The following is a 167,500-nucleotide window of genomic DNA, read 5'->3' as shown; positions in this document are numbered from 1 at the left end:
GGTATTTACGGTTAGGGCCGGGGGTCCGCAAGAGGTTTTTTCCAGCAGCCGTCATCTTTTTTTCAAAAACTTGGATGTTCGTTTATTTTCAATGCGTTACCCCTGCAGTTTTTTCGCTAACATGTGGGTCCCGCCTGGGGGCGTTCGCTCTCGTTTCCGTGAGAAAACCCCAGATATTGGGTTATCCACCGGGTTATCCCCAAGAGGGCGCAGAATCCCCCGGGAATCTTCCCTTGGGTCACCCGATTCAGCGGGGTGGAATCGACCGATTCAGCCGGAATCGCCGGGCGACTCGCGGAATCGGGCGAGTCGCCCGGAATCGAAAACGCCCGCGGAATGCGCGGGCGGTCTCGGTGACTCGGTCATGTCAGCGGCGGCGTCTCTTCAGCCAGTCGGGCAGCCGGAGGGCCAGTAGCCCCAGGATGGCCGCCATGTATATGTAGGGCTCCAGCTGGAATCCCTTCACCAGCATGATGAAGTGAAGTGCCCCCAGGATCGCGGCCGCATAGACCATCTGGTGAAGCTTGCGCCAACCCGGCCCCAGCTTGCGCACCGACCAGTTGTTCGAAGTGGCCGCAAGCGGGATCAGAAGAAGGAAGGCCGCGAAGCCGACCGTCACGTAGGGCCGCTTGGCGATGTCCGCGAGGATCTGCGACACGATCTGAACATCCAGCACCAGCCAGATCAGGAAATGGAAGAGAACGTAGAAGAAGGCGAGCAGCCCGATCGCCCTGCGGAACTTGATCAGGTTGATGCCGAGATACCTGCGCGCCGGCGTGACGCAGAGGCTCGCGATGATCAGCCAGAGGGCCCACTCGCCCATCTGGTGCTCCATCGCCTTGACCGGATCGACCCCGAGCCCTCCGGTCAGCCCGGCCACGAACAACCAGACCGGCGGGATCGCCCCCACTATATAGAGGGGCCAGGACGGGATCCGGCGAAGCGTCTGGTTCACGGGCTGCGCCAGCCGGTCCTTCAGGCTCATCGTTGCAGTGCCGTCATGTGTCATTCCCCTGCCCTCAGAAATTCTTCTGGAGGTCCATGCCGGCATAGAGGTCGGCGACCTCTTCTCCGTAGCCGTTGAACATCTCGGTCTCGCGGCGGGACCCGAACAGGCCGGCGCCGATCACGCGCTCGGTCGCCTGGGACCAGCGGGGGTGATCCACTTGGGGGTTCACGTTGGAATAGAATCCGTACTCGCGCGGGTTGGCGTCGTTCCACGAGGTAAAGGGCATCTCTTCCTGCAGGGTGATGCGGACGATGCTCTTGATCCCCTTGAAGCCGTATTTCCACGGCACCACCAGGCGCAGCGGCGCGCCGTTCTGGTTGGGAAGGTCCTTGCCGTAGATCCCGGTGGCCAGGAGTGTCAGCGGATGCATGGCCTCGTCCAGGCGCAGGCCCTCGCGGTAGGGCCAGTCCAGAACCGGATAGCGCAGGCCCGGCATCTCCTCGGGTCGCGTCACGGTCTCGAAGGCCACGAAGCGGGCACCGGACTGCACGCCCACCCGGTCGAGCAGGCTGGCGAGGGTAAAGCCGTTCCACGGGATGACCATCGACCAGGCCTCGACGCAGCGCAGGCGATAGATCCGCTCCTCGATCTGGGCGTTGGCGAGGATGTCCTCGAACTGATAGTCGCCCGGCCGGTCGACCATACCGTCGATCTTCACCGACCAGGGCTCGGTGGTGAGGGCATGGGCGTGTTCGGCCGGGTCGGTCTTCCCGGTCCCGAACTCGTAGTAGTTGTTGTAGTTGGTGATGTCCTCGAGCGGGTTCGGCTCGAGCCCCTCGGGCGCGGCAAACGCCGGCCCCGCGATCGATCCCAGCCCCAGCCCGGCGGCCCCGGCCATGATCTGCCGTCGGTTCAGGTAGGCCTGTTCGGGCGTGACGTCATGATCCTTGAATGTGCTCTTCCAGATGCGGGGCATGGGGAACTCCGTTTGCTGCCTACCTCTCTCACTACGAAGTAGGGCCGCAAAAAGTTACACCAAACGCCGCGATCTCACCGGAATGGGACCGGCTGTAACATTTGTTCTAGAGGCGGGCCTTGTCGACGTCGCCCGCATCATGGCTGGGCCGCAGCTTTGACAGCAGGACGGATTCGCCGCTGGCCTGCACCACCCGGACATGGTGGCGGCGCATCTTGCGCGGCTCGTTCACTCCGACCGAGTGGGCGATGGTCTCGACCTCCTTGACGATCTGCTTGGCATAGTTCGCGACGCGGAGGTACTTCTGCTCGACCACCAGGCCACGCTGCAGATGCCTCTGATGCGTGGTGACTCCGGTCGGGCAGGTGTTCCTGTGGCACTTCAGCGCCTGGATGCAGCCCAGCGAGAACATGAAGCCGCGTGCGGTGGTGACGAAATCCGCCCCGGCGCAGATGGCCCATGCCACGTCCGAGGGATTCACCAGCTTGCCGCTGGCGATGATGCGGATGCGGTCGTGCAGGCCGAACCGGTCGCGCATGTCCGTGATCCTCAGCAGCGCCTCGCGCAGGGGCATGCCGACCAGATCCATCAGCGGCATCGGCGCGGCGCCCGTGCCGCCCTCGCCCCCGTCGATGGTGATGAAGTCCGGCGCATGGATCGCCCCGCGTTCGAGGATCTGGCGGAACAGCCCTTCGTAGGAATCCGAAGACCCCAGCACCGTCTTGAACCCGACCGGCTTGCCGGTCACGCGGCGGATATGCGCGATCTGGTCCAGCAGGTCGCCAAAGCTGCGGATGTCGGGATGGCGGTTCGGCGACAGGCTGTCCTGGCCCACGGGGATGCCGCGGATCGAGGCGATCTCGGGGGTGATCTTCTCGCCGGGAAGGATGCCGCCCTTGCCGGGCTTGGCCCCCTGCGCCAGCTTGAGCTCGAACATCTTGACCTCGGGTTTCTCGGCGATGGCGCGCAGCCGGTCATCGTCGAGCTTGCCGATCTCGTCGCGCACGCCGTACTTGGCCGTCCCGATCTGGAAGACGATGTCGCAGCCGCCCATCAGGTGATAGGGCGACAGGCCGCCCTCGCCGGTGTTCAGCCAGATCCCCGCCTTGGCCGCTCCGCGGCTCAGAGCCTCGACCGCGGGCCGCGAGATGGCGCCGTAGGACATGCCCGAGATGTTGAAGATCGACGGCGCCTCGTAGGGCTGCCTGCTGTAGGGGCCGATCACCAGCGGGCGGGTCGTCGCGAACTGGTCGTCGAGCGGCGGAAAGGCGGAGTTGACGAAGATCGACGTGCCCGGGACCGACAGGTTGCGGGTGGAGCCGAAGGCGACCATGTTCCCCTGCCCCAGCGAGGAATGGTGGACCCATTCACGCTGCGCGCGGTTGAAGGGCATCTCCTCGCGGTCCATGGCGAAAAAGTACTGGCGGAAGAATTCGCCCAAGGTGGAAAAGAGATAGCGGAAACGACCGATGACCGGATAGTTCCGCCGGATCGCGTCATGCGTCTGCCACCGATCTGTCACGAACAGGCCGATCACGACCAGGATCCCCGTCCCGATCGCGACGACGAAAATCAGGGCCAGGTATTCCAGCGCCGTCCAGACGAAATCCATCCCGCATTCCCTTGCTGCAATGCCTCGCACGGCATCGTGCGACCTCACCGGCAATGTGGCTGGATAGAGCAGACGCGGCAAGGCGATCCTGCGCGAACCGCCTACGCCAGCGCCCGCAGGATCATCGGCCGCCCGGTTCGCTACGGTGTCAGCCGACGACGCGCATGACCGGAGAGGCTCAGAGCCCCTTGGTCAGGTCGTCGATCGCGGCCAGCCCTTTGAGCAGTCGCGGCAGGTCCGCGATCGGCACCATGTTCGGCCCGTCCGAGGGTGCGTTGTCTGGGTCGTCATGCGTCTCGATGAAGACCGCCGCCGTTCCCACGGCCATGGCGGCCCGCGCCAGCGGCTCGACGAATTCCCTCTGTCCGCCGGTCGATCCGCCCAGTCCGCCGGGCAGCTGCACGGAATGCGTCGCGTCGAACACGACCGGACAGCCCGTCTGCGCCATGATCGGCAGCGAGCGGAAGTCCGACACGAGCATGTTGTACCCGAAGGAGGCGCCGCGCTCGCAGAGCATGATGTTCTCGTTCCCGGTCGAGGCGATCTTGTCGACCACGTTCTGCATGTCCCACGGAGCGAGGAACTGCCCCTTCTTGACGTTCAGCGCCTTGCCGGTCTCGCCCGCCGCCAGAAGCAGGTCGGTCTGGCGGGACAGGAAGGCGGGGATCTGCAGGATGTCCACCACCTCGGCCGCCACGGCGCACTGGCCCGGTTCATGCACGTCGGTCAGCACGGGGCAGCCGAATTCCTTCGCGATGTCCCCGAGGATCCTGAGACCCTTCTCCATTCCCAGCCCGCGCTTGCCCGAGAGCGACGACCGGTTCGCCTTGTCATAGCTCGCCTTGAAGACCCAGGGCCGGCCGGCGGCCTCGGCCGCGGCGGCGATCTTTTCCGCCAGCATGCGGGAATGCTCCAGGCTCTCCATCTGGCAGGGGCCCGCGATCAGCATGTAGGGATGCGCGTTCGATACCTCGAAATCGCCGATCTTCACCGTCTTCATGCGATACCCTCCTTCTTCAGGACGCTCTCGATCCGCTCGACGTCCACGGGGTTGTTGAGTTCCCAGAACACCCGTCCCCGGCCCTCGACCGGCACGCAGGCCACGTCCCAGCCGTTTTCGAGAAACCTTAGCTGCTCCAGCCCCTCGGCCTGTTCCAGCGGCCCCTCGGGCCAGCCGGCATAGGCGCGCAGTGCGCCGGGGCGATAGGCGTAACAGCCGACATGGTGCCAGACCTTCGGCGGGGTCTCCAGCGAGCCGACGTAGGGCAGCACTTCCTTGGAGAAATAGATGGCCGTACCATCCGCCCGCATCACCGCCGTGGTGCCGCCGACGCGCCCTTCTTTCCGGTCGGTGACGAAATTGGCCAGGGTGTCGGCTTCCGTCGGCAGCACGGGCGTCGCCATCTGCGCCCCGGGGTTGGCCCTCATGTGCGCGACGAGGTCAGCGACGAACCATGCCGGTGTCAGCGGCGCGTCGCCCTGGAGGTTCACCACAATTTCCGGCTCGTCCGGAAGCTTCGCCACGCCTTCGGCGCAGCGTTCGGTGCCGTTGCGGGCCTCGGACGAGGTCATGATCACCTCGGCCCCGAAGGCCTCCGACGCCGCGCGGATGCGGTCGTCGTCGGTCAGGACATAGACGGCGTCGATCCCCTCGACCGCCTTCGCGGCCTCCCAGCTGCGGCGGATCAGGCTCTTCTTCTCGCCGGTCGCACCGGTCAGCTCGACCAGCGGCTTGCCCGGATAGCGGGTCGAGGCATAGCGGGCGGGGATGAAGACGACGGCCGTCATTTCACGCCGACGCGCAGGGCATCGTGGATATGGACCAGCCCTTCCAGGCTGCCCTCGTCATCCACGGCGAAGAGCGCCGAGATCTTGTTGTCGTTCATGATGCCGAGCGCCTCGACCAGCAGGATATCGGCCGAGATCGTGCGCGGACGGCCAGTCGCCACCGCGCCGGCCTTGCGCTCCAGCAGCCCCTCGAGGTTGCGCCGCAGGTCGCCGTCGGTGATGACGCCCGTCAGCCGGCCCGCCTCGGTCACGGCGACGACACCGAACCCCTTGGCCGACATCTCGAGCAGCGTGTCGCCCATTCCGGTCTCCGGCCGGACCACGGGCAGCGCATCGCCCTGGTGCATCACGGCGCGCACGGTCAGCAACTGCGCCCCAAGGGTGCCGCCGGGGTGGAAGGTATGGAAATCGGTGCTGTCGAATCCGCGCGCCTCCATCAGCGCCACCGCCAGCGCATCGCCGAGCGCCATGGTCATTGTGGTCGAGGTCGTGGGCGCCATGCCGATCGAGCAGGCTTCGGGCGCGTCCGACAACAAGAGCACGTGGTCGGCCTGCTTCGCCAGCGCGCTGCCGGCCCGTTTGGTGATCCCGATCAGCGGAATGTCGAAGCGGCGGGTGTGGGCGATGATGTCGGCCAGCTCCTTCGTCTCGCCCGAATTCGAGATCAGGATCGTCGCATCGGCGCGGGTGATCATGCCGAGATCGCCATGGCTGGCCTCGCCCGGGTGGACAAACTGCGCCGGCGTCCCGGTCGAGGCGAAGGTCGCTGCAATCTTGGCCGCGACATGACCCGACTTGCCCATGCCCGAGATGACGACCCGCCCCTGAACCGGAAGGAGGGCGGCCACGACGGAATCGAATTCCGCCGTCAGTTCATCGGCCAGCTGCGCGAGCGCGGCGCTTTCCGATCTCAGAACGGCGCGGGCCGTCTCGATCGCCGGCGCTGAGTTTCGGGAGGTCACGGTATCCTGCATGGGGCGGACATACAGGCCTTCCCATGCCCTGTCCAACAGAGAGTTTCGGGGGCGTCGCCGGCGGCTCGGCCTGCCCGCTTGGTGCCACGTCGGGTGCCGCGGTGCCCGCGGGGTCGGCACGGGCGGCCCAAGCCGAGCAGGAGCACAGGCCGGCACAACCCCAAGGCGAATTTGCGCGTCAGGCGGGGCAAACCAACGAACCGCCAGCGCCATTGGTTCCAAATCGTCAAAAATCCCGTTTTTCCGCGCGAATTGAAGGTTTTTTTGAAACCAGCTGCCGCCCCAGTTCGTGAGTCACGCATAGGCAATACAGCCTACGACCTGATCACAGGGAGACCATTATGAACTTGATTAAGACCCTTAAAGGCAAATTGCTGGTCGCTTCGGCACTGGCCTTGACCGCAGGGGCCGCACACGCAGGCCACCTGAGCTATTACGAGGTGACACTCGGCGAATTGAACGAATCCGGGGTCAGCGGCTCGGGCAACTTCGTTTACGACGACAACGCGAAGACGCTCGAAGTCAACTTGCAGGCCACCGGCCTGTTCGAATTCGCTCCTCACGCGCAGCACATCCACGGCATCCCCGACGGCGACTCGGTCTCGCCGCCCGTCAACGACGATGACAACGACGGGTTCGCCGATATCGACGATGACCAGGACCGCTACATCGAACTGGCCGAAGCCGCCATGTTCTACGGCCCCGTCATGGTGCCGCTGACCAACGCGGACGGCAGCCTGGTGGAAACGCCCGGCGGCGTGCTGGACTATTCGCGGACCTTCGACCTGACCGATCCGTCGGTCTACGGCGGTTCATTCGACATCGACGACCTGATGCCGGACGAGCTCGACAAGCGCGAGATCGTCATTCACGGCAACTACATCTCGGGCACCGCACTGGAAGTCCCGGGCGAGGGAACCGAAGGCGAAATTGACGGCACCATCGGCTACAAGGCCTTCCTGCCGGTCGCCACCGGCGAGATCGTCAAGGCCGACGCGCCGAACATGCCGGCGGTTCCGCTGCCCGCATCGCTGCCGCTGCTTGCGGTCGGCTTCGGGGCACTGGGCTTCATGTCGCGCAAGCGCAAGAGCTGAACCCTGCGGCCCGCTGCACCGTTTCCCGCCGGTCCTGTTTCCCCCGGACCGGGCGTGCAGCCCCGCAAGTTCCCAGGCGACCAGGTCCCGAGCCACGCATCGACGCCGCCGCGTTTCCCGGCGGGGCGTCGATCGCAGGGACCACATGATTGCAGAAAAAGGCCCCGCCGGTTTCCGGCGGGGCCTCGTGTTTCAGTGCACGACCGCGTCGTCCGGCTTGCCGCGGTCGCTGGTGCCGATCCGGTCGCCCAGGATCAGCCCGTCGGAGCCGGCCGTGACGGGCACCGTATCGCCGTCCTTGACCTCTCCGGCCAGAAGCGCCTCCGCCAGCGGGTCCTGCACCGCCTTCTGGATTACGCGCTTGAGCGGACGCGCCCCGAAGACGGGATCATAGCCTTCGTCGGCCAGCCACTTCTTGGCCGCCTCGTCCAGTTCCAGCCGGATGTTCCGGCCCGCCAGCCGCTTGAGCAGCCGCGCCATCTGGATGTCGACGATCCCCGCCATGTCGCCCCGGGCCAGCCGGTCGAAGACGATGATCTCGTCCAGACGGTTGAGGAACTCGGGCCGGAAATGGGCCTTGACCGCATCCATCACGTCGCGCTTGGCCGCGCCGGCATCCGCCCCCTCGGGCAGCTGGCTCAACGCCTGCGCCCCGAGGTTCGAGGTCAGCACGATCAGCGTCTGCTTGAAGTCCACGGTGCGGCCCTGCCCATCGGTCAGCACGCCGTCATCGAGAACCTGCAGCAGCACGTTGAAGACATCCGGATGCGCCTTTTCCACCTCGTCGAACAGAACGACCTGGTAGGGCCGGCGCCGCACCGCCTCGGTCAGCACGCCCCCTTCGTCGTAACCGACATAGCCCGGAGGGGCGCCGATCAGACGGGCGACCGAGTGCTTCTCCATGAACTCGCTCATGTCGATGCGGACCATCGCGCTGTCGTCGTCGAACAGGAACTCGGCCACCGCCTTGGTCAGCTCGGTCTTGCCGACACCGGTCGGTCCGAGGAAGAGGAACGAGCCCAAGGGCCGGTTCTCGTCGTTCAGCCCGGCGCGCGCCCGGCGCACGGCATTGGCCACGGCGCGGACGGCGGTCTGCTGGCCGATGACACGCCGGTGCAGCCCGTCCTCCATGCGCAGCAGCTTTTCCCGTTCGCCCTCGAGCATCTTGGTCGTGGGAATCCCGGTCCAGCGCTCGACCACCTGGGCGATCTGCTCCGGACGGACGGCTTCCTCGACCATGACGCCTTCGGCTTCCTGCTGTTCGGCCTCGCCCAGCTGCTTCTCGAGCTGCGGGATGATGCCATAGGATAGCTCGCCCGCGCGCGCGAGGTCGCCGTTGCGCTTGGCGATCTCGAGATCGGCGCGGGCGCGGTCCAGCTGTTCCTTCAGCTCGCGCGCCTCTCCCAGCTTGTCGCGTTCGGCCTGCCACTTGGCGGTCATCTCGGCCGATTTCTCCTGCAACTCGGCCAGGGCCTTCTCCTGCCGGGCAAGCCGCTCCTTCGACGCCTCGTCATCCTCGAGCTTCAGCGCCTCGACCTCGATCTGCATCTGCAGGATGTTCCGGTCGAGTTGGTCGAGCTCTTCGGGTTTCGAGTCGACTTCCATCCGCAGGCGCGACGCGGCCTCGTCGACAAGGTCGATGGCCTTGTCGGGCAGGAAGCGGTCGGTGATGTAGCGGTTCGACAGGGTCGACGCCGCCACCAGCGCAGAGTCGCTGATCCGCACACCGTGGTGCAGTTCGTACTTCTCCTTGATGCCGCGCAGGATCGAAATCGTGTCCTCGACCGTCGGTTCCTCGACCATCACCGGCTGGAAGCGGCGGGCAAGCGCCGCGTCCTTCTCGACATACTTGCGGTATTCATCGAGCGTGGTCGCGCCGATACAGTGCAGCTCTCCGCGCGCCAGCGCCGGCTTGATCAGGTTGGCGGCATCCATCGCGCCGTCGGTCTTCCCGGCTCCGACAAGCGTGTGCATCTCGTCGATGAAGAGGATGATCTCGCCGGCGGCGCTCTCGATCTCCTTCAGGATGGCCTTCAGACGCTCTTCGAATTCGCCGCGATACTTCGCACCGGCAATGAGCGCGCCCATGTCCAGCGCCAGAAGCTTCTTGTTGCGCAGGCTTTCCGGCACGTCGCCATTGATGATGCGGAGGGCCATGCCCTCGGCGATCGCCGTCTTGCCGACGCCCGGCTCACCGATCAGGACGGGATTGTTCTTCGTCCGGCGCGACAGCACCTGCATCGAGCGGCGGATCTCGTCGTCGCGCCCGATGATCGGGTCGATCTTGCCTTCCTCGGCAGCCTTCGTCAGGTCGCGGGCGTATTTCTCCAGCGCCTCGAAGGTATCCTCGGCATTGGCGCTGTCCGCCGTCCGCCCCTTGCGCACGTCGTTGATCGCCTCGTTCAGCTTCTGGGCCGAGACGCCGCCCGCCTCCAGCGCCTGCTTGGCGGCACTCTTGACCAGCGCCAGGGCGGTCAGCAGCCGTTCGACCGGCACGAAGCTGTCCTTCGCCTTGTCCGCGACCTTCTCGGCCTCGGAAATGACGCGCACGGTGGCGTTGTCCATGTAGACCTGGTCGCCGCCGCCGGTCACGACGGGGATCTTCGCCAGTGCGGCGTCGTTCGCCTGGGTCACGGCCCGGGCGTTTCCGCCGGCCTTGGCGACCAGGTTGGCTGCCAGACCCTCGGGGTCGTCCAGCAGCGATTTCAGAATGTGTTCGGGGGCCAGGCGCTGATGGTTTTCGCGAATCGCGATCGTCTGGGCGGCCTGAATGAACCCGCGCGACCGCTCCGTGAACTTGCTCAAGTCCATGGGTCTTCTCCTTTTTTCAAGCGTTCCCTCTCTGGCGGCACCCTCACGAGGCATGCCGCCGCGGAACCTCTCCCCAGAGATGGGAAGCCCTTTCGGCGGGTTCAAGCCGATGTGAACGCAATTCGGGAACTTATCGTCCGATGGGACAGTTTTCCAGGCGAGGAACCCCCACGGCGGGGTATCGCAGCAGGCAGGAGGGTCCCATGCAGACCACCCGTATCCAGAACATCACCTACAACCCGGCGTCCCGGGCGTTCGAGGCCCGCGTCGCCATACACGAAGGCGGCGAAGTGTTCACCTATCCCTGTTCGCTCCGCGCGCCCATCGACATGGACACGACCCTCGCGGCGCGCCGGCTGGTCGAACTCGCCCGGCGGCGCCATGTCCGGGCTTCGCATCCGACCCGCGCACGCCGCCCCGAGAACATCATCGCCGCGCATGTCCCCACGGATGTAAGCACGGCGACGGACGCGCTGTGGCAACGCATGTTGGGCCACGCCGCCTGACCGACATACCCGAGATCGCCGCCCGACCTTCCCCCGGGCGGTGAGCGCCCGTCAATTACCGGCGGGTCCCGAGACCGGAGGCGCCGGACCATTCCCCCCGATGTGGTGCCGGTGGCCTCCGGTTCTCCTCTTGACGCAGCAAGCCACGGCAGGGACAAGGCGGCAGGAAAATCGCCGGAGCTCCTGCCCATGACAGCCCTGTCCGACCGCCTGATCGTCGCCCTGGATGTGCCGGACGCCGTCTCGGGCCTCAAGCTCGCGGGCGATATCGGCGATGCGGTCTCCTTCTACAAGATCGGGCTCGGCATGCTCACCGGGGGCGGCCTGGCGCTGGCCAACGAACTCAAGCAGGAGCACGGCAAGCGCATCTTTCTCGACATGAAGCTCTTCGACATCGGCGCGACGGTGGAGGCGGCGGTGCGCGGACTGGCGCAGTTCGACCTCGATTTCCTGACGGTTCACGGCGATCCGCACGTGGTGCGCGCGGCGCGTGAGGGGGCCGCGGGATCGGCCATGAAGATCCTCGCCGTGACGGTGCTGACCTCGCTCGACCGCGGCGATCTCGACGACGGGATGATGGTCGCCGGCTCGCCCCGTGACCTCGTGATCGAACGCGCCTCCCGCGCCTTCGAGGCCGGGGCCGACGGCGTCATCTGCTCTCCGCAGGAGGCGGCGGCGGTGCGGGCGCTGGCGAATTCCGTGGGCCGGCTGATCGTCACGCCGGGCGTCCGTCCGGCGGGGGCCGACCGCGGCGACCAGAAACGTACCGCGACCCCGGCCAGGGCCATCGGCGATGGCGCGGATCACATCGTGGTCGGCCGTCCGGTCTGGAAAGCCGGCAATCCGCGCCACGCAGCGCAGGCGATCCAAGACGAAATCCGCGCGATCTGACGGGGCGCGGGGGGCCAGTCCAACCGTTGATTGCAGTACCCCCTACGCGAGATAGGGCCGCCAGTCGCGAGATCGCTCCCTTATCCAATAAAAGGGCAAATAACGGAGGTGGAAGGGGGCCCAGCTTTGCGGTTGTTTGCAGCGCCCCAATGCGGACCGGTGCCGTGCATTGCACCGTCAAACCATCGCCCCGAAGGTTGCCCCGGTTCGAAACGTGGCAGGGGGCCCCGCTTTGCCGTTGTTTGCAGCGCCCCAATGCGGACCGGTGCCGAGCATTGCACCGTCAAACCATCGCCCCGAAGGTTGCCCCGGTTCGGAACGTGGCAAGGGGCGCTGCCCCCTCTCGAGCCTGCGGCTCAATTCACCCCCGGAGTGTTTCCGGCAAGATGAAGCAGGGCGCGGTCCCGCAACTTCATCTTGCCCGAAATACTCTCGCCGGCAGGCGAAACCCGCATCCGAGGCGCCACGCGGTTTTCTTGACAGGACCGGCCCGACGCCCTAAACGCCCCGCAATACCCGGAGTCTCTCTTGATTCCGGTCCCCGCCTGCGTTGCGGGGATCGCCACCAGTCAGCGCGTCGCGCCCACTGGTGCAATCGTCGTTTGGACGTCGCTCGGCGCCCTGCGCTTGAGAACCGGGCTGCCGCCGACCACATCGGGGGCATGTCAGCAACAGGCCGAAGGAGGGCCGGGGCATGTTTGAAAATCTGTCAGAACGCCTCTCCGGTGTCTTCGACCGCCTGACCAAGCAGGGCGCGCTCAGCGACGAGGACGTCAAGACCGCGCTGCGCGAAGTGCGTGTGGCCCTGCTCGAGGCCGACGTGTCGCTGCCGGTGGCGCGGGATTTCGTGAAGGCCGTGCAGGACAAGGCGACCGGCCAGGCGGTGACCAGGTCGATCACCCCGGGCCAGCAGGTCGTGAAGATCGTGCATGACGAACTGGTGCACGTGCTGGCCGGCGATCCGGAGGCCGATCCCGGCAAGCTCAAGATCGACAACCCGCCCGCCCCGATCCTGATGGTCGGGCTTCAGGGCTCGGGCAAGACGACCACCACCGCCAAGCTTGCCAAGCGGCTGAAGGAGAAGGAGGGCAAGCGCGTCCTCATGGCCTCGCTCGACGTGAACCGGCCGGCGGCGATGGAGCAGCTGCAGATCCTCGGCACCCAGATCGGCGTCGACACCCTGCCCATCGTCAAGGGCGAGGATCCGGTGCAGATCGCGAAGCGGGCCAAGACCCAGGCCTCGATGGGCGGCTATGACGTCTACATGCTCGATACCGCGGGCCGGCTGCATATCGACCAGGAGCTGATCGCCCAGGCGGCGGCGGTGCGCGACGTGGCCAACCCGCGCGAGACGCTGCTGGTGGTCGACGGGCTGACAGGCCAGGACGCGGTGAACGTCGCCACCGAGTTCGACGACAAGATCGGCGTCTCGGGCGTGGTGCTGACCCGGATGGACGGCGACGGGCGCGGCGGCGCGGCACTGTCCATGCGGGCGATCACCGGCAAGCCGATCAAGTTCGTCGGCCTGGGCGAGAAGATGGACGCCATCGAGACCTTCGAGCCCGAGCGGATCGCTGGCCGCATCCTCGGCATGGGCGACATCGTGGCGCTCGTGGAGAAGGCTCAGGCCACCATCGAGGCCGAGCAGGCCGAGAAGATGATGAAGCGGTTCCAGAAGGGCCGGTTCAACATGAACGACCTGCGCATGCAGCTGGAGCAGATGCTCAAGATGGGCGGCATGGAGGGCATCATGGGCATGATGCCGGGCATGGGCAAACTGGCCGCCCAGGCGAAAGACTCGGGCTTCGAGGACAAGGTCATCAAGCAGCAGATCGCGATGATCCAGTCGATGACCAAGGTCGAACGCGCGAACCCCCAGATCCTGCAGGCCAGCCGCAAGAAGCGGATCGCGGCCGGCTCGGGCATGGAGGTCGCCGATCTCAACAAGCTGCTCAAGATGCACCGGCAGATGTCGGACATGATGAAGAAGATGGGCAAGGGCGGCATGCTGAAACAGGCCATGAAGGGCATGTTCGGCAAGGGCGGCGACGTGCCCGTGGGGTTCGATCCGTCCAAGATGGACAGCCGCGCCATCGAACAGGCCGCCAAGCAGATGCAATCGGGCCAGATGGGCAAGATGCCCGGCCTGCCCGGTATGGGCGGCGGCGGGCTGCCCCCGGGGCTGAGCGGCTTCGGCAAGAAGAAATGATCGTCGCGGCGCCCCCCTTCCCGGTCATCGAGACCGCGCGGCTGCGTCTGGTTTCCCCCGCGGGACCGGATTTCGACGCCGTGGAGACCTTTCTGATGCCGGGCGCGCCGAAGTTCCTCGATCATCATCCCGACGAAGAGGCGACCTGGTGGTCCATCGCCACCATCATCGGCCACTGGCACCTGCGGGGCTATGGGCTCTTCGCCGTGCTCGACAAGGCGACCGGAGAGGCCTACGGGCTCGTCGGGCCGTGGTTTCCCAAGGGCTGGCCCGAGCCGGAGCTTTCCTGGAACCTGATCGAAGGGGCCGAGGGGCGGGGCATTGCCTCCGAGGCGGCGCGGGGCGTTCTCGACTGGCTCTTCACCGACCGCAAATGGCCCTCCGTCATCTCGCTGGTCGATCCGGGCAACGCGGCCTCGACCGATCTGGTCGAAAAGCTCGGGGCGCGGGCCGAAGGCACCTTCTGCCACGAACTGGCCGGCGAGTTCCGGGTCTGGCGCCACGTGCCCCGCACCGCCGCGGGCAAGAAACTGATCGAGGGTTGGGCATGACAATTCCGACGCTGACCACCGACCGGCTGACGCTGCGCGCCCCGGAAGAGCGGGATTTCGACGTCTTCGCAGGGTTCTACGCCTCGGAGCGCTCGGCCTTCGTCGGCGGCCCGCTGGACCGCGACCGCGCCTGGCGGCAGCTCGCCACCGAGACGGGGCATTGGGCCCTGCGCGGCTACGGCCGGTGGAGCGTCGAGGAAACCGCGACCGGCGCCCTGGCCGGCATGGTGGGGCTCTGGGATCCCGAGGGCTGGCCCGAAGCCGAGATCGGCTGGGATCTCTACGAGGGATTCGAGGGCCGTGGCTATGCCACCGAGGCCGCCGAGGCCGCCCGCGCCTATGCCTACGACGTGCTCGGATGGAGCACGGCGATCTCGCTCGTCGCCCCGGGCAACACCGCCTCCGCCGCCGTGGCCACCCGCCTGGGCGCGGTCAAGGAAGGCGCGATCGACCACCCCCGGCTCGGCCATCTGCACGTCTACCGGCACCCCGGACCGGACGCGCTGGCCGACGGCCGGCAGGAGGGCCGGGCATGACGCTGACACGCGATCTTCCCGCCTTCACCGTCCCGGTCCCCCGGCTCGAGACCGAACGGCTGATCCTGCGCGGCCCCGAGGGGCGCGACTTTCCCGTCGTCGAGGAATTCGCCCGGGATGCCGAGCGCACCCGCTACATCGGCGGCGCGCAGACAACCGATTTCGAGGTATGGAACGGGTTCTGCCGGTCCATCGGTCACTGGATCTGGCACGGCTACGGGTTCTGGACGCTCGAGGAAAAGGCGACCGGCGCGGCCGTCGGACGGGTCGGGATCATCAACCACCTCGGCTGGCCCGAGCCAGAACTCGGCTGGCACGCCTTCGCCGCCGGCGAGGGGCGCGGCCTGGTGCACGAGGCGGCGCTGACGATCCGCGCCTACGCGGCCGGCGCACTGGGGCTCGACCGGATCATCAGCCAGATCCATCCCGACAACGCCCGCTCCCGCGCGCTGGCCGAACGGCTCGGCGCCACGGTCGAGCGCGAGACCGAACTGCTGGGCGATCCCTGCCTGATCTACCGCCACCCCGCCGTCCGCGAGGTGGCGGCATGAGCGCCCGGACACGGTTCACTCTACCAATCGGAGCGGCCCACCCGCCAACAAGGAGGAGGTCCGCCGCCGTGGATCGCTGCCCCGCACGGGGCCAAGAAAACAAAACACCCAGCAAGAGGAAAGACAAAAAATGAGCGGCAAATTTCCCGAGATCACGACCGAACGCCTGTACATGCACGTCGGCCGGATCGAGGATCTCGATGAACTCGACGCCTATTTCACCACCGAAGAGTCCCGCTACGTCGGCGGGCCGCGGTCGCGCTCGGCCACGTTCGACGCGCTCTGCGCAGGGGTCGGTCACTGGTACCTGCGCGGGTTCGGAATGTGGATCCTCAACAGCCGCGACGACGGCACGCAGGTCGGCATCGCCGGCTTTTCGCAGCCCGACGGCTGGCCCGAACCCGAACTGACCTGGGTGGTCTACGACCAGTTTTCGGGTCAGGGCATCGCGACCGAAGCCGTCGCGGCCTGCCGCCGCGCCGCTGCAAGGCACCTCGGGATCAAGACCCCGATCAGCCTGCTGCGGCCGGAACATCTGCCGCTGATCAAGATGGTCGAACGCATGGGCGCCTCGCGGGTGGCCGACATGGACCTGCCCGAGATCGGGCCGATCCCGGCCTGGCGCTTCCCGGAACCGGAAACGAACGGCAATGCCTGACAGGTCGATCCCGGTCATCGAGACGGAACGTCTGGTCCTGCGCGGACCCGAGCCGGAGGATTATCCGAAATTCCGGCATACGTTCAGCTCGTACCGGTCGCGGTTCATGGGCGGGCCGCTCAATGCCTATGAGGCCTGGATGCTCTACGCGGCCGAGATCGGGCACTGGCAGATCCGCGGCTACGGCATGTGGATGATCCACGACCGCGAGACCGAAGCGACGCTCGGCATGGCCGGGGGCTGGAAGCCCGCGCAATGGCCCGAGGCCGAGATCGCCTGGATCATCTGGCCGGAAACCGCCGGGCGTGGCTACGCGCTCGAGGCGACGCATGCCGCGCGCAACCACTTCTACACCCGGCTGGGCTGGGAAGGGGCGGTCAGCTATCTCGACCCCAAGAACCTCGATTCCGTCCGACTGGCCGAACGGCTCGGTGCGCAGAAGGATGCCGAGGCGCCGACGGTGGACGGCAATGACGTCTGCTATCGTCACCCTTCCCCGGCGCAACTGCGGAACAGCCAGATCTCCGACGGGATCGAGCTGGAGATCCGCTCCTACTACGATCCGCTCTTCACGCCGAAAGGATACGCCATTGACTGATACGAAGGACGATGTCGTCGCCCGTGCGGCAGAGCTTCTGAAGGGCCATCGCGCCAGCATCGACCGGCTGGACGCGATCCTCGTCTACACGCTCGGGGAACGGTTCAAGCACACCCAGGCGGTGGGGCGGCTCAAGGCCGAACACGACCTGCCGCCCTCCGATCCCGCGCGCGAGGCCGCGCAGATCGAGCGGCTCGAAAATCTCGCGATCCAGGCCGATCTCGACCCGGAATTCGCGAAGAAATTCCTGAACTTCATCATTCAGGAGGTGATCCGGCATCACCGGCAACACCAATCGTAGGTGGGGTTTTACCCCTCCTGACAAAGCCATTCACAAAGGAGAAACTCAAATGGCAATGAAAATTCGTCTCGCCCGTGGCGGCTCCAAGAAGCGCCCGTTCTACCGCATCGTCGCCGCCGACTCGCGCATGCCGCGCGACGGCCGCTTCATCGAGAAGCTGGGCACCTACAACCCGCTGCTGCCCAAGGACAGCGAGGATCGCGTCAAGATGGACATCGACAAGATCAAGGCGTGGCTCGACAAGGGGGCGCAGCCGACCGACCGCGTGTCCCGTTTCCTCGAAGCCGCCGGCGTGATCGAGAAGAAGGAACGCAGCAACCCCAAGAAGGGCACCCCGGGCAAAGCCGCCCAGGAACGCGCCGAAGCCCGGGCCGCCAAGGCTGCCGAAGCGGCCGAGGCCGATGCCGCCCCGGCGGAAGAAGCCGCGGCAGAAAACGCGGAATAACGGAAGCTGTCCCCGGCCCCGCCGCCTGTGGCGCGGGGCCGCGTTGATCCGCGATGCTCTTTCGACCGGTCCGGCTCATGATCCTGCTTGCCATCGCCTTCGGGGCCGGCATGCTCTACGAACGCGGGCAACAGGCACATGCCTGCCCGCCCGAAGCCGGAGTGCCGGGGGACATCGACTGCGAATAGGTGTGGCATGACCGAAACGGTCTGTGTGGGTGCGATTGCGGGATCCTACGGGGTCCGGGGCGAGGTGCGGCTGAAGAGCTTCTGCGCCGACCCCGAGGCCATCGCCGAGTACGGCCCGTTGACCGGCGACAACGGCGCGAGCTATTCGGTCACGCTCACCCGTCCCATCAAGAACGGTTTCGCCGCCCGGCTGGGCGGCGTCGCGACCAAGGAAGAGGCGGACGCCCTCAAGGGTGTCCAGCTCTTCGCCCCGCGGGACCGGCTGCCGGCCACCGAGGAGGACGAATTCTACCATGCCGATCTGATCGGACTGCGGGTGGTCGACACCGGCGGGACCGAGATCGGCACGATCCGCGCCGTCATGGACCACGGTGCGGGCGATCTGCTCGAGATCAAGGGGCCGGGGCTGAAGAACACCGTTCTGCTGCCCTTCACCCGCGCCTGCGTTCCGACCGTCGACCTCGCCGGGGGCAAGGTCGTGGCGGACCCGCCCGAGGGCCTCTTCTGAGCATGGGCGGCGCGCGATCCCACGGCCGCAAGAGCATCCGGCCCACGCTGGTGCCCCGCGACCTCATGACCGAGCCCGTCGCCCTGGCCGGTATCTGGACGGCGCGCATCATCACCCTGTTTCCCCAGGCCTTTCCGGGCGTGCTGGGCGAAAGCCTGACCGGCCGGGCGCTGGCCGACGGCACATGGCAGCTGGAAACGGTAAACCTGCGCGAGTTCGGCGAGGGACGTCACCGCAATGTCGACGACACGCCCGCGGGGGGCGGCGCCGGGATGGTGCTGCGCCCGGACGTGATGGGCCGCGCCATCGACAGCGCAATGCGCGGCACGCGCGGCGCCTGGCCGCTGATCTACCTGTCGCCGCGCGGAGGGCGGTTCGACCAGGCCATGGCCGAACGGCTGTCGCGGGCGCAGGGCCTCACGATGATCTGCGGCCGGTTCGAGGGGCTCGACGAACGGGTGATCGACCACTACGGGATCGAGGAAGTCTCGCTCGGCGATTTCGTCATGACCGGCGGCGAGCTGGCCGCGCAGGCGATGATCGACGCCACGGTTCGGCTTCTGCCCGGCGTGCTGGGCAACGCCGCCTCGACCGAACACGAGAGCTTTTCCGAGGGGCTGCTGGAACACCCGCAATACACCCGCCCGGCCGAGTGGAAGGGCCGGAGCATCCCCGAAGTGCTGATGTCGGGCCATCACGGCGAGATCGACAAGTGGCGCCGCGCCCAGTCGGAACGTCTGACCCGCGAGAGGCGGCCGGATCTGTGGCGCGCCCATGGCGCCGAGGACGAATAACACGCTTGATCCGCAGGTGATTCCGGCCTATACGCCGCCCGTCCGGGGCCTTGGCCATCCGGACCGTTCGCCTGTTGTCCGCCCCGGCCTCTTCACCGGACCGCGACCCCGGCGTCGGAGCAAAGAAGAGCGTGACCAGACCTCTGGCGGGCTGCATCAGCGGGACCCGGTACGAAGACCAGAGCTATGTGGTGACACCCAGATCGCGGGCAAACCGCGGATATAGGAGACCAAAGCGATGGACCTGATCGCACAGCTCGAGGCGGAACAGATCGCCGAACTGGGGAAAGACATCCCCGATTTCAAGGCGGGTGACACCATCCGCGTCGGTTACAAGGTGACCGAAGGCACGCGGACCCGCGTGCAGGCTTACGAAGGCGTGTGCATCTCGCGCAAGAACGGCGACGGCATCGCCGGCTCGTTCACCGTGCGCAAGATCTCCTTCGGCGAGGGCGTGGAGCGCGTGTTCCCCCTCTATTCCACGAATATCGAGAGCATCGAAGTCGTCCGCCGCGGCAAGGTCCGCCGGGCCAAGCTCTATTACCTCCGGTCGCGCCGCGGCAAGTCGGCCCGGATCGCCGAGGTGACGAACTACAAACCCAAGGCGCAGGCCAAAGCGTAAGGATCAGACGAGATGAAAAAGGACACCCATCCCGACTACCACGTCATCGACGTCAAGATGACCGACGGCACCGTGGTCCAGATGCGCTCGACCTGGGGCGCCGAGGGCGACACGCTGTCGCTCGACATCGACCCTTCGGTCCACCCGGCCTGGACCGGCGGATCCTCGCGCCTGATGGATACCGGCGGACGCGTTTCGAAGTTCAAGAACAAGTACGCCGGCCTGGGCTTCTGAGCCTTGCCAGCATGACCTTCGCGGCGCCGCCCCCCGGGGCGGCGTCTTGCGTTTCGGGGCCGGTCGCGGGCGCGCGGACACGGTCAGGTTGCAAGGGCCATCAGGCTTTCGTGACAGCCCATTGCTTTTGCGGGGGAGGTATGGGAAGAGCTTGGCCCGAGGCTCAACCTGGACAGTGTGATGGCGCTAACCAAGATCCGGAACGGCGAACCGCAGACGCAGTTCGACGAAAAGAACGAAATCGATCTTGGTGAGATTCTCGGAACGCTCTGGCGCGGCAAGCTGATCATCGCGGCGGCCGCGGTCGTGGCCCTCTTCATCGGCGCCTACTATGCCTTCTTCCAGGCCGTTCCGCTCTATACGGCGACCTCCAGCGTCACCCTGGAAAGCCGGGAAGAACAGATCGTCGACATCGAAAGCGTGGTGACCGGCCTCTCGGGGGATCAGGCCACCATCAATACCGAGATCGAGGTGCTCAAGTCGCGCGGCCTGATCACCGGGCTGGTCCGCGACATGGACCTCGTGGACGATCCCGAGTTCAACGTGGCGCTGCGCGACGACAGCGGCGTGTCGATCGGATCGGTGCTGAACTGGATCCGCACGAACATCCTGGGCCGGACACTGTCCGACGGGCCGCGCGATCCGCAGATCATCGAGGACAAGGTCGTCGATGCGGTGCTGGAGAGCGTGACGATCACGAACCCCCGGCAGACCTACGTCTTCTACATCAGCATCGTCACCCGCGATCCGCAGAAATCCGCCGCGATGGCGAACCGGATGGCAGAGCTCTACATCCAGGATCAGATCGCGGTGAAGTTCCAACGCACCGAGAAGGCGACGGAATGGCTGACCGAACGGGTGAGCGACCTGCGCATCGAACTGGAGAACGCCGAGACCCGGCTCAAGTCCTTCAGCACCAATACCGACCTGATCAGCCCCGAGGGCCTCTATGCCCTCAACCGCCAGATCAAGGAACTGCGCGACCGCCGGGCCGATCTGGAACAGCAGCTGGCAGCCGCCGAGGCGCGGTCGGCCAGCCTGCGCAAGAACAGTTCCGAGTCCTTCGAACTGCGCGCCTCTCTCACCGGCGACGATGTGCTCAACCGGCTGCTGACCCGGGTTTCCGACGGCGACGCGGACGCCCGGGAAAGCTTCGACGCCCGCTACGAGACGCTGGTCGCCCGCTCCGAGCAGGAATTGGGCCGGGTCCAGCAGCAACTCGCGATCCTCGACACCTCGATCGAGGACCTGGCCGCGCGCATCGATCGCCAGTCGAACGAACTGGTCAGCCTCCAGCAATACCAGCGCGAGGCCGACGCCAGCCGCCTGATCTACGAGCATTTCCTCAGCCGCCTGAAAGAGACCAGCGTTCAGCAGGGCATCCAGCAGGCCGACAGCCGGGTCCTGTCGCAGGCGGTCATCCCGCTGCGCCCCTCGGCCCCGCGCAAGACGCGGGTCCTGGCGCTGGCGCTCATCCTGGGCGTGATCGCCGGCTCGGCCATCGTGCTGCTGCGCGAGGCGGCGCAGAACACCTACCGCGTGTCGGAAAACCTCGAGAAGGACACCGGGATGCAGGTGATCGGCCAGATCCCCCTGATCCCGGCGCGGCGCCGCAAGAACGTGCTCAAGTACCTGTCGGAAAAGCCGAATTCCGCGGCCGCGGAATCGATCCGCAACCTGAGGACCTCGATCCTGCTGGCCGATCTGGACAATCCGCCCAAGGTGATCATGTCGACCTCATCGGTGCCGGGCGAAGGCAAGACCACCCAGTCGCTGGCCATGGCGCAGAACCTCTCGGGGCTGGGCAAGAAGGTCCTGCTGATCGAGGGCGACATCCGCCGCCGCGTCTTCAGCCAGTATTTCGAGATCGAGTCGGATCAGGGGCTTCTCGCCGTGCTCTCGGGCGAGACGACGCTGCAGGAGGCCGTGCGCTTCAACGACCAGCTCAATGCCGACATCCTGATCGGCGAGAAGTCCAAGGTGAACGCCGCCGACGTCTTCTCGTCCGAACGCTTTCACAAGTTCCTGGACGAGGCGCGGGCCGCCTATGACTACATCATCATCGACACGCCGCCCGTTCTGGCGGTGCCGGATGCCCGCGTCATCGGCCAGTCCGTCGATGCGATCATGTACGGCGTGAAATGGGACAGCACGACGCGCCGGCAGGTCCACGAGGGGCTCAAATCCTTCGCCAGCGTCAACGTCAAGGTCTCGGGCCTCGTGCTGACGCAGATCAGCCAGCGCGGCATGAAACGGTACGGCTACGGCGACAGCTACGGCGCCTACGACAGCTATTACAACAACTGAGGCAGGCCGGGCCCCGCAACGCGCGGTGCCATAACGGTCTGGAAAGGTCCCTGCCCGATCCTCCCGGCAATCAACACCGGGAGAAGTCCATGTCCGATCGGTCCGCCAACCTCATGCTGCCCTATATCCAGCCGTCGCAGGCGCAGAAGCACGTCACGCATAACGAGGCGCTGCTGGCGCTCGACGCTCTTGTCCAGCTCGGCGTGCTCAGCGCCGATACCGCCGCCGAACCCGCCGATCCGGCCGAGGGCGACCGCTATATCCTGCCGGCCGGGGCCACCGGCGCTTGGTCCGGGCGGGATGGCGACCTGGCGATGCGCGCCGGCGAAGGCTGGGTCTTTCTCGCGCCCCGGGCCGGGTGGTCGGCCTGGGTGGCGGATACCGGCCAGACGCTGCGGCACGACGGCACGGGATGGTCCCCCGAGATCTCGGATCACCAGAACCTCGCGATGGTGGGCGTGAATGCCGCCGCCGATGCCGGCAACCGGCTGACCGTCGCCTCCGGAGCGAGCCTGCTGACCCACGAGGGGGCGGGGCACCAGGTGAAGATCAACAAGGCCGCCGCGTCGGACACCGCCAGCCTCGTCTTCCAGACCGGCTGGTCCGGCCGGGCCGAACTGGGAACCGTGGGCTCCGACGCGTTCGACTTCAAGGTCAGCGATGACGGCGCGACCTTTCACACCGCCCTGCGCGCCGATCCGGCCACCGGCGTGGTCGATTTTCCCAACGGGGCGACCGGGCTTACCGATCCCGCCCTCGGCGCCGGGACCGCTGACCTGGTGCCGCAGGATTACGTCGTCGCACGCGGGACCGATCTCTTCGCCAACGGTTCCGGCCTGCTCGGGACGGGCTACAACTTCCCCGCCCAGTTCACGCGCGATCCCGCCGTGAGCCCGGGCCTCCCCGCCGCCTTCCGCCATGCCGGCCATGCGCCCGGACCCTGCATCTCGACCGAAACGATCCCCGTCGATCCCCGCCTCTGCTACCGCGTCGGTTGCGCCCTCCGTCAGGAGGGGCTGGCCGGCGACTGGTCGGCCCATGCGCAGCAGGAACGGCATCGGCAGTCCTTCGGAATAGTCTGCCTCGACGCCGACGGCCTCGTGATCGAGCCGCTGCACCACGGGCGCTTCCGCTCCGGCGGGACCGACAGCCTGACCTTCCTCGCCGCCCCGCTCAGCCCCGGCGATACCCAGATCCAGCTGACCGACGCGGCGGGGTGGAACGACAGCGATCCGGACGCGGACACCTGCGGCGTCGTCATCTTCGGCTATCGCAGCGCCGGCGGGCAGGCCCATGATCTCTACAGCCGGATTGCCGCGACCGATCTCTTCGTCCCTGCGGGGGTGAACAAGACCACCCATGTCGTCACCCTTGCCGCGCCCCTGCCCGCCGCGCTCGGCAACCCCGGGGACGGCGGCGGCACCTGGCCCGCGGGAACCCCGCTCGCCAACAGCGCCGCGGCAGGCGGTCACAAGCGCGCGGTGCTGGACGGCTATCACCTGCCCGCGACGGACAGCTGGGTCAGGGTCAACCGCCACATCGGCGGGATCGACGGATCGGGCGGCGACGTGGCCGGAAACTTCGCCCCGGGGACCGCCGCGATCCGGCTGGTCTGGTGGCCGAACGAAACCAACCAGCCCGGCGGCGTGGCAGGCTATCCCGACACCGGCGCCGCGCATCGCGTCTGGTTCGCCGCCGCCTCGGTTCTTCCCGATCCGCTCGCCGTGACCGAGATCGTGACCACCGGGCCCCTGCCCGGTTCCAAGACCGTTCATGCGCCGGTCGCCAACATCGCCGGAGGGCGGATCGATCTCGCGGCGGCCACTCTCGTGGTTGAGCCGCTCTGAGCCTGTCTGTTGCAGCGAGGCCACGCGCGGGGCCGCAATCCGCGAAGACGCACGCATTCCGGGGCGGCGGGAAATTGATTGTTGCCCGCTGCAAACCGCTGAACTAGATCTGACGTGCATGCAACAAACCTCGAGGAGACCAACATGAAGCGCATCGCAGCACTTTCGCTTGTCGCCGCACTGGCCGCCACCGGCGCCTCCGCCGACAACGCATCGGCCAGCAAGCCGACCGTCTCGACGCAGGCCGGCCTGGCTCTGTCCGGCCTCGGCCCGGCAGCCGTGGTCGCAGGCATCGCGGTCGTCGCCGTGGCCGTCGCCGCATCCGACAGCAGCTCCGGCACCTGATCCGAGATCCTGCGAAAATCGGAAGAACCCCGCCCCCGGGCGGGGTTTTTTCGTGGCCGCATGCCGGGCAGGGCCGGTGAGCGGATGCAACGCCTTGGCAAATATTTTCCCTGCAACGGCCTCGGGGCTTGAAACGAGCCCGGGCATGACCCAAACAAGGTCGTCGCCTGCAGGGAGAGCCCGATGAAATTGATGATCGCCATTCTCAGCCTGCTTGCGATGTCGAGCTGCGGATCGGTCTACATTTCCTCCCGTATTTCGGACAACGACGACAACGTCCAGATCGTCAGGCTGACCCCGGAAACCGTGCGCGTGGCGAACAGCACCGCCTACAACCCCCGGGAGATTCCCGAGGTTTTCTTTGCCAATGCTGGCGGTCCGCGCGGCGGGCGCGGCATCGGGGCGGTACCCCCGACCTCTCTCGATCCCGAGCGGCGGCCCGCAGCCCTGACGCTCAACGCACCGCCGCAGCCGCCGCAGCAGCCCTACACGATCGGCGTGGGCGACGTGCTTCTGCTCGCGACCCGCGGAAATGCCACCACGGTCGAGCAACTCTCCGGCCTGCTGGCGGCGCAGAACCGGCGACAGGGGTACACGGTACAGGATGATGGGGCCATCGCGATCCCCGAGGTCGGGCGCGTCCAGGTAGCGGGCGCGACGCTCGAAGAGGCCGAGACCATGCTGTTCCAGAAGTTGGTCGAGAACCAGATCGATCCCAGCTTCAGCGTCGAGATCGCCGAGTTCAACTCCAAGCGCGTGTCGATCGGCGGCGCCGTGGCGCAGCCGACCGTGGTGCCGGTGACGCTGACCACGCTGACCCTCGACGAGGCGTTGTCGGCCGCCGGGGGGATCGCGACCAGTGATCTTGATTACGCCTCGATCCGGATTTACCGCGACGGCACCCTCTATCAGATTCCGCTGAGCGACTACCTGAGCCAGCCGGACCTGCAGAAACGCCGGCTGATCGATGGCGACAGCATCTTCGTCGATACGGAATACGAGCTGGAGCGCGCGAGGGCCTATTTCGCCGAACAGATCCAGCTTGCCCAATACAAGCAGCAGGCCCGTGTGCAGGCCCTGAACGAACTGCAGGCCGAGGTGGATCTGCGCCGCCAGGCATTGGAAGAGGGCCGCGAGAATTTCAAGGACCGCATCGCGCTGGATGCCGTGGACCGCGACTACGTCTATCTGACGGGGGAGGTCAGCACGCCCAGCCGCTATGCACTGCCGTTCGGCCAGCAGGCCTCCCTCGCCGATGCGCTTTACTCCGAGGGCGGATTCTCGTCCGAGACCGGCAATCCGGGGCAGATCTACGTGCTGCGGGGCACGGCAGACGCGGGCAACCCGGACCTCGTCACGGCGTGGCACCTCGACGCCCGGAATGCGGCGAATTTCGTTTTGGCCACGCGCATGGAAATGCGGCCGAACGACATCATCTTCATCGCCGAACAGCCGATCACCCGCTGGAACCGTGTCGTGCAGCAGATCGTGCCGTCTCTGCTGACATCGAGTGCCGGCCTCGCCTCGAACTGAGGTCGGCTCAGGCTGCATCCTGCACCACATAGCTGAGGCGCCGCGCCAGACGTATCCAGAACTCCGCGCCCAGATCTTCCCGATGGATCGTGTCCGGTGGTCTGTCGGGGATCGACAGCTGCCAGTGCTGCCCGTCGCCTTGCAACCGGGTGGCGAGGGCGGCGTTGCTCGGGGCGAAATGCAGGTCCAGCCGCGCGCTCTCCTCCCGCGTAAAGAGACATTGCGGACGATCCGGACCGAATTCCAGATCGGACGCCTCTTGCGCGGCGCGGCGCAGATGGGGCCGCGCCGGTCCGCCCGCTGCAATCACCTGCGCGGCCCAGACCGGCAGCACGCCGGGGGACACGTTCGACCACCCGTCCGGCGGAAGAACGGGAATCTCCGGGTTCGTGCCGGGGCAGATCACTTCCATCAGGCGCGATACGAGTCCCCCCGGGGCGGTGCGGACGGCGGCGTAGTCCAGAAGGCGGATCTCGTCCGCGGCGAATGTCTGTCGCAACCCGCTGTACAGCGCATTGAAGTTGCACCACAAACCATCAACCTGACTGGTCTCCATCGCCTCGGAGACGAGGGCGGGCGGGCGTGGCGGCGGGCCGTTGCGGGCTAATTCCAGATAGACGGACTGCAGGAAACTTTTCTGGTCGCGCAGCACGCAAATGAGTGTCAATTCATAGCCGCTGAAGATGCGGCGCAGTTCATTGAAATCCACACGGCCGCCGCGTCCGCCGGCCCGCGAGAATTCTTCGCTCGACAAGAGCAGGGTGCGGTCGGTCCCGCGCCAGTCCGCCGCCAGTTTTTCCAGCGCGGCGCGAGCGCCTCCGGGCAGGCGATAGGCCTGCGGCAGCGCGATCCAGTCGGTCAGCAGGCCATGGTGGCCGGTGTGACGGCCGAGATCGGGATAGACCACGCCATGCTCGGCCAGCGTGGCGCGGTTGGCATGGAAGGTATCCTGCGCCGAGGTCGTCCCGGTCTTGTGCGTGCCGATATGAAGGACAAGCCTAGCCATGAACGGCAACCTCCGGCTTGCAGCTGGCCTGTCCCGTGCTCTCGGCCAGGATGTCGAGGTAGAGATGGCCAAAGGTGCGACTGGGTTCGAGCATCGCCTTCTCTCCCCATTCGTTCCAGGCATTGATGAACAGTTCACCACGATAGGACTGCGCCAGACGCTCCCGTTGCAGGTCGCGCAACCAGCTGCGGAAGGTCGCGGGATTGGCACCCCGGGCGATATGCGCCCGCGCCCGGCGCCGGGCAGAATTGTCCCAACTCGGCATGATGCCGGCGATGGTCTTTTCGGGGAGGCCGGCGCGATAGCCCTTGTCGAGGCTCCGTCGCGCGACGGCCGGATAGTCGTAGATCAGCCCGGCGAAGCCCGGTGCGGGCCCTGCCTCTCCCAACAGGTTTCCGGCAGAACCGCCGAAGAGATAGGCGCTGTCGTCGACGAGCCCGTGAGGCGGCATCTCGATCCAGAAATCGAAAAGGTTTTCCGGCACGTCGGAGGAGCCGCCGACGTGGAACGACACCGCGCCCAGTTCCACCGAGCCGACCCCGGCTTCCCTCCACGCGCGGCGCATGCGGGCGACGTTCTGGACCGGCGCGGGCATGTCCTCGGGCCGGTAGATGACGAAGCGGGGGGTGCGGCCGTCGGGCCGCTGATAGCGCCGGTCGGCCATATACGGCAGGGTCGACCGGACGAGCGCCTCTTCGAAGCCGGGGGCATAGTCCTGCTCCCTCAGGATTTCGCCGGACAGACCGTCCCAGTTGCGCCGCCAGCTTTCGTTGGCCCAGCAGAGGTAGAACGGAAAATCGAGGTCCGGGCGGGCCAGCAAACGGTTCATTGGCTCGTCGAGCAGACGCCGGCCGCCAAACCAATAGTGATAGACACAGAAGGCATCGATTCCGGCGCCGCGCGCGAGCCCGGCCTGAGCCGCCATGGTTTCGGTCAGACGCAGGTCGTAGAAGCCGAGATCGGCGGGTCGCGCCGGCTGAAGATGCCCCGGAAAAGCCGAGACGGCCTCGACCACGGCGCGCCATTCGGTGTAGCCGGGGCCCCACCAGGCATCGTTTTCCGGAACCGGGTGGAATTGCGGAAGATAGAAGGCCGAGACGTATCGTGGAGTCCGGAGGACCGGGGCAACCGCCCTCCCCAGTTCGGATGTCTGTCGCACCTCTTGCCCGGCGGCCTTGGCCAGCGCGCCGATCGCGCGTTCGAACGCGTGCGCCAGGGTTCCGTCGGTTTGGCCCGACTCCGGCTCGAAGAGATCCTCGGTCAGATCGAGAGCGCGGATCATGCCCAGCAACAGGGGTTTCATCCAGTACATGGACCCCGCCGGAAAATCGAAATCGGTGTCCGAGCGGTCAAGCTCGACCCGGCGCAGCAGGGCGTCGGTTCTGGCGCGGTTCGACCCCCACCATTTGCGCACGGAGTAGCGTTGGCCGTCCGCGACCCAGAGCGCCGCGTCCTCGTCGGCCAAAAAGGCGGAGAGGCTTGTCCAAAGTGCCTTTCCCGGCAGGACACCGTCCACGAGATGCCGGCGCCAGGCGTCGCCATCGTCCCGGTGCGGGGATTTCTTGCCGTGCAGCTTGCAGATCGCCTCGTATCCGTCGAAGGCCCCGGCGTTCAGGAGGCGCAGGAAAGGCAGGATATCACGGCCACGGTTGGCCACGGGAAAGACCTGCGCGCGGGGATGAGCCTCCCGGATGATATCGGCCAGCCACTCGGTTTCCGGTCCGCGCCAGGTGAGGGTGACGTAGAGGTCGAACGACAGGTCGAGGCGGTCGAGCCTCTCCGAGAACTCCGGCCAGAGGTCGGGATAGTAGAGATGCAGGTGGATGGCAAAGCGCGCGCGAGGACGCCGCGGGTCGAAGCGCGGGATAGTCGTGCGAATCGGCGGCAGGGACTCGACCGGTTGGGCCCGGGTTCCGCGTCCTTCCCCCCGGCCCAGCGTGAGAAAATGGTGGAGCGGCGGCAGACCGGCCTCGGCCACGTCGGGGTTCAGCCCGAGATAGGCACCGGGCGAGAAATCGGGATGCGGCTCCAGCCCCATTCGCTCGCCCCAGAGCACGTAATGCCGCATCGGGAATGCCCGGCACAACCAGTTGAGCCCGGCGATCTGCGCCTGGTAATGGACAGGATCGAAGAGACCTGCCCTGCGGATCCGCGCGACGTAGCGCAGAGTGGACGGGCCGGGCATCAGCAGACGCACCGCCTTGCCGCCCTTCCGCATCCATCGAGCGATAGAAGCCATCAGCGATTCCCCTCGTTTTCCAAAATTTGGCACACCGGTCTTAACCGGAGCTGAAGACGGCACTTGAAACCTAGGTCCTGCACAGCAGCATCCGCGCATCGCGCCGGAGGAGCAGGAGGCCGAGGACCAAGGCGATCAAGGGTGGGAAAAGGGCGTAGAGCGGGTCGAGCCCGCCGGGAGCGTACCCGGGGTACAGCCCGGTCCGAACCAGCGAAATCGAGTGTGCGAGCGGGTTCAGCCAGACGAGATCATCGAAGGGCGGCGGCACCGCATCGGGCAGGAAAAGAACGCCGGACACGATGAAGGCCGGTCGGTTGAGGATGGCCCAGGCACGCTCCCAAACCGGCCATCGCTCGAAGAGGTAGGCGTTGAGCATCCCGAATCCGAGGCCGGTGGCGGCCGCCAGCCCCATGCCCGCGGCGACCCGCAGACCGTCGGGCGGGGGTGCACCCGCCAGCAGGATCATGGTGCCGAGGACGAGTGCCGCGACCAGGATATGCGTCAGGGCGTTCAGCAGAAACCGCGCGAGGACCGCGTCGATCCAGGAAACCGCCGGATAGGCCATGAGCGGGCGCGAATAACGCAGGGCGACACCCACCTTCTGGCCGAGGTCGCCGTAGAAGACGAAAGGAAGATAGCCGCTGGCATAGAAGAGCGGAAAGTCGCGCCCAAGCGGCGGCACGTCGAACGCGAGGGCGAAGACGACCGAGAGGAGAGCCACGGCCGCCACCGGCTCGAGCACGGCCCAGAGGTAACCGCCGGGCGTCCGGCCGTATGTCGTGGCGATTTCGCGCAGCACGAGGGCGGCGATCGCACGGGGGGCGGTGTGGCGTCTCAATTCCGGGCTCCGGCGTTAGGCGAATCTTGATGACTCGGGTCTAGACCGGAAACCTGAAGAACGAATTAGCAACAGGAGGGCCGGCGCTCATGGTCCGCAGCGCGCTTTATCCGTTGCCCCGGCGGCGGCCCGACGGCCTGCCCGAGGGGTTTCCCGCGCTCGTTCCGCCAACCTCGGAGCGGCAGGGTTTCGCGGGGCCGGCCGGTCTGAGGCTGCGCCACATGACGATGATCGCGCTGTTCGTGCTGCTCGTTCCGCTGCCTGGCGGGGTGGCGGCCTGGTACCTATACACGCGGGCGCAGGACCAGTTCGTCTCGACATTCGGCTTCGTCGTGCACGCCGAGGGCGACGCGCCCGCCGGAAACGTGCTGGCGGCGGTGCCCGGGCTTTCGGCACTGGCCGGCACGCCCTCTTCGGATACCGATATCCTGGACGCCTATCTCGATTCGCAGGCCCTCGTGACCGAGGTGGACGAGGCGCTCGACCTGGCCGCCCTCTGGTCCGGGGGGCATGTCCGCGATCCGGTCTTCGCCTTCGATCCCGACGGCTCGATCGAGGATCTGACGCGCTACTGGCGGCGCATGGTTCACGTCGCCTATGACCACGGCGCCGGGCTGATGGAGGTCGAGGTCCGCAGTTTCGATGCGGAGAGCGCCCGGAGGATCGCGCGGGCGGTCGAGGCTGCCTGCAGCGAGTTGATCAACAGGCTGGGCGGGATCGCGCGGGCGGACCGGGTTCACCACGCCCGGCGGGAGCTGCGGCTTGCCGAAACTCGGCTCGGCGCCGCCAGACGCGCGCTGACGGAATTCAGGGTGGCGAACCGCGTCGTCGATCCACTTGCCGACCTGGAGGGCGAGATGGGGGTGATCCACGGGCTGCGGCAGGCGCTGGCCGAAGAGACCGTCGCCCTGGAACTGCTCGAGCGGACGATCGGATCCGGCGGGGCGAACAGCCGCCGTACGGCTGTCAACGATACGCGCGTCCGACAGTCGGAACGCAGGATCGCGGCGCTGGAACGGCGAATCGCGGAAGAACGGCGCGTCTTCGGAGATCCGGGCGGACAGCGCGACCTGGCGCGGCTGATGGGAGATTACGAACGGCTGAGCGTGGATGTCGAGGTCGCACAAGAGGCCCATGCGCTGGCTCTCGTCGCCTTCCAGACCACCCGCGCGGCCGCCGACCGGCAAAGCCGCTATCTCGCGCCCTACAGCAGTCCGACACGGGCGGAACGCGCGCTCTATCCCCGGCGACTTCAGACCCTTGCGTTGCTGACCGGGGGGCTGTTCTTCGGCTGGTCGCTGCTCATGCTGATCATCTACAGCCTTCGGGACAGGTACTGACATGATTTCCCTGGAGAATGTCACCAAGTCCTACCCCGCGGGCGATACCCGCCAATACGTGGCGCGGGACCTCTGCTTCGATTTTCCGGAGGGCGAGGCCATGGCCCTGATCGGGCGGAACGGGGCCGGAAAGTCCAGTCTCTTGCGGATGGTGGCCGGTACGATGCCCCCCGATCGGGGCCGGATCGTCCGGCGTGGCCGGGTCTCCTGGCCGGTCGGGTTCCAGGGCTCGTTCCACCCGGATCTGACGGGGCTCGAGAATCTGCGATTCGTGGCCCGTGTCTATGGCGTGGATACCGGCGATCTGACCGACTTCGTCGCCGACTTTGCCGAGCTGGGGCCCTATCTGCGCCGCCCCGTGCGGGACTATTCCGCCGGCATGAAGGCGCGGCTGGCCTTCGCGATCTCCATGGGCGTGCCGTTCGATACCTACCTGATCGACGAGGTGACATCGGTCGGAGACGGCGCCTTTCGACAGAAGAGCGAGGAGATGCTGCGCCAGCGGCTCACCCGGGCGGGGGCAATCGTGGTCTCGCATTCCATGGAGCTCCTGGCGCGACTTTGCACCTCGGGCGCGGTGCTGGAGCGGGGGCGGCTGTTCTTCTACGCCAGGGTGACCCGCGCAATCGAACACCATGATCATCTGATGCAGGGGCGCCTGCCCCCCTGGCTGCGGTGAGCCGTGCCGGTCACGATCCTGATGCCGGTGCTGAACGGCGCGGACTTCCTGCAGGAGCAGCTGGAGAGTCTGGCGCGGCAGACGCTGTTGCCCCGCCGGGTTCTGGCCTTCGACGACGGCTCGCAGGACGGCAGCCGGAGGATCCTCGACCAGTTCGCGCGGATGGCTCCGTTCGAGATGCGAACGGGGCCGGGGCCGGGCCGGGGTCATGCTCGCAACGTGGCGGCCCTTTTGCGCGCGGCAGGACCGGGGTCGGTCGCCTTCTGCGACCAGGACGATGTCTGGCTGCCCGACAGATTGATGCGGGCGGACCGCGCCCTCCGCTGCATCTCGAGACCCGCGCTCGTCGTCTCGGCCCGCCTCGTGACCGGGCCGCGATTGCAGGCTGCAAGGCCGGCGCCGGTGCCGCGCGCGACGAATTTCCGCTGCGCCCTGCTGCGCAACCCGGCTCCGGCGAATGCGACCGTTCTCAACGCGTCGGCGGCGCAACTGGCGCGGCAGTTCCTGCCGGAGCCGGGGGCCCTGCCCCCCTTTCCGGACTGGTGGGTCCACGCGCTTGTCCTAGGCGCGGGGGGGACGGTGATCTTCGACGCTGCGCCTGGTCTGCTTTATCGTCAGCATCGAGGCAACATGCTGGGCGGGCGTCACGGGCGGCACCGTCTCCGCCGGATGCTCCTTCTGGCGGATGGCACCTATGACCGGTGGCTGCGCGATCAGACGCGGGCCCTGCAACTCGCATCGGCCGCGCTGACACCGGGCCATCGCGCCGAACTGGCCGTATTCGCGGCCCGGCTGGGGGCGGCGCGGAGTCCCCCCTTCATGTCGCGCGGAACGATCAGCCGCATCGCGCTCGGGTTGAGCCGCATCTGATTCGCATTTCTCGAAAATCCCGGCGCCGCGCCCCGTGCCCGACACGGTTCGGCCACGGCATTTCCCCGCCAAGGCAGCAGATTTTCCCCGTGAACTTGCGGGGCGGGACATGCTGCAACTGGGACTTCGGAACACTCTGACAGGCGACAATGCGAACCTCTTCGGGTCGATCGCGGCGCTCTTCACCTTTGAGGATGACGGGGCGCATTGGCTCTATTCGGGCGCGCAGGCCAATGGCACCGTCACGCGGTTCCGCCTGACCGAGACCGGGCCGGTGGAGAACCCCGCCATGGTTCCCATCTCGGCGCCGGGCAGCACCTACCGGATCGAGGATTTCGCCACGGTCACGCATGACGACGCCCCGCGGCTGCTCGCGAGCGGGCTGGACCGCGAGTCGCTGATCGCCTTCGATATCGCCCCCGACGGGCGGTTGGTGTCGCAGGTCCCCGTCACCGACGGACTGACCGGCCCCGTGGCGCAGATCCATGCGGTGGAGATCGGAGGGCGCGATTTCCTGATCGCCGGTGCACGGGACAGCGCGGGGCTGGGCATCTATGAATACGGCGGCGCCGGCCCCTTCGTGCAGCGCGACACCATCACCGATCACGTCAAGGCGGCGGCGGCGGACACGGCCGATATCACCTCGGTCGCGATCGGGTCTGAGACCTTTGTCGTGACGGCCTCGGCGACCGAGAACGGCATCAGCAGCTACCGGGTCGATTCGACCGGCCGGGCCACGCTGATCGACACGCTGGGCGCGAAGGACGGGCTGTGGCTTGCGGGACTGGACAGCGTGACGCCCGTGACCGCGGACGGCACGGAGTATGTCGTCGTGGCAGGCACGAATTCATCGTCCCTCAGTCTTGTCCGGGTGAACAAGATGGGCGTCCTCTTCACGGCCGACCACGCGATCGACAGCCTGTCGTCGCGGTTCGAAAAGGTCGACGCGGTGACCGGCTTTTCGATCGAAAACAGGGGGTTCGTGGTCGCTGGCGGCGCGGATGACGGGCTCTCCCTGCTGGAGGTTCTGCCGGATCGGTCGCTGTTCCACCACTCTGTCCTGGTGAATTCCGCCGGCGGTGCGCTCGAGAATATCTCGGCGCTGGCGAGCACGACGATCGGCGGAACCGTCCAGGTGGTCGCCGCGGGACAGCCCGGGTTGACCCTCGCTACGCTGGAGGCGGGGCGCGTGGCCGGGTTGATCAAGGGCGGCGGCGGGGCGGACCGACTGGAAGGCGGCGCCGCGAATGACCTGCTCTGGGCCGATTCGGGCAACGACGTCCTGATCGGTGGCGCGGGGGACGACATTCTTTCGGGGGGTGCCGGGCGGGACGAACTGACCGGCGGCGCCGGAGCGGATGTCTTCATCTTTTCCGGCGAGGCGCAGCGCGACGTCGTGACGGATTTCGACGTCGGAGAGGATCGGCTGGACCTCGGCCGCTGGGGACGGCTCTACGATGTCGGGTCGCTGACGATCCAGGAACAGCCGGACGGGGCCGTGATCAGCCATGGCGCGAAATCCTTGCAGCTGATCTCGGCCGATCATGCGCCTCTTTCGGTCGAGAGCTTTACCAACGACAGTTTTCTCTTCTGATTTTCACGAGTTTCGCGGGCGATATTCACGAAGTCTCAACCGCTTCCGCTCAGATTGGGCGTGGGTAGACCGGGGGGCTGTGACATGGCGACGGGACGGGTCATTCGCGGGCTTGGCGGCCCCGCGGGTTTTGGCGAGGCGGCGCTTGCACGGTCTGATGACGGGAGTTTCGCCCTCGATGCCCGTGCCGTCTTTCCCGGGGGGCTGACCTATTTCGGCCGGCACCACGCCGGCGACGCCATCCGGGTCGGGACGAACGGGATCGTCAGCTTCGGCGCCGGGGTCGAGGTCTATCCGGCGGTCGGGTCGCCGCTGCCCGTGGCCGACATGATCGCGCCCTTCTGGGCCGATGTGGATACACGCATCGACGGCGAGGGGCGGGAAAGCGGGCAGATCTGGGTCGATCTGGACCCGGAGGGCGGTCATCTGACCGTGACCTGGGCCGACGTGGGCAGCTATCGGCGGCAAGCCGACGAGACGAACCTGTTCCAGCTGCGCCTGACCGACCGGGGCGCGGGCGACTTCGACATACGCTTCGCCTATGAGCGGATCGACTGGACCAGCGGGACGGCTTCGGACGATGCCGGGGCGATGGTCCTTCTGAACGGGGTGCGGCTGCCCGAGGCCTGGATCGCCGCCGGAGATGCCGGCGCCCTGGCATCGCAGGCCGGGAACACGGGGATCGCCGGGACCTGGCAGTTCGAGATGCGCGACGGCATCCTGCCGGGGCTGACCCCGGTGTCGGGCGCCACGCTGACCGGGACCGACGCGGCGAACACGCTGACGGGCGGGGCCGATGGCGACATCCTGCGGGGCTACGAGGGCACCGACGTGCTGCGCGGACACGGCGGGGCGGACTGGCTGTTCGGAGGAGACGGGGCCGACACGCTGAACGGCGGATCGGGCGACGATGTCATCGAGGGCGGCACCAGCGCGGCCGACCTGAGGGACGTGGTCTATGGCGGCGATGGCGCGGACCGGATCGATGCGGGGCATGGCAACGACCTGGTCTATGGCGGCGCGGGCGACGACGTGATCGAGGGCGGCTTTGGCGTGGACGAGCTGATCGGCCAGCAGGGCGACGACACGCTGTCCGGGGCCGCCTGGTCCGACCTGATCTTCGGCGGCGACGGCGCGGATTTCCTGAACGGCGGCTTCGGGTACGACCGGCTTAACGGCGGTGGGGGCGGCGATCGGTTCTTTCACCTCGGCATCTTCGATCACGGGTCGGACTGGGTGCAGGACTATTCCGCCGCCGAAGGCGACGCGCTGGTCTGGGGCCGGGGGCCCGCGACGGCGGCGGATTTCCAGATCAACTGGGCCGACACAGCCGGAGCCGGGGCTGCGGGCGTGGCCGAGGCCTTTGTCATCCACCGCGGCACGGGGCAGATCATCTGGGCACTGGTCGACGGCGCGGCGCAGGAGGAAATCACGCTGCTGGTGAGCGGCACGGGCTACGATCTTCTGGGCTGAGCGACGGGTTCAGGACAGGAAGGTGCAGGTGTCGCGGTCGATATGGGCGGCCGACAATCGACCGGAGTAGTAGGCCCCGGTATCGAGAGAGATCCGTCCCTCCCAGATCGCGGCTTCGGCCATGACCGTATGGCCGTGCACGACGGTCGCGCCATCGCTCCGGGCCCGGGTGAGGAACTCGGGATGGCCGTTGATCATGACCCGGGGCTTCTGCCGGTCGGGGGGAACGGCAGGATCCATCGCGGCGTGGACGCAGTGGACGTTGCCCGTGGACCAGACTGCAGGCAGGCCGCGCAGCCAGTCCTGCAAGCCGGCGGACATCGCGGATTCGAGGCGGTCCGCGGCCTCCATCGCATCCTCGGCATCCGGACGGCGGGCCGGAACGGCGATGCCGTAGCTCTGCAGGGTCTCGACCCCGCCGAAAGTGAGCCAGCGCGCGCCCTGCCCCGCCGGATCGTCGATGAATTCGAGCATCATCGTCTCGTGGTTGCCCATGAGGGAGATGTTGGCCGATGGGTCGGTCCGCGCGAGATCGTGGATCATCTCGAGCACACTGGCGGTATCCGGCCCGCGATCGACATTGTCGCCCAGGAAGATCACCGGAATGTCGGCGCCGTATTCTGCCCGGATGCGGCGATAGAGCGGGTCGAGCAGGTCGATCCGGCCGTGCACGTCGCCAATGGCGCAGAAGGGACGATCGGGGGCGAGGATGGTCTCGCCCGCGTTCTGCGGCGCGGTGAGGACGCGCGGGTTGTTGGGTGTGCCCGCGAACAGGGATTTCAGTTTTTTCAGAACCATCTGCAACAGCTCAATTCGTGTGTTCCACGGCCCTGCAGATCGTGTCGAGCACGGAGTGGAGCGTGTCCTGATCCTCGGCCTCGCCCATCACGCGGATCAGCGGCTCGGTGCCGGACTTGCGGATCAGGAGACGGCCCGATGTGCCCAGCTTCTTCTCGCCATCGGCAATGGCCTGCCGGACGCTGTCGCGGTCCAGCGGCTCGGTCCCGCTGGCGTAGCGCACGTTGTGCAGGACCTGCGGGATCGGAGTGAAGACACGGAGCAGATCGCTGGCCCGGGCGCCGGTCTCGACCATCGCGGCAAGGACCTGAAGCGCGGCCACGAGGCCGTCGCCCGTGGTGGCGTGATCGGTCATGACGATATGGCCCGACTGCTCTCCGCCGAGGTTGAAGCCGCCCTGGCGCATCCGCTCGACCACATAGCGGTCGCCGACCTTGGTGCGTTCGATGGCGATCCCGCGACTCTCGAGGAACCGCTCGAGCCCGAGGTTGGACATCACCGTGGTCACCAGCGTGTCGCCGGCAAGGCGACCGTCCTCCTTCCAGCGCGAGGCGATGAGGCCCATGATCTGGTCGCCGTCCACCCGCTGGCCGTTCTGGTCGATCAGGATCAGCCGGTCGGCGTCCCCATCGAGGCAGAGCCCCACGTCGGCGCGGGTTTCCAGCACCTTGGCCGCCGCCAGATCGGGATGGGTCGATCCGCACTTGTCGTTGATGTTCAGACCGTTGGGGCTGGTTCCCACGGGGATGACGTCGGCGCCCAACTCCCACAGGATCGAAGGGCCGACGCGATGCGCGGCTCCGTTCGCGCAATCGACGACGATACGCAGACCGTCCAGCCGGAACTGTCGCGGAAAGGTCGTCTTGACGTATTCGACATAGCGCGAGCCCGAGTCGTCGATCCGCTTGGCGCGACCGATGCGCTGCGGATGGGCGAGCGAGACGCCGGCCTCCATCAGGCGCTCGATCTCGGTCTCGGCATCGTCGCTGAGCTTGAAGCCGTCGGGGCCGAAGAACTTGATGCCGTTGTCCTCGGCCGGGTTGTGGCTGGCCGAGATCATCACGCCGACATCGGCGCGCATGGAGCGCGTGAGAAAGCCCACGGCCGGCGTCGGCACCGGCCCGAGCAGGAAGACGTTCATCCCGGTCGAGGTGAAGCCGGCGGTGAGCGCGTTTTCGAGCATGTAGCCCGAGAGGCGCGTATCCTTGCCGATGACGACCCGGTGCTCCTGCTGGTCGCGGCGGAAGAAGCGGCCCGCGGCTGCGGCCAGTCTCATCGCCAGTTCGGCCGTCATCGGGTGCGTGTTGGTGCGGCCGCGAACCCCATCCGTGCCGAACAATGAACGGGTCATGCGTTACTCCGAAAACTGATACGCGTGGTGAACCCTGTTACGCCGGGCGGCGGACCAAGTCCAGATTGACCCGCCCGGGGGCGCCGGGGCTTTCGGATCGGGCCGGGATGTGTGACGGTCGGGCGACAGGTCGGAAAACCGGCGTTGCCCGCGGGGGTTGCAGCGACTAGGGTTCCGAAAACATCGAGGTGGAGCGCGGCGGCGTGCGGAAGTCGACGAAATTCATGTCCACGGCCCTTGCGAGTCTCGCCGCCCTCGTCGCCACGTCCACGGCGTCCTCGACCGAGCAGCGCAAATCCGTCAGCTACAACGTCTACGGCGTGCCCGGCCTGATCGACATGCCCACGGCCGAGAGCGCCGAGGATGCGGAACTGGCCACCACCCTGTCCTATTTCCCCGGCGGCACGCGGGCGACGATGACGTTCCAGATCACGCCGCGACTGTCGGGCAGCTTCCGCTACGGGCGGATGGACCGGTTCAATACCACCACCGGCGCCGAGATTTACGACCGGTCGTTCGATCTGCGATACCGCTTCGTCGACGAAGGACGGTACAGGCCCGCCGTCGCGGTCGGTTTCCAGGACTTCATCGGCACCGGGCTCTATTCCGGCGAATACCTCGTCGCCACCAAGACGCTGGCGCCGGGGCTCAAGGTGACCGGCGGGATCGGCTGGGGGCGCCTGGGGTCCTACGGCGGCTTTTCGAATCCGCTCGGCGCGATCGATGCCCGGTTCCGTTCGCGACCCGGCGGGTTCACCGGGACGGGTGGCCAGGTCGAGGCCGGCAAGTGGTTCCGCGGCGACGCGGCGCTGTTCGGCGGGATCAGCTATGCGCCGACCGACCGCCTGACGCTGAAGGCCGAGTATTCCTCGGACGCCTATTCCTTCGAAACGGCGGCGGGGCGGTCTCTCTTCTCGCATCGGTCGCCCTTGAACTTCGGCATCGACTACAAGCTGGCCGAGGGCGCGAACGTCCAGCTCAGTTATCTCTATGGCGACACGGTCGGGGTCGCTTTCAACTTTCGGCTCAACCCCAGGCACGGCTCGGTCCCCGGCGGGGCCGGATCAGCGCCGATCCCGGTGAAGGTGCGCGACCTGCAATCGCCCGCCGCGTTGGGATGGACGACGAACGACTCGCTCAAGAGCACGCTGCGGCAAGGGTTGGCGCAGATCCTCGCCCAGGACGGCATCCTGGTCGAGGCGGTGCGGCTCGAGGGGCGGCAGGCCACGGTCTTTATCCGCAACGAGAAATACATCGCCCGCGCCGAGGCACTGGGCCGGACCGCGCGGGTGATGACGCAGGCGACGCCCAGTTCGGTCGAGACCTTCCGCATCGTGCCGATGGTGGAAGGCATCCCGGCCTCGGCCGTGGTCATCCGCCGCCGCGATCTCGAGGCGCTGGAACACGACCCGAACGGGGCGTGGCGGATGTTCGCCCGCGCCAGGATCGAGGATCAGGTCGAGGGGCCGTCCCGTGCGGATCTGATAGAGGACCAGTTCCCCCGGTTCCGCTGGTCGCTCGGCCCCTATCTCAAGGCCAGCTACTTCGACCCGGACAGCCCCGCGCGCGTCGATGTCGGCCTGCGGGCGAAGGCGGATTACACCATCGCGCCCGGTCTGGTGCTGTCCGGTCAGGTGGACCAGCGGCTGGTGGGGAACCGCGACGGCGCAACCCGGTTCGATCCCTCGACCCTGCCGCGTGTGAGGTCGGACGCCGGGCGCTATGCCAAGGCCGACACGGCGCTGACGCGTCTGACGCTCGCCTCGTACTTCCGGCCGGGCGAGAACCTGTATGGGCGCGTGACCGCCGGTTACCTGGAACCGATGTATGCCGGCGTCTCGGGCGAGGTGCTCTGGAAGCCGGTGGACAGCCGCTTCGCCTTCGGGGTCGAGATGAACTATGTCCGGCAGCGCGATTTCGACCAGGGCTTCGGCCTGCGAGGCTACAGCACTCTGACGGGTCATGCCTCGGCCTATTTCGACTTCGGCAACGGGTTTCACGGCCAGGTGGACGCCGGCCGGTATCTGGCCGGCGACTGGGGCGCGACGGTGGCGCTGGATCGCGAATTCGCCAACGGCTGGAAGATCGGCGCCTATGCGACCTTCACCGATGTCTCCTTCGGCGATTTCGGCGAGGGGTCGTTCGACAAGGGCCTGCGCTTCGAGGTGCCGCTGGATCACTTTCTCGGCCGCCCGACCGGCAAGACATACAAGGCGACGCTTCAGCCGCTGTCGCGCGACGGCGGCGCGCGGGTGCAGGTCGACGGGCGCCTTTACGAGCGGGTCCGGGATTACCACGAGCCCGAGCTGGAGAAGACCTGGGGGAGGTTCTGGCGATGATCTCTCTGCGCCTTCTGGCCGCCGCTCTGGTGCTGGCCCTCGCCGCCTGCGGCAACGATACGTCGCAGCCGAAGGCGGGCGCCGCGCTCTACAAGCAGTTGACGGCCCGGTTCGCGCAGGGCGACGACCAGAGCCCGCCGACGCGCGACCAGTTGCGCGCGGCGATCACGCCCGAGTTCCGTGCCGAGACGGGGAACAAGCCGCTGCTTCTGGCCAGTTCCCAGCGGGTTCCGGTTTCGTCGATCCTGACGATGTTCGCGCAGAACGGCGAGGTCCGGACCTACATGACCCCGGACCAGATCAGCTTCAGCCTGCGGCGCGGCATCCTGATCGCCTCGCGCGGGCTGGGCAACGACCTGATGAGCGCGGATGTCTCGGGCGTTCTGGCGCGGATCCGCGCGGGATCGGGACGTGCGGTGCGCGTTCACACCTATCTCGACGGAGAGGACCAGCTGGTCGACCACCGGTTCGACTGCGCCTATTCCCGCGCGGAGACGGGCGAGGTTCTGGAACGGTGCGAGGGGCCGACGGCCAGTTTCACCAACCGGTACACGCTGAACCGCGCGGGCGGCATCGCCGTGTCGGTGCAATGGATCAGCCCCGGCCTGCAATCCTACCTGATCGAAGACCTCGGCTGAGCCGGCCGGAGACAGAAATAGTTTAACGTTAAACTATTTTTGCGCCACAGCCTCTCCGCACGCATGGGTAAGGGCGCGGCAGCGAGAACCGGCGCCCGGGGATCGCAACGAAGGCTTCCGTCGCCAGGCCCCCGTGTCGCGTGACCTCCGACCGGACCGCCGATTGCGCCGTTCCCCCCTCGGTCCACGATCTCCTACGCCCCAGACCATCGATGGCGGGAGGTCGTGGAGACACGAACGCGCACCCGCAAAGGCGCAGACTTTCCTTCTTCGGTCAGGCAATGTGAGCGTCAGCGATTCTTTCGACACACGATAATAATGACGAATGACGAACGAACGATGACGGGACCCGGCGGTGAAATGGGCGGGCGCATCCGCAGCCACGACTGGAGCGCCACGGCGCTCGGTCCGGTCGACAGCTGGCCGCGGCCCCTCCGGACGGCAGTCGACGTGATGCTGGGCGCGGCGGCACCCATCGGGATCTGCTGGGGGCCCGACCTGGTGCTGCTTTACAACGATGCCTGGCGCCGGCTGATCGGAGCCAGGCATCCGGACGCGCTCGGCCGTCCGGCGCGGGAGGTCTTCGCCGAAACGTGGGACAAGATCGGCCCCGTGCTCGACAGCGTTCTGGCCGGACATGGCGCTGCCGCCGCCGAAGATCAGCTCGTGCGGCTCGACCGCGAAGGCATGATCGAGGAGGCGTGGTTCAGCTTTACGGCCAATCCGATTCCGCTGGACGACGGGACCGTCGGCGGAATCCTGAACATCGCGCAGGAAACCACCGCGGCGCTGAAGGCGGCCGAGCAGGTCCGGCACCGGAAGGCGCGCGAACGCCTGCTTCTCGATCTGTCGGACACGCTGCGTGCGCAGGCCCCGGCCTTGACGAAAACGACCGAGGTGTCGCGCCTGCTGGCCGAGCACCTCGGCGCCGACCATGCCGTCTATTGCGACATGCGCGCGGGCGGCCGACGCATCGAAGGGGTCTATAGCCGGGGTTCTTCGGCCTCTGCCCCGCAGGTGCCGGAGGACGATTTCTGGCAGGGTCTCATGGATCGCGCGGCCGAAGCGGGCGGACCCCTCGTCGCGCCGGGTCCGGACGATGCCCGATCGTCGGCGGGCGACGGAGGGCGCGGCGCCTGCGTCGCCGTTCCCGTCTTTCGCGATGGCGCGCCGAGCGCCGGTCTGGCGGTGCGGGCTGCCGAACCGCGCGACTGGACCGCCGAGGAGATTTCCCTGATCGCGGAGGTCGCCACCCGCACCGAGACGGCGCTGGAACGCGTCCGCACCGAAGAGCGGCTCGCCAAGGAACTGGAGGCGGCGAAACTGATCCAGAGGCTGAGCGGTCTGTTGATCAGCGCGGACGATCCGCAGGCGCTGTTCGACCGGATCGTCGAGGTCGCCGCGGCGGTGATGGGGTCGGACGGCGCCAGCATCCAGATTCTCGATTCCACCGGCGACCGGCTCGAGCTTGCGGCCAGCCGGGGCTTTCACCCCGACTCCGCACGCTTCTGGCAGTCCGTGGATGCCGGTTCCGCCAGCACATGCGGCGAGGCGCTTCGCCTTGGCCGACGGGTTCTCGTGCCGGATGTGGAGGCGAGCGCCTTCATGGAAGGGACCGACGATCTCGAGCACTATCTCAGATCCGGCCTCCGCGCGGTGCAATCCACCCCGCTGGCGACGCGCGGCGGACAACCGATCGGCATGATTTCGACCCATTGGCGGACACCGCGCCCCCTGAAGGAAGCCGACTTTGCCCTGTTCGACGTGCTCGCCCGGCAGGCCGCCGAACTGATCGAACGGACGCAGTCCGAATCCGACGCGCGCAAGGGCGAGGACCGCCAGAGATTCCTTCTGAAACTCAGCGATGCGATGCGGGCCGAATCCGACGCGGATGCCCAGGCCGAGCTTGCGCTGGAAATGCTGTCGGACAAGCTGGGCACCGACCGCTGCTATGTCTGTGTCTTCCGGCTGGACGAGGACAAGGGGGAAATCGCCTGTCAGGTGGGCAACGACCGCGTACCTCCGCTTCCCGCGTCGGTCAGGCTGTCGGATTTTTCCGATGCGCTGCGGATGGCATCGGAAGAGACCATGGTCCTGCACAATGTCCCGCGCGACGAGAGCCTGTCGGAGATCGACCGGGAGAGCCTTGGCCAACTCGGCCTCGGAGCGTTCGTCGCCGCGACCCTGAGACGGGGCGAAAGCACGCCGCTCTGGTCGCTCGTCGCCGTCTCGGCCCGTCCCCGGCGCTGGACGCCCGACGAGGTCGCCCTGATCGAAGCGGTCAGCGAACGTATCTGGACCACCGGCGAACGAACAAGGGCAGAGGCGGCGCAGCGCTTCAGCGAGGAACGGTATCGCGCCCTCTTCGAAGCCATCGACGTGGGATTCTGCGTCACCGAGTTCCGCTTCGACACGGACGGGGGACGGTCCGACTACCGGGTTCTCGAAGCGAACCCGGCCTTCTACAAGCACACCGGCTTCCCGCAGGAGATCCTGGGCCGCTGGCTGCGCGAGGCGGCGCCGGATCTGGAAGAGCACTGGTACGAGAACTACGGCCGCGTCGCCCGCACCCGCGAACCGGTCCGTTTCGAGCAGAAGTCGGACATGCTGGGCCGTTGGTTCGAGGTCTACGCCTTTCCGATCGGCGACCCCGAGGGGCTGCACGTCGCGGTGCTCTTTACCGACATCTCCGAACGCAAACATGCGGAAGACCATCAGAACATGCTGATGGCCGAACTCGATCACCGGGTGAAGAACATCCTCGCCGTGGTGCAGTCCATCGCGCGGCAGAGCCTGGGCCGTGGCGCGGCGAACAGTTCCGACGCGGCCGAACGTCTCGTCGGGCGGATCAACACGCTGGCGCGGTCGCACGCGCTGCTTGCCGGCAGCCGCTGGCGGGGGGCCGAGTTCGGCCAGGTCCTCGACACCGCGATCGCGGCCTACCGGGGAAGGGGGCGCGTCGTGGCGGAGGGGCCGGATCTGAAAGTGACCCCGAAGGCGGCCCAGACACTGAACCTGGCTTTCCACGAACTGGTCACGAACGCGGCGAAATATGGCGGCCTCTCGCGGCCCGAGGGTTCGGTCCGGATCGACTGGCACCTCTCCGGATCGGACGAGGACGAGCGCCTGACTCTCCGCTGGGTGGAGAGCGGGGGGCCGCCCATCCTTGCCGCACCGGATCGGCGCGGCTTCGGCTCGACCCTCATCGAACAGACGCTCAGGCACGAACTGTCGGGCGAGGTGACGCTGGATTTCGCCCGCGAAGGGCTGCGGGCGCTGATCGACCTCCCGACCAAGAGGGTGCGCGCCCGGACGGGCAAGGGCACCCCGAAGCGCCGCAAGAAGGCGCAGCCGATTCCGAGTGAGCCCGGCTCGCTGCACGAGAAGCGGGTTCTGCTTGTCGAGGACGAATACCTCGTCGGGCAGGAAACGGCCGAGACGCTGCGCTCTGCCGGATGCGACGTCACCGGGCCCATCGGCACCCTGCCCGAGGCGCTGCGCCTCGCGGTAACCGAGGATGTCGACGCCGCCGTGCTGGACGTCAACCTGGGCGGTGAATTCGTCTGGCCCGCCGCCCGCGCCCTGAAGGCGCGCGGCATCCCGCTGGTTTTCGCGACGGGCTATTCCGACAGTATCTCGACTCCCCCGGGGCTGGAGAACATCCCGCGGATCGAGAAACCGCTGGCGCCCGGCCGCGTCATCGCCGCCCTCTCGGCCGCCCTGACCCGCGGCGCCGGTCGCTGACCGGAGGCGCCGCGCCCCGGAGAGGCTTTTCCGTCCAGCGCCGAGTCTCTGCAGAGCAGTTTTGCAGAAGCCGTTGGGGTAATCGAAGATGGTCGACACGCTCGAGGCCTGCGCCGGATTCACCGTCCCAGCAATGCGGCCGGATCACGCTGACGATGCGGCTCTGCCATCCTGCCACCGGGCATGCTCTCCACACGCAGGACCAAACCCCTGCAAGGGTGGCGATGATCAACTCGTTTCAGGAAAGTCTGGTAGCGGAGGAGGGACTTGAACCCCCGACACGCGGATTATGATTCCGCTGCTCTAACCACCTGAGCTACTCCGCCAGACCGGGGCCGTTTAGGCGAAGCCGCAGGTCAGGTCAAGCGCGAAAACCCGTGACGTCCGCGGCCGGGCGGCTCTTGCCTCCGGCGGACGCAGGTCGCATCATCCGCAGTCTGGGAGGACAGCCGGATGATCGACAGACTGATCGCCATCGTCGGCGAGAAGAACCTGCTGCGCGGCGCGGACGCGGCACCCTATGCGGTGGATATCTCGGCCATGCGCCGGGCCGAGCCGCTGGCCGTGGTCCGCCCCGCCGATACTGCCGAGGTCGCCGCGGTGGTCAAACTGGCCAACGAGTTGCGGTTCCCCGTCATCCCGGTCGGCGGCCGGACCGGCCTCTGCGGCGCGGGCGTGGGCGAGGCGGTGATCCTCTCCTTCGAACGCATGGCGGCGATCCGCGAGATCCGCGTCGATGCCCAGGTCGCCGTGGTCGAGGCAGGCGCCATCCTGCAGGACATCCACGACGCGGCCGAAGCGAGGGGGCTGGTGTTTCCGCTCACCTTCGGGGCCAAGGGGTCGGCGCGGGTCGGCGGGTTTCTCGGCACCAATGCCGGCGGGTCGAACGTGCTGCGCCATGGCAACACCCGCGATCTGGTCCTCGGGCTCGAGGCCGTTCTGCCCGATGGCGAGATCGTCGACCTGATGAGCGGGCTGCACAAGAACAACTCGGGCTACGACCTGCGCCACCTGCTGATCGGCGCCGAGGGGACGCTGGGCGTGATCACCGCGGCCACGCTGAAGCTCAGGCCGAGGCCGGGGGCCTATGCCACCGCCATGATCGGGATGGAGAACCTCTCGGATGCGCTTCCCCTGCTGAACGAGGTGCAGCGCGAGACCGGCGGTCTGGTCGAGGCCTTCGAATACATGCCGGACAGCTATGTCGCGGATTACCTCAAACTCGATCCCGCGCACCGCAGACCCTTCGACCGCCCCCATCCGGTCAATATCCTGATCGAGATCGGCGCGCTGGCCCCGCGCGACTGCACACCCGACGGGACCGGTGCCGTTCCCATCGTCGCCGATCTCGAGGAGCTTCTCGGCCGGTATCTGGAGGAGGGCCGTATCGCCGATGCCGTCGTCGCCCGGAACGAGGCGCAGCGGCGCGAGCTCTGGGCCCGGCGCGAAGCCGCGGCCGAGGTCGCGTCGCTGCGGCCGAACAGGATCACCAACGACGTGGCCGTCCCGCTCGACCGGGTCGAGACCTTTCTCACCCGCGCGGATGCCGTCCTGCGCGAGGTGGACCCCGGCGCCGGGACGACGGTCGTCGCGCATCTGGGCGACGGCAACGTGCATTACACCGTCTGGCCCACGTCCGAGGATCCAGCCTGCAAGGACGAGATCATGGAGCGGGTCGAGGATATCGTGCTGGATCTCGGCGGCTCGTTCAGTGCCGAACACGGGATCGGAACCGCCAAGCTGAGCTCGATGGCGCGCCGCAAGGATCCCGCCGCGCTCGCCGCGATGCGGGCGATCAAGCGGGCGCTCGATCCGCTGAACATCATGAACCCGGGGAAGCTGCTTCCGCCGGAATAGGAGGAGCCCGTGCAGACGAACTTTTCAACGACGCAACAGACCCGAAAGCGCGTGTCAGAGACGGATCTGGGGGTGGTCGCGACACAGCACAGCCAGGCCAGCCGGGTCGGCGCTCAGGTGCTGAAGGACGGTGGCGACGCGGTCGATGCCGCGATTGCCGTGGGCTTCGCCCTCGGCGTGGTCGAGCCTTGGATGAGCGGCCCGGGCGGCGGCGGCGCCATGCTGATCTGGCGGGAAGACGAGCAGAAGGCCTATGCGCTGAACTTCGGCATGGTCTCTCCGGCGGCGCTGGACCCGGCCGATTATCCGCTGACCGGTCAGGGCCGGGTCTCGGACCTCTTTCCCTGGCCCTCGGTTGAGGACGACCGCAACGTGGTGGGGGCGACGGCGATCGCCATCCCCGGGATGGTGGCGGGGATGGAGGCGGCGCATCGGCGCTTCGCGACCATGCCATGGGGCGATCTGCTGGCACCGGCCCGCGACATCGCCCGGGCAGGTCCGCTTGCAGACTGGTATTCGGCGCTGCTCACGACCTCGTCGGCACGACTGATCGCGCAGGATCCCGACCTTGCGGCGATCTTTCTCGAGGATGGCACGTGGCCGCGCATCGGCGGCTGGACGGCGACCAGGCAGCAGCGGCTGGACTTTTCCGGGATGGCGGCCACGCTCGACCGGCTGATCGAGGCGGGCGCGCGGGATTTCTACGAGGGCGATATCGCCGCCGCCCTGGTCGCGGATGTGCAGGGAAAGGGCGGATCGCTCTCGCGCGACGATCTGCGGAACTATGTCGCCGCGTTCCACGAACCGCTCGGCCTGGACCGGGGCGCTGCCCGCATCCACGCCATGCCGGGCCTGACCGCCGGACCCACCCTGGCGGATTACTTCGCGCGTCTCCCCGTCTCCGGCCACCTCGACGTGCCGGCCATGGCGGACGCTCTGTTCGGGGCGTACGAGCACCGGCTTGCCACCATGGGCCATGATGGTGAAACCCATGGCAGCCCGGCCTGCACCAGCCATTTCTCGATCGTCGACCGACATGGCAACATGGTCGCGCTGACGCAGACCCTGCTGTCGATCTTCGGCAGCCGGACGCTGTCGCAGTCGACGGGTCTTCTGATGAACAACGGCATCATGTGGTTCGATCCCGAACCTGGGAAACCGAATTCCCTGGCCCCCGGCAAGCCCTGCCTTATGAACATCTGTCCGACCATCGTGCGTGAGCCTTCGGGCGGTTTCGCCGTCGGGGCTTCGGGCGGGCGCAAGATCATGGGGGCGGTGGCGCAGCTTGCGACGATGATGACCGATGCCGGCATGTCGCTGGAAGAGGCGTTCCATCATCCCCGGATCGATTGTTCGGGCGAGGTGCTGATCGCCGACGCGGCCCTGCCGCGCGAGGTTCTGGAGACCCTGAGCGCGGGACACCGGACCGAGGCGCGGCCGAACATGACCTATCCCTTCGCCTGGGCCTGTCCCTCGGCGGTACACCGGATCGACGGCCGGAACGCCGGCTGTACCGAAGTCATGTCGCCCTGGGCCGACGCCCTGCGCGAGGATGACGTCTAGCCCAGCGGATCGGTCCGGTAGAGCCTGACCTTCAGGCCGCCGTGATCCACCGGCGGCTCGCCCATGTGGAACGGCAGGCCGGTGGCCCGGGCCAGGCCGCCGTCGTCGGTGATGATCCCGACGCGCCAGCCGCCGAAACGCTCCTTCAGAACCTCGCCCATGCTGCCGTAGAGCGCGAAGAGCATCTTGCGGTTGCCGATCCGGCCGCCATAGGGCGGGTTGATGATGACGAGGCCGGGACCCCCCTCGGGGCGGGCCAGATCGCTGATGGGCGCCTGGAGGAATTCGGTCACCGCCGCGACGCCCGCCCGCTCTGCATTGGACCGGCTGTTGGCGATGGCGCCGGCATCGCGGTCCGAGCCGAAGAACCGCAAATCCGGCCCTGTTCCAGGCTCTTTCGCCAGCGCCGCAAAAGCCGCGGCATCGAATCCCGCCAATTGTTCGAAGGCGAAGGCCCGCGACCGCCCGGCCTGAAGCCCGAGCGCGATTTCCGCCGCCTCGATCACGAAGGTGCCGGACCCGCACATCGGGTCCACCACCGGCTCCGCCCCCGTGAAGCCGCAGCGCCGCAGGAACAGCGCGGCCAGCGTCTCGCGCATGGGCGCCTTGCCGACGGCGGCCTTGTGTCCGCGCTTGTGCAGGGACTCTCCGGTCGTGTCGACGCTGAAGGACACCAGGTCATCCTCGATCCGGGCCATGATCCGCACCGGCGCGGCCTTGGCGACGGTGATGCCATGCGTTTCGGTCAACGCCCTCTCGATCCGTTGCGCGGCGGCCCGGTCGTGGTAGATCTTCGACTTGCGGCACACCGCCTCGACGCTGACCGGAACATCGGGGCGCAGCACCTCGCCGAAGGGAAACTTCCGCGCCCGCTTGTCGAGCTGGGCGAGATGGAACGCCCGGAACGAACCGATCCGCGCAAGAACCCGGGTCGCCCCCCGCATCTCGAGATTGGCGCGCCAGACCTCCGGCCAGCCGCCGCCGATCGTGACACCCCCCGGCACCGCCTGCGGGTCGGCAAATCCGCGCTCCTGCGCCTCGTCCCGCAGAACCTCTTCGAGGCCGGGGTTGCAGACAAGGAATATCTCGGTCGGTTCGGTCGTCATTTCACTGCCTTACCTGCTTTCCCCGCGCACGGCCATGCCCGCCCGCAACCGAGGAGGAAAGCCAAATGGCGGGCTTCAATACCGAAGCTCAATCGGCTACTGAAACGGCGGAACCGGCGATCCGCCACGCATGACGAACTAGACATAGGTGACCAGTGAGCGAGACCACCAGCGGAATCGGCGAAAGCGTCGGCAAAGTCCTGATCACCGGCGGCACCGGGTCCTTCGGCAAGACCATGCTGAACGACCTTCTGGCCTCGGGCGTCGAGGAGGTCCGGATCCTCAGCCGCGACGAGGAAAAGCAGGACGCGCTGCGCAACCAGCTGCGGGACGAGCGCATCCGCTTCTACATCGGCGATGTCCGCGACCGCGAATCCGTCGCCCGCGCCATGCAGGGCGTGCAAAGCGTCTTTCACGCCGCCGCGCTGAAACAGGTGCCGAGTTGCGAGTTCTTTCCGCTCGAGGCCGTGCGCACGAACATCGTCGGGTCCGAGAACGTCATCCGCTCCGCCATCGCCGCCGAGGTGAAGAGCCTGGTCTGCCTGTCCACCGACAAGGCGGTGTTTCCGGTCAACGCCATGGGCATGTCCAAGGCGATGATGGAAAAGACGGCCCAGGCGGCGGCGCGCGAACTGGGCCAGGGGGCCGCGACCACGGTCTCCTGCGTCCGCTACGGCAACGTCATGTATTCGCGCGGCTCGGCCATTCCGCTGTTCGTCCGGCAGATCCGCGCGGGCAAGCCGATCACCGTCACCGAACCGACGATGACCCGCTTCCTGATGCCGCTGCGGGACAGCGTGGCGCTGGTCAAGTACGCCTTTACCCACGCCCAGCAGGGCGACCTGTTCATCAAGAAGGCCCCGGCCTCGACCATCGCCGACCTTGTCGAGGCGCTGAAACAGCTTTTCGGCGCGCCGGACCACCCGGTCGAGATCATCGGTTGGCGCCATGCCGAGAAGCTCTACGAGACGCTGGCCAGCGCGCAGGAACTGACGCAGTCCGAGGACATGGGGGATTACTACCGCATCCGCCTCGACAACCGCGACCTGAACTACAAGCCGTATTTCAGCGAGGGCGATCAGCACGTGGTCGAGCAGGGCGATTATCACTCGCACAACACCCGCCAGCTTACGGTGGACGAGGTGAAGGACCTGCTGGTCACCCTTCCCGAGATCCGGGCCGAACTCGCCGCGTCGAAAGAGGCCGCTGCATGAAGCGGATCGTCGTCACCGGCGCGCGCGGCCTGCTGGGCTGGCACAGCCATGCGCGACTGCACGCGGCCAACTGCGCCGCGCGGTTCCGGGGCGAGGCCGAGCCCTATGACATCGTCGCGCTGGATCACGCCGCCTTCGACGACGACGCCCGGCTGCACGAGGCGGTGACCGGGGCCCATGGCATCCTGCATTTCGCGGGGGTGAACCGTGCGCCGGATGACGAGGTCGAGGCCGCCAACCCCGCCATCGCGCAGCGCCTGGCCGCGACCTGCCGCGCCGCCGGCTCCGATCCGCATGTCGTCTATGCCAATTCCACCCACGCCGCATCCGACACGCCCTATGGCCGGTCCAAGCGCATCGCGGGCGAAACGCTCGACGCCTTCGCGGGCCGCTATACCGACCTCGTCCTGCCGCATATCTTCGGCGAAGGCGCGCGGCCCTTCTACAACAACGTCACCGCCACGCTGATCGACCGGATCCTTGCCGGCGAAACGCCCGAGGTGAACCCGGAGGGGCGGGTGAACCTGCTCTATGCCGGAGCGGTGGCCGACCTGGCCATCGGCGCGATCGAGGAGGGGATCACCGGACGGCTCCAGCCCGAGCCGAGGCCGATCACGGTTCCCGACCTCTACGCCAGACTCCAGGCGTTCCACGACAGCTACACGGCGAACATCTATCCCGATCTCTCGGATCCCTTCGACCTGGCACTGTTCAACAGCTATCGCGCGGCGTCGTACCCCGATCAGTGGCCCCGCCCGCTCAGGCTCAACACCGATGCGCGCGGCACGCTCTTCGAGGCGGTCAAGGGCGGGGGCGGCGGCCAGACCTTCCTGTCGACGACCAAGCCCGGCATCACCCGCGGCGATCACTTCCACCTGGGCAAGGTGGAACGGTTCCTCGTCGTCCAGGGCGAGGCGGTGATCCGCATCCGCAAGGTGCTGACCGACGAGGTCTGGGAATACCGGGTCTCGGGCGACAGCCCCGCGCCGGTGGACATGCCGACCCTGCACACCCATTCGATCGAGAACGTGGGCGACAGCGACCTGCTGACGCTGTTCTGGACCCACGACCTGTTCGACCCGGCCAATCCCGATACCTTTGCCGACAAGGTGCTGACATGAGCAAGCTCAAGGTGATGACCATTCTCGGGACCCGCCCCGAGATCATCCGCCTCTCGCGCGTGATGGCGCGCCTGGACCGTTACACGGATCACCTGCTGGTCCATACCGGCCAGAACTGGGATTACGAGTTGAACGAGATCTTCTTCGAGGATCTCGGCGTGCGGAAACCCGACCATTTCCTGGGCGTCGGCGGCGGCTCTCTCGGCGAGACGCTGGGCGGGATCCTGACCGCCACCGAAAAGGTCATCGCCGATGGCAAGCCCGACGCGGTGGTCATCCTCGGCGACACGAACTCGGCCATCTCTGCCATCATGGCCCGGAGGATGAAGATCCCCGTCTACCACATGGAAGCCGGCAACCGCTCCTTCGACCGCAACGTGCCGGAAGAGACGAACCGGCGGCTGGTCGACCACATCGCCGATTTCAACCTGGTCTACACGGAACATGCCCGCCGGCATCTTCTGTCCGAGGGCATCCACCACCGCCGCATCTATCTGACCGGCAGCCCGATGCGCGAGGTTCTGGACCATTACCGCGACCGGATCGAGGCGTCGGACGTGCTTGCCCGGCTGGAGCTGAAGCCGCGCGAATACTTCATCGTCTCGCTGCACCGCGAAGAGAATGTCGACAGCCCCGAACGCCTGCGATCCCTGGTCGAAACGCTCAACACCATCGCCGAAACCCATGGCTATCCGGTCATCGTCTCGACCCACCCCCGGACGCGCAAGCGTCTGGACGCGCTCGGCATGGATTTTCATCCGCTGGTGCGCGACGCAAAGCCCTTCGGCTTTCACGACTACAACCACCTTCAGATGAAAGCCTTCTGCGCCATCTCGGACAGCGGGACCATCGCCGAGGAATCCTCGATCCTCGGCTTCCCCGCCATTACGCCGCGCGATGCCATCGAGCGGCCCGAGGGGCTGGATACGGGATGCCTGATCATGACCGGGCTGCACCCGGACACGATCATGGACGGCATCGCCGCGATCACCCAGGCCTTCGAGGAACGGACCGCCGCCGGCCAGGAGCACCCCGTGCCGGCCGACTACTGCATCGCCAACACCTCGGAACGCGTCGTGAACCTGATCCTCGGCTCGGCCCGCCTGTCCAATCAGTGGGACGGGATCCGGGTCAACTGACGTGACATGACGCGGGCCGACCGGATCAGAAAACGCGCCTTCGACATCGCCCTTTCGGCGGTCGGCCTTGCGCTGCTCTGGCCGGTCATTCTGGTCGCCTGGGTCGCGGCCAGCGTGGATACCCGGGCAAGCGGGTTCTTCCTTCAGACACGCGTCGGCAAGGACGGCAGGCTGTTCCGCGTGCTCAAGCTGCGCACCATGCGGGTCGGCAGCGGCACGACCGTCACGGTGCGCGGCGATGCCCGGATCACGCCGCTCGGCGCCAGGTTCCGCCGGTGGAAACTCGACGAACTCCCCCAGCTCTGGAACGTGCTCAAGGGCGACATGTCCTTTGTCGGCCCCCGACCCGACGTGCCGGGCTTTCTCGACCGGCTCGAGGGCGAGGAGCGGGCGATCCTGACGCTGCGACCCGGTATCACGGGCCCCGCCACGCTCAAGTACCGCGACGAAGAGGGGCTGCTGGCCGGCGTGGAGGACCCCGAGCGTTTCAACGCCGAGGTCCTCTGGCCCGACAAGGTCCGCATCAACCTCCACTACCTGCGCAACTGGCGCTTTCGCGACGACCTGCGCATCATCATCCGGACGGTGTTTGGCCGATGACGGACCGGGATTCCCCCCTCGCCTTCACGCCGGTGGTGATCATCGGTGCCGGACGGTCTGGAACGAACGCCCTGCGCGACGCCCTGACCGCGCTGCCGGAGTTCCTCACCTGGCCCTGCGACGAGATCAACCCGATCTGGCGGCACGGCAATCTCGACCATCCGAACGACGAGATCCCGCCCGAGAAGGCCACCCCCGGCGTCCGGCGGTACATCCGCAATGCCTTCGCCCGCATCTGGCGACAGCAGGGGCGGGCGCCGTTCGTCGTGGAGAAGACCTGCGCCAACAGCCTGCGCGTCCCCTTCGTCGACCGGGTCCTGCCCGAGGCGCGTTACATCCACATCCGGCGCGACGGCTACGATGTCGTGGCCTCGGCACAGAAACGCTGGCGCGGGGAATTCGAACTGCCGCGCCTGCCGTATTTCCTGGCCAAGGCGCGCTATGCCCCCGCCAGCGACCTGCCCCGCTACGCGCTTTCGGCCCTGCGGCACAGGATCGCCGTGCGCATGGGTCGCCGCGATCATCTGGGGACGTGGGGACCGCGTTTCGCGGGGATCGAGGATCACGCCGGCGCCCCGCTGGAAGAGATCGTCGCGCGCCAGTGGGCCGCCTGCGTCGGGCGCAGCCGCGCCGCCTTTGCCGAAATGCCCGAGGGCAAGGTCCTGGACCTGGCCTACGAGGATTTCGTGCAGGACCCGGCCCCGACCCTGGAGCGGATCACCGCCTGGCTGGGCGCCCCCGCCCGTTCGGAGGAAATCGCCACCGCCGCCGCGACCGTCCGGCGCGGCTCGGTGGGCAAGGGCCGCGCCCTGGGCGGCTCGCTGCCGCCGGACATTCGTACCATCATCGACCGGGCCGACGCGGCGCGGTCCGCAAGCGAGTAGCCCCCATGCGAATCTACCTGTCGAGACCACACATGTCGGGCCGCGAGAGGGTCCATGTCGGAGAGGCCTTCGACAGCAATTTTGTCGCCCCCGTCGGCCCGCAGCTCAACGCCTTCGAAGAGCACGTGGCGGAATACCTGGGTCAGGGTCTGCACTGTGTCGGCCTCTCGTCGGGGTCCGCCGCGCTTCACCTCGCGCTGCGGATCGTCGGCGTCGGCGCCGGCGACGAGGTCTGGATCTCGTCCATGACCTTCGCGGGCGGCATATTCCCCGTGCTCTACATGGGCGCGACGCCGGTCTTCTTCGACCTCGATCCGACCAGCTGGACGGTCGATGCCGGCCTGCTGCGCGAGGAACTCGCCGCGGCGGCGCGGGCCGGACGGCTGCCCAAAGCGATCGTGCCCACGGATCTCTACGGTCAGAGCGCCGACCTCGACCCGCTCGAGGAGATCTGCGCCGAATACGGCGTCAAGCTGGTGGTGGATTCCGCCGAAAGCCTCGGGGGCGAATATCGCGCGGGCCGCAAGTGCGGATCGGGCGGCGACGCCGCGATCCTGTCGTTCAACGGCAACAAGATCATCACCACCTCCAGCGGCGGCATGCTGGTCACCCGCGACGCCGGGGTCGCCGATCAGGCGCGGTTCCTCTCGACCCAGGCCCGCGATCCGGCGCCGCATTACGAGCACAGCACCTTCGGGTACAATTATCGCCTGTCGAACATCCTCGCCGGGATCGGCATCGGCCAGATGAGCGTGCTGGACGACCGGGTGGCCACCCGCCGCGCCATCTTCGAAAGGTATCGCGAAGCGCTCGAACCCCTCGGCGTGGCGTTCATGCCCGAGCCCGCCGGCTACCGATCGACCCGCTGGCTGACCGCCGGCCTGTTCCCCGCCGCGGGCGAGGGCGCGGACCGCGAGACCGTCCGAGAAGAGCTGGCCCGGCACGAGATCGAATCCCGCCCGCTCTGGAAGCCGATGCACATGCAGCCGCTGTTCGCGGGGACCTCCTACAAGGGCAGCGGCTTTGACGAACACTGTTTCGAACGCGGCCTGTGCCTGCCCTCCGGCAGCGACATGTCCCGCGACGAACAGGACGAGGTGATCGGCCGCGTCGCCGAGTTGCTCAAGCGCGGCTGACCCTGTTCAGCGCGCCGCCCGCCGCGCCTGCAAAGTCGAGATGACGGCGCCGATGCTCACGCTGATCGCCATGAAGATCATCAGCCCCTCGGGCGCCCCCCGGGCCATTGGCACGAAGGCGAGGAGCAGCGCGATGACCGGCTGCAGAACCACGAAGATCACGTAGTTCCTGAGGTCGAAATGCGCCATCTGGTACAGGAAACCGGTCGACCAGGGGTAGCGCGAGACATCGAGGGCGATCTGCGCGGCCACGGCGAAGGCGATCGCGCCCAGGGCCGCCGCGTTCATTCCCAGCAGCAGAAGGGCCCCGACCGACAGCGCGGTCATCGCCACCTGCGCCCGCAGCGACCACCTCCCGGCGATCAGCCGCGTGATGACAGGATGGCCCGACAGGACCATGTGAAACAGCTGCATTGCGGAATCCGAGATGCGCAGCGTCAGGAAGACCGCCGCCGCGATATCCGCCCCGGCCCGCTCCGCCCAGGCCTCGCGGATCGCGAAGACCAGAAGCATGTTCAGCACGTTGCAGGCACCGACCACGAAGGCCTCGCGGATATTGTCCCAAGGCAACCCGGCGCGCAGCCGCGACAGGCCCGGCAGCCTGGTGCGGACCGCCTTCCGGTCGCTCGCCAGCAGAAGCAGGATGTTCGTCACCTGAAACCCGCTGAGCGCGAGGTACGGGGTCAGCCGGCCCGCCCCGGCATCGCCCACCAACAGCAGCGTGAGCAGCGCCAGGACGGCGGCGGCACAGGCCGGCAGGAAGGCGGCGAAGGGCCCGCGGCTTTTCATGACGATGGCCGAGATCGGCGCGGCATAGGCGGTGGCCACCGCGCCGACCCAGGCGATCAGCAGCTCGGGCAGCCGAGCGGCGTATTCGTCGACCAGAAGCGCGACCGAGAGGGGAAGGGCGACGGACGGCAGGACCAGCAGGGTCATCGCCGAGAGATAGGAACTGACCTCGTCCTCCGACCGCTTCGATTGGACCCGGAAAAAGCCGCTGGCCGAGAGAAAGGCGATGGCGATCGCCTGAAGATAGATGCACTGGAAAAAGGCGGCGGCATCTTCCGGCGCCTGCGTCCTGTAGGCCATCGCCGAGATCACCAGCATCAGCCCCGCGCGCAGCAGCATGGCCAGGCCGATGGCCGAGGATCGGTTCAGCAGCGACATGTCAGTTCGCGGGCGGGTATGGCTGGACGGAGGCCGCCATCATATGCGGGACGTCACGGACGAACCGGCGTACTGTCCGTCATAATGCGCCGTTGCCGGGGCGCGGCTGAGGATCCGGGCCCATTGCCAGACGAAGAGCACGAGGTAGACCGCCGTCCATTCCAGCGAGACGGCCAGTTGCATGTTGGCCGAACTGTAGACGAAAAACAGCGTGATGAGCAGGAGACACGCAAGCGAAAGGCGATCTCCGTTCCTGCGCCACGACTTCTCGGACACGCCGAACAGGACGCCGAGCGTACCGGTGTAGAACGGTACGAAAATCCAGTGAAAATCGTTCGCAAGGGCGGTGTAGACGGAACTCCACTTGAACCGGGTGTCCCAGCCACGGTCGGGCAGCTTGTCCGCGAAGCCGTTCAGGTCGCAGGCCACGTCCAGCACGCGGCACATCTGCGCCTTTACCGGGGCCATGTGCCCCAGGCCCCAGTTGAATTCCCACGGGATATGGAGCGCGCGGGCCATCCCCTCGTAGCCTTGCGTCAGGTAGTTGGTGAACATGATCCTCATAAACTCCAGGCCGGGCGACACCTGCGTGGACAGCCAGTTGTTGAAGTTGAAACAGGCTTCGGGCGAGCCGGGCAGACATTGGAGATCGACGTCTTCGAACCGGGCCAGCTTGCGCGCGTAGAACAGTACCAGGATCAGCACCACGAGCCCCGCGACACGGAGGAAGCGTTTCTGCAGCAGGCCGTGGTAGTAGTAGAGCACGAACAGGAACAGCATCAGATCCACCGTTTCCTTGTCGGTGCTGCGCAGCATGCTCGAGGCGGCGAAGGGAAAGAAGATCAGCGCGATCAGCAGGTTCTCTTTTCTGAACGCGATCACCATGACCAGGATGATCGCCGGCATCAGCGCGGCCTTGAGCAGAAGCAGGAGCTGCGAGACGAGCGATGACGTCCGTTCGTCCAGGTTCTCGAGGAACTGCTGATAGACGAGATTGAAGTCCGTCGAATAGGCCGTCGGATCAAAGAGCAGCCGGCCCGTGATGTCGTAGGTGTGAAAGGCGCTCAGCAACACGAAGACCGACGCGAGCAGCCAGCGGTTGTTGCGCCCGTCGAGGAAGGTGAAGCTCTGGCTGCTCAGCGCCGGCAGGCGGCGTCCGAAATACGACCCGAGATTGAAGAACAGCAGCGCCGACAGGACCACGACAGCGACCAGCCCTTCGCCGCTGCTCGTCCACGGGACGGGACCGTAGTAGTAGAGCGCCAGCGTGAACAGCACCCAGCTATTGTAGAATATCAGCAAGTCGTGCCTCGTTCAGTCCGAAGAGATCGAGCGCACGCGCCTGCGCCTCCGGCATGTCCGCCCGCAGGTCGGCGGCCACCTGTCCCAGATCGGTTCGGTCCCCCTCGTGCAGGGTCGTACCGATCCCCGTCTCGGCCAGTATCCTCTCGTAGTGGTCCAGACGCGGTCCAACATACAGGATCGGCAGGCCGGCGCAAAGATACGAGAGGGTCTTGGACGGGAACGCCGGCAGCCCGAACGCCGGGTGCAGCGAGACCAGACCGAAATCGTGCGTGGCCAGCCGCGCCATGATCCGGTCCTGCGGAATGAAACCGTGGTGGACATGGGTGACGTGAGCCCCGCTTTCGGGCAGGCCGAGCTCGGGCGCGTCGCTGCCGTAGGTATGGAGGGCGACCGGCGCCCGCGACGCGGACCCGAGCACCGCGGCCGCGTGGTCCAGCCCGCGGATCGCGTTGACCGCCCCGGCGAACCCGATCTCGACCCTGTCGCGCTGCCGCGCCTCGGTCGCGGAGGCCGTGACCGGCGTGAAGGGCCACATCGGCAGCACGCGGACCCGGCTGCGCGGGAACAGCCGCGCGAGGTGCGGCAGGTAGTCCTCGGACGGCGGCAGGATCACGTCGCTCCGCCGCAGCAGGAAACGTTCGGCCGCACCGAAGATCCTGTCGACCGGTCCCGAGGTCCGACGCTCCACCGCGTTGAAGCTTTCGGGGTAGCTGTCCCAGTAGATGACGCCGATACGCGTGCCGGTCGCCCGGGCGATCAGGATGTCCCAGGCGTTGAAGACGACCGACGTGTGAAGCACCAGCACGTCCGCCTGCCGGATCGCCCTTCTGAGGTCCCGCGACGGAGGGAGCAACCGCGCCGCCCTGCCCTTGCCCGAAGACGCGGAGGCCACATGCACCACCTCGGCGGCGTGACCCCGCGACCGCAACGCCGCGGCCAGCGCCTCGAACAGATGCCCGGTGGAACTCTCCTGCGCGGCATCGTTGATGACCAGCACGCGGGTCACGCGAATTCATCCATCAGGGCCGTCCAGGCATCGAGCACCGCCCGACCGTCGTGCCGGGCCGCATGGGCAAGAGCCTTCGCGCGCAGCTGTGGCGCGGCGATGGCCTCTTCCACCGCGGCGGCGACAGCGTCTTCGCTGCGGTCCCGGACGACGACGCCTGCGCCAGTCGCGGCGAGATCCCGCGCGATGTGGCTGTCCGGATCCACGATCGCGAGCACCGGAAGACCGAGGCTCTGATAGGTCAGGAGCTTGGAGGGGTAGGCCACCGCCGAGAGACCCGGCATGATCGACACGATTCCGAGGTCCGACTCCGCCAGCATCGCCCGCGCCTCGTCGAAGGGGACGAATGGGTGGAACCGCACCTGCGGGTGATCGCCCCAGCTCTCTTTCAGCTCCCGCTCGAGCGCGCCGTTCCCTAGGAAGAAGAGCTCCAGTTCGGGATGCCGGTCGAACAGCCGGGCGATCCCCGCCGCCACCAGGGGCAGATCCTGATACCGCCCGAGGTTGCCGGCAAAGATCACGCGGAAGCGGCCGTCCTCGCGCGGGGCCGGGACGGGCGCCCTGCCCTCGTCCAGCGAGAGGTTGTTGATGATCCGGATCTTCCCGGCCAGGCGCGCATCCCTCTGTCGCAGCGTCTCGGCCATGTCGTCCGAGAGGGTCACGATGCGCGCCGCCATCCTCAGCGTGAGCGTGTCCAGCCATCGCAGCAATCCGAAGACCGGGAACCGGCCGAGGGCGCTGCCGGACAGGCGCGAGACCTCGGGGTGGATGTCCTGCAGGTGATAGACGAACCGCGCACCGACCAGCTTGGCCGCAAGCGCCGCGCTCATCGCGGCGACCACCGGCGGATAGGTCGAGGCGGTGACCACGTCCGGCCGTTCCCGCAGGATCCGGAAGAACAGCCGCGCGCAATAGATCACGACATTGGCCAGACGGAGCAGGATCGAGCGTTTCTCCCGCGCGAAAACCCAGACCCGGGCGACATCGACCCCCTCGAGCGTCTCGCGCGCCGGGGCCGTGGTCTCGGTCATGTTGTAGGAGGGTCTGCTTGAGACGACCGACACCTCGTGACCTGCCGCGGCGCAATGCGCGGCGATCCGGCGCAGGAACGTGCCGTAGGGCGCGGTATCCGGCCAGAAGAAGCGATGCGAGAAGAGGATTTTCAAGACCGGCCCCGATCACGTGCTGCGCAGGTTCGCCCCATTTCGGAACCGTCAGTCTTTCCTGTCCGGAAGGAAAAGCACATTGGCGTAGCGCAATGCGCGGTCCAGCCCGATATCGGAAGGGTCCGGCCCTTCGAAGTGAACCGGGCGATACCCGAGGCCGGTCAGCCGCTCCCAGATCCTGGGGGTCTGCGGGTCGGCCGCCGAGGGGTCGTCACCCAGTTCGAGAACCAGGGCCGGCCGGTGCTCGCGGATGGTTTCCTCCAGCCCCTTGAGGACCAGCAGCTCGGACGACTCCGCATCGATCTTGATCAGGTCGGGCCGCGCCCCGGCCTCGCGCAGCAGCGCGTCGCCGGTCCGGGCGGTCACGGTGACATCCTTGGGCGTGCGGATCAGCGACGACGCCCCGCGGTTCTCGAAGGCCGTGTTCAGGCTCGATGCGACGATGCCGAAATCCTTGAAGACCAGCGTCGTCTCGGTGTCGGCGGCAGCGACGTTGAACAGGGTCGCCCGGCCATCGGCCTCGGCGGTCTGCATGTTCCTTTTGAGAACGGCGAAGGTGCCCGGCATCGCCTCGACCGACACGGTCCGGCCCGTCTCTCCCACAAGGTGCGAGGCGAAGAGCGAGAAGAAGCCGAAATGCGCGCCGATGTCCATGAAGGTGTCGCCGGGTTTCAGCATGTGGATCAGGGCGCGGCAGACGTCTGGGGAATAGACCGTGGTGCGCCAGACCTGCGTCGTGACGGCCTCGGGGAGGACACCGTGAAACTCCGCGCCGTAGAAGGTGGGGCAGGTGGCGGGGCGGCTGCGCCCGAGGCGCCGGTCGACGAGAGGAGCGAGGGACCTGTACGGATGCCGCAACAGGCGCTTGGTGCGACTGCCGCCAAACCTGCGCAACGCCCTCTGCATGCGCTCTTCCAACTCAGACCTTTGCATCATGCGACCTGGTTCCCGCCCGGATGTCCTTGCCGGTGTCGTTGTATCAGCAGGGCCGGATTATCAAGGGGCCGGGGCCCGTTTGTCGGAAAGTGAGGCTTCGCTGCGCCGCCCGGCCGCACCGGGGTTCACGGATTGCCGACCGACGATGGCAGGACGGCGACGCCGCGGCCGGCGACGCCGTTGGTTTCGGCGACGAATGGGCGTTTCGACCCGCGCAGACGGTTCCGCGCCACGGCCTCGCGCGGCCAGTCGGCGGGCGCGTAGTCGAGCGGCAGGCTCTTGAGGATCGCCAGCGCCTCGTTGCCCAGACGGTTCGCGATGCAGGACCGCAGCGACGCCAGCGACGCCTCGAGTTCCTCGCGCCGGAGCTTGCGTTCATGGGCCATCTTGATGCGGGGGTGATCGCTCGGCGCGACGTTTTCCTCGATCAGCAGCTCTTCGTAGAGCTTTTCGCCGGGGCGCAGGCCCGAGAACACGATCTCGATATCGTCGGCAGTCGGATGCTCGGGGCTGCCCTCTTCGCCCGCGATCCAGGGCTGATATCCCGAGAGCCGGATCATCAGCTGCGCGAGGTTCAGGATGCGCACCGGTTTGCCCATGTCGAGCACGAAGACCTCGCCGCCGGCGGCCATGGCGTTCGACTGGACCACCAGCTGCGACGCCTCGGGGATGGTCATGAAATAGCGCGTGATGTCGGGATGGGTGACACGGACCGGCCCGCCTTCGGCAATCTGGTCGCGGAAGACCGGGATGACCGACCCGGACGAGCCCAGGACATTGCCGAAGCGCACCATCGAGATGGTCGTGTCGTCCTGCCGTTCGGCATAGGACTGGCAGATCAGCTCGGCCAGGCGCTTGGTCGCGCCCATGACATTGGTCGGGCGCACCGCCTTGTCCGTCGACACCATCGAGAAGGTCGAGACGCCGGTATTCACCGCCGCCCGGACCAACGTTTCGGTCCCGAAGACGTTGTTCTCGATCGCGGTCAGGACGTTCGACTCGAGCATGGGGACGTGCTTGTACGCCGCCGCATGGAAGACCGTGTCGACGGCCCAGTCGGTCATCACGCTTTCCATGAGGTGTTCGTTCGAGATGCTGCCCAGGATGGCGACGATCTCGGTCGTGCTCATCATCCGGTCCCGCGCCTCGGTCAGCTCCTTCTCGAGCGCATAGAGCGAATATTCCGATTGCTCGACCAGGACCAGGACTCGGGGATCGACCTTGAGGATCTGCCGGCAGATCTCGCTGCCGATCGACCCGCCCGCGCCGCTGACCAGCACCGACTTGCCCGCGGTGGTCGCGCGCATCAGGGCCGGTTCCGGCGGCACCGGTTCGCGGCCCAGCAGATCCTCGATCCGCACCTCCTTGAAATCGGTGATCTTCGCGCGGCCCGAGACGACGTCCGTGACGGCCGGGATGCGCTGGATCTCGACCGAGGTGGTCTGCAGCAGATCGGCCAGGTCCTTCTGGGCCTGCCGCGACACCTCGCTCATGGCGATGAAGACGATCTTGGCGTTCTTGGCCTCGATCACCCGTTCCAGGTGATGCGGCGAATAGACCCGCACGCCGCTGATCGTCGCGCCGGTCAGTTCCTCTTTCTCGTCCAGCAGCGCCACCGGGTTGAACTCGGACCCCTGCTGGAGCGAGGTCAGAAGCTGCCGGCCCAGGTCGTGTGATCCGTAGATGATGACGGGCTCGCCACGCAGCTTGATGTCGGCGCGGAAATAGGACCGGACGAGGAACCGACCGCCGACCGTGAAGCCGACGGTCACGAAGAAGAAGTTGATCGCCTGGACCACCGTGATCTGGCCGCCCACGAGGAACGACGACGCCCACAGGACCGCCGCGGCAAAGGCGTTGCCGACGATCATTCCCGCAAGCGTATGGGCCGAGGTAAAGCGCAGCAGGGCGCTGTAGACCCCCGTTCCCCCGAACGCGGCGATCGTCACCAGTGCGGTCACCACCAGCGGGATCGGTTCGAAGATGCGGAACATGTCGAGCAGCGTGTCGCGCGCAAGGGCCGCCGCGACGAAGTATGCGATCACGATCATGATCAGATCGAATACGATCTGGAGCACAACCTTTCGTCGCCGGGGAATATTGACCAGGTACTGCTTCATTCAGATTGTGGCTTACCGTCTGCCAGATCGTTTCACAAGGCAGCATACCCGCTACCAGGTTTCGGCCAATGGCTTTCCGTCCCGGACTTCGGCAATTCGCCGCCGGCACCCGGGATCCATGTCCTCGGGCAGCGAGTCGAGAGGGTAGAAGGCGACCTCCGCGATCTCTCGGCTTCCTTCATGCTCGCCGATCAGGAATTCCTCGGGCACCATCACCGCGACATGGTCCTGCGGAAATCGCGGGCGCTGGCAGAACACCCCGTGAAGGCTCAGCTTTCCCAGCAGCTTGACGCCGGTTTCCTGCTCGACTTCCCGCCGCGCCGTCTCGTGGATCGTCTCGCCCCGCTCGACGCCGCCGCCGGGAAGGTACCAGCCGGGCACGTAGGTATGGCGCACCAGCAGGACGCGCTTGTCTCCGGTGATCACGACACAGCGGACGCCCAGGGTCTTGGGTCTGAGCAGCCGGAAAAAGACATGCAGAATGCGCGCAATCATCGTTCATACCCAAGCCGGAACGCGGCCTGCCGGACAAGTTTGGTGCGAATCGGCGTCAGCTTCAAGGTGCCGCCCGTCGCGACGCGATCGGCGCCATGCGCACCGGCTGCAGATCTCTGCCGCGTCGATCGATGAAAGGAGGTTTGGTGGAGCCTAGCGGGATCGAACCGCTGACCTCCTGCATGCCATGCAGGCGCTCTCCCAGCTGAGCTAAGGCCCCTTTTGCCCGGGCTGAATCGCCCGTGCGGCGCTATCTATGAGATGCGGCAGGGCGGTTCAAGCGAAAAACAACGCCTGCCGCCCCGGGCGATCAGTCTTCGTCGTCTCCCGCGACATCCGCCAGATCGTCGAGCGAGACGTTGTCGTCATCCTCGTCCTCTTCCAGCAGTTCGTCGTCGATATCCACGTCGACGTCGTCATCCTCCAGCACGACTTCCTCTTCGTTGTCGGCCTCGGGCTTCTTGTTCGACGCATCCTCGGCATCCGCCGCGATCATGCGGTTCTTGGATTCGTCGAATTCGACGATTTCGCCGGTATAGGGGCTGACGATCGGCGACTTGTTCAGGTCGTAGAACCGCTTCCCGGTCGTGGGGCAAACACGCTTCGTGCCCCATTCTTCCTTGGGCATGGACATTCCCTCTTTGATGACATCACTTGCCGACGATCCGCGTCCCCTGCCATAAGCGGATCAGGGTGTCAAAGGCTTTCCGCGCAGGGTCGTGGCGCAACGGAGGACATATGGGTCATCATCTCCTGCCGGGCAACCCTCCGGTCGAAATCAACCTCAAACGATCCTCGCGCGCGCGCCGCATCTCGCTGCGCGTCTCGTCGCTGGACGGGCGGGTCACGCTGACTCTGCCGCGCGGCGTCTCCGAGGGCGACGGCATCGCCTTCGCCGCCGAAAAGGCCGACTGGCTGCGCGGGCATCTGGCCCGGCACGGCGGGACCCAGGTGGTGGCGGTCGGCACCGACCTGCCGGTCGCAGGGCGGCTCCTCAGCATTGCCGCCGGGGCCGGACGGTCGGTGCGGGTCGAGGGCGACCGGCTGCTCGTTCCCGGCGATCCCGCGCAGCTGCCCGCGAAACTCTCGGCCTACCTCAGGGCTTTGGCGCGCGATCGCCTCGTCGCCGCCTCGGACCGCTACGCCGCGCGGCTGGGGCGGCGCTATACGCGCATCACGCTGCGGGACACCCGGTCGAGATGGGGATCCTGTTCCGCGCAGGGCGCCCTCTCGTATTCCTGGCGCCTGATCATGGCCCCGCCCGAGGTGTTGGACTACGTCGCCGCGCACGAGGTCGCGCACCTGGCCGAGATGAACCATTCCCGCGCGTTCTGGGACACGGTGCAGGCGATCCACGGCCCGCACGAGGTGCAGCGCCGCTGGCTCAGGACCGACGGGACCGCCCTGCACCGTTTCCGGTTCGAGGCCCAGGATCGGGCCCATTGACCTCGCGCGATTTTGTGATCACATGCAATCATGCTGATGCAAACCCGCCCCGATCCGAGCCCCGCCGCCCATGAACGTGTCTATCGCGGCCTGCGCACCCGCATCATGCACGGCGAGATACCGCCAGGAGAATCCCTGACGCTCCGCGGGATCGGCCGCGAGTTCGGAGTGTCGATGACGCCGGCGCGGGAATCGATCCGGCGGCTCGTGGCGGAAGGTGCGCTCACGCTCTCCTCTTCGGGCCGGGTCTCCACGCCCGAGATCACCAACGAACGGATCGAGGAGCTGGCCGCCCTGCGCGCCCTGCTCGAGGTCGAGCTGGCCTCGCGTGCGCTGCCACGCGCCCATATCGCCCTGATCGACCGCCTGCAGGCGATCAATTCGACGATTTCGGAGATGGTCGAGCGGCACGACGCCGTGGGCTATATCCGGACCAACCTCGAGTTTCACCGCACGCTCTATCTGCGGGCGCAGGCCCCGGCGATGCTGGCCATGGCCGAAACCGTCTGGCTTCAGCTCGGCCCCACGATGCGCAAGCTCTACGGGCGGCTGCACCGGCGCGAATCGCCGCATTTCCACCGGCTGATCATCGCCGCGCTCAAGGCCGGGGACGAGCCCGGTCTTCGGCTGGCGGTCCGCTCGGACGTGACGCAGGGGCTGCGCCTGCTGACGACGTGATCACGCTGGTCGGGTTCCGCTATTCCGTCTACGTGCGGATCGCCCGGATGGCCCTGCACGAGGCCCGGCTTCCCTACCGGCTGGACGAGGTCGATCCCTTCGAAACCACCGCTGCGAATCCGCATCCGTTCGGGCGGGTCCCCTCGCTCGACCACGACGGATTCATGCTGCACGAAACCTCGGCGATCACCGCCTATGCCGAGGCACTCTCGGACGCCGGGTCGAGGCCCGCTCCTGCGAAGGCCCGTGCGCGCCAGCAACAGGTGATCGCGATCCTCGACAACTACGGCTACTGGCCTCTCGTGCGCGAGGTCTATGCAGCCGCGGTCTTCGGCCCGGCGACGGGCAGGCCGCGGGACGATGCGCGCGTCCTGCGCGGCCTCGACAGGGCACAGCCGGTGTTGACCGCACTTGACGGGATAGCGGCCGAAGGGCTGTGTCTTGCCGGAGAGGTGAGCCGTGCCGACCAACATCTCGCGCCGATGCTGGGCTGTCTTGCCGCCGCGCCCGAGGGGGCTCGGGCCCTCGCCCGCCACGGCGCCCTGGCCGCCCGGTTCCAAAAGCTGTCGCAACGGGCCAGCTATCGCGAGAGTGACCCCGGTCTGCCGACGGTCTAGGCGGCGAGGCCCTTCGAGCCCATGTTCAGGAACTTGCCACGCCGGTCCTTGACCAGATCGGCCGGCGTCTGCCCGTCCATCTCGGTCAGCATGGCAAGGATCTCCTGCCGGACACCATCGAACGCCGTCGCCCGGTTCCGGTGCGCCCCGCCCAGCGGCTCCGGTACGATCCGGTCGATCACCCCGAGCTCTTTCAGATCCTGCGCGGTCAGGCGCATCGCCTCGGCCGCCTCGCGCATCTTCTCGGAATCCTTCCACAGGATCGAGGCGCAGCCTTCGGGCGTGATCACCGAATAGACCGAGTGCTCCAGCATCGCGACCCGGTTCGCCGTGGCGAAGGCCACCGCGCCGCCAGACCCGCCTTCGCCGATGACCACCGACACCATGGGCACGCCGATCTGAAGGCACTTTTCGGTCGACCGGGCGATCGCCTCGGACTGGCCGCGCTCTTCGGCGCCCTTGCCGGGATAGGCACCGGGCGTGTCCACCAGCGTGATCACCGGCAGGCGAAACCGATCGGCCAGATCCATCAGGCGGATCGCCTTGCGATAGCCTTCGGGCCGGGCCATGCCGAAGTTCCGTTCGATCCGGCTTTTCGTGTCGTTGCCCTTTTCGTGACCGATCACCACGACCGGCCGATCCTCGAATCGCGCCAGCCCGCCCAGCACGGCCTGGTCCTCGGCAAAGTTCCGGTCTCCGGACAGGGGCGTGTATTCATTGAACAGCGCGTCGATATAGTCCTTGCAATGCGGCCGGTTCGGATGCCGCGCCACCTGGCATTTCCGCCACGGCGTCAGAGACTTGTACAGATCCTTGAGCATCGCCGAGGCCTTGGAATCCAGCGCCGCAGCCTCGGATTCGATGTCCATCCCCTCGGTCTGCTGGGCCATCGCCCGCAGCTCTCGCGCCTTGCCTTCGATCTCGGCCAGCGGCTTCTCGAAATCGAGGTAGCTGCTCACCTCGTTGCTGGGGCGGTCGGCACTGGTATCAGACATGCAATTCCCTCCGGAGTTGCGGGGTATATGCCCATGGCCGGAAGGCTTTGCAACTCTGCCGGACATGCCCGGCCCTCCGGACGGTCCCGGCCGCCGAGGGGTCGCAGTATCGGAGCCTAGCGAAAGAGCAGCGGGACGAGCGACGCCACCAGCAGCCCCGCCATGGTCCAGTTGAATACCCGGAGCCGCGCCGGGTTGGTGAGGACCCGCCGCATCTGTTGCCCCAGCACGGTCCAGACCGAGACACAGGGAATGCAGACCAGCGCAAACATCGCCGCCACCACCGTGATGGCAAGAAGGCTCTGATCGGCGGCATAGACCGTGATCGCGGTCAGCGCCATGGTCCAGGCCTTGGGGTTCACCCATTGGAACAACGCCGCCTGCAGGAACGTCAGGGGACGGCCCGCCGCCTCGGCCCGCGCCTCCGGCGGGGCCGCGCGGGCGATCTTCCAGGCCAGCCACAGCAGATAGGCCACGCTGACGACGCTCAGGACCGTGTGGGTGATCGGGAAAGCCACGAACACGCGGATCAGGCCCAGCCCGACCAGCAGCGTCATGACCGAAAAGCCGACGGCGATCCCCAGCATGTGCGGCATCGTCCGCCAGTAGCCGAAGTTCGCCCCCGAAGCCATGACCATCAGGTTGTTCGGCCCCGGCGTGATCGTCGAGACGAAACAGAAGGTCAGCAGGGCAAACAGTATATCATATGTCATGATGGGATCCGTCCTCGCCGCAACTTTATGGGATGCGCAGCGGCATTGGATTGCATATAGTTCTGGAAGTCACGGCCGTTGAGCAATGAAAACCGATCATGGACGAGATCAACCGCAAGATATTGCACGAGCTCACGCGCGACGGCCGCATCTCGAATCTCGATCTCTCGGACCGCGTGGGCCTCTCGCCCTCGGCCTGCCTGCGCCGGGTCCAGGAGCTCGAGAGACGCGGGGTGATCAAGGGCTATCGGGCCGTACTGGACCCGGTCCGGAATGGCGTCGGGTTCATCGCCTATGTCACCGTCGGGCTGAACAGCCATACCAAGGCTGCGCAGGAGGCTTTCGAACGTGCCATCGCCAAAGCCCCGGAGGTTCGCGAGTGCCACAACATCACGGGCGCCTGGGAATACCTGTTGCGGATCGAGGCGGCCGACCTCGCCGCCTACAAGTCGTTTCACACCGACATCCTGGGCACCGTGCCGCAGGTGAGCGCCATCACCTCATACGTCGTCATGGCCTCGCCCAAGGACGAGCGCGCCTGATCACCGGCAATAGGCCGCCTGTTCTCGCACCGCCTGGCCCGCTCCGGACAGGTCCACCGGCAGGGTATGTCCCTCGATCCTCAGCATACGGCCGCGCCGCAGCTGTTCCAGAAAGTCCGCCTGCGCCGCGGCATCGGCGAAGACCAGTTCGTAGCCGAAGACATTCCCCTTCAGGAAATGCGGATCCTTGGTCCGGCCGGTGAACTCGGCCGGCACGCGGAACTCCCGGCCGTCCACGGTCAGCCCGACGTCGCCCGCCGCCCGCCGCCGCGGATAGGCGAGGCGCACGGACCGGTCTGCGCCCTCGCATCGGATCGAGAAATACTCGCCCGCCGCCGAACGCTCCTGCGTGAGGTACATCAGGATGCCGTTCTGGCCGGGATCCTTGGACTGGACCCACTTGCCGCCGAAGACCTTGATCACGTCGTTCTCGACGACGTCGGCATGCAGCGGCAGGGCTGCCAGGGACAGGAAGAGCGAGAGAGCGAAATGGCGCATGAGGAACCTCCGGTTTCGTTCTTTCTAGAGGCGTAATCCGGCCTGCCAAGGGGCCAGGCCGGTTTTCGGGTCATTTCATCGTGAGTGTCGCGGCCGCGTCCGCCCCGTGGCCGCGCCCGAGGTTCAGCCGATCTGTGCGATCAGGTCCGACTGTTTCACGATCACCTCGGCCTGCTTGATCGAGGCGATATCCACCAGCCGCCCCTTGTAGACCACCGCGCCGGCCCCCGTGCGCGTCGCCTCCTCCATCGCGGCGAGGATCTCCCTGGCCTCGGTCACCTTCTCGTCGGAGGGGGTGAAGACCTCGTTGGCCAGCGCCACCTGATTGGGGTGGATGGCCCATTTCCCGACCATGCCCAGCAGCGACGAGCGCAACGCCTGCGCCCGGAACGCCTCTGCGTCCGAGAAATCGCCGAACGGCCCGTCGACCGGCAGCACGCCGTGGGTCCGGCAGGCGGCGACGATGGCGGTCTGAGCCCAGTGCCACGGGTCGGACCAGTATTTCTGGCCCTCGCGCAGCATGTAGTAATCCTCTTGCGTGCCGCCGATGCCGGTGGTCTGCATCCCCATCGAGGCGGCGAAATCTGCCGCGCCCAGGCTCATCGCCTGCAACCGGGGCGACGAGGCGGCAATCGCCTCGACATGGGCGATCCCCGCGGCGCTTTCGATGATGACTTCGAAGGCGATCGGCTTGCTGCGACCCTTGGCCTTCTCGATCGCCGTCACCAGCGCGTCGACGGCATAGACGTCCTCGGCGCAGCCCACCTTGGGGATCATGATCATGTCGAGCCGGTCCGACGCCTGTTCCAGCAGATCGACCACGTCGCGGTACCAATACGGCGTGTCGAGCCCGTTGATCCGCACGCTCAGCGTCTTTTTGCCCCAGTCGATATCGCCGATGGCCTCGATCGCCATGGCACGGGCCTTGTCCTTGTCGTCAGGTGCGACCGCGTCCTCGAGATCGAGGTTGATCACATCCGCGGCCGAGGCCGCCATCTTGGGCGGCAGCTTGGCGTTGGAGGCGGGGCCGAACAGCTGACAGCGGTTCGGACGCGACGGAGGCGCGGGCTGAATACGAAAGGACATCTTGCCACCTCGGGTAAGGAAATTACGTTTGGATCGTGTCGACGGTTATTAAATTACACCCCCCTCCGCAAGCGCGTTTTGCAGCGCAGCATGGCCGGCAGGAGAGATCCTCGGGACGGGTCCAAGGGCACCGCGAGGACCGGGGCCGACGTCATACTCGGCCTCGTCCCGGGGATTTCCGGTCCGCCGCGAAACGCTCCCGTGGAATGCCACGTCCGTGCAAGATTCTTTCGCACCTGACGTCTCGACCTGCACAAATTTTCGCTTTTCTCCGGCTATGACGTGGATTTGCACGATATTCCCGGGTTGAATCGACAATAGTCCCGCCAAGTGAAGGAGCTGACAGATGATCGAAACCCCCTATCTCCTCTTCCTCGGCGATGCGCCCGACATGCTTGCCGCCAAGGTGGCGCAGGGTATCCGCGACTGGCGCCCCGAAAACGCCATCGGCCAGTTCCGCATGGAGGGCTGCAAGGCCGACATGAACCTGCCCGACATGACCCTGGCCGAGGCGAAAGCGGCCGGGGCCCGGACCCTGGTGATCGGCGTTGCGAACCGCGGCGGCGTCATTTCCGCCGCCTGGAAGAAGGTCCTGGTCGAGGCGCTGGAAGAAGGCTTCGACCTGGCCTCGGGCCTGCACAACCTGCTGCGCGACGAGCCGGACCTGAAAGCCGTGGCCGAGGCGACAGGCCGGCGGCTGCACGATGTCCGCGTCCCTTCCGTCCAGTATCCGATCGCCAACGGCGAGAAGCGTACCGGCAAGCGCTGCCTCGCCGTGGGCACCGACTGTTCGGTCGGCAAGATGTACACGGCGATGGCCATGGACCGCGACATGAAGCAGCGCGGGCTCAAATCCTCGTTCCGCGCCACCGGCCAGACCGGCATCCTGATCACCGGAGAGGGGGTGCCGCTCGATGCGGTGATCGCGGATTTCATGGCCGGATCGGTCGAATGGCTGACGCCCGGCAACGATCCGGATCACTGGGACATGATCGAGGGGCAGGGCAGCCTGTTCCATGTCTCCTATTCCGGCGTGACCATGGCGCTGATCCACGGCGGCCAGCCGGACGCGCTGATCCTCAGCCACGAACCCACGCGCGAGCATATGCGCGGCCTGCCCGGCTACAAGCTCCCCTCGCTCGAGATGTTGCGGGACACGGCCCTGCCGCTGGCCCGCGTGGCCAACCCGGCCTGCGAGGTGGTCGGCGTTTCCGTCAACACGCAGCACATGGGCGAGGACGAGGCGCAGAGCTACCTGGCCGAGGTCGAGGCACGGATGGGCCTGCCCGCGACAGACCCCTACCGGTTCGGCGCGGCCAAGCTGGTGGATGCGCTGGTGGCGCTGGGCTAGCCTCCGGGCGGGATCGCGGGTGGCGGCGTCGAGGCCTCCGGCGGGAGTATTTTCGGCAAGATGAAGGAGGGGCGCGTGCATATCACGGTCAAGGCAGATTCGTTTCCGCTGGCGGAAGTCTTCACGATTTCCCGCGGCAGCCGGACCGAGGCGCAGGTGCTGACGGTCGAGGTGACCGAAGACGGGCATACGGGGCGCGGCGAGTGCGTACCCTATGCGCGGTACGGGGAAACGCTGGACAGCGTCGCGGCCGACATCTCCGGCCTCGTGCCTTCGGACCGGGCGGCGCTGCAGGAGGCGCTTGCGGCGGGTGCGGCCCGGAACGCGGTGGACTGCGCGCTCTGGGATCTCGAGGCGAAACGCCTGGGACGGCGGGCCTGGGAGATCGCCGGGCTTCCGGCGCCGGGACCGGAGATCACCGCCTTCACCCTCTCGCTGGCGGAGCCGGAGGTCATGGAGGCGGCAGCACGGCGCCATGCCCACCGGCCGCTGTTGAAGATCAAGCTGGGCACGCCGGACGACATGCCGCGGCTCGAAGCTGTCCGGCGCGGGGCGCCCCGGGCCCGGATCATCGTCGATGCCAACGAGGGCTGGACCGCCGAGGTCTATGCCGATCTCGCGCCCCACCTTGTCCGGCTCGGTGTGGCGCTGGTCGAACAGCCCCTGCCCGCGGGCGAGGACGCGGCGCTGATCGGCATGGAGCGACCGGTACCGGTCTGCGCCGACGAGAGCTGTCACGACCGCGCGAGCCTGCCCGGGCTGAAGGGCAAGTACGACGTGGTGAACATCAAGCTGGACAAGACCGGCGGCCTGACCGAGGCGCTGGCGCTGCGGGAGGCCGCGCGGGCCGAGGGCTTTGGCGTCATGGTCGGCTGCATGGTCGGATCGTCGCTGGCGATGGCGCCGGCGGTGCTGGTCGCGCAGGGTGCTGTCGTGACCGACCTTGACGGGCCGCTTCTGCTGGCTCAAGACCGCGACCACGCTTTGCAATTCGACACCGAGGGCGTGCATCCGCCTTCGGCCGCGCTCTGGGGATGACCCGTTGGGAAGGAGATCATCATGACCCGCATCGTCTATGTGAACGGCGACTACCTGCCTGAGGCCGAGGCCAAGGTGTCCGTCTTCGACCGTGGGTTCCTGATGGCCGACGGCGTCTATGAGGTGACGAGCGTGCTCGACGGCAAGCTCGTGGATTTCGAGGGTCATGCAAAACGGCTGGAGCGGTCGCTGGGCGAACTCGACATTGTGTCGCCGGTGACGACGGACGAATTGCTGTCGATCCACCGCGAACTGGTGAAACGCAACGACCTGACCGAAGGCGGGGTCTATCTGCAGATCACCCGCGGCGCCCCGGCAGACCGGGACTTCGCCTTTCCCGACCCGGAGACGACGCCCTCGACCATCGTGCTGTTCACCCAGGTCAAGAACCTGGCCGACGCGCCGGCCGCGCGGACCGGGATCAGCGTGATCTCGATCGAGGACAGGAGATGGGCGCGCCGCGACATCAAGACGGTGCAGCTGCTCTATCCCTCGATGGGCAAGATGATGGCCAAGGCCGCCGGCGCGGACGATGCCTGGATGGTCGAGGATGGGCTGGTGACCGAGGGCACCTCGAACAACGCCTATATCGTCAAGGGCGGCAAGATCATCACGCGGCAGCTGTCGAACGACATCCTGCACGGGATCACCCGCGCCGCCGTCCTGCGCCTGGCGAAGGAGGCGCAGATGGAGGTCGAGGAGCGCGGGTTTTCCGTCGAGGAGGCACGCGAGGCCGACGAGGCCTTCGTTACCTCGGCCACCACCTTCGTGCAGTCGGTGGTGAAGATCGACGAGGCCACTATCGGCGAGGGCACCCCCGGGCGCATCGCCCTGCGCCTGCGGGAAATCTACATCGACGAGAGCCGCAAAAAGGCGATCTGACCTGCGCCCCTGACCGGCCAACTGCACGAGGTCGGGCAGGCTGCGCCACGCTCTGGGCCGAGGCCGCCCCGCAATCGGGCGATTTCCGACCTTTCGGCACGAGGGCATCGGCCCCGGGCCATCGCGGCGTCGGTGGCGCATGGACCTTTGCCCGCGCCGATGTGTAAGGTCCGGACCAGAGGGGACAGGAGTTCGGGGATGTACGATCTTGCGGCTATCGGCGCCTGGCTGGAGTTCGCCGTCAGGTGGGTTCACGTGATCACGGCTATCGCCTGGATCGGATCGTCGTTTTATTTCATCGCCCTGGATCTCGGACTGCACCGCGACCGGGACCTGGCCTCCGGCGCCGATGGCGAGGAGTGGCAGGTGCATGGCGGCGGCTTCTATCATGTGCAGAAATATCTCGTGGCGCCCGACAAGATGCCCGGCGACCTCGTCTGGTTCAAATGGGAGAGCTACTCGACCTGGCTGTCGGGGTTCGCGCTGCTGATCCTGGTCTATTACCTGGGGTCGGAGTTCTACCTTGTCGATCCGGCCGTGGCCGACCTCTCGGGGGCTGCGGCCATCCTGATCTCTCTCGCGTCGCTGGCGATCGGCTGGCTGGTCTACGACCGGATCTGCAAGTCGCGGTTCGGGGACGACAACACCCGGCTGATGCTGGCGCTGTACGTGATCCTGGTCGGGATGGCCTATTTCTACACCCATGTCTTTGCGGGTCGTGCGGCCATGCTTCACCTCGGGGCGCTGACCGCGACGATCATGAGCGCCAACGTCTTCTTCATCATCATGCCGAACCAGCGCATCGTGGTGGCCGATCTCAAGGCGGGGCGCGTTCCGGAGGCGAAATACGGAAAGATCGCCAAGCAGCGGTCCACCCATAACAACTATCTGACCCTGCCCGTTATCTTCATGATGCTGTCGAACCACTACCCTCTCGCCTTCGCGACGGAGTACACTTGGATCATCGCCAGCCTGGTCTTCCTGATGGGCGTGACGATCCGGCACTATTTCAACAGCATTCACGCGCGCAAGGACGGCCCTCTCTGGACCTGGGCGGCCACCGCGATCCTGTTCCTGCTTGTAATGTGGCTGTCCACGGCGCCGATGTTCCGCGCCGATGAACCCGAAGAGGCCACGGGCGCCGCGTTGCGTTTCGCCGAGGCCGAGGGATTCGATCAGGTGCATGACATCGTGCTGGGCCGCTGCTCCATGTGTCATGCGGCCGAACCGGCGTGGGAGGGGCTGCTCTGGCCGCCCCGGGGCGTGCGCCTCGAGACCGGGGGGCAGATCGCCCGGCAGGCCCGCGCGATCTATCTTCAGGCGGCGCTCGGCCATGCCATGCCGCCCGCAAACCTGAGTTTCATGGAGCCGCAGGAGCGCGCCGCGATCATCGCCTGGTATCGGGCGGCGTCGGACTGACCGGGGGCTCATGTCCCGCGCCCGCCCAGCACCACGCCGAGCGTCCGCAGCAGGATCACCGCATCCCCGCCGAGGGAGCGGGTCCTGTCGTACCGCCGGTCCAGCCGCAGTCGTTCCTCATAGCTCAAAGCATTGCGGCCCGAGACCTGCCACAGCCCGCTCATTCCCGGGCGGTGCGCGCAATAGGCGCGGGCCGTGGGAGCGTCGTACCGGGCGCCGAATTCCGCACGCGGCACGGGGCGCGGACCGACCAGGCTCATCTCGCCGCACAGCACGTTCCAGATCTGCGGCAGTTCGTCCAGGCTGAACCGGCGCAACATGCGGCCCCAGGCGGTCACGCGGGGGTCGTCCACCAATTTGGTGAGACGCGCCCATTCGCGACCGCGCCCTTCTTCCATCAGAAGGCGGGGGAGCTGGCCCTCGGCCCCCGGCACCATCGTCCGGAATTTCCACATCCGGAACATCCGCCCGCCGCGCCCCACCCTCTGCTGCGCGAAGAATACCCCCGGCCCCTGCAACACCCGTGCTGCCAGGGCGATGATCAGGATCAGCGGCAGCCAGACCGGCAGACCAACGAGGATCAGCACGAGATCGAACAACCGTTTGGTGTCGGGGAGGCGGATCGGCACAAAGCCGAACCGGCGGAGGAGCAATTCGGGTGTCATCCTGCGACCCTATGATTGATCGCTTAACGAAGAGTAATGCCACCGCGCGCACCGGATTGTTTCCCGGGCAAGAGAATCCATCCGATTTGACTCAAATCGAACCGCAGCAATTCCGCATGCAGGAATACTCTTCCACAAGGCGCCCGATCCGGTATCTTCCCGCCGAGGGAGGACGCAATGACGCAGACGTACGAACAGACCACGCATATCCATACGAACGAGGACTGGCTGGGCAAGCTGACCGAGGAGATCCTCGAGCCGGACCTGCCGATCATCGACCCGCACCATCACCTCTGGGACCGCCTGGGGCCATATTTCACCGATGAGTTGCTGGGCGACCTGACCTCGGGCCACAACATCCGCCAGTCGGTCTTCATCCAGTGCCGCTACGGCTATCGCACCGACGGCCCGGACGAGATGAAGCCCGTGGGCGAGACGGAATTCGTGGTCGGTGTCGCCGAGGAAGCCGCGCGGAAACGCCCCGAGATCGGGGCCTGCGACGGGATCGTTGCACATGCCGACCTGCGGCTCGGCGAGGGGGTCCAGCCCGTGCTCGAGGCGCATGCGGCGGCGGCGAAGGGCCGACTGCGCGGCATCCGCCACATCACCGCCTCGGGGGGCGAGCGGTTTTCGGGCGCCGTCCCCAATTCACCGCTGCGGGTGATGTACGACGAGGATTTCCGGAAGGGATTCGCGCGGCTTCAGCCCAACGGGCTGACCTTCGACGGCTGGCTCTACCATCCCCAGATCCCCGAGTTCACCGATCTGGCCCGCGCCTTTCCCGAAACCACCATGGTTCTCGACCACTTCGGCGGGCCGCTCGGCATCGGGCCCTACCGGGGCCGTGGCGACGAGGTCTTTGCCGAGTGGAAGGCCGCCGTGACCGACCTCGCCACCTGTCCGAACGTCTACATGAAGCTCGGCGGGCTCGCGATGGACGTGAACGGCTTCGATCTACACAAGGAACCGTTGCCGCCGTCCTCGGGCGAGTGCGCGCGGCTGTGGCGGCCCTATTTCGAAACCGCGATCGACCTCTTCGGCCCCGACCGCTGCATGTTCGAAAGCAACTTTCCGGTCGACAAGGGCGCGGTCTCGTACCCTGTGGTATGGAACACCTTCAAGCGGATCGCGGCGGGCGCGAGCGGCGACGAGAAGGCGAAGCTTTTCCACGATACGGCGAAGAGCGTGTATCGCCTTTGACGGATCGGAACGGTGATCGAGGATGGCTGATCCGTTGCGCTTAACTTCGTGATAACCCCCCCTGCGCTAAGCTGATCCAAGGCAAGAGACAGTCGGGTGGATGAGCGCGCGGTCGAACGCTGCGTCAGAAACCATGTGGCGGATCGGCGGGTTCCCCTGTCCGTCGGTCCGTCCGTGGTCATCGTCGGCGGGGGGCCTCAAGGCGAGGGGGCTGGGCGTGGCGTGACGGATCGTGCGGACGCTTCGGGCTCGGCCGGACCCGGCCGCTGCCCGGCCTGCGGGTCGGTCGCGGTACGCCGCAGGGCGGGCACGAGGCTTGCAGGGCGTGCGGCGCTGCCATACGAGGGGCCGACCTCTCACAAGCCGACCAGCCCATGCGTCCATTGCCGTCCGACCCTTTGCCCGGACCCGACCTCGTCGCCGCCGTGACCGCCGAGCTGGCCGGCCCTGTCGAGACCTGGGTGCCGCTGCGGGGCGGACGCACGAACCGGGTGTGGCGCATGGCGGGGGCGGCGGGGGACCTTGTTCTCAAGCTGTATCTGCCCGGTGCCGAGACACCGCTGTTCCCGAACGACCCGGAGGCCGAGTTCCGCATCCTGTCCCGCCTCGCTCCGGCCGGCCTGGCCCCCAGCCCGGTCGCGCGGCTGAAGGGCGCGTTCGGCCATGCGCTGATCTATCGGTTTCTCGAGGGGCCGACATGGGACCGCGACCTCGTCGCCATGGCGCGCCTGCTCCACCGGGTCCATGGGATGGCGCCGCCCCAGGGGCTCGGCCCCCTGCCCTCGGGCAGCGCCGAACTGCGCGCCCAGGCCCGGGGTATCCTGAGCCGCTGCCGGGGGGCGGCGGATCCGGCGCTCGCACGGCTGGAGACCCGGGTTGCCGCCCGTCCGGCCGTCCCGCCCTGTGCCGCGCCCCGCCTGATCCACCGGGACCCGGTGGCGGGCAACGTGATCGACACCGCCCGCGGCCCGGTTCTGATCGACTGGCAGTGCCCCGCCCTGGGGGATCCCTGCGAAGACCTGGCGATCGTCCTCTCGCCCTTCATGCAGCGTGCCTATCTCGGTCATCTCCTGACGGAGGACGAGGCCGCGACGTTCCTCGCCGCCTACCCGGACGCCGAAACCGTCGCGCGCTACCGGCGGCTTGCGCCGTTCTTCCACTGGCGGATGGCGGCCTATGCCCTGTGGTGCGAGGAGAACGGGAGGGATGCGGGACCGACAGACCGGGCGCGCGAGATCTCCGCCGCCGCGCGCCTAGCCTGACATGGGTCAGACCAGCGCGGCCAGCAGGGCGGTCGCCCCCCCGCCGAGCACCACCCCGGCGCCGAGCCAGAGCCAGCGGTGACGCCGGGGCGTGCGGTGCTCGGTCTCGAAGGCATGCATCTGCTCCGAAAGCGCGCTCTGCACCAGTCGCGGCAGGCGGGGACCGAAGCGGGCCAGCACCTCGGCGGTCTGGCCGAGGTCGCGCATCAATGCGCGGGGGCCCAGGCTGCGGCGGATATAGGCCTCGACGACGGGGCGGGCGACCTCCCAGATGTTGATCTGCGGCGACAGCGACCGCGCCACGCCCTCGACCACGACCATGGTCCGCTGCAGCAGGATCAGCTCGGTCCGCGTCTCCATCCCGAACCGTTCGGTCACGTCGAACAGATAGGACAGCAGCCGACCCATTGAGATCTTGGTGGCGTCCATGCCGAAGATCGGTTCTCCGACGGCGCGGAGGGCGCGGGCGAATTCATCCACATCCTGATCGGCGGGCACGTAGCCCGCTTCGAAATGCACCAGCGCGACACGCATGTAGTCGCGCTTGATGAACCCATAGAGGATCTCGGCATAGACGCGCCGGGTATATTCGTCGATATGCCCCATGATCCCGAAGTCGTAGGCCAGGATCGTGCCGTCTGCGGCCACCTTGAGGTTGCCCTGGTGCATGTCGGCATGGAAATAGCCGTCGCGCAGCGCGTGGTTGAGAAACAGGGTCAGCACCCTCTCGCCCAGCTTGCGCCGGTCGTGCCCGGCCGCGTCCAGCGCGGCATTGTCACCGAAGGGGATACCCTCGGCCCAGGTCATCGTCATGACCCGGCGACCGCTCTGCTGCCAACGCACGGCGGGCAGGGCAAAACCCGCGTCGCCTTCGGTGTTCGACGCGAAGGTCGAGGCCGAGGCGGCTTCGAGCCGCAGGTCCAGTTCGCCCCGCACGACCCCGTCGAAATGCGCCACCACGTCCGAGGGGCGCAGACGGCGCGAGGCGGGCGACAGGATTTCGATGATCGAGGCGGCCAGATAGAAGGCGTCGATATCCTTGCGGAAGGCACGTTCGATCCCCGGCCGGAGCACCTTGACCGCCACGACCTCTCCGGTCTCGTTCAGCCGGGCCTTGTGGACCTGTGCGATCGAGGCTGCAGCAACAGGTTCTGAAAATTCAGAATAGATCGAATCGACGGGCTGCTCGAGTTCGTCCTCGATCGTCTGCTTCGCGGTCGAGACCGAGAACGGGGGCAGGCGGTCCTGCAGGACGCGCAGCTGCGTCGCCAGATCCTCGCCCACCAGGTCGGGCCGGGTCGAGAGCACCTGGCCGAACTTGATATAGGCCGGCCCCAGGGCGGTCAGAGCCCGCGTCGCCGGCGGCATGGCCGGATCGCCCTTGAGCCCGAGCCACTGGAACGGCCATCCCGCCACCCGCGCGGCCATCCGCAGCAGCGGCGGCGCGTCGTAGGCGTCCAGGATGATCTTCATCGCGCCGGTCCGCTCCAGCGTCGCGCCGGTTCTCACCAGACGCCATATGTTATGCGGCCCGCGCATCCCCTAGAGCTTCCAGCCGGAATGCAGCGCCGCGATCCCCAGCGTCAGGTTGCGGTACTTGGCCTGCTCGAACCCGGCGCTCCGCACCATGCCGAGGAACGTCTCCTGATCCGGAAACCGACGGATCGATTCGACGAGATACTGATAGCTGTCCCGGTCATTCGCGATGGCCTGGCCCATCGCCGGGATGAGGTTAAAGGAATAGCGGTCATAGGCCCATTGCAACGCGGGCGTCGGAATTGTCGAAAATTCCAGAACCATCAGACGACCCCCGGGCCTGAGCACGCGGAACGCCTCGGCCAGGGCATCCTGCGGGCGCGTGACGTTCCGGATTCCGAAGCTGATCGTGTAGACGTCAAAGCTGTTGTCGGCAAAGGGCAGCGCCATGGCATCGCCCACGACCCAGTCCAGGCTTCCGGCCATCCTTGCCGCCTCGGCGCGCTGGCGTCCCTCGGCCAGCATCGGTTCGGTCAGGTCGAGCACGGTGGCATGGCCCGACCCCGCCCGCTTGAGAAACCGGAACGAGATGTCGCCGGTGCCGCCCGCGACGTCCAGCAGCCGCTGCCCCGGGCGCGGGGCGAGCCAGTCCATCATCGCGTCCTTCCAGAGCCGGTGGATGCCGAGGCTCATCGCGTCGTTCATCACGTCGTAGCGCGAGGCCACGGACGAGAAGACGCCGCGCACGCGGCCGGCCTTCTCGCTTTCGGGAACGGTTTCGAAACCGAAATGCGTGGTATTCTGGTCGCTCATGACGCCCGTTTCACCCTGCCAAATAAAAGCCTCAGTTCAGTGCCATAGATGGGGGTGAGACACAAACCGTCAAATCGGCGCACAAAGGACCGAAGCGGGATGGAGCAGGCACTCTCACTGGCAATGCTCGCGCTGGCCATCGTTTTGCTGGCCGTCCTGATGCGCATGCACGGCCGCATGGCCCACCTGCGGATCGAGCCGGAGCGGAGCCGGGACAGCTCGGTCCACCAGGTGGCGATTCCGATCCGGCTGGCCGCCGCCGTGCTCTCTCTTCTCATCCTGGTCCGGCTGGGTGAAGTGGCGCAGCACGCGCGCCCCGCCTTCTTCGCGGGCCTCGCCACCCTGCCGGTCCTGGCCTACGTCAACGCCTACGCCTGGCAGTTCCGCGCCGTGCTGCGCGGCAGCGACCTGACCCTGATGACCCCGTCCTTCCGCACGCGCAGCTACGACCTGACCCGCCTGATCGAAGTCTGCGAGGACCTGCACGGCACCTACCGGCTGCGGTTCCAGGGTGGCAATACCGCCTGGCTCGTGAAATACCTCAGCGGTCACAGCATCCTGCGCCGCGCCCTGTTCGAGGCGCGGCCCTACTACTAGGTCCGACCATGCCCGAACTGCCCGAGGTCGAAACCGTGCGCGCCGGCCTCGCCCCGGCCATGGAGGGAGAGGTGATCGCCCGCGCCCAGGTCAACCGGCCCGATCTGCGCTGGCCCTTCCCCGAGAACATGGCCGGGCGCCTGAGCGGCCGGCGTGTCGATCGGCTGCGGCGCCGCTCGAAATACATCCTCGCCGATCTGGACAGCCAGGAAACCCTGCTCATCCACCTGGGCATGTCGGGCCGGATGACGGTCTCGGGCGACCCGCTCGGCCGGTTCGTGCACGAGCATCCGGCGGCGGAAAAACACGATCACGTGGTGTTCGACATGGCCAACGGCGCGCGCGTCACCTTCAACGACCCTCGCCGCTTCGGCGCGATGGACCTGATGGCCACCCCCGAAACCGAGGCGCATCCGCTGCTGGCGAGCCTCGGGCCCGAGCCGCTGGGAAATGCCTTCAACGAGGCCTATTTCGTCGCCGCCGTCAAACACCGCCGCAGCCCGATCAAGGCCGTTCTGCTGGATCAGAAGGTCGTCGCGGGTCTCGGAAACATCTATGTCTGCGAGGCGCTCTACCGTGCCGGCATCTCGCCCTCCCGCCGCGCCGACCGGATATCGGTCACGCGGCTCGCGACCCTTGTGCCGATCATCCGCGACGTGCTGAACGCGGCGATCGCGGCCGGCGGCTCGTCGCTGCGTGACTATCGGCGGGCGGACGGCGAACTGGGCTATTTCCAGCACAGTTTCGACGTCTACGGGCGCGAGGGAGAGCCCTGCCGGACACCGGGCTGCAGCGCCACGATTCGGCGCACGGTCCAGTCGGGGCGGTCGTCCTTCCACTGTCCGCAATGCCAAAGATAGCTTGATCCGGGGGGCCAAGGTGCTAGTGAATCGCCCCTAACGCTCACAACCGATTGGCCGATCCAATGGCATACGAGACGATTGTCGTCGAAGTCGAAGATCATATCGCGCTGGTGAAATTGAACCGCCCGGACGCGATGAACGCCCTGAACAACGACCTTCTGGGGGAACTGGCCGACGCGCTCACCGCGGCGCAGTCGAACGACAAGGTCCGTTGCATCGTCATCACCGGAACCGAGAAATTCTTCGCGGCCGGCGCGGATATCAAGATGATGTCCGACAAGAGCTTTGTCGACGTTTTCGCCGGCGATCTCTTCACCCGCGAGACCGGCGCGATCCTGCGGGTCCGCAAGCCGATCATCGCGGCGGTCTGCGGCTATGCCCTGGGCGGCGGCTGCGAACTGGCCATGATGTGCGATTTCATCATCGCGGGCGACAACGCCAAGTTCGGCCAGCCCGAGATCAACCTCGGCGTCATCGCGGGCATCGGCGGCACCCAGCGGCTGACCCGCTTCGTCGGCAAGTCCAAGGCGATGGACATGAACCTGACCGGTCGCTTCATGGATGCCGAAGAGGCCGAGCGCTCCGGCCTCGTCTCGCGCGTGGTGCCCTGCAAGAAGCTCATGGACGAGGCCATGGGCGCCGCCGCCAAGATCGCCGAGAAATCGATGATTTCGGTCATGGCGGTGAAGGAAGCGGTGAACCGCTCCTACGAGACGCCGCTGGCCGAGGGCCTGCTCTTCGAGCGCCGGGTCTTCAATTCGCTCTTCGCGACCGAGGACCAGGCCGAGGGGATGAGCGCGTTCCTGGAAAAACGCGAGCCGCAATTCCGCGACCGCTGAGGCGCGCGACGCCACCGCCGGCGCGGCCGGCGGCTTTCCGTTCGGGCCCGGTGGCCCGGGCCGCGCGACGGGCGGCCTACATCCATCGTGGGCGCCCGCCGGTCCGCGGCAGGAGGGGGGCCCTCGCGGGCCTTCCAATCCGCGCGGTCCTCGGCTTCTATGGCGCATGCGCCGCAGTCATAGGGGCGCGGCACATAGGGGAGGTCACATGGATATCACCGGCAGGATCGCCATCGTCACCGGCGGCGCCCAGGGCATCGGCGCGGCGCTGGCGCGCGCGCTTCACGCGGCGGGCGCGCGTCACGTGGCGGTCTGCGATCTCGACGGCGCGGGGGCGGAGCGCGTCGCGGAGGAGATCGGCGGAACCGGTCTGCGGGTCGACCTGCGCGACGCCGAGCAGATCACCGCCATGATCGACCGGATCGAGGCCGACCAGGGGCCGGTCGACCTGATGTGCTCCAACGCCGGGATCGCCAACGGCTTCGATCCCGAGGTGCGCAACGCCGCCGGAGCAAGCTCCGAGGACTGGCAGGCGGCCTGGGAGGTCAACGTCATGGCGCATGTCCACGCCGCCCGCGTGCTCGTGCCGCGCATGATCGCCCGGGGCGGGGGTCATTTTCTCCACACGGTCAGCGCGGCCGGCCTGCTGTCTCAGATCGGCAGCGCCACGTATTCGACGACGAAGCACGCCGCCATCGGCTTTGCCGAGAACCTCGCCATCAGTCATCGCGACGAGGGGATTCGTGTCTCCGTCCTCTGCCCGCAGGGGGTGGCGACGCCGATGCTGGAGGGGATCGGCGGCGATGGCCCGCAGTCGGGGGACGGGGTGCTGACGGCCGAGGCGGTCGCGCAATCGGCCCTGGAAGGCATCAGGAACGAGGAATTCCTGATCCTGCCGCATCCGCAGGTGCAGGGCTACATGGAGGCGAAGGTGACGAACTACGATCGCTGGATCGGGGGCATGGCCAAGTTTCAGCGGCGGTTCCGAGCGGGATGACCCCCCCGGACCGAAGCTGACGGGACCGGGCCCCCTGCCCGCCACCCCGGAGCTTGCCCGAAGGCCCCCGTTGCCCGGGCTGCGACAGCACGCAAGAGATCCTCGGGTCGCGCCCGGGCATATCCGGCCAAGCGGCGCGCGCCGTATCCGCGCCGCACGACCCCGCCCCCTGGGGCTTCGATCACGGCAATGTCGGACGGCGTGTTTTGCCTCAACAGGTATACCTGTCTAGTGTCTCTCTGCTGTGGAGTGGGAACCCGTCACGCGATGCGGGGGTTCTCTTCCGGCCCGGGACGTGCCGGGGTCTGAAAGAGGGAGGGTGCAATGGCGGCAAGATCTGGCGGTTCGTCCTCACCGGACACCCCGCCTGCCGAACAGGGTCGCGCCGAGCTGGGGCAGCGGATCCGGCAGCTGCGCGAGGCGCGCGGGCTCACGCTGCAGACCATCGCCGACCGCAGCGGGCTGGCGATCTCGACGATCTCCAAGATCGAGAGGGGGCTGATGGCGCCCACCTACGACCGGTTCTCGGGTCTCGCCCGGGGCCTCGGGGTCGATGTCACGCACCTGTTCTCCCCCGGCGGCAGGAGGTTCGAGGCCGGCACGGTCGCGCTCGCCCGGGCGGGAGAGTTCGGCTTTCTGGAGACCGAGAACTACGCCTACGAGATGCTGTTTCCCGATGTGCGGGGCAAGGCGATGATCCCGATGTGCGGCACACTCAAACCCTTGCAGAAGATGAGTTTCGAGCGGATGGTGAACCATCCGGGCGAAGAGTTCCTGATGGTCATGTCCGGCCGGGTCGTCGTCCAGCTGGAAGGCCGCGAGGAGATCGTTCTCGACACAGGGGACAGCCTCTATTTCGACAGCGGGCGGGGACATCTCTACGCGGCCGAAGGCGACGAGGGCGCCCGCATACTCGTGGTCTGCACGGCGCCGGACGGCGCCGCCGGACCGGACAGGGCGGCGTGAGACCGAAAAGGCCGCGCCGAAACGGTTGACTTCGCGGCGAGTCGGGCCTATCAGCGCGGCTTCAGAACGCACGAACCCAAACCATGGGACGATAGACTTATGGCCAATACGCCTCAATCCAAGAAGCGCGCCCGTCAGATGCTCAACCGCACGACGGTGAACAAGGCGCGCCGCTCGCGCATCCGCACCTTCCTTCGCAAGGTGGAAGAGGCGATTGCGTCGGGCGACAAGTCCGCGGCATCCGCCGCCCTCCAGGCAGCCCAGCCCGAGCTGATGCGCGGCGTGACCAAGGGTGTCCTGCACAAGAACACCGCGGCGCGGAAAATGTCCCGCCTCTCTGCCCGGGTGAAGGCGATCGCCTGATCCGGACTTCAAGTCTTTGAACGAAAAGGGCACCGCGAGAGCGGTGCCCTTTTTGCGATGTGGCGCTTCTGCCACCGCCGGCGGATTCGGTGTAAACCAAGTTTGAGTCAAGCGCTTCTTGCCGTTGCCAGCCTCGCGCAGCAGTTGCTACGTTCCTTCTTGCGACTCGCGTCGCCTTGGGGGGCACGGCAGACCCGAACGAAACGAGGATACGAGCACAGCCTTTATTTATAAGGGCGAGTGACTCGGTCGAATAAGTTCGTACGTCCGGACGTGCAGATGGAATATGCAACTTATGGATGAGTGTCCGGGGACCCTCTCCTCTTGCCAAGTTGTTGTTTCCGCTAACAGTTCGCCGCTGTGGCGTATCCGTTCCGCTGCTGGAACGGTGCGCGCGAATTGTGTTCCGAGGTGCCGAATCGCGAGGCAGTCCGGCCGGGCCGGGCAAGACGATGGATGGCGCATGCAGGTTGAACACTCTGGGGGCATCGGGACATGACAAAAGAACAATGGGGCGCAGTTAAGCAGAAACTTCTGCAGAACGTCGGGCAACACAATTACAAGAACTGGATCGAGCCGCTGGTGCTCGACCGGACGGAAGACGGGGTGGCGGTGATCGGCGCGCCCAATTCCTGGGCGGGCACCTATGTCGCGCGCAATTTCGGCGATCTGATCCTGGGCGAGGTCTCGATGATGAATCGCGATGTCCGCCGGCTGGAATTCGTCGTCCGCAAGGCCGCGAACGTGAACGCTCCCGAACCGGCCCGCCCGGCGCAGATGGAGGTCGAACCCGCCGAGGCGCCGGCGCCCGCCGCGGCCAGCCAGACACCCGCCCAGCCCGCGAAGGCCTCGCCCATGGATACCATGCTGCAGGCCGCGCCGCTGGATCCGCGCTTCACCTTCGACCGGTTCGTCGTCGGCAAGCCGAACGAACTGGCCCATGCCGCCGCGCGCCGCGTGGCCGAGGCCGGGCCGGTCACCTTCAACCCGCTGTTCCTCTATGGCGGCGTCGGCCTCGGCAAGACGCACCTGATGCACGCCATCGCCTGGGAGCTTCAGACGCACAGGCCCGATCTCACCGTCGTCTACCTTTCGGCGGAACAGTTCATGTACCGGTTCGTGCAGGCGATCCGCGAGCGCCGCACGATGGACTTCAAGTCGCTGTTCCGCACCGTCGACGTGCTGATGGTCGACGACGTGCAGTTCATCGCCGGCAAGGACAGCACGCAGGAAGAGTTCTTTCACACCTTCAACGCGCTGGTGGACCAGAACAAGCAGATCATCATCTCGGGCGACCGCGCCCCGGGCGAGATGACCGACATGGAGGAGCGCATCCGCTCGCGCATGCAGTGCGGCCTGATCGTCGACCTGCACCCGACCGACTACGAGCTTCGCCTCGGCATCCTCCAGAGCAAGGTCGATGCGCAACGCGCCCAGTATCCCGACCTGAAACTGGCCGACGGCGTGCTGGAGTTCCTCGCGCACCGGATCAGCACCAACGTCCGGGTGCTCGAGGGGGCGCTCACCCGGCTCTTCGCCTTCTCCTCGCTCGTGGGCCGCGAGATCACGCTGGATCTGACGCAGGAATGCCTCTCCGACATCCTCCGCGCCTCGGAGCGCAAGATCACCGTCGAGGAGATCCAGCGCAAGGTGGCCGAGCACTACAACATCCGCATGTCCGACCTGATCGGTCCCAAGCGGGTGCGCACCTATGCCCGTCCGCGTCAGGTGGCGATGTACCTGTCCAAGTCGCTGACCTCGCGGTCCCTGCCCGAGATCGGCCGCCGTTTCGGCGGGCGCGACCATACCACGGTCATCCACGGCGTGCGGCGGATCGAGGAACTCAAGCAGCAGGACGGGCAGATCGCCGAGGACATCGAACTGCTGCGCCGGGCGCTGGAAGCCTGAGCGACGCATAACCGCCCGGAACGCGGGGCCCCGGATCCGGTCCGGGGCCGTCCTCTGCCTTGACGGCCTCTGCAAACCGTCCGACAAACCAAGAAAACACTTGTGCGGGTGCCGGAAACGGGTAGCTTTCCGGTCCCGGCACCGCACAGGTCAGTTTCGGACAGGAGAATGGGCTCATGAAATTCAGCATCGAACGCGCGGCATTGCTCAAGGCGGTGTCTCAGGCGCAGTCGGTCGTGGAACGCCGCAACACGATCCCGATCCTGGCCAATGTCCTGATCGAAGCCGAGGGCAACGAGGTCCAGTTCCGCGCCACTGACCTGGATATCGAGGTGGTCGACAAGGCCCCCGCGATGGTCGAACGCGCCGGGGCCACGACCGTCAGCGCCGTCACCCTGCACGAGATCGTCCGCAAGCTGCCGGACGGCGCGCAGGTGACCCTGTCCGAGGACGGCGCCGCCGGGCGGCTGACCGTGGCCGCCGGCCGGTCGAACTTCAACCTCGCGACGCTGCCCAAGGAAGATTTCCCGGTCATGGCCTCGTCGGAATACCAGTCGAATTTCTCGGCCCCCGCGCCCGTGCTGCGGCGCCTGTTCGACAAGTCGAAGTTCGCCATCTCGACCGAGGAGACGCGGTATTACCTGAACGGCGTCTACATGCATGTCGCCGAGGGCGAGGACGGCCGGATGCTGCGTTGCGTGGCGACCGACGGCCACCGCCTGGCCCGGATCGACGCGACCCTGCCCGAGGGCGCCGCGGACATGCCGGGCGTCATCGTGCCCCGCAAGACCGTGGGCGAGTTGCGCAAGCTGCTGGACGACGACGAACTGCAGGTGGCCGTGTCGGTCAGCGAGACAAAGGTGCGCTTTGCCACGCCCGAGATCACGCTGACCTCGAAGGTCATCGACGGCACCTTTCCCGACTACACCCGCGTCATTCCGCAGGGCAACACGCGGAAGATGGAGGTCGACGCCTCGGATTTCGCCAAGGCGGTGGACCGGGTCGCGACGGTGTCGTCGGAGCGGTCGCGCGCCGTCAAGCTGGCGCTGGACGAGGACCGGCTGGTCCTGTCGGTCAACGCCCCCGACAGCGGCGCGGCCGAGGAGGAACTGGCCGTGGCCTATGGCGACGAGCGGCTGGAGATCGGGTTCAACGCGAAATACCTGCTGGAAATCGCCAGCCAGGTGGATCGCGAGAATGCCGTCTTCCTGTTCAACTCGGCCGGCGACCCGACGCTGATGCGCGAGGGGAGCGACACATCCGCGGTCTATGTCGTGATGCCGATGCGGGTGTGATCCGTCACGGCACGCCGCGCAGGGCGCGGGCGGGCCTCCGGCGGGAGTATTTCTGGCAAGATGAAGATGGGGGGCGCGCATGGGACGGCTATGTCTGACCCGGCTGACCCTGTCGCATTTCCGGTCCTACCGGCACGCGGCGCTTGCCCCCGACGGGCGGCCGGTGGCGATCCACGGCGCGAACGGGGCGGGCAAGACGTCGCTTCTCGAGGCGGTGTCGATGTTCTCGCCCGGACGGGGCCTGCGCCGGGCGGCGGCCGAGGATCTGATCCGGCGGCCCGAAGCGCTCGGCTGGAAGCTGACCGGGGTGCTGACGTCGCTCCGGCAGGTGCATGAACTGGAGAGCACGGCCGAGCCGGGCGCCGCGCGCAGCGTGCGGATCGACGGCAAGGCGGCGGCGCAGGCGGCGCTCGGGCGGGTGGCGCGGGTGCTCTGGCTGGTGCCTTCCATGGACCGGCTGTGGATCGAGGGGGCCGAGGGTCGGCGGCGGTTTCTCGACCGCATGACCCTGAGTTTCCTGCCCGGCCATGCCGAGGCCGCGCTGGCCTATGAAAAGGCCATGCGCGAGCGCAACCGGCTGCTCAAGGACATGGTGCGGGACGAGCACTGGTACGTCGCGCTCGAGGCGCAGATGGCCGAGGCGGGGGCGCGGATCACCGCGAACCGGACCCGGGCGCTGAGCCTGATCGCCGGTGCCACCGCGGGCGCCGCGACGGCCTTTCCGGCGCCGGAGCTGTCGCTGTCCCACGCCGAGGGCGAGCTGCCGGACGATGCGGCGGCGCTGCGGCTGGCGCTGGCCGAGGGGCGGCGGCGCGACCTGCAGGCGGGCCGCACCCTGATCGGCCCTCACCGGGTGGACCTCGGGGCCCGCTGGGCGGCCAAGGGGATCGCCGCCAGGGACGCCTCGACCGGAGAGCAGAAGGCTTTGCTGATCTCGCTCATCCTGGCCAATGCACGGGCGCTCGCCGGGGATTTCGGGGCCCCGCCGATCCTGCTGCTCGACGAGGTGGCGGCCCATCTTGACGCGGCCCGTCGCGCCGCCCTTTATGACGAGGTCTGCGCCCTGGGGGCTCAGGCCTGGATGACCGGGACGGGGCCGGAGCTCTTTGCGGATCTCGGCGACCGGGCGCAGGTGATGCGCGTGACGGAAGAGGGCGGCGAAAGCCGCGTGGAGATGGAGTGACCCGATGCCGATGACAGCGCAGCGCGTGAGCCTGATCACCCTCGGTGTCGCCGACCTCGACCGGTCGAGGCGCTTCTACGCGGCCAACGGCTGGGAGCCGCTGCCGGGGCCGGAGGAGGGTGTCGTGTTCTACCGGATGCACGGCATGGCGCTCGGCCTGTTCGGCCGGGGGGCGCTTGCCGAGGACCAGGGCCGGCCGGGGACCGAGCTGGGCACCGGCGCGATGACCCTGGCGCAGAACTTTCCCGACCGTGAGGGGGTCGACGCCGCCTTCGACCGGGCGCTGGCCGCCGGCGCGACGAGCCTCAAGCGCCCCGAAGAGGTCTTCTGGGGCGGCTATTCCGGCTATTACGCGGATCCGGACGGTCACGTCTGGGAACTGGCGCACAACCCCTTCTGGACCGTCAACGACGAGGGCACCCTGACCATCCCGGACCCGGAATGACCCTCTCTCCGACCGAGCTGGCCTTCTATGCCGGGGCGCTCTTCATCCTGTTCCTGACACCGGGGCCGGTCTGGCTGGCGCTGACCGCCCGCGCGCTTTCGGGCGGGTTCCACGCCGCCTGGCCGCTGGCGCTGGGCGTGGTGATCGGCGATGCGCTCTGGCCGCTGCTGGCGGTGCTGGGGGTAAGCTGGCTGGTGGCGCAGGTCGAGAGCTTCATGGTGGTTCTGCGTTACGTCGGGGCGATCATGTTCCTGACCATGGGCGTCCTGCTGATCCGGAACGCGGACAAGACCATCGCCTCGGACAGCCGGCTGACGCGGCCCGGCATGTGGGCGGGGTTCGTGGCCGGGCTGGTGGTGATCCTGGGCAATCCCAAGGCGATCCTGTTCTACATGGGCGTGCTGCCGGGGTTCTTCGACCTGACCGCCGTCACGATCGCGGACATCGCCGCCATCATGTCGGTCTCGATGCTGGTGCCCTTCGTCGGAAACCTGATCTTCGCGCTGATGGTCGACCGGGTGCGCCGGCTGCTGGCCTCGGGCCGGGCGATGAGGCGGACGAACATCGGCGCGGGCGGGTTGATGATCCTCGTGGGGCTGGTGATCCCCTTCACCTGACGCGCCGGAGCTGCCGCGGCGCCCTTTCCTCCGCGGGCGAAGCGCCGGGTGATCCGACCGCTCCGGTCCACCTCCCGTGAGCAGCCGCAGCATGGCGCCGGCGCCGGGTTCGGTCGGCCGCAGGGGCATGGCCGCGAGGGTTTCGCCCGCGCTGTGCAACCCCAGGCGGCGCGGCGGAAAATTTCCGGGATCGCCTTTGCCGTCGGCGTTTGCCGATACCACAAAATCTTGTGTCGTGCGCGTGACATTGCCCCCCCGGGACGATATAAAATCGACAAGTTACAGGGGATGTTTTCCGCATGGCTGAACCTCAGCAGAGCGCACCGGCGTACGACGCCGATTCCATCAAGGTTCTCAAGGGTCTGGACGCTGTCCGCAAGCGGCCCGGCATGTATATCGGCGACACCGACGACGGGTCGGGTCTGCACCACATGATCTATGAGGCCGTGGACAACGGCATCGACGAGGCGCTGGCCGGCCACGCCGACTTCGTGAAGGTCAAGATCCACGCCGACAACTCGGTCTCGGTGCGGGACAACGGACGCGGCATTCCGGTGAACATGCACGCCGAAGAGGGTATCTCGGCCGCCGAGGTCATCATGACCCAGCTGCATGCCGGCGGGAAGTTCGACCAGAATTCCTACAAGGTCTCGGGCGGCCTGCACGGCGTCGGCATCTCGGTCGTGAACGCGCTGTCGGACTGGCTCGAACTGCGCATCTGGCGCGACGGGAAAGAGCATTACGTCCGCTTCGAGGACTCGGTCACCGTCGAACCGCTCAAGGTGGTGGGCGACGCCGACGGCGAGAAAGGCACCGAGGTGCGGTTCCTGTCCTCGACCCAGACCTTCTCGAACCTGAACTACGACTATGCGACCCTGGAAAAGCGCCTGCGCGAACTGGCCTTCCTCAACTCGGGCGTTCGGATCGTGCTGGAAGACGAACGCCCCGCCGAACCTCTCAGGACCGAACTCTTCTACGAGGGCGGGGTGAAAGAGTTCGTCAAGTATCTCGACCGGTCGAAACAGGCCATGATGAGCGAGCCGATCCATGTCGAGGGCGAGAGGGACGGCATCGGGGTCGAGGTCGCGATGTGGTGGAACGACAGCTATCACGAGACCGTCCTGCCCTTTACCAACAACATCCCGCAGCGCGACGGCGGCACCCACATGGCGGGGTTCCGCGGCGCCCTGACCCGGACCCTGACGCGCTATGCCACCGAGAGCGGGGTCGCGAAACGCGAGAAGGTCTCGTTCACCGGCGACGACGCCCGCGAGGGGCTGACCTGCGTGTTGTCGGTCAAGGTGCCCGATCCGAAATTCTCGTCCCAGACGAAGGACAAGCTGGTCTCGTCCGAAGTGCGGCCGGCGGTCGAGAACCTGGTGGGCGAGAAACTGGCCGAATGGTTCGAGGAAAACCCGAACGAGGCCAAGATGATCGTCGGCAAGATCGTCGAGGCGGCGCTGGCCCGCGAAGCTGCCCGCAAGGCGCGCGAGCTGACCCGGCGCAAGACGGCGATGGACGTGAACTACCTCGCCGGCAAGCTCAAGGACTGTTCCGAGAAGGACCCCTCCAAGACCGAAGTCTTCCTCGTCGAGGGGGACAGCGCCGGCGGCTCGGCCCAGACCGGACGGGACCGCGGCACCCAGGCGGTGCTGCCTCTGCGCGGCAAGATCCTGAACGTGGAGCGGGCGCGGTTCGACCGGATGCTGTCCAGTCAGGAGATCGGCAACCTCGTCATGGCGCTCGGCACCGGGATCGGCCGGGACGAATTCGACATCTCCAAGCTGCGCTACCACAAGATCGTCATCATGACCGACGCCGATGTCGACGGTGCGCACATCCGCACCCTGCTGCTGACCTTCTTCTACCGCCAGATGCCCGAGTTGATCGAGGGCGGGTACCTCTATATCGCGCAGCCGCCGCTCTACAAGGTGTCGCGCGGGAAGTCAGAGGTCTACCTCAAGGATCAGGCCGCGCTCGAGGATTACCTGATCGACCAGGGCACCGAGGGGGCGCTGCTCCGGCTCGGCAATGGCGACGAGATCGCGGGCCCCGACCTCGTGCGCGTGGTGACCGAGGCACGCACTGCCCGGCGCTATCTCGACAGTTTCCCCACGCATTATCCGCGCCATATTCTGGAACAGGCGGCCATCGCGGGCGCCTTCGTGGCGGGTCAGGCCGATGCCGACCTGCAGGGCGTCGCCGACAACGTGGCCGCCCGTCTCGACCAGATCGCGCTGGAATATGAACGCGGCTGGCAGGGCCGCCAGACCCAGGACAAGGGCATCCGCCTGTCCCGCGTCCTGCGCGGCGTGGAAGAGGTGCGTACCCTCGACGGCCCCGCCCTCCGCTCGGGCGAGGCGCGCCGCCTGGGCTCCATCACCTCGGGCCTGCAGGAGATCTACAGCCAGCCCGCCACGCTCGTCCGCCGCGACCGGTCGCTGCCGATCTACGGTCCGCTCGACCTGCTCCAGGCGATCCTCGACGAAGGCGAACGCGGCCTGCAATTGCAGCGCTACAAGGGACTGGGCGAAATGAACCCCGAGCAGCTCTGGGAGACCACTCTCGATCCCGAGGCCCGCACGCTGCTCCAGGTCCGGGTCGAAGACATGGCCGAGGCCGACGACCTCTTCACCAAGCTGATGGGCGACGTGGTTGAGCCGCGACGCGAATTCATCCAGGCCAACGCGCTGAATGTGGAAAACCTGGATATCTGATTGGTTGTAGGGAAGCAGACATTTTTTCGTGGCGCGCATATTTCTTCGCGTCATGGGCGCCCGAAAATGAGGAAAGTTTCATATTTCTCAAATGCTTAACGGGGAAGGGGTAATGGCGGAGGGATTGGGCGATATTCGCTTCGCACTTCCGTTGGACCACCACGTCGTTCCCCCTCTCAATCGTTGTCCAGCGTCGCAATGTCCCATTGCCCATCAATGATACGTTGGCAGGCCGGACCGCGCGCACTTTTTGCATGTCACGCGCTCTTCTTCTTCTTGGCTTTCCCATCACAGTCAGGGAAGCGCACACAGCCGAGAAATGCTCCGTAGCGGCCGCGCCGTTCGACCAGCCACCCCGCGTCACAGCTGGGGCACGCCTGCTGGGTTTCGCCGCAATCTCCGCAAACCAGATCTCCACTGGTTGGGGAGCGGACCGGAAGGCCGACACCGCAGGCAGGACACGCCGGCATGCGACTGCCACACAGCTTCACGTGCTCGCAGCGATACCAGTCGCTACCGTCCTTGCCCGGCATGTGCAGCAGGCGCCCGCCGCAACTCGGACAGGTGTGCGTGTGAGCCTTAGCCCCCGCGGGCACGACCACGCCGAATTCGGGCTCTTTCGTCAGCTCCTCGACGAAGACCGAGGGGCGTGCCTCGGATGCAAGGATGGTTACGGTCCGCCGGGCCCGAGTCACGGCGACATACATGACGCGCCGTTCTTCGGCGTTCGGAAATGGCTCGGCCTCGGGCGATACCAGGCTTAGCAGAGGGTCGTCGACGATCATCGACGGAAACCCCATCTTGGCGTTGTCGGCACCGAGGATGATGACGTGATCGGCCTCCAGGCCTTTCGAGGCATGGATGGTTTTGAAGGAGATTGTCGTCCCGGGGTTCTGACGCTGGAGCCGCGCCACATCGGGCCGCAGGAAACGATAGCGCCCGAGGATGAGGATGGACGGCTTCCCACCCCCCTTTCCTTCTGTGGCGGCGAGAGTAGCTACCGCGTCGTTCAAGGTAGTCTCGCCGGTGTCACGGCGCGTCCAGGCGATCCTGATCGAAGGCTCGTCCGTCTCGCCTGCCGGGATCACCTTCTTGGTAATCTGAGCGGGGTTCCGGAGAACAAAGTGACGGGCGGCCAATGCGATCTTGTCCACCGATCGGAATGTCCGGCCGAGATCGACGGTGCGATGAACACCAGTGGCTCCTGCATAGGTGCCGCCGAACTCCGCACCGAAGTTGCGCATGATGTGAATGTCCGACCCAGCGAAGCGGTAGATCGACTGCCAGTCGTCGCCGACGGCGAACACCTTGGCATCGGAATGCTGGCGTTTCAGCGCCTGGATCAGCTTCGCCCGCCCGGTCGAGATGTCCTGGAACTCGTCGACGAGGATATGCCGGAATGGGCTCTGGTAGCGCCCGCTTTCGACGAAGGCCGTGGCGCGGTTCACCATGTCCTCGAAGTCGATCCGGTCGCCCAAGCGGGACTGATACTCCCGGAAAACGGCGCCGAAGATCTCCAGGAATGCTTCCGCCCGCTTCCCCATCTTCAGCGTCTGCGCCTTGTCCGAACAGTCCTCCACCCGGTAGCCGCCATTCTTGAAATGACGCAGGAAGGTGCCCATTAGCGAGGTAAAGCTGTCGACCACGCCGATTTCGGCCACACGGTCGTAGATCTCGATGTCCGGGATCGGCCGCAGCGTGACGTGGGGTTTGAGCTTTTCGGCAAGAGCCTCGAGCAGACGGCCTTCTTCACGCTCCCAGCTGTAGGTTTCGATCAGAATCGTTTCGTGCTCGGCATGGACTTGCCGCTTCCAATTCATGCCCTCAAGGTATTCATCGCGATCGACGTAAGGGGCAGTCGTCAGCTCCTCCTTGCCGTTCCTGCCGCGTTTCTTGCGCACGCCGAAATGCTCGATGTAGACGCCGCTCTCTGTCAGCCGGAAATCGGGCGTGTAGACGCGACGACCGGTCTTCTCGAGCTTGTGCTCGTAGCTCGGCTCGTATTCGTAAGCGATGCCGTTTCTGAACAGCCAGTTGGCGATGAGAAGCTCTTCGAAGCTGTTCACCGTCTCGCCTTGCAGCGTCCGCAGGTTGCGGCTCTCGATCTGCGCATACCATTCGTGCTTCGTATTGAAGTCCCACTCTGTCGGAAAGTCGTCGAAGAAACCGGCGAACCAGCCGGTCACGGTCTGCGCGATCTCGCTGGCGGTCGCCACGATGTGACGAAGGATCTCCTTCATGAGGGACAAGAACGCCTTGTCGTCTGTCGCGGTTGGCGCCAAGGGCGGCTTCTCGCCCTCCACTTCGCCAATGATCTCGTAGGCCAGTGCGTGGAAGGTGCGGGCCGCCACGGGGACCCCGCACCTGGCTTCGATCCGCTCCGACATCTCTGTCGCGGCGTCTTTCGCAAAGGCCAGCAGCAGGAGCTCGCTCGGCTTCCGTATTCCGGCCTTCACCAAATAGGCGGCCTTGGCGGTGATCACGCTGGTCTTGCCCGACCCAGCGCCGGCCAGAACCAGCGTCGCGTCTTCGTCGACGACGACCGACAGGCGCTGTTCCGGCGTCAGCGGCATTGACTCCACCGTGTCGAAGAAATCCTTCCATCTAAGCAGCTGAGCTTCCACGAACGTCTCGATAGCTGCATCCCGGACGGCATTCGGATCGGACGCGAACGCCACGATCGGGGCAATGCGGGACATCACGTCATCGCCAACGGCCTCCGCATTCAGCTTGGAAAGCACGCGGCTGTTCAGGTCAGCAGCATCGCGCGCCAGCGGCGCTACGTGGCATGCGGCAGGATAGACATCCGGCACCTTGAGCACATTGAGCGCATGCAGGATGCGCCGGACCGCGGCGTCCTCCTTCTCCAGCTCCGCCCGATTGAAACTCGTCCAGGCGGTTGTAGCCGCCTCTGCGAAGGTTCTGGCCGCAGATGGCTCCACCGCTGGCAAGGTCAGGTTTCGGCCCCCGCCAAGATCGAGCGATAGCGACGACGAAAGAAGGCCTTTCCTCACCGATGGGCGCGCCGCGATGCTTTCAAACCCTATCCACGGCGAACCCGCCCCGCGTGCCGCAATGCCCCTGTCTTGCAGCGTCAGGGACCTTGGATGTCGAGCGAGAGGGTCGACCAAGAACCTCAGGAATAATTTTGAGGCGAGGTTCATTTGCACCGATTTGCGAGTCTTTCCCAAGCTGTAACAGATATTGGCCAGCGGGGGGCCTTATAGGACGAATTCAGGCGAAACGGCCATTCGCTGCGTAATCTACAAGAATCCGCTCGTGGCCCCAAGAAGTCGATCCGATATTAGCAGGGAGATGCGAATGTGGGGCGATATGCGCTGCTTTTATCATTTCAAATTCGGAGTTTCAGGCGCAAATAACATTTATGCGCATTCAACGAATATATCCACTTTATCAGAGCCGCTCATAGGCATACTGATTCTTGACGTTGGCGTTCAGGAAGGCGCCCTGAGATGGTGCAGCCATTAGCTCATCATAGATGTTCGGCGGAACATTCAGATACTGGTATAAACTGTTGTCGACAAACTCGACTTCCAAGGTTTGTGTCACTTCTTCGTAGCCAATGGATGCTATGCTACTCGAACTTACGGGCTGGCGTTCCATCATCCGTCCTCCTGTGCCTTAACACTTATGTTTTGACCCCACTTAGGGTTCTGCGATCTCCAGGCGGCGGCGAGGCGTTCATAATCTTCCTTTTCCTTCGCTTTCGCCCAAGCCTCGCTAACCTTAGGATCTGCACTCGACGGTCGCTCGTCTTCCGGCGGCAAATTGATCCGGCAGCGGATTGGCAGGCGTGCGGCCTCACCCATGATGATTGCCTCGCCGGTCCTCAGAACCGGAAGGGTGTCGACGAGGCCGCTCAGGCTGTCCGGGAGAGCGGCCTTTACCTTCCCCTGGTCCGCATTGTTCGACAAGCGCAAAGCAAATTGCGTGCCGCATTGGGACAGAATCGTTTCGTCTATCTCTGAAGGTCGCTGGCTGACAAGCATCGCACCGACTCCGAACTTGCGTCCTTCTTTGACGATCCGTTGGACCATATCGCGCGCTGGATTATTCGCATCCCTCCCCAGATAGCGATGCGCTTCCTCCATCACGACCAGTTGTGGCCTGTTCCGCCCCCCCTCTGGCAGATTTCGGCCCCAGAACATCGCTTCATATGTAATGTTCAGGATTCCTCCGATCAGACGCACCAGAACTTGGCTCGGCACGCCAGATAGATCAAGAACGGTAATTGGCTTATCATGGCCGAACCAGGCCTCAAGCAATTGAGGCAAGTCCATCTGTGACTTGCCCGAAAGTTCGGGCTCCCACTTACCTGGGTGGAGCATAAAGTCATATTGACGGTCCAGCAGGCGCGAACGCATCTGTGTCAGTTGCCGCTTTATCCCCAATACACCTGTCTGATTGATATCAGGCAACGCGCTACCCTGCCCTGGAGCTGAATACTTAGGCAGTTTCAGGCTATGTGCATCTCCTGCCTCTTCGAGCGCCGGAGTCGTCCGCTCTTTGTCAGCCCAAGTTTTGTATTCCGGATCAACCAGGTCTGCCCAGAGCTGCTTCAGGCTGAACGGCAGTGGCGTGTTGATCATCAGGGCATTGACATCGACCCCGGCGACGCCGTTGGCCCCCGAAGACTTCGCCGCTTGAATTCTATCGAGGACGCCAGTCATAGCAGCTTCACTCATCGGCCCCATCAGAAAATCGAGCAGCGTCAGAGTGTCGAGCGCCCAATAGGGCACGTGAAGGGGCTGCTCGCCATCGGAGGGGTTAACCCGGAACACCTGAGCTGCTGACCGCAGCCCATCGCCATACTCGCCATGAATATCGAGAAGCAGAATACGTGCATTCCCGCAGCGCCTGCCTTCTCCGGATTGGCAGATCGAGCGCAGCAGGCTGGAGATGGTGGTCGACTTGCCAGACCCGGTCGAACCAAGAACTGCACTATGACGAGTCACCAATCTGTCGAGATCAATGCGGACGGGAATACTCTCTGCACCAGCCAGTCGACCGATCGTGATCTGACCCTCGTCACCAACACCGTAGATCTTGCCGAGATCATCTTCAGTTACCAGATGGACCTCATCGTTAATCCCGGGATACTGGCTGATGCCTCGCTCAAAACTGGTTTCGACGATTTCACCAACGAGCTGAACTGTCATCCAACTCTCGCCACGTTGACTGGCGTCAACCAATGTTTCGGGGGTGGCTTGGGCGCCTACCTCAGAAATTAAGCCATACAAGTTGTGGTAGCCTTGGGGTATCCGGACGAAACTGCCTACTTGCGCGACCCGATAGCTGCGCCCCTCGATAATCGCGATGCCCGATGCAACAGACTCCGCTTGCCGCACACTCACGGTCGAGCCGGCGACACTGCCTACCCTGCCAAGAAAGGTGGGGCTGGTCATTCGGTGATCGCGGGCACAGGGTGCGCCTCCGGACTCGGCGCGGGCTCGAAGCCCTGCGGTGTCTGAGAGTTAGCAAAGAAACGTGCGAAATCTTCGATCGCACCGAGCTTGAACTCGGCTTCGCCCCCTGTGGGCGGAGCTGCCCAGTAGCTGTCCCGTATTGGCCCCCAATCTTTGGTGGGCAACTCGCCGGGGGTTCGCCAAGGGGCGGCGACGCCGTTAATGACTGCTTTGTCGCGCGCATAAACACTGACATTTGAGCGCCGGGACGCGAGTGCAACAGCACATAGTTCCTTGTCGAGTTTCTGGAATTGGAATGCAAATACGCTGGCAGCCGGGTTGGCGGCTAACGCCTCATCGATGCGGGCGGTGATATGCGCATCGGCAAAGGAGAAACCAATCGAAACTAACAGAGTATCTTCTGTCGATAGGAAGCTTCGCAAGCGATCGAGCAATGCAGCATAGGGTGCCTTTTGCGTCTGATTATATTTCATGTGTTCGGGGAAGATCAGATGAGTCGAATCCGTCTGCCCAGTCCGCACGACTTCGCCGTCAGCGTTCGCCTTCCATCCAAGCGAGCCGTGAATTTTCCACAGCCGTGTCCAACGGGAAGGTAACTGGTCTCCAGACACCGAGGCTGGGTCGAAAAAAGCTTCACGCGCTCCGGCGAAGCCATCGAAATACGGTGCTCTTGCTCGCTCGAGCGCTTCCTCGAAAAGTAGGTCGTAATTAGTCGTAAAAATCTCAACAGCATGCGATCTTGGCGCGCCAGTAATCCAACTGACCAGTTCTCCGTAGGCGGTTGATCCTCCTGGAAGGCGAACTTGGACAATTTTGCCAATTTCAACGCAAATGGCATCGGCCATGGCACGATATCCGCCGCCATCGAGGCCATGAACCTCGGTGGTTCCAAGAACGCTGCCGAGCGAGCGAATGCGCGAGAGCATTGTCTCAATATCGTGGTTCTCGAGATCGTTCTGGAGGCCAATGATCTGGGCTCCGTAGGTCGGTTCGATCGCTTTTAACACTAAATCGGTCAGTCCCGCGACAGCCGGAATCAGCGGTCGACTCCCATCTGCCCGTGCCATTCCTGCCGGCGCGCCAGCTCCTACCAGCAGTCCGACACGTTTCCGACCCTGCGCGATGATCGTGCGCAGCGATGCCATATACTGGTCGGGATTATGAAAGCTGACGCTCAATTTGCTCATCCACGCAGAATAGTCGTCCTTCCTTGTGTCGCTTTCGACCAAGTCGGGTCAAGCGTGATGACATCACAGATGGAATCTATCACGCTCCTGATCGCCGAATGTCCGGTTTGTGCCTGAAGCAAATCATAGCCCTTGGCGCAGCAAATGCCCGGTTCCGGCCGGTTCCCATGGAGTCGGCGCTCAAAGTCAGTCCGACGCATCGCGAAGACTGGGCACCCATTGCCGTTCGAGAAACTCTTTCAGCTTGGCACACTGTGGGACCACCCTCGCCTTGGTCCCGCATGCTACGGGCCAGACGTCCAGACAAGTCGAGGTTCGGATAGATGGAAGCCTCGTGGACGAATGGGGTTGGTAGCCTGGAGCTACGAGTTGTGGTCTCCAATGGGATCGATATCGTCTCGGGTATGCGAATTCTGCACGCCGCCGATCTTCACCTCGATTCTCCGCTTCGTTCCGTGGCGCTTCGCGACCCGGATCTCGGAGACCGACTGCGCACAGCGTCGCGGGACGTTCTGCGACAGATCGTCGATCTGGCGATCGAGCATCAGGTCGATGCGCTGGTGCTTGCAGGAGACTTGTTCGACAATGGCGTGCCCGATGTGTCCGCGAGGACGGTTCTATCAATGGCACTGTCGAGATTGGGTGCTGTCGGTATCCCAGTGATCATGATCCGTGGCAACCACGACGGGTTGCTCGACCATGCTCGATACGGGCCACTCGGGGAGAATGTAATACTCCTCGATAAGGAACGGCCGTCGGTCGACATCGGTGGGATGAGCTTCCACGGACTGTCGCACGGCGGCCAGCCCGAGACGCGGAGTTTCCTGCCCAGATATCCGGCGCCAGTGCCAGGGCGGATCAACGTCGGCGTGATGCACTGCTCGCCGGACGGCGCGAGCGGGCACGATCCCTATGCGCCCTGTTCCGTCTCAGAGCTGCTCGGTCACGGCTACGACTACTGGGCGCTGGGACACATTCACAAGCGACAGGAGTGGCGTGTCGACGGCGCGCTCGCGGTCATGGCAGGCATTCCCCAGGGGCGGCATATTCGTGAAGCAAATGGTGGCTCGGTTACGCTTGTCGAAATCGACGGGCTCGGAGCGCGGGCCAAGGCGATTCCCGTAGAACTGGTCGCGTTCCGCGAGGTCGAGTTGCCCATGCCGGCGGACGAGGCGCAGGACACCCAAGCGGATCGGGTGCGGGAAGCACTGGCCGCCGCTCGCGCCGGCGATGTCCCGACCGTCCTGCGCGTGGCACTTTCGGGACCTGGCGCGCAGGCCTTCTCGGCGCGATCCGGCGAGGCGGCAGGCTTCTTGGGGGTTCTGGCCGAGGATATTGAGGGGCTGCATCTTGACCGGGTGATGGTGCGTGCCGGGCAGCTGCCGAATGCGCCCGCCCTCGTCGGTGACCTCGCGGCGGCGATGCGGGAAGAGGCCAAGAACCCCGGTTTCAGGGACGAGGCGGAGCGTATGCTGACGGACCTGCGAGACGTTCTGCCGGGAGAGTTGCGCGAGGTGCTGGACCCGGCAGAACTGGACGCTCTGATCGAGGAAGGCCTCGCCGCTGTCACGGCGCGCCTGACGCAAGCGGAGCGCACATGAGGCTGCGCCGGCTCGACCTATTGCGCTACGGTCGTTTCGAGGAGACCCCGTTGGATTTCGGGACCGCGGGCGAAGGGTCGGATGTCACGGTCATTTTCGGACCCAATGAGGCAGGAAAAAGCACCGCCTTCGCCGCCTGGCTCGATCTGCTCTACGGGTTCCAGAGGCAGGGCCACCCCTACGCCTTCCGCTTTGAGCGCAAGGACCTGCTCGTCGGGGCCGAGATCGAAACTGCGGAAGGGCCGCTGGTGCTGCAACGCAATGCACGCAACACCGGTTCGCTCACGGACGATAGCGGCCGCGAGGTGGCCGAGCATCGCCTTGCGGCGCTGCTCCACGGCCTCGACCGGGATGCCTACCGAACCCGTTTTTCGCTGGACGATGCCGTGTTGCGAGCCGGCGGAGAGGAGATCGCCGCCGCGAAGGGCGATCTTGGCCGTCTGCTCCATGCCGGCACCAGCGGGCTTTCCGGCCTGTCGCGCGCGCTGGACGAGGTCAGGGAGGAGGTGGAGCGCTTCTACAAAAAAGGTGGCAGCGCACAGGTGCTGCCGGCCGCCAAGCGGCGGTTGAAGGAGTTGGAGACGGAAATGCGCGAGCGGCGGCTCTCGCCGACACGTTTCGACGAGCTTCGCACCGCCGCGACGGCCCGCGAGGCGGCCGCGCAGGAGGCACGCGACGCCGTGGCCGAGGCGCGCCGGGCGATCGCCTATGCCGATGCGGCGGCGCGACGGCGGCAACTGCGCACGCGTCAGGCGGATCTGTCAGACGCCTTGGCGGGCTATCCGGCCGGTCCCGATTTGGCGCAGGGAGCCGCGCATGAAGTGGTGCGCATCGCCGCCGAAGCACGCGAGGCCGCAGAACGAGAACGCTATGCTTTGGAGGACCATGCCGAGGCGGTCAGGCTGCTGTCCGAGGAAATGACGCCCGATCCGGAGGGACTCGATCTCGGCCCCTTGCTCGACGACTTGGATGGGCTGCGTTTCGACGACCAGCCGCTGCTGCTGCGCGTTGCGGGGGCCGAGGCGGATGTGGACAAGCGGCGCTCGGAGCGCGACCGGCTCGTGGCAGCGGCTGGTGCGTTGGCAGGACGCTTGGGCGGTCCAAGGGCGGCGGCTGAAGACATGTGTCTCGCGCCGGCAACTCTCGATCTCCTGGCGTCGCTGCTTCAGGAGGTGAGGGACGCGGAACACGATCTGCGCGGCGCGCAGGAGGCACTGGCCGACGCGGAGGATGGGCGGGGCGATGCGCCGTCCGCCCCTCAAGGAGAAGCGGCGCTGGCCGAGGCGTGGGAACGCCTGAGCGCCGAGGCCCCGGATGTGGAGGCACTTCGCGAAAGAGAGGCGGAGGCCGTCTCGGCGACCGAGATGGCGGCGGCGGGCCTTCCCGAAGGCTGGAAGACAGATCTGGCGCCGGAGGGCCTCCCGACCGAGGAGGAGGTCTCGGCGACGGTGCAGGCGGCCACGCGAATCGCCGATGCGCAGGCCGTTGCAGAGGAACAGCGCGACGATGCGATAGCCGCACGTGAGACAGCCGAAGCGCGCCTCACCGCCGCCGCGGCCAACCCCGCGGCGATGGACATTGCGGAAATCCAGCGCCGCCGCCTTGCGCGGGAACGGGCTTGGTCCACGCACCGCGCGGCCCTCGATGCGGAAACGGCCGAGGCATTCGAGGCCACGATGCGCGCCGACGACGAGGCAACGGCAGCCCACGCGGAAGGGGCCGAGGCGCGCGCCTTGCTGCTACGTCGGTCCGAGGAGCTTGAGACGGCCCGCGCTGAGGAGGCCGCAGCCGGGTGTTCCGCCGCGGCTGCACAGGCAGAGAGCGAGACCGTGAGCGACCGGCTTGCGACGCTCGCGCCGCGTCTCCTGCTCGACCCGGGCACCCCGCCGGAGTCGTTTCTTCCGCGCCGCCGGGCGCTGGCGCTCGCGCTGGAGGCGTCGGAACGGCAGCGGGCCGCCGCCGCTGCACTCATGCGGGCAAAGGAGCGCAAGGCGGATCTGGAGCTCGAGCTGAGAGAGGCTCTGGAGGCGAGCGGTGCGTCTCTCGTCGACACGCCCCTTGGCGTCGCCGCGAAGGCGCGACTGTCGGAACTACGCGAAGCCGCGACGGCCCTCGCGCGCTGGCAGACCAAAGAGGAACAGAGGGCCGGACTGGACCGGAAAGTGAAGCGTGCGCTGGAGCGGCTCGCCGCACGTAAGGCGGCTATGGCCGAGGTCGCAGCCGGTAACTGGGCCGCGCGGATGACGCCGGCCGCCCTACGCGAGGCCCTGCCGGTGGCCGCCGAGCTTGCCGGGACCTTGGATCAGGTGCGGGAACTGGATCACCGGATCGAACGCATGGAGCAGGCGCTGGAAACCTTCGAGGCGGTCGCACCGCGCATTCGCAAGGTTGTCGGACCTGCCGCCACCGCGGAGGCTCTGGTGCGGGCGGCACGCCAGCGCCGGACCCAGGCGGAGCGCATTGCGGCGGAGATCGCCGCCGCGACCAAGCGGCGTGACGACGCTGCCACTGCGGTAGAATTAGCACGCACGGCGCAGGAACTGGCGGCAAGGCGTATTTCGGAATTGCTGGCCGGTCAGGAGGTGCCAGACAGCGTGCCGCCCGACCAGCTTGTCACCCGGCTCGAGGAGCGGGACAACCTACGTCGCGAGCGGCAACGAGTGGAGGCGGAGATCGCGGAGGCCGGACAGGACCTCGATGCGGTGCGGCTCGCCGAAGAAGAGGCGATCCTCGATCCTGCTCGACGCGCCGGACTCGCTGACGACCTGACGCGTATCGAAGATGCGAGTGCTGCCGCGGACCGAGAAGCCGGCGCCGCGCAGCAGGAGCTTGCCTCCGCCCTGAAGGCCGGCGGCGGGGCGGCGGCCGATCAGGAGCGGGCCGCGATCCTGGAAGACCTGACCGGAGGCGCGCGAGAGGCGATAGTGCGCGCGATCGGCGCGGCAGCTGCGCGGACCGCTTTGCGGCGTCTCGGTGAAAGCCGCCGGGGGCCGATGCTGGCTGATACCGAGGCTGCGTTCCGCAGGTTAACTGGCGGCGTCTGGTCCCGGCTCGACACATGGGTGCAGGGGCAGGATGAAAGGCTTGTCGGAATCTCCGAGGGACGTTCGGTGCCGGCAGACGGGATGTCGACCGGAACGCGCGCGCAACTCTATCTCGCGCTGCGCATCGCGGGCCACGCGGCCTTCGTGCGCGACGCCGGGCCGCTGCCATTCGTCACGGACGACATCCTCGAGAGCTTTGACGACCAGCGCGCCGCCGCCGCCCTCGATCTGACGGCAGAGCTGGGCAGTCGCGGACAGGCCATCCTGTTCACACATCACGCCCACCTGGTGGAGATGGCGCGCGCCCGGATCAGCGGTGTGCGGACGATCGAGCTGCCCGGCCGGGACGTCGCACCGGCGTGAATTGCGTGAGACAATTTTGGGATGGTGTCTTGCGATGACGGGTCGCCCGCGCGGCTCCATGCAAGCCGGAAGATACTTTCGCGGATGCTGAGCCATCCGACGCTATGCAGTCTTGCCTGTCGAGCGTCGGGTCGTGGCCGGGTGCAAGAGCGCGCTTAATCGCGTTGATGGTGTTCGCAAATTCGGCCGGGGCACATCGCGGCTGGGTCAGATGACAGGTCTCCTGAAGTTGAACCGCAGCACCTGCGGACACGATGGATGTGCTGCCGAGATCGATCCCAAATATTGTTTCGTTATAAATACGCGCTTTGACCGCGGACGAAATGCTCACTGCAATCCCAGTCGGACAGTAAAATTATGCATCGAGTCTCACGAGTGCGCTTGCGAGCGCATGCTCGGCTACGAAGCGCATCGCGTGTCCCGCCTCGATCTTCTTGAGCGCAGCCTCGATCTTGGTCCCGTAATGGGTCGTTTTCCAGTGGCGCGATGCGGTGTTGGAGACGACCACGTAGTCGGTCTCGTCGGTCACCGTGTTCTTGAGCGTGCCGCCGCGGCGCGCGATCTCGTCACCGATGAGAGAGCGGGGGCCCATGCTCATCTTGCCCGTCAGCACGAAGACCTTCCCCTTGAGGTCGATCGCGCAGGCATCGGTGATCGGGTCAGTCGGCGCCAGCACGCCGCCGATATTGGCGACACCCGTATCTGCGTGCCCGTCGGTGACCAGCTCGGCAATCCACTCGCGGATCTCCTCGGCCTCCTCCTCGTCGAGCACGGCATCGGCGAGGGCCTTGTCCACCGCCCAGCGCAGATGCGCGAAGATTGGCGCCTCCGCGAGCGTCGGGTCGGAATGGAAACGCGCATGGATCTTGCGGGCTTCCGTGGAGGTGATCCGGCCGTCGCAGATGATGCCGGCGCAGAACCCAAGGAAGGTGTTGATCACGTCCTTTTCGGCGGCGAGCTCGGGGTCATCGAGGCTTTCGCGGAGCGCGTCACACTGGATCGAGATCGCGGTCATGAGGTCGCCTTCGGCGTCCTCGAGTGCTTCCGCCAGCATGTCCGTGACCCGGTTCTCTCCGGCATCACCGAAGAAGGCGTCGATCTCGCGCGCCTCGGCGACCAGCGCGTCGGACTCGCCTTCCTCAATGCCGTCCGAGGCCGCGACACCCTCGAGGAAGCCCAGCCAATAGAAGCCGCGCTTGCGCGTCGTCGCCGTGCGGTTGAAGCAGTCATAGGCTTGGTCCTCGCGCCACTGCTCGATGCGGGCCAGGGCCTGCTCCGATAGGGAAGGCTTCGGGCCCTTCTCGACCGCGGCCGTATCCGGGGAGGCGTAGGTCGGCCCAGCCTCTTCGAAGAGCCGGCCTTGGCGTGCGTCAGCCGAATCCGTTTTCGCGGCTGCCTTTGCGGCCTTCTTGGCCTCGGCCTCTTCTGCCGCTTCCGCTTTTGCGGCGGCTTCTGCCTCTGCGGCGCGCGCCGCGGCCTCTTCGGCCGCCTTCCGGGCCCGCTCGACTGCCTCGGCACGGGCTTGCTGGCGCTCCGCCTCCTCGGTCTTCGCGCGCGCCAGCGCGGCGTCGAGCGCGGCGCGCAGCTTTTCGATCTGCCCGCGCGGATCACGGAACCAGTCGGTCGACCAGATCCGGTGGAAATGCCAGCCGAGGCCCTCGAGGACCTGCTGGCGCAGCCGATCGCGATCGCGGCTCGAGCGCGCGCTGTGATAGGGCGCGCCGTCGCATTCCACCGCAAGAATGAAGCCGTAGGGCCAGTCCGGGTGGCGCACGCCGATGTCGATCTTGAAGCCCGAGGCACCGACCTGCGGCACGGCCTCGTAGCCCGCCGCCTCGATCTGGGAGATCACGAAATCCTCGAACGGGCTGTCGGTCTCGCCACGCTCGACTTGGATGTCGCCGAGCTGGCCGGTTCGCGAGAACTCGAGCCAGGCGCGCAGCATCTGCACGCCGTAGGCCTTGCCATCGGCCTGGATGTCGGTGGGCACCATCGAGGAGTAGGTGACGATCTTCTCCTTGGCGCGCGAGAAGAGCACATTGAGGCGGCGATGGCCGTGCACCGAGTTGACGGGGCCGAAGCGTTGGTAAGTCTTGCCGGTCTCCGGGTCGGGTCCATAGAGCGTCGAGATCATGATCACGTCGCGCTCGTCGCCCTGGATCGTCTCGAGGTTCTTGACGAAGAACTCCTCGAGTCCGTCGTCCTTTTCCGCCCAGCGCTCAATATAGGCCTCGACATGCGGGTTGCGGGCGCGCTCGCGCTCGAACTCGGTGACGATGAGCTCGGTCTGGTCCTTGTTCATCGTCGCGAGGCCGAGCGAGCGCTCCGGGTGGTCGCGCATGTGCTGGATTGCCCCGGCCACGATGGCGCGGGCTTCGGGGATGTTGCGGCCTTTGCGATACTCACCCTCGACCTTGACAAGCTCCACGCCGAGCTCAGGGTCGCCATCGCGGGCGGCCGGGAAGATTGTGAGCTGGCCGTCATAGACCATCTTGTTCGAGATCGCGATGAGGTTGGGGTGGCGCGAGCGGTAGTGCCAGCGCAGCTGGCGCACCGGCGTGAAGGTCGTGTTCGCCATGTCGAGGATGCTTTCGCTGTCGGTGCGGACATCCTCGTCCTCGTCGGCATCGTCGAGCACTTTGGAGAAGAAGTTGGTGGGGGGCAGCTGCTTGGTGTCGCCGACAATGACGACCTGGCGGGCGCGCATGATCGCTCCCAGAGCATTCTCCGGCGTCATTTGCGAGGCCTCGTCGATCACCACGAGATCGAAGGCGAACTGGCCGTGCAGGTATTGCGCCACGGCAAGCGGCGACATCATCCAGCAGGGCTTGAGGTCGATTAGCGCGGCACCCGCGCGGGCAGTGAGATCCCGCACGCCGACCCGGTTGCGCTGCTTGTTCAGCTCGTGCCGGATGAGGCTCATATCGGTATAGGTGCCGACCTTGCCGATGCCATTGCCGGTGGGCGGGTGGCTGTTCTCTATGAGTTCCTCGCGGATCGCGAGGCGTGATAGATCAGTAAGTTCGTGATCGATCCGAGCGATATCGCGGCGCAGGCGATCGAGGTCGGCGCCGTCGTAGGTATCGAGCGTGCGGCCGAAACGCGCCTGCACATGGTCAGTCAGACTGCGTGCGTAGATCGCCTCGACAACCTCGGGCAGGTGCGCGCGATGGGAGTGATTGTCCTCGCTCTGCACCCAGTCTGTCAGCGGCCGGAGACCCCGCGCCTCAAGCGCGGCGAGCGCGCGCAGGAGGCGCGCCTGGTCGACGAGTCCTTCTGCGCGGCGGGCGGCATCGTGGAGATCCGGCAGGCGGCCGGCCAATGCGTGCAGGGCCGTTTCCGGATCATCGCCATCGGCACAGGGGAGGGAGATTTCGCCCGCGACCGCGGCCGCCTCCTTGGCGAGCTCCGCGTGGCGCGCGAATACCCGGTCTGCCTCCTCGATGAGGGACGCATCGGCGCCGCGGCGCATGAGGCTGATACCCGCGCGCGGTTGCGGCAGTTGGGCGATGGCCTCGGCCAGCAGGATGGCGGTGCGGATCGCGTCGGTGGACTCGATCCCGGCGAGAAGCTCGGCGGCGCGTGAACGGCCCGCGGCCTGGTGCGCGTCGGCGCGCTGGGCACGCGCAGCGCGTGCCCGTTCGATCAACGCGGCGTCGAGCGTGGACCGCTCCCTGAAAGACAGACAGAGCGTCGAGACCATCTCGCGCTCGCTGCGGGCGGCATCGAGTTGCTCTTCCGCGGAGGATAGTTGAGCCACGAGGCCTGTAAGCGACGTGGGCGGCATGTCGGCCTCGGCCACGAGGTCGCGGAGCGACTGGAGAGGGCCGGTCTCGAGCGCATAGCGCAGGCGGTCGTCGCCCTGCGAAAGCTGCCCCACGGTCTCGTGGAAGACTGCCAGCGCATCGAGGAGCTCGGGGTCGCTGTCCACGCCCTTGAAGAATGTGCCGAGCTGCGTGGAGAGCCGCGTGTCGGCGGCTAAAGCGTCGCGCTTCTCCGCCCACCGGGCATAGTCGCGCAGCGCAGACGCGGCCGCCGGGCGCCCGGCTTTCGTGTCTCCACCCAGCGTCTCGCTGTAGAGTGCCCAAGCGGCCTTGTAGCGCCCCGAGAGGAACCGGAAGAGGCCGGCCGCGTCGATGGCATCGGCGGCGGCTTTGAGATCGGTGGGTGAGTGGGTTCCGGCGCGCGGCAGGCGCTGGCGAATTGTATCGCGCTCTCTCGCGAGAGCGCGCTGGCTGGCGGCCGCTTCCCGGGCGGTCGCAGGCACAAGGCGCGCCTCATCGGCCAGCCGGCGATCGAGCACAGGCTGTGGTGCGCTGAGCAGGCGTTGGGCATCGAGCCGAAGGTCCGACAATGTCAGCCCCTCGTCCTCGGAAATCTTGGCCCAGCGCGCGGGCAGCGCGGCCGCAAGATCGCGCTGGTGGGCAAGCGTGTCGCGCTGGGCGTCGAGGCGCTCGATCTCCACTGCCATGGCGGCGGGATCGATTGTGCCATTCTGGCGCTTGGCCATCTCCGCGGCCGATGCGAGGGTGGCATCCACATCATCCGCGTCCGGATCGGACAGGATCTCTGCGAGCTCTTTGTCCGCGGCGTGGGCCGCATCACGGGCCTCGCAGACATCATGTGCGGCGCGGCGCATCTCCGTGTCGAGGAAACGGTCGACCAGATCGGCATCGGCTTCAGGATTTCCGACGATGGCGGCGAGCGCCGCGCCGGTCTGTGCCGCACGGGCGAGCACCGGGTCTTCGGGCAGATAGGGGCGCAGCGGGCTGTCCTCGGCATCGGCGCGGAACGCTTCGATGGCGCGCGCGAGCGCGGCGAGGTCCGTAGCGATGTCCTCGGCCTCGTCGGCGCGCAGCGGCGCCTTACGGGCTTCCCGCCAGAGCGTGGCGATGCGGTCGGCGCCGTCGAGCCGGTCGACGACCATGCGGGCGTCGCCGTCAATTTCGGTCCGTGTTTCCTTGTCGAGGGTCTCGGGGGCGGCAATCCGCAGGCGTCGAATGTCGCGCGGCAGGCCGTCGATGTGCGAGGCCGTCGAGATCGCGCGGCCAACGGCTTCGTGCACGGTCAGACCGCATGCGTCGAGCTTGGTGCCGAGGGTATCGAGATAAGCCTGCATCTCCGAGCGCCGCCGGGTAAGCGCCTCGTGGCGGGCCCGATGCGCCTCGGCCGACCCGGACGGCGGCCGCTCCATCATCAACCTGTCTTCGAGGCTCTGGAACACGGCGTCGCGCGAGCCGCGGCCGGCTTGCAGCGGCAGGATGAACTCGCCGAGGCCCGCGGCGTCGAGGCGGTTGCGCACCACATCGAGCGCGGTCAGCTTTTCGGCCACGAACAGGACCTTCTTCCCGTCCGCCATGGCAGAGGCGATCAGGTTGACGATGGTCTGGCTTTTGCCTGAACCGGGAGGGCCTTCGATGGCAACGTTCGTCCCGTTGGCGACATCGACAAGGGAGGAAAACTGGGAGGCGTCCGCGTCCATAACGAGGCGGGGAACCTGGCGCTCCACCTCCGGATCGTCTGTGTCATAGACCTCGGCATAAGTGGTGCCGTCTCCTCCCACGGAGGAGAGCATGGTTTCAATCAGTGGGCTCTCTACCACGTGGCCGTTGTCGGGATCGAGGTCGCGATACATGGCGATGCGAGAAGAGGGGAAGACACCGACCAGCGCTTCGCGGCGCACGGACCAGTGCCAGCCCGAGGGTGCGAGATCAGCCACGGCTTCGAGGTAGTCCTCCACGGAGCCTTCTTCATAGGGCGGCAGCTCCAGGCCGAACTGCGCGCTGAGCGTCTGAGCGAGTGTCGTGTTCAGGCCGAGCTCGTTCTCGCCGCAGATGTGATATTCGGCCCCGCCCGGCGCTTTTTTCCGGGACATCCGGACCTCAAGGAGCAGGAGGGGAGAGCGCGCCGGGGTCCGGGACGACCCTGGCTCGTTCCATTCCAGAATGCCGAAGACGGCGTGGAGCACGTTGACGCCGGTCTCGCGCTCGAAGGCGTGGCCGCGGTCATGGAGCGAGCGGCCGACCCGGTCGAGCCGCTCGGGCAGCAGCAGCGTCTGGATGTCGGCATCGTCGTGCCGTCCGTCGTCGGGGCTCTCGCTCCGCTCGGGCAGAATGTAATCGGGGGAGATGCCGTGATTGCGGGCATGCGCGGCCAGCGACGGGTTCTCCTCTGTCTGTCTTTCGGGCAGGCCAAGCTCGGCCCGCACCCGGTCCTTGAGCGCCCGCTCGAGGTCGAGCTCTTTCTGGGCGTAGTCGGAATCGGTCGGATCGAGTGCCGCGGAGTCTTCGAGGTGCTTCTCGTCGGTCGTGCGCGCGATCTCGAGCGCGTCGAGGAATTCGTCCGTCTGTTCGTCGGGCAGCGGCTCGTCGATTGGCGGCAGGGCCACGAGCCGCATCGGGCGCTGGTTGTGCAGTCGCTCGGCCAGCACATCGGGCAACTCGTCAACGAAGCGAATGAGACTCGACGAGTTCTGGCGGAACGGGACCTGGATGAGTGGATTGCGGCGCGAACTGTCGAGGAGACGCGCCCGCAGGTGCTGAATGCGGGATCGAACGATATCGCCGATGCCCTGCGCTTTGCTGTCGCGATTTTCTGCGGCAGCGTCTTCTGCGGCGTCTTCGGCGAAATGGTTCTCGGTCATGATCCCTCCTGGCCTCTGTTTAATGGATATTGGCCACAGGCCTGATTGCCAAAGGAAAAGGCCGATTTCGTGACATTAGGGGTGCGATTGCATTGGCGAAAGACAGAGGCGGGCCGGCTTTATTGCCGCCTACCTCTGGTAGGCGCTGATCACGCCAGAGGTGGCCCGGCGCCCTGCGGCACGGCTTTTCGGCCAGCACCATGAGCTGGACTGCACATAGGAGACCGCGCGGCATTGGGCATATTCAAGACAGATCTGCTTGCAGCGCGCAAAGCTGATCCCGCGGATGCCGTCAGTGGTGAGATCGCTGCCGAGGAAGTCGGTGCCGGGGAGCTCGACCATGCTCGGGCGGGCCGGTTGCGGCGTCTGTGCGAAGGGACATCCACGGACGAGTTCGGCCAGCCGTTCGTCGCGGAGGGTCTGCTGGAAGCCGAAGAAGATGTCGCCGCTCGGCGCCACGACGCGTGCCCCGATCTTCCGCGCTGTCGCGACGGCCACGGCGAGGCGGGGCGGAACCTCGAAGACAATCCGCCCGCGCATGTTGCTGCGCTCGACGACATCCCAGGTCTGGACGGGATGCCAGGTGCCGTTGATCGCGATCTCGAATGCGTCGTAGGCGGCGAGTGCCGGCTCATGGAGATCGGCCACGCCTGCCGTTCCGGCATCGGTGCAGAAGAGAGTGAGAAAGCTGTCCCCGGTGCTGGCGATCTGGCTCAGGCGCAGCGCGATGTCGCCGTTGACGTTAATGTATTCGGCGCGCTCATCGTAGATGCCATTCGTGACGACGCGCCAGGCTTCGAGATCTCGTCGAGGCACCCACAGGATGTCGTCATGCTCGATTACGGAGATCGCCTCGAACAGCTCTGGTTCGACGCGGTGGGAGCGAAGATATTCCGAGAGGATGCCCGAGAGCGCCTGTCCCAGGGCCGCGCCCTGCTGACCGTCGAGATCGCTGTCGTATAGGCCGAACTGATGAATGCCGATACGCGCCCCCTCGGGGAGGTAACGATAGTCGGCAGCGAGATAGGCATAGACGCAGGCGCTTGCGCAAACGGCGTTGGGCAGATCGGAGGAGCCCACCTCGGCAGAGACGATCGCGGGGATGTCGGCAATGAAGCCGCCGAGCTCCAGGCTTTCCATGAGAGAGCCGCCGGGGCTGTCGAACATGAAGAGCACGTCGCGGACATCGCTGGTGTCGGCCGCTTCGAGAGCCGCTCTCAACTTCTCGGTGTCGCCGGCGACGATCTCCCCGATTGCGGTGATGTGGAGGGTAGGCTCTCGTATCGGCCTGAGGTCGAGACGTTCAATGGAAAATTCCATTGCTGCGAGGCCGCCCGGCAAGAGGGAGAGGATTAAAACGATAAACTGGATTGCACTGCGCAAGAATTTCCCTCCGAGAAGGCATCGGGTGCCAAGGATTGATCGGCTACCCCCCGAGCGGATTACTTTATACTTTAGTGCCTGTAAGGCCGAAGGTCGACGATCGGAGGTCCCTCCGGCGCTGATGCTAATCTCGAAGATCAGATCGGCGTTTTGGGACGTCCAGCAGCATCTACCCGGGCCCCTTTAACCACCGCTGAGACGATGGATGGACAACTCGCCATACTTCCCTGCGTTCTCCGAGAACGCTGCGATCGCTACTGCCTGCAACCCGAGGTCTCTAACAAGCTCGGACAGTTCCGCGATCGAGTCCTCCCAAGTGTCGGGGACGATAAGGAAGGCCTGAGGATGCGCGCGTGCTCGCAACGCCGCCATGGAAAGTATTTCGATGAGATACCTTCGATGGCGCTTGCTGCGGTGCGCTTTGCACTCGATTGCCGCGACAATCTTGCCATCACGCAAGACGGTGAAATCAGACGGCACCAAGCTATCCCTTGGACTTCTCACTACCTCGACATCGTTGCCGAGTTCGAGCGCTGCGGGGGTCTTGCGAAGAAACCGATAGACCTGCTCTTCGAACGCTTGGGCACGCTTGACCCGCTCATGGGCCGTGACGCCCCGTCCTCCCCCTGCGGCCTGCACATGCTCAAGTGCCTTGCGAAGGTCTCCGCGAGAGACCTCGCCAGAGAAAAATTTTGGCGTCAGGCTCTGGGCTAAGTCGCTGGAAAGAATTGAGATCTGAGAGAGTGTCAGGACGCCAGTCATGGGAATGTCCGGATTCTCGTGTTCGAGCGCTTCCGGCGCATTCCGTTTCATCCAATTTACAGCTGCAAGAGGGTTCCTGAGGCTTGAGGGATCGACGCCGCGCAGCTTTGCAACGTGTGCAAGCACTTGGCTGCGATCTTCGAAACCAAACCGGGACGGGTCGTCCAGCGAGGCGGAGAGCGCCTTTCCGAAGCCGATCCAGTTCCGGATCTTTGCGAGTGCCTCGAGGCTTGGATCTGATGTCATGGATGGAAGATAGCAAAAATGACTCACAGAAACAGCAGGATGATGTTTAGTATTACTAACGAATCAGGGTGTATGGCATGAAAATGGACCGGAAATCGCATCCGGTCGCGCGGAACGTCCAGAAGCGTGGGCAGCTCAAGAAAGCTCACTATACTTCAGCGGGAGGCGCGCATCTGATGCAGCTGGAGAGCCGACTGGAGGCAAGCGGCGCAATCGCTATGGGGCTCGACCCCAGGGTCCGGTCTCTGCGCTCACAGCCCATGACCTTCGATCTCGCGACGGGACGAAACTATCACAGCGTGGACGCTCTTCAGCAAGCCGAGCGGCTCTATGGGTTTCGCGCAGTGAAATACACACCCGATTTCGAGGTGCACCTGGGGAACTCTAAAGTGCTGGTCGAGGTCAAGCACCGCGAGCTAATCACCCTGAACCCCAAGATCCTCAGCTACCCGGAGATCCTCGCGCGCTACGGCTATCGCCTCATCATCATCGACGATCTCCTCCTTGGGGAAAACTACGTTCAGAATTACGGCTCTTAAACACTGCTCTCTGCACGCGAGCACCCGCCAAGAGCGACTCCGAGATGGCGGCATTCTGTGGTGCGGGAAAGCCCTACGGTGATTTCAAGGCAGCGGGATTCAACGAGGCAAGTTTGCTGCGTGCCATCGCAGCGGGGCAGCTCACCTGCGATGTGCGTTCGGCTCGCATCAATCACGACACGCTGATCTTCGCCACAGGAGACACAAGCGCACACCTGAAGGAATTGCCCCTTGTCTGCCGCTAAGCTCGCCGCTCTTCATGGCTGGCGCCGCGATGCGAGCCTGACTTTTGTAGTTCGCGCCGGCAAGTCGGTGACCCTCAGGGATCAGGCCGGGAAGTTGGTGGAGGTGGATTTCCAGCTCTATCGAGACCTCATCGCAGAGGGTTTCGCCACGAAGCCTGATAGCAGCAACGTCATCGACTTCATCCCCGACGAATACGGGCGGCGCAAACAAGAAATGAAGTTGGCAGCCATCCGGCGTGATGCGGAACTCCGTGCGAACGGCAACAGCGCCGCACGCGCATTCGAAATGACCTGCCCCCCGCGAAATCCCTCACCATGATGTAGAGTCTGCGCCAACTCTGAAGGAGCAGTGACCTGCCCCCCGCGAAATCCCTCACCATGATGTAGAGTCTGCGCCAACTCTGAAGGAGCAGACGAATGCGAAAGAGCCGTTTCACCGAGGCGCAGATAATCGGGATGATCAAGGAGCAGGAAGCCGGTATGCCGACAGCCGAGGTGTGCCGCAGGCATGGGCTGAGCACGGCGACCTTCTACAAGCTGAAGTCCAAGTATGGCGGCATGGAAGTGTCCGAGGCGGCCAGGCTGAAAGCCCTCGAGGACGAGAACGCCAAGCTCAAGCGCCTGCTGGCGGATACGATGCTGGACAACGTTGTCTTGAAAGACCTGCTGGGAAAGAGCTGACGACGTTGACCAAGCGGCGAGACGCGGCGCTCCGAGTGATGCGGGATCACGACATCTCGCAGCGCCGGGCCTGCAGGCTGGTCGGTGTCGATCCCAAGACTGTCCGGCGAGACCGCCCGCCGGACAGTGCTGAGATCCGCAAGGAGATGCAGGAGATCGCCGGCAAGCGGCGTCGGTTCGGCTATCGCCGGATCGGCATATTGCTGGAACGCAAGGGCATGATCATGAACCACAAGAAGCTGTATCGCATTTACCGTGAGGAAGGGTTGTCGGTAAAACGGCGCCGCGGCCGGAAACGGACGCGCGGCACCAGAGCACCGATGCCCGTTGCCGCGTGTCCCAACGCGCGCTGGTCCCTGGACTTCGTGTCCGACAGTTTCGGCGCCTCGCGGAAGTTCCGCATCCTCGCCGTAATCGACGACTGCACGCGGGAATGCCTGTGCCTCATCGCGGACACGAGTCTGTCGGGCGCACGAGTGGCCCGGGAACTCAGCGCCCTGATCCGGGTCTACGGACAGCCGGGCTGCATTGTCAGTGATAACGGGACGGAGTTCACCAGTCGGGCCATCCTGAAATGGGCTGACGAGAACAGGGTGCCCTGGCACTACATCGATCCGGGCAAGCCGCAGCAGAACGCCTTCATCGAGAGCTTCAACGGCAGCCTGCGCGACGAGCTCTTGAACGAGGAGATATTCGACAGCCTGGACGATGCACGCCGCAAGCTGGCCTTGTGGCGCTACGATTACAACACGGTCAGGCCACACTCGTCGCTCGGCAACCAGACGCCGCAGCAAGCGCGGCGGGCGCTTGAGCAAATTGAGGGCTCCGCGCCCGGCGCGCTTGCGCCAGACGGAGAACCGGAATACCCAAATCCAAACTGCAGACTCTCGTTATGAATGAGGGACCGGCAGGGGGCAGGTCAGAAATCCTCAAAGGCGAACTGCTGGAAGATGCGCGACACGCTTCTTACGCCCCGTCTTCGTTCAACATTCGCACGCTACAGATGTGGAAGAAGACCTTGGGTGATGAGGGCCCCAACAGGCTAATTCCACACAATCAAGACCAAGGGCAGTTCGGGCCTCGGCATGACGCAGACTATGAAGATTGTGTCTTCGAAGTGCTGGAGCAGCTGCTTCTGAAAAGCGATCGAGTAACGATACGAGTAGCCGCAGCGAAGGCTGAGAAACTCTATCGCGATCGGTATACTGGCACCAAGGAAAAGCTCGGCGACTGTGCTCTGCGATCGTTTCTCTCAGTGATGAATACGCTTCGTGCGGATGACGTCATCAGGGCCCGCCACGATACCGAGACGGCCAAGCGTTTGACGCTACAGGCGCGCTTCTATGCGCGCGTGGAGGTGCCCTTTGACGTAGTGGAGATCGACTCTACCGTGGGTGATGTGTTCCTGTCCGACATTCGAGGCGTCTGCATCGGCCGGCCAGTGATATGTGCCGCGATCGATGCTGCATCCGGTTTTCCCCTCGCAATTCGGATAGACTTGGAATCGGCCAGCGAAAAACTGACGATCCAAACCATTAAGGAAATTATGCTCCCGCGCGGTGAGGAGTTTTTCGAGAGGCTGGGCATAGAGAACCGCATCAACACAGCTGGTGTGCCCCGAGTCCTGGTCTCAGATCAGGGTAGCGAGAACAGCGGAAAATGGCTGCCGGGGATCATCGCACAATCAGGAATGGAATGGGCGAAGAAAATCCCTGGATGCCCGGAGAAGAAGCCGCATGTGGAAAGGTTCTTCCTTGAGCTTAATCGTTATCTCCAAACCTTACCAGGCGCCACGACATCAAAGACGATGCCACACCGTGCTCGGATCGAGAAGGGTATGTTCGAAGCATGCATAACAGTCGAAGAGCTTGAGGGCCTGATCTACAAGTGGATCTACGATGTCTACGCCACGAAAATTCGTCGGTTGATTCACTCGCCTCTACGCGTGGCTGAGTCACCGCTCGATAGCTGGAACCGCATGGTAAATGGTATCGCACAGTTGCCGCTTCAGCCAAACGAAGTGCACCAGATCTTCATGGTCAAAGAAACGAAGCGGTCGCTTCAGCACTACGGACTTGATGTCGGAAACGTGCAATACTCGTCCCCGGAGCTTTGCGAACTCTTGTCTGAGATCGGGCGGAAATCCACAGTCGAAGTGCGCTACGATCCGACAGATATTCGCGCGATTGCGGTCGTCCACAATCGGGATGGCGTCCCCAATCCGATGATCGTCCCTGCAAAAAGCGAACATGTGCTCCCCATCGCATTCAAAGACGTGGCACGCATCAAGAAGCCCAGCGACGAAGCGAAGGCTAAAGATCTGGCAGCCCGCGCTACGGCAGCCGACCTGGCACAAAAGGCCCAGGAACTCGCCGAGCAACGGGGCAAGGGCAAGATCACATCACTGCGCAAGGCGCGCAAAGCAGAGGCCCAGCGCCGTAAGATCACTCAGGTGGTGGAGCGCGCTAAGAGCCCTCCTCTCAAGTCGGCTTCAGTTTCGAAGACGGTGAACCAACCTACTCCCAGGATGGCTGTTCGCCGCCGCGAACAGCGACCACAAATGGACATCTTGGAGTAGACCATGAACAACACCGCCATCTCACTTCTTTCGGAAATTGTGCTGCACGACTCGCTCCGTGGCGCATTGTCCTCCGTCGATTTCTTGTTGAGCACGAACCAAGCGTTCGGAGGGTGCCTGGTGCCCCTCCTCGGCCCCACGCGTGTGGGGAAGAAGTCGGTCGCCCGTCATCTGCTTTCGAACGCAGGGCCCGCCACATCTCTCTTCCCGATGGACGATGTGGTTTATTGCAGCCTGCCCCCGCAATCGAGCGGGAAGTCCATCTATGGTGCCATCTTGGCCGGGATGGGTCAGCGCATCTTGTCCAATGAAAACACGAAGTCGGTCCGGGATCGACTATTCCGTGCAATAGATCAGCTCGGCATCCAGGCCGTCGTGATAGACGAAGTGAACCATCTGATCGAGCGTGGAGCCAACCTTGCCCCTCGAGAGGCCGCCGACCATCTGAAGACCATTGTCGACGAGACCGGCGTCAGCGTCATCGCGGTGGGATTGCCTCGTTTCCAGCGCATTATTGATGAGAACGAGCAACTTCGTGATCGGGCCTGCGCGACCACCATACTCAAACCCTACGACTGGCAGGTGGACGCGGAACGTGACGCTTTTGCTTACACGGTCGACGTTGCTCTGCACAAGCTGGAGCAATCAGGCTTCCCTGTAGCGATAGAGTTCGAGGACATCGTGCGCCGTCTTTACGGAGCTTCCGCGGGGCGTATCCCCGTCATGATGCGCGTGCTGAAACTCTGCGCGCTGGCAACGCGAGAACCTCGGGCCCTGGAGCTCGCTGACTTCGCGCTTGCGGCCCGAGCCATGCAGCAATCCGGTATCCCAACATCGTCCTTTTTCATCGACGAAGAGCCGGACGAGGTGGAAATCTTGCGGTCTTTCGCCTGCACCATGGCTGAGGCCGGTCTTGAGTTCTCCGTCGATAGCCTCGCTGGCCTCGATCTTGCGCATGGGGCTCTCTCTGCATGACCCGATCGACCCGCACCCCGGAAGCGCAGGAAAGCTTGGATGGCTTTCTGCGCCGGCTTGCTGAAATGGAGTTCTGGCCGGAGGTATCAGGCTTTCAGGCGGGTTTCGGGCTGCGCTACGGGCGCCGCATGATCGAAGAAGCCTCGCAGGCGGAAGAGTTGTTGGATTTGGAGCCAGGGACCCTGGCTCCAATTTCGCCGACGGTCGCACCATCGGAACCCTCACGGAGCTGGCGGTTTGAACGGCATCACAGTGCACCCGTCTGCCCAGACTGTCTGGCCACTGGGAAACCGCACCATCAATCTTGGCGCCATGCCTTTGTCACATGCTGTGTCGAACATGGCCTTCGTCTCGTCGATCAGTGCCCGATGTGTCAGGAGATTTTCCTGCCTGGCCGGGGCGGCTACGACTCCTGCCATTGCGGTTGTCCTCTGGATCGTCTTGAACGGATTGCCGCCAATGACGACGAGATCAGGATCTCTGCACTGATCTCGGGGAAGATGCACCCTACTCGCTCCCGCTTGTCCCCGGCACTGGCGTTTCGAACGCCCTCCGATATCGGGGAGTTCATTTTCTTTCTCGCCAGTGGGGGCATGGATGCGGTCACCGGGAAGCAAGGCAAGGCGCCTCTGCCGCGCACCCTCAAAGAAGCGCGCTGTTTTCTCGCGGACACATTTCGTCTTCTGTGCGATTGGCCAACGGCATTTCGAGATGACGTGGCTCGGCGCCTGCAAGAGGGCGAGCCGAGTGCTTCGTCAGCACCGGCCCGGCTCGGACGGTGGTATCAGCGCCTTATGTCCTTCGACGGTGCCGCTTATGCGGATTTCCGGCAGGCATTGGGAGATGTCGTTCGCCAGGAGTTTGACGGGCCGTATATCGGGAATATGCCCGTCGCCGCTTGCGAGCGCGACTGGATCAGCGCTGCCGAATCCTCCCGTATCCTGGGCATTCGTGCTGAGCGTCTGGTGGACGCCGTAGGCCGAGGACAGATAGAAGGACGCCAGGATACGTCCGGTTTTGGGCACCGCCATACGATGTTGCCCCGCGGGACCATTGAGGAAATCCGCGAGAACCGACGCCGCTTCGTCGGGAAGTCCAGCGCGCGGGAATTTCTGGGCATTTCCCGGAAGCAATATGATCTCCTTGGCGAAGCGGGCGGGCTGGCCCAGTGCATTCATGACGCGCCGCCGCCGCTCGTCGAGGGTGCTCATGATCTTGAAGCCATGCGTGCTCTCGTGCACGGCATTGCTTGTTCTGCGCTGGAAACGAAAGCGGACACTGTATCCTTCGCCGATCTCAACCTCCGCTTCACGACAGACAGGGCCGGGCTTATCAAGGTCTTCCAACAGATCATCGATGGTCGACTTCGGCCCGAAGCGGGCAGCACCGAGGGACGCCTCGCAGCGTTTCGCTTCTGTCGGACTGAAGTCGAAACAGTTCTGACCGAGGTCCGGCGTGGCCCTGGTTTGACGGTCCAGCAGGTGGCGCAACTCACGGGCTGGAAGGAGCAGTGCATCGCGGCCTGGTGCAGCCAAGGCCTCCTCGCTCATGAGACCTACGATCATGCTGGTCGCACGGGGCGGACGATTCGGCTCGAGAGCCTGCTTCGGTTCCAGTCCATGTATCTGCCGTTGAGTGAACTCGCCAAGCAGATGGACACGACCTCGCGCTATCTGATCCGCCGCTTGAATGAGGCCGGCATCGAGACAGTAGGGGCCTTCCAAGACGGCAAGGCTTGGCGCGGACACCTTGTTACACAAGCTGCCGTGGCCGGCGCAGTGCTCGATGTCAGCCCGGCTCGAGGGGCATAGCATGATGTTGTGCACCATCGTGGGTCGCACGTGGCGCATTGATCAGTGGACGACCTGCTTGCCCGCAGCAAATCCGCGCCGTGGCCGCTTGGCCGTATGGAGCAACAGGAGGTTCCAAAAGAGATGAACAGCCTCGAGATCCTACTTTCCAGCACCGCCGTTGTCGTTGCAATAGCCGGCAACCTCTACGTCTTGCGCGTTGTCAGGAGGAGTGGTCGGGACCGTCCACACGATCCGGAACGTGTTCAGAAACTAATCGAGAACGCCCCGATGGAACTTCTTGAGAAGGTGTTGGACCGACAACCCGAGTGACCGGCGCGTATCGCTTGTGCGACGAGAACATTCACTACCCCTTATCGGATAGTCGCAAAGGACAAGTAACTTGTGGGCACATGGTCAGTGAGCCAGACCCCGTTGTCCGCCCGGTAAAACTTGTGGCCATCTTGGTGCATAGCCTTCGCGGCAACGGTTAGAACAACCGGCTTCCCATGGCGCCCGCCAACGGTCAGTGCGGTGGCTATGTCAACACTCAGGTGAACCAGCCGTCTGCGTCCCGGTATGATGCCCGCGGAGAAGATCTCGTCAAGATGGGCGCGAGCGGTCCCGTGGAACAGTTCATCGGGTGGGTCTTGGGCTGGCAAACCAAGGTCGACGTCAAGCGAATGGCCTTGCGCAGCTCTGATTCGTTCGCCATCCGAGGAAATCGTGAAGCGCTTCTTGTCGTTTTGCTCGACGATCTCGATCAGATGATCTCGAGTGAGTCTCCGCCCCGCGCGCTTCATGGCGACGAGAAGCTCATCGATCCGGACCCACCCTCCCGGACCCAATTTCAAGCCAACCTCTTCCGGCTTGTGTCGGAGTATCAGGCTTAGAAATCGGCTCTCCCGAGACACATCAATCTTCCCAAATGGCCTGGCCTGCGACGGGTCCGCGGGCGCGGCGGCGTCATCTCCTTATCTTAATGAAAAAGCAGGCGAATCTCTATGTTTTCTGCCGATTTCGGCCACGGGCGCACGGCGAAAAAATATGCGCGCGCGACGCGAAAAAATGTGATCGCGCGTCTCCGGCTAACTGACTACTTTTTATGAATGTCTGACGAAAAATTATCCTCGCCCCTACATTGGTTGTAGGCGCGCGCGTAGTTTTTCGCGGCGTCGCTGCGTGGTCAGGTGACCTATCTCACCTCATCCGAGGGTTGCCTCGTCGGCCTCTCGAAGAGCTTTTTGGAGGCCCTCCGGGTTCCGGATCTCGGCATCGGACGCCCGGCATAACGCGAACGCCTTGTATTGCGGATTTTTCCGGGTGTCTCGGCTTCTTTACGAGGGAAAAGTGGTGCCGCTGAAGGGACTCGAACCCCCGACCCCATCATTACGAATGACGTGCTCTACCAGCTGAGCTACAGCGGCCCCGTGGAGCGGGGCTATAGCACCCCGATCCGCACAGGGAAAGACCTATTCTTTCGGCTTTTCCGGCTCTTGTGACGGTGGATCCGAGGGCAGGATTTCCGCGTCCTCCGGTTCGGAGGACGGCATGTCCTCATCCTCGCGGTCCGGACGGTCCGGCGCGTCGGCGCCCCAGTCCTCGATCTGGCCGACGATCAGGGGCAGCATGGCGGTGCCGACCGGAGCCTGCGCCTCGCCCATGGGGGGCGTCTTCCAGGCCAGGGTGTCGAAGGCGCCGCAGTTGTCGCAGATCGGCTGCCAGTGGGCGTGGATGTGGTGACAGTTCTCGCAGGTCCATTGCGGGCCGCGCGGGGCCGAGACGGCGCGGGCCAGCCAGCCCTTGACGATGGCGTCCGGCGCGCCCTCGCCGCGTTCGATGGCCGCCATGATCGTCAGCGTCCGGGCGTCGGGGTTCTCCGAGGCCAGATCGCCGAGCGCGCGGCGCGCCTCGGGGAAATCCTCGGCCGCGATGTTCAGCTCGGCCATCAGAAGGCGCGATTCCCGATGGTTGGGGGCGGACTTGACCAGCTGCTGAAAGCGCTTCAGCCGCTCTTGCGGGGTTTCGTCCGGCTCGATCTCGGCGAAGGCGGCGGCGAGATCCGGATGCGGCGCGGCCTCCCATGCCTTTTTCAGCACCCGGGCGGCATAGCGCTTCTGACCCTGGTCGATATAGCTCCTGGCAGCCATAACCGCGGCCGGGATCAGGTCGGGCGAGAGTTTGTTCGCCTCGATCGCCGCCTCGCGGGATTCGATCGTGCCATCTTCGGAAAAGACGCCCTTGGCCTCGGACAGGGCCAGGACGGCATCGCGGCGGCGGTGCACGTCGCGCGGCAGGTTGCCGTGGCGCAGCTTGGCCTTGAGCGTGGCGCGGGCCCCCTTCCAGTCGGACCTCTGGGCCTGCAGCCGCAGCAGCGTATCCTGCACCTCTTCGTGGCCGGGCTTGATGGCAAAGGCCTTTTCGGCCAGCGCCAAGGCCGTGTCGGTGTCGCCCGCGGCCAGTTTCTGCTTCATGATGCCCCGCACGCCGACAAAGCGGGTGCGGTCGTCGGAGAGAAGCTTCTTGTAGGCGGCCTCGGCCTTGTCCTTGTCGCCCACCATCTCGGCCGCCTGGGCGGTCAGCAGCGTGGTCAGGTCGGGCCGGTCGAGGAACCGCTCGGCCCGCGAGGCCTTGGACATGGCGCGGCGGCCTTCGCCCGACGCCAGGGCCATCAGCCCGTCGCTGAGGGCCTCGTAGCCCTTGCGCTCGCGGTTGCGGTCGAAATAGCGCGACAGGGCGGTTTCGTCGCCGTTGATGAAGCGCAGCAGCGCGATCAGCAATCCGAAGAGCTTGAGGAACAGCCAGACGGCCAGGACCAGCAGGACGGCGGCGATCACGGCCTTGATCGGGGTCAGGTTGATCTCGATCCCGCCCATGGCGATCAGGACACCGCCCTGCATATCGAGCAGATAGCTGGCGCCGAGCGTCGCGGCGGCCACCAGTGCGACGAATACGATAATCTTGACTAGGGACCAGAGCATCGGCGGCCTTCCTCAGTTCGAATTCAGTTCGGTCATCAGACCATTCGCGGCCCCGAGCGCGGCCAGCCGGGCGCGCGCCATCTCGGTCCAGTCGGAAAGTGCGGCCTGCGCCTCTTCGGGTAGCGCGGCGATCTCGTCCAGTGCGGCCGTAAGATCGCCCCCGGTCGCCGCCGCTTCGGCCCGCGAGAGGATGGCGTCGGGGGTGTCCCCCTCCTGCGGCTCGAGCGACCGGATGCCGAGTTGCGTCCTGAAGAAGTCGCCGACCGAGGCATTGCCGTCGCCCCGCGTCGTGGCGAGCGCATCGCGTGCGGCCGGCGGGAAGGCCTCGCGCAGCTCTGCAAGGGTGGGAACGCCGTCGGCGCCAGCCTCGAGTCCCTCCGGGATCTCCATGCCGGTGGCGCGCAGCTCCTCAAGGGGATCGGCATAGGCTTCGCCGCTGTCGATGGCCGAGAGTATGCGCGTCAGGGCGGCGCGGGCGCGGCTTTCCGCGCTGCGGGCGGCGGCCTCGACCTCCATCTGCTGGGCCTCGGCCACCAGCGCCTCGACCTCTTCGCGCTGCTGGCGCATGGAGTCCTGAAGCCGGGCAAGTTCGTCCTCGTAGGCCTGGATCGCCGTCTCGGAGACGCCTTCGCTGATGGGCCGTTTTTCCAGCTCGGCAATGCGGGCCTCGATCCCGGATACCTGCGACGCGAGGTTGTCGAGCCGTTCGGACAGGCCGGAAACGGTCGCGTTGCTGTCGTCCAGCGCGGACTCGACCGGCCCCAGATCGGCCGGGGCGGGCATCGCCGCCTCGAGATCGGAGAGCGCCTGTTCCTGCGCGTCGAGACGCTCGTGCAGTTCGCCGCTCCGATCGAAGCCCGCGATCGGCAGACCGCCCCCCATCGCGAGCGCGGCGATATATCCGATCGCCGCGGCCAGGATACCGCCCAGGAGCAGCGGCAAGAAGCCTCCGCGCTGCTCGACCACGACCTCTCTGATGGTCGGCTCTGCGGTGGCTGCCGCTGCGGGTTCGGGTTCGGGTTCGGGTTCGGGTTCGGGTTCGGGTTCGGGTTCGGGTTCGGGTTCGGAAACAGGATCGGCCTCGGCCGCTACGGCCGCAAGCGTATCCTGCGGGTCCGCCAGGTCGGACTCCGTCAGCTCGCCGCTCTCGGCGCGATCGTCAGGTTTACTATCGGGGACCGAATCCTCCGTGGCATCGTCCGGCTGGTCCGGGGAAGGCAGGGTTTCCTCGGTCTCCGGCTTCGGATCTTCATCCGGGGCTTTCCGGGGGTCTGATTTGTCAGCCACGCAAATAGTCCTTTCGAATCCCTGCTTTGCAAATGCAGCACGGGCACCTTAATCCGCACGTCACATCGCCTCAACCCGCTGCACTGCCGCAATTGTCGCCCGGGTCAAGGCCTCCGCATCGGGCCTGTCCGCGACGCTTCGGACAGCCGTATCCAAACGCTGCGCCGCCTCATTCACCGCGGCGCTGAGAGATACGAGATAGAGCGGTGCACGGGGGTTTGCCAGTGCGGCGAAGCGCGCGGCCGTCCGCGGGGAATAGAGAGGCACGATCACCGGTGCGGATCCGTCCAGCAGCGCCCGCGCCCGGGAGGTGAGATCGAGAAGGTCCTGAGAGTAGATCACGGCCTCGGTCACCGAGAGACCGGCGGCGGCGAGGCGCGACGCGACGTCGCCGCGGGCATGGGCGCCGCGCAGGTGGATCATGGGGTCCGCGGGCGGGTCGGCAAGGATCGCGCCGACCATCGCCTCGGCATCGCCGCCCATGGCGTGCGCGCGGCAGCCGATGCGGCGGGCTTCGGCGGCGGTCGCCTCGCCCACGCAGATCGCGGGTTTCGGCTCTCCTCCGAGGTCGCGATAGGCTCGCACGGCATTGCGTGAGGTAAAGATCAGCCGACCGGCGCCGCCGGTGTCGGGCAGACGCGCCGCCGGGCGGATGGCGAGAAGCGGGCTTCGCGCGACCGTCAGCCCGGTCAGCCGTGCCAGGTCCCGGGCCGTTTCCGCCCCGTCGGGGTCCGGGCGGGTCATCAGGATGGTCGGGCGCATCCGGGCCTCGCCATTGTTTCGGGGGTCCCGCGGTGTTACCTCCGGACGATCCTTCATGCAATCGGCGGGCAGATGACGCGCAGCTTCACGATCCTCGGGCTGGAAAGCTCCTGCGACGATACCGGGGCGGCAGTGGTGCGCGGGGTGCCGGGCGCGGCGACCATCCTGTCGTCGGTGGTCGAGGGACAGAATTCCCTGCACGAGGCGTTCGGCGGCGTGGTGCCGGAAATCGCCGCGCGCGCCCATGCCGAGCGGATCGACGTGGTGGCCGAACACGCCCTGGCCAAGGCCGGCGTCCGGCTCACCGAGATCGACGCCATCGCGGTGACCGCCGGCCCCGGGCTGATCGGCGGCGTGATGTCGGGCGTGATGTGCGCCAAGGGCATCGCGGCGGGCGCCGGGCTTCCGCTCGTGGGGGTGAACCACCTTGCGGGCCATGCCCTGACCTCGCGGCTGACCGACGGGATCGGCTATCCCTATCTCACGCTGCTGGTCTCGGGCGGACACTGCCAGTTCATCCTGGTACGCGGCTGCGACCGGTTCGACCGGCTGGGCGGCACGATAGACGATGCCCCCGGCGAGGCATTCGACAAGACGGCGCGGCTGCTGGCCCTGCCCCAGCCCGGCGGACCATCGGTCGAGGCCGAGGCCGCGCGCGGCGATCCCGCGCGGTTCCGGTTCCCGCGGCCCCTGCTGGACCGCGAGGGCTGCGACATGTCCTTCTCGGGGCTGAAGACCGCGGTGCTGCGAATGCGGGACACGGTGATGGAGGGCAACCGCCTGACGGCCCGGGACCGCGCGGATCTCTGTGCCGGGTTCCAGGCGGCGGCGGTCGACGTGCTGGCGGAAAAGACCCGCCGGGCGCTGGCGCTCTACCTTGACGACGCGCCGGGTGACCCGGTGTTGTCGGTGGCGGGCGGCGTCGCGGCGAACAGGGCCGTTCGTGCCGGTCTCGAGACTGTTTGCGACACCCTTGGCGTGCGGTTCACGGCGCCGCCCCTGTCGCTTTGCACCGACAACGGCGCGATGATCGCCTATGCCGGTCTCGAACGGTTCGCGGCCGGGCGACAGGATGCGATGGACCTGGCGGCACGTCCGCGCTGGCCGCTGGATGCCGGGCGGGCGGGGATGCTGGGCAGCGGAAAGAAGGGACCGAAAGCATGACATCCGTTATCGGCGCAGGGGCATTCGGTACGGCGCTGGCCATCTCGCTGGCGCGGGACGGGTCCGAGGTCACGCTCTGGGCCCGCGACGCGGCGCAGGTCGCCGCCATGTCGGCAACCCGCGAAAACGCGGCGAGACTGCCGGACCTCGGCTTTCCCGACGCGCTGAAGGTCACCGGGGACGTAGAGTCCCTGCCCGAGGGGCCGGTCCTGCTGGCGGTTCCTATGCAGAAGCTTCGCGCGGCGTTGCAGGATCTGCCCGATTTCGGCGCCCGCCCGCTGGTCGCCTGCTGCAAGGGGATCGAACTGACCTCGCGGCTCAGCCCGGTCCAGGTGATCGGCGATGTGCGCCCCGGCGCCCGCGCCGCGATCCTGACCGGCCCGTCCTTCGCGCAGGATATCGCCAAGGGCCTGCCCACGGCGCTGACGCTCGCCTGCGACGATGACGATACGGGGCGCGACCTGCAGACAACCCTGACCACCGCCAATATCAGGCTCTATCGCACGGTGGATGTGCCGGGGGCCGAGATCGGCGGCGCGGTCAAGAACGTCATGGCCATCGCCTGTGGCGCCGCCATCGGGGCCGGGCTGGGCGAAAGCGCCCGCGCCGCGCTGATGACCCGGGGCTATGCCGAGATGCTGCGCATGGCCCTGGCCATCGGGGCGCGGGCGGAAACTCTGGCCGGGCTGTCGGGGTTCGGCGATCTGACCCTGACCTGCACCTCGCGGCTGTCGCGCAACTATCGCTACGGCCTGTCGATCGGCGAAGGCGCACCCTTCGATCCCTCGGTCACGGTCGAAGGCGCGGCGACGGCCCGCGCGTTGCAGGCCCGGGCGCGGGCCATGCGGCTTGACATGCCCATCACGGATGCTGTCGTTGGGCTGATCGACGGGTCGCGGACGGTGAAGGAGGCGATGACCGACCTCCTGTCGCGGCCGCTGAAGGAGGAATAGGATGCTGTTTGCCCTGATGGCGCATGACAAACCCGGCGCGCTGGACGTGCGGAATCAAAACCGCGCGGCGCATCTCGCCTATGTCGAGGAGACCGGGGTGGTCGCGCAGGCCGGCCCGATCCTGGACGATGCGGGCGAGATGTGCGGGTCCCTCGTCATTCTCGATGTCGAGGACGCGGCCGCCGCGAGCGCCTGGGCCGAGGGCGATCCCTATGCCCGCGCCGGTCTCTTCGAGAGTGTCACCCTGAAACCCTGGAAACGGGTGATCGGCTGATGCGCTACTGGCTGTTCAAATCCGAACCGGACACCTGGTCCTGGGGGGATCAGGTCGCTAAGGGCGCGGCGGGCGAGGAATGGGACGGCGTCCGCAACTACCAGGCGCGGAACTTCATGCGCGAGATGAAGCTGGGCGACCGCGGGTTCTTCTACCACTCGCAGAAGACGCGCGAGATCGTCGGCATCGTCGAGGTCTGCGCCGAAGCGCATCCCGACAGCACCACCGATGACGAGAGATGGGAGTGCGTGGATATCCGCGCGGTCGAGCCCGTTCCGACGCCCGTCACGCTCGACCAGATCAAGGCGACGCCGGAGCTGGCCGGGATGGTGCTGGTGAAGAATTCGCGCCTGTCGGTCCAGCCGGTCGAAGAGGCCGAGTGGCGGGTCATCTGCAGGATGGCCGGTCTGTAACCTCTGGGCAAGACCGGGTTCCGTGTCCTAGACTGCTTTGGGCGCGCAGGACGGAGGACCCGATGGGCATAGTTGCGGTACTGGTGGCGGCCCTGGCCGGATTCGCCATGGGCGCGGTCTGGTACATGACCCTGTCCCGGCCCTGGATCGCGGCCGTGGGTTTCGATGTCGACGAGACCGGCAAGCCGATCGGCGGCGGATCGGTCCTGCCCTTCGTCATCTCGGGCATCGCGATGATCCTGGTGGCCCGGCATGATGCGGCACATCTTCGTCATGGCCGGAATCGACGGTGCGCTGGAGGGGCTGGTTTCGGGTCTCGGCGTGGGCGCCTTCTTCATCACGCCCTGGATCGCGATGAACTATGCCTATGCCAACCGGAAGCCCGCTCTGACCCTGCTGGACGGGGGCTATGCGGTCCTGGGTCCGGGCATCATCGGCCTCGTGCTCGGGCTGTTCTGATCCGAACGTAAAAGGGCCCGGCCTTTCGACCGGACCCCCTGTCCCGTTGCAGGCGACACCCGCCGTTCAGGAATAGACCGATTCCTTGCCGAAGTGCTTGACGAGCATGTAGTAGATCACGGCCCGATACTTGTTGCGGTTCGACATGCCATAGGTCTCGATCACGCTGTTGATCCCCGCCATCAGATCGGGACTGTCCGCCAGCCCGAGCTTTTTCATCAGGAAGTTTTCCTTGACGGTCTCCAGCTCGCCTGGCTGGCTGGCCGCGACGGTCGAGGCGTCGTCGTCGTAGATCGACGGCCCGCAGCCGATGGTCACCTTGGTCAGCAGGTCCATGTCCGGGGTCATCCCGCACTTGTCCTTCAGGTCTTCCGCATATTTCGCGATCAACTCGTCACGTTTGCCCATGTGTGTCCCTCTCTAGACCTTCGCCAGTCAGCCGATTGCTTTCGCCCTGGCCTCGTGCGCATGAGCCTAATGCGCGCCAAGTTTACGGGTAAAGTAAAAAAACCCCCGACGCCGGTCGGGGGTTCTTCATGCCGCCTGCAGGGGCGTCAGTACCGGTAGTGTTCCGGCTTGAACGGGCCCTCGGGCTTGACGCCGATATAGTCGGCCTGCTCGGGCGCGAGGGTCGACAGTTTCACGCCGATCCGGTCCAGATGCAGGCGCGCGACCTTTTCATCGAGGTGCTTGGGCAGGATGTAGACCTTGTTCTCGTAGTCGTCGCCCCTGGTCCAGAGTTCGATCTGGGCCAGCACCTGATTGGTGAACGAGGCGGACATCACGAACGAGGGGTGCCCGGTGGCGTTGCCGAGGTTCAGCAGACGACCTTCGGACAGCAGGATGATGCGGTTGCCCGAAGGCATCTCGATCATGTCCACCTGTTCCTTGATGTTGGTCCACTTGTGGTTCTTCAGGTTGGCCACCTGGATCTCGTTGTCGAAGTGGCCGATGTTGCCGACGATCGCCATGTCCTTCATCTCGCGCATATGCTCGATGCGGATGACGTCCTTGTTGCCTGTGGTGGTGACGAAGATGTCGGCCATGCCGACCACCTCCTCCAGCGTCGTGACCTGAAAGCCGTCCATCGCGGCCTGCAGGGCGCAGATCGGGTCGACCTCGGTCACGATCACCCGAGCGCCGGCCCCGGCGAGCGAGGCGGCCGAGCCCTTGCCCACATCGCCGTAGCCGCAGACCACGGCCACCTTGCCGGCCATCATCGTGTCGGTGGCGCGGCGGATGCCGTCGACGAGGGATTCCTTGCAGCCGTACTTGTTGTCGAACTTCGACTTGGTGACGCTGTCGTTCACGTTGATCGCCGGGAAGGGCAGCCGTCCGTCGCGAACCAGCTGATAGAGGCGGTTGACGCCGGTGGTGGTTTCCTCGGAAACGCCCCTGATCTGGTCCCGCACCTTGGTGAACCAGCCCGGGGATTCCTTCATCCGCTTGGCGATCTGGTTCTTGATCACCTCTTCCTCTTCCGAGGAGGGGACGGGGATGACATCCTCGCCCGCTTCGGCCCGTGCGCCGAGCAGAACATAGAGCGTCGCGTCACCGCCATCGTCCAGGATCATGTTCGGGCCGTCCTCGAACATGAAGGACTTGTCGAGGTAGTCCCAGTGTTCTTCCAGCGTCTGGCCCTTGATCGCGAAGACAGGCACACCGGCCTCGGCAATCGCGGCGGCGGCGTGGTCCTGGGTCGAGAAGATGTTGCAGGACGCCCAGCGGACGTCGGCACCCAGCGCGACGAGGGTCTCGATCAGGACGGCGGTCTGGATCGTCATGTGGAGCGAGCCGACGATCCGCGCGCCCTTGAGCGGCTTGCTGTCACCGAATTCCTCGCGGCAGGCCATGAGGCCCGGCATCTCGGTCTCGGCGATGTCGAGTTCCTTGCGGCCGTAGCCGGCCAGAGAAATGTCCTTGACGATGTAATCCTTTGCCATGCCGGCGCTCCGCTGCAAATCCGTGTTGTCCGGCCCCTACCACCCGCCCGGCGTCAGGGCAAGCTGAGGGCCTTTCCGAAACTTCTAGGTAACGTGGATTAACAATTCACGACACCATCGTGCGGTGCATTCGGGCATTGACCCCGGCCTCGAGCGAAGGAATGACCGGACCCGGTGACTTCCCGCCGGATCCTCTTTATTCCTGCGGCAAACGGAGGGGTTCGATGCCGAAACAAGCACGCGCATGGCAACGGATGCTGTCGGGACGGCGGCTCGACCTGCTGGACCCGACGCCGGTGGATATCGAGATCGAGGACATCGCCCACGGGCTGGCCTTCGTCGCCCGCTGGAACGGCCAGACGGTGGGGGACTATGCCTATTCGGTGGCGGAACATTCCCTGCTGGTCGAGGCGCTGTTCTCGCGGATGGAGCCGGCGGCGAGCGCGGCGGACAAGCTGACCGCCCTGCTGCACGATGCGCCGGAATACGTGATCGGGGACATGATCTCGCCCGTGAAGGCGGCGGTCGGACCGGGCTACGGCGCGTTGGACGACCGGCTGACGGCGGCGGTGCATATCCGCTTCGGACTGCCGGCGGTGACGCAGCCCAGGCTCAAGCGAAAGATCAAGAAGGCCGACCGGGTATCGGCCTGGATGGAGGCGACGCAGATCGCAGGGTTCTCGATCGGCGAGGCGGACAAGTTCTTCGGGCGCCCCGACGCGGCGCTGGTCGAGGGGTTGAAGATCGACCTGCGCCCGCCGGTCGAGGTGCGCCGCGATTTCACCCGGCGGCACGACGAATTGCTGAGGGCCATCGCATGATCCATGTGAGGCGCGCCGGCCCGCTGGACGCCGGGGCGATGGCCGACCTGCTGAACGAGGTGATCGCGGCGGGCGGCACGACCGCGATGACCGAGCCGGTGACGGGAAAGGACCTGCGCGACAGGATGGGGCGGTCGGAGCTGTCCGTCTGGCATCTGGCCGAGAATGACAGCGGCACCGTTCTGGGTTTTCAGTGGATCGAGCCGCTGACCGGCGAGTCGGGGCGGGTGGCCGAGATCGCGACATTCGCGCGGGTCGGCCAGACAGGGCTGGGCATCGGATCGGCGCTGTTCGACGCGACGCGGCAGGCGGCGGCAGCGGCCGGATACGACTGGATCCGGGCCAACATCCGCGCCGACAATGCGGGCGGGCTGGCCTATTACCAGTCGCGCGGATTCGAGGACTACGGCCGGATCGAGGGATACCGGATGGGCAACGGGCAGGTCGTGGACAAGATCCTCAAGCGGTACGAGCTCTAGCGCGGCGACCTTTTGGCCAGGATTCGCTGCAAGGTGCGCCGGTGCATGTTGAGCCGTCGAGCGGTTTCCGAGACGTTGCGGTCGCAGAGTTCGTAGACCCGCTGGATATGTTCCCAGCGCACGCGGTCGGCGCTCATCGGATTTTCCGGGGGCGGCGGCAATCCTTCGCCCTTGGCCAGCAGCGCGTTGGTGATGTCCGTCGCATCGGCGGGTTTCGAAAGATAGTCGGTCGCGCCGATCTTGACCGCGGCCACGGCGGTGGCGATGGCCCCGTAGCCGGTCAGGACGACGATGCGGCTGTCGGGGCGTCTCTCGCGCAGCACCTCGACCACGTCCAGACCGTTGCCGTCGCTCAGGCGCAGGTCGCAGACCGCGTAGGCGGGGGGCCGGGCCGTGGCGATGGCCGTGCCGGCGGCCACGCTGTCGGCCGTCTCGACTTCGAAGCCGCGCTTCTCCATCGCCTTGGCGAGGCGCTTGAGAAAGGGCTCGTCGTCATCGACCAGCAGGAGGGACCTGTCCTCTCCCAGATCGAGTTCCTCGCTCATGCGCAAGATCTCCTGTTCGGATGGCCGTCTGGCGGTTGTACGGTTCTATCCCGGTGACGGATCAGCGTCAAATATTCACGGAACGCTATCTGGCATCCAGAAAGCAGGCGATCGTGTCGGCCATGTCTTCGGCCTCGATGTCGCGCCGGAAGTATTCCACGAACCCCTCGTCGGGCAGGGTGAGATAGGAGAATGTCGAGTGATCAACGAGGTAGTAGTCCTCGTCCCCCACTTCGGTCGGCTGCTTCCGGTAGTAGGTCCGGTAGGCCTTGCTGGCGGCGGCGATCTGTTCGGGCGTGCCGGTCAGGCCGACCATGCGGGGGTGCAGGTAGTCGGTGAAATCGGCCAGCTGCTCGGGCGTGTCCCGCTCGGGGTCGATGGTGATGAAGACGGGCTTCACCGAGTAGCCGCGATCGTCCAGTATCGAGACCGCCTCGGCATTCCGGGCGGCGTCGTAGGGACAGATGTCGGGGCAGTAGGTGTAGCCGAAGTAGATCAGGGCGGGCTGATCGATCACGTCCTCCTGGGTCACCGTCGCGCCGGTTTCGTCCACCAGGGTGAAGGGACCGCCGATCTGGCCCGCGCCGCCGGCGACCGCGCTGGCCCGGCATTGGGCGAACCTGTCGCCCGAGGCGCTGGTGGTGAACACCCAGATCCCGATCGAGAGCAGCCCGATGACGGCGGCGGCGGCGATGGCGTAGATGCGGGTCATGTCGGCTCCGGTCGGGTTTGCAGTTTCTGCAGGGACATTTAACAATGGCATCCGGGGATGCAATCGGGACAAAAGAGCGCGCAGCACCATGGCCGAGCCGGAATTCGACGTCCTGAAAGGCCGGGACCGGGGCAACTGGGTCCGGCTGCGCACCATCATCCTGCTGCGCTGGGGGGCGATCACCGGACAGCTGGCGGCGCTGATCGTGGCGCGCGAAATCTACGGGCTGAGCCTGGCATACGGGTTGTGTTTCCTGGTGGTGGGAACCTCGGTCATCGGCAACCTCGTCGCCACGTTCATCTTTCCCGAGAACAAGCGCCTGTCCGAGACCCAGAACCTGCTGATGGTGCTGTTCGACCTGCTGCAGCTGGGTCTGCTGCTGTATCTGACCGGGGGGCTGCACAACCCGTTCTCGATCCTCGTGGTGGGGCCGGTCACGGTGTCGGCCATGGCGCTTTCGGGCCGGTCGACCCTGTTCATCGGGTCCGTGGCGATCACCATCGTCACCATCCTGTCGGATCTGCACCTGCCCCTGCGGACCGCGCAGGGATTCGTGCTGCAGATCGCAGACGTCTTCCTGTTCGGCCAGTGGCTGGCCATCGTGATCGCGGTGATCTTCCTGGGGATCTACTCGCGCTGGATCGCGACCGAGCTGCATTCGATGTCGGACGCGCTGCAGGCGACCCAGCTGGCGCTGGCGCGGGAACAGAAGCTGACCGATCTGGGCGGGGTGGTCGCGGCGGCGGCGCACGAGCTGGGGACGCCGCTGGCGACGATCAAGCTGACCTCGTCCGAATTGGCCGACGATCTGCGGGACCGGCCGGACCTGGCCGAGGATGCGCGCCTGATCCGGGACCAGGCCGACCGGTGCCGCGACATCCTGCGGTCGATGGGGCGCGCGGGGAAGGACGACCTGCACATGCGGCAGGCCCCCCTTTCTACGGTCGTCGAGGAGGCGGCGGAACCGCACCGTGCGCGGGGCAAGGCGATCGATTTCGACTTTCGCAGCGAGGATGGCACGGACCCGGTGCCGCCGGGCATCCTGCGCCGCCCTGAACTGATCCACGGATTGCGCAACCTGATCCAGAACGCCGTCGATTTCGCCACCGACCGCGTCTGGATCGAGGGGCGCTGGTCCGCCGAGCGCATCTCGATCCGGATCATGGACGACGGGAGGGGGTACGCGCCGCAGGTCATCGGGCGGATCGGCGACCCCTTCGTGCGGCGGCGACGGTCGGATCCGGATGCAGCGCGCCGCCCCGGCTATGAGGGCATGGGGCTGGGCCTGTTCATCGCCAAGACACTGCTGGAGCGGACCGGCGCGGAACTGAGCTTTGCCAACGGTGCGGAGTGGTATGCCCGGACGGGCGACGAACCGGAACGCACCGGCGCGGTGGTAGAGGTCGTCTGGCCGCGGAGCAAGATCGATGCCCGCAGGGGAGACAGCCCGGTGCCCATGGGCGAGAATCCCGCCATCCCCACCTGACCCTGATCGGCGTCACTTTTCGGGAATTGTTAATCTATCTTTTACCATTTTCGGATTCCCTAGTGTTCCAAGAGCATTGGGGGACACATGCACGTCGGGCTTGGGGACATCATGATCGTTTGCGCCGCCAGTGCGGGAACGGCCGCCACGGCAGTTCTCATGGCGCTTCATCTTGCGAAACGCACGAACCCGTCCCGGTCGGGGAGGGCCAATATCGTTCGTATCGAAGGGTCCCGCATCGCCGAATGCGACACCGTTCTGCGCGACCGGCTCGAGATGGACGCATGGGATGGCGATCCGGCGGGGTTGCGGCACTATTTCTCCTTCCGGTTCCGGGCGCTGCCGGACGATTTTCCCGCCCCGAAGGGCGACGGCACCTCCTGCTTCGAACCGCGCGATGCCGGGGACGAGGCCCGGCTCTGCGTCACCTGCAGCGGATCGGATACCGTCATCCGGCTGTCGGATCCGCGGGCGGAGCACCCGATGGGCGCGCATGTCGAAAAGTACCGCGACCAGACCCGGCGCGCCGCCAGATGGATCCTCGCCCGGATTCCGCACCCGACGTGGATCATCGACGGCGACGGCAAGCTGGCCTGGGGCAACGCCGCTTATCACCAGCTGGAGACCAACGCAGGCGGCGCCCGTGCGGACCGCAGGCCGGTGATCTGCCCCGACGACGACACCGTCAGCTTTCCCGACAAGGCGCAACATCGGATCAGGTTCCAGCCCGGACCCGACGCGCCCGATCGCTGGTTCGACATCGGTACGGAAGAGGCGATGGGGATGCGACTGCATCACGGCATCGACGTCACCGCCGTGGTCCGGGCGGAAACGGCCCAGCGCGCCTTTGTCCAGACACTGACCAAGACTTTCGCCCAGCTGTCGATCGGGTTGGCGATCTTCGACCGGCACCGGCGCCTCGCGCTGTTCAATCCCGCCCTGATCGACCTGACCGCGCTCAGCCCCGATTTCCTCTCGGGCCGCCCCGATCACCTGTCGTTCTTCGACCGGCTCAGGAACGAGATGATCATGCCCGAGCCGCGGGACTACACCACCTGGCGCGACAAGATCATCGACGTGATCGCCGCGGCCGAGAACGGCAGCTACGAGGAGACCTGGACCCTCCCCCATGGCAGCACCTACCGCGTGACCGGCCGGCCGCATCCCAACGGTGCCGTGGCTTTCCTGTTCGAGGATATCAGCGCCGAAGTGACCCTGACGCGCCGGTTCCGCGAACAGATAGACCTGTCGCAGGCGGCGATGGATTCGCTCGACGACGCGCTGGCCGTGTTCTCGCCCCAGGGGGTGCTGAGCTATACCAACACCGCCTATCGCGAGCTCTGGAACATTCCCGGCGAGGACAGGCCGCTGGACCTGAGGGTCAGCGAGGTCTCGCGCACCTGGCAGGAACATTGCGATCCGGACCCCGTCTGGGGCGACTTCCGCGACTTTGCCGTCGGTTTCGAAGAGAGGACCGAATGGGATGCGCGGGTCCGGATGCAGGACGGGCGCGGGCTCGACTGCCGGTTCAAACCGCTCCAGGGGGGCGCGACACTGGCCGCCTTCCGGGTCGTCCACGCGCCGCATCTGGTCGAAATCCACAACACCGGCTGATGCTTCGGCTTGCGGGTGCGCGGCACGGCTGTAATGTCGGGCCATGACCGGACCGCACCGCATCTACCTGACCCGTTCGCCCGAAGAGACGGGCGATCTGGCATGCCTCGTCGGGGCAGGGTTGCGGCCCGGCGACACCATCCTGCTCGACGGGGCGGTCGGTGCGGGCAAAACCCATTTCGCCCGCTGCCTGATCCAGTCTCTCCTCGACGTCCCCGAGGATGTACCCTCGCCGACGTATACGCTGGTGCAGACCTACCAGACGGGCGCGGGCGAGATCTGGCACGCGGACCTCTATCGCCTGTCGTCAGCCACCGAAGTCGTCGAACTGGGACTTGAAGAGGCGTTCGAAACCGCGGTCTGCCTGATCGAATGGCCCGACCGGCTGGGCGATCTCGCCCCTGCGGGCGCGCTCTGCCTGACCTTCGAGGTGGCGGAGGACGGCATGCGCCGCATCAAGGCCGAGGGGCCCGAAGCCTGGGCCGCGCGACTACCCGCGGAGACCGATGCCTGAGATGACGACGCGAGAAGACCTGGCCCGGACGTTCCTAGCGGGCACAAGCTGGGCCGGGGCCGAGATCCGGCCGCTGGCCGGCGACGCCTCGAACCGGCGGTACGACCGGCTGTTCCTAGGCGGCGACAGCGCGGTCCTGATGGACGCGCCGCCCGATCGCGACGAGGACGTCCGGCCCTTTGTCGCCGTGGCGCGATACCTTCAGGGGATCGGCCTGACACCGCCGCGCATCCTGGCCGAGGATGCCGGTAACGGGTTCCTGCTGATCGAGGATCTGGGCGACGACATCTTCGCCCGTGTGGTCGAGCGCGACCCCTCCTGCGAAGAGGCGATCTATGCGGCTGCCGTCGATGTGCTCATCGCGCTGCATCGCGCCGCGCCGATGCCCGGCCTCGCCCGGTTCGACGCCGGCGAGATGGCGCCGCTCGCCGCGCTGGTCTACGACTGGTACCTGGGCGAAAGCACCGGGCCGGACGTCCCCGCGCGGGCGGCCTTCATCGAGGCCTTTTCGCCCGTCCTGTCGGATCATGCCGAATGCTCCGTGACCGTTCTGCGGGACTATCACGCGGAAAACCTGCTCTGGCTGCCGGAGCGTGCCGGGGTAGCGCGGGTCGGGCTGCTGGATTTCCAGGACGCGATGCTGGGCGATCCGGCCTACGACCTCGTGTCGCTGCTGATGGATGCGCGCCGCGACGTGCCCGAGGACCTCGCCTCTGCGATGATCGCGCGCTACGTCGCGGCGCAGGGTCTGGACCGGGACGCCTTCGAGACCCGCTATCACGTGGTCGGCGCGCAGCGGAACCTGCGAATCCTCGGGGTCTTCGCCCGGCTGTCGCGGCGCGACGGCAAGAAGCACTATGTCGATCTGATCCCCCGGGTCTGGGCGCACATGATGCGCAGCCTCGCCCATCCGGCCCTGGCCCCCGTGGCCGCACGTGTTCGCGCCGACCTGCCGGCGCCAAAGGCTGCCATCCTGGACAGGCTGCGGCGATGACCCCCCGGTCGATGATGCTCTTCGCCGCGGGGTTCGGCACGCGGATGGGCGCGCTGACCGCCGACCGGCCCAAGCCCCTGATCGAGGTGGCGGGGCGGCCGCTGATCGACCATGCCCTCGCCCATGCGCGCGACGTGGTCCCGGGTCCGGTGGTGGCGAACCTGCACTACCGGGCAGACCAGCTCGAGGCGCATCTGGCCGGAACCGGCGTCCGGACGCTGCGGGAAGAGCCGGAGATCCTCGAGACCGGAGGGGGATTGCGCAATGCGCTGGGACTGCTGGGCGCGGGGCCGGTCTGGGCCATGAACTCGGATGCCGTCTGGGCCGGACCCAACCCGCTGCGCCTGCTGCGCGAGGCCTGGACCGACGAGATGGAGGCGCTTCTTCTCTGCGTACCGCCGGAGCGGGCCATCGGCCATGCCGGCGGGGGCGATTTCGTCGCGGGTCCGCCGGTGCGGCGGGGGCCCGGGATGATCTACACCGGCGCGCAGATCATCCGGACCGGGGGGCTGGCGGATATCCGTGAAAGCGCGTTTTCGCTCAACCTGCTCTGGGACGACATGCTCGCGCGCGGGGGGCTGCATGTCCTGAGTTATCCCGGCGAATGGTGCGACGTGGGCCGGCCGGAAGGGATCGCGCTGGCCGAGGAGATGCTGCGCCGCCATGTTTGAGCCGAGCGATAAGCCGCGGCTCTTCGGACTGCCGCCCGGCGCGGATTTTCCCCGCCATCTCGTCGAGGGTCTGCTGGAACGGACGGACGGCCTGCCCCCCGAGGCGCTGGGCCGCGTCACGCTGATCGTCAACACCCGACGCATGGCGCGGCGGATAAGGACGCTGTTCGATGCGGGACCGGCCCGGCTGCTGCCACGGATCCGGCTGGTCACCGACCTGGGGGACAACATGGAACTGGCGCATATCGCGCCGCCCGTCTCGCCGCTGCGGCGCCGGCTCGAGCTGGTTCCGCTGGTGCGCGCGTTGATCGACCGGGAGCCGGACCTCGCGCCGCGCGCCGCGCTCTACGATCTGGCCGACAGTCTCGCCGGGGTCTTCGAAGAGATGCGGGGCGAGGCGGTGAGCTTCGAGGCCATCCGCGCGCTCGACGTTTCGGCCCATTCGGATCACTGGGCGCGGGCGCTCAAATTCCTGACGATCGTCGAACAGGTGGAAGACGAAGGGGCCCTGCCCGACCCGGCCGCACGCATGCGGCTCGTGGCGGACCATCTGACGGACCTCTGGCGTGCGGCCCCGCCGCAGGACCCGGTGATCGTGGCGGGATCGACCGGATCGCGGGGGGCGACCAACGTGCTGATGCAGGCCGTCGCGCGACTGCCGCAGGGGGCGGTGGTGCTGCCGGGGTTCGATTTCGACCTTCCCCCCGCCGTCTGGGACAACAACCTGGACGACAGCCTGACCGGCGAGGACCATCCCCAGTTCCGGTATCGCCGGCTGATGCGGTCGCTCGACCGGCGGCCCGGGGACGTGCGGCTCTGGCGGGAGTCAGAACAGAACGACGATCGCAACCGGCTCGTGTCCCTCGCGCTGCGGCCGGCCCCCGTCACCGACCAGTGGCTGGCCGAGGGGCCGACGCTGACCGGGCTCGACCGCGCGATGGAGACTGTCACCCTGATCGAGGCGCCCTCGGGCCGGGACGAGGCACAGGCGATCGCGCTGAGGCTGCGGAAGGCCGCCGAGGATGGGCAGAATTCGGCGCTGATCACCCCGGACCGCCTTCTGTCGCGGCAAGTGACAGCGGCGCTGGGACGGTGGGACATCCTTCCCGACGACAGCGCGGGCGAACCGTTGCACCTGACGCCGCCGGGTCGGTTCCTGCGGCAGGTGGCGGAGCTCTCGCATGCGACACACGGGGCCGCGGGCCTGCTGGCGCTGCTCAAGCATCCGCTGTGTCACACGGGGTCGGACCGGGGGCCGCACCTGAGACTGACCCGCGGATTAGAGACTGAATTGCGCCGCAACGGGCCACCCTTTCCCGATGGCGACACGATCCGGCGGTTCGCCGCCAAGCAGGACAGCGAGATCGCCGACGCCTGGGCCGAATGGGTCGCGGACCAGGCCTTCGGCCCGGCGCAGGATGCCTTGCCGCGGCTGTCGGACCGGATCGCCGCGCTCGTTGCCCGGGCCGAAGCCCTGTCTCGGGGTTGCGGCGCAGGCGGGGCGGGTACGCTCTGGGCCGGCAACGCGGGGCAGGACGTGCGCGCCAAGCTTGACGAACTGGCCGGCGCGGCGGATGCGGCCGGCGAGATCGGGGCCGAGGACTTCACCAACCTGCTGACATCGATCCTGCGCGGAGCCGAGGAACGCGACAGCAAGACACCGCATCCCCACATCCTGATCTGGGGAACCCGCGATGCGCGGGTGCAGGGGGCCGATCTGGTGATCCTGGGCGGCCTGAACGAAGGAACCTGGCCCGAAGTGCCCGCCCCCGATCCCTGGCTGAACCGCGCGATGCGCGCCGAGGTGGGGCTTTTGCTGCCGGAGCGGCGGATCGGACTGTCGGCGCACGATTTCCAGCAGGCCATCGGCGCGCCCGAGGTCTGGTTGACGCGGGCGCTGCGCGGACCGGAGGCCGAGACCGTCGCCTCCCGCTGGCTGAACCGGCTGACCAACCTGTTGAACGGTCTGGGGCCCGGGGGCCGCTCGGCGCTGGAGGGGGCGCGGGCGCGCGGGGCCCATTGGCTTGGGATGGCGTCGCAGCTCGAGCAGGTGGACCCGGTCGATCCCGCCCCCAGGCCCGCCCCAGCCCCGCCTGTCGAGGCCCGGCCGCGGCGGCTTTCGGTCACGCAGATCAAGACCCTGATCCGCGACCCCTATGCCATCTATGCGCGCGAGGTTCTGCGCCTGCGGCCGCTCGATCCGCTGATGAAGGAACCCGACGCCCTGCAGCGCGGCACGGTGCTGCACGAAGTGATGGAGCATTTCGTGCGCGCGGCCACCGCCGACCCGGAGCGGCTGAGCGCCGATGAGCTGCTTGCCCTGACCCGGAGGGTTCTGGCCGACAACGTCCCCTGGGCCGAGGCCCGGCTGCTCTGGCTGGCGCGGATGACGCGGATCGCCGAGGCCGTCGTCACCGGCGAGGCGGGGCGGCTGGCGCAGGGCCGGCCGGCACGGTTCGAGGTGCCGGGCCGCGCCACCCTGCCCGGCCCGGGGTTCGACCTGACCGCCAAGGCCGACCGGATCGACCTGGACCCGGCCGGAAACGCGCTGATCTACGATTACAAGACGGGGCAGATGTCTTCGGCCCGGCAACAGATGAGCTTTGACCTTCAGCTCCTGCTCGAGGCGGCGATGGCCGAGCGCGGGGGTTTCGAGGGGATCCGGCCAAGGCATGTCCTGCGCGCGGCCTTCGTCGGGCTGGGATCGAACACCGACGAGGTCGATGCCCCGCTGGAGGACCTGCCCGCCGATCAGGTCTGGGCGCGGTTCACCACGCTGATCGAGCGGTATCTCGATGCCGGCCAGCCATTCACCGCGCGGCGGGCGATGTTCAAGGCCGACATGCCGGGCGATTACGATCACCTTGCCCGGTTCGGCGAATGGGACGTCTCGACGGCCGCCGAACGGAGGTCCGTGACATGAGCCGCGACACCGCTTCGCAGCGGCAGGTGGATGCCGCCCGCCCCGACCGGTCCACATGGCTGGCGGCCAATGCGGGATCGGGCAAGACACGGGTGCTGACCGACCGCGTCGCGCGGCTTCTGCTGGACGGGGTGCTGCCGCAGCACATCCTCTGCCTGACGTATACCAAGGCCGCCGCGACCGAGATGCAGAACCGGCTTTTCAAGCGGCTGGGACACTGGGCGATGCTGCCCGACGACCAGCTGCGGACCGAACTGGAGACGCTGGGCATCGAGGACAGGGTGACGGCCGGGCGGCTGAACCTGGCGCGGACCCTCTTTGCACGGGCCATCGAGACGCCGGGCGGCCTGAAGATCCAGACCATCCATTCCTTCTGCGCGGCCCTGCTGCGGCGGTTTCCCCTCGAGGCCGGGGTGAGCCCGCAGTTCACCGAGATGGAGGAACGCGACGCCACCCTGCTGCGGGCCGAGGTGATCGACCGGCTGGCGCGCAGGCCGGATGCGGGGGTTCTGGAACGGGTCGCCCTGTTCTATTCCGGCGCCTCGATGGAAGGTCTGGCCGCGACCGTCGCCGGCCACGCGGACCTGCTGTCGCGTCAACCCGGCCGCGACGCGCTGGAGCGCGCTCTGGGACTTCCCGCCGGATACGAGGTCGGCGACCTGCTGGGCGATGTCTTCCTGGGTAGCGAGATGGGCGATATCGCCGCGCTCTGCGCCGCGGCCAGAGGGGGGTCGGCGAACGACGTCAAGCTGGCGGAGAAGCTGGCCGGCGTCACGGCGCCGGATCTCAGGGCTCTGGCTGTACTGGAAGACTGCTTCCTGCTGAAGAAAGAGCCGTTTTCGGCCAAGATAGGCAAGGTTCCGACCAAGGCGACGCAATCGGCCCATCCCGAATTGATGGACCGGATCGAGCCGCTGATGGCGCGGGTCGAGACGGCGCGGTCCCGTCGGCTGGCGCTGGAGCTTCTGGACCGGACCGTGGCGCTGCACGATTTTGCCCGGCTGTTCCTGCCGGACTATGCGCGGGCCAAGATGCTGCGCGGGGCGATGGATTTCGACGATCTCATCCTGCGGGCGCGCGATCTGCTGACCAATCAGGACGTGTCGGCCTGGGTCCTGTTCCGGCTGGACGGGGGGATCGACCATATCCTCGTCGACGAGGCGCAGGATACCTCGCCCGTGCAATGGCAGGTGATACAGGCCCTCGCCCGGGAATTCACCAGCGGGGCGGGAGCGCAGGACGACAAGACGCGGACGATCTTCGTCGTCGGCGACAAGAAACAGTCGATCTATTCCTTTCAGGGGGCGGACCCCTCGGAATTCGACCGCATGCGCGAGGAATTCGACGACCGTCTGACGGCCCTCGGCACGCCGCTGCAGCGGATGGCCCTGGCGCATTCCTTCCGGTCGGCCCCCGCCCTTCTTGCGCTGGTGGACAAGGTCTTCGAGGGGCGGGTCGAGGCCGGGTTCTCGCCCGACGAAACCCACATCGCTTTTCACGAGACACTGCCCGGGCGGGTCGATCTCTGGCCGCTGGTGGAAAAGGTCGAGAACACCGAAGAGGGTGAATGGGACGATCCGGTCGATCTGCCCGGTGAACAGGACCACAACGTCGTCCTGGCGCGCCGCATCGCGCGGACCATCCGGGGGATGATCGACGACCGGACGCCCCTGCCCCTTGGCGACGGCACGGCGCGGCCGATCCACGCCGGCGACATCCTGATCCTCGTGCGGCGCCGGCGGCGGCTTTTCCACGAGATCATCCGGGCCTGCAAGGGCGAGGACCTGGACATCGCGGGGGCGGACCGGCTGCGGATCGGGGCCGAGATCGCGGTCAAGGATCTGACCGCGCTGCTGTCTTTCCTCGCGACGCCGGATGACGACCTTGGCCTCGCGGCGGTGCTCAAGTCTCCGCTGTTCGGCTGGGACGAACAGATGCTCTTCGATCTTGCGCATCGGCGCGAGACCAAGCGGCTGTGGCCCGCGCTGGACGCGCGCGAGGATCACGCGGAAACCCGGAGGATCCTGCGCGACCTGCGGGATCATGCGGATTTCCTGCGGCCCTACGAACTGCTGGAGCGGGTGCTGATCCGACATGACGGACGGCGGCGGCTGATGGCGCGGCTCGGCACCGAGGCGCAGGACGGGATCGACGCGCTTCTCGATCAGGCGCTGGCCTATGAACGGACGGATGTGCCAAGCCTGACGGGGTTCCTTGTCTGGCTCCAGGGCGACGACCCCGAGGTGAAGCGCCAGATGGAGAGCGCCGGGTCGCGGATCCGGGTGATGACGGTGCACGGGTCCAAGGGGCTCGAGGCGCCGGTCGTCTTCATGCCCGAAACCCAGGCCCGGCGCGAGGAATTGCGCGGCGAGGTGCTTTCGGACGACGATCTGGTCTGGTGGAACATGCCCGCGCGAGAGGCGCCGCCGCTGCTTGCCGGGCTGCGCGAGGCCAAGCTGCGCAAGCAACGGGAAGAGACCGACCGCCTGCTGTATGTCGCGATGACCCGGGCCGAGAAGTGGCTGATCGTCGCCGCGGCCGGCGAACTCGGTAAGTCCGGGGACACCTGGTACGAGCGGATTCGCGACGGGATGACGGCGCTCGGCGCCGCCCCGCTGATCCGCCCGGATGGCGAGGGACTACGGCTGGAGAGCGGCGACTGGCAGGGGCTGACGCCGATCGACCCACCAGCCCGGCAGGACAGGCGACCCGCCCTGCCCGACTGGGCGACGCGCCCTGCGCCCCGGGCCGCGGCCGCGCCACGGACGCTCAGCCCCTCGGAGCTTGGAGGGGCCAAGGCCCTGCCGGGCGAAGAAGGGCTGGACGAGGAAGCGGCGAAACGGCGGGGTCGCCAGATCCACCGCCTGCTGGAGCACCTGCCCGGCGTTCCCGAGACCGAGCTGGCCGATCGCGCCGCCTTTGTCCTCGGGCATGGGCCCGATGCGGCGGAAGGTGAGGAACTGGCCCTGCTCACCGGCGAGGCGCAGCGCATCCTCTTTCGCCCGAACCTGCGGCATCTCTTCGGCCCCGAGGCGCTCGTGGAGGTGTCGGTCACGGCCGATCTGGACGCGCTGGACGGGCGCAGGATCCACGGCACGATCGACCGGCTGATCGTCGGGAACGAGACGGTGCTGGCCGTGGATTACAAGACCAATGCCGTGGTGCCCGACCGGCCCGAGCAGGTGCCCGATGCGCTGCTGCGGCAGATGGGGGCCTATGCCGCCGCGCTTGCCCGCATCTATCCCGGCCGCAAGATCGAAACGGCGCTGCTGTGGACACGGACGGCGGACCTGATGGTGCTGCCTCAGGATCTTGTGATCGCGGCGTTGCACGACACCACAACTTCTTGAACTTCGCCCGGCACCTCCCTACGTTCTGGGTCCGAAGCCCAGCCCCAGTCCAGGAGACACCCATGACGACCGTTGCCGTCACCGACGATACCTTTGATAGCGAAGTTAAAAATTCCGAAGTCCCCGTCGTGGTGGATTTCTGGGCCGAATGGTGCGGCCCCTGCAAACAGATCGGCCCGGCCCTCGAGGAACTCTCGGAAGAGTTTGGCGAGAAACTGAAAATCGCCAAGGTGGACGTCGATTCGAACCCGAACACTCCGATGCAGCTGGGCGTTCGCGGGATCCCTGCCCTGTTCATCTTCAAGGACGGCGAAGTGATCTCGAACCGCGCCGGCGCGGCCCCCAAGGCGTCGCTCAAGGCCTGGATCGAAGAGTCGATCTGATCGGTTACCGGTTCCGACCGCTTTCAGGGCACCCTTCGGGGTGCCCTTTTCATTTCAGAGGCCAGCCGCCACGGACCAGCGCGTCGCGTATGCGGGCTTCGGCCTCGGGTCGCCCGGCGTTGATCGACATCTTCTGCCAGAACCACCAGAGATAGCGGGCATAATCAGGCCGGTGGTCCGCCACCCTGTCAAAGGCGGCCGGGTCCCGCGGAGTGGCCTTCAGCGCGATGTGATGAAAGTCGATCCTGCCGAAGAGGATGCAGGGCTTGCCGAACAGGTAGCCGTCGAAGGCGGCGGACGAGTTCATCGTGACCACGTAATCGCAGGTGCGCAGCAACGGCTCCATTCCGCCGGTCCGCAGCTCCAACCGGTCGTGCCGGGCGGCGAGCCGTGTCAGGGCCTCGCTCTCATCGGTCGAATAGGTTTCGCCGGGATGCAGGGTCGCGACCACGCGGCGCTGTCGGTCGCGGTCCAGAACCTGCTCCAGCATTTTGATCGGCGCGCAGGACTGGAAGCTGCGTCGCTGCAGTAGCCTGCCCTGCAAAGGAACGTAGACGAACCCGTCGCGCGCGGCCGTTTCCGCGCTGTCGGGAAACAGACGGTCCTGCCAGCGGCGATAGAAGCGGGCGGAGTCGGACACAGGGACTGTTTCGGGCGAATACGGCGATTTCGCCACCGTCCAGTTCCAGCGTTCCGCCGTGCTTTCGATGGCCCAGAAGGGATAATGATAGACCCGCCGGAAGGTCAGACCGCCGGGCGGCGGCGGCTTCATGTGGGTCAGCGCGAAGGTTTCGGGGTCGGTTCCCGCCTCCTCCTCCGGGCGATGGCACACGGAAAATCCCTGCGCCCGCAGGACCCCGGTCAGCCGCGCGATGAAATTGTGCGCGCCCTCCTCGGCGCTCTTCCGCAGGGAGGGCTCGAGATACAGGGTGGCGCGGCGCGGCATGGCGCGACGCTAGCCGGTGCCGCGGGGTCCGGCAAGCGGCCGGGGTTGTCGCGACCGTGCGGCAATCGCATATAGAGCGCCAACGCAAGGAGTATCTGAATGGCAGACAAGGATTTCCCCGGCTGGCACGGCACCACCATCATCGGTGTCCGCAAGGGCGACGAGGTCGTCGTGGCGGGCGACGGACAGGTCAGCATGGGCCAGACCGTGATGAAGGGCACCGCGCGCAAGGTGCGGCGGCTGTCGCCCGGCGGATATGACGTGGTCTGCGGGTTCGCGGGATCGACGGCGGATGCCTTCGCTTTGCTGGAACGGCTCGAGAGCAAGCTCGAGGCGACGCCGGGGCAGTTGCAGCGCGCCTGCGTCGAGCTGGCCAAGGACTGGCGGACCGACAAGTACCTGCAAAAGCTCGAGGCGATGCTGATCGTGACCGACGGCAAGGAACTGCTGATCGTCACCGGCGCGGGCGATGTGCTCGAACCGGAATACGGTGTCGCCGCCATCGGTTCGGGCGGGAACTATGCGCTCGCCGCCGCGCGGGCGCTGATCGACACCGATGCCGCGGCCGAGGAAATCGCCCGCAAATCGCTCGGGATCGCCGCCGAGATCTGTGTCTATACCAACGGAAATCTGACCGTCGAACGTATCGGCGGCTGAGGAAAGAGCATGACTGACCTGACCCCCCGCGAAATCGTCTCGGAACTCGACCGGTTCATCATCGGCCAGAAGGACGCCAAGCGCGCGGTCGCCGTCGCGCTGCGGTCGCGCTGGCGCCGCCGGCAGCTGGAGGACGACCTGCGCGACGAGGTGTTTCCCAAGAACATCCTGATGATCGGCCCGACCGGTGTCGGCAAGACCGAGATCAGCCGCCGCTTGGCCAAGCTGGCCCGCGCGCCGTTCATCAAGGTCGAGGCGACCAAGTTCACCGAGGTCGGCTATGTCGGCCGGGACGTCGAACAGATCGTGCGCGACCTGATGGACAGTGCCATCGCCATGACGCGCGAGCATATGCGCGAAGATGTGAAGGCCACGGCGCACAAGATGGCCGAGGATCGCGTGATCGAGGCGCTTGCCGGGTCCGACGCCCGTGAAGGCACGCGCGAGATGTTCCGCAAGAAGCTGCGCAACGGTGAACTGGACGATACCGAGATCGAACTGGACCTCGCCGACAATTCGAACCCGATGGCCATGCTGGACATGCCCGGTCAGCCCGGCCAGCAGATGGGGATGATGAACCTGGGCGACATTTTCGGCAAGGCCTTCGGCGGCAAGACGGTGCGACGCAAGATGCGAGTCGCCGACAGCTACGAGGTGCTGCTGGGCGAAGAGGCGGACAAGCTGCTGGATGACGAGACGGTCAACCGGGCGGCCCTGACGGCGGTCGAGGAGAACGGGATCGTGTTCCTGGACGAGATCGACAAGGTCTGTGCGCGCTCGGACGCCCGCGGCGCAGAGGTCAGCCGCGAAGGGGTCCAGCGCGATCTGCTGCCGCTGATCGAGGGCACCACGGTTTCGACCAAGTACGGGGCGGTCAGGACGGATCACATCCTGTTCATCGCCTCGGGCGCGTTCCACGTGGCCAAGCCCTCGGACCTGTTGCCGGAACTGCAGGGCCGCCTGCCGATCCGGGTCGAGCTGCAATCGCTGACAGAAGCCGATTTCGTCGCGATCCTGACCGAGACGGACAATGCCCTGACACGTCAGTACACCGCGCTGATGGAGACCGAGGGCGTCAGCGTCACCTTCACCGAAGACGGGATCGCGGCGCTTGCCAAAACGGCGGCCGATGTGAACCAGTCGGTCGAGAATATCGGCGCGCGCCGGCTCTACACGATCATGGAACGGGTCTTCGAAGAGCTGTCCTTCCATGCGCCGGACCGGACGGGCGAGACGATTTCGGTCGATGCGGATTTCGTGAACGAGAATGTCGGCAAGCTGGCCGCCTCGGCCGATCTGAGCCGCTACGTCCTCTGACCTACGAACGCAGGCGGCGGAGGTAGACGTAGTAGGCTCCGCCGCCTCCGTGGCGGACGTGTGCCGGCACGACCTGAAGGACCAGCCGGTTCAGCGGCGGCACGCACAGCCAGTGCGGCACGTTGTGGCGCAGGACGCCGCGCCGGACCGGGATGGGTCCGTCGCCGTCGCGGTCCTTACCCTTGCCGGTGATCACCAGGACCAGCCGCCGGCCTTCCGAAGCCGACCGCATGATAAAACCGGTCAGCGCGGGATGCGCGCGATCCATGGTCATGCCGTGCAGGTCGATGCGAGCTTCGGGTTTCACCTTGCCGCGTTTCAGCCGGGTGTGCGTCTTGCGATCCATGCGGACCGGCGTGGCATCGAGCCGGTCGGCAACCGAGGACATGAGCTCGTGCCCCGGACGGGTCCCCTGCCCCGCCTGTCCGATGCGGAACTCCGGGATCGGGTCCGGCTCGGGTTTCGGACCGGGTCTGGCGATCTTGGGCGTCGGACGGGTCTCGGCCTTGGGACGGGGGCGGTTCAGCTTGTCCGTCGACTGCGCCACCTTCCGCCATAGGTCCAGTTCCTCGGGGCGCAGGCGGCGGCTCATAGGTTCTCCTCGGGAAGCATGGCATAGGCGCGCTGGATCGGCAGCAGCACGATCATGCGGCCGCCGTCCTTCATCCGACCCGCCGTGCGACCGGCCGCATCCCCGGTACCGACGAAGATGTCGGCGCGCTGCGCACCCTTGATCGCCGATCCGGTGTCCTGCGCCACCATGAGACGGCGTATCGGCGTCTTGCCCTCGGTCTCGATCCAGACGGGTGCCCCCAGCGGCGTATAGGCAGGATCGACGGCAATGCTGCGGCCCGGCGTGACCGAACGGTTCATCGCGCCGACCGGCCCGTCCTCGGGCGCGACATGGCCAACTTCGCGGAAGAAGACGTAGGAGGGGTTGTGCCGCAGCAGTTCCGGGCCATCGACCGGATTGCGGCGGACCCAGTTCTTGATCACCTGGGCGGAAACCTGATGCCGGGTGTAGACGCCGCGCCGGACCAATTCCTGTCCGACCGAGCGGTATTCATGGCCATTCTTGCCGCCATAGCCGACACGGATGACCGAGCCGTCGGTCAGGCGGATGCGGCCCGACCCCTGGATCTGGAGGAAGAAGAGCTCGACCGGATCGTCGACCCAGGCGATCTCGAGACCGCGGCCGGAGAGGGCCCGGCCTGTCTCGATCTCGCGCCGCGACAGCCAGGGTCCGTCTCGGGCCTCGGGCGGCATGCGATAGAGCGGATACCGGAAACGGCCGGTCGGGGCGCGCGACCCGTCGAGTTCAGGCTCGAAATAGCCGGTGAACAACGTGTCGGACCCGTCGTCGATCCGGACCGGCGTGAAGAACAGCTCGAAGAAGGTCCGCGCATTGGCCGCCTGTGCCGCCACGCTGCATATCGCGCGCCAGTCCGGGGCTTTCAGATCGCCACAGGTGTTCCGGAACGTCTCGAGCGCGGCCTGATGATCGTCCTCGTCCCACCCCTCGAGATCCGCGTAGTCGAGAATCCTCAGGCCGGTTTCGGTCGCCGCCCCTGCACCCGGCAGGGTCAATGCGGCCAGCAGGGCAGCCAGCCGCGCCAGCGTCATTCGCCCGTGGCGACAAGCTGCCAGTTGGGGTCGTCGCTTCCCATCTTGCGGGCAAAGGTCCAGACGTCGCGCTGCGTCTTGATCGACTTGGGATCGCCCTCGATCACCTCGCCGGCGCGGTCGCGGACGGCGAAGGTCAGCTGGCCGACGAAGCGCACGGTCAGTTCGCCTTCGCGGGAGGTGTCGTCCAGTTCCGCGTCGACAAGCTGCAGTTCCTTCACGCCGACGAAGTCCGCCTCGATGGTCAGACCCTTGGCGTCGCGTTCGTTCACGACATGGGCGAAGCTTTCGTAGACCTCTTCCGACAGGAACGGCTTGATCTCGGCCATTTCGCCGCGTTCGAACCCCATCAGGATCATCTCATAGGCGCCGCGCGCACCGCCGAGGAATTCCCCCACGGAAAAAGACGGCTCGAGCTGCTTCATCCGGGCCAGTGCGCCGGCGGCGGGGCTGTCTTCGGGCACATGATCGACGATGTCCGGATCGGGGCCGCCCTCGATCACCTCGAAGTTACCGCGCGCTTCCGAATTCGAGGGCCCCGAGCGGGTCACCGGCGTCTTCTCGAACCCTTCGCGCGTGCCCAGGACGCTGCGCAGACGCAGGATCAGGAAGACCGCGATTCCGGCAAGGACCAGAAGCTGAATGATAGGCGAGTTCATCAAATCCCCTTGGGCTCTGTTCAATCGGGCATGGAAAAAGCCCGGTCGGTCCTTATGTAGGTGACGGGTGGCGGTAAGTCTACCGCACCGGAACGAGAGGACGAACGCTATGTGGCTGCTATTGGCATTCATCGCCGTGCCGATGATCGAAATCGCGCTGTTCATTCAGGTCGGCGGCTTCATCGGCCTTGGCTGGACGCTTCTGATCGTGCTGGCGACCGCCCTTCTGGGCACATGGCTGGTACGGGCGCAGGGCCGCCTGGCGATCAACAACCTGCGCCGCAGCTTTTCCGAACTTCGCGACCCGACCGAACCGCTGGCGGATGCCGCGATGATCCTCTTGGCCGGGGCGCTGCTGCTGACACCGGGGTTCTTCACAGATGCCGTCGGCTTTGCGCTGCTGACTCCGCCGATCCGGCACGCCGCCTATCTCTGGCTGCGCCGGAACGTGAAGGTGCAGTCCTTTTCGCAGGAGGGTCCGCGTCAGGACTACCGGCGCCCGCACCGGGGGGAGGACGAGGTGATCGACGGGACCTATCACGAGGTCGAGCCGCCGAAACGGCCGACGCACACCCCCTCGGGATGGACGCGGCATTGAGGCACGGGGCGCATCCTGTTACAGGACTTGGCGATTGACGGACCCTTTGGGAGAAATTTGATGGCCGAATCGGAAAACGGTGCAGCCGAGGCAGCACCGCAGATCAAGATGAACATCCTGTCGCAGTATATCCGCGACATGTCGTTCGAGAACATCCTCGCGCAAAAGCCCTCGACGGGTCAGGTGCAGCCGGACGTCAAGGTCCAGGTGGCGCTGGATGCCAAGAAGCGCGACGCCGAGAACCAGTACGAAGTCGTCATGAAACTGACGGTGCGCTCGGTCGCCCAGGGGACCGAGGACGCGCTCTTCATCCTCGAGGTCGAATACGCCGGACTGTTCCATATCGAGGGCGTGCCGGAAGACCAGATGCATCCGTTCCTATTGATCGAATGCCCGCGGATGATCTTCCCCTTCGTGCGCCGGATCGTGTCGGACGTGACCCGCGACGGTGGCTTCCCGCCGCTGAACCTGGACAACATCGATTTCGTCAACCTGTACCGGACGGAATTGCAGCGCCGGCAGACGGCCCAGCCGGCTCAGGCCTGATAGCTTTTCCAGAGAGCGCCGTCGCCCAGCCTTTCGACGAATTCGGCATGGGCGGCGGCTTCCTCTGCCGTGATCCGCGGCGGCAGGGGCGTCGGGCGGGGCTTGGGCCGCCAGTCCGCCGTATCCGTCCCGGTCTGCGTGCCGGTTGAGGCCGAGAGCGCGAAATCCGGCTGCCTCCCCCCGATCAGTTCCAGATAAACCTCGGCGAGGATCTCGGAGTCGAGAAGTGCGCCGTGCAGCGTGCGGGCGGAATTGTCGATGCCGAACCGGCGACACAGCGCATCGAGAGAAGCCGGCGAGCCGGGAAAGCGCTGCCGCGCGATCGCCAGCGTGTCGATGGCCTGATCCCAGGGGATGGCCGGGATGTTCAGCCAGCCGAGTTCGGCGTTGATGAACTTCATGTCGAAGCTGGCGTTATGGATCACCAACTTGGCATCCTTGACGAATTCGACGAAGCCCCGCGCCACGTCACGGAACACGGGCTTGTCGCGCAGGAAGTCGTCGCCGAGGCCGTGAACCTCAAACGCCTCCTGCGGCATGGACCGTTCAGGGTTGATGTAGACGTGGTACGTCTCGCCGGTGGGCACGTGATTCCACAGTTCGACGGCCCCGATCTCGACGATCCGGTCGCCCTGTTCGGGGTCGAATCCCGTCGTTTCCGTGTCGAGAACGATCTCACGCATGGGGCAGGTTCTTCCTGATGTCCGAAACGATCGCCCGCACCTGTTCGCGGGCGTGGTCGAGAGTATCGGCGATGACGACATGATCCGCCATAGCCCGCTTCTCGGCGTCCGGCATCTGTTTGGCGCGGATCATCTCGAACTGGTCCTCGCTCATGCTGCCGCGTGCAAGGACCCTTTCGCGCTGGATATCCGGCGGAACAGAGACGCATACCGTCGTATCCACGGCCTTGTGACCGCTGCCTTCGAACAGCAGGGGAATGTCGAGAACGACGATGTCGGCATCCGTCGCGGCAATAAAGTCGCGGCGATCCTCGGCGACCAGCGGATGGACGATCGCCTCGATCCGGGCGAGGGCACGGGGATCGGCGGAGATGGCAAGCTTGAGCGCGTCCCGCGAGACCACCCCGTCGATGATGGCATCGGGGAAGGCGGCACGCATCGGTTCGACGGCGGCGCCGCCCGCGGCATAGAGCCGGTGGACGGCCGCGTCCGCATCCCAGACGGCGCATCCCTCTTCGGCGAACATCTTCGCCGTGGTGGACTTGCCCATGCCGATCGAGCCGGTCAATCCGATGAGATATGTCATGAAAGGACCGCGTCCCGTGTGGCATCCGTCACGTCGGGCCGGCGGCCGAACCAGCGTTCGAAGCCCGGAACAGCCTGGTAGAGCAACATGCCCAGCCCATCGACGGTCCGGCATCCCTTGGATGCTGCGGCCGCCAGAAGATCGGTGCGCAGCGGATTGTAGACGAGATCGGTGACAAGCTGATCGGCGTGCAGGTTCTCGAGATTGATGCGCAGCGGAGGCTTGCCCGCCATGCCGAGAGAGGTGGTATTCACCACCAGCGCGCCGTCACCCAGGACAGCGGGGGCCTGAACCCACTCCACCACCTCGATCTTCTTGCCGAAGTCCCGGGCCAGGGCCTCGGCCTTCGTCCGGGTCCGGTTCGACAAAAGGATATGGGGCGTCCCCGCTTCGAGAAGCGCCGCGATCACGGCACGCGCCGCGCCTCCGGCCCCCAGGACGACCGCGCTTGCCGCCGCGGGATCCCAATCGGGGGCATTGCGTCTGAGGTTCTCGATGAAGCCGTACCCGTCTGTATTGTCGGCGTGAATCTTGCCGTCATCACGAAAGATAAGCGTGTTGGCCGCCCCGATCAGGGTGGCGCGGTCCGTCACGATGTCTGCCAGTTCCATGGCCCGCAGTTTGTGGGGGATGGTCACGTTCGCGCCGACGAACCCCAGTTTCGGCAGGGTGGCCAGCGCCTCGGCGAGAGTGTCGGGATGGACGTGCAACGGCACGTACTGGCCGGCGATGCCATAGGTTTCGAGCCAGTGCCGGAAAAGTTCCGGCGATTTGGAGTGTGCGACGGGGTGACCGATGACACCGGCCAGCGGAATTCGGGGCAGGGATGCACTGTCGCTCATGTCTCGATCACTCCCCGGTCGGTCAAGAAAGTCAGCAGCGGCAGGAGCGGCAGGCCGAGTATCGAAAAATAGTCTCCGTCGATGCGCGAAAACAACCGGCTTCCTTCCGCCTCGATCTGGTAGACCCCGACACTGCTGCCGACCTCGGGCCAGTTCCGGTCGAGATACGAAGCGATATATCCGGCCGAGAGGCGGCGCATGGTCAGTCGGGCCTCGCCGATGTGGCGCCAGATCGGGCGCGCCTCGTGAAAGATAACCGCGGCGGAGTAAAGCCTATGGGTCCGGTCCGAGAGCCTTTCCAGATGTTCGGCCGCCTCTTCGGGCGTTTCCGCCTTTGACAGAAGCGCGCCGTCGAGATCGAGAACCTGGTCGCACCCGATGGTGAAAGACCCGGGGTCCTTCTGGCCCACCCGATGCGCCTTGGCTTCAGCCAGGGCATCCGCCACATCGCGGGGCCGGTGACCTTCGGCCTGCAGGCTGCGCTTGATCATGTCCTCGTCGACCGCCGCCGAGGTCACGCGCACCGGAACGCCGGCATTCCGCAGCAGCTGCGCCCGTATCGACGATTTCGAGGCAAGGATGACGTCCGACATGTGGATAAGAACCGGGGCAAGTGGTTGGGTGAGCTCTGGAGGATTACTGAAGAATTCACAGGCCGGAGGCAAGATGCGCGGTTCCATCCCCGCTATCCCGTGCCATGCCCCGAGTTGCTCCGCTGGGGGCTGGAACAACTTCTGTGACGTGGAAGAAGACGGTGATCCCGGAGATGCTCAGGAAACTATCCCGAACACAGAAGCGGTTCAGACTGACCTCAACCCATTGATTATAATAAATTAATCAGAAGTTCGGCACTTCGATCCGGATTTCCCGCACATGGTCATCCACAGGATGTGGCGGAATGTTGGCAAGTTTGTGGCGAACCGCGTAATCCACAGATTTCGCCGCTCCTACAATATTCATCAATCTTTTCTTATATTCTTTTTAAGAATAGGGAGAACGCATGACGGACTTGCTCGCCACGCTCTATCCCTGGACCAAGGCGATTCACATCATTGCCGTGATCGCCTGGATGGCAGGGCTCTTCTACCTGCCGAGGCTCTACGTACATCACGTCGAACAGTCGGTTAACGCGCAGATGGAAGAAACGTTCCGCATGATGGAGAAAAAGTTGCTGCGGGTCATCATGGCCCCGGCAATGATAGCGACATGGCTCTTTGGCCTCACCCTCGTCTTCACACCTGGGATCGTGGATTGGACGATGGTCTGGCCATGGACCAAGGGCGCGGCCGTCATCGCCATGACGTGGTTTCACATGTGGCTGGGCCTGCGACGCAAGGCGCTGGTGAAAGGCACCGACACCGTCACGGGGCGCCAGTACCGCATGATGAACGAGGTGCCGACGCTGTTGCTGATCGTCATCGTGCTTTCCGTCGTCATCAAGTTCTGACCCGTTGACTTGATCGTCGCAGATCCCTAGATCCGCGCATCAAGCCGCCCGTCCGGGCGGGGCGATTCCCCATTCTGTCCAAACCGCGTGCCCGACGGGCCGGTTGCCGGAGCATTCCATGACAACGAACCGACTGAACCTTTCCGACCTCAAGGCGAAGAGCCCCAAGGACCTGCTGTCCATGGCCGAGGAGCTCGAGATCGAGAATGCCTCGACCATGCGCAAGGGCGAAATGATGTTCCAGATCCTGCGCGAGCGGGCGGACGAGGACTGGGAGATCGGCGGCGACGGCGTGCTCGAGGTGCTTCAGGACGGGTTCGGCTTTCTCCGGTCGCCCGAGGCGAACTATCTGCCGGGCCCGGACGACATCTATGTCTCGCCCGACATGATCCGCCAGTATTCGCTGCGGACGGGGGATACGGTCGAGGGGCTGATGAAGCAGCCCGACGACAACGAGCGGTACTTTGCCCTGACCTCGGTCACCAAGATCAACTTCGAAGAGCCCGAGAAGGCGCGGCACAAGGTGTCCTTCGACAACCTGACGCCGCTCTATCCCGACGAGCGTCTGAAGATGGAGATCGAGGATCCGACCATCAAGGACCGCTCGGCCCGGATCATCGACCTGGTGGCCCCGATCGGCAAGGGGCAGCGGTCGCTGATCGTGGCACCGCCGCGGACCGGCAAGACGGTCCTGCTGCAGAACATCGCCCATTCGATTGAGACCAATCATCCGGAATGCTACCTGATCGTCCTGCTGATCGACGAACGACCCGAGGAAGTGACCGACATGCAGCGGTCGGTGAAGGGCGAGGTGATTTCCTCGACATTCGACGAACCGGCGACGCGGCACGTGGCGGTCTCGGAGATGGTGATCGAGAAGGCCAAGCGTCTGGTCGAGCACAAGCGAGATGTCGTTATCCTTCTCGACTCGATCACAAGACTTGGTAGGGCATTCAACACGGTTGTGCCGTCCTCGGGCAAGGTGCTGACGGGTGGTGTTGATGCGAACGCACTGCAGCGACCCAAGCGGTTCTTCGGCGCGGCGCGGAATATCGAAGAGGGCGGGTCGCTGACGATCATCGCGACGGCTCTGATCGACACGGGCAGCCGGATGGACGAAGTGATCTTCGAAGAGTTCAAGGGCACCGGCAACTCCGAGATTGTCCTGGACCGCAAGGTTGCGGACAAGCGTGTCTTCCCGGCGATGGACATCCTCAAGTCGGGCACCCGGAAAGAGGACCTTCTGGTCGACAAGGTCGATCTGCAGAAGACCTTTGTCCTGCGGCGTATCCTGAACCCGATGGGCACGACGGATGCCATCGAATTCCTGATCTCCAAGCTGAAACAGACCAAGACGAACGGCGAGTTCTTCGACTCGATGAACGGCTGATCCGACGCCTCGGGAGGGGCGGCCATGGACACGATATTTGCTCAGGCCACGGCGCCCGGAAAGGCGGGCGTCGCCATCGTGCGTTTGTCGGGCCCCAGAGCCTGGCAGGCGGTCTCCGAGCTGTCCGGACCGTTGCCGGCACCGCGCAGGGTTGCCTTGCGTACCATTGCCGGGCCGGAGGGAGTTCTCGACGAGGGACTCGTGCTGATCTTCGAAGAAGGGGCCAGCTTTACCGGTGAGAAGGTTGCGGAGCTTCAGTTGCACGGCTCGACCGCGGTGGTGGAGGCCGTGCTGAAGGTGCTCTCCGATATGGAGGAACTGCGCAGCGCCGAACCCGGCGAATTCACGCGGCGGGCCTTGGAAAACGGGTGTCTCGATCTGGCCCAAGTCGAAGGCTTGGCGGACCTGATCGATGCGGAAACCGAGGCACAGCGGAAACAGGCGCAGCGGGTGCTGGCCGGAGAACTGGGTGAAAAGGCCGAGGCCTGGCGGCGGGACCTGATCCGGGCCGCGGCATTGATCGAGGCGACGATCGATTTTGCCGACGAGGAGGTTCCGACCGACGTCACGCCGGAGGTCCTCTCGCTGCTGCACGACGTCCGAAACGGCCTTTCACGTGAAGCCGCTGGTGTGGGGATCGCGGAGCGCGTGCGCCAAGGTTTCGAAGTGGCGATCGTCGGCGCTCCGAACGTGGGTAAATCGTCGCTGCTCAACGCTCTGGCTGGGCGTGAGGCAGCAATTACATCCGAAGTTGCGGGAACCACGCGGGATGTGATCGAGGTGCGCATGGATCTTGCGGGGCTGCCGGTCACGGTTCTCGATACGGCCGGTCTTCGCGACACTGATGATGTAGTGGAAACCATAGGTGTCGAACGCGCGCGGGAAAGAGCGGCTGTGGCGGATCTGAGGGTTTTTCTGGTTTTCCTTGGCGAGGCGCCGGCTTTCCCACCGGGGCCGAAGGATATTGTTCGCGTTTCCAAGGCGGATGTCGTGGGTGAAGCCGCCGGCCGGGTTTCCGCGGAGACGGGATATGGGCTTACCGATTTGGTGGCGGAAATCTCGGGCAAGCTGTCTGACATGCTCGGCCGTTCGAGCGTTGCCACACGAGAACGGCACCGAATCGCGCTTGAACGTGCTATGGATTTTCTTGACGCTGCGAACCAGGTTCTGACAGAGCGTGGGGACATGGAGGTTGCCGCGGAAGAAATTCGCAGCGCCATTCGCGCCCTGGAATCCTTGGTCGGGCGTGTTGATGTTGAAATGTTGCTCGACGATATCTTCGCGAGCTTTTGCATCGGAAAGTAGGGGTGTGTTTCACGTGAAACATTCTGACTTCGACGTTATCGTAATTGGCGGGGGGCACGCGGGATGCGAAGCAGCGGCGGCCTCGGCGAGGATGGGCGCACGGACCGCACTGGTCACCCTCCGCAAGGACGGGATCGGCGTGATGTCGTGCAACCCTGCGATTGGAGGGTTGGGCAAAGGTCACCTGGTGCGCGAGATCGACGCCATGGATGGCGTCATGGGCCGTATTGCCGATCGGGCTGGTATTCAATTCCGGCTGCTGAACCGCCGCAAGGGGCCTGCGGTGCAGGGGCCCCGCGCACAATCCGATCGCAAGATATATCGCACGGCAATGCTGGCCGAGCTGGAGGGTACCCCCAATCTGACGATCCTCGAGGACGAGGTTACCGACTTTGTCATGAACGGAGGACAGGTATCCGGCGTTGCCCTGAATGGAGCCGACACACTCACAGCCGGCGCGACCGTTTTGACAACGGGCACTTTCCTGCGTGGCGTCATCCATATCGGCGATGTTTCCAGGCCGGGGGGGCGGATGGGCGATCGTCCTTCGGTCAGACTGGCCGAGCGGATCGACGATTTCGGCTTGCCCCTCGGCCGGCTGAAGACCGGAACGCCGCCACGGCTCGATGGGCGTACCATCAATTGGGACGTTCTTGAGGAGCAACCGGGCGACGATACCCCGGTGCTGTTCTCGTTTCTGTCCTCCAAGGTCATGGCGCCGCAGGTTTCCTGCGGGATCACCCACACGAACGAAGAGACGCACGAGATCATTCGGGCGAACCTTAACCGGTCCGCGATGTATGGCGGGCACATCGACGGGGTGGGCCCTCGGTATTGCCCCTCGATCGAGGACAAGGTCGTCCGATTCGCGGAAAAGACCTCTCACCAGATTTTTCTTGAACCGGAGGGGGCGGACGATCCGACCGTTTATCCCAACGGCATCTCCACTTCTTTGCCCCAGGACGTTCAGGAGGACTATGTCCACTCTATTCGTGGCCTCGAGCAGACCGAGATCGTCCAGCCGGGATATGCAATTGAATATGATTACGTCGATCCGCGTGTCCTGGATCTTCGGCTGCAGCTGAAATCCGTGCCGGGTCTTTTCCTCGCAGGTCAGATCAACGGAACCACCGGATACGAAGAAGCCGCGGCCCAAGGTCTCGTCGCCGGTCTGAACGCGGCGGCATCGAGCCTCGGGTCTGATGCGGTGCAATTCAGCCGGTCCGATAGTTACATCGGCGTCATGATCGACGACCTCACGACTCGGGGTGTGACGGAGCCGTACCGGATGTTCACCTCACGGGCCGAGTTTCGGCTTTCGCTTCGCGCCGACAACGCTGATCAACGCCTGACACCCAAGGGATTGGAAGTTGGGTGCATTGGCGACGAGAGGTCGAGGCGTTTCAGCGACAAGATGGAGCGTTTGGAAGCGGGCAGGGCGCTCATGGAGTCCACGTCGTATTCTCCAAAAGAAGCGCTTTCCGTTGGAATCAAGTTGAGCCAGGACGGCAACCGGCGCTCAGCGTATCAGCTATTGTCTTTGCAAGACGTCAGCTTCGACCAGTTGGAGGCTCTGGATCCGCGTCTTTGTTCGGTAGACCAGGGCATTCAGGACCAATTAGCCAAGGATGCCCTCTACGCCAGCTATATCCTTCGGCAGGAGAAGGATGTCGAAGCCATCCGCCGGGACGAAGCGCACGCGATCCCGGAGGATTTTGGATATGGCGATCTTGATGGGCTTTCGTCCGAGCTCCGCTCAAAACTGTCGGCGGCTCGTCCCGCGAACCTGGCTCAGGCGGCCAAGGTGGAAGGTATGACTCCTGCTGCGTTGACGTTGCTGCTGGCGCGGTTGCGGCGCGATGAACGGAAGAAGTCGGCTTGAGTGCGCGTCCGGATGTTTCACGTGAAACACTTGAGCGGCTCGAGATCTTTGTGCGGTTGCTGAGACAATGGAACCCGCGCATCAATCTGGTTTCCAAAAGCACGCTGGACGACGCATGGAATCGGCACGTCGCTGATTCCGTGCAGGTCTTCGAAGCATCGCGGCAGGCGAGCGGCCTTTGGGTGGATATGGGGAGCGGCGGCGGGTTTCCAGGTCTGGTAATCGCTATCCTTGCGCTGGAGAGGGCGCCGGCTTTGCAGGTCAAGCTGATCGAATCCGACCAGAGGAAATGCGCTTTCCTGCGTACAGTGGCGCGAGAGGCAGGTGTTTCCGTATCCATCAAAGCCAGGCGGATTGAGGATGAGCCGCCGTCGCAGGCGAGCGTCATCAGCGCCAGGGCCCTGGCTCCGCTAACGGATTTGCTGCAATTCAGCCAGCGGCACGGGTCCGAAGATCATGTCGCAATCTTTCCGAAGGGGCGCAGTTGGAGAGATGAATTGGCGGTGGCGCGAACCCGATGGCGCTTCCAACACGAGGCGTTGCAAAGTAAAACCGACGCAGAGGCAGTGATCTTGAGAATCGAGGAAATCGAGCATGTCTGAACTGATGACGGTATCAGGACCGAAGATCGTCGCGGTTGCCAATCAGAAGGGCGGAGTTGGCAAGACGACGACGACAATCAACATGGGGGCGGCGCTGGCCGAATATGGTTGCAGCATCCTGATTATCGACCTCGATCCGCAGGGGAACGCCTCGACCGGCCTCGGCATCGAAATCGAAGCGCGGGAGAATACGACCTACGAACTTCTTCTCGACGATGCCCGGCTCGAGGATGTCATCCTGGCGACGGATGTCGACGGACTCAGCATCGTGCCGTCGACCGTCGATCTAAGCTCGGCCGATATCGAACTGATCGCGAACGAGAAGCGGAGTTATCTTCTTCACGACGCATTGCGACAGCCGGCCATGGAGAAGTACAATTTCGATTACATTCTGATTGACTGTCCTCCGTCGCTCAACCTTTTGACGGTGAATGCCATGGTGGCGGCTCATTCCGTGCTTGTGCCGCTGCAGAGCGAGTTTTTTGCCCTTGAAGGTTTGTCGCAATTGATGCTGACAATCCGGGACGTGCGCCAATCGGCGAACCCCGGGCTGCGCATGGAGGGCGTCGTTCTGACGATGTACGATGCCAGAAACAACCTCTCTCAGCAGGTCGAGGCCGACGCCCGGGAAAACCTGGGCGAGATCGTCTACAAGACGCGCATTCCCCGCAATGTCAGGGTGAGCGAGGCCCCGTCCTACGCCATGCCCGTACTCGAATTCGATGGAGGATCGAAAGGGGCGATGGCTTATCGGGCGCTGGCGCAGGAATTTCTGAACAACAACGAACCGGCTGAGGCCTGAGAGGAGCGGTCATGAGCAAAATTCAGAAGAACAGGGGCTTGGGGCGCGGGCTGTCCGCGCTGATGGCGGATGTGAACGCCGATCAACCGACCGCTACGGCCGAGGTGGAAAGTGCGCCGCGCCGGCCGGACATGATGGTTCCGATCGAGCAGGTCACGCCGAACCCGGACCAGCCGCGGCGCAGCTTTACCCAGGACCAGCTTGATGAGCTGGCCAGTTCCATCCGTGAAAAGGGCGTGATCCAGCCGTTGATCGTCCGGCAGAAGGGCGAGAATTACGAGATCGTGGCCGGTGAACGGCGCTGGCGGGCCGCGCAGATGGCCAAGCTGCACGAGATACCGGTGTTGCTGCGCGAGTATGACGACACCGAGGTGCTCGAGGTCGCCATCATTGAAAACATCCAGCGGGCCGACCTGAACCCGGTGGAGGAAGCGGCGGGCTATCGTCAACTGATGGACAGGTTCGGGCATACGCAGGAGAAACTGGCCGAGGCCCTGGGCAAGAGCCGCAGCTATATCGCCAACCTCCTGCGCCTGCTGAACCTTCCGGAAGACGTGCAGGAGTTGCTCACGTCGGGCAAGCTTTCGGCCGGGCATGCGCGAGCGCTGATCACCTCCGAGAGCCCTTCGGCCCTTGCTGCCCGCGTTGTGGCTGGCGGGCTGTCGGTGCGGGAAACCGAAAAACTCGCCACGCAGGGCAAGACCGAATCGAAGCCGTCGGGCAAGAAGAGCGCGCCCGAGAAGGACGCGGACACCCGGGCGCTGGAGGGGGATCTTTCGGCCGCTCTCGGCATGAAGGTGGCGGTCAACCATCAGGACGGATCAGACGGCGGCTCGGTTACGATCAAGTACGGAAACCTCGACGAGCTGGACAGGTTGTGCAGCGTTCTCAGCGCGGCCCGGTAGGGCGGGTCCAGAGAAAGACCATGACGCAGGAGAGGGTCGCGGCCTGAATGGCGATCAACTGCCAGCAAAGACCCAGGACGACCGAGATCAGGAGAACGGCGGCGCAGGCGAGCGTCGCCATTTTCTTTGCGTGAAGCGAGACGGCGCCGTGGGTCTGCCAGTCGGTGATCGCGGGGCCGAAGGTGGGATGCGACAAAAGCCAACTGTGCATTCGCTCAGAAGATCGCGCGAAGAAGAAGGCCGCGAGAAGCAGGAAAGGCACGGTCGGGATAAGGGGCAGAACCACACCGATGAACCCGCAAAGCAGACTGAGACAGCCAAGCGTGGCCCAGAGGTATCGCATCGGTCACTCCAACAGACGGGCAATCACGGCGTTCAGCACGAGACGACCCTGAGGCGAGACACGGAGCCTTTGGCCGTCGGTTTCGATCATGCCCATTTCAGATAGGTCCAGAACCGAAGATTGCGACAGGGGGCGCCCGGCGAGGCGCGTGTAGCGCATCATGTCGACGCCTTCGGTCAACCGTAGTCCCATCAGGAGGAATTCCGTAGCCTGGTCCGAGGGTGACAGAGGCGTTCGCCGCTTGTCGCCATTGCCTTGTTCGGCCGCCTTCAACCAGCCATCGGGCATCCGGATCGCTTCGGTGGCGTTTCTTTTGCCGCCGAGGGTCAGACGGCCGTGCGCTCCGGGCCCGATCCCGACATAGTCGCCGTAGCGCCAGTAGAGACTGTTATGCCGGGATTCCGCTCCGGGACGGGCATGATTGCTGACCTCGTAGGGTTCGAAGCCGGCCGCAGCGGTAACCGCCTGGGTGATCTCGTACATGGTCGCCGCGGCATCTTCGTCCGGCAGCCCCCTAAGCTTTCCGATGCGGTAGCGGTCCCCGAAGGCCGTGCCTTCCTCGATCGTCAACTGGTAGAGCGAGAGGTGATCGACGGCCAGTTCAAGAGCCTGTTCCAGCTCTTTCTGCCAATCTTCGGGGGTCTGGTCCTGCCGGGCATAGATCAGGTCAAAGCTCACCCGTTCGAAACAACTGCGCGCGATGTCGAAGGCCCTCAGCGCCTCGGCGACGGTGTGGAGGCGGCCGAGGCGGCGAAGGTCGCCGTCGTTCATCGCCTGAAACCCCATCGACACACGTGACACTCCGGCAGAGTGGTAGGCTCTGAATCGGGAGGATTCTACGGAACCGGGGTTGGCCTCCAGGGTGATTTCGGGGTCGTTGGCCTGTGGCCAGAGCCGGGCGATGCGATCGAGAACGGCACCGACCACGTGCGGGTCCATCAGGCTGGGGGTTCCGCCGCCGAAGAAGACCGAGCTCACCACGCGGCCGGGCACCTCGGCCGCTTGGCGGTCGAGTTCGGAGAGGTAGGCCGAGAGCCAGCGGTCCTGGTCGATGCTGCGCGAGACATGCGAGTTGAAATCGCAATAGGGGCACTTGGCCTCGCAGAAAGGCCAGTGAATGTAGATGCCGAACCCGCCGGCTTCCCAGTCTTCAGGCAAAGCAACCCTTCACGAGCTTGCGGAACGCATCCGCGCGATGAGACATGTCCTTTTTCCGCGCCGGGTCCATTTCGCCGAAGGTCTCGGTTTCTCCGTCGGGCAGGAACACAGGGTCGAACCCGAAGCCTTCCTCGCCGCGCATCGGCCAGACGACCTGACCGTCGACCTTGCCTTCGAAGACCTCGTCGTGCCCGTCGGGCCATGCCAGAACGAGCGTTGCGTTAAAGCTGGCCGTGCGGGGCAGGGGGGCGTCGCGTTCCTCGAGCAGGGTCCAGACCCGTGTCATCGCCATGGGAAAATCGCGTCCGTCCGGTGTCTCGGCCCAGTCGGCGGTATGAACCCCGGGCTGTCCCCCGAGCGCGTCGACCGTGATCCCGCTATCGTCGGACAGGGCGGGAAGCCCCGTGGCCTGCGCGGCATAATGCGCCTTGATCCGGGCGTTGCCGACAAAGGTCTCTTCCGTCTCTGCGGGTTCGTCCAGACCATGATCCGCGGCGGAACTCACGTTGATGCCGAACGGCGTCAGAAGCTCCGCGATCTCGCGGAGCTTGCCTTTGTTGTGACTGGCGATCACCAGTTCCTTGCCGTCGAACCTACGCACAGGCAGCCTTTTGCTTTTCGGCCAGCTCGGACACGCCTTTTTCCGCCAGGTCGACAAGCTGGTTCATCTGGTCGCGGGAATAGGTCGCGCCCTCGGCGCTCATCTGCACTTCGATCAGGCGGCCCGAGCCTGTCATGACGAAATTCCCGTCGACGCCGGCTTCGCTGTCCTCGGGATAATCGAGGTCGAGCACCGGCTGGCCGGCGTAGATGCCGCAGGAGACGGCGGCGACCGGGTCGACCAGCGGATCGGTGACGACATCGCCCGCTTTCATGAGCTTGTTCACGGCAAGCCGCAGCGCGACCCAGCCGCCGGTGATCGAGGCGCATCGCGTGCCGCCATCGGCCTGGATCACGTCGCAGTCGATGCTGATCTGCCGTTCACCCAGCGCGACCCGGTCGACCCCGGCCCGCAGGGACCGGCCGATCAGGCGCTGGATCTCGACGGTGCGGCCGCCCTGTTTGCCGGCTGAAGCTTCACGACGCATCCGCGAGGTGGTCGACCGGGGAAGCATGCCATATTCGGCCGTCACCCACCCGAGACCCGAGCCCTTGATGAAGGGCGGGACGCGGTCCTCGATCGTGGCGGTGCAGATCACGTGGGTGTCACCGACCTTGATCAGGCAAGAGCCTTCGGCGTGTTTCGTGACCCCGGTTTCGATTGAAACCGCGCGCATTTCGCTTAAATCTCGTCCTGATGGTCGCATGGAAGTCCCCTTTCTCTGCGTGGGATAGTCCCGCCGTGGCGCGGAAGGCAAGCCCGGACTACTCTGGATGCGGCAGGGTTCGACGACACGATGAACGACACGAGCAATATTATTGAAGAACTGAACGACCGGTCGCGCGAAGTCTTTCGCCGCGTGGTCGAGGGGTATCTGACGAACGGTGAGCCCGTGGGCTCGCGCACCTTGACGCGGCTGATGAACGAGAAAGTGAGCGCGGCGACGATCCGGAACGTCATGCAAGACCTGGAGTACCTGGGCCTGCTCGATTCGCCGCATATCAGCGCGGGGCGGGTTCCGACGCAGCAGGGGCTGCGGATGTTCGTGGACGGGCTGCTCGAGGTGAGCGATCTCGACGTGGCTGACCGAGAAAAGATCGACGCGACCGTGGGTAACGGCGGCGGCGATGTGGGCGGTATGCTCGACCGGATCGGATCGGCGCTGTCAGGCGCAACCCAGGGCGCATCGCTGGTGCTGGCGCCCAAGCACGAAGCGCCGATCAAGCACATCGAATTCGTCAGCCTCGGTCATGACAGGGCGCTCGTCGTGCTGGTCTTTGCCGACGGGCATGTCGAGAACCGGATCTTCACGCCTCCTCCCGGACAGACGCCGAGTTCGATGCGCGAGGCGGCGAATTTCGTGAACGCGCTGGCCGAAGGCCGGACGCTGAGCGATCTGAGCCGCGTGATCGGCGAGGAGATCAAGCTGCGCCGGCAGGAGATCGATGCCCTCGCCCGTGAGCTGATCGATTCGGGCTGGGCCGAATGGGACGACGGCGGGGCCCGTCACGAAAGACTGATCGTGCGCGGCCGGGCGAATCTTCTCGAAGAGGCCGGGGCGGAAGAGGACCTGGAACGCATCCGGATTCTCTTCGACGACCTCGAACGCAAGCGCGACATCGTCGAATTTCTCGACCTCGCCGAAGAGGGCGATGGCGTACGGATTTTCATCGGCTCCGAGAACAAACTTTTTTCACTTTCGGGTTCCTCTTTGGTGGTCAGTCCTTATATGAACGCGGATCGAAAGATCATCGGCGCGGTCGGGGTCATCGGACCCACCCGGCTGAACTATGGGCGGATCGTTCCCATCGTGGACTATACCGCCCAGCTTGTCGGCCGGATGATCGCGGACCGGAGTTAGAGGTGAGAGATGGCAGGATCTGAGAACGACGATTTTCTCGACGATATCGAAGAGGCCGAAGCCGAGGCCTACGCGGACGAACTCGACGAGGTGGATGACGAGACCATCGAGGTCGATGCGTTGCGGGCCGAGCGGGACGAGCTGAAGGACAAGTGGATGCGCGCCCTGGCGGACGCGGAGAACTCGCGCAAGCGGGCGGACAAGCAGCGCCGCGAAGCCGAGCTTTACGGCGGCTCGAAACTGGCGCGCGATCTGCTGCCGATCTACGACAACATGAAACGCGCCCTGGAAGCCGCCGGAGAGAAGACGGACGAGAATTCCGCCCTGATCGAAGGGGTGGAGTTGACGATGCGCGAGCTTCTGAACACGTTCAAGAAGCACGGAATGGAGCCGATCTCGCCCGAGGTGGGCGACCGGTTCGATCCGAATGTCCACGAGGCGATGTTCGAGGCCCCGGTGCCCGGCACCAAGGCCGGCGACATCATCCAGGTCTCGGCCGAGGGGTTCTGGTTGTCCGACCGGCTGTTGCGGCCGGCACAAGTGGGCGTGTCCTCGACTCCGGCAAGCTGAGGTCTCGCTATCGCGAGCGAAAGAAACGGTATCTGCCAAGCGGTGCAGAGACCGTTTTGATTCAGCGCAACCCGGAGCGCGTGATCTGTTCGGCCAGGTCCTTGGTCACGGCAGTGCGGGCGGCGGCGATGGCTGACGCGCCTTCGCCGCGGATCGGTTCGGCAAGGGAAAAGAGCCCGGACCGCCCGCCGTTTCCGCTATCCGGCGCCACGTAGTACTGGCCCGAGATACGAAAGGCCCCGTCGGCATCCGCCACCATCTCCTCGACCCGCACGTCGATGATGACCGATGCGCGGTCGAGGAACGGCCAGGGTTCGGCCGCGACCTGCGCGCCGGTGATCGTGCCCAGATACCGCGACAGTTCCAGCGTCATGGCGCGGGCCGGCTCATCGGCCCAGAGCGTCGTCTTGTCGGACACGATGGCGCCGGTTTCGTCGCGCGTCGCGATTTCCTCCGATGCGGCGTAGGTGGGCAGCGACATCTGCCGCACCTCGACCGTGCGATATCGCGACGAGATGCGCGGCAGTTCTTCTTCGACCACGGGTGCGCCGGTGGCATAGCGTTCGACGGTGCCACCACAGGCAGACAGCGTGGCGACGAGGACGAGGAGAAGGGCAGGGCGCAAGATCATGTCATCTTCCAAATAGCAGCGAGTTGGGGTTTCGTTCCAGAGCACGGGCGAGCGAGTTCACGGCGGCCGCGGCGCGTTCCACCTCGCGCAGGGCAGTGGCGAGATCGCGGCCGATCCCGCGTTCGGCGTCGTATCCCTGTATGGTGGTGCCGGCCTGGGCGATCGTCGACCTGGCGCGGTCGAGCAGGGCGGGAAGCTGTTGGGCGACGTCGCGCAGGGTATCGGCCGCATCGCGCGCAGAGTCGAAGGTCGCGTTGAGGTTTGCCACGACCCCGCCTTCGCGCAACTCTGTCAGCACCGCCGTCAATTCG

Annotated in this window: 152 protein-coding genes, 3 tRNA genes and 1 pseudogene; 95 read left to right on the top strand and 61 right to left on the bottom strand. The window is 65.9% G+C overall.

Annotated features, from left to right (window positions below; translation table 11 throughout):
• Nucleotides 1-367: 367 nt before the first annotated feature.
• The 6 genes from msrQ to OB2597_RS17100 form a co-directional block, all read right to left on the bottom strand.
• Nucleotides 368-985, bottom strand: a complete 618-nt coding sequence (gene msrQ / locus OB2597_RS17125; protein ID WP_009806873.1) for a protein-methionine-sulfoxide reductase heme-binding subunit MsrQ — start codon at nucleotides 983-985, stop codon at nucleotides 368-370.
• 34 nt (nucleotides 986-1,019) lie between these two features.
• Nucleotides 1,020-1,925 (bottom strand): protein-methionine-sulfoxide reductase catalytic subunit MsrP, encoded by a 906-nt coding sequence (gene msrP, locus OB2597_RS17120; protein WP_009806872.1) that lies wholly within the window; start codon nucleotides 1,923-1,925, stop codon nucleotides 1,020-1,022.
• A gap of 106 nt (nucleotides 1,926-2,031) precedes the next feature.
• On the bottom strand, nucleotides 2,032-3,537 hold the full coding sequence (locus tag OB2597_RS17115; protein WP_009806871.1) for an FMN-binding glutamate synthase family protein: 1,506 nt from the start codon (nucleotides 3,535-3,537) through the stop codon (nucleotides 2,032-2,034).
• Nucleotides 3,538-3,715: 178 nt separating this feature from the next.
• Nucleotides 3,716-4,537: a 3-deoxy-8-phosphooctulonate synthase gene (gene kdsA, locus OB2597_RS17110; protein WP_009806870.1), complete on the bottom strand. Its 822-nt coding sequence runs from the start codon at nucleotides 4,535-4,537 to the stop codon at nucleotides 3,716-3,718.
• Nucleotides 4,534-5,325, bottom strand: a complete 792-nt coding sequence (locus tag OB2597_RS17105; protein ID WP_009806869.1) for a 3-deoxy-manno-octulosonate cytidylyltransferase — start codon at nucleotides 5,323-5,325, stop codon at nucleotides 4,534-4,536. The genes kdsA and OB2597_RS17105 overlap by 4 nt, the downstream gene beginning before the upstream one ends.
• Nucleotides 5,322-6,299, bottom strand: coding sequence for a KpsF/GutQ family sugar-phosphate isomerase (locus OB2597_RS17100; protein ID WP_009806868.1), 978 nt, complete (start codon nucleotides 6,297-6,299; stop codon nucleotides 5,322-5,324). Before OB2597_RS17100 ends, OB2597_RS17105 begins: the two co-directional genes overlap by 4 nt.
• A 341-nt stretch (nucleotides 6,300-6,640) precedes the next feature.
• Between OB2597_RS17100 and OB2597_RS21060 the strand changes: the two genes are divergently transcribed.
• Nucleotides 6,641-7,393 (top strand): VPLPA-CTERM sorting domain-containing protein, encoded by a 753-nt coding sequence (locus tag OB2597_RS21060; protein ID WP_084658863.1) that lies wholly within the window; start codon nucleotides 6,641-6,643, stop codon nucleotides 7,391-7,393.
• A 192-nt stretch (nucleotides 7,394-7,585) separates the two neighbouring features.
• Here the strand turns inward: OB2597_RS21060 and clpB are convergent, their stop codons facing one another.
• Nucleotides 7,586-10,204 carry an ATP-dependent chaperone ClpB gene (clpB, locus tag OB2597_RS17090; RefSeq protein WP_009806866.1) on the bottom strand — a complete coding sequence of 873 codons (2,619 nt, stop codon included), beginning with the start codon at nucleotides 10,202-10,204 and terminating at the stop codon, nucleotides 7,586-7,588.
• A gap of 203 nt (nucleotides 10,205-10,407) precedes the next feature.
• On the opposite strand from clpB, the gene OB2597_RS21055 reads away from it, so the two are divergent.
• From OB2597_RS21055 to OB2597_RS17000, 18 genes are all read left to right on the top strand, one after another.
• Nucleotides 10,408-10,710: a hypothetical protein gene (locus OB2597_RS21055; RefSeq protein WP_009806865.1), complete on the top strand. Its 303-nt coding sequence runs from the start codon at nucleotides 10,408-10,410 to the stop codon at nucleotides 10,708-10,710.
• Nucleotides 10,711-10,899: 189 nt separating this feature from the next.
• A complete protein-coding gene (pyrF, locus tag OB2597_RS17080) occupies nucleotides 10,900-11,601 on the top strand; it encodes an orotidine-5'-phosphate decarboxylase (protein WP_009806864.1) in 702 nt (233 codons plus the stop codon).
• A 694-nt stretch (nucleotides 11,602-12,295) separates the two neighbouring features.
• On the top strand, nucleotides 12,296-13,810 hold the full coding sequence (ffh, locus tag OB2597_RS17075; protein WP_009806863.1) for a signal recognition particle protein: 1,515 nt from the start codon (nucleotides 12,296-12,298) through the stop codon (nucleotides 13,808-13,810).
• Nucleotides 13,807-14,361 (top strand): GNAT family N-acetyltransferase, encoded by a 555-nt coding sequence (locus OB2597_RS17070; RefSeq protein WP_009806862.1) that lies wholly within the window; start codon nucleotides 13,807-13,809, stop codon nucleotides 14,359-14,361. Before ffh ends, OB2597_RS17070 begins: the two co-directional genes overlap by 4 nt.
• On the top strand, nucleotides 14,358-14,897 hold the full coding sequence (locus tag OB2597_RS17065; RefSeq protein ID WP_009806861.1) for a GNAT family N-acetyltransferase: 540 nt from the start codon (nucleotides 14,358-14,360) through the stop codon (nucleotides 14,895-14,897). Before OB2597_RS17070 ends, OB2597_RS17065 begins: the two co-directional genes overlap by 4 nt.
• The gene (locus OB2597_RS17060) at nucleotides 14,894-15,448 is read left to right on the top strand and encodes a GNAT family N-acetyltransferase (RefSeq protein WP_009806860.1); all 555 of its coding nucleotides are present in this window, start codon (nucleotides 14,894-14,896) and stop codon (nucleotides 15,446-15,448) included. Before OB2597_RS17065 ends, OB2597_RS17060 begins: the two co-directional genes overlap by 4 nt.
• Nucleotides 15,449-15,578: 130 nt before the next feature.
• Nucleotides 15,579-16,106 carry a GNAT family N-acetyltransferase gene (locus tag OB2597_RS17055; protein WP_009806859.1) on the top strand — a complete coding sequence of 176 codons (528 nt, stop codon included), beginning with the start codon at nucleotides 15,579-15,581 and terminating at the stop codon, nucleotides 16,104-16,106.
• Nucleotides 16,099-16,704: a GNAT family N-acetyltransferase gene (locus OB2597_RS17050; protein ID WP_009806858.1), complete on the top strand. Its 606-nt coding sequence runs from the start codon at nucleotides 16,099-16,101 to the stop codon at nucleotides 16,702-16,704. The genes OB2597_RS17055 and OB2597_RS17050 overlap by 8 nt, the downstream gene beginning before the upstream one ends.
• Nucleotides 16,697-17,005, top strand: coding sequence for a chorismate mutase (locus tag OB2597_RS17045; RefSeq protein WP_009806857.1), 309 nt, complete (start codon nucleotides 16,697-16,699; stop codon nucleotides 17,003-17,005). Before OB2597_RS17050 ends, OB2597_RS17045 begins: the two co-directional genes overlap by 8 nt.
• Nucleotides 17,006-17,054: 49 nt before the next feature.
• Nucleotides 17,055-17,450: a 30S ribosomal protein S16 gene (gene rpsP / locus OB2597_RS17040; protein WP_009806856.1), complete on the top strand. Its 396-nt coding sequence runs from the start codon at nucleotides 17,055-17,057 to the stop codon at nucleotides 17,448-17,450.
• Between the two features lie 195 nt (nucleotides 17,451-17,645).
• The gene (gene rimM, locus OB2597_RS17035) at nucleotides 17,646-18,146 is read left to right on the top strand and encodes a ribosome maturation factor RimM (protein WP_009806854.1); all 501 of its coding nucleotides are present in this window, start codon (nucleotides 17,646-17,648) and stop codon (nucleotides 18,144-18,146) included.
• Between the two features lie 2 nt (nucleotides 18,147-18,148).
• Nucleotides 18,149-18,940, top strand: a complete 792-nt coding sequence (gene trmD / locus OB2597_RS17030) for a tRNA (guanosine(37)-N1)-methyltransferase TrmD (RefSeq protein ID WP_009806853.1) — start codon at nucleotides 18,149-18,151, stop codon at nucleotides 18,938-18,940.
• A 238-nt stretch (nucleotides 18,941-19,178) separates the two neighbouring features.
• Nucleotides 19,179-19,562: a 50S ribosomal protein L19 gene (rplS, locus tag OB2597_RS17025; protein WP_009806852.1), complete on the top strand. Its 384-nt coding sequence runs from the start codon at nucleotides 19,179-19,181 to the stop codon at nucleotides 19,560-19,562.
• A gap of 12 nt (nucleotides 19,563-19,574) precedes the next feature.
• On the top strand, nucleotides 19,575-19,796 hold the full coding sequence (rpmE, locus tag OB2597_RS17020; RefSeq protein WP_009806851.1) for a 50S ribosomal protein L31: 222 nt from the start codon (nucleotides 19,575-19,577) through the stop codon (nucleotides 19,794-19,796).
• A 180-nt stretch (nucleotides 19,797-19,976) separates the two neighbouring features.
• A complete protein-coding gene (locus tag OB2597_RS17015; protein WP_009806850.1) occupies nucleotides 19,977-22,103 on the top strand; it encodes a GumC family protein in 2,127 nt (708 codons plus the stop codon).
• A gap of 89 nt (nucleotides 22,104-22,192) precedes the next feature.
• Complete coding sequence (locus OB2597_RS17010) at nucleotides 22,193-23,950, top strand: DUF2793 domain-containing protein (protein WP_009806849.1); 1,758 nt, start codon at nucleotides 22,193-22,195, stop codon at nucleotides 23,948-23,950.
• Nucleotides 23,951-24,094: 144 nt separating this feature from the next.
• Nucleotides 24,095-24,295, top strand: coding sequence for a hypothetical protein (locus tag OB2597_RS17005; protein WP_009806848.1), 201 nt, complete (start codon nucleotides 24,095-24,097; stop codon nucleotides 24,293-24,295).
• A 183-nt stretch (nucleotides 24,296-24,478) separates the two neighbouring features.
• Nucleotides 24,479-25,828, top strand: coding sequence for a polysaccharide biosynthesis/export family protein (locus OB2597_RS17000; RefSeq protein ID WP_009806847.1), 1,350 nt, complete (start codon nucleotides 24,479-24,481; stop codon nucleotides 25,826-25,828).
• Nucleotides 25,829-25,835: 7 nt separating this feature from the next.
• Here the strand turns inward: OB2597_RS17000 and OB2597_RS16995 are convergent, their stop codons facing one another.
• The 3 genes from OB2597_RS16995 to OB2597_RS16985 form a co-directional block, all read right to left on the bottom strand.
• On the bottom strand, nucleotides 25,836-26,834 hold the full coding sequence (locus OB2597_RS16995) for a hypothetical protein (RefSeq protein WP_009806846.1): 999 nt from the start codon (nucleotides 26,832-26,834) through the stop codon (nucleotides 25,836-25,838).
• On the bottom strand, nucleotides 26,827-29,073 hold the full coding sequence (locus OB2597_RS16990; protein WP_148234756.1) for a glycoside hydrolase family 99-like domain-containing protein: 2,247 nt from the start codon (nucleotides 29,071-29,073) through the stop codon (nucleotides 26,827-26,829). The genes OB2597_RS16995 and OB2597_RS16990 overlap by 8 nt, the downstream gene beginning before the upstream one ends.
• 70 nt (nucleotides 29,074-29,143) lie before the next feature.
• A complete protein-coding gene (locus OB2597_RS16985) occupies nucleotides 29,144-29,911 on the bottom strand; it encodes an ABC transporter permease (protein ID WP_009806844.1) in 768 nt (255 codons plus the stop codon).
• 89 nt (nucleotides 29,912-30,000) lie between these two features.
• On the opposite strand from OB2597_RS16985, the gene OB2597_RS16980 reads away from it, so the two are divergent.
• The 5 genes from OB2597_RS16980 to OB2597_RS16960 all read left to right on the top strand — a co-directional run bounded on the left by OB2597_RS16980 (nucleotide 30,001) and on the right by OB2597_RS16960 (nucleotide 35,867).
• Complete coding sequence (locus OB2597_RS16980; RefSeq protein ID WP_009806843.1) at nucleotides 30,001-31,251, top strand: sugar transporter; 1,251 nt, start codon at nucleotides 30,001-30,003, stop codon at nucleotides 31,249-31,251.
• 1 nt (nucleotide 31,252) lies between these two features.
• Nucleotides 31,253-31,930 carry an ABC transporter ATP-binding protein gene (locus OB2597_RS16975; RefSeq protein ID WP_009806842.1) on the top strand — a complete coding sequence of 226 codons (678 nt, stop codon included), beginning with the start codon at nucleotides 31,253-31,255 and terminating at the stop codon, nucleotides 31,928-31,930.
• Nucleotides 31,931-31,933: 3 nt separating this feature from the next.
• Nucleotides 31,934-32,800: a glycosyltransferase gene (locus OB2597_RS16970; RefSeq protein ID WP_009806841.1), complete on the top strand. Its 867-nt coding sequence runs from the start codon at nucleotides 31,934-31,936 to the stop codon at nucleotides 32,798-32,800.
• A gap of 109 nt (nucleotides 32,801-32,909) precedes the next feature.
• On the top strand, nucleotides 32,910-34,394 hold the full coding sequence (locus OB2597_RS22670) for a calcium-binding protein (protein ID WP_009806840.1): 1,485 nt from the start codon (nucleotides 32,910-32,912) through the stop codon (nucleotides 34,392-34,394).
• Between the two features lie 84 nt (nucleotides 34,395-34,478).
• Nucleotides 34,479-35,867 (top strand): calcium-binding protein, encoded by a 1,389-nt coding sequence (locus OB2597_RS16960; protein ID WP_009806839.1) that lies wholly within the window; start codon nucleotides 34,479-34,481, stop codon nucleotides 35,865-35,867.
• Between the two features lie 9 nt (nucleotides 35,868-35,876).
• Here OB2597_RS16960 and OB2597_RS16955 read toward each other — a convergent pair whose 3' ends face one another.
• Together OB2597_RS16955 and glmM are read right to left on the bottom strand one after the other, a co-directional pair.
• On the bottom strand, nucleotides 35,877-36,665 hold the full coding sequence (locus tag OB2597_RS16955; protein ID WP_040609898.1) for a metallophosphoesterase: 789 nt from the start codon (nucleotides 36,663-36,665) through the stop codon (nucleotides 35,877-35,879).
• 10 nt (nucleotides 36,666-36,675) lie between these two features.
• Nucleotides 36,676-38,016 carry a phosphoglucosamine mutase gene (gene glmM / locus OB2597_RS16950; protein WP_040609421.1) on the bottom strand — a complete coding sequence of 447 codons (1,341 nt, stop codon included), beginning with the start codon at nucleotides 38,014-38,016 and terminating at the stop codon, nucleotides 36,676-36,678.
• A 224-nt stretch (nucleotides 38,017-38,240) separates the two neighbouring features.
• Here glmM and OB2597_RS16945 point away from each other — a divergent pair, with 224 nt between their 5' ends.
• From OB2597_RS16945 to OB2597_RS21050, 3 genes are all read left to right on the top strand, one after another.
• A complete protein-coding gene (locus OB2597_RS16945; protein ID WP_040609896.1) occupies nucleotides 38,241-40,355 on the top strand; it encodes a YjbH domain-containing protein in 2,115 nt (704 codons plus the stop codon).
• Nucleotides 40,352-40,993: a YjbF family lipoprotein gene (locus tag OB2597_RS16940; RefSeq protein WP_009806835.1), complete on the top strand. Its 642-nt coding sequence runs from the start codon at nucleotides 40,352-40,354 to the stop codon at nucleotides 40,991-40,993. The genes OB2597_RS16945 and OB2597_RS16940 overlap by 4 nt, the downstream gene beginning before the upstream one ends.
• Nucleotides 40,994-41,332: 339 nt before the next feature.
• The gene (locus OB2597_RS21050; RefSeq protein ID WP_009806834.1) at nucleotides 41,333-44,737 is read left to right on the top strand and encodes a GAF domain-containing protein; all 3,405 of its coding nucleotides are present in this window, start codon (nucleotides 41,333-41,335) and stop codon (nucleotides 44,735-44,737) included.
• 249 nt (nucleotides 44,738-44,986) lie between these two features.
• Here the strand turns inward: OB2597_RS21050 and OB2597_RS16930 are convergent.
• A tRNA-Met gene (locus tag OB2597_RS16930) sits at nucleotides 44,987-45,063 on the bottom strand.
• 127 nt (nucleotides 45,064-45,190) lie between these two features.
• Here OB2597_RS16930 and OB2597_RS16925 point away from each other — a divergent pair.
• Together OB2597_RS16925 and OB2597_RS16920 are read left to right on the top strand one after the other, a co-directional pair.
• Complete coding sequence (locus OB2597_RS16925) at nucleotides 45,191-46,594, top strand: FAD-binding oxidoreductase (RefSeq protein WP_009806833.1); 1,404 nt, start codon at nucleotides 45,191-45,193, stop codon at nucleotides 46,592-46,594.
• A gap of 9 nt (nucleotides 46,595-46,603) precedes the next feature.
• The gene (locus tag OB2597_RS16920) at nucleotides 46,604-48,157 is read left to right on the top strand and encodes a gamma-glutamyltransferase (protein WP_040609420.1); all 1,554 of its coding nucleotides are present in this window, start codon (nucleotides 46,604-46,606) and stop codon (nucleotides 48,155-48,157) included.
• Here OB2597_RS16920 and OB2597_RS16915 read toward each other — a convergent pair.
• Nucleotides 48,154-49,263: a THUMP domain-containing class I SAM-dependent RNA methyltransferase gene (locus tag OB2597_RS16915; RefSeq protein ID WP_009806831.1), complete on the bottom strand. Its 1,110-nt coding sequence runs from the start codon at nucleotides 49,261-49,263 to the stop codon at nucleotides 48,154-48,156. The two genes, OB2597_RS16920 and OB2597_RS16915, sit on opposite strands and share 4 nt — an antisense overlap.
• A gap of 155 nt (nucleotides 49,264-49,418) precedes the next feature.
• On the opposite strand from OB2597_RS16915, the gene OB2597_RS16910 reads away from it, so the two are divergent.
• The 6 genes from OB2597_RS16910 to OB2597_RS16885 are packed head-to-tail and all read left to right on the top strand — an operon-like array spanning nucleotide 49,419 to nucleotide 55,357.
• The gene (locus tag OB2597_RS16910; protein WP_009806830.1) at nucleotides 49,419-50,477 is read left to right on the top strand and encodes an SDR family NAD(P)-dependent oxidoreductase; all 1,059 of its coding nucleotides are present in this window, start codon (nucleotides 49,419-49,421) and stop codon (nucleotides 50,475-50,477) included.
• The gene (locus OB2597_RS16905) at nucleotides 50,474-51,598 is read left to right on the top strand and encodes a polysaccharide biosynthesis C-terminal domain-containing protein (RefSeq protein ID WP_009806829.1); all 1,125 of its coding nucleotides are present in this window, start codon (nucleotides 50,474-50,476) and stop codon (nucleotides 51,596-51,598) included. Before OB2597_RS16910 ends, OB2597_RS16905 begins: the two co-directional genes overlap by 4 nt.
• Entirely contained in the window at nucleotides 51,595-52,737 is a 1,143-nt protein-coding gene (gene wecB, locus OB2597_RS16900) for a non-hydrolyzing UDP-N-acetylglucosamine 2-epimerase (RefSeq protein WP_009806828.1), read from the top strand. Before OB2597_RS16905 ends, wecB begins: the two co-directional genes overlap by 4 nt.
• Nucleotides 52,738-52,743: 6 nt before the next feature.
• Nucleotides 52,744-53,337 carry a sugar transferase gene (locus OB2597_RS16895; protein WP_009806827.1) on the top strand — a complete coding sequence of 198 codons (594 nt, stop codon included), beginning with the start codon at nucleotides 52,744-52,746 and terminating at the stop codon, nucleotides 53,335-53,337.
• The gene (locus tag OB2597_RS16890) at nucleotides 53,334-54,221 is read left to right on the top strand and encodes a sulfotransferase family protein (RefSeq protein WP_009806826.1); all 888 of its coding nucleotides are present in this window, start codon (nucleotides 53,334-53,336) and stop codon (nucleotides 54,219-54,221) included. The genes OB2597_RS16895 and OB2597_RS16890 overlap by 4 nt, the downstream gene beginning before the upstream one ends.
• 5 nt (nucleotides 54,222-54,226) lie before the next feature.
• Nucleotides 54,227-55,357, top strand: a complete 1,131-nt coding sequence (locus OB2597_RS16885) for a DegT/DnrJ/EryC1/StrS family aminotransferase (protein WP_040609419.1) — start codon at nucleotides 54,227-54,229, stop codon at nucleotides 55,355-55,357.
• 6 nt (nucleotides 55,358-55,363) lie between these two features.
• Here the strand turns inward: OB2597_RS16885 and OB2597_RS16880 are convergent, their stop codons facing one another.
• From OB2597_RS16880 to OB2597_RS16840, 9 genes are all read right to left on the bottom strand, one after another.
• A complete protein-coding gene (locus OB2597_RS16880; RefSeq protein ID WP_009806824.1) occupies nucleotides 55,364-56,524 on the bottom strand; it encodes a hypothetical protein in 1,161 nt (386 codons plus the stop codon).
• Between the two features lie 39 nt (nucleotides 56,525-56,563).
• Nucleotides 56,564-57,826, bottom strand: coding sequence for a hypothetical protein (locus OB2597_RS16875; RefSeq protein WP_148234755.1), 1,263 nt, complete (start codon nucleotides 57,824-57,826; stop codon nucleotides 56,564-56,566).
• Nucleotides 57,807-58,835 (bottom strand): glycosyltransferase, encoded by a 1,029-nt coding sequence (locus tag OB2597_RS16870; protein WP_009806822.1) that lies wholly within the window; start codon nucleotides 58,833-58,835, stop codon nucleotides 57,807-57,809. Before OB2597_RS16870 ends, OB2597_RS16875 begins: the two co-directional genes overlap by 20 nt.
• The gene (locus OB2597_RS16865; RefSeq protein WP_009806821.1) at nucleotides 58,832-60,001 is read right to left on the bottom strand and encodes a glycosyltransferase family 4 protein; all 1,170 of its coding nucleotides are present in this window, start codon (nucleotides 59,999-60,001) and stop codon (nucleotides 58,832-58,834) included. Before OB2597_RS16865 ends, OB2597_RS16870 begins: the two co-directional genes overlap by 4 nt.
• A 48-nt stretch (nucleotides 60,002-60,049) precedes the next feature.
• A complete protein-coding gene (locus tag OB2597_RS16860) occupies nucleotides 60,050-60,937 on the bottom strand; it encodes an FkbM family methyltransferase (RefSeq protein WP_084658853.1) in 888 nt (295 codons plus the stop codon).
• 125 nt (nucleotides 60,938-61,062) lie between these two features.
• Nucleotides 61,063-63,015 (bottom strand): polysaccharide biosynthesis protein, encoded by a 1,953-nt coding sequence (locus OB2597_RS16855; RefSeq protein WP_161601045.1) that lies wholly within the window; start codon nucleotides 63,013-63,015, stop codon nucleotides 61,063-61,065.
• 93 nt (nucleotides 63,016-63,108) lie between these two features.
• On the bottom strand, nucleotides 63,109-63,552 hold the full coding sequence (locus OB2597_RS16850; RefSeq protein WP_009806818.1) for an NUDIX domain-containing protein: 444 nt from the start codon (nucleotides 63,550-63,552) through the stop codon (nucleotides 63,109-63,111).
• 144 nt (nucleotides 63,553-63,696) lie between these two features.
• A tRNA-Ala gene (locus tag OB2597_RS16845) sits at nucleotides 63,697-63,772 on the bottom strand.
• A 90-nt stretch (nucleotides 63,773-63,862) separates the two neighbouring features.
• Nucleotides 63,863-64,180 carry a TIGR02300 family protein gene (locus OB2597_RS16840; protein WP_040609887.1) on the bottom strand — a complete coding sequence of 106 codons (318 nt, stop codon included), beginning with the start codon at nucleotides 64,178-64,180 and terminating at the stop codon, nucleotides 63,863-63,865.
• Between the two features lie 110 nt (nucleotides 64,181-64,290).
• On the opposite strand from OB2597_RS16840, the gene OB2597_RS16835 reads away from it, so the two are divergent.
• From OB2597_RS16835 to OB2597_RS16825, 3 genes are read left to right on the top strand one after another with little or no spacing between them, the layout of a single operon-like run.
• Nucleotides 64,291-64,998 (top strand): M48 family metallopeptidase, encoded by a 708-nt coding sequence (locus tag OB2597_RS16835; protein ID WP_009806816.1) that lies wholly within the window; start codon nucleotides 64,291-64,293, stop codon nucleotides 64,996-64,998.
• 30 nt (nucleotides 64,999-65,028) lie between these two features.
• A complete protein-coding gene (locus OB2597_RS16830; RefSeq protein WP_009806815.1) occupies nucleotides 65,029-65,676 on the top strand; it encodes a GntR family transcriptional regulator in 648 nt (215 codons plus the stop codon).
• A complete protein-coding gene (locus OB2597_RS16825) occupies nucleotides 65,673-66,293 on the top strand; it encodes a glutathione S-transferase family protein (RefSeq protein ID WP_009806814.1) in 621 nt (206 codons plus the stop codon). Before OB2597_RS16830 ends, OB2597_RS16825 begins: the two co-directional genes overlap by 4 nt.
• On the opposite strand, the gene OB2597_RS16820 is transcribed toward OB2597_RS16825, so the two are convergent.
• Nucleotides 66,290-67,252: an acetyl-CoA carboxylase carboxyltransferase subunit alpha gene (locus OB2597_RS16820; protein WP_040609886.1), complete on the bottom strand. Its 963-nt coding sequence runs from the start codon at nucleotides 67,250-67,252 to the stop codon at nucleotides 66,290-66,292. The genes OB2597_RS16825 and OB2597_RS16820 overlap by 4 nt on opposite strands.
• Before the next feature lie 152 nt (nucleotides 67,253-67,404).
• On the bottom strand, nucleotides 67,405-68,001 hold the full coding sequence (locus OB2597_RS16815; RefSeq protein ID WP_009806812.1) for a LysE family translocator: 597 nt from the start codon (nucleotides 67,999-68,001) through the stop codon (nucleotides 67,405-67,407).
• Nucleotides 68,002-68,099: 98 nt separating this feature from the next.
• Between OB2597_RS16815 and OB2597_RS16810 the strand changes: the two genes are divergently transcribed.
• Nucleotides 68,100-68,543 carry an Lrp/AsnC family transcriptional regulator gene (locus tag OB2597_RS16810; protein WP_009806811.1) on the top strand — a complete coding sequence of 148 codons (444 nt, stop codon included), beginning with the start codon at nucleotides 68,100-68,102 and terminating at the stop codon, nucleotides 68,541-68,543.
• Here OB2597_RS16810 and OB2597_RS16805 read toward each other — a convergent pair whose 3' ends face one another.
• Nucleotides 68,544-69,041, bottom strand: coding sequence for a hypothetical protein (locus tag OB2597_RS16805; RefSeq protein WP_009806810.1), 498 nt, complete (start codon nucleotides 69,039-69,041; stop codon nucleotides 68,544-68,546). It lies immediately after the preceding gene.
• Between the two features lie 123 nt (nucleotides 69,042-69,164).
• Complete coding sequence (locus OB2597_RS16800) at nucleotides 69,165-70,127, bottom strand: L-malyl-CoA/beta-methylmalyl-CoA lyase (RefSeq protein WP_009806809.1); 963 nt, start codon at nucleotides 70,125-70,127, stop codon at nucleotides 69,165-69,167.
• Nucleotides 70,128-70,473: 346 nt separating this feature from the next.
• Here OB2597_RS16800 and dgcN point away from each other — a divergent pair, with 346 nt between their 5' ends.
• The 4 genes from dgcN (at nucleotide 70,474) to OB2597_RS16780 (ending at nucleotide 74,817) form a co-directional block, all read left to right on the top strand.
• Entirely contained in the window at nucleotides 70,474-71,478 is a 1,005-nt protein-coding gene (dgcN, locus tag OB2597_RS16795) for an N-acetyltransferase DgcN (protein WP_009806808.1), read from the top strand.
• Nucleotides 71,479-71,538: 60 nt separating this feature from the next.
• Nucleotides 71,539-72,516: an N-acetyl-D-Glu racemase DgcA gene (gene dgcA, locus OB2597_RS16790; RefSeq protein WP_009806807.1), complete on the top strand. Its 978-nt coding sequence runs from the start codon at nucleotides 71,539-71,541 to the stop codon at nucleotides 72,514-72,516.
• 21 nt (nucleotides 72,517-72,537) lie between these two features.
• Nucleotides 72,538-73,398 (top strand): D-amino-acid transaminase, encoded by an 861-nt coding sequence (locus OB2597_RS16785; protein WP_009806806.1) that lies wholly within the window; start codon nucleotides 72,538-72,540, stop codon nucleotides 73,396-73,398.
• A 198-nt stretch (nucleotides 73,399-73,596) separates the two neighbouring features.
• A complete protein-coding gene (locus tag OB2597_RS16780; protein WP_009806805.1) occupies nucleotides 73,597-74,817 on the top strand; it encodes a urate hydroxylase PuuD in 1,221 nt (406 codons plus the stop codon).
• A gap of 8 nt (nucleotides 74,818-74,825) precedes the next feature.
• Here OB2597_RS16780 and OB2597_RS16775 read toward each other — a convergent pair whose 3' ends face one another.
• A complete protein-coding gene (locus OB2597_RS16775; protein ID WP_040609417.1) occupies nucleotides 74,826-75,482 on the bottom strand; it encodes a sugar transferase in 657 nt (218 codons plus the stop codon).
• Between the two features lie 177 nt (nucleotides 75,483-75,659).
• On the opposite strand from OB2597_RS16775, the gene OB2597_RS16770 reads away from it, so the two are divergent.
• The gene (locus OB2597_RS16770) at nucleotides 75,660-76,682 is read left to right on the top strand and encodes an amidohydrolase family protein (protein WP_009806803.1); all 1,023 of its coding nucleotides are present in this window, start codon (nucleotides 75,660-75,662) and stop codon (nucleotides 76,680-76,682) included.
• A gap of 374 nt (nucleotides 76,683-77,056) precedes the next feature.
• Nucleotides 77,057-77,944 (top strand): phosphotransferase family protein, encoded by an 888-nt coding sequence (locus OB2597_RS16765; protein WP_084658850.1) that lies wholly within the window; start codon nucleotides 77,057-77,059, stop codon nucleotides 77,942-77,944.
• A 6-nt stretch (nucleotides 77,945-77,950) separates the two neighbouring features.
• On the opposite strand, the gene ubiB is transcribed toward OB2597_RS16765, so the two are convergent.
• Both ubiB and ubiE read right to left on the bottom strand, forming a co-directional pair.
• On the bottom strand, nucleotides 77,951-79,483 hold the full coding sequence (ubiB, locus tag OB2597_RS16760) for a 2-polyprenylphenol 6-hydroxylase (RefSeq protein WP_009806801.1): 1,533 nt from the start codon (nucleotides 79,481-79,483) through the stop codon (nucleotides 77,951-77,953).
• A 3-nt stretch (nucleotides 79,484-79,486) separates the two neighbouring features.
• Nucleotides 79,487-80,233, bottom strand: coding sequence for a bifunctional demethylmenaquinone methyltransferase/2-methoxy-6-polyprenyl-1,4-benzoquinol methylase UbiE (ubiE, locus tag OB2597_RS16755; protein WP_009806800.1), 747 nt, complete (start codon nucleotides 80,231-80,233; stop codon nucleotides 79,487-79,489).
• A gap of 99 nt (nucleotides 80,234-80,332) precedes the next feature.
• Here ubiE and OB2597_RS16750 point away from each other — a divergent pair, with 99 nt between their 5' ends.
• From OB2597_RS16750 to gyrB, 12 genes are all read left to right on the top strand, one after another.
• The gene (locus tag OB2597_RS16750) at nucleotides 80,333-80,830 is read left to right on the top strand and encodes a hypothetical protein (protein ID WP_009806799.1); all 498 of its coding nucleotides are present in this window, start codon (nucleotides 80,333-80,335) and stop codon (nucleotides 80,828-80,830) included.
• Nucleotides 80,831-80,838: 8 nt separating this feature from the next.
• Nucleotides 80,839-81,690, top strand: a complete 852-nt coding sequence (gene mutM, locus OB2597_RS16745; protein ID WP_009806798.1) for a bifunctional DNA-formamidopyrimidine glycosylase/DNA-(apurinic or apyrimidinic site) lyase — start codon at nucleotides 80,839-80,841, stop codon at nucleotides 81,688-81,690.
• A gap of 65 nt (nucleotides 81,691-81,755) precedes the next feature.
• Entirely contained in the window at nucleotides 81,756-82,532 is a 777-nt protein-coding gene (locus tag OB2597_RS16740; protein WP_009806797.1) for an enoyl-CoA hydratase, read from the top strand.
• Nucleotides 82,533-82,740: 208 nt separating this feature from the next.
• Nucleotides 82,741-83,529 carry an SDR family oxidoreductase gene (locus tag OB2597_RS16735; RefSeq protein WP_009806796.1) on the top strand — a complete coding sequence of 263 codons (789 nt, stop codon included), beginning with the start codon at nucleotides 82,741-82,743 and terminating at the stop codon, nucleotides 83,527-83,529.
• 324 nt (nucleotides 83,530-83,853) lie between these two features.
• The gene (locus tag OB2597_RS16730) at nucleotides 83,854-84,495 is read left to right on the top strand and encodes a helix-turn-helix domain-containing protein (protein WP_009806795.1); all 642 of its coding nucleotides are present in this window, start codon (nucleotides 83,854-83,856) and stop codon (nucleotides 84,493-84,495) included.
• 99 nt (nucleotides 84,496-84,594) lie between these two features.
• Entirely contained in the window at nucleotides 84,595-84,858 is a 264-nt protein-coding gene (gene rpsT, locus OB2597_RS16725) for a 30S ribosomal protein S20 (protein WP_009806794.1), read from the top strand.
• A 495-nt stretch (nucleotides 84,859-85,353) separates the two neighbouring features.
• Nucleotides 85,354-86,766 (top strand): chromosomal replication initiator protein DnaA, encoded by a 1,413-nt coding sequence (gene dnaA, locus OB2597_RS16720; protein ID WP_009806793.1) that lies wholly within the window; start codon nucleotides 85,354-85,356, stop codon nucleotides 86,764-86,766.
• Nucleotides 86,767-86,942: 176 nt separating this feature from the next.
• The gene (gene dnaN, locus OB2597_RS16715; protein WP_009806792.1) at nucleotides 86,943-88,061 is read left to right on the top strand and encodes a DNA polymerase III subunit beta; all 1,119 of its coding nucleotides are present in this window, start codon (nucleotides 86,943-86,945) and stop codon (nucleotides 88,059-88,061) included.
• Nucleotides 88,062-88,140: 79 nt separating this feature from the next.
• The gene (gene recF / locus OB2597_RS16710) at nucleotides 88,141-89,244 is read left to right on the top strand and encodes a DNA replication/repair protein RecF (protein WP_009806791.1); all 1,104 of its coding nucleotides are present in this window, start codon (nucleotides 88,141-88,143) and stop codon (nucleotides 89,242-89,244) included.
• A 10-nt stretch (nucleotides 89,245-89,254) separates the two neighbouring features.
• Nucleotides 89,255-89,689: a VOC family protein gene (locus tag OB2597_RS16705; RefSeq protein WP_040609881.1), complete on the top strand. Its 435-nt coding sequence runs from the start codon at nucleotides 89,255-89,257 to the stop codon at nucleotides 89,687-89,689.
• Entirely contained in the window at nucleotides 89,686-90,306 is a 621-nt protein-coding gene (locus OB2597_RS16700) for a LysE family translocator (RefSeq protein ID WP_009806789.1), read from the top strand. Before OB2597_RS16705 ends, OB2597_RS16700 begins: the two co-directional genes overlap by 4 nt.
• A gap of 299 nt (nucleotides 90,307-90,605) precedes the next feature.
• The gene (gyrB, locus tag OB2597_RS16695; protein ID WP_009806788.1) at nucleotides 90,606-93,023 is read left to right on the top strand and encodes a DNA topoisomerase (ATP-hydrolyzing) subunit B; all 2,418 of its coding nucleotides are present in this window, start codon (nucleotides 90,606-90,608) and stop codon (nucleotides 93,021-93,023) included.
• A 257-nt stretch (nucleotides 93,024-93,280) separates the two neighbouring features.
• Here the strand turns inward: gyrB and OB2597_RS16690 are convergent, their stop codons facing one another.
• The 4 genes from OB2597_RS16690 to OB2597_RS16675 form a co-directional block, all read right to left on the bottom strand.
• Nucleotides 93,281-95,965, bottom strand: a complete 2,685-nt coding sequence (locus OB2597_RS16690) for a UvrD-helicase domain-containing protein (RefSeq protein ID WP_009806787.1) — start codon at nucleotides 95,963-95,965, stop codon at nucleotides 93,281-93,283.
• A gap of 472 nt (nucleotides 95,966-96,437) precedes the next feature.
• Nucleotides 96,438-96,650 carry a KTSC domain-containing protein gene (locus OB2597_RS16685; RefSeq protein WP_202944584.1) on the bottom strand — a complete coding sequence of 71 codons (213 nt, stop codon included), beginning with the start codon at nucleotides 96,648-96,650 and terminating at the stop codon, nucleotides 96,438-96,440.
• The gene (locus OB2597_RS16680) at nucleotides 96,647-98,449 is read right to left on the bottom strand and encodes an ATP-binding protein (protein WP_050759248.1); all 1,803 of its coding nucleotides are present in this window, start codon (nucleotides 98,447-98,449) and stop codon (nucleotides 96,647-96,649) included. The genes OB2597_RS16685 and OB2597_RS16680 overlap by 4 nt, the downstream gene beginning before the upstream one ends.
• On the bottom strand, nucleotides 98,446-99,657 hold the full coding sequence (locus OB2597_RS16675) for an SIR2 family NAD-dependent protein deacylase (RefSeq protein WP_148234754.1): 1,212 nt from the start codon (nucleotides 99,655-99,657) through the stop codon (nucleotides 98,446-98,448). Before OB2597_RS16675 ends, OB2597_RS16680 begins: the two co-directional genes overlap by 4 nt.
• 323 nt (nucleotides 99,658-99,980) lie before the next feature.
• Between OB2597_RS16675 and OB2597_RS16670 the strand changes: the two genes are divergently transcribed.
• On the top strand, nucleotides 99,981-101,258 hold the full coding sequence (locus OB2597_RS16670; RefSeq protein WP_084658847.1) for a metallophosphoesterase family protein: 1,278 nt from the start codon (nucleotides 99,981-99,983) through the stop codon (nucleotides 101,256-101,258).
• Nucleotides 101,255-104,665 (top strand): AAA family ATPase, encoded by a 3,411-nt coding sequence (locus OB2597_RS16665; RefSeq protein WP_009806780.1) that lies wholly within the window; start codon nucleotides 101,255-101,257, stop codon nucleotides 104,663-104,665. The genes OB2597_RS16670 and OB2597_RS16665 overlap by 4 nt, the downstream gene beginning before the upstream one ends.
• Nucleotides 104,666-105,020: 355 nt before the next feature.
• On the opposite strand, the gene OB2597_RS16660 is transcribed toward OB2597_RS16665, so the two are convergent.
• From OB2597_RS16660 to OB2597_RS16650, 3 genes are all read right to left on the bottom strand, one after another.
• Entirely contained in the window at nucleotides 105,021-111,308 is a 6,288-nt protein-coding gene (locus OB2597_RS16660; RefSeq protein ID WP_009806779.1) for a DUF4011 domain-containing protein, read from the bottom strand.
• A 129-nt stretch (nucleotides 111,309-111,437) separates the two neighbouring features.
• Nucleotides 111,438-112,691 (bottom strand): hypothetical protein, encoded by a 1,254-nt coding sequence (locus OB2597_RS16655; RefSeq protein WP_148234753.1) that lies wholly within the window; start codon nucleotides 112,689-112,691, stop codon nucleotides 111,438-111,440.
• Between the two features lie 183 nt (nucleotides 112,692-112,874).
• Nucleotides 112,875-113,699 carry a hypothetical protein gene (locus OB2597_RS16650; RefSeq protein ID WP_148234752.1) on the bottom strand — a complete coding sequence of 275 codons (825 nt, stop codon included), beginning with the start codon at nucleotides 113,697-113,699 and terminating at the stop codon, nucleotides 112,875-112,877.
• A 77-nt stretch (nucleotides 113,700-113,776) separates the two neighbouring features.
• On the opposite strand from OB2597_RS16650, the gene OB2597_RS21040 reads away from it, so the two are divergent.
• From OB2597_RS21040 to OB2597_RS16600, 8 genes are all read left to right on the top strand, one after another.
• Nucleotides 113,777-114,238 carry a hypothetical protein gene (locus OB2597_RS21040; protein ID WP_009806776.1) on the top strand — a complete coding sequence of 154 codons (462 nt, stop codon included), beginning with the start codon at nucleotides 113,777-113,779 and terminating at the stop codon, nucleotides 114,236-114,238.
• A 44-nt stretch (nucleotides 114,239-114,282) separates the two neighbouring features.
• Nucleotides 114,283-114,483 carry a hypothetical protein gene (locus OB2597_RS16640; protein ID WP_009806775.1) on the top strand — a complete coding sequence of 67 codons (201 nt, stop codon included), beginning with the start codon at nucleotides 114,283-114,285 and terminating at the stop codon, nucleotides 114,481-114,483.
• Nucleotides 114,470-114,802: a hypothetical protein gene (locus OB2597_RS16635; RefSeq protein WP_009806774.1), complete on the top strand. Its 333-nt coding sequence runs from the start codon at nucleotides 114,470-114,472 to the stop codon at nucleotides 114,800-114,802. The genes OB2597_RS16640 and OB2597_RS16635 overlap by 14 nt, the downstream gene beginning before the upstream one ends.
• 98 nt (nucleotides 114,803-114,900) lie before the next feature.
• A protein-coding gene (locus tag OB2597_RS16625; protein WP_238529670.1) for an IS3-like element ISOba2 family transposase occupies nucleotides 114,901-116,060 on the top strand; the annotation gives its coding sequence in 2 pieces (ribosomal slippage) (nucleotides 114,901-115,150 and nucleotides 115,150-116,060; 1,161 coding nt in all).
• A complete protein-coding gene (locus OB2597_RS16620) occupies nucleotides 116,057-117,742 on the top strand; it encodes a Mu transposase C-terminal domain-containing protein (protein WP_009806773.1) in 1,686 nt (561 codons plus the stop codon). Before OB2597_RS16625 ends, OB2597_RS16620 begins: the two co-directional genes overlap by 4 nt.
• Nucleotides 117,743-117,745: 3 nt before the next feature.
• Nucleotides 117,746-118,717 (top strand): TniB family NTP-binding protein, encoded by a 972-nt coding sequence (locus OB2597_RS16615; RefSeq protein WP_009806772.1) that lies wholly within the window; start codon nucleotides 117,746-117,748, stop codon nucleotides 118,715-118,717.
• Nucleotides 118,714-120,528, top strand: a complete 1,815-nt coding sequence (locus OB2597_RS16605) for a TniQ family protein (RefSeq protein WP_084658844.1) — start codon at nucleotides 118,714-118,716, stop codon at nucleotides 120,526-120,528. Before OB2597_RS16615 ends, OB2597_RS16605 begins: the two co-directional genes overlap by 4 nt.
• Nucleotides 120,529-120,651: 123 nt before the next feature.
• Nucleotides 120,652-120,840: a hypothetical protein gene (locus tag OB2597_RS16600; RefSeq protein ID WP_040609412.1), complete on the top strand. Its 189-nt coding sequence runs from the start codon at nucleotides 120,652-120,654 to the stop codon at nucleotides 120,838-120,840.
• 41 nt (nucleotides 120,841-120,881) lie between these two features.
• Here the strand turns inward: OB2597_RS16600 and OB2597_RS21525 are convergent, their stop codons facing one another.
• The 5 genes from OB2597_RS21525 to OB2597_RS16575 form a co-directional block, all read right to left on the bottom strand.
• Nucleotides 120,882-121,421: an RNA 2'-phosphotransferase gene (locus tag OB2597_RS21525; RefSeq protein ID WP_009806768.1), complete on the bottom strand. Its 540-nt coding sequence runs from the start codon at nucleotides 121,419-121,421 to the stop codon at nucleotides 120,882-120,884.
• A 437-nt stretch (nucleotides 121,422-121,858) separates the two neighbouring features.
• Nucleotides 121,859-121,934 (bottom strand) — tRNA-Thr (locus OB2597_RS16590).
• Between the two features lie 45 nt (nucleotides 121,935-121,979).
• Nucleotides 121,980-123,488: a heme biosynthesis protein HemY gene (locus OB2597_RS16585; RefSeq protein WP_009806767.1), complete on the bottom strand. Its 1,509-nt coding sequence runs from the start codon at nucleotides 123,486-123,488 to the stop codon at nucleotides 121,980-121,982.
• A gap of 12 nt (nucleotides 123,489-123,500) precedes the next feature.
• Nucleotides 123,501-124,775, bottom strand: a complete 1,275-nt coding sequence (locus tag OB2597_RS16580) for a COG4223 family protein (RefSeq protein ID WP_009806766.1) — start codon at nucleotides 124,773-124,775, stop codon at nucleotides 123,501-123,503.
• 60 nt (nucleotides 124,776-124,835) lie between these two features.
• A complete protein-coding gene (locus OB2597_RS16575; protein ID WP_009806765.1) occupies nucleotides 124,836-125,537 on the bottom strand; it encodes a uroporphyrinogen-III synthase in 702 nt (233 codons plus the stop codon).
• Nucleotides 125,538-125,609: 72 nt separating this feature from the next.
• Here OB2597_RS16575 and tsaD point away from each other — a divergent pair, with 72 nt between their 5' ends.
• The 5 genes from tsaD to OB2597_RS22700 all read left to right on the top strand — a co-directional run bounded on the left by tsaD (nucleotide 125,610) and on the right by OB2597_RS22700 (nucleotide 128,800).
• Nucleotides 125,610-126,701: a tRNA (adenosine(37)-N6)-threonylcarbamoyltransferase complex transferase subunit TsaD gene (gene tsaD / locus OB2597_RS16570; RefSeq protein ID WP_009806764.1), complete on the top strand. Its 1,092-nt coding sequence runs from the start codon at nucleotides 125,610-125,612 to the stop codon at nucleotides 126,699-126,701.
• Nucleotides 126,698-127,654: an NAD(P)H-dependent glycerol-3-phosphate dehydrogenase gene (locus tag OB2597_RS16565; protein WP_009806763.1), complete on the top strand. Its 957-nt coding sequence runs from the start codon at nucleotides 126,698-126,700 to the stop codon at nucleotides 127,652-127,654. Before tsaD ends, OB2597_RS16565 begins: the two co-directional genes overlap by 4 nt.
• Nucleotide 127,655: 1 nt before the next feature.
• Nucleotides 127,656-127,928, top strand: coding sequence for a YciI family protein (locus OB2597_RS16560; protein WP_009806762.1), 273 nt, complete (start codon nucleotides 127,656-127,658; stop codon nucleotides 127,926-127,928).
• Nucleotides 127,928-128,341 carry an EVE domain-containing protein gene (locus OB2597_RS16555; protein ID WP_009806761.1) on the top strand — a complete coding sequence of 138 codons (414 nt, stop codon included), beginning with the start codon at nucleotides 127,928-127,930 and terminating at the stop codon, nucleotides 128,339-128,341. Before OB2597_RS16560 ends, OB2597_RS16555 begins: the two co-directional genes overlap by 1 nt.
• A gap of 252 nt (nucleotides 128,342-128,593) precedes the next feature.
• Entirely contained in the window at nucleotides 128,594-128,800 is a 207-nt protein-coding gene (locus OB2597_RS22700) for a DUF1761 domain-containing protein (RefSeq protein WP_009806760.1), read from the top strand.
• A gap of 66 nt (nucleotides 128,801-128,866) precedes the next feature.
• Here the strand turns inward: OB2597_RS22700 and OB2597_RS16545 are convergent, their stop codons facing one another.
• Together OB2597_RS16545 and ahcY are read right to left on the bottom strand one after the other, a co-directional pair.
• A complete protein-coding gene (locus OB2597_RS16545; protein ID WP_009806759.1) occupies nucleotides 128,867-129,208 on the bottom strand; it encodes a DUF2853 family protein in 342 nt (113 codons plus the stop codon).
• 146 nt (nucleotides 129,209-129,354) lie between these two features.
• Entirely contained in the window at nucleotides 129,355-130,743 is a 1,389-nt protein-coding gene (gene ahcY, locus OB2597_RS16540; RefSeq protein WP_009806758.1) for an adenosylhomocysteinase, read from the bottom strand.
• A 224-nt stretch (nucleotides 130,744-130,967) separates the two neighbouring features.
• On the opposite strand from ahcY, the gene OB2597_RS16535 reads away from it, so the two are divergent.
• Both OB2597_RS16535 and OB2597_RS16530 read left to right on the top strand, forming a co-directional pair.
• Nucleotides 130,968-131,564, top strand: a complete 597-nt coding sequence (locus OB2597_RS16535) for an HD domain-containing protein (protein ID WP_040609410.1) — start codon at nucleotides 130,968-130,970, stop codon at nucleotides 131,562-131,564.
• Nucleotides 131,561-132,043, top strand: a complete 483-nt coding sequence (locus tag OB2597_RS16530; protein ID WP_009806756.1) for a GNAT family N-acetyltransferase — start codon at nucleotides 131,561-131,563, stop codon at nucleotides 132,041-132,043. Before OB2597_RS16535 ends, OB2597_RS16530 begins: the two co-directional genes overlap by 4 nt.
• On the opposite strand, the gene OB2597_RS16525 is transcribed toward OB2597_RS16530, so the two are convergent.
• Entirely contained in the window at nucleotides 132,040-132,588 is a 549-nt protein-coding gene (locus tag OB2597_RS16525; protein WP_009806755.1) for an ActR/PrrA/RegA family redox response regulator transcription factor, read from the bottom strand. The genes OB2597_RS16530 and OB2597_RS16525 overlap by 4 nt on opposite strands.
• Before the next feature lie 85 nt (nucleotides 132,589-132,673).
• Nucleotides 132,674-133,300 (bottom strand): SCO family protein, encoded by a 627-nt coding sequence (locus OB2597_RS16520; RefSeq protein ID WP_009806754.1) that lies wholly within the window; start codon nucleotides 133,298-133,300, stop codon nucleotides 132,674-132,676.
• 88 nt (nucleotides 133,301-133,388) lie between these two features.
• On the opposite strand from OB2597_RS16520, the gene regB reads away from it, so the two are divergent.
• The 8 genes from regB to trxA all read left to right on the top strand — a co-directional run bounded on the left by regB (nucleotide 133,389) and on the right by trxA (nucleotide 145,235).
• A complete protein-coding gene (gene regB / locus OB2597_RS16515; protein WP_009806753.1) occupies nucleotides 133,389-134,786 on the top strand; it encodes a sensor histidine kinase RegB in 1,398 nt (465 codons plus the stop codon).
• A 159-nt stretch (nucleotides 134,787-134,945) separates the two neighbouring features.
• Nucleotides 134,946-136,400 (top strand): PAS-domain containing protein, encoded by a 1,455-nt coding sequence (locus OB2597_RS16510; protein ID WP_161601044.1) that lies wholly within the window; start codon nucleotides 134,946-134,948, stop codon nucleotides 136,398-136,400.
• Between the two features lie 43 nt (nucleotides 136,401-136,443).
• On the top strand, nucleotides 136,444-136,914 hold the full coding sequence (tsaE, locus tag OB2597_RS16505) for a tRNA (adenosine(37)-N6)-threonylcarbamoyltransferase complex ATPase subunit type 1 TsaE (protein ID WP_009806751.1): 471 nt from the start codon (nucleotides 136,444-136,446) through the stop codon (nucleotides 136,912-136,914).
• 1 nt (nucleotide 136,915) lies between these two features.
• On the top strand, nucleotides 136,916-137,908 hold the full coding sequence (locus OB2597_RS16500) for an aminoglycoside phosphotransferase family protein (protein ID WP_009806750.1): 993 nt from the start codon (nucleotides 136,916-136,918) through the stop codon (nucleotides 137,906-137,908).
• On the top strand, nucleotides 137,905-138,579 hold the full coding sequence (locus OB2597_RS16495) for a nucleotidyltransferase family protein (RefSeq protein ID WP_009806749.1): 675 nt from the start codon (nucleotides 137,905-137,907) through the stop codon (nucleotides 138,577-138,579). The genes OB2597_RS16500 and OB2597_RS16495 overlap by 4 nt, the downstream gene beginning before the upstream one ends.
• On the top strand, nucleotides 138,572-141,502 hold the full coding sequence (gene addB / locus OB2597_RS16490; protein ID WP_009806748.1) for a double-strand break repair protein AddB: 2,931 nt from the start codon (nucleotides 138,572-138,574) through the stop codon (nucleotides 141,500-141,502). The genes OB2597_RS16495 and addB overlap by 8 nt, the downstream gene beginning before the upstream one ends.
• Nucleotides 141,499-144,852, top strand: a complete 3,354-nt coding sequence (gene addA / locus OB2597_RS16485) for a double-strand break repair helicase AddA (RefSeq protein WP_009806747.1) — start codon at nucleotides 141,499-141,501, stop codon at nucleotides 144,850-144,852. The genes addB and addA overlap by 4 nt, the downstream gene beginning before the upstream one ends.
• 62 nt (nucleotides 144,853-144,914) lie before the next feature.
• Nucleotides 144,915-145,235 (top strand): thioredoxin, encoded by a 321-nt coding sequence (gene trxA, locus OB2597_RS16480; RefSeq protein ID WP_009806746.1) that lies wholly within the window; start codon nucleotides 144,915-144,917, stop codon nucleotides 145,233-145,235.
• Between the two features lie 49 nt (nucleotides 145,236-145,284).
• Here the strand turns inward: trxA and OB2597_RS16475 are convergent, their stop codons facing one another.
• Nucleotides 145,285-146,181, bottom strand: coding sequence for a hypothetical protein (locus OB2597_RS16475; protein WP_009806745.1), 897 nt, complete (start codon nucleotides 146,179-146,181; stop codon nucleotides 145,285-145,287).
• Between the two features lie 99 nt (nucleotides 146,182-146,280).
• Here OB2597_RS16475 and hslV point away from each other — a divergent pair, with 99 nt between their 5' ends.
• On the top strand, nucleotides 146,281-146,838 hold the full coding sequence (gene hslV, locus OB2597_RS16470) for an ATP-dependent protease subunit HslV (RefSeq protein ID WP_009806744.1): 558 nt from the start codon (nucleotides 146,281-146,283) through the stop codon (nucleotides 146,836-146,838).
• Between the two features lie 9 nt (nucleotides 146,839-146,847).
• Nucleotides 146,848-148,155, top strand: coding sequence for an ATP-dependent protease ATPase subunit HslU (gene hslU / locus OB2597_RS16465; protein WP_009806743.1), 1,308 nt, complete (start codon nucleotides 146,848-146,850; stop codon nucleotides 148,153-148,155).
• 1 nt (nucleotide 148,156) lies between these two features.
• On the opposite strand, the gene OB2597_RS16460 is transcribed toward hslU, so the two are convergent.
• Genes OB2597_RS16460 through OB2597_RS16450 form a run of 3 tightly spaced genes read right to left on the bottom strand, consistent with a single transcriptional unit; the run spans nucleotide 148,157 to nucleotide 150,437 of the window.
• The gene (locus OB2597_RS16460) at nucleotides 148,157-148,747 is read right to left on the bottom strand and encodes a Smr/MutS family protein (protein ID WP_009806742.1); all 591 of its coding nucleotides are present in this window, start codon (nucleotides 148,745-148,747) and stop codon (nucleotides 148,157-148,159) included.
• Nucleotides 148,744-149,778 (bottom strand): murein transglycosylase A, encoded by a 1,035-nt coding sequence (gene mltA / locus OB2597_RS16455; RefSeq protein ID WP_009806741.1) that lies wholly within the window; start codon nucleotides 149,776-149,778, stop codon nucleotides 148,744-148,746. The genes OB2597_RS16460 and mltA overlap by 4 nt, the downstream gene beginning before the upstream one ends.
• Nucleotides 149,775-150,437: a Tim44/TimA family putative adaptor protein gene (locus OB2597_RS16450; RefSeq protein ID WP_009806740.1), complete on the bottom strand. Its 663-nt coding sequence runs from the start codon at nucleotides 150,435-150,437 to the stop codon at nucleotides 149,775-149,777. Before OB2597_RS16450 ends, mltA begins: the two co-directional genes overlap by 4 nt.
• Before the next feature lie 109 nt (nucleotides 150,438-150,546).
• On the opposite strand from OB2597_RS16450, the gene OB2597_RS16445 reads away from it, so the two are divergent.
• Both OB2597_RS16445 and secB read left to right on the top strand, forming a co-directional pair.
• Nucleotides 150,547-151,035: an FxsA family protein gene (locus OB2597_RS16445; protein ID WP_009806739.1), complete on the top strand. Its 489-nt coding sequence runs from the start codon at nucleotides 150,547-150,549 to the stop codon at nucleotides 151,033-151,035.
• Between the two features lie 60 nt (nucleotides 151,036-151,095).
• Nucleotides 151,096-151,581 carry a protein-export chaperone SecB gene (secB, locus tag OB2597_RS16440; protein ID WP_009806738.1) on the top strand — a complete coding sequence of 162 codons (486 nt, stop codon included), beginning with the start codon at nucleotides 151,096-151,098 and terminating at the stop codon, nucleotides 151,579-151,581.
• Here the strand turns inward: secB and dnaQ are convergent.
• The 5 genes from dnaQ to OB2597_RS22665 form a co-directional block, all read right to left on the bottom strand.
• Nucleotides 151,572-152,264, bottom strand: coding sequence for a DNA polymerase III subunit epsilon (gene dnaQ / locus OB2597_RS16435; protein ID WP_009806737.1), 693 nt, complete (start codon nucleotides 152,262-152,264; stop codon nucleotides 151,572-151,574). The genes secB and dnaQ overlap by 10 nt on opposite strands.
• Nucleotides 152,257-152,850 carry a dephospho-CoA kinase gene (coaE, locus tag OB2597_RS16430; protein ID WP_009806736.1) on the bottom strand — a complete coding sequence of 198 codons (594 nt, stop codon included), beginning with the start codon at nucleotides 152,848-152,850 and terminating at the stop codon, nucleotides 152,257-152,259. Before coaE ends, dnaQ begins: the two co-directional genes overlap by 8 nt.
• Entirely contained in the window at nucleotides 152,847-153,692 is an 846-nt protein-coding gene (locus OB2597_RS16425; RefSeq protein WP_009806735.1) for a shikimate dehydrogenase, read from the bottom strand. Before OB2597_RS16425 ends, coaE begins: the two co-directional genes overlap by 4 nt.
• Nucleotides 153,689-154,285 carry a Maf family protein gene (locus tag OB2597_RS16420; protein WP_009806734.1) on the bottom strand — a complete coding sequence of 199 codons (597 nt, stop codon included), beginning with the start codon at nucleotides 154,283-154,285 and terminating at the stop codon, nucleotides 153,689-153,691. Before OB2597_RS16420 ends, OB2597_RS16425 begins: the two co-directional genes overlap by 4 nt.
• A 244-nt stretch (nucleotides 154,286-154,529) precedes the next feature.
• Nucleotides 154,530-154,652, bottom strand: a complete 123-nt coding sequence (locus OB2597_RS22665; RefSeq protein WP_274377792.1) for a hypothetical protein — start codon at nucleotides 154,650-154,652, stop codon at nucleotides 154,530-154,532.
• 40 nt (nucleotides 154,653-154,692) lie between these two features.
• Between OB2597_RS22665 and OB2597_RS16415 the strand changes: the two genes are divergently transcribed.
• The 7 genes from OB2597_RS16415 to OB2597_RS16385 all read left to right on the top strand — a co-directional run bounded on the left by OB2597_RS16415 (nucleotide 154,693) and on the right by OB2597_RS16385 (nucleotide 162,025).
• Entirely contained in the window at nucleotides 154,693-155,139 is a 447-nt protein-coding gene (locus OB2597_RS16415) for a CopD family protein (RefSeq protein ID WP_009806733.1), read from the top strand.
• A gap of 118 nt (nucleotides 155,140-155,257) precedes the next feature.
• Complete coding sequence (rho, locus tag OB2597_RS16410; RefSeq protein WP_009806732.1) at nucleotides 155,258-156,529, top strand: transcription termination factor Rho; 1,272 nt, start codon at nucleotides 155,258-155,260, stop codon at nucleotides 156,527-156,529.
• A gap of 24 nt (nucleotides 156,530-156,553) precedes the next feature.
• Entirely contained in the window at nucleotides 156,554-157,834 is a 1,281-nt protein-coding gene (mnmE, locus tag OB2597_RS16405; RefSeq protein ID WP_009806730.1) for a tRNA uridine-5-carboxymethylaminomethyl(34) synthesis GTPase MnmE, read from the top strand.
• Between the two features lie 13 nt (nucleotides 157,835-157,847).
• Nucleotides 157,848-159,716: a tRNA uridine-5-carboxymethylaminomethyl(34) synthesis enzyme MnmG gene (gene mnmG / locus OB2597_RS16400; protein ID WP_040609868.1), complete on the top strand. Its 1,869-nt coding sequence runs from the start codon at nucleotides 157,848-157,850 to the stop codon at nucleotides 159,714-159,716.
• Nucleotides 159,713-160,318, top strand: coding sequence for a 16S rRNA (guanine(527)-N(7))-methyltransferase RsmG (rsmG, locus tag OB2597_RS16395; protein ID WP_009806728.1), 606 nt, complete (start codon nucleotides 159,713-159,715; stop codon nucleotides 160,316-160,318). Before mnmG ends, rsmG begins: the two co-directional genes overlap by 4 nt.
• Complete coding sequence (locus OB2597_RS16390) at nucleotides 160,311-161,120, top strand: ParA family protein (RefSeq protein ID WP_009806727.1); 810 nt, start codon at nucleotides 160,311-160,313, stop codon at nucleotides 161,118-161,120. Before rsmG ends, OB2597_RS16390 begins: the two co-directional genes overlap by 8 nt.
• A gap of 11 nt (nucleotides 161,121-161,131) precedes the next feature.
• Entirely contained in the window at nucleotides 161,132-162,025 is an 894-nt protein-coding gene (locus tag OB2597_RS16385) for a ParB/RepB/Spo0J family partition protein (protein ID WP_009806726.1), read from the top strand.
• Here OB2597_RS16385 and OB2597_RS16380 read toward each other — a convergent pair.
• From OB2597_RS16380 to rph, 4 genes are read right to left on the bottom strand one after another with little or no spacing between them, the layout of a single operon-like run.
• Complete coding sequence (locus OB2597_RS16380; protein ID WP_009806725.1) at nucleotides 162,009-162,368, bottom strand: YbaN family protein; 360 nt, start codon at nucleotides 162,366-162,368, stop codon at nucleotides 162,009-162,011. The genes OB2597_RS16385 and OB2597_RS16380 overlap by 17 nt on opposite strands.
• Nucleotides 162,369-162,371: 3 nt before the next feature.
• Nucleotides 162,372-163,526, bottom strand: a complete 1,155-nt coding sequence (gene hemW / locus OB2597_RS16375) for a radical SAM family heme chaperone HemW (RefSeq protein ID WP_009806724.1) — start codon at nucleotides 163,524-163,526, stop codon at nucleotides 162,372-162,374.
• Complete coding sequence (rdgB, locus tag OB2597_RS16370; RefSeq protein WP_009806723.1) at nucleotides 163,519-164,127, bottom strand: RdgB/HAM1 family non-canonical purine NTP pyrophosphatase; 609 nt, start codon at nucleotides 164,125-164,127, stop codon at nucleotides 163,519-163,521. Before rdgB ends, hemW begins: the two co-directional genes overlap by 8 nt.
• A complete protein-coding gene (gene rph / locus OB2597_RS16365; protein WP_009806722.1) occupies nucleotides 164,120-164,833 on the bottom strand; it encodes a ribonuclease PH in 714 nt (237 codons plus the stop codon). Before rph ends, rdgB begins: the two co-directional genes overlap by 8 nt.
• A 90-nt stretch (nucleotides 164,834-164,923) precedes the next feature.
• Here rph and hrcA point away from each other — a divergent pair, with 90 nt between their 5' ends.
• Nucleotides 164,924-165,988: a heat-inducible transcriptional repressor HrcA gene (gene hrcA / locus OB2597_RS16360; RefSeq protein WP_009806721.1), complete on the top strand. Its 1,065-nt coding sequence runs from the start codon at nucleotides 164,924-164,926 to the stop codon at nucleotides 165,986-165,988.
• Nucleotides 165,989-165,997: 9 nt separating this feature from the next.
• Nucleotides 165,998-166,558: a nucleotide exchange factor GrpE gene (locus tag OB2597_RS16355; RefSeq protein WP_009806720.1), complete on the top strand. Its 561-nt coding sequence runs from the start codon at nucleotides 165,998-166,000 to the stop codon at nucleotides 166,556-166,558.
• A 61-nt stretch (nucleotides 166,559-166,619) separates the two neighbouring features.
• Here the strand turns inward: OB2597_RS16355 and OB2597_RS16350 are convergent, their stop codons facing one another.
• Together OB2597_RS16350 and OB2597_RS22210 are read right to left on the bottom strand one after the other, a co-directional pair.
• Entirely contained in the window at nucleotides 166,620-167,189 is a 570-nt protein-coding gene (locus OB2597_RS16350; RefSeq protein WP_009806719.1) for a PqiC family protein, read from the bottom strand.
• Nucleotide 167,190: 1 nt separating this feature from the next.
• A pseudogene (locus OB2597_RS22210) lies at nucleotides 167,191-167,500 on the bottom strand (paraquat-inducible protein B); the annotation flags it as partial.

It is taken from the genome of Pseudooceanicola batsensis HTCC2597, assembly GCF_000152725.1.
GTDB lineage: Bacteria > Pseudomonadota > Alphaproteobacteria > Rhodobacterales > Rhodobacteraceae > Pseudooceanicola > Pseudooceanicola batsensis.
This window is presented reverse-complemented; position numbering and strand designations above follow the sequence as displayed.

Bases quoted from the DNA above. Each gene is read 5' to 3' on its own strand.
- OB2597_RS16705 (WP_040609881.1), top strand. From the start codon at position 89,255: ATGACAGCGCAGCGCGTGAGCCTGATCACCCTCGGTGTCGCCGACCTC.
- OB2597_RS16810 (WP_009806811.1), top strand. From the start codon at position 68,100: ATGGACGAGATCAACCGCAAGATATTGCACGAGCTCACGCGCGACGGC.
- OB2597_RS16805 (WP_009806810.1), bottom strand. From the start codon at position 69,041: ATGCGCCATTTCGCTCTCTCGCTCTTCCTGTCCCTGGCAGCCCTGCCG.
- rpsP (WP_009806856.1), top strand. From the start codon at position 17,055: ATGGCAATGAAAATTCGTCTCGCCCGTGGCGGCTCCAAGAAGCGCCCG.
- rho (WP_009806732.1), top strand. From the start codon at position 155,258: ATGACAACGAACCGACTGAACCTTTCCGACCTCAAGGCGAAGAGCCCC.
- regB (WP_009806753.1), top strand. From the start codon at position 133,389: ATGGCCGAGCCGGAATTCGACGTCCTGAAAGGCCGGGACCGGGGCAAC.
- OB2597_RS21040 (WP_009806776.1), top strand. From the start codon at position 113,777: ATGAAAATGGACCGGAAATCGCATCCGGTCGCGCGGAACGTCCAGAAG.
- OB2597_RS17105 (WP_009806869.1), bottom strand. From the start codon at position 5,325: ATGACGGCCGTCGTCTTCATCCCCGCCCGCTATGCCTCGACCCGCTAT.
- hrcA (WP_009806721.1), top strand. From the start codon at position 164,924: ATGAACGACACGAGCAATATTATTGAAGAACTGAACGACCGGTCGCGC.
- OB2597_RS17115 (WP_009806871.1), bottom strand. From the start codon at position 3,537: ATGGATTTCGTCTGGACGGCGCTGGAATACCTGGCCCTGATTTTCGTC.
- OB2597_RS21060 (WP_084658863.1), top strand. From the start codon at position 6,641: ATGAACTTGATTAAGACCCTTAAAGGCAAATTGCTGGTCGCTTCGGCA.
- addA (WP_009806747.1), top strand. From the start codon at position 141,499: ATGAGCCGCGACACCGCTTCGCAGCGGCAGGTGGATGCCGCCCGCCCC.
- OB2597_RS16650 (WP_148234752.1), bottom strand. From the start codon at position 113,699: ATGACATCAGATCCAAGCCTCGAGGCACTCGCAAAGATCCGGAACTGG.
- OB2597_RS16840 (WP_040609887.1), bottom strand. From the start codon at position 64,180: ATGCCCAAGGAAGAATGGGGCACGAAGCGTGTTTGCCCCACGACCGGG.
- dnaN (WP_009806792.1), top strand. From the start codon at position 86,943: ATGAAATTCAGCATCGAACGCGCGGCATTGCTCAAGGCGGTGTCTCAG.
- OB2597_RS16835 (WP_009806816.1), top strand. From the start codon at position 64,291: ATGGGTCATCATCTCCTGCCGGGCAACCCTCCGGTCGAAATCAACCTC.
- OB2597_RS21050 (WP_009806834.1), top strand. From the start codon at position 41,333: ATGACGGGACCCGGCGGTGAAATGGGCGGGCGCATCCGCAGCCACGAC.
- OB2597_RS16560 (WP_009806762.1), top strand. From the start codon at position 127,656: ATGCTGTTTGCCCTGATGGCGCATGACAAACCCGGCGCGCTGGACGTG.
- OB2597_RS16565 (WP_009806763.1), top strand. From the start codon at position 126,698: ATGACATCCGTTATCGGCGCAGGGGCATTCGGTACGGCGCTGGCCATC.
- tsaE (WP_009806751.1), top strand. From the start codon at position 136,444: ATGACCGGACCGCACCGCATCTACCTGACCCGTTCGCCCGAAGAGACG.
- ffh (WP_009806863.1), top strand. From the start codon at position 12,296: ATGTTTGAAAATCTGTCAGAACGCCTCTCCGGTGTCTTCGACCGCCTG.
- OB2597_RS17070 (WP_009806862.1), top strand. From the start codon at position 13,807: ATGATCGTCGCGGCGCCCCCCTTCCCGGTCATCGAGACCGCGCGGCTG.
- OB2597_RS16575 (WP_009806765.1), bottom strand. From the start codon at position 125,537: ATGCGCCCGACCATCCTGATGACCCGCCCGGACCCCGACGGGGCGGAA.
- OB2597_RS16380 (WP_009806725.1), bottom strand. From the start codon at position 162,368: ATGCGATACCTCTGGGCCACGCTTGGCTGTCTCAGTCTGCTTTGCGGG.
- OB2597_RS16880 (WP_009806824.1), bottom strand. From the start codon at position 56,524: ATGTCGCTGCTGAACCGATCCTCGGCCATCGGCCTGGCCATGCTGCTG.
- OB2597_RS16555 (WP_009806761.1), top strand. From the start codon at position 127,928: ATGCGCTACTGGCTGTTCAAATCCGAACCGGACACCTGGTCCTGGGGG.
- rpsT (WP_009806794.1), top strand. From the start codon at position 84,595: ATGGCCAATACGCCTCAATCCAAGAAGCGCGCCCGTCAGATGCTCAAC.
- mnmE (WP_009806730.1), top strand. From the start codon at position 156,554: ATGGACACGATATTTGCTCAGGCCACGGCGCCCGGAAAGGCGGGCGTC.
- OB2597_RS16510 (WP_161601044.1), top strand. From the start codon at position 134,946: ATGGCGCTTCATCTTGCGAAACGCACGAACCCGTCCCGGTCGGGGAGG.
- OB2597_RS16945 (WP_040609896.1), top strand. From the start codon at position 38,241: ATGTCCACGGCCCTTGCGAGTCTCGCCGCCCTCGTCGCCACGTCCACG.
- OB2597_RS17050 (WP_009806858.1), top strand. From the start codon at position 16,099: ATGCCTGACAGGTCGATCCCGGTCATCGAGACGGAACGTCTGGTCCTG.
- OB2597_RS17000 (WP_009806847.1), top strand. From the start codon at position 24,479: ATGAAATTGATGATCGCCATTCTCAGCCTGCTTGCGATGTCGAGCTGC.
- OB2597_RS16860 (WP_084658853.1), bottom strand. From the start codon at position 60,937: ATGATGCAAAGGTCTGAGTTGGAAGAGCGCATGCAGAGGGCGTTGCGC.
- OB2597_RS16735 (WP_009806796.1), top strand. From the start codon at position 82,741: ATGGATATCACCGGCAGGATCGCCATCGTCACCGGCGGCGCCCAGGGC.
- OB2597_RS16445 (WP_009806739.1), top strand. From the start codon at position 150,547: ATGTGGCTGCTATTGGCATTCATCGCCGTGCCGATGATCGAAATCGCG.
- OB2597_RS16520 (WP_009806754.1), bottom strand. From the start codon at position 133,300: ATGACCCGCATCTACGCCATCGCCGCCGCCGCCGTCATCGGGCTGCTC.
- OB2597_RS16390 (WP_009806727.1), top strand. From the start codon at position 160,311: ATGTCTGAACTGATGACGGTATCAGGACCGAAGATCGTCGCGGTTGCC.
- OB2597_RS16780 (WP_009806805.1), top strand. From the start codon at position 73,597: ATGTACGATCTTGCGGCTATCGGCGCCTGGCTGGAGTTCGCCGTCAGG.
- dgcN (WP_009806808.1), top strand. From the start codon at position 70,474: ATGATCGAAACCCCCTATCTCCTCTTCCTCGGCGATGCGCCCGACATG.
- OB2597_RS16800 (WP_009806809.1), bottom strand. From the start codon at position 70,127: ATGTCCTTTCGTATTCAGCCCGCGCCTCCGTCGCGTCCGAACCGCTGT.
- OB2597_RS16680 (WP_050759248.1), bottom strand. From the start codon at position 98,449: ATGACCAGCCCCACCTTTCTTGGCAGGGTAGGCAGTGTCGCCGGCTCG.
- OB2597_RS17100 (WP_009806868.1), bottom strand. From the start codon at position 6,299: ATGCAGGATACCGTGACCTCCCGAAACTCAGCGCCGGCGATCGAGACG.
- OB2597_RS16415 (WP_009806733.1), top strand. From the start codon at position 154,693: ATGACGGACTTGCTCGCCACGCTCTATCCCTGGACCAAGGCGATTCAC.
- secB (WP_009806738.1), top strand. From the start codon at position 151,096: ATGGCCGAATCGGAAAACGGTGCAGCCGAGGCAGCACCGCAGATCAAG.
- OB2597_RS16960 (WP_009806839.1), top strand. From the start codon at position 34,479: ATGGCGACGGGACGGGTCATTCGCGGGCTTGGCGGCCCCGCGGGTTTT.
- OB2597_RS16775 (WP_040609417.1), bottom strand. From the start codon at position 75,482: ATGACACCCGAATTGCTCCTCCGCCGGTTCGGCTTTGTGCCGATCCGC.
- OB2597_RS17065 (WP_009806861.1), top strand. From the start codon at position 14,358: ATGACAATTCCGACGCTGACCACCGACCGGCTGACGCTGCGCGCCCCG.
- dnaQ (WP_009806737.1), bottom strand. From the start codon at position 152,264: ATGCGTGAGATCGTTCTCGACACGGAAACGACGGGATTCGACCCCGAA.
- rpmE (WP_009806851.1), top strand. From the start codon at position 19,575: ATGAAAAAGGACACCCATCCCGACTACCACGTCATCGACGTCAAGATG.
- OB2597_RS16525 (WP_009806755.1), bottom strand. From the start codon at position 132,588: ATGAGCGAGGAACTCGATCTGGGAGAGGACAGGTCCCTCCTGCTGGTC.
- recF (WP_009806791.1), top strand. From the start codon at position 88,141: ATGGGACGGCTATGTCTGACCCGGCTGACCCTGTCGCATTTCCGGTCC.
- OB2597_RS16750 (WP_009806799.1), top strand. From the start codon at position 80,333: ATGGAGCAGGCACTCTCACTGGCAATGCTCGCGCTGGCCATCGTTTTG.
- OB2597_RS16640 (WP_009806775.1), top strand. From the start codon at position 114,283: ATGGCGGCATTCTGTGGTGCGGGAAAGCCCTACGGTGATTTCAAGGCA.
- OB2597_RS16815 (WP_009806812.1), bottom strand. From the start codon at position 68,001: ATGACATATGATATACTGTTTGCCCTGCTGACCTTCTGTTTCGTCTCG.
- OB2597_RS17010 (WP_009806849.1), top strand. From the start codon at position 22,193: ATGTCCGATCGGTCCGCCAACCTCATGCTGCCCTATATCCAGCCGTCG.
- OB2597_RS22665 (WP_274377792.1), bottom strand. From the start codon at position 154,652: ATGAATATTGTAGGAGCGGCGAAATCTGTGGATTACGCGGTTCGCCAC.
- coaE (WP_009806736.1), bottom strand. From the start codon at position 152,850: ATGACATATCTCATCGGATTGACCGGCTCGATCGGCATGGGCAAGTCC.
- OB2597_RS16905 (WP_009806829.1), top strand. From the start codon at position 50,474: ATGAAGCGGATCGTCGTCACCGGCGCGCGCGGCCTGCTGGGCTGGCAC.
- OB2597_RS16990 (WP_148234756.1), bottom strand. From the start codon at position 29,073: ATGGCTTCTATCGCTCGATGGATGCGGAAGGGCGGCAAGGCGGTGCGT.
- OB2597_RS16495 (WP_009806749.1), top strand. From the start codon at position 137,905: ATGACCCCCCGGTCGATGATGCTCTTCGCCGCGGGGTTCGGCACGCGG.
- ahcY (WP_009806758.1), bottom strand. From the start codon at position 130,743: ATGGCAAAGGATTACATCGTCAAGGACATTTCTCTGGCCGGCTACGGC.
- msrQ (WP_009806873.1), bottom strand. From the start codon at position 985: ATGAGCCTGAAGGACCGGCTGGCGCAGCCCGTGAACCAGACGCTTCGC.
- trxA (WP_009806746.1), top strand. From the start codon at position 144,915: ATGACGACCGTTGCCGTCACCGACGATACCTTTGATAGCGAAGTTAAA.
- wecB (WP_009806828.1), top strand. From the start codon at position 51,595: ATGAGCAAGCTCAAGGTGATGACCATTCTCGGGACCCGCCCCGAGATC.
- OB2597_RS21055 (WP_009806865.1), top strand. From the start codon at position 10,408: ATGCAGACCACCCGTATCCAGAACATCACCTACAACCCGGCGTCCCGG.
- OB2597_RS16685 (WP_202944584.1), bottom strand. From the start codon at position 96,650: ATGATGGAACGCCAGCCCGTAAGTTCGAGTAGCATAGCATCCATTGGC.
- OB2597_RS17060 (WP_009806860.1), top strand. From the start codon at position 14,894: ATGACGCTGACACGCGATCTTCCCGCCTTCACCGTCCCGGTCCCCCGG.
- OB2597_RS16385 (WP_009806726.1), top strand. From the start codon at position 161,132: ATGAGCAAAATTCAGAAGAACAGGGGCTTGGGGCGCGGGCTGTCCGCG.
- hslV (WP_009806744.1), top strand. From the start codon at position 146,281: ATGGCAGACAAGGATTTCCCCGGCTGGCACGGCACCACCATCATCGGT.
- kdsA (WP_009806870.1), bottom strand. From the start codon at position 4,537: ATGAAGACGGTGAAGATCGGCGATTTCGAGGTATCGAACGCGCATCCC.
- OB2597_RS16730 (WP_009806795.1), top strand. From the start codon at position 83,854: ATGGCGGCAAGATCTGGCGGTTCGTCCTCACCGGACACCCCGCCTGCC.
- OB2597_RS16980 (WP_009806843.1), top strand. From the start codon at position 30,001: ATGGTCCGCAGCGCGCTTTATCCGTTGCCCCGGCGGCGGCCCGACGGC.
- OB2597_RS16895 (WP_009806827.1), top strand. From the start codon at position 52,744: ATGACGCGGGCCGACCGGATCAGAAAACGCGCCTTCGACATCGCCCTT.
- hslU (WP_009806743.1), top strand. From the start codon at position 146,848: ATGACTGACCTGACCCCCCGCGAAATCGTCTCGGAACTCGACCGGTTC.
- OB2597_RS16940 (WP_009806835.1), top strand. From the start codon at position 40,352: ATGATCTCTCTGCGCCTTCTGGCCGCCGCTCTGGTGCTGGCCCTCGCC.
- OB2597_RS16890 (WP_009806826.1), top strand. From the start codon at position 53,334: ATGACGGACCGGGATTCCCCCCTCGCCTTCACGCCGGTGGTGATCATC.
- OB2597_RS16425 (WP_009806735.1), bottom strand. From the start codon at position 153,692: ATGAGCGACAGTGCATCCCTGCCCCGAATTCCGCTGGCCGGTGTCATC.
- rplS (WP_009806852.1), top strand. From the start codon at position 19,179: ATGGACCTGATCGCACAGCTCGAGGCGGAACAGATCGCCGAACTGGGG.
- tsaD (WP_009806764.1), top strand. From the start codon at position 125,610: ATGACGCGCAGCTTCACGATCCTCGGGCTGGAAAGCTCCTGCGACGAT.
- OB2597_RS16450 (WP_009806740.1), bottom strand. From the start codon at position 150,437: ATGAACTCGCCTATCATTCAGCTTCTGGTCCTTGCCGGAATCGCGGTC.
- OB2597_RS16420 (WP_009806734.1), bottom strand. From the start codon at position 154,285: ATGTCGGACGTCATCCTTGCCTCGAAATCGTCGATACGGGCGCAGCTG.
- mutM (WP_009806798.1), top strand. From the start codon at position 80,839: ATGCCCGAACTGCCCGAGGTCGAAACCGTGCGCGCCGGCCTCGCCCCG.
- dgcA (WP_009806807.1), top strand. From the start codon at position 71,539: ATGAAGGAGGGGCGCGTGCATATCACGGTCAAGGCAGATTCGTTTCCG.
- OB2597_RS16605 (WP_084658844.1), top strand. From the start codon at position 118,714: ATGACCCGATCGACCCGCACCCCGGAAGCGCAGGAAAGCTTGGATGGC.
- OB2597_RS22700 (WP_009806760.1), top strand. From the start codon at position 128,594: ATGATGCGGCACATCTTCGTCATGGCCGGAATCGACGGTGCGCTGGAG.
- OB2597_RS16665 (WP_009806780.1), top strand. From the start codon at position 101,255: ATGAGGCTGCGCCGGCTCGACCTATTGCGCTACGGTCGTTTCGAGGAG.
- dnaA (WP_009806793.1), top strand. From the start codon at position 85,354: ATGACAAAAGAACAATGGGGCGCAGTTAAGCAGAAACTTCTGCAGAAC.
- OB2597_RS16660 (WP_009806779.1), bottom strand. From the start codon at position 111,308: ATGACCGAGAACCATTTCGCCGAAGACGCCGCAGAAGACGCTGCCGCA.
- OB2597_RS16535 (WP_040609410.1), top strand. From the start codon at position 130,968: ATGCCGAAACAAGCACGCGCATGGCAACGGATGCTGTCGGGACGGCGG.
- OB2597_RS17015 (WP_009806850.1), top strand. From the start codon at position 19,977: ATGGCGCTAACCAAGATCCGGAACGGCGAACCGCAGACGCAGTTCGAC.
- OB2597_RS16925 (WP_009806833.1), top strand. From the start codon at position 45,191: ATGATCGACAGACTGATCGCCATCGTCGGCGAGAAGAACCTGCTGCGC.
- OB2597_RS16475 (WP_009806745.1), bottom strand. From the start codon at position 146,181: ATGCCGCGCCGCGCCACCCTGTATCTCGAGCCCTCCCTGCGGAAGAGC.
- glmM (WP_040609421.1), bottom strand. From the start codon at position 38,016: ATGACCCGTTCATTGTTCGGCACGGATGGGGTTCGCGGCCGCACCAAC.
- OB2597_RS16600 (WP_040609412.1), top strand. From the start codon at position 120,652: ATGAACAGCCTCGAGATCCTACTTTCCAGCACCGCCGTTGTCGTTGCA.
- OB2597_RS16585 (WP_009806767.1), bottom strand. From the start codon at position 123,488: ATGCTCTGGTCCCTAGTCAAGATTATCGTATTCGTCGCACTGGTGGCC.
- rimM (WP_009806854.1), top strand. From the start codon at position 17,646: ATGACCGAAACGGTCTGTGTGGGTGCGATTGCGGGATCCTACGGGGTC.
- ubiE (WP_009806800.1), bottom strand. From the start codon at position 80,233: ATGAGCGACCAGAATACCACGCATTTCGGTTTCGAAACCGTTCCCGAA.
- OB2597_RS16670 (WP_084658847.1), top strand. From the start codon at position 99,981: ATGGAAGCCTCGTGGACGAATGGGGTTGGTAGCCTGGAGCTACGAGTT.
- OB2597_RS16615 (WP_009806772.1), top strand. From the start codon at position 117,746: ATGAACAACACCGCCATCTCACTTCTTTCGGAAATTGTGCTGCACGAC.
- pyrF (WP_009806864.1), top strand. From the start codon at position 10,900: ATGACAGCCCTGTCCGACCGCCTGATCGTCGCCCTGGATGTGCCGGAC.
- OB2597_RS16675 (WP_148234754.1), bottom strand. From the start codon at position 99,657: ATGAGCAAATTGAGCGTCAGCTTTCATAATCCCGACCAGTATATGGCA.
- ubiB (WP_009806801.1), bottom strand. From the start codon at position 79,483: ATGCGCGGGCCGCATAACATATGGCGTCTGGTGAGAACCGGCGCGACG.
- rph (WP_009806722.1), bottom strand. From the start codon at position 164,833: ATGCGACCATCAGGACGAGATTTAAGCGAAATGCGCGCGGTTTCAATC.
- msrP (WP_009806872.1), bottom strand. From the start codon at position 1,925: ATGCCCCGCATCTGGAAGAGCACATTCAAGGATCATGACGTCACGCCC.
- addB (WP_009806748.1), top strand. From the start codon at position 138,572: ATGTTTGAGCCGAGCGATAAGCCGCGGCTCTTCGGACTGCCGCCCGGC.
- trmD (WP_009806853.1), top strand. From the start codon at position 18,149: ATGGGCGGCGCGCGATCCCACGGCCGCAAGAGCATCCGGCCCACGCTG.
- OB2597_RS16770 (WP_009806803.1), top strand. From the start codon at position 75,660: ATGACGCAGACGTACGAACAGACCACGCATATCCATACGAACGAGGAC.
- OB2597_RS16850 (WP_009806818.1), bottom strand. From the start codon at position 63,552: ATGATTGCGCGCATTCTGCATGTCTTTTTCCGGCTGCTCAGACCCAAG.
- OB2597_RS22670 (WP_009806840.1), top strand. From the start codon at position 32,910: ATGCTGCAACTGGGACTTCGGAACACTCTGACAGGCGACAATGCGAAC.
- OB2597_RS16500 (WP_009806750.1), top strand. From the start codon at position 136,916: ATGACGACGCGAGAAGACCTGGCCCGGACGTTCCTAGCGGGCACAAGC.
- OB2597_RS16740 (WP_009806797.1), top strand. From the start codon at position 81,756: ATGGCATACGAGACGATTGTCGTCGAAGTCGAAGATCATATCGCGCTG.
- OB2597_RS17055 (WP_009806859.1), top strand. From the start codon at position 15,579: ATGAGCGGCAAATTTCCCGAGATCACGACCGAACGCCTGTACATGCAC.
- OB2597_RS16785 (WP_009806806.1), top strand. From the start codon at position 72,538: ATGACCCGCATCGTCTATGTGAACGGCGACTACCTGCCTGAGGCCGAG.
- OB2597_RS16460 (WP_009806742.1), bottom strand. From the start codon at position 148,747: ATGAGCCGCCGCCTGCGCCCCGAGGAACTGGACCTATGGCGGAAGGTG.
- OB2597_RS16995 (WP_009806846.1), bottom strand. From the start codon at position 26,834: ATGGCTAGGCTTGTCCTTCATATCGGCACGCACAAGACCGGGACGACC.
- OB2597_RS16955 (WP_040609898.1), bottom strand. From the start codon at position 36,665: ATGGTTCTGAAAAAACTGAAATCCCTGTTCGCGGGCACACCCAACAAC.
- OB2597_RS16620 (WP_009806773.1), top strand. From the start codon at position 116,057: ATGAATGAGGGACCGGCAGGGGGCAGGTCAGAAATCCTCAAAGGCGAA.
- OB2597_RS16975 (WP_009806842.1), top strand. From the start codon at position 31,253: ATGATTTCCCTGGAGAATGTCACCAAGTCCTACCCCGCGGGCGATACC.
- OB2597_RS16350 (WP_009806719.1), bottom strand. From the start codon at position 167,189: ATGATCTTGCGCCCTGCCCTTCTCCTCGTCCTCGTCGCCACGCTGTCT.
- OB2597_RS16915 (WP_009806831.1), bottom strand. From the start codon at position 49,263: ATGACGACCGAACCGACCGAGATATTCCTTGTCTGCAACCCCGGCCTC.
- gyrB (WP_009806788.1), top strand. From the start codon at position 90,606: ATGGCTGAACCTCAGCAGAGCGCACCGGCGTACGACGCCGATTCCATC.
- OB2597_RS17005 (WP_009806848.1), top strand. From the start codon at position 24,095: ATGAAGCGCATCGCAGCACTTTCGCTTGTCGCCGCACTGGCCGCCACC.
- OB2597_RS16545 (WP_009806759.1), bottom strand. From the start codon at position 129,208: ATGGGCAAACGTGACGAGTTGATCGCGAAATATGCGGAAGACCTGAAG.
- OB2597_RS16530 (WP_009806756.1), top strand. From the start codon at position 131,561: ATGATCCATGTGAGGCGCGCCGGCCCGCTGGACGCCGGGGCGATGGCC.
- OB2597_RS16765 (WP_084658850.1), top strand. From the start codon at position 77,057: ATGCGTCCATTGCCGTCCGACCCTTTGCCCGGACCCGACCTCGTCGCC.
- OB2597_RS16830 (WP_009806815.1), top strand. From the start codon at position 65,029: ATGCTGATGCAAACCCGCCCCGATCCGAGCCCCGCCGCCCATGAACGT.
- OB2597_RS16885 (WP_040609419.1), top strand. From the start codon at position 54,227: ATGCGAATCTACCTGTCGAGACCACACATGTCGGGCCGCGAGAGGGTC.
- OB2597_RS16700 (WP_009806789.1), top strand. From the start codon at position 89,686: ATGACCCTCTCTCCGACCGAGCTGGCCTTCTATGCCGGGGCGCTCTTC.
- mltA (WP_009806741.1), bottom strand. From the start codon at position 149,778: ATGACGCTGGCGCGGCTGGCTGCCCTGCTGGCCGCATTGACCCTGCCG.
- clpB (WP_009806866.1), bottom strand. From the start codon at position 10,204: ATGGACTTGAGCAAGTTCACGGAGCGGTCGCGCGGGTTCATTCAGGCC.
- OB2597_RS16355 (WP_009806720.1), top strand. From the start codon at position 165,998: ATGGCAGGATCTGAGAACGACGATTTTCTCGACGATATCGAAGAGGCC.